The following is a 165666-nucleotide window of genomic DNA, read 5'->3' on the forward strand; positions in this document are numbered from 1 at the left end:
TGGAAACGGAGGAATCAGCCCTTACCGGGGAATCGCTGCCGGTAGCCAAGGTGACGGAGAAACTCGACTCTGACCAGCTGGGGCCTCAGGATCAGCTGAATATCGCCTTCATGAGCACGCTTGTCACAAGGGGAAGCGGTACCGGCATTGTCATTGGGACAGGCTCCGATACGGCTGTCGGTCAAATAGCTGAAATGCTTGTAGACACGAAACGTAAGCAGACGCCGCTGGAAAGAAGGCTGGAAAAGCTGGGGAAGGTCTTGATCGTCATCGCCTTGCTCCTGACAGCTTTGACCGTCTTGGCAGGCGTCTACCGCGGCAATCCTGTATACGAGATGCTGCTTGCCGGCGTATCCCTTGCGGTTGCTGTCATTCCGGAAGGTCTTCCGGCAATCGTGACCGTCGCCCTCTCGCTCGGCGTACAGCGAATGATCAAGCAGAAGGCAATCGTCAGACGATTATCCGCAGTGGAAACCCTCGGCTCCGCTACGGTGATCTGTTCAGATAAAACCGGGACACTCACCGAAAACCAAATGACGGTCAAGGAGATTTACCTGGATGGAAATACGTACACGGTCACTGGGGATGGCTATGATCCATCTGGCGGTTTTTACCGGGATGGAAAAGATTCAAAGGAGGAAACTTTGTATCAATTCCTTCGATATGGCGTATTATCAAGCCATGCCAAGGTATTCCGGAAAAAGAAACGCTGGATGATCGATGGTGATCCGACTGAAGGTGCATTGGTTGTCGCTGGCAAGAAAGCAGGAATCGAGGAAGACAAGCTTTCCGGTTATAAAATCGTGCATGAAATACCTTTTGATTCCAAACGCAAACGGATGACCGTCTTGGTAAGGAATCCAGAAGGCAACCTGGTTGCAATCACCAAGGGAGCGCCGGATATTTTAATCGAAAAAGCCGCATATCACAGAACGGAGAAAAAGCTACTTGCCGACAAAGATAAGAAGGAATTATATCAAGCTGTCGATCAAATGGCAGCCAAAGCGCTTCGGACGATTGCTATCTGTGTCCGCCATTTCCCGGCAGGCTACGAACCGAAAGAAGAAGAGCTGGAAAAAGAAATGATCTTCATCGGGATGAACGGTTTGATCGATCCGCCGCGCAAGGAAGCAAGGGATGCCATCATCGATTGCCGCAAAGCCGGCATCAAAACGATCATGATCACAGGGGATCATGTCAAAACGGCAACGGCGATTGCCAATATGCTGCACATCCTGCCGCCTGGCGGAAAGGTGGTGGAGGGGAAGGACCTGGATCATATGTCAGACGAAGAGCTGCAGGCAGATGTGGATAAAATGTATGTGTTCGCCCGGGTTACGCCGGAGCATAAGCTAAGGATTGTCCAAGCTTTGCAAAAGGTGGGCCATATCGTTGCCATGACTGGGGACGGTGTCAATGATGCGCCGGCAATCAAAGCCAGTGATATCGGCATCAGCATGGGTGTGACGGGTACGGATGTATCCAAGGAGGCAAGCGCGCTGGTATTGATGGATGATAACTTTGCCACGATCAAAGCAGCTATCAAGGAAGGACGCACAATCTACTCCAATATAAGGAAGTTTGTACGTTACCTGCTGGCCTCCAATGTAGGTGAGATCCTGGTCATGCTGTTTGCCATGATTCTGGCATTGCCGATGCCGCTTGTCCCTATCCAGATCTTATGGGTGAACTTGGTGACGGATGGTCTGCCGGCTATTGCCCTTGGTATGGACAAAGCGGAGGATGAAGTGATGAAACAAAAGCCGCGCCATCCGAATGAAGGGGTGTTTGCCAGAGGGCTGGGGACGAAAATCGTCACTCGCGGTATTTTGATCGGATCGGTTACCATCATTGCTTTCATGCTGATGTATCAAGGAGATCCGGAAAGACTCATTTATGCACAGACAGCAGCGTTCGCTACATTGGTAATGGCACAGCTGATCCATGTTTTTGACTGCCGGAGTGAAAAATCGGTATTCGCTCGTAATCCTTTGGGGAATGTCTGGCTTATCGGAGCCGTTCTTTCCTCCATCATTCTCTTGCTCGCCGTCATCTACGTCAGTCCGCTGCAGCCGATTTTCCATACGACAGATCTGCTCATGCGTGACTGGATGCTGATTTTGTCCCTTAGTGCAGTGCCGACTGTTTTATTTGGTTTTATTAAAAGATAAGTCCATCGGGCATGCTGTTGATCCGGACAGCATGCTTTTTTGTTTGGTTCGTTGCTGAAGCAGGACAAACAGGCTGGATTTTGATACACTGTGACTACCAAAAAGCCGGAGGGATCAGCTTGACTAAAAGTATGACAGGATATGGAAGAGGTACAGCGTCCGGAAGCAGCCTGACGGTTACAGCCGAGTTGAAGAGTGTCAACTCCAGATATCTGGATATCAAATGCAAGCTGCCGAAAGCGGCTGCTTTTTTAGAGACAGCTGTGAAGGAGCGGCTGCAGGAAAACGTCAGCAGGGGGAAGCTGGAGCTGTCAGTGGATGTGGAAGGCGGGGCATTGAAAAAACGTGAAATATCCATTGACTGGGAATTGGCGGAGGCTTATATGGTTAAGCTGAAGGCTATAAGATCCGCTTTTGATTTGCGTGGCGAAATCAGCCTCGACACACTGCTTTTGCAATCGGAGGATATCCTTGTGGAAGAAGCGCAGCCCGAACTGACAGAACTGCCTGATTTGGTCGGCCAGGCGCTGGATGAAGCACTGGAAGCTTTCCTATCGATGCGTACGACAGAGGGAACTGCTTTGGCAAGTGATATCCGAAACAGGATGTCTGCCATTCAAGCGATGCTGAAACAGCTGACAGAGCTGCGTCCCCAAGTGATGGATGCATATAGGCAGCGCATCCAGGACCGGATTGCAAGCTATGTTGACGGCGCACTACCGGAAACAAGCCGCCTGCATCAGGAGATCGCACTGCTTGCTGAAAAAGGCGATATAACAGAGGAGCTCATTCGCCTGGAGAGTCACCTGGATCAGCTTGCTGCAAACCTGGAGAAGGAGGGGGCGGTCGGCAGGACATGTGATTTCATCCTGCAGGAAATGCAGCGGGAAGTGAATACGATCGGTTCCAAGTCGACTGCCTCTTCCATCAGTATAATCGTTGTCAGCCTGAAATCGGAGCTGGAGAAAATAAAAGAGCAAGTGCAAAATATAGAATAGTATTGAGTTTATGCATGAGTATACTTATAATATATAGGATAGTCTCATTAAGTAGAATGAGTATGTTTTATTTAATGATAAAGGTAAAATAATTATAATCATCCCTCTGTTTGATGGAGAGATCATTATAATTATTTTGCAGCGCCAGTCAAAAGAGCAGTACAGCAGGAAGGGAGAAGCATGATGAGTCTGAAATTGATCAATATCGGGTTCGGAAATGTCGTTTCTGCAACCAGGATTATCTCGATAGTTTCTCCTGAATCGGCTCCCATCAAGCGCATCATCACGGTCGCCCGTGATGCGAATAAGCTGGTGGATGCTACATATGGTCGGCGAACAAGAGCTGTCATCATCACTGATAGTGATCACGTCATCCTTTCGGCAGTACAGCCTGAAACGGTCGGACAGCGTGTCCTGCGTGACGATGAACTATCTGAGGAATAGCTAGGAGGAAGCACATGATTGAACAGAAAGGAATCCTTTTCATCCTGTCCGGACCTTCCGGTGTCGGAAAAGGGACAGTAAGGAAGGCTTTATTCGAACAGGACACACATCTTCGCTACTCAATCAGCATGACAACCAGGAACATGCGGCCGGGCGAACAAGATGGGGTGGACTATTTCTATAAATCGAAGGAAGAATTCGAGGGGCTGATCGAACAGAATAAGCTCCTGGAATACGCGAAGTATGTGGATAACTATTATGGCACTCCGCGTGATTATGTAGAAGAGACATTGGAGGCAGGCCATGATGTCTTCCTTGAAATCGAGGTCCAGGGTGCGCTTCAGGTGAAAGAGAACTTCCCTCAGGGCGTTTTCATTTTCCTCATTCCGCCGAGTCTCGAGGAATTGAAAAACCGCATCGTCGGCCGAGGTACGGAAACACCGGATCTTGTGAAGAATCGTTTGAATGCAGCCCGGGATGAAATCGAGATGATGGATGCATATGATTATGTCGTCGTCAATGATCAGCTGGACAATGCCGTGTCGAAAATCCAGTCCATCGTCCAGAGCGAACATTGCAAACGCGAGCGTGTCGCAAAAGAATACAAGAAAGCATTGGAGGTAAATTGATATGATGCTAGAACCGTCTATCGATAAACTACAGGAAAAAATCAATTCTAAATACACTTTGGTTACTTTGTCATCGCAGCGTGCACGTCAGCTGCAGGAGACGAAAACAACGAAGATTGCAAACCCGAAATCGCATAAATATGTTGGTATTGCCCTGGAAGAAATTCAAGCTGACCAATTGGAATATACAGAAGAATAAACGGTGAGGATGCCAGGTGCATCCGATTGAGATGCCCTCGCGATGGTGAACACCAAGCGGGGGTTTCTTTCTTATTGTCCATCAGAAGGGGGAAGCGAAATGAATTTAGCAGGAAAAACGATTTGTCTGGGTGTGTCCGGAGGGATCGCTGCATATAAGGCCTGTGCACTGACTAGCAAACTGACGCAAAAGGGAGCGGATGTGCATGTCATCATGACAAAGCATGCCGCCGAATTCGTAACGCCGCTTACGTTCCAAGCCTTATCCCGTAACCCGGTATATATGGATACTTTTGATGAAAAGCATCCGGAAAAAATCGCCCATATCGATTTGGCTGATAAGGCAGATATATTCCTATTGGCTCCGGCAACAGCCAACCTGATCGGGAAGCTTGCCAATGGTATCGCGGATGATATGCTGACGACGACATTGCTTGCGACCGAGGCCCCTGTCTATATAGCGCCTGCCATGAATGTCCATATGTACGCGCATCCTGCCGTAATCCGTAATGTGCAGCAGCTGGATGATTGGGGCTATCGCTTCATCGAACCGGAAGCAGGTTATCTGGCATGCGGCTATGTCGGCAAAGGCAGATTGGAGGAGCCGGAGTCCATTATCCGGATCCTTGAAGAACAAACGGAGTCCAAACGTGATTTGGAAGGTAAACGCGTGTTGATCACTGCCGGGCCGACGCAGGAATCGGTCGATCCGGTTCGTTTCTTTACGAATCATTCCTCGGGCAAAATGGGCTATGCCCTTGCCGAAGCTTGCGCAAAGCGCGGGGCAGACGTCACCCTTGTGAGCGGACCGACCCAGCTGGCTGCACCGCAGGGAGTCAAGCGGCTGGATATCACGAGCGCCCAGGAGATGCTCGAGCAAGTGCTGGCAGTTTATGAAGAGCAGGACATTGTCATTAAAGCTGCCGCAGTCGCCGATTACCGGCCGGCGCGGACATTTGATTCCAAAATGAAGAAAAAGGATGGCAATTTGTCCATTGAAATGGAACGAACGACCGATATCCTTCAAACGCTTGGACAGCGGAAGCAGCATCAATTCCTTGTCGGCTTTGCGGCAGAGACAGATAACGCCGTGGCATACGGCAAAGGCAAGCTAGAGCGCAAGCGGCTGGATGCCATTTGCGTTAATACAGTCGGGAAAGCGGACAGCGGTTTCCAGTCCGACACCAATGAAGTGATTTACTTGAATAAAGTAGGCAAGGAAAAGCATCTCCCTTCTGAAACGAAGAAACAGATCGCTCACCGGATTTTGGATGAAATCCTGGAAGATATGGAGGCTGACAGAAAATGAACATCGCGAAGGTTGTTGTCGACGTCCCGGCCAGTCAGACCGACCGCGTGTATGATTATCTGATTCCCGAGAATATGATCGGCGTCCTGCAGCCGGGCATGCGTGTCGTCGTACCTTTCGGAAATCGCCGCATCATGGGTTTTGTCCTGGAGATCGGCAGTTCTGCCGAAGTGGACAGGCTCAAGGAAATACAGGAAATGATGGATTTGCTTCCGGCACTGACACCTGAATTGCTCGATTTGGGAGTATGGATGGGAGAGCAGACTTTGAGCTTCCACATCACTGCCCTCCAGGCGATGCTGCCCCAAGCAATGAAGGCGAAATATCGGAAACTGCTCATTCGGACAGGGGAGGTGCCAGAACCACTGCAGCCGCTGTTCCTGGAGGGAGACACTGCTGATTTCGAACAGTTCGAGCATAGCGGCGTATCCTTGGCCACGCTCCAGCAAGCAATCAAGGCCGGGCAGATCGAGCTGCACTATCAAGTCAACTCCAAGGAAACGAAGAAAACAATCCGGATGGTGGATGCCAAGAAGAGTGCAGAAGAACTTCAGGAGGCATTGGAGTCCGTGAATGCCCGTGCCATGAAACAAAGAGCGCTGCTTGAGCATTTCATCGAAGAGCCAGCACCGATCGCGCAGAAGCAATTGCTCGACATGTATGAGACGACAGCTTCTACCCTCAAGCCATTGCTGGAAGCGGGCTTGCTCCGGACATATGACAAGGAAGTGCTCCGCGATCCATACGAGGATAGGCAGATTGAACGCACAAAGCCGCTGCAGCTTTCCGATTCACAGGCAAAAGCACTCGAACCGATCCTGGAAAGCATCCAGACAGAATCACATGAGGTATTCCTGCTGCATGGCGTGACGGGGAGCGGGAAAACGGAAGTATATTTGCAGGCCATACAGCAGGTACTGGAAAAAGGTCAGGAAGCCATTGTGCTCGTTCCCGAAATTGCACTTACCCCCCAGACAGTGAATCGATTCAAAGGAAGATTCGGTTCTGATGTTGCCGTTCTCCATAGTGCATTATCCGCTGGTGAGAAATATGATGAGTGGCGGAAAATTCAGCGCAAGCAGGTGAAAGTGGCTGTAGGCGCAAGATCTGCCATCTTCGCTCCCTTCGAGAATGTAGGTATCATCATCATTGATGAAGAGCATGAAACAAGCTACAAGCAGGAAGATCATCCGAAATACCACGCCAGGGACATTGCTGTTTTTCGCGGGAAATATCATCATGCTCCCATTGTTCTTGGCAGTGCGACTCCGTCCCTGGAATCGTTTGCCCGAGCTGAAAAAGGAGTCTACCATATGCTGGAGCTGCCGGAACGTGTGAACCAGGCGGCGATGCCGGATTATCAGATCATCGATATGCGTGATGAACTGCATGCAGGCAACCGATCGATCTTTTCCCGGGATTTGCTGGAACAGATGAAGGAGCGGCTCGTCAGGAAGGAACAAACCGTACTGTTCCTGAATCGCCGCGGCTACAGCACATTTGTCATGTGCCGCGACTGCGGACATACGGTGGAGTGCCCGCACTGTGATATCACATTGACTTACCATCGGAGCAGTGAACAGCTAAAATGTCATTATTGCGGCTATGAAGAGCCGATTCCTTCGATTTGTCCGGCTTGCGAGAGTGATACGATCCGCTACTTCGGAACGGGTACCCAAAAGGTGGAAGAAGCGCTGACGCAGCTGCTCCCGGAAGCACGTGTCATTCGGATGGATGTCGATACGACAAGAAGAAAAGGTGCACATGAAAAACTGCTTGGGGCCTTTGGCAGAGGCGAGGCTGATATTCTGCTCGGCACCCAGATGATCGCTAAGGGGCTGGATTTCGAAAAAGTGACCCTTGTAGGTGTCCTGGCAGCGGACTCGATGCTGCATCTGCCTGACTTCCGGGCGGCGGAGAAGACATTCCAGCTGCTGACACAGGTGAGCGGGAGGGCAGGACGGCATAGTTTGCCCGGTGAAGTCATCATCCAGACTTATTCTCCGGAACATTATAGTGTCGAATTAGCTGCAGCAGGCGATTACCGCCCGTTTTTCCAAACGGAAATGCAAACACGGCGGACCTTCCAATATCCCCCTTACTATTATCTGGCCCTGATGACCATCAGCCACCAGAACCAAGTGAAGGCGATGCAGACGACACAGACGATCGTCCAGCTGCTGCGGAAGCATCTGTCCGACCAAGTCCGGATACTCGGGCCGACTCCATCGCCGCTGGCGCGGATCAAGGATAGATATCGCTTCCAGTGCATGGTAAAATACAAAAACGAACCGAACCTTCGGGATGTGATCAGGAGGATCCTCCATCACTACGAAGACGCACGGAAAAAAGAAGATTTGCAAATACATGTTGATTTACAGCCGTATTCGCTCATGTAGGAAAGGAGCTTATTAGAATGAAACGAATCGTATTCATGGGTACACCGGACTTTGCGGTGCCCGTACTGAAACAGCTGACAGAGGAAGATTGCGAGGTGGTGCTCGTCGTCACCCAGCCTGATCGCCCGAAAGGACGCAAACGCATCCTCACCAGCTCACCTGTGAAGGAGGAAGCTCTGAAACACGGGATCCCGGTTTATCAGCCGGAAAAAATCAAGGAAAGTTATGAAGAAATCTTTTCCTATGAGCCTGACTTGATCGTAACGGCTGCGTTCGGCCAGATATTGCCGAAGGAGCTGCTTGATTTTCCGGAGTATGGCTGTATCAATGTGCATGCCTCCTTGCTGCCGGAACTCCGCGGAGGGGCGCCGATCCATTACGCCATCCAGCAAGGGAAAGCGGAAACAGGCGTCACCATCATGTACATGGTGGAAAAACTGGATGCAGGCGATATGCTGCTGCAGCGTTCCGTCCCGATTACAATGGAAGATCATGTTGGTACGATGCATGATAAATTGGCGGTCCTGGGTGCGGAAATGGTCCATGATATCCTTCCTGATATCTTTGCTCGAAAAGTGACCCCGATCAAGCAGGATGAGGACAAGGTGACCTTTGCCCCGACAATCAAACGGGAGCAGGAAGTGATTGATTGGAGCCGTTCGAATTGGGAAGTATTCAACCATATCCGCGGCATGCATCCATGGCCGGTCGCCTTCACCACTTATAAAGGGAAGCCCTTCAAAGTATGGTGGAGCGAGCTTCTGGAACGGAAGTACGACGGGGAACCAGGGCAAATCGCTGCAATCGGGTCAGATGGCATCGTCGTTATTTGCGGGGACAATACAGCTGTAAAATTGACCCAGGTGCAGCCGGCAGGCAAGAAACAAATGACTGCAGGTGATTATTTGCGGGGTGTCGGCAAGGATATGCAAGTCGGGGAAAGGCTGGGCGAGCATGAAGAAGTATGAACTGCGTGACACAGCTGTCACATTGCTGACCAGGATCGGGGATCAAGGCGGTTACAGCCATCTGCTCCTTGACCAGGCGATTCGAAACAAAGATTTTGACAGCAGGGATGCGGCCCTGCTGACCGAAATCGTTTATGGAACGTTGTCTTATAAATTGACATTGGAGTATTTCCTTGGCCAGTTTGTGTCAAAGAAATTGGAAACATGGGCAAAATGGCTCCTGCTGTCTGCTTTTTATCAGATGTACGCGCTCGATCGGGTACCTGATCATGCCGTCATCCATGAATCTGTCGAAATCGCCAAACAGCGGGGCCATAAAGGGATTGCATCACTCGTGAATGCTGTACTGCGCAATGTGCAGCGAAAAGGTTTTCCGGATCTGGATGAGATCAAGGACCCGGCAGAGCGCATTTCATTGGAGACGAGTCATCCTCGCTGGTTGGTGGAGCGCTGGATCGCACAATACGGAGAGAAAACAGCGCGTGAGATGTGTGCTGTGAATCAGGTGGAGAAACCGATAAGCGTCCGGGTGCAGCCGCTGCTTACTTCGCGTGAGGAGGCGATGGAGGAACTGGAATCCCAAGGATTCACTGTCCGTCCTTCTGTCATCGATGCGCAAGGAATCATCATTGAGAAAGGCAATATCCTGAAAAGCGACCTATTCCTCTCCAATCAAGTTACCGTGCAGGATCAAACGAGTATGCTTGCCGGTCGGATGGTGGATGCGGCAGCCGGTATGACAGTGCTGGATGCGTGCAGTGCGCCAGGCGGCAAGACGACCCATATTGCGGAAACGATGGAGGATCAAGGCAGGCTTTTTGCATATGACCTGCATGCCAAGAAAGCGAAACAGGTCCAGCAGAAAGCAGAGAAGCTCAAGCTAACGATCATCGAGGCCAACCAGGCAGATGCCCGCAACCTGCAGGAAAAACATGAACAAGAAAGTTTCGACCGCATTTTGCTTGATGCCCCGTGTTCCGGACTGGGTGTGCTCAGGGGAAAACCAGATATCAAGTATCACAAGTCCGAACAAGACGTATTGTCGCTTACTTCCATTCAGGCTGACTTACTGGAAGAGGTAGCACCGCTTTTGAAAATAGGCGGGAAGCTTGTCTACAGTACTTGTACTGTAGATCAAGCAGAGAATGAACAAGTTGTCCGCGCTTTCCTGATGGAGCACCCCGAATTCGAAGTCGACCCGGATTTCCGTGATGATTTGCCGCAGGCCATTCAGGGTGCGCCAGGTTTGACAGAGGCGGGTTTGCAGATTTTCCCGCAGGATTTCAATACGGATGGCTTTTTCCTTGTCCGGCTTGTTAGAAAAGGGTAAGAAATGTGGTAGGATAAACTTGGAGCAGCAAACAGACTGCATATAGATGAGGTGAAAAGCGTGAGAGGTTTTTTCATTACCGACCGTGGCCAGATCAGAAGTCATAATGAGGATGCAGGCGGAGTGTTCTCTAATTCCCATAAACAGCATCTAGCTGTGATTGCCGATGGAATGGGCGGACATAAAGCAGGTGATGTCGCCAGTCAGCTGGCGATTTCCAATTTGCGCAGCTGGTGGGAATCAGCAGAGAGCTTCGATTCCCCTAAGCAGGCCGAAGAGGCAATCAAGCAGGCAATCAAGGATGTCAATCTTCGTGTTTATGAAGAGTCGCGTCAGAGCGAGGAATTGTCGGGGATGGGAACGACGATTGTTGCAGCCGTTTGTACGGATGATTTTGTGACGATTGCCCATATCGGGGACAGCCGCTGCTATCTGCTGAATGAAGAGGGCTTCAAGCAAGTGACGGAAGACCATTCCCTTGTAAATGAATTGGTACGATCAGGCCAGATCACGGAACAGGATGCCGAGCACCATCCACGCAAGAATGTTCTGCTGCGCGCGCTGGGAACCGATCAGGAAGTGGAGATGGATCTGGTGTCCATCACCTGGGAAGCTGGCGACCGCCTGCTGTTATGCTCGGATGGACTATCAAATAAACTGGATAAGCAGGAGCTTCTGCAATATCTCACATCCGGGGAAGAGATCGAAAATATTGCTTCGCGGCTCGTGACGATTGCCAACGAGCGAGGCGGGGAAGATAATATTTCATTGATCATAGCCGATTTGGCTGATACACCTGTCCGGGAGGGTGCTTAGCATGCTCGAAGGACGTACGCTGAATGAACGGTACGAAATACACCGTCTGATCGGCGGAGGCGGTATGGCAAATGTCTATTTGGCCCAGGATATCATTCTCGATCGTGAAGTTGCCGTCAAAGTCCTGAAATTGGAATATGCCAACGATGATGAATTCATCGCCAGATTCCACCGGGAAGCCCATGCGGCTACCAGTCTTTCACATCCGAATATCGTCACGATATATGACGTCGGCGATGAAGATGGCATTTACTACATGGTCATGGAATACGTCAGCGGAATGACATTGAAGCAATACATACACACCCATGGTTCCGTCGTGGTGCCTGACACTGTAGATATCATGAAACAGGTCACCTCTGCTATTTCCCATGCCCACGCCAATGGAATCGTCCATCGCGATATCAAGCCGCAGAATATCCTGATCGATGATTATGGCAAGGTGAAGGTGACTGACTTTGGAATTGCCACAGCCTTGAGTGCGACGTCTTTGACTCAGACGAATGCCATGCTGGGTTCTGTCCACTATCTTTCCCCTGAACAGGCAAGGGGAGGCATCGCAACAAAGAAGTCGGATGTGTATTCCCTTGGTATCGTCATGTTTGAGCTGCTTACCGGCCGTCTGCCTTTTTCCGGGGAATCAGCGGTGAGCATTGCTTTGAAGCATTTGCAGACGGAAACGCCATCCGTCAGACGCTGGACGGGGGATATTCCCCAAAGCGTGGAGAATATCGTGCTGAAGGCCACCACGAAAGATCCTTTTTATCGTTATACGAGCACCTATGATATGGAAGCCGATCTGGAAACATGCCTTGATCCGGCAAGAGCGGATGAACCGCGGTTCACGCCGCCTAAGGACGATGGGGAAACGACCAAAGCCATTCCGATCATTTCGGAGAAGGACCTTAACAAGGCGTCATTGGCCGACACGATCGTACATAACGGTCATACGAATCCGCCGGGGCAAGCGGAGAAGCCGAAAAAGAAGAAAAAGCGCTGGAAGGTCCTTTTGTGGATAGCTGTCATTATTTTAGTGCTTGCTGGTACCGGTGTAGGCTTGGTACTGGCGACGGCCCCGAAGGAAGTCACGATGATCGATGTGACTGGGGATTCTTATGCGGATGCGGTTGATAAGCTGTCCGAACGGGATCTGCATGTGAAACGTGAAGCAACGGCATCGGATACAGTGGAAGAAGGAAATGTCGTCAAAACAGATCCTTCAGCCGGCAGTAAAATCAAGGAAGGAACCAGTGTCACGGTCTACACAAGCATCGGCAAGGAAAAAGAAGAGTTCGATGATTACGAGGGCAAATCATTCTCCCAGGTGGAAAAACTGTTGAATGATAAGGGCTATAAAAATGTACGCTCATATGAAGAGTTCTCGGATGAACCGGTAGGGACAATCATCTCCCAGATCCAGCCTCAGGCAGGATCCAAAGTGGTTCCGGAGGACACGACGGTCATTTTTGAAGTGAGCAAGGGACCAGAGGCAGTGACATTGACGGATCTGACCGGGATGACGGAGGAAGAGGCCCAATCCTATCTGGATAAGAATGATCTTGATGGCAATTTCATCGAACAGCCATCGGACGAAGTCGATGAAGGTGTCGTGATCCGTCACGATCCGGGAGCGGGGCAATCGATTGAAGAAAATGGCAGTGTCGATCTGTATGTCTCGACCGGTCCGGAGAATCTGCCTCCTGCCACGCACACAGTGACATTCACTGTCCCTTATCAGCCTGAAGATGCAGGGATGGGGGATGAGGAACAGACGGATGAGGGACAGGAGGATTCGGTCCCTCAGATTGTTCAGATTTATGTCGGCGATGCCGATCATGATGTCACGGAGCTTTATGATGAACGGGCGATCACGGAGGATGAGGAGATTACACTGACACTGAGCATACCGGCAGGCGGTGAAGCCGAATACCGCGTACTGCGGGATGATGAAGTATTCTTGGAAAAAACGGTTCCGTATGAAGACAGGGAAGGTGAATAAATGCCATCAGGTAAGATTATGAAAGCATTGAGCGGGTTTTATTATGTTCTCACGGATGAGGGAGAGACCTATCAATGTCGTGGCAGAGGTGTATTTCGCAAACAAAAAATAACGCCGCTTGTCGGTGATGAAGTGGAATTCGAAGCGGAAACAAAGCAGGAGGGCTATGTGCTGGACGTCCTTCCGCGGAAAAACGAGCTCGTCAGGCCGCCGATCGCAAATATCGATCAGGCCATCATCGTAACATCGGCGGCACAGCCGGATTTCAGTACGGCATTACTCGATCGATTCCTTGTTTTAGTGGAATCGAAGCATATCGAGCCAGTCATTTTCATTACGAAAATGGACATGCTGTCTGCCGATGGGATGGCCGAGATAGAAGCGTTCAAGGACGATTATCAACAGATCGGATACCCGGTCGAGATGCTGTCCTCCAAGGAAGAGACAAACTTGGATCGAGTGAAGCTGCATATGAAAGACAAAATCTCGGTGATTGCGGGACAGTCTGGGGTCGGTAAATCATCGATGCTCAACGCGATCGATCCGCGGCTGGAGCTGGAAACAAAAGAAATATCCGAAAGTCTTGGACGCGGCCGCCATACGACAAGGCATGTGGAGCTTATACCGATTGGAGGCGGCCTTGTCGCAGATACACCAGGATTCAGTTCACTGGAGTTCACTGAATTGGAAGCCGAAGAACTGCCGTCATGCTTCCCGGAATTCAGGGAGCGGGAAGATAGCTGTAAATTCAGGGGCTGTATGCATCACAAGGAACCTAAATGCGCAGTGAAGCAAGCGGTCGGCGCAGGGGAGATTCCAGAGTACCGCTATATGCATTACCTGCAGTTCCTTGAGGAAATCAAATCGAGAAAGCCGAGGTATTAATGATGACAAAAATCGCACCATCCATTCTTTCAGCTGACTTTGCCAATTTGGCTATGGAAATCCGTGACGTGGAAAAAGGCGGAGCCGATTACATCCATGTCGATGTGATGGACGGCCATTTTGTTCCGAATATTACGATCGGGCCGCTTATCGTGGAGGCGATTCGTCCTGTGACTGATCTTCCGCTGGATGTTCATCTGATGATAGAGAAGCCCGAGCAATATATCGAAGTTTTCGCCAAGGCCGGTGCCGATATCATCACTGTCCATCAGGAAGCTTGCATCCACCTGCACCGGACGATCATGATGATCAAGGAACAGGGAGTCAAGGCGGGGGTCGTGTTGAACCCGGCAACGCCTGTCGGTTTGATAGAAGAAATGTTGCCTGAGGTAGATATGGTGCTTTTGATGACGGTCAATCCAGGTTTTGGCGGCCAAAGCTTCATCCCTTCCGTATTGAAGAAGGTGGAAGAATTAGCAAGGCTTCGTGCTGCACTTGAACTCGATTTCGAAATCGAAATCGATGGCGGTGTGAACACTGAAACGGCTAAACTATGTACGGATGCTGGTGCGGATGTACTTGTTGCCGGCAGTGCGGTTTATGGCAAGGAAGACCGGGCTGCGGCAATTGCAGCAATCCGGGAAGCGGCTGAATGACAGATGGGAGCAAAGCGGAGTATCGGGCTGGTCGGCGGAGCGGGCAGCCTGCCGGATTTACACGCTGAACAGCATCATATCTGGATAGGGGCGGATGCTGGTGCAAAAGCGCTGGCATCTGCCGGCATCCGGATGAAACTGGCTGTAGGGGATTTCGATTCGGTGTCGGAGGAGGACCTGGCGATGATCCGGCAATATGCCGATCAAGTCCTTGTGTATCCTCCGGAAAAAGATGAAACGGATTTCGAACTGGCAATCCGTCACGCGCAAGAACTCGGTGCAAGTGAAGTGACGGTCTATGGAGTGACTGGCGGAAGGCTTGATCATGAGCTCATCAACATCCAGATGCTGTACAGGCTGCTTGATGCATTCGATGAGGCTGTCATCATCGACAGGCAGAACATGATCCGCATGCATCGGCCAGGTACATACCAAACAAAACAAGATGATGCATACCGTTATGTATCATTTCTTTCCTTCTCCGAGCAAGTTGATGGTCTAACCTTGACCGGCTTTAAATATCCTTTAACAGATGCTTCGATCCATTGGGGCGGGACACTGTCCATCTCCAATGAGCTTGTTGCACAAACTGGTACTTATTCATTCACCTCAGGCATAGTAATAATGATAAAGAGCAAGGATGTTTAAAAGCTACAGCGTTAGGCTGCTCAGGAAAAAGGAGGAAGGGGAACTTATGAAATTCTATACCTTTAAACTCCCGAGGTTCATCGGTGGCTTTGTCCGCGTCATTATCGGAACGTTTAAAAAAGATTAGCACGAAAAAAAGCACTCCTTTCGAAAAAGGGTGCTTTTTTTGTCGCATGCGAATGCTACCATAAAAGTATTTTAGAAATGCTATTTATACGCGTTCGATGTTACCTTTTTTAAGCGCACGAGCTGATACGTAAACTTTTTTGGGTTTACCATCAACAAGGATGCGAACTTTTTGAACGTTTGCTTTCCAAGTACGTTTATTAGCGTTCATGGCATGAGAACGAGCATTACCAGAACGAGTAGTGCGTCCTGTGATTACACATTTGCGTCCCATGTTATCCCTCCTAATATGACGAGTAGTTTGTAACACTAAACAAATTTATCACAACTCGGCATGTAATGCAATAATCTAACAAAAATATATCAAGAAAATTTACTTGACAGTATGATGTTTAGCTGGCATTGTAGAAAGGGCTATTTTTAATCCGCTTTCAAATGAAGCTTCCATATAGTATAGTAGGAATATATTTGAGAAGCGTTAGGAGGAGCCGCATGAGCCTTCATCTGACTACAGAGGATGGAAGAATCACGATTGCAACGGATGTAATCGCAACATTGGCTGGAAGTGCCGCGGTAAAATGCTATGGCATCGTCGGTATGGCTTCCAGACATCAATTACGTGACGGCATAGCAGAAATACTCCGCAGGGAGAACTATTCAAAAGGAATAGTCGTGACCCAGGCGGACAACAAAGTCCAGATCGACTTGCACATCATTGTAAGTTATGGAACCAAAATATCCGAGGTCGCACATAATGTGCAATCCCAAGTGAAATATACATTGGATCGGGCATTGGGCGTGCTGACGAGCTCTGTGAACATTTATATTCAAGGCGTCAGTGTTTCTGCAGACTAGAATAGCCGGCAGATTTAAGGAGGAAACAGTTTGAGTGTTGGAAATGTGGATGGGAAGACATTTGCGGGAATGCTGCTGACCGGTGCACAGCATCTGGCTGATAACGCCAAGACGATTGATGCATTGAATGTATTTCCCGTACCGGATGGCGATACAGGTACAAACATGAACTTGACGATTACATCGGGGGCGAAGGCTGTCCAGGAAACGGACAGTGAGGAAGTCGGTGTGATCGCTTCGGCCTTTGCCAAAGGGTTGCTGATGGGAGCAAGGGGGAATTCGGGTGTCATTCTCTCACAGCTTTTCCGAGGTTTTGCAAAAGCGCTGGAAGGAAATAAGGACCTGACTGCAGGCAAGTTTGCCCATGCATTGGATGCTGGTGTTAAAACTGCATATAAAGCAGTCATGAAACCTGTCGAAGGGACGATCCTGACAGTAGCGAAGGATGCAGCGGCGGCAGCTGTTGAAAAATCAAGGGCGGAAGCCGATCCGGTCGAGCTGTTCAGATTTGTGGTGGAAGCTGCAAAGCAAAGCCTGAGCCGTACACCCGATTTGCTTCCTGTTCTCAAGGAAGTCGGTGTTGTGGATAGCGGGGGTCAAGGACTGGTCACGGTTTATGAAGGTTTCCTTGCTGCTTTGACGGGTGAAGAACTTCCGGCTGAGGTGCAGCATGGCAAGATGGAGAATCTTGTGAGTGCAGAGCATCACAAGCAAGCGCAGGACTTTTTGGATACAGCCGATATCACATATGGCTATTGCACGGAATTCATGGTCAAATTCGAAGCGGACAAGCTGAAGGAGAATCCATTCGATGAACAGGCTTACCGGGAGGAATTGAACGGTAGAGGTGATTCCTTGCTGGTCGTGGCTGATGAGGATGTCGTGAAGGTGCATATCCATACGGAATATCCAGGGGAAGTCATGACATACAGCCAGAAGTTCGGCAGCTTGATCAATATGAAGATCGAGAATATGCGGGAACAGCATGCAGCGATCGTCGGTAAAAAAGAAAAGCAGGAACGCAACCGCCATGGCATTGTCACCGTTGCGATGGGGGATGGCGTGAAGGCGTTGTTTGAAAGCCTTGGGGCGAATATCGTCATTTCAGGCGGACAGACGATGAACCCGAGCACACAGGATATTGCCGATGCCATCAAAGCAGCGAATGCTGATTCTGTCTATATATTGCCCAATAACAAGAACATCATAATGGCAGCGGAGCAGGCAGCTAAAATGGCGGAAGTGCAAGCATTTGTTGTCCCGACGAAGACGATTCCTCAAGGTATGCGTTCTTTGCTTGCCTTTGATGCTTCCCAAGAGGCAGACAACAATGCCGAAGCTATGATAGAAGCAATTTCGCAAGTGAAATCCGGACAAGTGACACATGCTGTTCGTGATACGACAATCGAAGGTGTCGCAATCAAGGAAGGACAATTCATTGCTATTTTGGAAGGTAAGATCATTTCCGCTGCTTCTTCTGCGGACGAAGCCCTTGAGCTCTTGCTTGGGCAGATGGTCACTGACGAAGATGAATTGATTACGGTTATCCGCGGGGAAGATGCGGCCGGAACGGATGACCGCCTGGAGGATTTCGTCGAAGAGGAATTCCCGGAGGCGGAGCTGGAAATCCATGAAGGCAATCAGCCTGTATACACGTACTTGGTCGCAGTTGAATAAGAGTGGGGAAAGCTCCTTGACAGGAGCTTTTTTCATTGGTTGCAGTAGGAACATATGTGTGATGCATGATAAAATAGACACAGGAGGAGTGAGCCTATGAAATATCAATCCGTATTCGATATCATCGGACCGGTCATGGTCGGTCCATCCAGTTCCCATACTGCCGGCGCTGCCCGTATCGGGCGTGCCGCAAGATTGATTTACGGGAAAGAGCCGACTTGGGCGACGATTCATTTATACGGTTCATTTGCAAAGACGTATCGCGGGCATGGTACTGATTTGGCGATTGTCGGCGGTTTGCTTGGTTATGACACCGATGATGACCGGATCAGGTTCGCACTGGAAACAGCTGACAAACGAAATATGAAAATAGAATTCATTGAAGATACAGCTGCCACTGAACATCCAAACACGGCAAGGGTGAAGCTGGGTACAGACGATGGCAGCATGGAGCTGGTCGGTGTTTCCATCGGCGGCGGAAAAGTGGAAATCACGGAGCTTAACGGATTTGAACTGCGTATGTCAGGAAATAAACCGGCTATTTTGATCATGCACAATGATCGCTTTGGTGCAATAGCTTCTGTGACACAAATATTGGCACAGCACGAAATCAATATTGCGCATATGGAGGTTTCCCGGAAGGATGTCGGGAAGGATGCGCTTATGGTGATCGAGACGGATCAGAATGTGGAGGATGATGTCATGCACATTCTGGAGAAAGCGTCTCATATCAATCGTGTATCGCGATTGATCAATTGAACAGGAGGAGTGACATATGTTTCGCAATGTAGCGGAATTGCTTGAACAAGCAAATGCGGACAGCATATCGATATCGGAGGTCATGATACGGCAGGAGATGGATATCCATCAGCGTTCCCGCGAGGACGTCATGGGACAGATGGAACGCAATCTGAAGATAATGGAAGAAGCGGTGGAGCGAGGACTGAAGGGAGTGACCTCCCATTCTGGATTGACTGGGAATGATGCCGTTTTGCTGCAGCAATACATGGCAAAAGGCAATACGCTTTCCGGTCATCTGTTATTGGATGCGGTGAGTAAAGCTGTCGCGACGAATGAAGTGAATGCAGCAATGGGGATGATCTGTGCAACACCGACTGCAGGCAGCGCCGGATGCGTGCCTGGAGCATTGTTCGCAGTGAAGGAAAGATTGAATCCCACACGCGAACAAATGGTTCGTTTTCTGTTTACCGCCGGGGCATTCGGATTCGTTGTGGCGAACAATGCCTCCATCAGCGGTGCTGCAGGAGGCTGTCAGGCTGAGGTTGGGTCTGCTGCTGCCATGGCCAGCGCAGCCGTTGTGGAAATGGCAGGAGGCACACCGGAGCAAAGCGCGGAGGCATTCGCGATAACGCTGAAGAACATGCTGGGGCTTGTTTGTGATCCGGTGGCTGGCTTGGTGGAAGTTCCATGTGTGAAACGGAATGCAGCTGGCGCTTCCAATGCCATCGTATCAGCTGACATGGCTCTGGCAGGCATCACGAGCAGGATTCCATGTGATGAGGTGATCGGAGCCATGTATCGGATCGGTCAGTCTATGCCATCGGCGCTTCGCGAAACAGCAGAAGGCGGTCTGGCAGACACGCCGACTGGACGGAGACTGGCGGCTATGATCAATGGAATTAAGAAAGGGAAAGAGTGAGGAATGTGTTGAAGCAACCGGTTGATCAGGTCAAGGGGATCGGTGCGAAGCTTGCGGAAGGATTGGCGAATATGGGGATCTTCACAGTCGAAGATCTCCTTTTTCATCTGCCATATCGCTATGACATTTTCGATGTACAGCCGCTCGCAGAACTGATTCATGACGATAAAGTGACGATTGAAGGTGAAATCGCCTCCCCGGCCCATGTGCAATACTATGGACGGAAGAAAAACAAATTGACTGTGACGCTTTTGGTTGAAAATGTTGCGGTGAAGGCGATCATGTTCAATCGTGCATTTGCCCAGAAACAGCTGCTGCCGGGCCGGAAAGTGACGATGACGGGAAAATGGGATCAGCACCGCCTGCAGATCACGGTCAGCAACTTCAAGGTCGGCGGAGCGGATGAACTGACGCCTGTCCAGCCTGTTTATGGAGTGAAGGGGTCGGTGACGGTTAGACAGCTGCAAAAAAGTGTGAAACAGGCACTGGAACAATATGACGAAGAAATCGAAGAAATCCTTCCTTCATCCTATTTGACAGCATACAAAATGCCTGATCGCAAAACAGCGCTGCAGCATATGCATTTCCCACCTGACAGAAGGGCATTGGCCCATGCGAGGAGGCGCTTCACATATGAAGAATTCCTTCTTTTCCAGCTGAAGATGCAATTCATCCGAAAACGGAAACGGGAAGCTTCTGCCGGGGGAAGCTTGGACTTTGACAATGAGAGGGTGCAAGCATTCGTTGCCACATTGCCTTTTACGCTGACCAACGCGCAGCAGCGTGTATTGAAGGAAATCATGCGTGATCTGAAATCACCATATCGAATGAATCGTCTGCTGCAAGGGGACGTTGGCTCGGGTAAAACAGCGGTTGCAGCGGTTGCGCTGTATGCGGCAGTGACAGCGGGGAAACAGGGGGCGATCATGGTGCCGACTGAAATCCTGGCTGAACAGCATGCCGAATCCCTTGCAGGCATGCTCGATGGTTTTGCTACAGTGGCACTTTTGACCGGGAGCGTCAAAGGGAAACGCCGCAAAGCTGTCCTTGAACAAATTGCCAATGGGGAAGTGGATATTTTGGTGGGGACTCATGCACTGATCCAGGAGGAAGTCCATTTCCGTGACCTTGCTCTCGCTATCGTAGATGAGCAGCATCGTTTCGGGGTTGCCCAGAGACGGACGCTTCGTGATAAAGGTCTGCATCCTGATGTGCTGTTCATGACAGCCACTCCGATACCGCGAACCCTTGCAATCACTGCTTTCGGCGACATGGACGTTTCGGCCATCGATGAAATGCCGGCCGGCCGTAAAGAAATAGAAACCTATTGGGTGAAGGAAAATACGATTGACAGGGTGCTGGATTTCATCAGGAAGGAGGTTGCAGCAGGTCATCAGGCATATGTGATCAGCCCGCTCATCGAAGAATCGGACAAGCTGGACATCCAGAATGCAGTCGATTTGCATCAGATGCTCTCGGCGGTGTTTGAGCCTGATATCCGTGTCGGACTCATGCACGGGCGTCTGCCGGCCGATGAAAAAGAAGAAGTGATGAAGGAATTCGCGGCCAATGAGACGCAAGTGCTGGTTTCGACCACGGTAGTCGAAGTAGGGGTCAACGTGCCAAATGCCACCTTGATGATCATCTATGATGCGGAGCGCTTCGGCTTATCCCAGCTGCATCAGCTTCGCGGTCGTGTGGGCCGGGGAGATGCCCAAAGCTATTGCATCCTGATAGCCGAACCGAAAGGGGAAATCGGCAAAGAGCGGATGCGCATCATGACAGAAACAAATAATGGGTTCGAGCTTTCCGAACAAGATCTGCAGCTTCGAGGACCTGGCGATTTCTTCGGTAAAAAACAGAGCGGTATACCGGAATTCAAAGTAGGCGATATGGTTCATGACTATCGTGCATTGGAAACGGCACGCAAAGATGCAGAAGAGATCATTGCGGAGAACAGACTGGAAAATGATCCGTCTTATCGCAATCTATTACAAGCCCTGGACGCAGAGTTTTCCCTGAATGGGAACGTATTGGACTAAAACGGCGGTTGCAAATTCTGGGCTGCTATTATATATTACTTTTAGTACCTAGTCTTAATTTTGGCGGTGGAGATATGAGAAGAAGCAAAAAAGAAAGACAGGACTTACTCCGGGAAACGATTGAAAAAACACCGTTCATCACAGACGAGGAATTGGCTAAGAAATTCGGCGTCAGCATCCAGACGATCCGGCTGGACAGGATGGAACTGACGATTCCGGAATTAAGGGAGCGAATCAAGCACGTTGCCAATTCCCAATGGAATGAAACCGTGAAATCCATCAATATCGATGAAGTAATCGGGGAAATCATAGATTTGGAACTGGATGAACGGGCAATCAGCATATTGGATATCAAACCAGAGCATGTTTTCACGCGGAACCAGATTGCCAGGGGGCATCATCTGTTTGCGCAGGCCAATTCCCTGGCTGTCGCGCTGATCGATGATCCGTTAGCACTCACTTTCCATTCCGAGATCACCTTCACCAGACAAGTGAAACTCCATGAGAGGGTAGTGGCAAAAGCAAAGGTGATCCGGCAGGACAGGAAGCGGACGGTCATCCAGGTGGATAGTGCTGTGGATCAAGAACAAGTATTCAAAGGTACGTTTGAGATGTTCCGCTCAAGCGTCAAAGAAGGGAAATAAGTTATGCGAATCGCAATCGATGCAATGGGGGGCGACCACGCACCGGAAGAAATAGTCAAAGGTGCCGTGCTTGCTGCAACAAAAGATGCTTCTTTGGAGCTGACACTTGTTGGGGATCAAAATAAGATCGAACCGCATCTCGGCGAGGTCCGTCCGGCGAATATCCGGATCATACATACCGAGGAGTTCATAACAGCTGATGACGAGCCTGTACGGGCCATCCGCCGCAAAAAGCAGTCATCACTTGTATTGACCGCACAGGAAGTGAAAGAAGGACGTGCGGATGCTTGCATTTCGGCAGGGAATACAGGTGCGCTGATGACGGCGGGGCTGATGATCGTAGGCCGTATCAAAGGCATTGAACGTCCAGCGTTGTCACCGACACTACCGACAGTGGATGGTAAAGGCTTTGTTTTACTCGACGTCGGTGCCAATATTGACGCAAAAGCGAATCATCTATTACAATACGGCGTAATGGGCTCCATCTATGCAGAGAAGGTCCGGGGAATAGAAAATCCGCGGGTGGGATTGCTCAATGTCGGTACGGAGGACGGCAAGGGCAATGACCTGACGAAAAAGGCATTCGAGCTTCTCAGCAAAGCACCGATCAATTTCGTCGGCAATGTCGAAGGACGGGACTTCCTTTCCGGAGATTATGATGTGGTGGTTACAGATGGTTTCAGCGGCAATATCGCCCTGAAAACGACGGAAGGTACAGCAATGATGTTCTTCTCGATGATCAAGAAGGCCTTCCTGAAGAATATGAAGACAAAACTTGCTGCCGGAATGATGAAACCCGAGCTGAAGGAACTCAAAGCCAGCACGGAGTATTCCGAATATGGCGGGGCGGCTTTGTTCGGGCTAGCTGCACCTGTTGTAAAAGCGCACGGCTCCTCCAATGCGCGTGCCATCCAGGTTGCCATCCAGCAAACAAAGCAAATGGCTGAAAAGAATGTTACAAAAATCATTGAAGAGACCATACAAGGCATCAAGAAAGATGAGGAGGAAGCATAAGTGAAACGAGTAGCTTTTGTATTTCCCGGCCAAGGCTCACAAGCAGTGGGTATGGGACAGGAAATGTATCATGCATATGAAGAAGTGAAAAGTCTATTCCAGGCTGCGGATGAACTATTGCCCCAGCCGATTACACCGCTGATGTTCGACGGACCGGCCGAAGAGCTGACAAAGACGGAAAATGCCCAGCCGGCATTGCTCCTGACAAGCGCTGCCATCTATCAAGTACTGCAAAACGAGGGCGTTCGACCTGTCGTTGCGGCTGGACATAGCTTGGGTGAATACAGTGCACTTGTTGCAGCGGGCGTATTTCGCGCCGAGGATGCGGCTGTGCTCGTCAACAAACGCGGACAGCTGATGGAAAAAGCATATCCTGCAGGACAAGGCTCCATGGCTGCAGTGCTGGGATTAAGTTTGGAAGATATCAGGGCTGCTCTTGAGACGGTTGACAAGGAGCATGGCGAAATCGTCGATGCTGCCAATATCAACTGTCCTGGCCAGGTTGTCATTTCCGGTACGAAAAAAGGAATCGAGCTTGCCGAACCGCTTTTGAAAGAAGCAGGGGCAAAACGTGTGCTTCCGCTGAATGTGAGCGGTCCATTCCATTCCAGATTGATGAAACAAGCTGCAGAGGAATTCGCATCTGTATTGGCAGATGTGGAAAAAGCAGATGCATCGATTCCGGTTTATGCGAACGTGACAGCAGAAAAAGTATTGGATCAAAAAGAAATCGAACAGCTGCTCGTGCAGCAGTTATACTCTCCGGTCCGCTTTGAAGAGACAATTGTCAACATGCTTCAAAATGATGAGCTGGATGCCATCGTGGAAGTGGGGAATGGCAAAGTGCTCAGCGGATTAGTGAAAAAAATCAGCCGCCGTACGACTACTTTCAATGTGCAAGATCCTGAATCATTGCAAGCATTCTTGGCGTGGTACAAGGAGGAAGAATGATGCTTACAGGCAAAACGGCACTTGTTACAGGTGCATCCCGGGGAATCGGCAGGGAAATCGCCTTGGAACTAGCACGTAATGGCGTGAACGTAGCGGTGAACTACTCGGGAAGCAAAGAAAAGGCAGAAGCGGTTGCCGAGGAAGTCCGCGCTCTCGGGCAGGAATCGATTGTGATCCAGGCGAATGTAGCAGAAGAAGAAAGCGTTAAAGAAATGGTCAAGCAGACCATCGAAGCTTTCGGCAGCTTGGACATACTAGTGAATAACGCCGGCATCACACGTGATAACCTGCTGATGCGCATGAAAGAATCCGAATTCGATGCGGTCATCCAGACAAATCTCAAGGGCGTGTTCCTCTGTACCAAAGCAGTCACACGTCAGATGATGAAACAAAAATCCGGACGCATCATCAATGTAGCCAGCATCGTTGGTGTGAGCGGCAATCCTGGACAGGCGAATTATGTTGCAGCCAAAGCTGGTGTCATCGGCTTCACCAAAACAGCTGCCAAGGAATTAGCCGCAAGGAATATCCTTGTGAATGCTGTCGCTCCCGGATTCATCACGACAGATATGACGGATGAGCTGACGGATGAGCAAAAACAGGCTATGCAAAGCATGATTCCGCTTGGCAAGCCGGGCAAACCGGAAGATGTCGCACGTGTCGTGCGCTTCCTTGCATCCGAGGACAGTAATTACATGACGGGCCAGACGCTGCATATCGATGGCGGTATGGTAATGTAACTGATTGAAAAAACTATAGTGTTCCGGGACAAAATGTCCTATAATACTGAAGGGAGGTGAATTTCCTATGGCAGATGTACTCGAGCAAGTAAAACAAATCGTAGTTGATCGTCTTGATGTAGACGAATCCAAAGTAACACTAGAGGCTTCTTTCAAAGAAGATCTAGAAGCAGATTCCCTTGATGTGGTGGAATTGGTTATGGAATTGGAAGATCAATTCGACATGGAAATTTCTGATGAAGATGCGGAAAAAATCGCTACTGTTGGCGACGCTGTAAACTACATAAACAGCAAACAGTAAGATTTAAATATGATGCATAGGAAAGTCCCGCTTGAATCCAGGCGGGACTTTCTCCGCATCATCACACCAATTGGAAAGTGGGGACAGCAGAATGAACTTATCTACACTGCAGGAGAAGCTCGGGATACATTTCCATGATGAAGCTTTGTTGCAGAATGCCTTGACCCATTCATCTTATGTGAATGAACATCGCCACCTGAAAAAGACGGATAACGAGCGCTTGGAATTCCTGGGCGATGCGGTACTGGAGCTTGGTGTGTCCCAATTCTTGTACAAGCATTATCCGGATATGCCGGAAGGGAATATGACGAAGCTCCGCGCTGCTATCGTCAGGGAGGAATCCCTTGTCCTGTTCGCCAAAGAAATGGATCTTGGTGCTTATGTGCTTCTCGGCAAAGGGGAAGAGCGCACCGGCGGCAGAACTCGTCCTGCGTTGCTGGCCGATGTTTTTGAGGCGTTTGTCGGTGCGTTATATCTCGACCAGGATTTCGAGGTGGTGCTTGGATTCTTCGAAAAGATCGTCTTTCCGAAAATCAGCCAAGGTGCTTTTTCACATGCGATGGATTACAAGAGCAAGCTGCAGGAGGTCATCCAGCAGGACAAGGACAAAGTGATCACGTATTCGATCATCGATGAAAGGGGCCCTGCCCACAATCGGGAGTTTGTGGCGGAGCTGAGGATCCAAGGGGATCTGGCTGGTACAGGTGTCGGCCGCACGAAGAAAGAAGCAGAACAGCAGGCTGCCAGGATTGCATTGGAAGCCCTGCAAGGATAGAAAAACGGCGGAGAACAAAGCTGCTCTCCGCCGTTTTTTATTTACGGTAATTCGCCAGCTCCTGGATGAATGCCTCTGTCTCCGAGACGGTGAGCTGTCCTTTTGATTCGATATGATCATATAATTCCTTGATTTCATGGTAATTGGCAAGCTGGTAATCCTCCGGCTGCATGATGGAGCGGTTGACGACGACAAGCCGGTCGGCAATGCCGTTGATGAGCGTGGCCAGGTTCTCCTCTGATGCTTGTTCGAGCTTCATGGGTGAGCCTCCTTTGACGTAATTGATACCTATTATGTACCTTTAGTTTATGATAAAATAAACAAGTTAAAAACGAAAGAAAAAATCAATCACAATGCAGAAATAAGCGAAAAGCTTTCATATAGGAGAATGAGTATGTTCCTGAAACGATTAGAAACCGTCGGATTCAAATCATTTGCCGAAAAAGTGACCCTGGATTTCGTGCCAGGGGTAACAGCAGTGGTAGGTCCGAACGGGAGCGGTAAAAGCAATATTACCGATGCCATCCGCTGGGTATTAGGCGAGCAGTCGGCAAAAAGCCTGCGCGGATCCAAGATGGAAGATATCATCTTCCAAGGCAGTGATACGAGAAAAGCACTGAATGTAGCGGAAGTGACACTCGTGTTGGACAATGCTGACCAGACGTTACCGCTGGAGTATCAGGAAGTGAGTGTGACCAGACGGGTATTCCGTTCTGGGGAAAGCCAATTTTTGATCAACAACCAAAGCTGCCGCCTGAAGGATATCATTGATTTGTTCATGGGTTCCGGACTGGGCAGGGAAGCCTTTTCCATCATAAGTCAGGGGAAGGTGGAGGAAATCCTGAACTCCAAGCCGGAGGAGCGGCGATCGATCTTTGAAGAAGCTGCCGGCGTTTTGAAATATAAGCAGCGCAAAAAGAAAGCAGAATATAAACTAGCCGAAACACAGGAAAACCTGAACCGGGTGGAAGATATTACGTATGAAATTGAAGGTCAGCTTGAACCATTGCGGGAACAGGCTGCCATCGCAAAAGATTTTCTGGAGAAAAAAGCACAGCTGAAGGATGTCGAAATTGGATTGCTTGTTGCCGAAATCGAGCAATTACATAAGGAATGGCAAGCTGTCCTCCAGGAGCTCGGGAAGAATAAGCAGGAGCTGGAAAGTCAGAAGCAATCAATCAATGAGAAAGAGCAGCTGCTGGAGTCTGAGAAAACGGAGCTGCAGGCACTGGATGCTTCCATAGATGAATTGCAGGCTTCCTTGCTCATCGTCACACAGGAATTGGAGAATCTCGAAGGAAAGAAACAGCTGCTGAACGAACGATCCAAGCACCTGGCGGAGAACAAGGAGAAGCTGGAGAGAGACACGGAGCAGCTGGGACATACGCTCGAACAGCAATTGAAACAGCTGGAGCAGGAACAAGCTGCACTGGCAGCGTTGGAAACGGAAAACAAGGCGATCAAGTCGGATCTCAGGACCTTGGACAAGCAGCTGTCCCGTACGCAGGAGGATCTGAGTGAACAGATCGAGGAAAAGAAAAGTGATTATATCGATTTGCTGAATGAGCAAGCCGCCAAGCGGAATGAAACGAATTCACTCCGGCAGCAGCTTACAGGGATCGATGCGAAAAAGGATCGTCAGCGTACGAAATACAAGGATGTCGTTCAGAATCGTGACGAGATCAGTGCGAAGCGGGATGAGCTGGCTGCAAGCTTGGCAGAGGCTGCTGCCAATAGGGAGCAGGCTGAGGAAAAGGCGGATTCACTCCGCTTGGAAGCTGCCAAAAAGCGTGAGCAGTATCAGGATGCACAGAGCAGGCTCTATACTGGATACCAGCATATCGAGAAGCTCCGTTCGAAGCAGGAGATGCTGCAGGAAATGAAGGAAGAGTTCCAGGGCTTCTTCCAAGGAGTGAAAGCAGTGCTCAAGGCACGCCAGGAAGAAAAGCTCGCGGGCATCGAAGGAGCTGTCATCGAATTGATCGATGTGCCTTCGGCATATGTGACTGCGATGGAAACAGCACTTGGCGGACAAGCGCAGCATATCGTGGTCGATAACGAAGCCAGTGCGCGTCAGGCAATCAACTGGCTGAAGCAGACGTCCAATGGCCGGGCGACATTTTTACCGCTATCTTCGATTCAGCCGAAGCAGATTCCGGCGAATGTAGTGGCGAATGCTGCTAATCGGGAAGGGTTTGTCGGCATTGCGGCAGATCTTATCCGGGTCGATGCAGTGTATAAGCCGGCAGTGGACTTCCTTTTGGGCAATGTTGTCATCGCAGAAGATCTTCAGCATGCCAATGCGATTGCCGCTGCCTTGGGCAGGAGGTATCGTGTCGTTACGCTGACTGGAGATGTGGTGAATCCGGGTGGATCGATGACTGGGGGAGCGCAGAAGCGCAACACGCAATCATTGTTCACCAGGGAGAAGGAAATGCAGGAAGTTACGGAAAAACTGTCCGATTTCCAAGCAAGGACGGAAGTCTTCGAACGGAAAGTAGCCCAGCTGAAAGAAGAACTTCAGCAGTTGGAGGCTTCGGCAGAAGAAACACGTCAGGACTTGAAGCAGCTGCAGGAAGCAGAGCAGGAGCTTCAAGCTGCATACACCGAAACGAATATCCGGTTCATGCATGCCAATGATAATCTTGTAATGTATGATCAGGATAATGCCCAGTATGATGCAGAACGGGAAGAGGTCGAGAAACGCATTGAGCAGCTCGAGGCCGAGCTTGCCGATTTGGATGGGCAGCTTCAGGATATACAGCAGGAAATCAGCGAGCTGACAGAAGCCCATCAGGCTTGGCAGCAGACGAAAGAGACCAAACGAAAAGAGCAGCAAGCCCTTCAGATACGTTCAGCAGAAAGTCTTGCGAAGCTGGAGAATCAGCAGCAAAGACTGGCGGAGCTTACAAAGCAGCTGGAGGAGACCAAACGGAAATACGAAGAACAGCAGCAGCTATTGCAGCAAATGGCCGAGGTTACCGGGAATGGCCAGACGGAGGAAGAGATAATCGAGTTGATCAAGGTGAAGCAGCTGCATAAGCAGCAAACGACAACCTTGATCGAAGAGCGTAAAGCCGAGCGCCAGGAGCGTCATGAGCTGGTGCAGCAAGAGGAACTCTCTGTCAAGGAAGCGAATCGTCTCCATCAGAACCTGGTCCAGCAGGTTCAGGATCAGGAGGTCCGTTCCAACCGTTTGGATGTGGAGCTTGAGAATCGTCTGATGAACTTGCAGCAAAGCTACTCCTTGACCTTTGAGAAAGCGCTGGCTGCATTCGGGAGGGCGGAAGATATCGAAGCTGCCCAAACAGAAGTGAAACTCATCAAGCGTGCTATTTCAGAACTTGGTACAGTCAATGTGGGAGCGATCGAGGAGTTTGACAGAATCAATGAAAGGTACAGCTTCCTTACCGAACAGAAGGACGACCTTTATCAAGCGAAAGCGACACTGCTTGCTGTCATCGATGAAATGGATGAAGAGATGAAGCGTCTGTTCGAGGATGTGTTCACGAAGATCAAAACGGAATTCACGGAAGTATTCCGCTCGCTCTTCGGCGGCGGCCATGCAGAACTCAAGCTGACCGATTCTGGCAATCTGCTGGAGACAGGGGTCGATATCATCGCCCAGCCACCAGGCAAGAAGCTTCAGAATCTGGGGCTGCTTTCAGGCGGGGAACGTGCTTTGACAGCAATTGCCTTGCTATTCTCCATCCTGCGGGTGAGGCCTGTGCCATTCTGTATCCTGGATGAGGTGGAGGCAGCACTGGATGATGCAAACGTCAGCCGCTTTGCGCAATATATGAAGCAATTCAGTGAAAAGACCCAGTTCATTGCCATCACCCACAGAAAGGGTACAATGGAGGAGGCAGATGTCCTTTACGGTGTGACGATGCAGGAATCTGGAGTTTCCAGGCTAGTATCTGTCCGTCTGGAGGATGCACCGGCATTAGTGAAGGTATAAGAAAGGAAGAACAATATGAGCTTTTTTCAGAAATTGAAAAACAGATTCTCCAACACGAACAATGAAACAGAAGAAAAAACACCCGAAAAATACAAGGAAGGTCTCAAGAAGACACGTACCTCCTTCTCCGACCGGATGAATAATCTGATGGCGCGCTATCGGAAAGTGGATGAGGACTTCTTCGAGGAATTAGAAGAGGTCTTGATCGCCTCCGATGTCGGTGTGAACACCGTGATGGATTTGGTCGATGAGCTACGGATGGAAGCAAAGCGCCGGAATATCAAGGACAGCAGTCAATTGAAGGACGTCATCTCGGAAAAACTGGTGGAAATCTACCAGGGGGACGAAGAGGAACAGCCGCAGAAACTGACCGTCAACGAGGATGGCCTTACGATTTACTTATTTGTCGGTGTCAACGGTGTCGGAAAGACGACCAGCATCGGTAAGCTGGCATATAAGCTCAAGCAGGAAGGCAAGAAAGTCGTCATGGCGGCGGGGGATACATTCAGAGCCGGTGCGATCGAACAGCTGCAAGTATGGGGAGAGCGTACAGGTGTCGAAGTGATCCGCCATAATGCCGGAAGTGATCCGGCAGCCGTCATCTATGATGGCATCAAGGCGGCGCAAGCACGCGGTGCGGATGTCCTTCTTTGTGATACTGCCGGCCGATTGCAGAATAAAGTGAATCTGATGAATGAGCTGAACAAAGTGCATCGCGTCATCGAACGCGAGGTACCAGGTGCGCCGCATGAAGTATTGCTTGTCCTTGATGCGACTACGGGACAGAATGCACTCGCACAGGCGAAGACATTCCAGGAGACGGCAAAGGTATCCGGTATCGTGCTGTCCAAGCTGGATGGGACAGCCAAGGGTGGTATTGTCCTGGCCATCCGTAATGAGATGCAGATTCCAGTCAAGTTCGTCGGGCTTGGTGAACAGATGGAGGACTTGCAGGAATTCGATCCGAATGCCTTCGTATACGGCTTGTTCGCCGACTTGATGCAGGATGAGGAGCAGGCGGAGTAGCAGTTTCTTGACAGCTGCACGCTCATTTGGCTACAATTTTTGTAAAGGCATTTCACTTAACAAGGGGTGCGGCGCATGTTGGAGAAAACGACTCGTATGAATTATTTATTCGATTTTTATCAGGCACTGCTTACGCCGAAGCAGCGCAGTTATATGGTAATGTATTATTTAGAGGATCTGTCATTGGGGGAGATTGCCGAATCATTCGATGTATCCCGCCAGGCAGTCTATGATAATATCAGGCGCACCGAAGCGATGATCGAAAGCTACGAGAAAAAGCTGCATCTGTATGATCGCTTCAAGGAGAGAAGCGCACTGCTGGATGAATTGGAAGGAACAGTTGATGCCAATGACCAGTCTGGTGCAAAAGATCTCATCCAAAAGATAAAAGAATTAGATTAGGAGGTCGATTCCATGGCATTTGAAGGATTAGCCGACCGACTGCAGAGCACGATCCAAAAAATACGCGGGCGCGGTAAAGTCACTGAACAAGATGTAAAAGAAATGACTCGGGAAGTACGGCTTGCGCTTTTGGAAGCGGACGTCAACTTCAAGGTTGTCAAGCAGCTGATCAATAAAATCAAGGAACGGGCTGTCGGTCAGGAAGTGATGGAGAGCCTTACACCTGGTCAGCAGGTCATCAAGGTTGTCCAGGAGGAGCTGACACAGCTCATGGGCGGCGAGCAGAGCAAGATCGCGGTTGCCGATAGGCCGCCGACTGTCATCATGATGGTCGGATTGCAGGGTGCAGGTAAAACGACCACGACAGGGAAACTGGCGAACCTGCTGCGCAAAAAGCATAACCGGAACCCATTGCTCGTTGCAGCGGACGTCTACCGTCCGGCTGCCATCGATCAGCTGGAGACACTTGGCAGACAGCTGAATCTGCCGGTATTCTCCATGGGTACGGATGCGAATCCAGTCGATATTGCCAACGAGGCAATCAAGAAAGCGAAAGAAGAACATCATGATTATGTCATCATCGATACAGCCGGCCGTCTGCACGTAGATGAAAAGCTGATGGATGAACTGACACAGATCAAGACGGATGTGAACCCGGCGGAAATCTTCCTCGTCGTCGATGCGATGACAGGTCAGGACGCCGTGAACGTAGCCGAAAGCTTCGATGAGCAACTGGACATTTCCGGGGTTGTTTTGACCAAGCTTGATGGTGATACACGAGGCGGGGCCGCTTTATCCATCCGGGCTGTCACCGGGAAACCGATCAAGTTCGTCGGTATGGGTGAGCGGACAGATCAGCTGGAGGCCTTCCATCCAGAACGGATGGCGTCCCGTATCCTTGGCATGGGGGATGTCCTGTCCCTTATCGAGAAAGCCCAGGAAAATGTGGACGAAAAGCAGGCGCGCGAATTGGAAGAGAAAATGCGCAGCATGAGCTTTACATTCGATGATTTCCTCGAGCAGATGAGCCAGGTGAAAAAGATGGGGCCGCTTGATGATTTATTGAGCATGCTCCCGGGCGCAGGCAAAATGAAGAATATGAAGAACGTCCAGCTGGATGAGAAGCAGCTCGTGCATGTGGAGGCCATCATCCAATCGATGACGCGCAAGGAGCGGCAGGAGCCGTCCTTGATCAATGCCAGCCGCAAGAAACGGATTGCCAAAGGCTCCGGGCGCAGTGTTTCCGAAGTCAATCGTCTGCTGAAACAATTCGAGGATATGAAGAAAATGATGAAGCAAATGACGAACATGCAAAAGGGCAAAAAAGGGCGCGGAATGAAATTTCCTTTTATGTAATGTAAAAACCCTTTACAGTGATTATTTAATCTGATACAATCATATCTTGTGAGAAACATTATTTTGGAGGTGCAACAACATGGCAGTTAAAATTCGTCTAAAACGTATGGGTTCCAAAAGAAACCCTTTCTATCGTGTCGTAGTTGCTGATTCTCGTTCTCCTCGTGACGGACGTATTATCGAGCAAATCGGAACATATAATCCTACAGTCAACCCGGCTGAGGTTAAAATGGATGAAGCGAAAGCACTCGACTGGATGGCTAAAGGTGCGAAGCCAAGCGACACAGTTCGCAACCTTTTCTCTAACGAAGGTATTTTGAAAAAGTTCCACGAATCAAAAAACCAGAAGTAAAGGGCTGATCGATTCTGAAAGCACTCATTGAAGCGATGGTTGCTCCGCTTGTTGATTTTCCCGAGCAGATCGTCGTGCACCAAAGGGAAGAACAGCATAAGGTCATCTATCAGCTTCAAGTGCATGAATCTGATATTGGCAAGGTGATCGGTAAGGACGGCCGCAATGCACGTGCCCTGCGTACAGTGCTGCGCGCCGCATCCGACAATCACGATAAACGCATTTATCTGGACATATTGTAAAAGGGAGAGGGAAACCTTTCCCTTTTTTACCATGTCAAAAAAGCTTTGTCAGCAGAAAGCCAGGTGACCGATGAAGATAATCAGAAGCTTGCGCGTCGATGAAGTAATCACCGAATCCAGCAAAGCAGCCATAAGGGAACGTCTTCAAAGATCGGCGCATCAACTTGACCAAGAGTGTCAACAGCTGTTGTTCGAGAAACGAAAACTTGAAAAGAAACAAGGTGTATCCAAGCAGGATGTACACAGACGTTTCCAAGCAGAAATCCAAAAGCGCAAGGAAAAAGCGTCTTCGATCGCTTTCCAGCTGACGCAGCTGGATGTGCTGCCGATCGGCAGTGAAATCATGATCCAAGAGGTTGAAGCTCTTGTTGAAGTTGAAGTAGGCATGAAGTGGGACGAGCTTACAACGCAGAAAATCGTCATCCAAGATGGCATTGTCATCCGGATCGAATAATGAAGGTGATATACAATGGAAATGAAGATGTTTAATGTAGGAAAAGTCGTCAATACCCATGGCATAGCAGGAGAGGTCAGGGTCGTTCGGATCACCGATTTTGATGAACGCTTCGCGCCTGGGGAAGAACTGTACTGGTTCCAGGATGAGGACAGCAAACCGCAAAAGCTGATTGTGAATACGCATAGACAGCATAAATCATTCGATTTGCTTACTTTCCAAGGGTATACCTCCATCAATCAAGTGGAAGGATTGAAAGGCGGCATCCTGAAAGTGCGCGAGGATCAGCTTGGTGAATTGGAAGAAAATGAGTTTTATTATCATGAGATCATCGGCTGTACAGTGGAGACAGTCGAAGGCGAGGCGCTTGGCAAGGTGAAAGAAATCCTGTCCCCTGGCGCAAATGATGTATGGGTTGTGCAGCGTCCGAAACAGAAAGATTTGCTGGTGCCGTATATCGAGCCGGTCGTTAAGCAAATCGATGTCGATGGCAAGCGCATCGTGATCGAACCGATGGAAGGATTGCTGGATCTATGAAAATTGACATTCTGACACTATTTCCGGAGATGTTCGACGGCGTGCTGCAGCACTCCATCCTGAAACGGGCCCAAGACCTCGGGGCCTTTCAGCCGAATCTTGTGAATTTCCGGGAATTCACGACCAACAAGCATAAAAAAGTCGATGATTATCCATACGGCGGCGGAGCTGGCATGGTCTTGGCCCCCCAGCCGATATTCGATGCAATAGAGCATGTGACCGAAGGATCAGCCAAGCCCCGTGTCATACTCATGTGCCCGCAGGGTGAGCCGTATAACCAAAAGAAGGCTGAGGAACTTGCGAAAGAGGAGCATCTCATTTTCATTTGCGGTCATTATGAAGGATATGATGAACGCATTCGCGAGAATCTCGTGACGGACGAAATTTCCATCGGGGACTATGTCCTGACAGGAGGGGAAATCGGTGCCATGGCAGTGATCGACAGTGTCGTCCGGCTCCTGCCGGATGTACTGGGCAATGCTTCATCTGCCCCGGAAGACTCTTTCTCCACCGGTCTCCTGGAGCACCCCCATTATACCCGGCCAGCCGATTTCCGAGGCATGCAGGTGCCTGAGGTCCTCACTTCGGGTGATCATGGCAAAATCGAGGCTTGGCGCCGGGAGCAATCGCTGTACCGGACAGCTACGAGAAGACCCGATCTCCTTGTCGACGCAGAACTTACCGATAAAGAGCGGGAATTAGTGAAAAAGTGGCAAAAAGATTAAATAATGCTTTGAATTCAAGATGCAAATATGATATATTTAATGCTGTGCTTACAAAGGTGAGTGCCATATTACGATGTTCCGCTGTCGTGTTTTTGCGAGAATGAGCATTGGTGAGAAGGAGTTGAATAGAATGCAGGATCTAATTCATGACATTACAAAAGAACAGCTTCGCGCTGATCATCCTGAATTCCGTGCCGGAGATACGGTCAAAGTTCACGCTAAAGTAGTAGAGGGTACACGTGAGCGTATCCAGGTATTCGAAGGTGTCGTTATCAAACGTCAAAACGGTGGAATTTCAGAGACTTTCACTGTACGTAAGATTTCCTCTGGTGTCGGTGTGGAACGTACTTTCCCGCTTCACAGCCCGCGCTTGGAAAAAATCGAAGTCAGCCGCCGTGGTAAAGTGCGTCGTGCGAAACTTTATTACCTACGTAAACTTCGCGGAAAAGCTGCTCGTATCAAAGAAATCCGCTAAGTACCAGAAAAGAGAGCTTGCTTCGTCAAGCTCTTTTTTTGCTATATAGACGAAATAGATTCACTAAACAATTGGAGGCTTATAGATGGCCAAACAGAAAAATGAGTGGCTGGATTGGCTGAAGGCTTTGATCATTGCCGTAATAATTGCAGTGGTCGTTCGGATGTTCCTGTTTGCTCCGATTGTAGTCGACGGACCTTCCATGCAGCCAACCTTGCATGATAATGATTTCATGATTGTGAATAAGCTCAGCTATCGCTTCGGTGATCCAGAACGGAAGGACATCATTGTCTTTCATGCGACTGAATCGAAGGATTATATCAAACGTGTCATCGGTGTGCCGGGAGATCATGTAGAGATGATCGATGATACATTGTATATCAACGGAGAGGTCGTGGATGAGCCTTATTTGGACAGTGAGAAAGCCTCACTTACGGATGGCGGTAATTTGACGAATGATTTCACGCTTGAAGATTTGCCGGGCAATTACGAGGAGATTCCGGAAGGCTATGTACTCGTACTCGGGGATAATCGCAGAAATTCAACCGATAGCAGATACATCGGCTTGATACCGGAAGATAAGATTGTCGGTAAAGTACAGCTGACGTTCTGGCCGCTGGATCGCATCGGTCTTACAAAATAGGAGGAACATATTCTCGTGACGATTCAATGGTTTCCCGGCCATATGGCCAAAGCTAGAAGAGAAGTGGAAGAAAAACTGAAGCTCGTGGACTTTGTCATCGAGCTGGTGGATGCAAGGGCGCCGGAAGCATCACAGAATCCGATGCTTCGCAAGGTGCTTGGCAGCAAACCGAAAATGGTTGTACTCATGAAAAAGGACTTGGCGGATAAATCGGCTACCGATGCCTGGATCCGTCATTATGAGGAACAAGGAACGCCGGCTCTCGCAGTCAATGCAGATGAAAAAGGCGACATCCAGCATGTCATTCAGCGCGCACACGATATGCACGCTGCCAAACGGGAAAAATGGAAGCGTAAAGGTGTCCAGAATCCGCCGCCGGGCAGGGCGATGATCATTGGTATTCCGAATGTGGGGAAATCGACGCTCATCAACCGTCTGGCAAGTAAAAAAATAGCCAAGACAGGCGATCGCCCAGGTGTCACTACCCAGCAGCAATGGATCAAAGTAAAGAAAGACTTCGAGCTGCTTGATACACCGGGTATTCTCTGGCCGAAATTCGAGGATCCGCAGGTTGGTCTTGTCCTGGCTGCCATTGGAACGATCAAGGACCAGATTCTGCCGATGGAAGAAGTGGCGACCTTCATCCTTGGTTATTTGAAAGAGCATTATCCGGCTCAATTGGCAGAAAGATATGCAATCGAGGATATTTCCATGGATACAGTCGATATGTTCACGCATATCGGGCGATTCAGAGGTGCGCTGGAAGCTGGCGGCGTCATCAATTATGAAAAGACTTATGAAATCATCATTCGTGATCTCCGCAGCAAACGGATTGCGAATGTGACTTTCGAAAAGCCAGAAGCGGAATGAAAGGACGGACATACATATTTCTTTATGTATGTCTTTATTTTTTTTGTGCATGACCGATAAATAGAGAAAAGGGAGATTGTTCATGAAAGATGTATTGACGATCCAGCAGATCCGTAATCATTTACAGGATGGTACATATTCAGAGGAAATGCTCTCCTCCTGGCAAGAGGATCATCGTGCAGGTGTCAAAAAGCTGATGGATGCGCATAGACGAAAAGCGGAGAAGGAAAGGGAACTTCGCGAACGATACAATCGGATGTGCAGTTTTGAAAACGACTGTTATGAGCAAGGAAAACAGTATATCGCAGGTATAGACGAAGCTGGCAGGGGACCGCTTGCAGGCCCTGTCGTTGCTGCTGCCGTGATTTTGCCCAAAGATGCTTACATAGCCGGATTGAATGACTCCAAACAGCTGAGCGAGCTGAAGCGGGAAGCATTATATGATCAAATCATGGATACGTGCATCTCCTATGGTGTGGGGATCGTGGACAGCCGAAGGATCGATGAAGTAAATATCTATCAAGCTGCCAAACAAGCAATGCTGGAAGCGGCAGCGGAACTAAAATGCCAGCCGGACCATGTACTTGTGGATGCCATGCCGCTTGCAGAATTGCCTTGTACCCATGAATCGCTTATCAAGGGGGATCAGCGGAGTGTCTCCATTGCAGCTGCAAGCATCATTGCCAAAGTGACACGGGACCGTTTGATGAAAGAGGCTGATGAACAATATCCAGGCTATGGATTCAAGGAAAACATGGGATATGGGACAAAGCAGCATCTGGAGGCATTGCAAAAGCAGGGTATTACACCCTTGCATCGATTGAGTTTTGCACCTGTAAAAGAACTTTCCCGCGCTTAAGAAGGAAGGGGTATCATGCATCATTTATCCATTCAAAGGCCGAGTCACCTGCCGCCTGCAACCCACCCGCAGCAGGAGAAAAGCTTTCAGCAGGGTGAGGTCGTTACCGGCAGGATAAATAAGTTTTTCCCGGACAATAAAGCGCTGCTGCAAATCGGCGCCAAGCAAGTCATAGCAGAATTGCAGACTTCTTTATCCGCAGGCGGCACTTACTGGTTTGAAGTGAAGAAGGGCGGCGATCGCCCTCTATTGCAGGTCCTGCCCCAGGTTCCAGGAAAGGAAAACGGCGTTCCGCAATTGATAGAGCTTACCGGCAATAAGCCGAATAAAATGAATAGCACCTTTGTCGAAGGCTTATTGAAGCAGCAGACGCCGTTTACTATGCCGCAGCTGAAACAAGCCCTCCAGCTTCTGCAGCAGCCGCACTCGCAGCCATTGCAGGCAAGGCAGGATGCGCTGCAGCTGATGATGAATCGGAAGCTGCCTTTGACGGGAAATATTTTGCAGGCAATCGCGGCTCGTCAGACTTGGGATATGACAGCTTCCCTGAATCAGCTGAACGATAACCTGACTGCTGAAAATGACGGGGCTATGCCGCTCAGACAAATACTGGGCAAGCTTTCACCTGCCGGACCAGCAGTCCATGAGGCGCATTTGATTCAACAGATCATCCAGGAAGCAAAGGCGGGCAAACAGGATTTGTACCTGGCCATCCGTCCCTCTTTTCCATCCAATGCCCCATCGTTTGAAGCATGGCAGAAAGAATGGCTGGCATTCGAAAAGCAGTTGTCGGATACCCGGAATATGCAGCACAAACCTGCAATGGGGACGGCTAGGCTGGCGGCTGCATCCCCATATGCTTCTGTCATGGATGGTTTCCTGACGGAGCTGCAACGTGCCGGGAAGCATACTGCAGCAGCCCGGGATGGCTTGCAGACTGTGCTGGCGACAGTACGGCAGCTGCTCGCCATGTTTCCTGACCGTGCGCTGCCGGACGATGTTGTGTTAAGCCTGCGCAATTCCTTGGAAGCTTTCCAATCGGTTTCCTTGGTTCAAGGCATATCCAGCCAGCTGCAAAAAGGCCAAATGGGCAACGGGCAGTTATTGGCAAAGACAACAGAATTGCTGCATCTGCTGCAAGCTTCGAGCATGAATGAGCAGAGCAAGGATGGAGCCTTTTTCAAACAGCTGCTGCAGGATATATTCCGGCAAGTGGGATATGCATTCGAACATGATATAAAAGAAGCGAAAACTGCCGAATTGCCACTGAAAGGCTTGCTGCTGCAGCACGCAGCGCATAGTGCCGAAAGAGCTGAGCTATCTGCTCCGCTTCTACAGCAAATCACCGGAAGCCAGCTGCTTCAAGTGCATGATGATAAGCAGATGACCTATATCCAGCTTCAGCTGCCTGGAGCGCCTTTTGGATTCGATAAAGATCTGCTGATGGAACTTGAGGGGAGAAAAGAAGAAGATGGAAAACTATCCTCCGACCATTGCAGGATTTTGTTTTATTTGCATTTACCAATTTTGAACGACATGGCAGTCGATATGTATGTACAGAAAAAAACAGTCAGCCTGCATATTTATACAGCCGATGGGCAAGCGGAACGAGTGATGCGTCCGCTGCAGCACAAGCTGAAATCCGCCCTTGAGGCAAGCGGCTATCATCTGTCTTCCGTTAAATATACAATCAGCGGCGCTGATGTCAAGGAATCCGAACGTATCAGTACAGGTCCGGCGGCTGGATCATCCGAACAGAAAGGTGTCGATTATCGTATATGACAGATAGAAGGAACATGCGCCAAGCAGCTGCCTTGAAATATGATGCAGCCAAACGGCGGGCACCTGTCCTCACTGCAAGCGGAAAAGGTTTGACAGCAGAGGCCATCATAAAACGCGCCAGGGATAACGGGGTGCCGATCCAGCAAGATCCGGCATTGGTCGGCCTATTGTCGGAGCTGGAAGTAAACGAAATGATTCCGGCCGATCTTTATGAAGCGGTAGCCGAGGTCTTCGCTTTCATTTATCAGGCAGACAAGCAGGCGGGAAAATAAGCGTCCGGATTTCCGGGCGCTTATTCCATAAATTCTCTTATGAAAGCATTTTCATGCATTTTCACAGAAAACGGCACCTTCTTCCTGATCCCTTGTTATAAGTTTTATGTAGATTCTGTCTTTTCTATAGTTTTTGGTAGACTTTTGCAGAAGTAATCGTTTACAATGGTCTTGCACGGAATCTGACGGGGAGGGTACAGAATGAATATTCATGAGTATCAAGGCAAAGAGGTTTTGCGTGAATTTGGTGTGTCTGTTCCTGCTGGTAAAGTGGCATTCAGTGTCGAGGAAGCAGTGGAAGCGGCTGAAAGCCTGGGCACAAATGTATGCGTTGTCAAAGCGCAGATCCACGCCGGCGGACGCGGAAAAGCAGGCGGCGTAAAAGTCGCGAAAAGCTTGGATGAGGTTCGTACATATGCGGAGGAAATCCTAGGCAAGACGCTTGTTACGCATCAGACAGGCCCGGAAGGAAAAGAAGTGAAGCGGCTCCTCATCGAAGAGGGCTGTGATATCCAGAAAGAATATTATATCGGTCTTGTTCTCGACCGCAGCACATCCCGGGTCGTGATGATGGCCTCAGAAGAAGGCGGTACAGAGATCGAGGAGGTTGCAGCAGAGACACCGGAAAAGATTTTCCGGGAAACGATCGACCCTGTTGTCGGTTTGACTGGCTATCAAGCCAGAAGATTGGCATTTGCCATTAATATTCCGCCAGAATCACTGAACAAAGCTGTCGGGTTCATGATGAGCCTGTATCAGGCTTTCGTTGAGAAGGATTGTTCCATTGCTGAAATCAATCCGCTTGTAACCACTGGCGATGGTCAAGTACTCGCACTGGATGCGAAGCTGAATTTTGATGAAAATGCATTGTACAGACATAAAGATATCGTCGCATTGCGCGATTTGGATGAAGAAGATGAAAAGGAAATCGAGGCCTCCAAGCATGACTTGAGTTATATTTCCCTCGATGGGAATATCGGCTGCATGGTTAACGGAGCGGGCCTTGCCATGGCTACGATGGACATCATCAAGCATTACGGCGGGGATCCGGCGAACTTCCTTGATGTTGGGGGCGGTGCTACGACAGAGAAAGTAACCGAAGCCTTCAAAATCATTCTTGCCGATCAGAATGTAAAAGGCATCTTGGTGAATATTTTCGGAGGTATCATGAAATGCGACGTCATCGCTGAAGGCGTCATTGAGGCGTCCCGTCAAGTCGGATTGGATATTCCGCTTGTCGTGCGCTTGGAAGGGACGAATGTGGAGCAGGGCAAGAAGCTTCTTGATGAGTCCGGATTGAATATCACTTCAGCAGCGTCCATGGCAGATGCAGCAGAGAAAATCGTCGCACTTGTAAACTAACGGGGGAGGCATGAATCATGAGTGTATTTATTAATAAGGACACAAGAGTACTCGTACAAGGTATTACGGGGTCTACTGCGTTATTCCATACAAAGCAGATGATTGAATACGGCACCCGCATCGTTGCTGGTGTCACGCCGAAAAAAGGCGGTACCGAGGTGGAAGGCGTGCCTGTTTATAATACTGTCAAAGAGGCAGTTCATGAAACCGGCGCCACTGCATCTGTGATCTATGTGCCAGCTCCATTTGCGGCTGATGCCATTTTGGAGGCCGTCGATGCCGAGCTTGATTTGGTCATCTGCATCACGGAGCATATTCCGGTCATGGATATGGTCCGTGTCAAACGGGCGATGGAAGGCAAGAAGACCAGACTGATCGGACCGAACTGCCCGGGTGTCATCACGCCGGAAGAATGCAAAATCGGCATCATGCCTGGATATATCCATAAGAAAGGGCATATCGGGGTCGTATCGCGCTCTGGTACATTGACGTATGAAGCGGTGCATCAGCTCACACAGGCTGGCATTGGCCAATCCACGGCAGTAGGTATCGGCGGGGACCCGGTCAACGGAACGGATTTCATCGATGTACTGAAGGCATTCAATGAAGATCGTGAGACAAAAGCGGTCATCATGATCGGAGAAATCGGCGGTACAGCGGAAGAAGAGGCAGCCGAATGGATCCGTCAGCATATGAATAAGCCCGTTGTCGGTTTCATCGGCGGTGCGACAGCGCCTCCAGGAAAACGTATGGGTCATGCAGGTGCGATCATTTCCGGAGGGAAAGGAACTGCCGCTGAAAAAATCAAGGTCCTGGAAGCATGCGGTGTAAAAGTAGCGGATACACCAGCGGTAATGGGAGAGACTTTGATTGAGGTATTGAAAGAAAAGGGACTGTACGAAATCTGTCAAACGCATTAAGATGAAAGTGGGCCGATTGCCGGCCTGCTTTCTTATCTTTTGGAGACAGGAGTGGAAAATTGGACAAACGTGAAAAATTACTGCTGCTGCATCGTGTACTGCGGGGACGCCGCAAGGTCATGCAGCGTATCCTCACATGCGATCCCCAACTGGAAAATCTTCTACATGCATCCCCTCATGAACTGATGCTTCATTATCAGCTCCCGGAAACATTTGCCCTCACCTTGTTCCATGAATTGCAGGAGGAAAGACATATGGCTGTGTTGGAACAGGACATGCAGCAGTTCCAGACGCTGACTTGCTTTGATGATGCTTTTCCTGCTATTCTAAGCCATATTCCGGACCCGCCGCTGGTCCTTTATGCTGCCGGCAGAATCGAGCTGCTCAACAGACAGCCTGCAATCAGCGTAGTGGGAACTCGTCAGCCAACAACGTCGGCATCGGCCAAAATCGCTTATATCCTGGATCCATTAGCAGCTGCCGGATGGACGATTGTGAGCGGAATGGCGAAGGGGATCGACAGTATGGCCCATCATGCAGCGATTCGTAACGGAGGCAATACGATAGCCGTATTGGGAAGCGGTTTGCGTCACGTTTACCCTCGTTCTAATCGGCACTTATTCGACTGCCTGGAGGATGGGCAGCTTGTAGTCAGTGAGTATTACCCGGATCAGCATCCAAGGCAGCATCATTTCCCGGAAAGAAACCGCATCATCAGCGGACTGGGCTTCTGTACCCTCGTGATCGAAGCAAAAAAACAGAGTGGTTCGATGCATACCGTGATGCATGCCTTGGAGCAAGGAAAGGATGTATTTGCCATACCTGGGGATCCTTATGAGGACCAGACGGCGGGCTGTCATCAGATGATTTCAGATGGAGCCGGGATCATTTTCGAGCCTGGTCAGCTGCTTGATGAATGGGAACGTAATAAGTCGAAATGGATACAATTTATATAGTAGAAACTAGCTTTTTTATGTATGTTCCGTTACAAGAAATAACAAATTATGTTTGACAAACGGAATATAAGTATTCAATAATAGGGAAGATTTATCGAACAGCATGTTTACATTAGACATACAGAAAAAAAAAACCTCTTGGGAGGAAATAATATGGCAGATTATCTTGTAATCGTGGAATCTCCAGCAAAAGCGAAAACAATCGAACGCTATCTAGGGAAAAAATATAAAGTGAAAGCATCCATGGGGCATATCAGGGATTTACCCAAAAGCCAAATGGCTATAGATGTCGAGGATTCTTATGAGCCTCGTTATATTACGATACGCGGCAAGGGACCGGTTTTGAAGGAATTGAAAAGCGCAGCCAAAAAAGTGAAAAAGGTCTTCCTTGCAGCCGACCCCGATCGTGAGGGGGAAGCAATTGCCTGGCATTTGGCCCATAGTTTGAATATTGATGAAAATTCTGACTGCCGGGTAGTCTTCAATGAAATAACCAAGGATGCAATAAAGGAATCCTTTAAGCATCCGCGCAGCATAGATAAGGATTTAGTGGATGCACAGCAAGCACGGCGGATATTGGATCGGCTTGTCGGTTACAATATCAGCCCGCTGCTATGGAAAAAAGTGAAAAAGGGATTAAGTGCCGGACGTGTCCAGTCAGTGGCAATGAAGATGATCATTGACCGGGAAAAGGAAATCAATGAGTTTATCCCGGAAGAATATTGGTCGATCGATGCGGTCTTCCAATCCGGCAAAAAGAACTTCGAAGGCGCTTTTTACGGCCTTGATGGAGAAAAAATGAATATTGCTTCAGAGGAAGAGGTCAATCAGATACTGGCGAAGCTCAAAGGCGAAGATTTCCTGATCGACAAGGTGAACAAGCGGGAACGCAAACGCAATCCGGCAGCACCCTTCACCACTTCTTCCCTGCAGCAGGAGGCAGCCAGGAAGCTTAACTTCCGCGCCAGGAAAACGATGATGGTCGCACAGCAGCTATATGAAGGAATCGATTTAGGCCGTAAAGAAGGCGGCATTACAGGTCTGATCACTTACATGCGTACGGATTCGACACGTATTTCCGAGACTGCGAAGACAGAATCCGCCAACTATATAAAAGAAACCTTTGGAGAAGAATATATTGGCAGCGGGGCGAAAGCCAAGGCGAAGGAAGGGGCGCAGGATGCACACGAAGGTATCCGCCCGACATCCGCTTACCGTCATCCAGATAGCCTGAAGTCTATCTTATCGCGTGATCAGTACAGACTATATAAGCTTATCTGGGAACGTTTCATCGCAAGCCAAATGGCACAGGCAGTATTGGATACAATGACTGTGCATCTCCTCAATGAAGGAGTGGAATTCCGCGCCACCGGTTCCAAGGTCAAATTCAAGGGTTTCATGAAGGTATACGTGGAAGGAAACGATGATAATAAGAACGAAAAGGACCGCATACTTCCGAACCTGGAGGAAGGCATGAAAGTGAAAGCTGAAGAAATCCAGCCGAATCAGCATTTCACCCAGCCGCCTCCGCGCTATACGGAGGCGCGATTGGTCCGTACGATGGAAGAGAAGGGTATTGGAAGACCATCCACTTATGCTCCGACTTTGGATACCATCCAGCGGCGGAATTACGTCACGTTGGATAATAAACGTTTTGTCCCAACCGAATTGGGGGAAATAGTCAATGACATAATGGTAGAGTTCTTCCCGGAAATCGTCGACCTGGAATTTACCGTCAAGATGGAAGAAGACCTGGACTATATCGAGGAAGGCAAAGCGGAGTGGGTATCGATTATTGACGATTTCTACAAAGGCTTTGATGTCAGATTGAAAAAAGCCGAGCAGGAAATGGAAAAAATCGAGATACGTGATGAACCAGCCGGAATCGATTGCGAGGTATGCGGTCATGAAATGGTGTACAAGATGGGACGCTATGGTAAGTTCCTTGCTTGCTCCAATTTCCCGGACTGCCGCAACACAAAACCGATCCTGAAAAAAATCGGGGTAACCTGCCCGAAATGTAAGGAAGGCGAAGTCGTCGAACGGAAGTCGAAGAAAAACCGTGTATTCTACGGCTGCGATCGTTATCCTGATTGTGACTTCCTCAGCTGGGATAAACCGATCTCGAGACCATGTCCGAAATGCGCTTCCATGCTGGTCGAGAAAAAAGCGAAAAAAGGAACGCAGATCACATGCTCCAGCTGTGATTATAAGGAAGAAGTTCAGCAGTAAAACAAATGACCCCTGCTTTCAAAGCTGGGGTTTTTTGCTTGAATTGTTAAGACTCTGTGAAAATAAGAGTATAAACCGGAAATGATTTGACACAGTTTTGTACGAGGTCTATAATAACGGATTGGAAAGGGATTTTGCTTGACACACTTGAGAGGAAATCGTAAGACGAACGTTACAGGCGAACAGGGTTCCATGCTTCCGCGAAAAGCAGCACAGAAGCATCGATCATCCTCGGAGTCTATCGCACCATAGCACGCATACAGACAGTTGATTTCAGGAATTGGAGCAGGCAGACAAGCATAGGCACATACACTGCCCTATGCTTGATGTGCATCGACACCGATTCAGAATTTTTCTACAATTTGATTTCTAACGTTTGCTTCTGCGCTTGAAGTTATGTTAAGCTTTATACGCTTGAAGTGAGGCGATCAATTTGAAAAATGCAGAACAGTACGTCCAAGAGTTCAAATCTTATCTGCAGGTGGAGAAGCATGCTTCTCCGCATACCGTGTATTATTATCTGAATGATGTGAATTTTTTCCTGGAATTTCTCCATTCAGAATCTATATCATTTGAACAAGCAGATCCTGCCGCCGTCCGTGTATTCCTTACCAGGCTGTATGAGAAAAAGCTGTCAAGAAGGACTGTATCGCGAAAGATATCAAGTCTCCGTTCTTTTTATAAGTTTTTGGAGAGGGAAGACGTCGTCTCGGCAAATCCGTTCTTGCGCCTCGTCCAGCCGAAGGCACCTGCTTATGTCCCCAGCTTCCTTTATGAACAGGAGCTGGAGAAATTGTTCGAGGCTTCGGATCTTGGGACTCCGCTGGGCCAGAGGGACCAAGCCATTCTCGAATGCCTTTACGGAACTGGCATGCGTGTCAGTGAATGTGCAGGGATTGAGATAGATGACGTAGACCTGTCCATCGGTACGGTCCTTGTAAGGGGAAAGGGACGCAAGGAAAGATATGTCCCGTTTGGCAGTTTCATGGAGAGAGCAATCCGCAGATACTTACAGGACGGACGTGAGCGCCTCTTGGAGAAATCGAAGGAAGAAACCGGCAAGCTGTTCTTGAACAGCCGGGGAAAACCGATTACGGAACGGGGGATCCGTCTCATCCTGAATAAACTGGTTGAGCAGTCCGCTGTACATATGCACCTGCATCCGCACAAGCTGCGCCACACATTTGCCACGCACATGCTGAATGAGGGTGCTGATTTGCGTGCTGTGCAGGAGCTGCTTGGTCACGAACATCTATCCTCCACGCAGATTTATACGCATGTGACGAAAGATCGACTTCGTACGATATATATGAATACCCATCCGAGAGCGAATCGGGAATAAAGGAGATGGATAGCCATGAGTTCCGAATTTCATGCAACCACTATTTTCGCTGTACGCCATAAAGGTGAATGCGCAATGTCTGGAGATGGACAGGTGACGCTTGGCAATCAAGTCGTCATGAAACATAAAGCGAAGAAAGTCAGAAGACTTTTCAAGGGTCAGGTGCTGGCAGGTTTTGCAGGCTCGGTTGCCGATGCCTTCACATTATTCGAAAAGTTTGAGGGCAAGCTGGAAACATATAATGGCAATCTTGCCAGGGCTGCGGTGGAATTGGCGAAGGAATGGCGCAGTGATCAAGTCCTTCGGAAACTGGAAGCGATGCTGATTGTGATGAATAAGGAGCAGATGTTCCTCGTTTCGGGAACCGGCGAAGTCATCGAACCCGATGATGATATTTTGGCAATCGGGTCTGGAGGCAATTTTGCCCTCAGCGCAGGCCGGGCATTGAAACGGTACTCCGAAGAAAAGTCTGCAGCTGAAATCGCACAGGCTGCACTTGAAATCGCTGGAGAGATTTGTGTATTCACGAATGATCAAATCACGTTGGAAACATTGGAGGCGTAATGATGGAGGCAAATTTGACCCCGAAACAAATCGTGGCCCAGCTGGATCGTTATATCATTGGTCAGCAAAATGCAAAGAGATCAGTAGCCGTGGCATTACGGAACCGTTATCGCCGCATGCAGCTCGATAGTGAATTGCGCGATGAAATAACGCCGAAGAATATTCTGATGATCGGACCGACCGGCGTGGGTAAGACGGAGATAGCCAGAAGGCTGGCAAAGCTGGTCGGTGCCCCATTTGTCAAAGTGGAAGCAACGAAATTCACGGAGGTCGGCTATGTCGGCCGTGATGTGGAATCGATGGTACGGGATCTAGTCGAAGCTTCTGTGCGGCTCGTCCGGGAAAAGAAAATGGAAGCTGTGCAGGACAAAGCCGGGGAACAAGCGGAGAAACGCTTGCTCAAGCTTCTTGTGCCAGAAACGAAGAAACAGTCGAATAACTTCAAAAATCCATTTGAGATGCTTTTCAACCAGCAGCAGAATGAAGAGCCGGATGAAAAGCCTTCTGAGGAAATCCAATCCAAGCGCGCCCGTACAGAGCGGATGCTTGCCATGGGGGAATTGGAAGATACGATGGTGACAATTGAAATCGAGGAGCAGCAGGCCTCCATGTTCGATATGCTTCAAGGTTCGGGCATGGAGCAGATGGGCATGAATATGCAGGATGCCTTGGGTCAATTCATGCCGAAGAAGAAGAAAAAGCGCCGCCTGCCTGTCTCCGAGGCGCGTCCCTTGCTTGTGCAGCAGGAAGCGCAGAAGCTGATCGATATGGACGAAGTATCCCAGGAAGCCGTTCAGCTCGTGGAACAAGCAGGCATCATCTTCATCGATGAAATCGATAAAGTCGCTGCAAAGGGCGACCAAGGTGCCAACGTATCCCGAGAAGGTGTCCAGCGAGATATCCTGCCGATTGTAGAAGGGTCTACTGTGACTACGAAGTACGGACCTGTCAAAACAGATCATATTCTGTTCGTGGCAGCAGGTGCCTTTCATATGGCAAAGCCTTCTGATTTAATTCCGGAGCTTCAGGGACGTTTCCCGATCCGTGTAGAGTTGGAAAAGCTATCTGTCGAAGATTTCAAGAAGATACTTGTTGAGCCTTCCAATGCATTGCTGAAGCAATATAAGGCTTTATTGGAAACAGAAGGTATAAATGTGGAATTTACGGACGAAGCTGTTACCAGACTGGCGGAAGTGGCCTTTGAGGTGAATCAGGAAACAGACAATATCGGTGCACGCCGCCTTCATACCATATTGGAGAAGCTGCTGGAGGACTTAAGTTTCGAGGCAGCGGATATAAGCATGGGAACGATTCAGATCACACCTAGCTATGTAGATGACAAACTGGCATCGATCGCAAAGAATAAAGATTTGAGTCAGTATATTTTATAAAATAACAGGAGGAAATCATGAAATTATTAGATAAGGCAAGAGATATAAACTTTATGCTGCAAAAGACAGCAGGAAAGGCTGTCAACTTCAACAATATGTCCGAGACCTTGCAGCAGGTCATCGAGAGCAATATCTTCATCGTAAGCCGCCGCGGCAAATTGCTGGGATTTTCGATCAACCAGGCAATCGAGAATGACAGGATGAAGCAAATGCTCGAGGAAAGACAGTTCCCTAAAGAGTATACGGAAGGTCTTTTCCAAGTACAGCAGACGACTGCAAATATCGGTATCGACAGTCCTTATACAGCATTCCCGGTGGAGAACAAAGATCTTTTCCAAGGCGGATTGACGACGATTGTTCCGATCATCGGCGGTGGTGAACGTCTTGGGACTTTGATCCTCAGCCGGGTTGCAGAGAATTTCAGTGATGATGACTTGCTGCTTGCCGAATATGGTGCAACGGTAGTCGGTATGGAAATCCTTCATCAGAAATCAGCAGAGATCGAAACAGAAGCTCGCAGTAAAGCTGTCGTGCAAATGGCAATCAGTTCCCTTTCCTACAGTGAATTGGAAGCCATCGAGCATATCTTCGAAGAATTGGACGGCAGCGAAGGTTTGCTGGTTGCAAGTAAAGTGGCAGACCGTGTAGGTATTACACGTTCTGTCATTGTCAACGCTTTGCGTAAATTGGAAAGTGCAGGGGTAATTGAATCCCGTTCTTTAGGAATGAAAGGAACGTACATTAAAGTCCTTAATAATAAATTCCTGGTTGAATTACAAAAACATACAAGCTAATCAAAAGGGAAGCAGGCCAAAAAGCCTGTTTCCCTTTTTTTGTGGCTATTCATGACTCTTATACTATATTTATTTCATGTAATAGAAAGCCCTTTCAAAAAAACGCGCGTTTTCCGTTCGGGGGAGTAGTAAAATATATTTAGTTTTTCTGGTGCAGAAAGGAAAAAAACCGGGATATGAATCAACTTTAGTAGGCTTTAATCATGTCATCAAAAAAGTTAACATCTAAAATACGGTCAAAACTGTAATTAAATGTATGTTTAATAGGTTAAAAGTTTTAGTATGCTTAGACCATTTTTACAAATATAAGAAAATTATCATAGAACATATAGACATAACTTCCTCCTTTCAATACAATAATCGTGTACATTAGAGCTGATTCGACGGCATACATAGCACTCTGGGAGGGGTAACAATGGACCTATATGGCAAAACGATTCAAGCATTGGATCGTTCACTGGATTATGCCAATCTAAAAAATCAAACCATTGCCAATAATATAGCGAATGCTGATACACCCGGATATAAAGCGGAAACCGTTTCTTTTAAAGAAACGCTGCAGGACACAATGGATTCTGCATTCACTGCGAAGCGTACGAATCCTAAACATCTTGCGTTTGGCAGTACGACTGACACATCTGAATTCCAGGTGACAAAAAAGGAAGGCACCTCTTATACGAATAGCGGCAACAATGTGGATATAGATAAGGAAATGTCCGAATTAGCGGATAACCAATTATACTATCAAGCACTTGTTGATCGAATGAGCGGTAAGTTTAACAGTCTTTCCAAAGTCATTAAAGGAGGTAATTGATTTTGACTATTTTCTCTTCCTTGAATACAAGCGCTAGCGCGCTGACGGCCCAGCGGCTGCGTATGGATGTTGTGTCATCCAATATCGCGAATGCTGAAACGACACGGGCCACCATTGATGAAGATGGAAATTATGTTCCGTACAGACGGAAAATGGTTTCCCTGGAATCCAAGGATACAAATGGTTTTTCTTCCTTTCTGGAACGGGCTCAAGGAGGTAAAGGTGGCTCCGGCGGTGTCAGGGTTTCGGAAATCACGGAAGACGACACAGCGTTCGAGATGGTATATAACCCTGCTTCACCTGATGCGAACGAAGAAGGATATGTAGCAATGCCGAATGTCGATCCATTACGGGAAATGACTGATCTTATTAGCGCTACCAGATCGTATGAAGCTAACGTCACGGCAATGAATGCAACAAAAGGTATGCTTCAGAAAGCTTTGGAAATCGGAAAATAGAGGAGGGTGACAAATGGCAATTGAAGGGATCAGCGGCCTGGCAGGAACCAACAGTCTTACTGCAGTAAAGCAGTCGACACCAGCCGAGGCGCAAGCAAGCTTCACGGAGAGCTTGAAATCCGCAATTGAAAGCTTGAATGAAACGCAGCAGGAATCCGATAAGATGACACAGGCCCTTGCTGCGGGAAAAGTGGATAACCTGCACGATGTTATGATTGCGTCTCAAAAAGCAAGTGTAGCAATGGACGCGGCAGTCCAAGTGCAAAAGAAAGCAATCGATGCTTATACTGAAATGATGCGCATGTCTATGTAGAATAAGGATGGTAATCTATCCTCAGTCAAAGTAGATATGCTTTTATTATGAATTTGACCTATGCTTTGGGGGAACCAGATGAATCAGCGAATTGCAAGTTACAAAGAAAAGATAACTAATTTCTGGCAGACAAGACCAGTTTGGCAAAAGGCACTGTTGATATGTACCCCGATCGTACTTGTTTTAATCATCGGTATCAGTTCATATTTTGCTACGAAAGAGACGATGGTGCCTTTGTATAAAGATCTTTCTGCCCAGGAAGCTGGCAAGATCAAGGAAGAGCTGGACGCACAAGGTGTTAAATATGAACTCGAGGGAAATGGGACCACCATCCTTGTTCCGGATAAACAGGCAGAAGGGCTGCTCGTTGATTTAGCGGCAGAAGGGCTGCCGGAAACAGGCAGCATCGATTATTCGTTCTTCAGCAACAATGCTTCATGGGGTATGACGGATAATGAATTCGATGTGATCAAACTTGATGCCCTTCAAACGGAATTATCCACATTATTGACCAATATAGACGGTATCAAGAGTGCGGATGTCATGATAAATAAGCCCTCGGATCCTGTTTTTGTCACGGATGAACAGGAAGAGGCATCGGCTTCCATTGTACTGAACACAGAGACTGGGTACCATTTTGAGCCTAGTCAAGTAGAAGCGATGTATCGTCTGGTATCCAAGACCGTACCGAATCTTCCGGAAGAAAACATCGTCATAACGAACCAAGATTTTGAGTACATAAACATGGAAACGGCACAAGCAGGCGGGGATGCCTATACAAACCAAATGGGCATCAAAAAGGAAGTCGAACAAGGGATTCAGCAGCGTGTGCAACAAATGCTTGCAGCCATGGTCGGAGCTGATAATGTCCGCGTATCCGTGACAACGGATATCGATTTCGACCAGGAGACACGTACGGAAGAACTTGTGGAGCCTGTCGATGAAGAAAATAATGAAGGCTTGCCGGTCAGTGTGGAGACTATCACAGAGACGTATGAAGGCGAACCGGCAGAAAACGGCGGAGTGGCCGGGACCGGTGAAGAAGAGGTGCCGAATGTAGCTGCTGAAGATGAAGCAGCTGGCGATGGAGCCTACAATAATGTCAAAGAATCCGTCAATTATGAGTTCAATAAGATCAAGAAAGAAATAACGGAAAGTCCTTACAGCATCCGCGATATCGGAATTCAAGTCGCGGTTGACAGCAATAAGAATGCCACTGGAGAAAACGGGGAAGCTGAACAGCTGACGCAGCAAGAGCAAACCCAAGTAGAAGACAGCATCACCTCCATCCTGAACTCGATCGTGTCGACATCTGTGGATAGGGAAGCTGCAGAGGCAATCAATCCGGAAAACAGTGTCTCCGTCGTATTCCAGCCATTTGCTGACAATCAAAGCGCACAATCAGATGATGCAGCAGGTTCCGGAATACCAGTATGGGCATATGTTGCCGGCGGTGTCCTATTGGCCGCGGTAGCAGTACTCGTATTCATGCTTATCCGTTCCAGGAGGAATCAGGAAGAAGATGAGGACGAATTGCTGGAGGATCAAGTGGCACCAGAACCAATTGTGGTTGAAGAAATAGAGGATACACCGGAAACGGAAGCGACATTGAAACAAAAACAATTGGAAAAATTAGCGAAAGAGTCACCAGAAGACTTCGCCAAACTGCTGCGAAGCTGGATGGCTGAAGATTAAAGGAGCAATGAAGGAATGGCAGCTGTGAAAGGACGTTTGACAGGAAAACAAAAAGCAGCGATCTTGATGATCTCTCTTGGAGCTGATACGGCTGCGAATGTATATAAGCATCTGACAGAAGAAGAAATCGAAAAAATGTCATTGGAGATTTCTTCTGTAAAGAAAGTGGACAGCGCAGAGAAAGAATCGATAATAGATCAATTTCATCAGATAGCCATTGCACAGGATTATATATCCCAAGGCGGAATCGCATATGCAAAAACGATTCTGGAAAAAGCTCTGGGAGCAGAAGAAGCTGCTGCAATCATGAACAGGCTGACTTCCACGCTGCAAGTAAGACCTTTTGATTTTGCAAGAAAGGCAGATCCGACACAAATTCTTAACTTCATCCAAAATGAGCATCCGCAGACCATAGCACTGGTACTTTCCTATTTGGAGCCAGAGCAATCCGGTCAGATATTGTCTGAATTGCCGCAGGATATGCAGGCAGATGTGGCAAAGCGTATTGCCACGATGAGCAGTACATCACCAGAAATCATCAGTCAGGTAGAGCAGATTCTCGAAAAGAATTTATCCACTACCGCTACACAGGATTTCACACAGACCGGTGGTATCCAGGCAGTGGTAGAAGTGCTTAACGGTGTGGATCGAAGCACCGAAAGGACGATATTGGATGAATTGGAAGTTCAGGATCCCGAGCTTGCCGAGGAAATCAAGAAACGTATGTTCATCTTTGAAGATATCGTCACATTGGATAACCGCGCCATTCAGCGTGTCATACGCGAGGTTGAGAATGATGATCTGAAGCTATCTTTGAAAGTGGCGAGCGACGAAGTGAAAGACATTGTATTCCAGAATATGTCTGACAGGATGGTGCAGACATTCAAAGAGGAGATGGAATTCATGGGACCTGTCCGTCTGAAAGATGTAGAAGAAGCGCAAAGCCGTATCGTATCCGTCATCCGGCGTTTGGAGGAAGTCGGCGAGATAATCATATCCCGCGGCGGAGGAGATGACATCATTGTCTAATATTTGGCAATCCGTATCAGTGAAGGAATCGAAAGTGATTGATATCAGGCCGGTCAAGCTGACACTGGAGACCGGGGATGATACTGAGGACACAGCATCCTGGCAAGCAGAGAAAGAGCGGTGCCAGCAGCATATAAAGGATGCAAAAGACGAAGCGGAGCAGATATTGACTTCCGCAAGGCAGGCAGTTGAAAAAGAGCGAAGTCAATGGGAGTCGCAAAAGCGGGATTTGATGGAACAAGCTCAGCTCGAGGGATATCAGAAGGGCTTTGCTGCCGGACAGCAAGAAGGGCTGCAATCGTATGAATCAAAGCTCGAAGAAGCAAAGCAGCTTGTCGAGCTGGCTCAGCAGGATTATAAAGAAACAGTCGAAGCAAGTGAGGATGCTTTATTGGATCTTGGGCTGAAATTGGCGGAAAAAATCATGCATCAGACATTGACAGCTGATCCGGAAAGCTATTTGGCACTTGTAAAAGGCGCGATTGCCGACTGGAAGGAGCGCAGCGATTTACGTCTTTATGTCCATCCAGACAGCTATGAGCTTGTCCTCCAGCAAAAAGAGGAGCTGGCTTTGCTGACAGGCAAGGATTTCGAGCTCATGATCATGCCGCAGCATGATTTGCCGTCTGGCGGCTGTATCCTGGAAACCAAGCATGGAAGAATTGATGCAAGCATCGATTCGCAGCTGGCTGTCCTTCGGGAGAAGCTCTTTGAGCTAAGGCGAGAGGAAGCGGACTGATGCTCGGACGATACATAAATGAATTGGATAATTTGGATACCTACAAACGATACGGAAGGATTCACAGAGTCGTCGGGTTGCTGATTGAGTCGCATGGACCGGTGACCAGTGTCGGGGAAATATGTTATATCCATCCATCTTCGGCTTCCGAAGAAAGATTCCTGGCCGAGGTGGTAGGCTTCGATGACGAGAAAGTGCTGCTGATGCCATTTGCACCGTTGAAGGATGTCGGGCCTGGCTGCTTGGTTGAAGCAACCGGTTCACCATTGTCAATCAAGATAGGCCATGGATTGATCGGCAGCATCATCGATCCGTTGGGTCAGCCATTGAATGGCAGCATGCTCCCGAAAGGATTGAAATCCTTTACGACGGACCGGAATCCGCCGAATCCGATGACGAGGCCGCGAATCCTGGAACCGCTCGAAACAGGTGTGCGTGTGATCGACAGCCTTTTGACGGTCGGTCGAGGACAACGCGTCGGTATTTTCGCCGGAAGCGGAGTGGGCAAAAGCACCCTTCTTGGGATGATAGCTCGCAAATCAAGTGCCGATGTCAATGTCATTGCCTTGATAGGAGAGCGCGGAAGAGAAGTGCGTGAGTTCATTGAAAAGGATTTAGGTGAGGAAGGCATCAAAAGATCGATCATCGTTGTGGCGACATCCGATCAGCCTGCCCTGATGCGAATTAAGGGTGCGTACACTGCAACGGCGATCTGTGAATATTTCCGCGATCAAGGAATGCATGTCAACTTGATGATGGATTCGGTCACCCGGGTGGCGATGGCACAGCGGGAAATTGGCCTTGCTTCTGGTGAGCCGCCCACCACAAAAGGGTATACGCCATCTGTCTTCGCTGCCCTGCCTAAGCTGCTCGAACGCACGGGGACGAATGAAACAGGTGCTATTACAGCATTTTATACCGTGCTTGTAGATGGAGACGACATGAATGAACCGATAGCGGATACGGTGCGAGGCATTTTGGATGGACACTTTGTCCTGGATCGGAAATTGGCGGAGCAAGGACAATTCCCGGCGCTGAATGTTCTCAAATCAATCAGCCGGGTCATGCCGCAAATCACCGATGAAGAAGTGTATCGGCTCGCACAGCGGCTTCGGACGCTGCTGGCCCTATATGAAGAGAATCGGGAATTGATTCAAATCGGGGCTTATAAGAAAGGCACGAATAAAGAAATCGATGAAGCAATCAGCTATCAAAAACCGATTCTCGATTTCCTTAAGCAAGGGATGCATGAGTTTACAAGTCGTCCAGACGCAATTCAGCAAATGAGGCAGCTGATAGGAAAGGAATGATCTGATGGCCGACACGAAGATTTTCGAAAAAATCCTGCGTATGAAAGAGCGTGAGCGTAAAGCAGCACAGCAGGCCTTTGCGGAGAAGCAGCAGCAGTTCGAATCAGCGGCAACGACTTTATATGAGCTGCTCAAGAAAAAAGAAGGTGCTGAAGAGCAGCTGTCAAAAGGCTTGGCAGCTTCTGTTCCTATCCAGCGGTTATCCGAACATCATGCCTTCCTGGAATCGATCAACCGGCAGATAGACCGGGCCCAGATAGCAGTACAATTTGCTCGCAACGCCATGATGGAAAAGCAGGAACTGCTTTCGGAAGCTTATATCGAAGTGAAAAAAATCGAAAAGCTTCTGGAAAAGAAGCGGCAGGAAGCATGGCGGAAACTGCAGGATGAAGAAAAAAGGCAGATGGATGACATATCAATCCGCCAATTCTTAGCAAATGGAGCACGATAGGATATGGCAAAGCAAAAAAACGATCAACAAAAGAAGAAAGGCAAAGGAAAAGGATTCTTTCTCTATTTTTTATTGCCGGTTGTACTGGCAGCAGCACTTGTTATCGCAATATTGGAATTTTCGGGTGTATCTGTTGCAAAGCTCGCATCAGGTATTCCGGTCATCGGCAATATGGTCAATGATGAATCTGCATCTTCTTCAAGCAGCCCCGCTGATGCGGATAAACTAAAAAAACAGCTGAAGGAACAGCAAGCAACAATCGATATGATGAAAGAGACCGAGGATGCAAAAAATGCAGAAATCGATGATCTCAATCAACAGATCGTCAAACTGCAGAATCAGCTAAACGGCACCGAACCAGCAAGCAATACCGCAAAGGCGCAAGGCACTTCCGGAGATGGAGCAACAGAAGAGGAAGAAGCAGCGACGCCATACAAGGAAGCAGCGACCTCCTTCAGTAAGATGGATGACGAAAAAGCAGCGGCAATCATCAGTAAGCTGGATAACGAGAAGGCTTTAGGAGTTCTTCAGGAGCTTTCCGGTAAAAAGCGGGGGACGATCCTGGCTGCGATGGATCCTGAGGCAGCAGCATCCTACACCAGTGCCATGGTTGATGAAGCAGAGAAGGAGGGGGAGAAAGTTGAATAATATGATCCCATCTTTTCCTTCACTCCAGACTGCTCCTGCTGTAAATGTGCAGAAGGGGACGCCCGCTGGTAGTGATCTATTTCAAAGCCTGTTTCAGCAAGCTGCTTCCGGCACGGCTAACGAGACTATAAGCTATCCGGATAGTTCCGTTCCTGTGATAAAGGATTTACAGGATAAGCAGGATATGCAAGTCGTTTTGGAGGCATTCTTCAATAAGATGGGTTCAGGGGAATCCCTTGAACCCAAAGAGCTGCCTGAAGATGCATGGGAACTTGTCGGGCAAGTGCTTGGGGAAAATAATTTGGCTGCATTCCTGCCAAGCCAGTTAAGGGACAAGGCGGAACAAGTTCTGCGAAATATCAAACCATCGGGACAGGAATCAGCGGTCGATGATATGTTGACTCAGCTTGCAGAATTACAGGCTCAACTGAATGGAAGCAATGCTACAGCGAACGCTGATGGAATCACAGCAGCCTTGCAGCAGACATTGCCTCCGGGCTCAATGGTGTCATCTGCTGTAACAAAAGCAGGAAATCCATCCAAGAATCAGACGGATGCTGCCGGCATCAATCAGAATTCATCAAAGGATTTGGCAATGCTTACCGGCATATCTTCCCATTCTGATAAACGAGACCCATCAACCGCATTGCAGACTTCAAAGCTGGTATCCGCCGCTAATACGATGGATAGCGAGTCCGCAAGAAGCCAAACAGCATTGCAAGAGTCAAAGGCGCAGTCACAGCCCAAGCTGACAGAAATGGCGAGCGCTATCAGGCGGATTGTGGAAGCCTCTGCAGGCAGCAATGAAAAAACTTTAGCAAGCAAGTCGGTATCAACACAGCAAAAACAAGATTTTCAGACATTTGATCCCAAACAAATAAGCACGCTTCAAGTATCGAAACAAGAGCAGCTTGTTTTCCATCTTAAGCAAGCTGACCTGGCTCCGGAGCAAGCTGGCAAAGAGCTGGTCCAAAAATTGGAACAGGCTGTAAAGTTCAGCGGTATGCTGTCGGACAGAAACGGATTGAAGGAATTATCGATCCAGCTTCGTCCTGGCAATCTAGGTGACTTACAAGTGAAATTGGTCCGGGAGAACGGGGATATAACCGTTCAGATCGTTGCAGCTTCCAAACAAGCGAAGGACATGCTTGATTCCAACATATCGAGCCTCAAGCATATGTTTTCCCCTCATCAAGTGAGCATTACCGAGCGAGTGGATCAGCTCCAAGCAACCTCACCTGAGAGAAACAGCCAGCAGCAGTTCCAGGATGACAATGAAGGACAGCAGGACCGACAGCAAAGACAGCAGCAACAGGAAATCCAAGACAGCATGGATACAAGTTTTGCAGAAATTCTTTCTGAGCAGGAGGGAATTAGGATATGACGACCACAAGCACAATCGATTCCAGCTATTATCTGGATTCACAAAAAACGAGGACACCAAGTTCTACGCTTGATAAAGATGATTTCCTTCAGATCCTGATGGTACAGCTCCAGAACCAGGATCCGACAAACCCAATGGATGAATCGAAGTTCATTGACCAAATGACTTCCTTCACCACTTTGGAACAAATAATGAATATGACCGAGGTTGTCGAATATATGGCAGGCAATTCGTCATACACGTCTCCGGTTATCGAGTACAGCCATATGATTGATAAAAATGTCACCTACAACGAATACGATTTGGATACAGGTGAAATCACGGACACCATCACAAGCAAGGTGAAGGCTGTGACACAGCAAGGCGGCTATGCTGTTTTGGAGCTTGAAAATGGAAAGTCGATTTATGCAGACGCTGTTACGAAGGTAAGCAACGAATAAAAAGAAAAGGATGATGAAGCATGTTACGTTCACTTTACTCTGGTATCTCAGGAATGAAAGGTTTTCAAACAAATTTGGATGTAGTCAGTAACAATATTGCAAACGTCAATACATCCGGTTACAAGAAAAGCAGAATCACTTTTCAGGATATGATGAATCAGCAAATCAAAGCTTCCACTGATCCGACAGCTCAAACAGGCGGTACAAATGCAAGTCAGGTTGGTCTAGGTTCGAAAGTCGGTTCCATTGATAATGTACATACCCAAGGTAACCGCCAGAATACCGATCGGACACTTGATTTGGCGCTTGAAGGTGAAGGAATGTTCATCGTATCCGCTAATCCGACAGGGAATGATGATATGAATTCAGCCGATATCGGATTTACAAGAGCTGGTAACTTCTACTTGGATGGGGACGGCAGGATCGTGAATAGCAGCGGTCAATTCCTGCTCGATGTAAACGGCGAGGCGATAACGGTTCCAGAAGGCGCTACCAGCATCAGCATTAACGGGCAAGGAGAGGTTAATTACACTGCTGAAGGCGGAGAGGTAGCTGTAGCTGGAACCATCGGTCTGGCTAAGTTCTCCAACCCGGATGGCTTGATCAAAAATGGTAACAGCACGTACCGGAATAGCCCGAATGCCGGTCTGTCAGCAGAGCAGATTTCTGCTCCTGGCGAGAATGGTACTGCCCAAATCGTATCAGGTGCATTGGAAATGTCCAATGTCGATCTTTCCGAGGAATTCACAAACATGATCATCGCCCAGCGTGGATTCCAGGCGAACACAAGGATCATCACGACTTCCGACCAGATCCTGGAAGAGCTTGTCAACCTGAAACGATAAACAGGAGGTGAAGGGAGTAGCCTTACTCCCTTTTCAAAGTGATCAAATTAACTAAATTAAATGGAGAGACATTTACGTTGAATGCGCTTTTCATTGAGCAAATCCAATCGTTTCCCGATACGACAATCACACTCACATCCAGCAAAAAGATCATCGTTCGGGAGTCAGAGATAGAAGTGGCGAGGAAAATCCGTGAATTCTATCAATCTATCGGCTTGATCGGAACAAAGGAGAAACAAGAAAAAAATGAACGCTAAAGTTATCATTATCATTTTATCGGCTGTCATCATCCTGGGCGCTGGCGGCTATGCTGCTTGGAGCTTCTTCACGAGCCCCACATCGGAAGCGAAGGAACCTTCGGCGAGTGAGCTTGCTGCGAATTCCGTGACAACCGATGAAATAACGACGGACTTGGAGGATGGCAGTATCGTCCGAATCCAATTCCAGCTCATCACCGACGGTGAGAAAGCGAAGGAAGAAGTGACTGCAAGACAGTTTCAGCTGAAAAATATCGTGATCAAGGAAATGACCGCGATGAATAAGGAAGATTTCCAAGCCGGCTTGACAGACTTGGAGAAAAATCTGAAGAAAAAATTGAACGAAGAAATGCAAGAAGGCTCGATCGAGGATGTCTATACGGTCAGCAAAGTTTTACAATAAATCACTGAAAAGCAGGAACGGAGGTGACGTGCATGGCAGAAGAGGTCTTATCACAGAATGAGATCGATGCACTGTTATCCGCAATATCTTCCGGTGAAATGGATGCAGATGAGCTGAAACAGGACGAGAAAGCCAAAAAAGTGAGAACGTATGACTTCAAACGGGCACTCCGCTTCTCGAAGGATCAGATACGCAGCATTACGCGTATCCATGAAAATTTTGCCAGGCTGCTGACGACATTCTACTCAGCCAAGCTAAGGACATTTGTCCAAATATCAGTAGCATCCGTCGATCAGCTACCATATGAGGAGTTCATTCGTTCCATCCCGGCGATGACGATTCTGAACACATATAGCCTGTCACCGCTGGAAGGCAAGATTTTGATGGAGTATGATCCGAACATCGCTTTTGCGATGCTTGATAGAACACTTGGCGGTCGCGGCAGCAGTGTCAACAAGATCAACAATCTGACTGAAATCGAAACAATACTCATGACGCAATTATTCGAATCCGGAATGGAAAACCTTAAAGCAGCATGGCAATCGATAGAGGATGTGGATCCTTTATTGGAAGAGTTTGAGATCAACCCGCAGTTCCTCCAAATGGTGTCACCAAATGAGACTGTCGTCGTTGTGACACTGAACACAACAATCGGTGAAACGTCAGGAATGATCAATATTTGTATTCCTCATGTCGTCCTGGAGCCGATTGTATCGAAGCTTTCCGTTCATTACTGGATGCAGGCTCCTGTGGACAGACAAGGCAATGAGAGAGAGTGGAGGGACCTGTCTACTGGCATACAGCAAGCTTCGGTCGACTTGAAGGCGATCCTTGGAGAGACTTCGATTCAGGTAGAGGAATTGATGAAGCTCCAGGAAGGCGATGTACTGATGCTGAACCAGGCGATCGATCATCCGCTTGATATAAAAGTGGACAACCAAGTGAAGTTTAAAGCACAGCCAGGCAAACAAAAAAATAGAATGGCGATACAAATAATGGAAGAGATTGAAACAGGGGGGGAAGAAAATGACTGACAATATGTTATCCCAAGAAGAGATAGATGCATTATTGAAGGGATCAGATGATAGTTCGACCAGCACAGATGATGAGCAGATCCTCCCTAAAGAAGATTTGGATTCGATGGAAGTGGATGCACTTGGAGAAATAGGCAATATCTCGTTCGGAAGTTCAGCAACTACATTATCGACACTTTTGAATCAAAAGGTGGACATCACAACGCCTAAAACCTCCATCGTCAAACGGTCTGATTTATACGAAAAATTCCCGCAGCCGAATGTGGCGATAGAGGTCAGCTATACCGAAGGATTTTCCGGGACGAACCTATTCGTCATCAAGCAGCGGGATGCTGCAATCATTGCGGATTTAATGCTTGGCGGTGACGGAAATGCACCAGCCGAAGAATTCAATGAGATCCATCAAAGTGCTGTACAGGAAGCGATGAACCAAATGATGGGTGCAGCTGCTACAAGCATGAGCACCGTATTCAGCAAGAAAGTGGATATTTCTCCGCCTTCCATTGCATTGATGAATCTATCCGAGGGTACTGGAGCCGATAAGCTGCCTGCTGATGATCAGGTAGTAAGTGTGTCATTCGATTTGAAAATCGGTGACTTGATCGACTCTTCCATCATGCAGCTGCTATCAACGGATTTTGCCAAGGATATGGTGAATGAGCTGCTGCATCCTGCTGCGTCGGAGCCGGAAGTCACAGCACCGCCGGTACAGGAAGCTCCAAGCCAAGCACAGCCGTCTGTCCGGGAAACACCTGTACAAACCATGCAGCAGACACAGACTTCCCAGCCTGCTCCGAATGTGCAGCAAGCAGCTTTCACAAGCTTTGATACACCAGCAGCACCGACGTCTGGGAATCCGCGCAACTTGGATTTGCTGATGGACATCCCTTTGAAAGTTTCCGTCGAGCTGGGCCGTACAAAGCGCACCATCAAGGAAATCCTGGAGCTGTCTGTCGGTTCCGTCGTGGAATTGGACAAGCTTGCGGGTGAGCCAGTGGATATCCACGTTAATGATAAATTGATTGCAAAAGGTGAAGTTGTCGTCATCGAAGAGAATTTCGGTGTACGTGTGACGGATATCCTTAGTCAATCCGATAGATTAAAATCAATCAACTAATTCGACCATTGAGAGGAAGAGAAAATATGGGAAACAGAATTCTAATCGTAGATGACGCTGCATTCATGCGTATGATGATCAAGGATATTTTGACAAAGAATGGCTTTGAAGTAGTAGGGGAAGCACAAGATGGCCAGCAGGCTGTAGAGAAATACAAAGAATTGACTCCTGATTTGGTGACGATGGACATCACAATGCCTGAAATGGATGGTATTGCAGCTATGAAGGAAATCAAAAGCCAATATCCAGATGCGAAAGTCATCATGTGTTCTGCCATGGGGCAGCAGGCGATGGTCATCGATGCCATTCAAGCTGGTGCGAAGGACTTTATCGTTAAACCATTCCAGGCAGATCGTGTTGTAGAGGCAATCCAAAAAGCATTGAGCTAAAAAAGGTGAGTAGGAAATGATGAAAAGAACAGTCTGGGCATGCATGCTCCTTGTATTGATGCATCTAGTCATTTCTCCCATATCTGCCGAAGCGGCAGCGAGTGTGGAGGATTGTTTAAAGAAAGATGCTGCACAATCGGAAGACTGCAAAGATATGAATGAAGCCGGAAATCAACAAGAGAATACACCAGCAGCTGATTCGGCCGATGCGGCAGCTGGAGGCACATCTACCTTTATGAATCTAGTAAAGCTTGCATTGGCACTGGCAGTCGTGCTCGGACTGATCTATGTCCTACTCAAGTTTTTGAATAAACGGAATCGCCTGTTCCAGCAAGTCCGGGCGATGGAGAATATTGGCGGTATTGCACTTGGCAACAATAAATCCGTCCAGATTGTCCGGGTTGGTGAAAAGGTTTATATGCTTGGAGTCGGGGACAATGTCGATTTACTGACTGAAATCGAAGATGAGCAGACAATCAAGGAATTGACGGAACAGGATCAGCAGGAAATGAAGGCATCGGCCTTATTGGCCAATATATTGCCGGGCAAAAAACAGCAGGAAGAGAAGCAGCAGGAAGAATCGGCGAAAAGTGATGGGGCTGCATCCAGCTTCCAGGAACAGTTCAAAGAGGAAATAAGGAAGCTGAAGCAGTCACGCAACAGATTGGAACAGCAGCAAAGGAAGGATACGGACGATGAATGATTTTATCAATATATTTTCTGGAACCGACCCCGAGAATGTATCGACCTCGGTAAAATTGCTGCTATTATTGACCATTTTTTCTTTGGCACCAGGGATTCTCATCCTGATGACATGTTTTACACGGATCGTTGTCGTGCTATCCTTCGTAAGGATGAGCTTAGGCACACAGCAGACACCGCCGACACAGGTTTTGATCGGGATTGCTTTATTCATGACCTTCTTCATCATGGCGCCGACCTTCAGTGAAATTAATGACCAGGCCATCACGCCATTGATGAACGATGAAATATCGCTTGATGAGGCCTATACGGAAGCGAGCGGACCAATCAAGACGTTCATGGCGGAGGAAACGCGACAAAAGGATTTATCTTTATTCATGAATTATGCCGGTCTGGAAAAACCGGAATCAGTCGAGGATATTCCGCTGTCAACACTTGTGCCGGCTTTTGCTATCAGCGAGTTGAAGACGGCTTTTCAAATGGGTTTCATGATTTTCATCCCATTTCTTGTTATCGATATGGCTGTAGCCAGCATCCTTATGTCGATGGGGATGATGATGCTGCCGCCGGTAATCATTTCATTGCCATTTAAAATTTTGTTATTCGTCCTGGTGGATGGCTGGTATTTGGTTACATCCTCGTTGCTGCGAGGGTTTTAGCGAATGAAGGAGCGTAAGGTATTATGAGCAGTGAATTTGTTATTTCCATCGCAGAACGCGGTATTTATACAGTCCTGATTGTCAGCGGACCCTTGCTTATCGTAGCCCTTGCTGTCGGTTTGATCGTCAGCATATTCCAAGCGACGACGCAGATTCAGGAACAGACGCTTGCGTTCATTCCTAAAATAGTCGCCGTATTGGTCGGTTTGGTATTCTTCGGTCCGTGGATGCTGACAAGAATGGTCGAGTTCACTGCAGGCATACTGCAGAATTTGGATCGATTTGTGGGCTGAGCAGATGCTGTCTCAGATTGATTATACCGTTGTACCGGCATTTGCATTGATATTGGTCCGTCTCGTCGCTTTTTTTGTGACTGTACCGCTGTTTTCTTACCGGAATGTGCCGACGACATTCAAGATTGGATTCAGCTTTTTCCTTGCTTTGATCATTTTCTTTACGATCGATCGTCCGACAGTTCCGGTCGATCATACGTACTTTCTTTTGCTTTTTAAAGAAGCAATGGTCGGCCTGACAATCGGCCTGCTTGCTTTCATCGTCATTCAGGCAATCAATGTTGCCGGGGGATTGATTGATTTTCAGATGGGTTTTGCGATTGCCAATGTCATCGACCCGGTTACGAGAGCCCAGAGCCCTCTGACAGGACAATTCCTTTACACGATTGCAACGCTGTTCCTGCTGTCCGTCAATGGGCACTTGCTCTTGATCGATGGTATTTTCTACAGCTATCAACTGATTCCTTTGGATGAAATGGTGCCATTTGGAGATCAGTCATTTGTGGAATTGGTGCTCCGATCCTTCGGGCAGATGTTCCTCATCGCCTTCCAGATGAGTATACCGATTGTCGGCTGTCTGTTCCTGGTTGATGTAGCCATCGGAATAATAGCAAGGACCGTGCCGCAGCTGAATGTGTTTGTCGTGGGCCTGCCGATTAAGATACTTGTAGCATTTGTCCTGTTATTCCTTTCGATCGGCGTTTATATGACAGTGGTTCGGCAGCTGTTTGATTATATGCTTGTGACGATGCGTGATTTGATGGTTCTGTTTGGAGGGTCTTAAATGAAATACCGCTTGGATCTGCAGTTTTTCGCTGGTGAGAAAACAGAGAAAGCGACACCGAAAAAGCGTAAGGATACAAGGAAAAAAGGGCAGGTTGCCAAGAGTCAGGATGTCAATACCGCCATATTGCTTTTATTTTCCTTGGGAGCCTTGGCTTTGATGGGCGGATATTTCAAAGATCAGTTCTTACAGCTATTCACCATTGTATTTGATGAATATCTCACACAGGAAATCACCGCCAATACCGTGCAGACACTGCTTGTGGAGATGAGCATAGCCTTGGCTAAGATCGTCGGGCCGGTGATGGGTATCGCCATCCTTGCCGGTCTGGTTTCCAATTTTGCGCAATTCGGATTGCTTTTCAGCGGGGAAAACATCAAATTCGATCTGAAGAAGATCGATCCAATCCAAGGAGCAAAACGTATCTTTTCTGTCCGGGCATTGGTGGAGCTTGTGAAATCCTTGCTGAAGATCGGCTTGGTAGGAGCAGTGACTTTCTATATGCTTTGGGAGAATATGGACACGGTCATGACCATGTTTACGAAAGCTCCGGAAAATGCCATGCAGTTTTTCGGCAAGACAACATTATATATGGGTTTTGCAGCTGCTTTGGCTTTGCTGTTCATTGCAGTGCTGGATTATACTTACCAGCGATTTGATTTTGAGAAGAATATCCGGATGTCCAAACAGGATATCAAGGATGAATATAAAAACACGGAAGGTAATCCATTGATTCGTTCCAAAATTAAAGAAAAGCAGCGTCAGATGTCCATGATGAGGATGATGAGTGAGGTTCCAAAAGCCGATGTCGTCATTACCAACCCGACGCACTTTGCGATTGCCATCCAGTATGACGAGAAAAAGTCGGATACGCCGATCGTCATTGCCAAGGGCATGGATCATGTAGCGCTTAAAATCAAGGAAATAGCAAAGGCGAATGATGTAATGATGGTGGAAAACAAGCCGCTGGCACGCGGATTATATAAAAAAGTGGAGCTGAATCAGCCGATTCAGGAAGAATTTTTCCAAGCGGTTGCAGAGGTGCTCGCCTTCGTATACCGCACGGAGCGTAAAATGTAAGAGAAGAGGAATTTCAACATGAAACTTAAGGATATGTCAGTACTTATAGCAGTAATTTTAGTGATTGTCATGCTCGTGATCCCGATGCCGGGCTGGCTTTTGAGCATCTTGATCCTGACGAATATCTCGCTTGCTTTGATTGTCATCCTTGTGGCGATGAATACAGAGGAAGCGCTGCAATTCTCGATCTTCCCTTCTCTCTTACTTTTGCTGACGCTGTTCCGATTGGCACTGAATATCTCCACCACAAGAGCCATCCTCTCAGATGGCCATGCCGGCGGGGTAGTAGAGACGTTCGGCAGTTTCGTCATCGGGGATAATCCGTTAGTCGGCTTTGTCGTCTTCATCATTTTGGTCATCATTCAATTCCTGGTCATCACAAAGGGATCGGAGCGGGTCTCCGAAGTGGCTGCCCGTTTCACCCTTGATGCGATGCCAGGAAAGCAAATGAGCATCGATGCCGACTTGAATGCAGGCATGATTTCCGATGTCGAGGCAAAAAAACGTCGTGAAAAAGTGGAAAATGAGGCGGATTTCTACGGGGCGATGGATGGTGCGAGCAAGTTCGTAAAAGGTGATGCCATCGCTGGTATCATCATCGTATTGATCAATATCATCTTCGGCTTGATCATCGGGATGATGCAATTGGGGATGAGTTTCCAGGATGCCATCAATACGTATATGCGTCTTACGGTAGGGGACGGATTGGTGACGCAGATTCCGGCAATCCTCATCTCCACTGCAACAGGTATCGTTGTGACAAGGGTAGCCTCCGAAGGGAATCTCGGAAGCGATGTGACCAAACAGCTATTCCGTTTTCCCAGCTTGCTGTACATTGCAGCAGGTACAATTTTCTTGCTTGGTTTGACACCGATCAACTTCTTCCTGACAACTTCCATTGCTGCCGTGCTGGCTGGTTCTGCTTTCTTCCTATCAAGGGCACAGAAGCGAGAAGAGACAATGGACGTTGAGTCGGAAGAAGTACAGGAAGAGACTTCCATGAAATCTTCCGACAATGTGGTGAACCTGCTCAGTATGGATCCGATCGAGTTCGAATTCGGCTATGCACTTATACCGCTGGCTGATACGAATCAAGGCGGCGACTTGCTTGACCGGATCGTCATGATCCGTAAGCAGCTTGCGATCGAGCTTGGTATCGTCATTCCTGTGGTTCGCATACGCGATAATATCCAGCTTGGACCAAATGAATATCGTTTGAAGATCAAAGGAAATGAAGTTGCTTCCGGTGAAGTGCTCCTTGATCATTACTTAGCGATGAGTCCGGGAGTCGAAGATGACGGTTTGGATGGGATAGATACCCTTGAACCAGCTTTCGGCCTGCCTGCTAAATGGATCAGTGAGGAAATGAAGGATGAAGCAGAGCTTTCCGGCTACACTGTCGTTGATCCTCCATCCGTCGTATCGACTCATCTTACGGAAACGATCAAGCGCCATGCCCATGAGTTGCTGGGCAGACAGGAAACGAAGCAGCTTATCGATCATTTGAAGGAATCGTATCCCATCTTGGCGGAAGAAGTCACGCCAGAGCCGCTATCTGTCGGAGACGTGCAAAAAGTGCTGGCGAAACTGCTTCGTGAGCATGTGTCTGTCAGGAACTTACCGGTAATATTCGAGACATTGGCTGATTTCGGCCGGATGACGACCGATACCGACTTGCTGGCAGAATATGCTCGCCAAGCGCTGGCGCCCCAGATCACAAAGCAATATGCCAAGGATAAGCAGCCATTACAAGTCATCACCGTTTCCGGAGCTGTCGAGAAATTGATAGCGGATCATATTCAGCAAACAGAGCATGGGAATTATTTGTCCTTGGATCCGGAGTCTCAGCAAAAAATCGTACAGTCAGTGATGGAACAGGCAGAGCGTCTGTCATTGCGGGAAGAGACAGTCATCGTGCTGTGTTCTCCTACGATCCGCATGTACATACGCCAGCTGCTTGATCGCAGCCTGCCTCATGCAGTCGTCCTATCCTATAATGAATTGGATAATACAACAGAAATCAGGAGTGTCGGGATGGTGAATGTTGCATGAAAATGAAGAAGTATACAGCGGATACGATGCCTGAAGCGATGATTCAAATCAGACGGGAGCTTGGCAAGGATGCAGTCATCCTGCGCACCAAAGAACTGACAAGCGGCGGTTTTCTCGGTCTTTTCAAGAAGAAGCGGATCGAAGTCATCGCGGCGCTTGATCCCGATGTCACCCGCGGCAGTCAAGCAGATCAGAAACCTGATATTTCAAGTGCCGCCCCTTTGTCAAAAATGGAGCATGGTCCAGCTGAAAGGGATTTGTCCGCTGAAATCACAGCCCTGAAGCAGGAATTGAAATCTGCCCTTTCTACCCAGACTCGGCATTATGCCCTGCCGCTGCAAGGCTTATATGATCGGCTTCTGCACAACGAGGTTCATCCGCAGATCGCTTCCGGACTGATGGAGCATCTTTTGGGAAACGACTCGAATGAGGATGCAGAACAAATACTCTATGAAATCCTGGTGAAACGATTTGAAAAGGTTCAGCAGCCTGTCGGGTTCGAGAAGAAGTTCATCCATCTGGTCGGTCCGACCGGGGTAGGCAAAACAACGACGATTGCCAAGCTTGCTGCAAAAAGTGCTTTGGTCGATAAAAAACGGGTTGCATTCATCACGACAGATACATATAGGATCGCAGCCATCGATCAGCTGCGGACATATGCCAAGATACTGGAAGTGCCGCTGGAAGTTGCTTATTCGCTGGAAGATTACCAGGCTGCCAGGAAGAAGCTGGAAGATTATGACTTGGTTTTCATTGATACTGCAGGCAGGAATTTCAAGGATGCAGGTTATGTAAAAGAGCTGGAACGTACACTCGACTTAGATCACGAAGCGGAAACTTATCTGGCTTTGTCCATAACAACCAGGGCATCTGATCTGTCCAAGGTTTATGAACAATTTGCCCACTTGCCGATCAAGCAGTTCATATTCACGAAGATGGATGAAGCAAGCCGTTATGGCGCTATTTTGAATTTGGTTCAGCAAGCGCATATAGGAGTGGCTTATCTGACACATGGTCAGGATGTACCTGATGATATTCTCGTCCCATCCGCATCCTATTTGGCAAAAAGTGTGATGGAGGCGACTGCGCGTGTATGATCAAGCAGCCAAACTCCGGGCGAGCGTCAAGCGGAATGCGCTGGCGCGTACCATAGCTGTAGCCAGCGGAAAAGGCGGAGTGGGCAAATCGAATGTTGCGCTGAACTTTTCATTGGCTCTGGGTAAGCTTGGGAAATCGGTTCTTCTTATCGATCTGGATCTTGGCATGGGAAACATCGAAATACTGCTCGGCATTTCAGCCAAACGTTCCTTTGTGGATATGATCCAGAACAGATTGAGAATGGAAGAAATTGTGGAAACAGGTCCCGATGACCTTGATTTCATAGCTGCCGGTGCCGCCATGGATGAATTTTTCCGGATGGATGGTGGGGGATTTGCCCACTTCCAGCAGGAATTTGAAAGGGCTCAGCAGAGATATGACTTTGTGATCCTTGATATGGGAGCCGGTTTAACAGAAGAAAGTGCAGGTTTCATTTTGGCAGCGGACGAAAGTATCATCGTCACGACCACAGAACCTACAAGTATGATGGATGCCTATGCGCTGATCAAACATATCAAAAGCATGAATGCTGATCTGCCCATGAACCTCCTCGTCAATCGGGCTATGGATAGGCAGGAAGGGCAGGATACCGCTGACCGCATGAAGGAAGTTGTACAAACATTCCTCCATGCTGAAATCCTTCTCCTGGGCATTCTTCCTGAGGATAAACAGATCCCTAAATCGGTAAAGATGCAGGAGCCGTTTATCAATCAGAAGGATTCAAAAGCAGGAGCCATCATGAAACAGCTTGCCTCCGATTATCTGAAACCCGCAGAAGGCATGACAGCTAAAGGAAGGACATCATTCATCGGCAAATTAAAAGAAATCTGGATGAAAGGAGGGACACCCAATGGAAAAAATACGCGTTTTGGTCGTTGATGATTCCGCTTTTATGCGAAAAATCATTTCCGACCTCCTGAATGGTGATGAACGGCTTGAAGTTATCGGAACAGCCCGGAACGGCAAGGATGGACTGGAGCAAATCAGTCAGCTGAAACCTGATGTTGTGACCATGGATGTTGAAATGCCGATTATGGACGGACTTGAAGCACTCAAGGAAATCATGCGGAAGCATCCGCTGCCTGTGGTCATGCTTTCCAGCCTGACAAAGCAAGGTGCAGACATGACCATTCATGCCATGTCACTTGGTGCAGTTGATTTCATTGCGAAACCTTCCGGCTCGATATCCTTGGATTTGGATAAGGTGCGGGATGAGTTGGTTGTCAAAGTCGTAGCTGCATCATCCTCCCGGCTCTCCGTTAAACAGCGTGTCAAAGCGGCTGACGTGAAGATGATCGCCAAGGCGCCTGAGAGGAAACGGGCGGATCGCAGTCTTGTGGCGATCGGTACATCCACTGGAGGTCCGCGAGCTTTGCAGGAAGTAGTCGGAAAGCTTCCTTCTGCACTCGCAGCGCCAGTTGTCGTCGTCCAGCATATGCCGGTGGGATTCACCAAGTCCCTGGCGGAAAGGCTGGATGGCTTGAGTGCGATAAGTGTAAAGGAAGCCCAGCAGAATGAAATCTTGAAAAATGGTGTGGTTTACATTGCTCCTGGAGGTCAGCACCTGACGATTGAACAGGCGGACAGCCGGCTTATTGCGAAATTGACGATGGAAGAACCGGTGAAAGGGCATCGTCCTTCCGTGGATCGTATGTTTGAATCCATCAGCAGCTTGGAAAATGTGGATATTTGCACTGTCATCATGACGGGCATGGGAGCGGATGGCACGGATGGTCTGCGCATGATCAGGGATAAGCATCCGTCGGTCTACAGCATCGGAGAATCAGCGGAATCCTGTGTCGTGTATGGTATGCCGAGGGCTGCTGCCGAGGCAGGATTGCTCCATCACGTATGTCCGGTACAGTCCATCGCTTCCGCTATACAGCAGAGAGTCAATCTTTTAGAGGGGGTCAACCAATGGAAATAGATCAGTATTTAGGCGTGTTCATCGAAGAAAGCAAAGAGCATCTGCAAAGCTTGAATCAGCATTTGCTGGAATTGGAAAAACAGCCCGAGGATATCGGATTGGTCAACGAAATCTTCCGTTCCGCACATACGCTGAAAGGTATGTCGGCTACGATGGGTTATCAGGATTTGGCGAATTTGACACATCAGATGGAGAACGTACTGGATGCAATCCGGAATCACCAGATCACGATCAATCCTGACATACTGGATGTCGTCTTCGACGCTGTCGATAGTCTCGAAGCAATGGTCCTGGATATCGAGTCGGGGGGAGCAGGGACCAAAGAGGTGACGGAACTGGTCCGCCAGCTGGAAGCGATTGAATCCGGCGAGGCACCCCTGGAAAGTACAGCAACGGCTGCCGAAGGAAAAACTGATGAAACACCAGGTCTGATTTTGGACGAATTCGAGCTGGCGGTACTTCGGGAAAGCGAGGAAAAAGGATTTCAGAACTTTTATGCGAAGGTTACGCTGCGTGAAGATTGCATGCTGAAGGCTGCCCGGGTCTATATGGTCTTCGAAGTGCTTGAATCATTGGGGGAAGTGGTCAAATCCAATCCTGATGTTTCGCAGCTTGAGGATGAGGCATTCGAACAGACGTTTGAAGTTTTGGTCGTGACGAAAGAGTCGAAGGAGCTTATCGAAGAAAAAATCCTGAAAGTATCCGAAATCGATGCAGTTGACATCCAAAACTTCTACATCGATACATATAAGCATGCACAGGAAGAGGCAAAAGAAGAAGCAGCAGCATCGGCTGCTGAAGAAAAAGCCGACGAAACAACCACCGAGAAAAAAGCGCAGCATAGCAATAAGACGATCCGTGTGAATATTGAACGACTTGATATCCTGATGAACCTGTTCGAGGAACTGGTGATCGACCGAGGCAGGCTCGAGCAGATCGCAGAGGATGTTAAAAATCCTGAACTGCATGAGACCGTGGAGCGAATGGCCAGGATTTCCGGCGACCTTCAAAGCATCGTATTGACAATGCGGATGGTTTCGATCGATCAGGTATTCAATCGATTTCCGCGTATGGTCCGTCAGCTTGCCAAGGATTTGGGCAAGAAAATCGATTTGCAGATTGAAGGTGCTGAAACAGAGCTTGATCGCACAGTCATCGATGAAATCGGTGATCCGCTGGTGCATTTGATACGAAACAGCCTGGATCATGGTATCGAGACTCCGGAAGTAAGACGGGAACTAGGAAAGCCGGAAACTGGAACCATCAAGCTGAAAGCCTATCATTCAGGCAATCATGTCTTTATCGACATCAGTGATGATGGCGCCGGGGTCAACCGGAAGAAAGTCACGGAGAAAGCGATAAACAACGGCCTTATCACAAAAGAACAAGCGGCAATCATGAATGACAGTCAAATATTCGGCTTGATCATGGAAAGCGGTTTTTCCACTGCTGATACCATCTCGGATATTTCCGGCCGGGGTGTAGGGTTGGATGTCGTCCGTAATACCATCGAATCACTCGGCGGCACGATTACCATAAGCTCCGAAGAAGGAAAAGGATCCTTGTTCAGCATCGAGCTGCCGCTGACCTTGTCCATCATCAGTGTATTGCTGGTGGAAATCCAAAAAGAGAAATACGCTGTTCCGCTTTCTTCCATCATCGAGACAGCAATCATTCCGAAATCGGAGGTAATGCATGTCCATAACCAAGCTGTAATCGATTTTCGCGGAAGAGTCGTTCCCCTTGTTTCTTTGAAAGACGTATTCCAAGTACCGAATGTGTATGAGGAGACAGATCATTATTCTGTCGTCATCATCAAAAAAGGTGATAAGTCGGCCGGCTTGATTGTGGATGGCTTCATCGGACAGCAGGAAATAGTGCTTAAATCTCTCGGAAACTACTTGACTGAGATATTTGCCATCTCCGGGGCTACCATTCTGGGGGATGGACAAGTTGCACTTATCATCGACAGCAATGCGCTGATCAAATAAGGAGGGTTTATCATGGCAGAAGAAATCGTACAAGATGTTAAAGTGATCGTTTTCCAGCTGAAAAACGAGGAATACGCAGTGCCTGTTACACAGGTGGGTTCAATCGAGAAGATGGAGCATATTACAAGAGTGCCGAATACGGAAGATTTCATCAAAGGCGTCATCAACATGCGCGGGGTCGTCACACCGATTGTTGATCTGAGAAGCCGTCTTGGATTGGAGGAAACCCCAGTCGATGAAAACACGAGGATCATCATCGTGGACTTGGACGAAACATCGATCGGCTTGATTGTGGATGCTGCCAATGATGTTGTCGATATCCCAGTCAACAAAATAGAAAAAGCACCGCGTGTGATCGGGGCAATCGATATAGATTACATTGATGGAGTAGTGAATTTGGAGGACAGACTTGTCATTTTGCTTGATCTTAGAAAAGTACTGAAATTCCATGAGATCGAAGCGATCAAGTCTATCGAAAGCTGATGTATGATCTTCAGCGTATAACGGAGGATCAGCTGGACGCATTGAAGGAAGCGGGAAACATCGGGGCAGGCAATGCTGCCACCGCTCTTTCCACGCTGCTTCAGCAGGACATCGATATGAAGGTCCCGGCAGTCCGGATTTGTCACTTCAATGAATTGATCGAATCAATCGGCGGAGCCGAACAGCCGCTGGCAGCCATTTATCTTAGGGTCCAGGGGGATGCACCCGGAAATATGTTTTTCCTCCTGGAGCCCAAGGAAGCGGAACTATTCGTACATTATATAACTGGTGATGAAAGCTTCTCATGGTCCAATACATCCCAGGATGACATCAACCTTTCTGCTTTGCATGAGATGGGAAACATATTGGCAGGAAGCTATCTGTCCGCAATAAGCGACTTTTCGAAGGTGAATATGCAGCCATCGGTTCCGCAGATCAGTGTCGATATGGGCGGAGCCATCCTGGCGAATGGTTTGATTGAAATCGCGCAAGAAAGTGATTTTACAGTTGTCATCGATACTGTCATCTCACTCAGCCATCCGAATCGGCAGCAGCATTTGGTCGAAGGTAAATTCCTGCTCCTGCTCGATCCCGATGCATTCAGCCATTTATTCCGTGCTTTAGGAGTAGGGGAAAATGACTGAATCGGAAATCTTGCATGTAGGCATAGCGGATGCAAAGATCGCCGTCCATCCGCAGCATCTCCGGACTGCCGGGCTTGGATCCTGCGTCGGGGTTGTCATTTATGATAAACAAAAAAGACTGGCAGGCATGGCGCATGTCATGCTTCCTGATTCGAGCATGGCAAAGCAATCACAGATGAACCGCAATAAATATGCAGACACTTCCTTAGATGATTTGATTGCAAATCTTTTGGAACTAGGTGCGAGCACCAGCCGCTGCAAAGCCAAGCTGGCAGGGGGGGCACAGATGTTTTCCTTTATGTCGACGGATGAAAAGATGCGGATCGGGCCGCGTAATATCGAAGCAGTGGAACAGAAGCTCCGGGAATATCGCATTCCCATCGAGAGCAAGGATGTCGGGGGAACGAATGGACGTACGATTGAATTTGACACAGAGACATGCGGATTGAAGATCAAAACAGTCAATAAAGAGGAAGCGATCATCTGATGGAGCAGCTTCAAGCTTTGGACACAACAGCAAACAAAGGAGGGAGTTTCATGATCAGTTGTGGATCGGAAACAGAACAGCAGTATTGGAACAGCTGGTTTTATAAGAAAGATAGCGAAGCTGCCAATGAATTGATGCGGATGTATATGCATATTGTCGAATACCATACGCAGCGCATCGCTGCTCACCTTCCCTCCAGTGTGAGCAGGGATGATGTCAGAAGCTTCGGTTATACAGGGTTGTATGATGCTTTACAAAAGTTCGAGCCAAGCAGGGATCTCAAATTTGAAACCTATGCTTCCTTCCGTGTCAGGGGTGCCATCATGGACGGGCTGCGGAAGGAAGACTGGCTCCCCCGGACGGTGCGGGATAAAGTGAAAAAAATAGAAGCAGCAGCCGCTGCACTTGAACAAGCGCTGGAGAGGAAACCGACCAGCCTGGAAATTGCCAAGCATACTGGATTAAGCCGGGAAGAAGTCGAAGAAGCGGTGCGGGATGCGTTATTTTCCAATGTCCTTTCGATGGATGACAAACCGGCTTTGCCAAAGAAGGACAAGCAGGATGCAAGCTATGTCCTGCCAGATCTCAAGACTCCGCAGCCGGAAGAAGCAATGCTGCAAAAGGAACTCATAAGTCAGCTGGCAGACAGCATCAAGCAGCTGAATGATCATGAACAGCTCGTGATCAGCCTTTTTTACAAGGAAGAATTGACGTTCACGGAAATCGGTCACATACTGGAATTGACAACATCGCGAATTTCACAAATTCACAAACGTGCCGTCTTTAAATTACGGGAATCCTTAGCCAAGCTTTCAGCAATCAGCTGAAAGCTATTTCCACTTTATATAGAAAGAAGGGTCTCCATGCTCACATTATTAGTATTTGCCAGCCTTCTCCTTCATGTACTGACATTCCTTGCCATTCGTGCGTTGCAGTCGAAGGTGACGCAGCAGGAAAGCCAGCATCAAGAGGAGAAGGAAGCGTACGAAGCAATGCTAGGCAGTATTCTTGCGGAACTAAGGGAAGAGAATGAACGGCTTCTGAAAGGGGAGTCGCCGCAGGCCCCGGCAACCCCCGCTGCAAAAAAAGAAAACAGTCAGTCTGCTCCCCAGCCGGAATCAGTGGCGGATACAGAGCCTGTATCAGATTATTCCCCTCCGCAGCCGACCGAGGAAGAAGATGATATTACCATGTCCAATCTTGGGCGGGTTCTCCAGCTTAACGACGAAGGTCTCCCTCCTGCGGCAATTGCCAAACAGCTTGGAATGGGAAAAACGGAAGTGGAATTGATCCTATTAATGAAGAAAAATGGGGGAAAGAACGGAAAAAGCTAAGAAAGTTCAAAAACATGTCTAAGATGCTTGATTGACGGAAATAGCTGTGCTATATTTATTTTTGGTGTTAATACACACGTCTGCCGATTTTTACGGGAGGTGCTGACAATCTGTCAGTTCCCGATAAAAGATGAAGCAGTCGGAGGAGAAAAAACCATTAGGAGGAAAACACTATGTCAGTCATTTCAATGAAACAATTGCTTGAAGCTGGTGTTCATTTCGGTCACCAGACTCGCCGTTGGAACCCAAAAATGAAGAAATATATCTTCACTGAGCGTAACGGCATCTACATCATCGACCTTCAGAAAACAGTCAAGAAAGTCGACGAAGCTTATAACTACGTAAAAGAGCTTGCTGCTGATGGCGGTACTATTCTTTTCGTAGGTACGAAGAAACAAGCTCAGGAATCTGTGAAAGAAGAAGCTATCCGTTCTGGCCAGTACTATGTCAACCAGCGCTGGTTGGGTGGTACACTTACTAATTTCCAGACTATCCGCAAACGCATCAACCGTTTGAAATCCATCGAACGCATGGAAGAAGACGGAACTTTCGAAGTGCTTCCTAAGAAAGAAGTAGTAGGTTTGCTTAAAGAAAAAGAACGTCTTGTGAAATTCCTTGGCGGTATCAAGGACATGGAAAGAATTCCAGACGCTCTATTCGTTATCGACCCACGCAAAGAAAGAATCGCAATTGCAGAAGCTCACAAATTGAACATCCCAATCATCGGTATCGTAGATACGAACTGTGATCCGGACGAAATCGATTACGTGATCCCTGCGAATGACGACGCAATCCGCGCTGTCAAATTGCTTACTTCCAAAATGGCGGATGCTATCCTGGAATCCAAGCAAGGTGAAGAATTGGAAGACCAAGAAGCTCCAGCTGCTGAAGAAGAAGCTACAGAAGCTGTAAGCGAGTAATGGATGAAGGGTGATAAGGGGGGACCTTTTATCACCCTTTTTTCAAGAAATAAATTGTCCAAACCCCTAAGGAGGCATTTATGATGGCAATCACGGCACAAATGGTAAAAGAATTGCGCGAAAAAACTGGCGCAGGTATGATGGACTGTAAAAAAGCATTGACAAAAACAGACGGCGATATGGAGAAAGCGATCGATTACCTTCGCGAGAATGGTATTGCGAAAGCTGCTAAAAAAGCAGACCGCATCGCTGCTGAAGGTTCCACTTTCATCGCAACAGAAGGCGATCATGCTGTATTGCTTGAAGTGAACTGTGAAACTGACTTCGTTACAAAAAACGAACAGTTCCAATCCTTGCTTAACGAACTTGCGCAGCACATCCTTGCTAACAAACCGGCAAGTGTGGAAGAAGCTCTTGATCAAAAAATCAATGATGAGCAGACAGTCGGCGAGTACGTCAATGCTGCAATCGCGAAAATCGGAGAAAAAATCTCCCTTCGCCGTTTCGCTCTAGTAAGCAAAACAGAAAACCAAGCATTCGGTGCTTATATCCATGGCGGCGGACGCATCGGTGTATTGGCATTGCTTGACGGTACCACTGATGCCGAGCTTGGCAAAGATATCGCAATGCATGTCGCTGCGGTAAACCCTCGCTACGTTTCCCGTGATGAGGTAGCCGCCGACGAAGTGGAACGCGAGCGCGAAGTACTGAAAACACAAGCTCTGAACGAAGGTAAGCCGGAAAACATCGTTGAGAAGATGGTGGAAGGCCGCCTTGGTAAATTCTTCGAAGAGATCTGCTTGCTTGAACAAAGCTTCATCAAAGATCCAGATCAAAAAGTGAAGAAATACGTAACCGACAAAGGTGCTTCCGTAGTGAACTTTGTTCGTTATGAAGTTGGCGAAGGTATGGAAAAACGCGAAGATAACTTCGTTGATGAAGTAATGAGCCAAGTTAAAAAATAAGGACGACAAAAAAGAGGGGACACTTGGTGTTCCCTTTTTTACAAAATACATACCTTTGGAGGATCTGATGACTACAGCACGCTATAAACGAATCGTATTGAAACTGAGTGGAGAAGCATTGAGCGGGCAGGTTGGCTATGGTATCGAACCTGCAGTCATCCGTTCAATCGCGGAACAAGTGAAAGAAGTAGCTGAAATGGGTGTGGAAGTTGCAGTTGTTGTCGGCGGCGGTAATATCTGGCGCGGCAAAGTCGGCAGCGAGATGGGGATGGACCGAGCGAATGCTGACTATATGGGGATGCTGGCAACGGTTATGAATTCCCTTGCACTGCAGGATAGCCTGGAGAACCTTGGCATTCCGACCAGAGTCCAGACTTCCATTGAAATGCGTCAGGTAGCTGAACCTTATATCCGCCGCAAGGCAATCCGTCATTTAGAGAAAAAACGTGTTGTCATCTTTGCAGCGGGTACAGGTAATCCATATTTCTCAACAGATACGACTGCGGCCTTGCGTGCAGCTGAAATCGAAGCGGAAGTCATCTTGATGGCTAAGAATAATGTCGATGGAGTATACAACGCAGATCCCAAGCTAGTGGCAGATGCGGTGAAGTATGACTCATTGACATATTTGGATGTCTTGAATGAAGGACTTGGCGTCATGGATTCGACTGCATCTTCACTTTGCATGGATAATGATATTCCATTGCTTGTCTTCTCTATCAGTGAAAAAGGAAATATCAAAAAAGCAGTTTCCGGTGAGAGCATCGGAACGATTATCAGGGGGAATAACTAATGTCAACAGCAATCATTTCTGATGCGAAAAGCAAAATGGCACAAGCAGTGCAGGCTTTCTCGAGACAGCTGGCCACTGTTCGTGCAGGACGTGCAAATCCATCGCTTTTGGATAGTGTCTTTGTAGATTATTATGGTGCTTCCACACCATTGAACCAGCTGGCAAGCGTAACTGCTCCGGAAGCGCGTATGCTTGTGATCACACCTTATGACAAAACAGCGATTTCCGACATCGAAAAAGCGATTCAAAAAGCAGACCTGGGTCTTTCTCCATCCAGTGACGGTAATTTGATCCGCTTGAGCATCCCTGCACTGACAGAGGAACGCCGAAAAGAATTGGTCAAGGTTGTATCCAAGTATTTGGAAGAAGCCAAAGTGCAAATCCGCAATATTCGTCGTGACAGCAACGAACAGCTTAAGAAATCCGAAAAGAATAAAGAAATCACAGAAGATGATTTGAAGGGCTTCCAGGATGATGTGCAGGCGGAAACGGATAAGCATATCAGCCAGCTTGAAAGTCTTGCGAAGGACAAAGAAAAAGAAATAATGGAAGTTTGACCCTTAACCATGTAAAATAAGTAGTACAAGACCCTCTTGCCAAAGGGGGTTTTTGCTCTTTTTGTGAGAGAAGGGGAAAGAGCAGTACTGCACAGGGCGCCTATGGCTATCCAGTCATCAGAGAATAAAGCCCAATGGAGGATTCAAGATGATTAAACTTCCTTTTTTCAATAGGAAAAAAAGAATAGAGTTACAGCCATCGACATTGAAGCTGGAGAATATCCCTGAACATGTGGCCATCATCATGGATGGAAACGGCCGCTGGGCAAAAAAACGGGGACTTCCGCGGATTGCAGGACATAAGGAAGGGATGACGACAGTCCGGCGCATCGTGAAAGCAGCCAACCGGATCAATGTAAAGGTACTTACCTTGTACGCCTTTTCGAAGGAAAATTGGAAACGGCCGCAAGCAGAAGTGGATTTCTTGATGAAGCTCCCGAAAGAGTTCCTGACGACTTATTTGCCGGAGCTTATCGAAGAGAACGTCAAAGTACAGACGATCGGAGATTTGGAAGGACTGCCGTCTTTCACGAGGGAAGCTGTTAAAGAAGCGATGGAAAAGACCAAACATAATGATGGTCTCATCCTCAACTTTGCGTTGAATTATGGCGGGCGGTATGAACTTGTACATGCTGTGCAAAATATGATGCAGGACATCCACGACAATAAACTGCAGATGGCAGATATCGATGAGACGTGTATTTCCCGCTATTTATATACTGAAAAGTTGGCAGATCCTGATTTGATTATCCGTACTAGCGGTGAGCACCGATTGAGCAATTTCCTGCTTTGGCAGAGTGCTTATGCTGAGCTCTGGTTCACGGAAGTACTATGGCCTGATTTCGACGAGATGCTATTCGAACAGGCAATCAGTGATTTCCAGAACAGAAAACGGCGCTATGGCGGTATTTGAGGTGAATAATTAACAATGAAGCAACGTTTGATCACAGCGATAATTGCAGGTATATTTTTCATGGTGTTCGTACTGCTTGGCGGGGCATGGTTCGAAGCTTTCATTTACTTGATCGCGACCATCGCCTTCATCGAGCTTTTGCGTATGCGCAAAATAGCGAAGTACAAAATACCATCCTTCGTGAGTGTCCTGCTGCTATGGGGGCTTCTGTCCCCTGAACTGGGCAAGATCAACGCAATATTCGACATACATATCAATAAAACGGACATCCTGTTATTCTCCGTCATTCTTCTATTGAGCTACACAGTACTCGCAAAGAACCGTTTCACGTTTGAGGATGCTGGTTTCCTGCTGATTACGGTCGTGTACATAGCTTTTGGCTTCCTCTATTTCATCATTACGAGGAATGCGCCGAATGAAGTGATCGAAGGACATATCGTGACAGGGTTATCCAAGTTCATTTTTGTATTGGTTGTCATATGGGCCACTGATTCGGGGGCTTATTTCTTCGGAAGGGCTTATGGGAAACATAAGCTATGGCCGACAATCAGTCCGAACAAGACGGTTGAAGGGGGCATAGGCGGTCTCATCCTGGGCTGTATCGCCGGAATTGTGTTCCATTTGATTTCGCCGGTGAGCGGCTCCATTTGGATCGTTGCCGGAGTGTGTATCCTGATTTCCGTCTTCGGCCAGCTTGGGGATATGGTCGAATCAGCCTTTAAACGGCATTATCTTGTAAAGGATTCAGGAAAAATACTGCCGGGGCATGGCGGAATATTGGATCGCTTCGACAGTATGATTTTTGTTTTCCCGATCCTGCATTTAATTCAATTCATTTAATAGAGTATAAAGAGGAGCGTGTCCGATGAAAACAATCGCATTACTAGGTGCAACTGGTTCGATCGGCCTTCAGACATTGGATGTCATCCGCAATCATCCGGAGGCGTTCCGGCTGCATAGTATGGCGTTCGGCCGGAATATCGAAAAGGCGATGCCGCTTATCAGGGAGTTCGAACCGGCTGTTGTAGTCGTACAGGATGAACAGACAAAAGAGAAGCTTCATCAGACACTTCCGCATTTAGAAATCCTGGTCGGTTCCAAAGGGATGGTAGCGATCAGTTCTGCCGGGGAAGCAGATGTCGTTGTAAATGCTGTTCTTGGCAGTATCGGTCTGGAAGCAACACTGGAAGCGATACGGGCTAAAAAGCAGGTGGCCTTTGCGAATAAGGAAACATTGGTTTCAGCTGGTCACCTGGTCATGGCAGAAGCGAGGAAGCATGGCGTCGATCTGCTTCCGGTAGACAGTGAACACGCTGCGATTTTCCAATGTCTGAACGGGGAGAAACCGGAGGATGTGAACAAGCTGATCATCACTGCCTCCGGCGGGAGTTTCCGTGATAAGACGAGGGAAGAACTCAAAGCTGTGACGCTGGAGGATGCCCTGCGCCACCCGAACTGGAGCATGGGACAGAAGATCACCATCGATTCGGCAACGATGATGAATAAAGGATTGGAAGTCATCGAAGCACATTGGCTTTTTGGAATCGATTATGATGACATCGAAGTCATCCAGCACCGGGAAAGCATCATCCACTCGATGGTCGAGTACAAAGATTATAGTGTCATCGCCCAGCTTGGTACTCCCGATATGCGGGTGCCCATCCAGTACGCGCTCACCTATCCTGAAAGACTTGATTTAGCCGTTTCAAAAAGGTTAAACTTAGTGGAAATAGGCAAACTCCACTTTGAGGAAATGAGTATGGAGCGATTCCCTTGTTTACGCATGGCATATGAAGCGGGCAGGGCGGGAGGTACTGCCACGACCGTACTGAATGCTGCGAATGAGGAGGCGGTAGCCTTGTTTCTTGCAGGAAAGATCGATTTCCTGACGATAGAGGATTATGTAGCGCGGGCACTTGATGCACATGCTTATGAATCTTTCCCTTCTTTGGAAACAATCATGGAAACAGATCGTCTCACACGGAGTCAAGTGAGGTCCTATATCCAATAAAGGCAGGTGCCCATTGTGACAACTATCATTGCGTTTATCCTTGTGTTCGGGCTGCTCGTTTTCGTGCATGAACTCGGACATTTGATTTTTGCGAAGCGGGCTGGCATGTTAGCGCGTGAATTCGCCATCGGTTTCGGACCGAAGATTTTTACCTGGACGAAAAACGAGACACTTTATACGATCAGACTGCTTCCGATCGGGGGATATGTCCGCGTTGCCGGCGAGGATCCGGAAATCGTGGAATTGAAGCCGGGTCATCACATCGGCTTGGAGTTCAATGAAAAACAGGAAGTGACGAAGATCATCGTCAATAATAAGTCCAAGCATCCCAATGCCCGTGTCATCGAAGTCGAAAGTGCCGATCTTGATCACAGTCTGATGATCCATGGCTATGAGATAGGCGAGGAAGAACGTCTTTCTTTCCCTGTCCATGAAAAAGCGATGTATGTGATGGATGAGACGGAGACACAAATCGCTCCATATGATCGGCAATTCGCTTCCAAGAATAAGCGGCAGCGGGCCATGCAATTATTTGCTGGACCGATGATGAATTTCCTGCTTGCACTTGTGCTCTTCTTCATCCTCGCCCTTGTGCAAGGGATACCGGCGGACAATGCAGCTGTAGGCACTGTACAGGATGGCTCTGCTGCTCAAGAGGCCGGGATCCGATCGGGGGATGAAATCACTGCGATTGATGGCACCCCGGTACAGACATGGGAAGAGTTTACGTCAATCGTCCGTAAAAATCCTGAAAAAGAGCTTGAAGTGACGATTGTCCGGGATGGACAGGAGCAACAGCTGCAGATCACGCCTGCCCTTGTGGAAAGCGGCGATCAGCAGATCGGTCAGATCGGTGTGACGCTTGCCATGGAGAAGAATTTCTTGGCTGCGATTCCTTACAGCTTCCAGCAAACATATGAATTCGGAACGATGATATTGACCAATCTGGGACAGCTTATAACCGGTCAGCTCAGTCTCGATGCTTTATCCGGACCAGTCGGTATTTATGATGCGACAGATCAGGTAGTGAAGACAGGTTTGATCAATCTTATCCAGTGGACAGCATTGCTCAGTGTCAATCTTGGAATCGTCAACCTTGTCCCGCTCCCTGCACTTGATGGCGGACGTCTATTGTTCATCGGAGTGGAAGCCTTGAGAGGTAAGCCTGTCGAACCGCAGAAAGAAGCAGTGGTCCATTTCATAGGATTCGCTTTGCTGATGCTTTTGATGATCGTAGTCACCTGGAATGATATACAACGGTTATTTTTATGATGCAGAGGTGGAAGTATGCGACAAAGTAAAACATTTATCCCAACATTAAGAGAAGTGCCTGCAGATGCAGAAGCAATCAGCCATCAGCTGCTTGTAAAAGGCGGATACATCCGCCAGACTGCATCCGGGATCTACAGCTACCTGCCCCTCGGTACGAAGGTGCTGCGGAAAATAGAAGCGATCATCCGCGAGGAGATGGATCGTACGGGTGCGAGCGAAATGCTCATGCCGGCATTGCAGCCTGCAGAGCTTTGGAAAGAGACAGGCCGCTGGAAAGTATACGGTCCTGAATTGATGCGGCTGCATGACCGGAATAACCGTGAATTTGCACTGGGTCCCACCCACGAAGAAGTTACGACAAGTTTGGTACGCGATGAATTGAACAGTTATAAGAAACTGCCGCTGACGGTTTATCAGATCCAGACGAAGTACCGTGATGAACAGCGTCCTCGCTTCGGACTGCTGCGCGGGCGTGAATTCATCATGAAAGATGCCTATAGCTTCCATGCTGATTATGAGAGTCTGGATGAAGCCTATAACACCATTTCAGATGCCTATCATCGCATCTTCAAACGAGTGGGCTTGAATTTCCGCGCTGTAGTAGCTGATTCAGGTGCTATGGGCGGAAAGGATACCCATGAATTCATGGCACTTGCTTCCGTAGGGGAGGACACGATCGCCTTCAGTGATCAATCCGATTATGCTGCCAATATCGAGATGGCCGAGGTACTGGATCAAGGTCGGAAGCCCGAGGCCGAGGCCCTGCCTCTCGAGAAAGTCGAGACGCCGAACGTGAAGACGATGCACCAAGTGGCGGATTATCTTGGCCACACGCTTGAAGAAGGTCTGAAAGCAGTTGTGTTCAAAGTGGATGATCGTCTTGTGATGGTCATTGCCCGCGGTGATCACGAAATAAATGACATCAAAGTGAAGAATCATTATCAAGCGCAGATGGTGGAATTGGCAGCTGAAGCGGAAGTGAAGGAAGTGCTTGGTGCAGGGTTCGGATCGCTGGGACCGATCGATGTACCGGAAGAAATCGATGTCATCGCGGATAACGCTGTAAAATATACGGTGAATGTTACCTGCGGTGCCAATGAAGATGGCTTCCACTATAAGAACGTGAACCCGGAACGGGATTTCCAAGTGCAATACGCCGATTTGAGGTTCATCCAAGCTGGCGACCCATCACCAGACGGCCAAGGTACGATCCAGTTTGCCGAGGGTATCGAAATAGGCCAGGTTTTCAAACTGGGTGAATTTTATGCCGATAAGATGCAAGCTACTTTCCTGGATGAACAGGGTAAGGCTAAAAACTTGATCATGGGTTGTTATGGTATCGGTGTATCGCGTACACTTGCAGCTGCCGTCGAGCAGCATAGCAAGGAAGGAGCGATTGTATGGCCGAAATCCATCAGTCCATTCCAGGTGCATCTGATCAGCTTGAATCCGAAAAAAGACGAGCAGCGAGAACTTGCTGACCGCCTATATGAAAGATTACTTGAAGCAGGTGTCGATGTGTTGTACGATGATAGGAAGGAACGTGCAGGTGTCAAATTTGCTGATAGCGATTTGATCGGCATCCCAGTCCGTGTCACAGTCGGCAAACGTGCTGCTGACGGAGAAGTGGAAGTGAAGTTCCGCGATACTGAACAAGAAGCAATTTCACATGAGAATGATTTGCTGGACCAGATAGCTGATTATTTATAAAAATATACAAGCCCTTGTCAAATTTTTGGCAGGGGCTTTCGCAAGACCGCAGTATCACTAGCGGGGGAGGAGAAGTCAATGAGTCTAAGCCAAAATGAAAAAATGGACATGCTCCTTGAGCAGATCCAGCTGGATGAAGAAACCATTGCAGCTCATTTCAAGGAGAGTCAGCTGGAGAAATTGGAAGTGGACCCGAAAGCAAAGTCATGGCATTTTCATTTCCAACTGGCAAATCTGCTGCCGCCGACCATATACAAAATCTTCACTGCCAAGCTGACGGAAGCATTTGCGCATATCGCCGCCGTGAACTGGTCGATACGCTGTGTCGCCAATACAGTTGACAGTGATTATATCAAGGATTATTGGAAGGATTTTGTCCTGACATATCCCAAGCTCTCACCTGCCTATAAGGATTTGGTGCAGACACAAACACCAGTAGTTAACGGTAATAAGATTATGTTAACTGCCAGGAATGAAGCAGAAGCCAGTGCTCTGAAAAAAAGGCTGGAGCCTGCCTTTCAAACTTACTGCGAGAAAATCGGTGCTGGACTATACATGCTTACAGTCACTGTCCAGGAACAGAACCTGGAGGAATTGAACAAATTCCGCGAACAGAAGGCGTTGGAAGACAGTCTGCTCGTCCAAAAAGCGATCAAGGATTCGGAAGAACGGGCGAAGAAACAGGAGGAAGCTCCTCAAGGCCCTGTCATGATCGGATATGCCATCAATGATGAAATCACACCGATGCAGGATATCCAGGACGAGGAACGCCGTATGGCCGTCCAAGGCTATGTCTTTGATGTGGATATAAGGGAATTGCGCTCCGGCCGCCACTTGCTCATCGCAAAAGTGACGGATTACACAGACAGCTTCCAGATCAAAATGTTTTCCAAAGGCAATGAAGATGCAGATAAATTCAAACAGCTCAAAAAGGGCATGTGGATTAAGGCACGCGGAAGCATCCAGACTGACAACTTCACCAATGAACTTACCATGATGGCGAATGATATCAATGAAATCTCCGTCACCCTTCGGCAGGATGAAGCCCAAGAAGGGGAAAAGCGTGTCGAGCTGCATGCGCATACACTCATGAGTCAAATGGATGCCGTGACATCAGCGACACGTTTGATCGAAACAGCAGCAAGATTCGGTCATGAAAGCATTGCAATCACCGATCACGCTGTTGTGCAAAGCTATCCGGAAGCCTTTGCTGCCGGTAAGAAAAACGGCATCAAGGTCATTTATGGGATGGAAGCCAACCTCGTGGATGACGGTGTGCCAATCGCATACAACAGTAAGGATATCGATTTGGAAGATGCGACTTATATCGTATTTGACGTGGAAACGACAGGTCTTTCTGCTTCCTACGATAAAATCATTGAATTGGCTGCCGTGAAATTCCGTGATGGGGAAATCGTCGATCGATTCGAGCGGTTCGCCAATCCGCACCAAAAATTGAGCCAGACAATCATCGATCTTACTGGAATCACGGATGATATGCTTGTGGATGCGCCGGAAATCGAGGATGTCCTGAACGATTTCCGTGACTGGATGGGTGATGATGTGCTTGTTGCACATAACGCAAGCTTTGATATGGGCTTCCTTAATCAAGGTTTCAAGCGGATTGGTTTAGAGAAAGCGTCCAACGCTGTAATTGATACATTGGAGCTTGCCAGATTCCTGTTCCCGCAGCTGAAGAATCACCGCCTGAATACGTTGTGTAAGTTCCTGGATATTGAATTGACACAGCATCACCGGGCCATTTATGATACCGAGGCTACAGGTTATCTGCTATGGCGTTTGCTAAAGGAAGCGTTCAAAAAAGAGATAAAGAATCATAACCAGCTAAACGATTACATGGGGGAAGGGAATGCGTATCAACGCTCCCGTCCATACCACTGTACGATTTATGTACAAAATGAAGTCGGCTTGAAGAACATGTACAAGCTTGTCAGCATGTCCCATGTGGATTATTTCTACCGTGTTCCCCGGATTCCGCGCTCCAAACTGGAGCAGCATCGGGAGGGCTTGATCATCAGCTCCGGCTGTGACAAAGGGGAAGTGTTCGAAGCAATGATGCAAAAATCAAAAGAAGATGCAGCCGAAGCCGCTGCCTTCTATGATGTCATCGAAATACAGCCTCCGTCCAATTATTATCATTTGATTGAAAAGGAGCTTGTACAGAATGAAGCGCATCTGTTCGATATCCTTCGCAATCTTGTCGAGCTCGGAGACGATTTGGGGAAACCGGTGGTGGCGACTGGCAACGTGCATTATATCGAAGAACACGAAAAGCAGTACCGTAACATCCTGATCAAGACACAGAATGGTAACCCGCTCAGCAGGCAGACATTGCCGGATGTTCATTTCCGCACAACAAATGAGATGCTGGCATGTTTCGATTTCCTGCCAGCCGAAAAGGCAAAGGAAGTCGTCGTAACCAATACGCAGAAAGTCTCTGAAATGATAGAAGATGTCAAGCCGGTCAAAGAAGATCTTTACACACCCAATATCGATGGCGCCGAGGACGAAATGCGTCAGATGAGCTATGACCGGGCGCGGAGCATTTATGGGGATCCTTTGCCGGAAATAGTCGAGAAACGGATCGAGAAAGAACTGAAAAGCATCATCGGGCACGGGTTTGCCGTCATCTATCTCATTTCGCATAAACTGGTGAAAAAATCACTGGAAGACGGCTATTTGGTCGGTTCCCGGGGTTCGGTCGGTTCGTCCCTGATAGCGACGCTTACCGATATCACCGAAGTGAACCCGCTGCCGCCGCATTATGTGTGCACTAGCTGTAAATACAACGAATTCTTCAACGATGGATCGGTTGCCAGCGGTTATGATCTGCCAGAAAAAGCATGCCCGGCCTGCGGGGAGCCGTTGAAGCGGGACGGACAGGATATCCCGTTTGAAACCTTCCTTGGTTTCAAAGGGGATAAAGTTCCCGATATCGATCTGAATTTCTCTGGTACTTATCAGCCGCAAGCCCACAACTATACGAAGGTGCTGTTCGGGGAAGATAAAGTATATCGTGCTGGTACGATCGGTACCGTCGCCGAAAAGACAGCTTATGGTTATGTGAAAGGCTATGCCAGCGATAATCAGCTCCACATCCGCAATGCGGAAGTGGATCGGCTCGTCCAGGGCTGCACGGGTGTGAAAAGAACGACTGGTCAGCACCCAGGGGGTATAATTGTCGTACCGGATGACCAAGATATATATGATTTCACACCAATCCAATATCCAGCGGATGATCGCAACTCGGAATGGCGGACGACCCACTTCGACTTCCATTCCATTCACGATAATCTGCTGAAGCTGGATATACTCGGACACGATGATCCGACCGTCATCCGCATGCTTCAGGATTTGTCCGGTATCGATCCGAAGACGATTCCGACGAATGATCCGGAAGTCATGAAGATTTTCTCGGGAACGGAATCGCTGGGTGTGACGCCGGAGCAGATCATGTGTAAAACCGGTACACTCGGTGTGCCTGAGTTCGGTACACGTTTCGTACGTCAAATGCTGGAAGATACCAATCCGTCGACATTTGCCGAGCTCGTCCAGATTTCCGGTCTGTCCCACGGTACGGATGTATGGCTTGGCAATGCCCAGGAATTGATAAATAGCGGCATTTGTACATTGCCTGAAGTAATCGGCTGCCGTGATGACATCATGGTATATTTGATGCACCGGGGACTTGAATCATCGCTTGCCTTCAAAATCATGGAGTCTGTCCGTAAAGGGAAGGGACTGCAGGATGAATGGATCGAGGAGATGAAGAAGAACAATGTACCTGATTGGTATATCGACTCCTGCCTGAAGATCAAGTACATGTTCCCGAAAGCACACGCGGCTGCATATGTCCTTATGGCAGTACGGATTGCCTACTTCAAAGTGCATCATCCGATTCTTTTCTATGCAGCGTACTTCAGCGTTCGTGCAAGTGATTTCGAGCTCGATACGATGATCAAAGGTTCGGAAGCGATCCGCCAGCGTATCAACGAAATCAATCATAAAGGACATGATGCATCTCCTAAGGAGAAGAACCTTGTCACTGTTCTGGAGCTTTCCCTTGAAATGTGCGAGCGGGGTTTCCATTTCCAGCGGGTCGATCTCTACAAGTCCAGCGCGACGGATTTCATCGTGGACGGGGACAGTTTGATCCCGCCATTCAATGCCATCGATGGACTGGGTACCAACGCTGCGCTCAATATCGTGAAAGCACGGGAAGACGGGGAATTCCTTTCGAAGGAAGATCTGCGTGAAAGAAGCAGGATCAGTAAGACGGTATTGGAATATATGGATCAGCATGGCTGTCTGGAAGGAATGGCTGACCAGAACCAGCTTTCGCTATTCTGACGGGATTCTTGCCTAAACAAGAAACTTGTGGTATATTATCCAATAGCGGTATTGATACGAACCAGATCAAGAGTGGGATTACCCACTCTTTTTCATACCCATGGATTCGGCATCAAGTTTGTAAGGGGAGCGCCTCTTCGTTGTTTTGTAGCAAAAAGCACATGATAAACATTGTTCCCTTGCTTCCATTTCGGGCAAGGGTTTTCTATTGAGAGGCACACCCCACCCGAAAAAAAGTATTATTCGCCTGAAAGCGTGCAGTAAAGGAGGAAGCATTTTGGCAGCCAATATAACGGAAGTTACGGAAAGCTATCTACAACCAATCGTGGAAGAGCTGCAGCTGGAGCTGGTCGATGTGGAATTCGTCAAGGAAGGCAAGAACTGGTTCCTGCGGGTCTATGTCGATAAAGCAGAAGGCATCGATATCGAGGAATGCGCCATCGTTTCAGAGAAATTGAGTGCAGTCCTTGATGAGAATGATCCGGTTGACTTCCCGTACTTTCTGGAGGTTTCTTCGCCAGGGGCGGAAAGACCGCTTAAAACAAAACAAGCAATCACAAACAGTATCGGTAAGACAGTAAATGTGAAACTGTACGAGCCGATCGATAATGAAAAAGAGTACCAAGGTACATTGAAGGCGTTCGAAGACGATGTATTGACATTGGAAGTCATGAACAAAGCGAGGAAGAAGGAAATTTCCCTTCCATATGAGAAAATCGCGAAGGCACGTCTGGCTGTAACGTTTAACTAAAGGGGGATATACGAGTGAGCAGCGAGCTTTTTGATGCCATTACTTATTTGGAGAAAGAGAAAGGGATTAATAAGGATGTCCTGATCGAAGCGCTGGAAGCAGCCTTGATCTCCGCTTATAAAAAGAACTTCAAATCCGCGACGAATGTACGCGTCGATTTGAATGAAACTACCGGATCCATGAAAGTCTTCGCCCGCAAGGACGTTGTCGAGGAAGTCGAGGACAGCCAGCAGCAAATGACCCTGGATGAGGCTCGTGCCATTTCTGGAACGTACGATATCGGTGATGTCGTCGAGATCGAAGTGACGCCGAAGGATTTCGGGCGTATTGCAGCACAGGCGGCAAAGCAAGTCGTCACACAGCGTGTGCGTGAAGCAGAGCGCGGTGTCATATTCAGTGAATATGCAGATCGGGAAGAAGATGTCATGACTGGTATCATCTCCCGCAATGATCCGCGCTTCATCTATGTGGATCTTGGCAAAATCGAGGCAAAGCTGCCGGAAAGCGAGCAGATGCCGACAGAAAAATATGAGATTCACGATCGCCTGAAGGTGTATGTGACGAAAGTAGAGAACACAAATAAAGGACCGAGTATTTTCGTTTCCCGGACCCATCCAGGTCTTTTGAAGCGATTGTTTGAAATGGAAGTGCCAGAAATCTATGATGGTACTGTAGAGATCCGTTCGGTTGCCCGTGAGGCCGGGGATCGTTCGAAGATTTCCGTCTACGCCTCCCAAGCAGAAGTCGATCCAGTCGGCTCATGTGTCGGTCAGCGCGGTCAGCGTGTCCAAGCAATCGTGAATGAACTCAAAGGGGAAAAAATCGATATCGTTGAATGGTCCGAAGATCCGGTCGAGTATGTATCCAATGCCCTCAGTCCGTCCAAGGTCATCTCTGTCCTCGTTGACGAAGAAGAAAAAGCGACAACTGTCATCGTACCGGATTATCAGCTCAGCCTTGCCATCGGCAAACGCGGACAAAACGCGCGACTGGCAGCGAAATTGACGGGCTGGAAAATCGATATCAAATCCGAAACAGAAGCACGCGAACTTGGTTTACTGACTGATCAGGATACAGATTCTGCGGACTTTGACGATTTAGACGAAGACACATATTGATAAGGGGCGCTGTATATGAAACAAAAGAAGGTTCCGCTTCGAAAATGTGTGGTTTCCAATGAGATGAAGCCGAAACAGGAATTGATCCGGGTCGTCCGCAACAAAGAAGGCGAAGTTTTCGTGGATGAGACCGGCAAGAAGAACGGACGCGGTGCGTATGTCTCCAAGGATGCGGCTGTCATTGAGAAAGCGAAGAAACAAGATACGCTGGCGCGTCACTTGAATGCACAGATCGATGATTCTATTTATGAAGAGCTTGAGCGATTAGCGAAAGGCCAGCACTCATGAGTAAAAATTATTTGAACTTGTTAGGGCTTGCTGTGCGTGCCGGACAATGCACCTTCGGGGAAGAAGCGATTGTCCGGGATGTTCAGCGACAGAAAGCAAAGCTAGTAATAGCTGCCAGTGATATCGGTCCCCAAACCTTGAAGAAACTCCGCAACAAGACCGATTTCTACAACATCGCCTTTCGGCAGGTAGAGGAGGACCGGGGGCAATTATCACAAGCGATTGGTAAATCCGGCAGAGTCGCAGTTGCCATCTTGGATGATGGTTTTGCAGACAAATTGAAATCTTTGCTCACTGAATCCACTCGGAGGTGAACGTATGTCAAAGATTCGTGTTTACGAATACGCAAAAGAGAAGAATGTTTCCAGTAAGGAAATCATCAATAAATTGAAAGATATGAATATCGAAGTGGCCAATCATATGTCCATGATCACGGAATCGGCTAAGGACAGATTGGATAAAAGCTTCACAGGAAAAAGCGCGAGCAGCGAGAAAGTAGCGATTAAAACGGGGAACTCAGCAAACACAACCAACTCAGCAAATAACAATGGTCAGAACAACAAGCCGAAAAACAAAGCTGGCGGCGGACAAAACCGTAATCAGCAGCGTAACGGCAACAGAAAGCCTGGCAAGGGCGGACAGAACAATAACAGACGCGGCGGCCGGAACAACAATCGTAATCAAAAAGCGCCGCAGCAGAAACGTCCGGAAATGCCGACTCCAGACAAAATCACCTTCAAAGGGTCTTTGACTGTCAGCGAATTGGCAGCAAAGCTTCATAGGGAGTCCACTGAAATCATCAAGAAACTCTTCCTCCAAGGTGTCATGGCAACGAAGAACCAGGACTTGGATAAAGATGCAATCGAAATGATTTGTTTAGAGTACAATGTCGAAGTGGAAGAAGAAGTGGACGTTGATGTAACGGATCTTGACAATTATAAAATCGAGGATAAAGCAGAAGACCTGCAGGAGCGTCCTGCTGTCGTCACGATCATGGGACACGTTGACCATGGTAAAACGACCCTGCTTGATTCCATCCGCGATACAAAAGTGACCGAAGGTGAAGCAGGCGGGATCACACAGCATATCGGGGCTTATCAGGTGGAAGAGAACGGAAAGAAAATCACTTTCCTTGATACACCTGGTCACGCAGCCTTCACGAGCATGCGTTCCCGCGGTGCGCAGGTGACGGATATAGCGATCCTGGTAGTGGCTGCCGATGACGGCGTGATGCCGCAGACAGTCGAAGCCATCAACCACGCAAAAGCCGCAGAGGTACCGATCATCGTGGCAGTGAACAAAATCGATTTGGAAGGTGCAAACCCCGATCGTGTGATGCAGGAGCTTACAGAGCATGGCCTCATCCCTGAGGACTGGGGCGGAGATACGATTTTCGTCCAGCTATCTGCCAAAAAACGAGAAGGTATCGACGATTTGCTTGAAATGATCCTGCTTGTAACCGAGGTTGAGGAATTGAAAGCAAACCCGAATCGTGCGGCAGAGGGTACCGTAATCGAGGCGCAATTGGATAAAGGACGCGGTCCGGTAGCTACATTGCTCGTTCAGAACGGCACGCTCAATGTCGGGGACAGCATTGTCGTCGGAAATGCATACGGTCGTGTGCGTGCAATGGTCAATGATTTGGGCCGCCGTGTGAAGACAGCTCCTCCTTCCACTCCGGTCGAGATCACCGGCTTGAACTCAGTGCCTAATGCAGGTGATCAGTTCATGGTATTCGAAGATGAGAAACAAGCCCGTCAAGTAGGGGAAGCAAGACAGCAGAAGCAAGTGGAAGAAAACCGTTCCACAGGCGCGCGTGTCAGCCTTGATGATTTGTTTAACCAAATCAAGCAAGGGGAAGTGAAAGATATCAACCTGATCGTGAAAGCGGACGTGCATGGTTCCGTGGAAGCGATGGCTGCATCTTTGGAGAAAATCGAAGTGGAAGGTGTCAAAGTCCGTATCATTCACACTGGTGTGGGTGCCATCACAGAATCCGATGTCATCCTTGCATCTGCTTCTAACGCAATCATCATCGGATTCAACGTACGTCCGGATGCCAATGCGAAAAAAGCGGCGGAATCAGAGAATGTCGATATCCGTCAGCATCGCATCATCTATAAAGTAATCGAAGAAATCGAGTCGGCTATGAAAGGGATGCTTGATCCCGAGTTCGAAGAGAAAGTCATCGGACAAGCGGAGGTTCGTCAAATCATCAAGGTATCCCGTATCGGTACGATTGCCGGAAGTTATGTAACAGAAGGTAAAATCACACGTGATGCTTCCATCCGTGTCATCCGTGACGGTATCGTGATCGTCGAGGACGAAATCGATTCTTTGAAACGATTCAAGGATGACGTGCGTGAAGTTGCCACAAACTATGAGTGTGGTATCACATTGAAGAATTTCCACGATATCAAAGAAGGCGACACATTCGAAGCATATGTGATGGAAGAAATCGAAAGAAAATGATTCTGGCTGCGGTTGTAGAGTGTATGATCTATGACGCGCATTCCCTCAAGGATAAGCGTTCGGTCGTCAAACGGATCTCCACAAGGATCGGGGGATCGTTCAATATTGCCATCAGCGAAGCCGACTACCATGATTTGTGGCAGCGTACGTGCTTTGAGCTGGTGACGACATCCCCCGACCGTGTCCGGGCTGAACGTGTGATGGATCAAGCGCTTGCCTTGATTGATTCTTTTCCGGAGATCGAGAGAACAGCCACTGACAAGCAGTGGCTTTAGCATCCCTCCGAATGACGATGAGGTGATTATATGAGTGAATTACGAGCAAATCGTGTCGCAGAGCAGATGAAAAAAGAGCTTGGCGATATTATATCCAGAAAGATCAAAGATCCGCGAATCGGCTTTGTGACAGTGACTGATGTGGAAGTGACTGGCGATCTGCAGCAGGCGAAGGTTTATATCTCTGTCCTGGGCGAAGAGAAGCAAAAGCATAATACGCTTCTTGGATTGGCGAAAGCGAAAGGATTCATCCGCTCGGAAATCGGCAGACGTATCCGTTTGCGCAAGACGCCGGAGCTGGCATTTGAATTCGATGAAGCTGTCGAACAAGGTAATCGAATCGAACATCTCTTGAAGGAGCTCAACGATTCCGATAGATAAGAGACGATGGAGAATCCCTTCGCCCTTCATGGGAGGAAGGGATTCTTTTTTACATAGTACAAAGGGGTGCTGGCATTGGATGGGATCCTTGCATTATGGAAACCAAAGGGGATGACTTCCCACGATTGCGTGTTCAAGGCGCGCAAAATATTGCAAACGAAGAAAATTGGGCACACTGGTACATTGGATCCGGACGTAGAAGGTGTCTTGCCGCTCTGTATCGGCCAAGCAACGAAGATCGTCCCTTATTTGACCGATACGTCCAAAACCTATGTTGCAGAAGTGACCCTGGGCACCGCTACAGAGACAGAAGATAAAAGCGGTGCTGTAATCGAGGAAAAGCAGGTCACGGAACCGATTCCTCTGGAGACCATCGAATCGGTCCTCCAGCAGTTCACCGGGGAAATCGAACAGGTACCGCCAATGTATTCCGCAGTCAAGGTCGCGGGACGGAAATTGTACGAGTATGCTCGGAAAGGGCTGGAAGTGGAGCGTCCCATCAGGCAGGTGACGATACATGAAATCGTCCTGGACAAAACGTCTGTGAGCAAAAATGGAAGTGTGTTCCGGTTCACCGTCAGCTGCTCGAAAGGTACTTATGTCCGTACACTCTGTGTGGATATAGGAAAAGCGCTTGGATACCCTGCTCATATGAGCGACTTGGAACGAATTCAGGCAGGAGCATTTCGTACACAGGATACGGTCACTTTTGCTAAAATGGAAGAGGCAATGGAAGCAGGCAGTATGGAACGATTGCTGCAGCCGGTCACGAAGGCGATAGAATTCATGCCGCTGATCGAGGCAGATGCCGTAATTGAACAAAAAGTGAGATACGGTCAGCGACTCAAACGGCCGTCCGAAGCCGATCTCTATCGTGTACAAAAAGGTGATCAGCTTCTCGGGATTTATGAGACGCACCCTGCCTATCCACATTTACTGAAGCCAAAACGAGTATTCGTATCAGGGAAAGCAGGAGGCACAGATGGAAACGATTAAACTACATTATTCAGAAACAATGAAGCTGGATGACATGCCTGCTGTAAGTGCAGCCATCGGTTTTTTCGACGGTATCCACCGCGGGCATCAGGAGGTCATCAAGCGAGCGATTGATGCCGCAGGGGAAAGACAGCTGAAAAGCGCGGTCATCACTTTCCACCCGCATCCATCCGTTGTATTGGGAAAAGCGGATACAAGAGAAGACTATTTGACACCGCTCCGTGAAAAGGAAGCGATTCTGGAGAGCATGGGAATTGACTATCTTTATTTGATCGGTTTTACGAAGGAACTGGCAGGTCTTAGTCCGGACGACTTCATCGAGCGCTTTATCAACGGACTGGCAGTGCGTCATCTTGTATCTGGTTTTGATTTCACATACGGCAAGAAAGGTGCGGGGAATGCCGATACGCTTCGGGAAGCTGCCAAGCAGCATGCGTTTTCATATGAAGCGGTGGCAAAAGTCGAGAGTGGGGAAGAGAAAATCAGCTCCACGAAAATCCGTCAGCTTGTTGCAAATGGAGAGGTGGAAGCAGCGATCGATCTGCTCGGTCATCCGCTGACATTGACAGGAGAGGTCATCACTGGTGATCAGCGCGGACGCACTATCGGATACCCGACAGCGAATATCCGCATCGCCGAGGATTATTTCCTGCCAAAAGTGGGTGTTTATGCCGTGGAGGTATTGATTGATGATAAAACCTACAAAGGCATGGCCAACCTCGGATTCAAACCGACCTTCCAGGAAGATGCTGTTGTTCCGAACCTGGAGGTGCATATCCTCGATTTCGATGAACAGATTTATGGCGAGGATGTCACCGTATCCTGGTGTAAATTCATCCGGGAGGAAGTCAAATTCGACGGAATCGAGGCACTTGTTGCGCAGCTGGACCGGGATAAAGAACAGATCGGCGCATATTTTGCATAGAATGTTGTCCAATAGACTTGCATTCTGTCAGCAAAAAGTGTAATCTGGACTATGGAAAACCTTCGCTTGGCAATTCGCTACTCCGGCGATTGCTCGGGGAATGGGGTTACTATCAGATTTTCAGGAGGAATAACAAATGGCAATCTCTAAAGAGCGCAAGAATCAACTGATCGCAGAATACAAAACACATGACACTGACACTGGTTCACCAGAAGTGCAGATCGCTGTTTTGACGGAGGAAATCACTACACTTAACGAACACCTTCGTACACACAAAAAAGATCACCATTCACGCCGTGGCCTATTGAAAATGGTTGGTCGCCGCCGTAACTTGTTGAACTATCTTCGCGAAAAAGATGTTACACGTTACCGTGAACTAATCCAAAAACTTGGCCTACGCCGATAAGATTGACTAAAAGCGGGAATAATTCCCGCTTTTTCTATAGGAGAAAACCTATTTTACATAGTGTGATAAATGGAACCTGGACAAGTGCATAATACAAAGACAGGATCCAATGTAAGATTAATGAGAGGGGCTTTATTCATGGCAGATCAAAAACAAGTGTTCTCCACTGAGATTTCCGGACAGACTTTCACTGTCGAAATCGGGGAACTTGCCAAGCAAGCGAACGGCGCTTGCCTCATCCAGTACGGCGATACATCCGTACTATCCACTGTCACTGGTTCCAAGGAACCGAAGGACTTACCATTCTTCCCATTGACAGTTAACTACGAAGAAAGACTATATGCAGTAGGTAAAATCCCAGGGGGATTCATCAAACGGGAGGGACGTCCGAGTGAGAAAGCAGTACTTGCTTCCCGTCTGATCGACCGTCCGATCCGTCCTTTATTCCCTGATGGATTCAGGAACGATGTGCAAGTGATCAGCATGGTCATGAGTGTGGATCAGGATTATTCTTCCGAAATCGCAGCAATGATCGGTTCTTCCATTGCAATCAGCATTTCCGATATCCCATTCAATGGTCCGATAGCGGGTGTTGTGGTCGGCCGTGTCGACGGTGAATTCGTCATCAACCCGACGAAGGAACAGCAAGAGAGAAGTGACATCGATCTTTCCGTAGCCGGAACGAAAGATGCCATCAACATGGTGGAAGCAGGCGCGCAGGAAGTGCCGGAGGACATCATGCTGGAAGCAATCATGTTCGGTCATGAAGAAATCAAGCGACTCGTTGCATTCCAGGAAGAGATTGTTGCGGCTGTAGGCAAGGAAAAAATGGAAGTGCAGCTCTTCGATTTGGACAAGGAATTGATGGAAGATGTCAAGGACCGCTGCTACGATAAGCTGAAAGCAGCAATCGAAGTGCATGAGAAGAAAGCACGTGAAGCGGCAATCAGTGAAGTCAAGGACGAGATGGTGACATTCTATGAAGAGCAGGAAGCAGATGAAGATACCATCAAGCAGGTGAAGGGCATCCTTGACAAGCTTGTGAAGGAAGAAGTCCGCCGGGCCATCACGAAGGACAAGATCCGTCCGGATGGACGCGGAGTGGATGAAATCCGTCCGCTGTCATCACGGATCGGCGTCCTTCCGCGTACGCACGGTTCTGCACTGTTCACGCGGGGCCAGACACAGGCACTCAGTGTTTGTACATTGGGCGCACTTGGTGACGTACAGATCCTCGATGGATTGGATACGGAAGAGACGAAGCGCTTCATGCATCATTATAACTTCCCTCATTTCAGTGTCGGGGAGACAGGACCAATCCGTGCTCCGGGACGACGGGAAATCGGTCATGGGGCCCTCGGGGAGCGTGCGTTGGAGAAGGTCATCCCTTCCGAAAAGGATTTCCCGTATACAATCCGCCTTGTGTCCGAAATCCTTGAATCGAACGGCTCTACGTCACAGGCCAGTATTTGTGCCAGCACAATGGCCATGATGGATGCTGGTGTTCCGATCAAAGCGCCGGTAGCAGGTATTGCCATGGGCCTTGTCAAATCCGGTGATGATTATACGATCCTAACCGATATCCAAGGCATGGAAGATGCACTTGGAGACATGGACTTCAAAGTGGCGGGTACTGAAAAAGGCGTCACAGCTTTGCAGATGGATATCAAGATCGAAGGCTTGAACCGGGAAATCCTTGAAGAGGCACTTACACAAGCTCGTAAAGGACGCCTTGAAATCCTCGATCATATGATGTCCACGATCAGGGAGCCGAAGCAGGAGCTGTCTGCATATGCTCCGAAGATCCTGACGATGACAATCAATCCGGATAAAATCCGCGATGTCATCGGACCAAGCGGTAAACAAATCAATAAAATCATCGAAGAAACCGGCGTCAAAATCGATATCGAACAAGACGGTACAGTGTTCATCTCCTCCACTGATTCTGCCAAGAACGAACAAGCCAAGCAGATCATCAGCGACATCGTACGCGAGGTCGAAGTCGGTGAAGTGTATGAGGGTACAGTCAAACGAATCGAGAAATTCGGTGCCTTTGTTGAATTGTTCAAAGGAAAAGATGGCTTGGTCCACATCTCAGAACTTGCTGAAGAGCGTGTGGGCAAGGTGGAAGATGTCGTCAAAATCGGCGATAAGCTGAAAGTGAAAGTCAAGGAAATCGATCGTCAAGGTCGAGTGAACCTTTCACATAAACAATTATTGATCGAAGCCAAAAAGGAAAAAGAACAGCAGGAATCTGCTGAATAATAAGCATGACGGAAGAAACTGGTCCAGCCAGTTTCTTTTTTTGAAGGATAAAATGCCATGCTTGTTCTTCCTTGTCCCAGCCCTTCATAAGCTAGATTAGGGAGGGATGGGAATGCACCGGATTATCATTCACCTAATCGTATTCATCACACTGATATTCCTGCTTATCGATAGCGGTCATACGCCGTTTCAGACCGCATCTGTCGCGCATCATCCGGTTTTTTCCGATGTAGCAGTGCGGGCAGATGAGGAAGAACTGCGACAGGAAATAGAAGCAGTACGCCAGGAAGTCGAAAAGCCGGCTGAAAATGCGCGAATCGATAAGATATGGAAGAAGGTGCCCGGCAAGGCTGGCACCAAGGTAGATGTCGATGCTTCCTTGGAAAAAATGAAGAAGGCTGGTATGTTTGATCGCGAGCTGCTTGTAATCGAAGAAGTCGAGCCGGAAATCACCCTGGATGAGCTGCCGGCATCTCCGATATACCGCGCCAGGGAAGATCAGGAGCAGGTCGCCTTATTGATCAATGTCTCATGGGGGGAAGACCATATTCCGGCAATCTTGCAAACGTTGAAAGAAGCAAATGTAAAGGCCAATTTCTTCATCGAAGGGAAATGGGCGAAAGAGCATAATCAGCTTGTCGAGATGATCAAGGAAGAAGGACATGTCATCGGGAACCACGCATACAACCATCCTGACATGAAAAAAATGAGCAAAACCGAATCGGCTGAGCAGATAAGTGAGACAAATGAAATCATCCATGCCATCACAGGTGAGAAGCCAGTCTATTTTGCCCCGCCGAGCGGAAGCTTCAATGACGGGGTCATCCAGGCTGCCGATGAACAGCAGATGGAAACGATTCTTTGGTCGGTCGATACCATTGATTGGCAAAAGCCGACTGTTCCTGTTATGATGAAACGCGTGACCGAAAAACTGCATCCCGGGGCTTTCATCCTCATGCATCCTACTCCTGTCGTGGAGGCAGGTCTTGGAGATATGCTGAAAGCGATTGAGGATAAGGGGTACAGTGTATCGACTTTGGATACGATATTGAATGAAGGAAGATAATGGTACAGCAAGATGTACGTTGATTGGGAGGATTCGAATTTGCTGCAGAAGCATACTTGCAAGAATGGATTAAGAGTCGTAGTAGAAAACATGCCATCGGTACGTTCCGTTACAATTGGCATTTGGATTTTGACAGGTTCAAGGAATGAAGAAGAGAAGAATAATGGATTGTCCCACTTTTTGGAGCATATGTTTTTCAAGGGGACGAAAAAACGTTCTGCCAAGGAGATAGCCGAGGCCTTCGATGCCATCGGAGGCATGGTGAATGCTTTTACCTCCAAGGAATATACATGCTATTACGCAAAAGTGCTGGATACACATAAGGATTTTGCATTGGAAGTATTAGCGGACATGTTCTTTGAATCTCAGTTCGCGCAGGAAGAGATCGAGAAGGAGCGCAAAGTCGTCTTGGAAGAAATCAAGATGGCTGAAGATACGCCGGATGATATCATCCATGATTGGCTCGCCGAGGCTGCTTATGGCAAGCATCCGCTCGGATTGCCGATTCTCGGTTCAGAAAGCACGCTGATGAGCTTTACCAGCGAGTCGGTAAGGAATTATAAAGAATCACACTACGTGCCTGGGAAGATGGTAGTATCTGTAGCGGGGAATGTGGATGATGCATTCATCAAAAATGTGGAGGAGCATTTTGGGGCGTTTCAAGCTGAATCGGCTCACCGGGCGCTTGAAGTGCCTCCATTCAAGCCGAATACAATCAGCCGATCCAAGGAAACCGAACAAGCCCATTTGACAATCGGTTATCAAGGGTTGAAATTGGATGATCCGGCAAGCTACAGCCTGATGGTCGTAAACAATGTCTTGGGCGGCAGCATGAGCTCAAGATTGTTCCAGGATGTCCGGGAGGAAAAAGGTTTGGCTTATTCTGTGTTCTCCTATCATAGTACGTACATGGATAGCGGTATGCTGACCATTTATGCCGGGACGGGAAAAGAACAGCTGGATGAGCTCCAGAAAACGATTTACCAGACGCTGGAGAAACTGAAGGCTGATGGTCTCACCGACAAAGAGCTGCGCAATACGAAAGAGCAGCTGAAAGGCAACTATATGCTCGGCTTGGAAAGCACGAACAGCAGGATGAGCAGGAATGGACGGAATGAACTGCTGCTTGGCAAGCATCCCTCTTTGAATGAATTGATCGAAAGAATCGACAGCGTGACAATGGAAGATGTGGACGCCGTCATCCAGGAAATCTTCGGCAAAGAGCCGGCAACAGCGATTGTCGCACCAAAATAAAAGGAGCTGATCTGCTTTGCGTTTCAAGGACATAGGTGATAAAGAGATCATTGATGTGAACAATGGCGAACGGTTGGGTGTGCTTGGACAGACGGATATCGAGTTCAATCCAGTCACTGGAAAAATCGATGCATTTCTCATACCGAATTATAAATGGTTCGGGTTGCGCAAGGAAGGCAGTGATAATCGCATTGCCTGGGAGGAAATCCAGACAGTCGGGAAACATATGATACTTATAAAGACGTAACTTTTGCCAGTGCACAATGCACTGGCTTTTTTTGTGTTTGCATCATGACCCAATTCAATCACTCCTCGCGGTATTCCTCATATGATAACTCGAAAGCAACAATCTCCATTGAAAAAGAATCATGAAAATACGCTGCAGAGCGAGGTGAGAGTTTGACCACCGAATTGACTATCGCTGTTCTTGGCGGTGACGCCCGCTACTTGGAGATGATTCGCAGCTTGCAATGCAGTGCGAATGCATCTGTATTTGCAGTGGGCTTCGAACAAATCAGTCAAAGCTTCACCGGCGGTATCCAGCGGGAGTTGGAGGATCTTGACCCACAGAGTCTGAATGCAGTCATCCTCCCGATTCCCGGCGTAGGTCCCGATGGGCAGATTGAAACAGTTTTTTCCGATAAGAACATTCAGCTGACGGAAAGCTGGATGGATCGATTGCCCCGGGATTGTGTCATTTTCACAGGTATCACGAATGACTATCTGACAGATTTGTGCAAAAAGCGGAATTTGCGTCTTGTGTCCCTTTTCGACAGGGACGATGTCGCAATCTATAACTCGATTCCAACAGCCGAGGGCGCCATCATGACAGCTATCAAACATACCGATTTCACCATCCACGGCTCCAAGGTCGTCGTGCTTGGTTTCGGACGTGTCGGCATGAGCGTAGCCAGCAAATTCGATGCACTTGGCGCCGATGTCCATGTCGGTTCGATTCATGATGCCGATATTGCCCGGATAAGCGAAATGGGAATGCATGCATTTTTCCTCGAAATTCTGCCGGAAGTGGTCAAGGATAGTGATATCCTGATCAATACCATTCCTGCACTTGTCGTGAAGAAAGCGATCATTGAGCAGCTGCCTACGCAGACACTGATCATCGACCTTGCTTCCAAGCCAGGCGGAGTCGACTTCCATTATGCGAAAAAACGAGGCATCCAAGCCATCCACGCACTGAGCCTGCCCGGAATTGTCGCCCCGAAAACCGCCGGTAATATTTTGTCTGTCGTCATCAAACAGATTTTAACAAACAGCTAAAAGGAGGAGTAACCATATGAGTTTAGCAGGAAAACGGATCGGGTTCGGTATTACGGGCTCCCATTGCACCTACAGCGAAATTTTTCCCCAAATCGAACAGCTGGTGAAGCTCGGGGCGGAAGTGGTTCCCGTTGTCAGCAACACGGTACAATTCACTGACACCTATTTCGGCGATGCCAAGGATCATATGCAAAAGATCAGTGATTTGACGAAAACAAAGATCATTCGCACCATCCCGGAAGCAGAGCCATTAGGTCCTCGTGAACCGCTTGATTGCATGGTCGTTGCACCGCTCACCGGCAACAGCATGTCAAAACTGGCCAATGCATTGACGGATAGTCCGGTATTGATGGCGGTCAAAGCCACAGTGCGCAATGGCAAACCCATCGTACTCGGAATCAGTACGAACGATGCCCTTGGGCTCAATGGTGTGAACCTGATGCGTCTCATGGCGGCAAAATACATGTATTTCATCCCGTTCGGACAAGATGACCCATTCAAAAAGCCGAATTCCTTGGTTGCCGATATGACAAAGCTTCCCGAAACGATCGAAGCTGCACTGGAGTATAAGCAGCTGCAGCCTGTATTGGTCCAACGTTTTTCCTAAACTCCTCAAACGATAACCTATGACAGAAAAATTATGATAGAATAGTGCTAGCGTTACATCTAAGCTAGCGTAATAACAATAGAAATGTATCCATTCAGATAGACAGAGGAGAGGGTTTTTCATGACACAGCAAGGTTATCATATCGCAGTGGTAGGCGCGACGGGCGCTGTTGGGCAAAAGATGCTGGAGACTCTTGCAGAACGCGATTTTCCGATCGGCGAGCTATCCTTATTATCTTCCAGCAGATCAGCTGGGCAGCAAATAGATTTCAAAGGTAAAAGCCATACGGTGAAGGAAGCCAAACCAGAAAGCTTTGAGGGTGTTGATATTGCACTCTTTTCTGCAGGCGGTTCCGTATCCAAGGCGCTGGCACCGGAAGCTGTGAAGCGCGGGGCGGTAGTGGTCGATAATACAAGTGCGTTCCGTATGGACCCTGAAGTGCCGCTTGTAGTACCGGAAGTGAACGAGGGTGACCTGAAGCTTCATAAAGGTATCATCGCCAACCCGAACTGCTCTACGATCCAAATGGTCGCAGCACTGGAGCCGCTGAAAGAAGCTTACGGTCTTTCCCGTATCATCGTCTCTACTTACCAAGCTGTGTCCGGGGCTGGAGCAGTCGCAATCGACGAATTGAAAAACCAAGCGCAGCAATTCCTGAACGGAGAAGACATGGAAGCAAGTGTCCTTCCGGTCAAAGGGGATGAACGCCACTTCCCGGTAGCCTTCAATGCGCTGCCGCAAATCGACGTGTTCCAGGATAATGGGTACACATATGAAGAAATGAAAATGATCAATGAAACAAAGAAAATCATGCATGCAGAGGACCTTCACGTCTCGGCTACTTGTGTACGGCTGCCAGTATTCACTTCCCATGCCGAAAGCGTATATGTCGAGCTTGGCCAAAGCGGCCTCACTGTCAAGGATATCCAGGATAAACTGGCAGCAGCCGAAGGAGTCGTGCTCGAAGATGATCCGGGCACACAGACTTATCCGACACCGCTTTCGGCAGCGGGCAAGAAAGAAGTATTCGTGGGAAGAGTGCGCAAGGATCCCGATCATGATAATGGATTCCATCTGTGGATCGTGTCCGATAACCTCTTGAAAGGTGCAGCATGGAATAGTGTCCAAATCGCAGAACGATTGATCCAACATAACTTGCTTACAGTCTGAGGTGTAGAAATGAAAGTGTTAGTCCAGAAGTTCGGCGGTACGTCTGTAAGAGACAATCAGGCGGAAGCCATCCAGCACATCGAGGCAGCCCTGAAGGAAGGGAATAAGGTAGTGGTCGTCGTATCGGCAATCGGCCGATATCCCGATCCATATGCAACCGACTCCTTGCTTGGACTGATCGGAGTTCCAGGTGAGACGCATATTTCCAAACGGGAGAAGGATTTGCTGCTATCCTGCGGCGAGGTCATCTCCTCGGTCGTGTTCTCAAATGCACTGAACGCCAAGGGAATCCGAGCCGCTGCATTGACCGGGGCCCAGGCTGGTTTCATCACCAATGATGAATTCACAGCTGCGAAAATCAAGGAAATGCGCGTCGATAGGGTTTGGGAAGAACTCGAAACCCATGATGTCGTCGTGGTAGCCGGATTCCAAGGCATGACGGAAGACGGAGAGGTCACGACCATAGGCCGGGGCGGCAGCGATACATCCGCAGCTGCACTCGGCGCTGCTTTGCAAGCGGAATATGTCGACATCTTCACGGATGTGGAAGGAATCATGACTGCCGATCCCCGTGTTGTCGAGGAAGCGCGTATGCTCGATGTCGTCACATACACTGAAATTTGCAACCTGGCATATCAAGGTGCAAAAGTGGTGCATCCGCGGGCAGTCGAGATCGCGATGCAGGCAAAGGTCCCGATGCGTGTGCGCTCGACAGGGTCCCTTTCAGAAGGAACCCTTGTCACATCATCCAGGGACAGCTTTGCCGGCAAAGATATTCCTGACCGGCTGATTACCGGCATTGCACATCTTGCCGGCATTTCCCAAATCAAAATCGAAACCGATACGGATGCATATAAAACACAGTCACGCGTTTTCAAAGCGATGGCTGAGGCAAATATTTCGGTCGACTTTATCAATATCTCGCCAAATGGAGTCGTCTATACGATTGCTGCCGAGCAAGTCATGCTTGCAGAGGAGATCCTTCATGATCTTGGCCTGAAGCCGAAGGTGATCAACAACTGTGCGAAGGTATCCCTTGTCGGTGCCGGTATGACAGGAATTCCTGGCGTGACGGCGAAAATTGTCCAAACATTGACGGATAAAGAAATCGACATCCTGCAATCAGCTGACAGCCATACGACCATCTGGGTATTGATTAATGAAAAGGATCTTGTAGCTGCAGTGAACGCGCTTCACGAGACATTCGAGCTCAGTCTATAAGGTTTGACAATTGTTGAAGACAGAGGGGTTTTACGATGAAATTCGGTAAAATTATTACAGCGATGGTAACGCCATTCGATAATGATGGGAAAATTGATTTCGACGCCACTGCCCGTTTGCTCGATTATTTGATTGAAAACGGGACAGACGCTGTCGTCGTAGCTGGTACGACAGGTGAATCGCCGACACTTTCCCACGAAGAAAAGCTTCAGCTGTTCCGCCATGTGGTAAAAACAGCTGGCGGCCGGATTCCAATTATCGCGGGAACCGGCAGCAATAACACGAAAGACAGTATCGAACTGACAAAAGAAGCAGAGGAAATCGGTGTCGATGCAGCCTTGATCGTCGCGCCATATTACAACAAACCGAACCAGCGCGGATTATATGCGCATTTCGAAGCAGTGGCAAATAGCACGAAGCTGCCGATCATGCTTTACAATATTCCTGGACGGTCCGTGGTGAAAATCGAAGCGGAAACGGTGATTAAGCTTTCAAAAATCAAAAACATTGTTTCCGTGAAGGATTCCACTGGGGATTTGAGCGCCATGACGAAGGTCATCGCCAATACGCCTGATGATTTCAGCCTGTACAGCGGTGATGATGATTTGACCCTTCCGGTGGCTGCCATCGGCGGCGATGGAATCGTATCCGTATCCTCCCATGTGGTCGGAAATGAAATGCAGGCCATGCTGCAGGCATATGAAGCTGGTGATATCGGAGAAGCTGCCCGCATCCATCAGCAAATCCTGCCGGTAATGCAAGGCATGTTCCAGGCGCCGAGTCCGACACCGGTGAAAGAAGCATTGAACCAAAAAGGTGTGACAGTAGGCGGCGTCCGTCTGCCGCTTGTGGAACTGACGGAAGCAGAGAAAGAAAACATCAGCAAGCTCTTGAAATGATCGACGGCAAAAAGCAGGAGGGATTCCCTCCTGCTTCTTTGTGTATGTATGCCGATTGGCTCGCTGTCCATACTAAAAACAAGTATGGAAAGGAGCTAGGAAAATGGCAAAGGAACGTAATGATAACCAAGAGAATGAAAACGAAGAATCCGGCGGGAAATCCATCATTGAAAAAATCCAGCAGCTCGGTCAGACATCGGTTGCCCAGGCACCTGACTCCCGTGTCCATGTACTGTCCATCATCGGTCAGATAGAAGGGCATATGCAGCTGCCGCCGCAAAATAAAACGACGAAATATGAGCATGTCATCCCTCAATTGATCGCAATCGAACAAAATCCAAAGATAGAGGGATTGATAGTGCTGATGAATACGGTCGGGGGAGATGTAGAAGCAGGACTTGCCATTTCAGAGATGATTGCATCGCTTTCCAAGCCGTCGGTCTCCATCGTCCTGGGGGGCGGACATTCAATCGGTGCACCAATCGCAGTGAGCACAGATTATAGTTTCATCGTACCGACCGCAACGATGACGATTCACCCGATCCGGCTGACCGGACTCGTAATCGGCGTACCGCAGACCTTTGAATATCTGGATAAAATGCAGGATCGGGTCATCAGCTTCGTTACCTCTCATTCTTCCATCACCGAAGAAAAATTCAAAGAGCTCATGTTTGCCAAAGGCAACCTGACGAGGGACATCGGTACGAATGTCGTCGGGACAGATGCAGTATCCTTTGGGCTGATCCATGAAGTCGGCGGTGTGGAGCATGCGATGAAGAAGCTGAATGAATTGATGGATCAGCGAAAAGCAGCCCTGAATGGGGAATTGCAATGATCCTGTATACACCGCTCGCTGCCGAGGACATTTTCCCCGCCGAAACGAAAGAATTCGATTCCCATCAAATCATGCAGTACAGGGGAAGGACGGTGCAGGCTGAACATCTGGGCAACGGCACGTATCGCGTTCATCAGCTATTATCGACGGATCCGGCTGATTTCCTGGATGAAAGCTGTGCTCCCGGAAAGTTATTCTCTTTATAAATGAATACGTATGTTCGTCTTTTTGAATCCTATGTTATACTTAATGGGATGGCAAATCGATGCAGAATAGAAAACCCTTGTCGTTGGCAGGGGTTTTCTTTACATCTAAAGAAGTACATAAGCAATGTAAAACAAGGAGATTTACTACTATGGCTAAACGAAAAACAAAAAAACGTCAAACCAAGTTCAAGCATGTGATGAGCTTTGAAGTAATCGGACTGTTATTGATATTTCTCGCTGTTTTCGGAAGTGGCGCAGGGGCCATCAGTGACGGGGCCATACCGAATGCATTGGAGCATTTGTTCCGGTTCTTCTTCGGAAGCTGGTACTTCCTGCTTGCTGTCTTTATGGGCGGAGTGGGCATCTACTTGATGGCCAGATGCAAGAAACCGAATTTGCTTCATAAGAAGCTGATCGGACTGTATCTTATCACTGCTGGGATCCTGCTGTTCACACACATCCAGGCATTCGAGGATAAGCTGAGCCAAGTGGAGCAGCCGTCCATCATCAAGACGACATGGAACTACTATTTGGCTTATATACAAGATACGATCGATCCCGCCGCATTAGGCGGAGGGATGGCAGGTGCCATCCTGTTCGCATTGAGCTACTATTTGCTTTCGGCAACTGGTGCCAAGATCATCGCTTTCTTCCTGGTTGTCATCGGGATTTTGATTTTAAGCAATACCTCCTTTTCTGCAGTTGTCCAAAAATTGGTCGATGCAGTGAAAAAAGGGGCAAGCGCATCTTCTGCCAAGGTGAAAGACAAGCTTTCCGAGAACAAGGAGCGTAAAAAGACAGAACGCCCGCAAAGGAAGCCAAAACGTAAGCCGGTGCTGGCAGGGAAAGAGGAAGCGGCAGAAGCGGAACCGATTCACGAAGAACCGATCATCGAGGATTTCACGAATATTGCCTACGCGGAACCCGAACCGGAAATCATCGAGCCGAAGCAGGAAGCCCCTAAAGAGACAGAAGAGGAGCCGGCAGAGGAGAAAGAGGCGCTGCCTGCCTCTGAGCTGGAAAACAGGGATTACCAGCTGCCTAGCATCACCTTGCTGAAACAGCCGAAGAAAAACAGCCAGAAACAAGAACGATCCCAGATTCAGGCTGTCGCCAGGAAGCTCGAGCAGACATTCCAGAGCTTCGGCGTCAAAGCGAAGGTAAGCAAGGTACATGTCGGACCAGCTGTGACAAAGTATGAAGTGTATCCGGATACCGGAGTGAAGGTGAGCAAGATCGTGAATCTTCATGATGATCTGGCACTTGCCCTGGCAGCGAAGGATATCCGGATTGAAGCCCCGATACCAGGCAAATCGGCAGTAGGTATCGAAGTGCCGAATAAGGAAGTCGCAAGTGTATCACTGCGGGAAGTGCTCGATAATAGCCAGATGAAATCCGGCTCCAAGCTGAGCTTTGCGCTCGGCCGTGATATTTCCGGAGAGTCGGTGGTAGCGGAATTGAACAAGATGCCCCATCTGCTTGTGGCAGGAGCTACCGGAAGCGGTAAAAGCGTGTGCATAAACGGCATCATCACAAGCATCCTCATGCAGGCGAAACCACATGAAGTCAAAATGATGATGATCGATCCGAAAAAAGTGGAGCTGAATGTTTATAATGGCATCCCTCATCTGCTGACGCCCGTTGTGACAGATCCGAAAAAAGCGGCAAGGGCCCTGAAAAAAGTCGTGGCGGAAATGGAACGGCGATATGATCTGTTCTCCGAATCCGGAACGAGAAATATCGAAGGCTACAATGCCTATATCAAAAAGCAAAATGAACAGAATGAGGAAGAACAGCCATTTTTGCCATTCATTGTCGTGTTGGTCGATGAGCTTGCCGACTTGATGATGGTCGCTTCCAGTGAAGTGGAGGATGCCATCACAAGATTGGCACAGATGGCACGCGCTGCCGGGATCCATTTGATCATCGCCACGCAGCGTCCGTCTGTCGATGTCATCACCGGGGTCATCAAGGCAAACATCCCATCCCGGATTGCCTTCAGCGTAAGCTCCCAGATCGACTCCCGGACCATTCTCGACAGCGGGGGCGCCGAGAAGCTGCTCGGACGGGGTGATATGCTGTTTGTGCCAGTCGGCACCTCCAAGCCGACACGCATCCAAGGTGCTTTCCTATCGGATGAAGAAGTGGAGAAGGTTGTCGATCATTGCATCCAGCAGCAAAAAGCGCAATATCAGACCGATATGATCCCGGAGGAAGAACAGGATGTGCAATCCGAAGTCGAGGATGAACTATATCATGATGCGGTCTTCCTCGTAACGGATATGCAGAGTGCCAGTGTCTCCATGCTGCAGCGTCGTTTCCGCATCGGCTATACAAGAGCGGCCCGTTTGATAGATGCGATGGAAGAACGCGGTGTCGTGGGACCTTATGAAGGGAGCAAGCCGCGGCAAGTGCTGGTTTCAAAATCGGCAGAGGACAAACTTTCGTAGGACATAATTTTCATGAAAAGGAACAAAATCTAGATGAATATCCCTCGAAAAATCGAAAATATTCGTGTTTTTTGTAAAACAAGTATTTATTTTCTGTAAAAAGCATGTTATATTATTGTTCGAGTGAAGCAAATGTAGTAATTATGACCTAATAATCTACTAATTATGTATCATGCTTCGACTTAGCTATCAATCTATATTTGGGGGTTTCTATCTTGAAAATGCGTCGTTATGCAGTACTTTTAGGTTTGATCCTTGTGGTCGGTGTCGTACTAAGTGCATGCGGATCAGGCAGCAGCAGCTCCGGTCAAGGCGGAAGCGATGACAGCTTCAAAACAGCAATGGTGACTGATACTGGCGGTATCGATGATAAATCATTCAACCAGTCCGCTTGGGAAGGTCTTACAAAGTTCGGTGAAGACAACGACCTAAAAGAGAAAGAAGGGTATGATTACCTTCAATCAAACAGTGCATCTGATTATACAACAAACCTGAATCGCCTCGTGCAATCCAACACGGATCTGATTTTTGGTGTCGGGTTCAAACTTGCGGAGGATATCGGTAAGGTTGCCGATCAGAACAAAGAAACGCATTTTGCCATCATTGATTCTGTCGTAGAAAAAGAGAATGTAGCAAGCATCGTATTCGAAGAGCAGCAAGGCTCTTTCCTTGCTGGTGTAGCTGCAGCGACAAAGTCCGAATCCGGTAAAATCGGCTTCGTTGGCGGAGAAGAAAGTGAATTGATCAAGAAGTTTGAAGCAGGATACGTTGCTGGTGCGAAATCAGTCAATAAAGATATCGAAGTGGATGTACAGTATGCCGGCTCCTTCGGTGCACCTGACAAAGGTAAATTGATTGCATCTAATATGTACAACTCCGGCGTGGATGTCATCTATCATTCTGCCGGCGGTACTGGAAATGGTGTATTCGCCCAAGCAAAAGACTTGAAAAACAATGATCCAGAAGGAAACTACTGGGTGATCGGTGTCGACCGTGACCAGTATGATGAAGGCCAAATCGGAGATAACAACGTGACATTGACAAGCATGCTGAAAGCTGTTGATGTTGCGGTAGCCAAAGTCGCCCAAGACTCCAAAGATGGCAAATTCCCTGGAGGAGAAATCGTATCATTCGGTTTGAAAGATGATGGAATCGGTATTGCAGAAACTAATAAAGAAGCATATACAGACGATATCAAATCAGCTGTGGACGAATGGAAGCAAAAAATCATCGATGGTGATGTAACTGCTCCATCCACGGATGACGAACTGAAGGAATATGTAGATTCTCTATAAGAAATCAAAAGGGCTAGAGTATGCACTCTAGCCTTTTATAAAAAATCATCAACTGAAGCGTCTTTAAACCAGACAATTCCCCGCTTCATTTGACGATTTTTTTTTGAACGAAATCAAAGAAAGTTCGTAATTCCGAGAAGGAGTGTAAAATATGGAGAATTATGTAATCGAAATGCTGAACATTCGCAAAGAATTTCCCGGAATTGTCGCCAATGACAACATCACGCTTCAAGTGAAAAAAGGTGAGATCCATGCGCTGCTGGGAGAAAATGGCGCAGGTAAATCCACACTGATGAATGTCCTATTCGGTCTTTATCAGCCGGAACAGGGAGAAATCCGTGTCGAAGGCAAGAAAGTCGAAATCAATGACCCGAATGCTGCCAATAGACTGGGTATCGGGATGGTGCATCAGCACTTCATGCTGATCGACACATTCACTGTCGCCCAAAATATCGTTCTTGGCAGCGAGCCGAAAAAAGGACTGAAGATCGATATGAAAAAAGCGATCCGTGAAGTCCAGGAACTTTCCGACCGATACGGCTTGCAGGTGGATGCCACTGCCAAGATCAGCGATATCTCGGTAGGCATGCAGCAGCGGGTGGAAATCCTGAAGACCTTGTACCGCGGTGCGAATGTCGTCATATTGGACGAGCCTACCGCTGTATTGACCCCGCAGGAAATCAAGGAATTGATCGTTATTTTGCGGACTTTGATCAAAGAAGGTAAATCCATCATTTTGATCACCCATAAATTAAAAGAAATCATGGAAGTATGCGACCGCTGTACTGTCATCAGAAAAGGGCAGGGAATCGGCACAGTAGAGGTATCCGAAACGAATCCAAATGAGCTTGCTTCTTTGATGGTGGGCCGTGAGATTCGCTTCTCGACGGAAAAACAGCCTGGCGATCCGAAAGAAACGATTCTTTCCATCAAAGGTCTTACTGTAGAGGACTCCCGTCATGTCGACATGGTAAAAGGGCTGGATCTTGATATACGTGCAGGTGAAATTGTCGGAATTGCCGGAGTAGATGGAAATGGGCAAACAGAATTAATTGAGGCAATTACCGGACTTCGCAAAAAGAAGGCTGGCAAGGTAATGCTGAAAAACCAGGACATCACCGATATGCCTGTCCGCGCCATAACAGAAAGCGGTGTCGGCCATATCCCGCAGGACCGTCACAAGCTGGGGCTGGTCCTTGATTTTTCCGTAGGGGAAAACATCGTCCTGCAGACCTACTATCAAAAGCCTTACTCTAAAGGCGGTATCCTTTCCTTCAAACGGATTTTCGACAAAGCGAAAACGCTGATTGACGAATATGATGTGCGTACGCCAAGTCACCTGACGAAAGCTCGCGCTTTATCCGGAGGGAATCAGCAAAAGGCGATCATCGGGCGTGAAATCGATCGCAACCCGGATTTATTGATTGCTGCGCAGCCGACACGCGGTCTTGATGTGGGAGCCATCGAGTTCATACATAAGCGCTTGATCGAGCAGCGTGATCAAGGTAAAGCTGTATTGCTTGTCTCCTTCGAATTAGATGAAATCCTTAATGTGAGTGATCGGATTGCCGTCATGTTCGACGGGAAAATCATTGCGGTAGTCGATCCGAAGGAAACAAATGAACAGGAGCTCGGATTATTGATGGCAGGTTCGAAGCTTGAGAAAGAAGGGGCGCAAAACTAATGTTTTCCAGCAAAAAGTTCAATTACATCATACCAATCATCTCGGTCTTGCTCGGTTTGATTGCAGGTGCAATCATCATGCTCATTTTTGGTTATAATCCGATTCTCGGCTATCAGGCATTGTGGAATGGGGTCTTTGACAGTCCATTCTTCATGTCGGAAACGGTCAACCGTATCACACCTTATATCCTGACAGGTTTGGCGATCGCTTTTGCTTTCCGTACCGGTTTGTTCAATATCGGCGCAGAAGGACAGGTGCTTGTCGGCTGGGTTGCGGCAGTTTGGGTAGGTACCGCCATCGATGCACCTGCTTTCATCCATCTGCCGCTGGCAATCCTTGCTGCAGCGGCAGCAGGAGCACTTTGGGCATTCGTGCCAGGTATCCTGAAAGCCAAGCTCGGCGTCCATGAAGTTATCGTCAGCATCATGATGAATTATATCGCACTCCATGTAACGAATTACCTGATTCGTTCCGTCATGACGGACAACCAGGAAACGACAGAGCCAGTCAAACAGACTGCATCATTGACAAATGATTTTCTGATTGGGTTGACTGGATCTCGTTTGCATCTTGGCTTCATCATTGCTTTATTGATGGTACTTGTCATGTGGGTCATTTTAGAGCGTACGAAGCTGGGTTATGAATTGAAGGCGGTAGGATACAACCAGCATGCGTCCAATTATGCAGGGATGAAAGTCGAACGGAACATCGTCATTTCCATGCTGATTTCAGGGGTTTTCGCAGGTCTTGCAGGTGCGATGCAGGGTCTGGGGAGCTTTGGTAATGCCTTCACGAATACAGCATTCTCCAATCTTGGATTCGATGGGATAGCTGTTGCACTGCTTGGCGGGAACAACCCGTTCGGCGTTGTGCTGTCAGCCAGCTTGTTTGGATTCCTGAAGGTGGGCTCACTCAATATGTCCACAGCTGGGGTGCCGAATGAAATCATCGAAATCGTCATTGCTCTGATCATACTTTTTGTTGCTTCCGGTTTCATTATCCGCTGGGCACTGCTGCAATTGAAAAAAGGGGAGAAAAAATAAAATGCTGGATATCCTATATTCCATTATTCCGCAAACGCTGTTCTTTGCCGCTCCTCTTATTTTCACCGCACTTGGCGGTGTATATAGTGAGCGTTCAGGTGTTGTCAATATCGGTCTGGAGGGCCTTATGGTCATCGGGGCTTTCTCTTCGGTTACGTTCAACCTGCTTTATGCCGATACTTTTGGCGATGCAACCCCGTGGTATTCCTTGGTTGTCGCCATAATCGCGGGGATGCTGTTTTCATTGATTCATGCTGTTGCCACAATCACTTTCCGAGCCGACCAGACGGTTACAGGGGTGGCGATCAATATGCTGGCACTTGGATTCGGTGTCTTCATGATCAAACAGATCTTTGGAAAAGGGCAAACCGATTTCATCTCCCAGCCGATTTATACGACAGATGTACCATTCTTGGTCGATATTCCTGTCATCGGCAATATGTTCTTCAACAATATGTATATCACGTCGTACATTGCAATCGTTCTATCGTTCGTTGCATGGTACGTCTTGTATAAGACGCCGTTCGGCCTGCGTATCCGTGCAGTCGGGGAGCATCCGATGGCTGCTGATACGAACGGTATCAAGGTATATACGACTAGATATATCGGCGTCATCATTTCCGGGGCCCTTGCCGGTCTCGGCGGTGCGGTTTTCGCCATGACAATCTCGCAGAATTTCTCCGTTTCCACAATCGCCGGACAGGGATTCATGGCGATCGCGGCAGTCATTTTCGGTAAGTGGAATCCGCTTGGGGCAATGGGGGCAGCTTTGTTCTTTGGTTTTGCTCAATCATTGAGTGTCGTCGGTTCCTCGATTCCTTTGCTCGAAAATGTACCGCAAGTATACTTGCTGATTGCGCCTTATGTGCTGACAATCCTTGCTTTGGCGGGATTCATCGGCCGCTCGGTGGCACCGAAAGCAAGCGGTGTTCCGTACATAAAAGGCAGCCGATAAGACAAAAGACCCGACGTTTACAGTGCGTCGGGTCTTTTTATGTAAACTGATTCTTTTACTTCCAGTCGATTTTTCATTAATATGGTAATCATAGCGAGGATTGTCGGATATATATAAGCAAAACTAGAGAAGCTATACATAACAGTAGTCAGGGAGGTTCCTCATGAAAATTGCAGATGAACAGATCATCACAGGAAAAGGTGCGACGCTGCACCTTATACCAACGAAGAAATACAAGACAATCAGCATTGCTGTGAAGCTACAGGCGCCGCTTGAAAGAGAGACGATAACAGCAAGGGCCCTGCTTCCGTATGTCCTGCAGCAGGGTACTGCCAATCTTCCGGATGCGCGCGCATTGCGCATCAAGCTGGACGATCTATACGGTGCCATCTTGTCCATTACAGGAACGAAGAAAGGCGAAAAGCATATCATCACGCTGCGCCTGGATGTAGCAAATGAGAATTATCTGAGCGATCGGACTCCATTATTCGAAAAAGCAGCCGATTTGCTGCGTGAAATTTTATTCGAACCCAAGGTGGAAAATGACGCCTTCACCCAATCGATCGTCTCACGTGAAATACAAACCCTGAGACAGAAGATGACAGCCTTGAAAGATGATAAGATGAGCTATGCAAATATGCGGCTCATCGATGAGATGTGCAAAGGAGAATTGTACAGCCTCCATGTGCACGGGTATGAAGAAGACTTGGAAGCAATGGACGGCCGGAAGCTGTTTGACTATTACAAACAGCTGCTGAAGCAGGATAAGATGGATATTTACATTCTTGGCGATGTGGATAAAGAGCATGCCGAAAAAGCTGTCCGTCCATTCATGGAACGGGACACTGCACCAGCGGAAGAAAGGGCTGCTGCTGTTCACCCTGCGACTGGAGATATCAAGGAAGTGGTGGAGAGACAGGACGTGCAGCAAGCCAAGCTTCATTTGGGCTACCGCACCAATATCCTTTATGACGATCCGGATTATGCCGCACTGCAAGTATTCAATGGCCTATTCGGCGGTTTCCCGAGCTCCAAGCTGTTCCGGAACGTCAGGGAAAAACATAGCCTGGCCTATTACGCAGCTTCGCGTTTTGAAAGCCATAAAGGGCTATTATTCGTCTTCTCGGGCATCGATCCGAAAGACTATGAGAAAGCCAGGGAAATCATCGATGCTCAGCTCGCCGCCATGCAGGCAGGGGAATTCGAGGGCAGCGAAGTCGAGGAAGTGAAGGATCTCATCGTCAGCCAAATCCTGGAGACGATCGATAACCCGGCAGGTCATATCGAAACCTTGTACCAGCAAGTAGTGGGACATAGGAACATACCTATCGAGAAAATGCTGGAAGCAATCAAACAGGTTACGAAGGAAGATGTCCTGCAAGTGGCAGAAAAAGTCCAGCTGGATACCGTATACCTGCTGACGAATAAGGGGGACGAGTGAGGATGCATAAGAATCATTACGAACAATTACAGGAATCAGTATACGCAGAAACGCTGCCGAACGGTCTGAAGGTATTCCTGCAGCCGAAATCAGAGATGGCAAAAACATATGCGATTTTTTCAACGAACTACGGATCGATCGACCAGACTTTTGTCCCGCTTGATGGGAAGGAAAAAATCACTGTGCCAGAAGGAATTGCGCATTTCCTCGAGCATAAGCTGTTTGAAAAAGAAGATCGGGATGTGTTCCAGGATTTCACCAAACAAGGTGCATCAGCAAATGCATTCACTTCCTTCACGCAGACAGCCTATCTGTTTTCTGCAACTTCCCATATCGAAGAGAATGTGACGACATTGCTTGATTTCGTCCAGGACCCTTACTTTTCCGATAAATCGGTGGAAAAGGAAAAAGGCATCATCGCCCAGGAAATCCGCATGTATGACGATCAGCCGGACTGGCGTTCTTTCTTTGGCACCATCCAGAGCCTGTTCCAGTCTCACCCGGTAAGGATCGATATCGCCGGAACTGTGGAATCGATCCAGGAAATCACGAAGGAAGACCTTTATACTTGCTATAACACGTTCTATCATCCTTCGAATATGACATTATTCGTCACCGGCAATATCGATCAGGAGAAGATGATGGAACTTATCCGGTCCAACCAAGCCGGGAAGACATTCGCTCCTCCTGCCAAGATAGAACGCTTCTTCCCGGAGGAGCCTGAAACGGTGGCAGAAAAGAAAAAGATAGTCCATATGCCGGTAAGTGTGCCGAAATGCATGATCGGCATCAAAGAAAAAACGGATTATGCGTCACCGGAAGCATTTCTCCGGCAGGAACTGCTGACAGATATGGTCCTGGACTATTATTTCTCTAAGAGCGGGGTCTATTATGAGGAATTATATAAAGAAGATCTGATCGATGACAGCTTCAGCTTCGAAACCAGCCTGGAGAAGAACTTCGGGTTCTCCATCATCGGTGGCAATACGGGCGATCCGGATCGATTCGCCGATACCGTCAAAGGAATGCTGCAGCGCATGAAAGACCATACTGTCACCGAGGCAGAAATGGATCGTATGAAGAAAAAAACGATCGGTCAGCTGCTGCGGGCGATGAACAGCTTGGAGTTTGTCTCCAATCGATTCATTCAATACCATCTTGCCGGGGTTGATTTGTTCGAAATCGTACCAGCAATCGAAAAATTGACAGCTGACGACGCGAATGCTTTCCTGAAAGAATGGTTCAGTGAAGATCGACTGTCCGTCTGCCAGATCCTGCCTCAGGAGGCATGACCATGGACAAAGTCATTTTCATCACGGGCGCAAGCGGGGCTATCGGCTCTGCTTGCGCCCGTCAGCTTGCCGGTGAGGGGCATCAGCTATTGCTTCATTATAATCGGAATGAACAGGCGATGGAGGAGCTGTGCCGTGATATACCGGAGAGTGTGCTTGGGACGATCCGCGCTGATTTGACAACAGAGCAAGGCTTGTCGGAGCTTCTGGGTTTTTTGTCTTTCCCGATCGATCAACTGGTCTATGCTGGCGGTATGGCGCATTACGGCATGTTCCAGGATATGACGAATGATGAGATGGACGATTTGCTTGCCGTCCATGTAAAGGCTCCCTGGCGAATAAGCCGGCATGTGCTGCCGTCGATGCTAACACGACGGAATGGGGCGATTGTCATCATTTCCTCCATTTGGGGAGAAAGGGGTGCCAGCTTCGAGGTCGCTTATTCCAGTGTCAAAGCTGCCCAAATCGGATTCGTCAAAGGATTGGCCAAGGAAGTCGGAACCAGCGGCGTACGTGTCAATGCAGTGACTCCGGGTGCCATCGATACCGCCATGAACAGCCAGCTTTCCCCGGAAGAGAAGCTCCGCATCACAGAGGATATTCCGATGGACCGGTTTGGCAAGGCGAGCGAGGTCGCCGATGCCGTCAGTTATTTGCTCAGCGACAAAGCTTCCTATGTGAATGGGCATGCATTGGAAGTGAATGGCGGCTGGTAAAATTAAGTTATATTTTTGTGTATAAGAAGCCTCCTTCTGTCAAAAGATAAACTGCAAGCTAATGAAGGAGGAAGATACCATGTCAGTTCTTGACAATTTTGATTCTTGGAAAGATTTCCTGGGTGATCGTCTGCATCAGGCGCAAAACAAAGGGATGGAGACTGATACTGTCTCTGGCATTGCGTATGAGATCGGTGATTATCTTGCGACAAAAGTGGAAGCTAAGAACACGGAAGAGAAAATCCTTCGTGATCTGTGGACTGTCGCGTCCAAGGATGAGAAACAAGCAATCGCCAACATGATGGTTAAGCTTGTCCAAGATAATGGCCATACTCGCTAAAAGGTAAGCCAACTTCATTAAAACCTGCTTCTTTCCCAGAAGCAGGTTTTCTTTATAGTAACAGCCTGTTATGGCTTTTCTAATCTACTTTTTTCCTTTATAGTAAGAATAGGTTTTGTTATCAGACGCTATTTTCCTGTAAAGGGGCTTTTCTATGGAAACGTTGGAATGGTATTTGGAATATGAGATCCAGCATGACCGTCCGGGTTTGCTTGGGGACATCTCTTCCCTGCTTGGTATGTTATCCATCAATATCAAGACGATAAACGGGGTGGAGAACCAGCGGCGCGGGATGCTGCTTTCGGCCGAAAAAGAGCTGCAGATCATCCGTCTCCATTCCATTTTGCGGACGATGGAGCATGTACATATCACGAAATCCAGAGAGCCGAAGCTCCGTGACCGGCTTGCCGTGCGGCACGGCAGATATATACACCGGGATGTGGACGATAAGAAGACATTCCGTTTCGTCCGCAGTGAAATCGGACTTCTTGTCGATTTCATGGCAGAATTGTTTAAACAGGAAGGCTCAAAGGTAATAGGAATACGAGGGATGCCGCGTGTTGGCAAAACAGAATCGATCATCGCCGCAAGCGTGAGCGCCAACAAACGCTGGCTATTCGTCTCCAGTACGCTCCTGAAGCAGACAGCCAGGAATCAGCTGCTGCAGGATGAATACAATGAGGACAATCTCTTCATCATCGACGGCATCGTTTCGACCAGCCGCTCGAGTGAGCGTCATTGGGAGCTTGTACGCGAAGTGATGCGGCTCCCTGTAGCAAAAGTAATCGAGCATCCGGATATATTCGTCCGGGAAACGGAGTTTACATTGGATGATTTCGATTATATTATTGAACTTCGGAATCATGATGATGAACAAATCATCTATGAACCGGAATTCAGACAGATTTAAGCAATTTTAAAGATGGATGGTGGTATTAATGGACATTGGTGCAAAGCTCCGGGAAGCAAGGGAATCCAAGGGAATGACTTTGGAGGATGTACAACAGCGCACCAAAATTCAAAAGCGTTATCTGAAAGCAATTGAGGAGAATAACCACAGCGTAATGCCTGGTGACTTCTACACGCGTGCCTTTATCAAGGAATATGCACAGACGGTAGGTCTTGATCCGGATGAGGTGCTGGAGCCCAAAGCGCAGCAGGAAGCAGTTGCTCCGCCGGTTCAGGAAGAGGCAAGCGAAGCTCCTTCCCGTCAGGAACGCAGCCGCACCCAGGAAAATGACGGGCCTCCCCGCCGTGAGAGGAAAGGCATTCCGTATTTATCTTCCATCATCATCGGATTGATCGTATTGGCTGCCATTGCTGTCGTCATCTTCTTCTATGCCGGCGGTTCCAATGAGAACACCGAGAATGATACGGCCACGCAGCAGAATGAGGATCAGGTTACTTCGCCTGAAAACGGCCAGTCCGCAAATCCAGGGACAAATGAGGATACAGCCGATCAATCTGCCGATGCGGATGAGCAAGCAGATGATGCAGCGGAAGATGAACAGGCCCAGCAGGAAGAGGAGCAGGCAGAACCTAAGCTCTCCGTTGACGAAGAAGGCACTGCCAGCAATCCAGTAACCACGTACACACTGGAGAATGCAGGTGATGAGGTGACATTGACGCTTGCTGCCGAGGATGGGGATGCTTGGCTGCAAGTAGGCGACGGAAATAATGCCGGGAATGTATACACCGGTACGATCACTGCCGGAAGCGAACCTGTGGAGCAGGACGTAAGTGATTTGGAAACAGTCTCTATCAAGACAGGTTTTGCCAGAGCGACTAAATTGGAAATCAACGGTCAGGAACTGACATTCCCGATCGATAATGATGTGCAGACCATCAAGGTCAATATCCAGAAATAATGGTACGAGTTAAACCCTTTGCGTCTATGGAAAGGGTTTAACTTTTGTTTGATCATGCATACATAGGAGGCAGACATGAATATACCCAATAGAATTACATTATCCCGGATTTTCCTGATTCCGATCTTCATCATCCTGCTGGCAGTCCCCTTTGATTGGGGAACGCTTGATATCGGGGAGAATTCCCTGCCGGTGAACCATCTGGCAGGAGCGATCCTATTCATCATCGCATCCTGTACCGACTGGGTGGATGGCTATTATGCACGCAAATATAATCTTGTGACGAACCTTGGTAAATTCCTTGATCCGCTCGCGGATAAGCTGCTTGTTTCAGCTGCGCTCATTTTATTGGTACAATTGGATTTAGCGCCGGCTTGGATCACAATCATCATCATCAGCCGTGAGTTTGCCGTGACAGGATTGCGTCTCGTTGCAGCGGGAGAAGGTCTTGTTTTGGCAGCAGGCAAAATGGGCAAGCAGAAAACGGCAGTACAGATCGTTGCCATCAGTGCATTACTGCTGCATAATTGGCCGTTTTCCTATCTGGGATTCCCGTTTGCGACGATTTGCCTTTATCTTGCGCTGATCCTGACGATCGTGTCCGGAGTCGACTACTTTGTCAGAAACTGGAGTGTCATGAAGGAGTCGAAATAATATGAAGCAAATCAATGCAGAAGTGATAGCTGTAGGGACGGAAATCCTCATCGGGCAAATCAACAACACAAATGCCCAATGGATTTCCAAACAGCTGGCAGATAATGGAATCAACGTGTTTTATCATCATGTGGTGGGCGACAATCTCGGAAGAGTCAGATCATCTTTCGAAAAGGCGCAGCGCGATGCCGATTTGGTCCTTGTGACCGGAGGGCTGGGACCGACAGAGGATGACTTGACAAGAGAAGCCTTTCAGCTTGTGTCGGGTCTGGAAATGCATGAAGACAAAGTTTCCATGGACCGCATCAAAGAGTTCTTCCTCAAGCGCGGGCGCACGATGTCGCCGAACAACCACAAGCAGGCCCGTGTGTTCGAAGGAGCGAAAGTACTGGAAAACACAGTCGGTATGGCGCCTGGTATGCTTGTCGAGCATGAGGGGACAGTCTGGGCATTCATGCCGGGGGTCCCTCGTGAAATGAAGCAGATCATGTCCGATCACGTCATGCCTTATGTACGTGAGAAATTTGATCTTCAATCCGTTTTGCAATCCCGCCTGCTTCACTTCATCGGCATCGGGGAATCACAGCTGGAAACCGACCTGCTTGATTTGATTCAAGCACAGGAAAATCCGACGATCGCCACGTATGCTTCTGAAGGAGAGGTCGCTGTGCGGCTTACAGCACGGGCGGATTCGAAGCAGGAAGCAGACAGGCTGATAGATGTCGTGGAAAAAGAAGTGATGGAGCGTGTCGGCCAATACTTCTATGGATATGACGAGACTTCGGTACAGCAGCAAGTGTTCGAACTCCTCAAGCAACGGCAGTTCACACTGGCAAGCGCCGAAAGCCTGACCGGCGGATTATTCGCGGACGCACTCGTTTCCTTGAGCGGAGCGTCCGAGGTATTCCTTGGCAGCTTCGTTGCATATTCACCCCTTGTGAAGCAGCAGGTGCTCGGAGTGAAGGAAGAAACGATTCGGAAGGAAGGCACCGTCAGTGAGCAATGTGCCATCGAGATGGCGGAGAATGCCGTCCGTCTGACAGGTGCCGATATCGGAATCAGTTTCACCGGCGTTGCCGGTCCGGATGGCTCGGAAGGGAAAGAGCCTGGGACTGTCTTCATCAGCCTCCATGAAAAAGGCAAACAAACGCGGACAACCGAGCTGTCGATCCGGAGCTCCCGTCAAGGCGTGCGGGCGCAGGCTGTGAAGAAGGGCTTTGATTTGCTCTTCCATTACTTGAAATGATATTTTAAGCATGGCTCAAAGCGGATAAATGTTCTTTTTGCCTGGAAGCACTGTCATTTTGACAGGTTCCGGAGAAATAAAAAAAGGGAACATTTATTCGCTTTTTGCTTGTTATATCTCAAAAAACAAGTTAGAATAGGTATAGATAATCCAAAGGAGGAAACACATTTGAGTGAACGTAAACAAGCCCTTGATATGGCTTTGAGACAAATAGAGAAGCAATTCGGTAAAGGTTCGATCATGAAACTGGGCGAAAGAGCGGAACAAAAGGTCTCTACCGTATCCAGCGGCTCCCTTGCACTTGATATCGCACTTGGTGTCGGCGGATATCCGAAAGGCCGTGTCATCGAGATTTATGGTCCGGAATCTTCAGGTAAGACGACTGTTGCCCTGCATGCGATTGCAGAAGCACAGCGCAATGGCGGACAAGCAGCCTTCATCGATGCAGAGCATGCACTTGATCCCGTGTATGCAGAGAAGCTTGGTGTCAATATCGATGAGCTTTTGCTTTCCCAGCCGGATACAGGGGAACAAGCATTGGAAATCGCCGAGGCGCTTGTGCGCAGCGGAGCGGTGGATATCGTGGTTGTCGACTCTGTTGCTGCCCTTGTACCAAAAGCGGAGATTGAAGGGGAGATGGGGGATTCCCACGTCGGTTTGCAGGCGCGTCTGATGTCCCAGGCACTTCGCAAGCTATCTGGTGCGATCAACAAGTCCAAGACGACTGCGATCTTCATCAACCAGATTCGTGAAAAAGTAGGTGTCATGTTCGGGAATCCGGAAACGACACCAGGCGGACGCGCCCTGAAATTCTATTCCTCCGTCCGTTTGGAAGTACGCCGTGCCGAAACATTGAAGCAAGGTAACGATATGGTCGGTAACAAAACGAGAATCAAAGTGGTGAAAAATAAAGTGGCGCCGCCTTTCAAGCAAGCGGAAGTCGATATCATGTACGGGGAAGGGATCTCCAGGGAAGGGGAACTCATCGATATCGCGAGCGACTTGGATATCATCCAGAAGAGCGGAGCTTGGTACTCCTATAATGAGGAGCGTCTCGGCCAAGGCCGCGAAAACGCGAAGCAATTCTTGAAAGAGAATCCGGAACTATCCACTACCATCCAGATGAGTGTGCGCGATCATTACAATCTGGATGCTGATAAGAAGCTTCCTGAAGAAGTTGTTACAGAAGAACAGGAAACTTTGGATATGTAAGGCTCTTGGGCTGGGATACATGCCTTGGCCAAACTAAATCCGAACGAGGTGCAAATTGGGGAGTTGGATTTGCATCTGTTCGGATTTTTTTGAAGGCAAATTCGGATTGGAAGCATAGCTGGTATAATATCTCGTCACCGCATTCCGGATCATGCTCCGGGAATTGGAATCGCTGCATGCTGCCTGTGCAGATTCATCTAATCGCCAATCTGCTAGTACTTTCCATGTTTCCTTGACAACATGCGAACACAGGATTAAAATTAACTTGTATAATTTTCTTTCTTTATTATACTTCTCTAAGGTTACCATAGTTTTTTTAATGAAAAACATTGTGCATGCCGACAGACATGTTTGTACAATTTCATAGCAGGGGAGGTGAAATCATGGATCTAATTTACCTGATCATCTCCATTTTGCTTGCTCTAATCGTCGGTGGTGTTGTTGGTTATCTTGTTCGCAAATCTATTGCTGAGAAAAAGATCTCCAGTGCGGAGGAATTGGCGAAGCAAATAGTAGAAGAGGGCCATCGCAATGCGGAAACGGCTAAGAAAGAAGCGCTTCTCGAAGCGAAGGATGAGAACTTCCAGCTGCGTCAGCAGACGGAGCAGGAATTACGTGAGCGACGTCTCGAACTGCAGAAGCAGGAGAATCGTCTGATGCAGAAAGAAGAAAATCTGGACCGTAAAAGCGATACGCTTGATAAGCGTGAAATTACGTTAGAGAAAAAGGAACAATCATTAGCTGAAAAACAACAACAAATTGAAGAATTGGAAAGCAAAGTGGAAGTCTTGGTGAAAGAGCAGCAGCTTGAATTGGAGCGTATTTCCGGCTATACGTCCGACGAAGCACGTCAGATCGTGCTGGACAAAGTCGAGAAGGAAGTTGCCTTCGATGCAGCTGTCATGATCAAAGATGCGGAACATCGTGCCAAGGAAGAGGCCGATAAGAAAGCGAAGAGCATTCTTTCCCTTGCACTTCAACGCTGTGCAGCCGATCATGTTGCGGAAACGACGGTATCCGTCGTGAACTTGCCGAATGACGAGATGAAGGGACGCATTATCGGACGGGAAGGCCGTAACATTCGTACGCTAGAGACACTTACGGGAATTGATCTAATTATTGATGATACACCTGAAGCGGTCATCTTGTCCGGTTTTGATCCTGTCCGTCGTGAAATCGCACGAATCGCACTTGAAAAACTTGTTCAGGATGGACGAATCCACCCGGCCCGAATCGAGGAAATGGTGGAGAAATCCAGACGGGAAGTCGATGAGTACATTCGTGAGACAGGGGAAGAAACGACTTTTGAAATCGGCGTACACGGCTTGCATCCGGATCTTGTGAAGATACTGGGAAGATTGAAGTATCGCACAAGTTACGGTCAAAACGTCCTGAAGCACTCGACAGAGGTAGCTTATCTATCAGGATTACTGGCAGCCGAGCTTGGCGAGGACGTTACCTTGGCCAGACGTGCAGGTCTCCTGCATGATATCGGTAAAGCCATCGACCACGAAGTCGAAGGCAGCCACGTTGAAATCGGGAAAGAACTCGCGGTCAAATACAAAGAGCATCCAGTTGTCATCAACAGCATCGCTTCCCACCACGGGGATGAGGAGGCGACATCGATTATTGCAGTGCTTGTAGCTGCAGCCGATGCGCTTTCCGCTGCCCGTCCCGGGGCAAGAAGCGAGACACTGGAAAACTATATCAAACGTCTGGAGAAACTGGAGGAGATTTCGGAATCCTTCCAGGGCGTGGAGAAATCCTTCGCCATTCAGGCTGGACGTGAGATCCGCATCATGGTCAAACCGGATGAAATCGACGACTTGGAATCGATCAAGGTCGCTCGTGATATCCGGAAGCGCATTGAAAGCGAGCTGGATTATCCTGGCCATATCAAGGTCACGGTCATCCGGGAAACACGCGCAGTTGAATATGCTAAATAAGAAAGCGGCCTTGTGCCGCTTTTTTTAATAGACAGTCAGGAAGGAATGGATTATGAAGCTATTATTTATCGGGGACGTTGTCGGGGAACCGGGACGTCAAATGGTGCAGGAATATTTGCCTCGCCTGAAACAGCGTTATCAGCCGCAGCTGACAATCATCAATGGAGAGAATAGTGCGGATGGAAAAGGGATCAACGAACGCATTTATAAACAATTCCTGGAATGGGGAGCACAAGCTATCACGATGGGCAACCATACATGGGATAAGCGGGATATTTTCGAATTCATCGACGATGCAAAATATCTAGTCCGACCGGCCAACCTGCCGCCGCAGACTCCCGGTACAGGAATCATCTATGTGAAGGTGAATCAATATGAAGTGGCAATCATCAATTTGCTGGCGCGTACATTCATGATGCCGGCGGATGATCCGTTCCGGGAAGCCGACCGGCTGATCAAAGAAGCACAAAAGCGGACGAATCTGATCTTCATCGATTTCCATGGGGAGGCGACAAGTGAAAAGCAGGCATTCGGCTGGTATGTCGATGGCCGGGTCAGCGCTGTCGTCGGCACCCATACGCATACGCAGACAGCAGATGAACGTATACTGCCTTCTGGTACGGCATATATTTCAGACGCTGGTATGACTGGTCCGTATGACGCAATCCTGGGAATGGAGCGCGAGGCAGTCATCAAAAGATTCCTGACTAATCTCCCAGTACGTTTTGAAGTACCAAAAAAGGGTAAAACACAATTAAATGGAGTAGTGATCGATCTGGATCCGCAAACGGGGAAGGCTTCCTCCATCAAACGCATCCTGATCAATGATGACCACCCGTATATGGATTGATCTTTGCTGCTCCTTCACTAGTTCTTTTGTTTACAGATATAATCCAGGACAGACCGCAGCACTTTTTTCTGACATCGCCCGAAATGGGCATATCCATCACCACACAGAAATATAGTTAAAAGGAAAGTAGTCCAGTAAACGAAGGAGGTACCAGTGTTGGATATACTAAAAGTTTCAGCGAAATCCAATCCAAACTCAGTAGCAGGCGCACTCGCGAACGTATTAAGGGAACGCGGCTCAGCGGAAATCCAAGCAATCGGCGCAGGAGCACTTAATCAATCCGTGAAAGCTGTCGCCATCGCCCGGGGATTTGTTGCTCCGAGTGGTGTAGATTTGGTCTGTATCCCGGCATTTACGGATATCATGATCGATAACGAGGAACGGACTGCCATCAAATTAATTGTAGAACCACGATAAATCCCGCTCATAGCGGGATTTTTTATTTCCGATACTTGGACCTTGATAAGAGCATTGGTATAATGGACAAAAACGATCTATGGATGGGGGAGCAGGAAACAGTGAATGAGGAACAGCGTAAATCCGTTAGTTTGACAGGTTCAGAACAGGCAAATCAAATCGAGAAGCCGCTTCATGAAAAGACAACAGCCGATTTCGCTAAGTATTTCCAAACGACATACCAGCCGCCGAATTTGAAGCAGGCCAAAAAGCGGCGCAGGGAAGAGGTTAAGTTCCATTATGATTTCACGATTCCCCCGGAGCTGAAGGATGCGGGACGGGGCAAAAAATTCCTTATCCGTACATACGGCTGCCAAATGAATGAGCATGATACCGAAGTGATGGCAGGACTTTTTTTGGAAATGGGGTATGCACCCACCACGGATACAAACGAAGCGGATGTCATACTCCTTAATACCTGTGCCATCCGGGAAAATGCCGAGAATAAAGTATTCGGGGAAATAGGTCATCTAAAAGCCTTGAAACTGGAGAAGCCCGATCTGATCCTTGGTGTTTGCGGCTGTATGTCGCAGGAAGAGGCGGTCGTCAATCGAATCCTGAAGAAGCATAATCATATCGATTTGATTTTCGGGACACACAATATCCATCGGCTTCCGCAGCTATTGAAAGAAGCCCAATTCAGCAAGGAAATGGTGCTGGAAGTATGGTCCAAGGAAGGCGATGTCATCGAGAACCTTCCCAAAGCGAGAAAAGGCAAGATCAAAGCGTGGGTCAATATCATGTACGGCTGCGATAAGTTCTGTACATATTGCATCGTCCCATATACCCGCGGCAAGGAACGGAGCAGACGGCCGGAGGATATCATCCAGGAAGTGCGGCAGCTGGCAGCACAGGGCTATCAAGAGATTACTTTGCTTGGTCAGAATGTGAATGCCTACGGCAAAGATTTGCCCGATATCGATTACGGGCTCGGGGATCTGATGGATGCAATCAGGAAGGTCGATATTCCGCGTGTCCGCTTCACGACTTCCCATCCGCGTGACTTTGATGATAAACTGATAGAGGTACTGGCCAAAGGCGGCAATCTTCTTGATCACATCCATTTGCCTGTCCAATCGGGCAGCAATGATATACTCAGGGTAATGGCCCGTCGTTATACACGCGAAGAATATCTGACGCTTGTCAACAAGATCAGGCAGCAGATACCGAATGTGACGCTGACGACCGATATCATCGTCGGATTTCCGAACGAGACCGAGGAGCAGTTCCAGGAAACTTTATCGCTGGTCGAAGAAGTCGGGTTCGAAGCTGCCTACACCTATATCTATTCCCCGCGTGAAGGGACGCCCGCTGCCAAATGGGAAGACAATATTCCGATGGAAGTGAAAAGGGAGCGCCTGCAGCGATTGAATAGAGTGGTGGATGAATATGCAGCCAAGTCCATGCGTGCGTATGAAGGAGAAACAGTCCTCGTATTGGTCGAAGGGGAAAGCAAGCGGAATCCGGACGTGCTGGCAGGTTATACGGAAAAGAATAAGCTCGTCAATTTCAAGGGTCCGAAGTCAGTGATCGGTAAAATCGTCCCGGTACGTATAAAGAAAGCCAAAACATGGTCACTCGATGGCGAGTTGACAGAAACAACAGCGGAGGTACAGATCTAATGGGTTATTCCACCGAAGAGATTCTCAAGCAGGCTGAAAGCTTGGCAGATGAAATGGGCCACCTGGAAGAGATTGAGCACTTTCATCAGCTGGAAGCGAAGCTTAACGAGAACAAAAAGGTGCAGACATATATCAATCAAATTAAAATGAAGCAGAAGCAGGCTGTCAATCTGCAGGCTTATGGCAAACGGGAAGCACAGCTGCAAATGGAAAAGGAAATAGATGAGCTGCAGGAGAAAATCGATAGTATCCCTGTCGTCCAGGAATTCAAGGAGTCCCAAGTCATTACGAATCATATCCTGCAGAGTATCAGCCAGAATATCCAGCAAACTGTCTTCAGTGATGAAGAAACGGACAATTGAGTCCGTTTCTTTTTTTCTTTAATGATCAGTCATCCGGCAAGTTTTCGATAACCTCTCTTTAGGCATCTGCATAGTATGGAGGAGCGTTTAGTTGTGGTGAGCGGGAGCATTATTTTCTGACACCATAGGTGAACACCCTGCATAACATGACTATGTAAAAAGAGGAGGTTTTGGCAAGATGGGTTTTCAAGATCAGTCATATCGTGAAATCATCACGAAAGCGGTCATCGGCCGCGGTCGTAAATTCAGCAAGCATATCGATCATATCCGCCCGGACAACAAACCGTCCAGCATCCTTGGCTGCTGGATCATCAATCACCGCTATCACGCAAAAAAGAAAGGCGACGTAGGGGTGGAAGTAGTCGGCAAGTATGATATCAACGTTTGGTATTCCTACAATGATAATTCCAAAACAGACGTTGTATCGGAAACTGTCGAGTATAAGGAATTGGTCAAATTGAGCATCAAGGATGAAAATTGTCTGGATGACGAGTTTGAGGTTTATGCGAAAGCAATCCAACAGCCGAATTGCTTGGAATGCAAGATCGTGCAGCATGGCCAGAAGATTTTCGTCGAAGTCGAGAAGGAATTCCTTGTAGAAGTCGTGGGAGAAACAAAGCTTTGCGTGAAGGTCGATCCTGATGGATGCGAAGTGGAAGTGGACGTAGAAGAAGATTGGGATTATGAGCTTTCTGAAGATGATTTCAAAGATGTAGATCCTGATTTTTTGGATAAAAAGGATGACAAAGACTAAAACGAGAGCAGGCGCTCTCGTTTTTTGTATTTTTTCAAAGTGACGCAACAGAAGAAACTAGGAAAATACCTGTGTTATAATAGGACTAATTGCAATGAAACAGGGGAGTAGAAAATGTCAGGTTATACACCGATGATGCAGCAATATTTAAGAATAAAAGCCGATTATAAGGATGCCTTCCTCTTCTTCAGGCTAGGTGATTTTTACGAAATGTTCTTTGAGGATGCGCTGAAAGCGACGAAGGAACTGGAGATCACCTTGACGAGCAAGAATGCAGGAGGCGATGAAAAGGTGCCGATGTGCGGCGTTCCGTATCATTCGGCAGATAATTATATAAAAACACTTGTATCACGCGGCTATAAAGTCGCCATCTGTGAACAAGTGGAGGATCCCAAGACGGCTAAAGGTGTCGTGAAGCGGGAAGTGGTCCAGCTGATCACACCAGGTACTGTCATGGAAAACGGCATGCTTGATGAAAAGGAGAACAATTACCTGGCAGCTGTCACGGAAAATGAAGACCGTACATACAGCCTTGTGTACCATGATCTTTCCACAGGAGAAAACCGGGCTGCATTGCTGGAAGGTGGCTTCGATAGTCTGCTGAGCGAGCTTTACAACCAGCCGGTGAGGGAGATCGTCATCACCGAGGGGTTTAATCCGGAGCTGCAGGAGGCGCTGCGGGACCGCCTTGGTGTCACGTTATCCTATCAGGAAATGAACAGTGCTGGCATGTCACTGGATAAGCTCACTGGCAATGTGACGGATGCCAGGCTGCTGGGATGTTTTTCCATGCTATTGAACTATGTGGAACGGACGCAAAAACGTGGCCTGGATCATCTGAAGCCGCTCCAAGTGATGGAGCTCAAGCATTTCATGACACTGGATATGTATTCAAAACGCAATCTCGAGCTGACCGAAACGATCCTGAAGAAAGGGAAGCACGGGAGCCTCCTATGGGTGCTTGATGACACCGTTACGGCAATGGGCGCGCGTATGCTGAAGAAATGGCTGGAGCGTCCCCTGCTGCAAAAAGAAGCGATTGTAAGACGCCAGGATCTGGTCCAGGCCTTTCTGGATCATTTCTTCGAACGCGATACGATCCGGCAGCATCTGCAATCCGTGTATGATATCGAAAGGCTATCCGGTCGGGTCGCTTTCGGAAACGTCAATGCGAGGGATCTGTTGCAGCTGAAGCGTACACTGCAAAAGCTGCCTGAATTGAAGCAGGTTCTCTCAAGCTTTGAGGAAGAGGAAGTCCGCCGCATGGGGGAAGCGCTCGATCCGCTGCCGGATCTGTGTGAATATCTGGAAAGCAGTTTGCATGAAGATGCACCCATCAGTGTGCGGGAAGGCGGCATCCTGAAAGACGGATTCCACGAACAGCTTGATATATATCGGGATGCTTCAAGGAATGGGAAGCAATGGATTGCCGCACTGGAACAGCGGGAGCGCGAGGAGACGGGTATCAAATCGCTTAAAGTCGGCTATAACAAGGTATTTGGCTACTATATCGAGATAACGCGGGCGAATCTTCATCTGCTTCCGGAAGGGAAATATGAACGTAAACAGACGCTCAGTAATGCAGAACGCTTCATCACACCCGAGCTGAAGGAAAAAGAAGCGCTCATCCTGGAGGCGCAGGAGAAAAGTGTGGATCTTGAGTATACGCTGTTCATGGAAATCAGGGACCATGTCAAGACGTATATCCCTGCACTGCAGCAGCTCGCAGAACAGATCAGCCAGTTGGATGTTTTGCAAAGCTTCGCTGAAGTAAGTGAAAAGCAGCGTTATACGCGACCGACATTCAACCTCGAACGATCCGTGTCGATTAAGGAGGGCCGCCACCCTGTCATCGAAAAAGTGATGAAATCGGGCGAGTTTGTACCGAACGATGTGCAAATGGAAAATGATGCGGATATCCTGCTTATCACCGGACCGAATATGAGCGGTAAGAGCACATATATGCGCCAGGTGGCATTGACGAGCATCATGGCCCAAATCGGCTGTTTTGTTCCTTGTGAAGCAGCCGATCTGCCTCTTTTCGATCAGATCTTCACTCGTATCGGGGCGGCGGATGATCTAGTTTCCGGCCAGAGTACCTTCATGGTCGAGATGCTGGAGTCCAGGCATGCCCTGGAGCATGCGACCGACAGAAGCCTGATTTTACTGGATGAAATCGGCAGGGGGACAAGCACTTATGATGGCATGGCTCTTGCACAAGCCATCATCGAATATGTCCATGACCATATCCATGCAAAGACTTTATTCTCGACGCACTACCATGAGCTGACGTCTTTGGAGGAGAATTTGGATAAGCTTCGCAATGTCCACGTCCGGGCAGAGGAGCATGACGGGAATGTCGTTTTCCTCCATCAAATCCGTGATGGAGCGGCTGATGAAAGCTACGGTATCCATGTCGCAAAATTGGCTAAGCTCCCGGGAAGCCTTATCGAACGGGCCTCCCACATCCTTCAGGAGCTGGAAGGGCAGGGGAAAAAGCCGGCTGTCTCCAAACCTGAACAGGAGCGGGAAGAGGTTCAGCTATCGTTTTTCGCAGAGCCAGAGCCGGAAATGAAAAAACAAAAACAAGACAGCCGAGCGGATAAAGTGTTGGCAGAGCTTGCATCGATCAATTTGATGGAGCAAACACCGCTTGAAGCTATGAATCTATTATATAAATTGCAGCAAATGGCAGCAAAGAAGTAAGGAGGTTCCAATATGGCGATTCAATTGATGCCGGATGATTTAGCGAATAAGATTGCAGCGGGTGAAGTGGTCGAGCGGCCGGCTTCGGTCGTCAAGGAACTGGTGGAAAACAGTATCGATGCAAACAGTACAGTGATCAAAGTGGCCGTACAGGAAGCGGGGCTGACCGAAATCAGCATTGTTGACAATGGTGACGGCATGGAACCGGATGATGTGGAAAGGGCCTTTTTCCGTCATGCTACGAGTAAGATCCGGAATGAGCATGATCTCTTCCATGTCCGTACACTTGGGTTCCGCGGGGAAGCATTGGCCAGTATTGCCGCGGTAAGTCAGCTTGAAATCAAGACAAGCACTGGTGAAAATGCAGGTGTGAAGCTAGTCATGGAAGGCGGCGCAATCAAAGAAAGAAGCAAATGCGATGCACGGAAAGGGACGGAGATTACGGTCCGTCATCTGTTTTTCAATACCCCGGCCCGCCTGAAGTATATGAAAACGATCCATACGGAGCTTGGCCATGTCTCCGAGGTGATCAACCGCCTTGCGCTTGCTCACCCGGAAATACGGTTCGAACTTACGCACAATGGCAAAGCTTTGTTCCAATCAACCGGACGAGGGGATATGCTGCAGATCGTCGCTCAAATCTATGGTAATTCCGTTGCGAAGAAAATGGTGAAGGCGACACATGAGACATTGGATTATAAGCTGGCGGTGTTAGCGGCCAAGCCAGAGATCAATCGGGCTTCCCGTCAGTATGTATCCTTTATCGTGAATGGCAGATACATCCGCAATCCTATCTTGGCCAAAGCCGTCATGCAGGCGTATCATACCCTGCTGCCGATCGGCAGATTCCCGCTTGCTGTGATTTCCATCGAAATGGATCCGGTCCTTGTCGATGTCAACGTGCATCCGGCTAAGCTCGAAGTCCGTTTCAGCAAGGAAAAAGAGCTGTTTGATGCTGTCGAGCAGGTGGTCGGCAAGGCGCTTCGGCAGCAGCGGCTCATTCCGGAAACTGTCGCACCGAAACAGAAAAAGGTCGAGGAACGAAGCGAACAGCAAAGCTTCACTTTCTTTGAAAATAAACCGGTCAAAGAACCAGATCCCCAACCGGAGCGATGGTTCTTTGATGAAGTGAAGGAATCAGCGCCTCCGATCATAGAGGTTGAAGGGGAAGGAAAGCCAGAGCCCGAGGTTTTCCTTTCAGATCCTGATGAAGCAAACGAACCAGGGGATACCGTCGACCCAGAAAATGAGCCGGAATATGCAGTCCCGCCGATGTATCCAATCGGGCAGCATCATGGCACGTATATTTTGGCGGAAAATGAAGAGGGTCTCTTCCTGGTCGATCAGCATGCTGCGCAGGAACGGATCAAATACGAATACTACCGGGAAAAAATCGGGGAAGTGGAAAAGGAATTGCAGGAATTGCTCATCCCGCTCACATTTGATTTCACCCGGCAGGAATCCTTGATCATCGAGCAGTATCGGGAAGAGCTTGAGGCAGTCGGATTATTCTTTGAATCCTTCGGAGGACATACGTATATCGTCCGCTCCCATCCGCAATGGTTCCCGAAAGGCTTCGAAGAGGAAATCATCCGTGAAATCGTGGAACAGGTGATGCAGGAAAGCAAAGTCGATATTCACAAATTACGGGAGGAAGCGGCAATCATGATGTCCTGCAAACGTTCCATCAAAGCGAACCATCACTTGAATCATGATGATATGTTCCATCTATTGGAAGAGCTCCGGACATCACAGGATCCTTTCACCTGTCCGCACGGTCGGCCGATCATCATCCGCTTCACTTCATACGAGCTGGAAAAACTGTTCAAACGAGTACAATAGGCGCAGGCAGCTGCGCCTTTTTGGCTTGTCTGGGTATTCACCGCCCCGGAGGATGGGGAACGTGCTTATACTATCCTGTAATCTGATTACTGACAGGAAGGAGATTACAGTATGGCACTATTCATCAAACCGACATCAGGCAGGCTGACAAACGGCTTCCGAGGTGCTGGATCATCCCATAATGGTGTCGATTGGGCACAATCCGGCACTGTGAGAATCGTCGCAGCTGCTGCCGGTACTGTCAGCAGATCGTATGTGTCTTCCTCATACGGAGAAGTCGTCTTCCTTGTGCATCAGCTTAACGGACAAACGTATGAATCGGTTTATGCACATATGCGGTCGGGATCCCGGCAAGTAAGCGTGGGAGATGCTGTCAGGCAGGGACAATTCATCGGATATATGGGCAGCACGGGGGATTCCACTGGTCAGCATCTCCATTTTGAATTGCACCGCGGCAGATGGAACGCGGACAAATCCAACGCGGTCGACCCGCTTGATTATATCGGGTCATCGGCAAGCGATTCACGACAGTCTGCCAGTGTCCCATACCCCGGAAGTTATATTCGGATGGGGTCACGCGGAGATGATGTCCGGCGGATCCAGCGGGCATTAGGCGTGACAGCAGATGGGATTTTCGGCCCGGTCACAAGACAGGCCGTCGTCGATTTCCAGCGCAGCAATGGTCTTGGTGTGGACGGTATCGTCGGGCCGCAAACATGGAATAGATTGTTCTGATTTTGGGCATGCTGATTAGCCAGAGGAGGCGTTAGCCATGCAGAATCAGCATCTTGTGGACTTTCTGAACCAGCAAATAGCCAATATCAGTGTATTGCATGTGAAGCTTCAGCGTTATCATTGGTATGCTAAAGGCCCATATGGTTATGTGATTGAGCAATATACAGAGGATTTGCATCTGCAATTGGACCAGATGAAGAAATCGTTGGGCAATCGTGTGCTTGCCATCGGCGGCAGACCGATAGCAGTCATGAGCAAATTCCTGAAGGAAGCTACCTTGAAGGAAGCGCAAGCCGATGATGAGGATTATGAAGTCGTCAAGACCTTGCGTCATGATTACAGTCAACTGGCCCAGGAAATCAAGATCACCGGCATACCGCTTGCGAAAAGGCAGGAAGATGATGCGACAGCTGGATTGCTTGCGGATATCCTCGGCAGACTGGAATATGAAGCCATCCGCCTGACGAAATATCTTATCGATGCCGATGAAAAATAAGCTGTGCTCATGCGTGCACGGCTTTTCGTTTATCTTTCTTTGCAGTGTTATGCTAAACTAATGACATGTTAAAGAAGGAGAATGACATGGAAAAACAGAAACTAATCGTCGTTGTCGGACCCACGGGTGTCGGCAAGACCCAGCTGAGTATCGAAATCGCGAAAAAATTCGGCGGCGAGGTGATCAGCGGCGATTCCATGCAGATATACAGGGGCATGGATATTGGAACGGCAAAAGTCACCAAAGAGGAACAGCAAGGAATCCCGCATCATCTGATTGATATCCGCGACCCTGATGAAAATTATTCTGCGGCCGATTTTCAAGCTGATGTAGAGGTTTGTGTCAGGGATATAACAAGCCGCGGAAAACTCCCGGTCATTGCCGGCGGAACCGGTTTATACATACAGGCTGCCCTTTACGGCTACGATTTTTCGGAGGCAAAACGGGATGACAGCTATCAGCAGCAGCTGGAGCAGGAAGCAAAAGAACATGGACCGCTTCACTTGCACAGCCAGCTGCAGGAGGTCGACCCAGTACAGGCAGAGCGCATCCATCCGAATAATATCCGGCGGGTGATCCGGGCGCTGGAAATCTACCGCCGCACCGGTAAAAGAATGAGTGATCATGAAGAGACCGAACCTGATGCTCGTTATGATGCTACGATGATCGGATTGGAGATGGACCGGGATATGCTTTACGAACAGATAAATCGCCGGGTCGATAAGATGCTTGCTGCCGGATTGCTGGAAGAGGTGAAGCAGCTGGTGGATCGCGGCATCAAAGACACCCAATCCATGCGGGCAATCGGGTATAAGGAGTTTATCCCTTATCTGGAAGGGAAAATGGACTGGGAGGATACGGTGGTCCAGCTGAAGCAGAACAGCAGACGCTATGCGAAACGTCAATATACATGGTTCCGCAATAAGATGGATGTGGACTGGTATACGATTACGCCTGCGACAAAAAAACAAAAATTTAGAATTATTTTAGAAGAACTTGCAGGAAAGCTGGAATAAAGGTAGAAATAGGAACCGTATAGAAATTAGGAGGGGAATAGATGTCTCAATCTGTTAATATCCAAGACCAATATCTGAATCAACTGCGCAAAGAACGTATGCAAGTCACTGTTTTCCTGACGAATGGCTTCCAAATTCGCGGAACGGTGAAGGCGTTTGACAATTTCACTGTATTGTTCGAAACGGAAGGAAGACAGCAATTAATCTTCAAACATGCGATTTCTACATTCTCCCCAGTCAAGAATGTATCGCTGGATTATAAAGAACAGAGTTAAAATAAAGCGGGCGCCCAATGCGCCCGTTTTATTTTTGTTTTAAAGTGGAGCGCCGCTGAATAAAGTAGATAAAGACCATTGGGCATTTGTCACGGCCTACCTGTCTTGAGCGTAAACTGCAGTGAGGGGTGATCATATGGAAGCTCAAGTTACGAATGCGAAAGGAAAAATCAATATCGTCCTGAAAAACAGGCAGCAGGAGACGGAACAGCTGCAAAGTGCTGCTGCCAAGCGCGATATCGATCCGTTCCGTCATATCGACCAGGAATTCGCCTCCTTCATCGGAATGGAGAAGCTCAAGAAAACAATCAAAGAAATTTATGCAAATGTCCATATCAGCCAGAAACGGGAGGCAGCGGGACTGAAGCAGGAAAAGCAAGTGCTGCATATGCTTTTCGAAGGCAATCCCGGTACAGGGAAGACGACAGTTGCCCGGAAGCTTGCTTCAGTTTTTCGTGATATGGAGGTTTTGGATAAAGGACATTTCATTGAAGCGGAAAGGGCCGATTTAGTCGGTGAATATATCGGGCATACGGCTCAAAAAACAAGAGCGCTCATCCAGCGTGCCATGGGCGGCATCCTGTTCATCGACGAGGCCTATTCGCTGGCGCGCGGAGGCGAAAAGGACTTCGGGAAGGAAGCAATCGATACGCTGGTCAAGCATATGGAGGATGCTTCCAACCGATTTATCCTCATCCTTGCCGGATATCCCAGGGAAATGAGGCATTTCATGAGCTTGAACCCTGGGCTGCGTTCACGCTTCCCGATCCAGCTCGAGTTCCCTGATTATAAATCCGAGCAATTGATGAATATAGCCAAAGGGATGCTTGCAGAGAAAGAGTATCAGCTGACGAAGGAAGCGGAATGGAAGCTAAAGGAAATCATCGTCCAGCAGAAAGCCAAACGAACAGCGGATTTCTCGAATGCCCGCTTTGTACGGAATATCATCGAAAAAGCGATCCGGATGCAAGCAGTCCGGCTTGTGCGCCATGATCACCATCTGTCGACGGAAGAATTGATGAAAATAACAGTTGCCGATTTGAATCATGAAGAATGACCCGGAACGTGAACAAAGAGCTCATTGCGCGGCTGTGCAATGAGCTCTTTTGCTCTAAAAGGGTATTCATGCAGTGCATAGCCGGAATTTGCTGGGGCAGTATACATATCAAGGAGTGCACATGATGGAAAATATAATTGAATTTCTTCTGTGGTTGGATGTGTGGATCGGTACGATCGTTGTTGTCCTTGTACCAGTCTTATGTACTGTACTGGCCAATAAATTAAAAGGGCTCCGCAAAAAAGTCCACAAACGAAAAGAGCAGACCTTCCTTCCGAATCAATTTGTCCTGTCTGCAAAATTAGCGCAGAACGTGGAACATATCAAAGCTATCGTCGGTGACAGCTCCGATATCATTTTCCGTCAATTCAAATTGGGAATGGATAATCGAAGCTGCACGATCGTCCATATCGATGGATTGGTCGATCAGCAGCTGTTGCAGCAATCCATCCTTCATCCGCTGATGCACAGCAAGCAGTCTAAGTCTGGCTTCCATCTATTCAAGAGTGGAAATATAAAGGATTACTTGCTTTATCATGCGCTGGAAGTCAGTGATATAAAGGCTCTGAAGGACACGGATAAAATGATACGGCAGCTTCTGTCTGGATCTGTTCTGCTGTTGGCGGAGGGACTGGATGAAGCATTTGTGCTCAGTGCCAAAAAATGGATTTCCCGTAATTTGGACGAGCCGATCACCGAAGCGCTTGTCAGGGGGCCCCGTCTGAGTTTCATCGAAAATATTCGGGATAATACAGCAATATTGCGCAGGATGACGACGGACCCCAATTTGACATTTTCGGATTTTAATGTTGGGGAGAGAACGAGCAAACAGCTGACCGTGGTATATGTGAAGGACATCGCCAATGAAGAGCTGGTCAAGGAAGTCAAGGATCGCATACAAAATATGGATATAGACCATGCGGCGGATACGGGCTATATTGAACAGCTGATAGAGGATAACTATATGTCCATTTTTCCGCAAGTACAGGCAACGGAACGGCCCGACCGCGTGATGGGGGCGATTTTGGAGGGAAGGGTCGGGATCCTGCTTGATGGCTCATCATATGCCCTGATTGTGCCGGCGACATTCTCCGTGATGGTGCAATCACCGGAGGATTACTATGAGCGCTGGATCCCAATGTCCCTCATTCGGCTGCTTCGGTATGTAGCTGCCTTTTTGAGTGTATTCCTGCCGTCCTTTTATATTGCATTCGTATCTTTCCATCAAGGGCTGATTCCGACTGATTTAGCCTTGGCCATAGCCGGGACGAGGGTGGGGGTTCCGTTTCCGACGATCATCGAGGCGCTGCTGATGGAAGTATCGATTGAATTGTTGAGGGAAGCAGGTCTCAGGCTTCCACGGCCGGTAGGGCAAACGGTCGGGTTGGTCGGTGCCCTGATCATCGGGGAAGCGGCGGTGCAGGCTGGGCTGGTCAGTCCGATCATGGTCATTGTCGTCGCCGCCACGGCCATCGCATCCTTTGTCTCGCCTCATTACGGAGCGGGCATCGCGCTGAGGGCACTTCGATTCCTGGCCATGTTTTCCGCTGCTTTCCTTGGTTTGTACGGGATCAGTTTATTCTTTTTGGCACTCTGTGTCCATGCGGTCAAGCTGCGCAGCTTTGGAGTCCCTTATATCACTCCGGGCACATTATACAGCAAAGAAGACTGGAAGGACTTCTTTCTCCGCATGCCTTTGTTTACGATGAGAAATCGTCCCGCAGAATACTTCCCGAAGGACCAGGTCAGAAGAAAGAAATATTAGGAGATATGGCAGATGAAAATGGGAACGACTAGGATCACGACCGTACAAATGGTTTCGTTGCTTGCAACAACACTGATTGCAGTAGGTATCTTTACCCTGCCGCGGAATCTGGCCATGAAAGTCGAAACGCCGGACTTATGGATTTGTGTACTGTTGGGCGGCATATGCGCTTATCTTTCGTGCCTTATCATCGTGACTTTGAGCCTTCGCTTTGACCGCCTTACCTTTTTCGAATTCAACAAGCTGATCGTCGGCAAATGGCTGGGGACGATATTAAGCATTGGTTTCATCGGATACGCGCTTTTGATCGGCGCGTTTGAAATACGATCCATGGGGGAATTGACACAGTTTTATTTGCTGGAAGAAACGCCGATTCCTGTCATTCTGATCAGTATGTACTGGGTTGCCATTTACCTGCTGGTGGGCGGCATCAATCCGATTGCCCGGCTGATCGAGCTATTGACGCCTGTTTGTCTATTCATTTTCATCCTGGTATTTTGTCTTGGTTTCAAAGTATTTGAAATTGATAATCTGCGGCCTGTATTCGGACTTGGAGTAGCTCCTGTATTGAAGGGAGTCACTCCGACGTTCCTCACTTTCAGCGGATTGGAATTCATGCTCGTATTCGTTGCCATGATGCAGAAGCCCAAAGACGCGAAGAAGGTGGCGTTGATCGGGATAGTCATACCGGTATCCCTTTATTTATTGGCTGTCGTCATCATTACCGGCGGTTTATCGGTAGATAGGATGAAACATCAGAAATGGCCGACATTTGCCCTCATCCAGGAATACGAATACGAAGGCATCCTCTTTGAACGTTTTGATTCGCTGTTCTTGGTCGTTTGGCTGATCCAGATGTTCACGACATATGTGGTCTGTCAATATGTGGCGGCCAAAGGCATCTCCCAGCTGACGCGTATATCATATAAGAAAGCGAATTATTTCCTTTTGGCTGCAGTTTATATCATTTGTTTGATTCCTCAGGATTTGAATCAGTTGGAAAAGATGGGGACGATGATTGGCTGGACAAGCTTTACTTTTTCTTTCCTCGTTCCATCGCTGCTGTTGATCATTGCGATTGTGAGGAGGCTGAAATACAGTGAAGAGACACAAAAGGGTACGTGATCTCTGTCTATGTGCAATTGCTTCGCTGTTATTCATGTCCGGCTGCTGGGACAGCGCTGATATCGAGGAAATGTCGTTTGTGATCGGCTTTGGCATCGATAGCAGCGAGAATGAGCAGACTCCGATCAAGCATACCACGCAGATTGCCAGTACCAAGAAAAAAGGAGAGCAAGGGGCAGCGCCGCAAGGGAAAATGTATCAAGACGTTACCCTTGAAGGGGAGTCGGTCCAGGATATTCTGCGTTCCATCTCCCTTCAGCTGCCTTATCCTGTGTACACGGATCATCTGGAATCCATCATCATCAATCAAGAAATAGCGCGCAAATACGATCTTTCCATTATGCTCGATCAGATCATGCGTGATAATGTGACACGCCTTAGCCCGTATGTTGTCCTAAGCGAGCAGAAAACGTTTGATGTATTGGACACGAACATCGAAGGGGAGATACCCAGCAGCTATATCAGCAGCATTTTCGATAATAAAACAAGCACGCTGAAAATCCTGCCTCCAGTACGCTTAGGTGAGGTTGCTGCCAATCTGGCTTCCCGGATCAGCTTTACCTTGCCGAATGTCGTGAAGGAAAATAATACGATCAAAGTGGACGGGGCCGGCATAATAAGAGGGAAGGACAGGAAGCTCGCCGGTTTCCTGACGACGGAAGAGGTGGAAGGGATAAACTGGATGAGCGGGGAAGGGAAGGCTGGTTTACTTGAATTCCAGGATGATAAAGATCATACGATTGTATACGAAGTACAGCATTACAAGACGAAGGTAAAGCCGAAATTACAGGATGGGCGTCTATCCTTCCTGGTACAAAGTGAAGCAGATGGATGGATAACGGAAGATTGGTCCCAGTCTGGCCATGATTTGTCCGAACGTTACGTAGAAGAATTGAGACGCTTGGCAGAAAAAGAAGTCAAGAGATTGATGAAGGAAACGATGAAAAAGCTTCAGGATGATTATAAAACGGAAGTCGTCGGATTCTCCGATAGTTTCCGGATCGCTTACCCAAGGGAATATCAAAAGATGAAAAAGGATTGGGATGAACACTTTGCGAACGCAGAAGTGGACTACGAAGTAAAAATCAGGATCGTCAATACAGGGGATGTGGTGAAGTAAATCGGCTTCTCCATGAAGCATGGATGTCATTCCTCCGGTCATTTCCAAGCTTTTGCATAAAGCGAAGGCTTTTTCCTTATCTGATAGGGTATAATGACATATGGAAAGGGTGACAGCATGGAACGTGTACTATTGATGGCAGTCCATCATCAGAATCAGACATTGGAGCGATTCCAATCATCGCTCGATGAACTGGAGGCATTGACAAAGACAGCGGGCGGAACCGTGGCGGGAATCGTCACGCAAAAGCGGGAGCGCCTGCATCCTGGAACATATTTCGGCGCAGGGAAGCTGGATGAACTTGCTGAGCTCGTCGAGCAGGAAGAGCCGCTCCTCGTCATTTCCAATGATGAATTGTCTCCAGGGCAACTGAAGAATATCAGCAACCATATCGGCGTCCGTGTCATCGACCGGAGTCAGCTGATCCTTGATATATTTGCGACGCGTGCGCATACCCGCGAGGGAAAATTGCAGGTGGAGCTGGCACAGATGCAGTACTTGCTGCCAAGACTTTATGGGCAGGGTACCGAAATGAGCCGTCTTGGGGCCGGAATCGGGACGAGGGGCCCCGGTGAAACAAAACTGGAAACCGACAGACGGCATATCCGCCGCCGGATCGATGAAATCAAACATCAGCTGAAAGCGGTCGTTTCGCACCGATCCCGCTATCGGGAAAGGCGCAAAGCGAATCAGGCATTCCAGATTGCTTTGGTCGGCTATACAAATGCCGGTAAATCGACTATCTTCAACCGCCTTACCGGAAATGACAGCTTGGAGCAGGATCAGCTGTTTGCCACGCTGGATCCGATGACACGCAGGATGCGGCTTCCTTCCGGTTTCCAGGCATTGCTGACCGATACCGTCGGCTTCATACAGGATTTACCGACAGCACTCATAGCAGCTTTCCGTTCGACACTGGAAGAAGTGACCGAAGCGGATTTCATCATTCATATGGTCAATAGCGCCCATCCGGATCACGAACAGCAGCAGGCCACAGTGCTGAAGCTGCTCAAAGAACTCGGAGCAGATCATCTGCCGATTCTGACAGTCTATAACAAGGCGGATCTCCTGACGGAGGATTTCATTGCCAGCGCTCATCCATATATGCAGATATCGGCATTCAAGGAAGAAGATCGACGCCGCTTACTGGAAAAAGTGCAGGAAATGATCCAGGAAACAAGCGAATTTTATGATACAATCGTACCTGCGACAGGCGGGCGTCTCCTGGATAAGCTTGCCCAAGAAACGATCCTGACGAAACGGGATTACAATGAAGAATTGGATGCTTATGAAGTGAGCGGCTATGTATTGCCGGATCACCCGCTTGTTCATCAATTGAAGGGAAAGAATGAAGCATGATAAAAGAAACAGCAAGAAGAACGGAAGAAGAAACAAGCGCCCAGCGCGCAGAGATAGATCGCATTGCAGAAGAAAATCAGAAACGAGTGATGGATGCATTCCGGAACCAGCGCGTGAGCGACAGTCATTTCAATCCGACCACCGGCTATGGCTATGATGATTTTGGCCGCGAGACGCTCGAACAAGTATATGCTGAAGTGTTCGGCGGGGAAGATGCGCTTGTACGGCCGCAGATTGTTTCCGGGACGCATGCGATCACGACGGCACTTTTCGGTATCCTTCGCCCGGGAGATGAGCTTCTCTATATCACCGGTAAACCATACGACACACTGGAAGGTGTCATCGGGAACCGGCAGGAAGATACAGGGTCCCTGAAGGATTTTGGTGTCACATATGATGCAGTCGATTTGACCGAAGCAGGTGCAATCGATTATCCGGCTCTGGCAGCGAAGCTTTCCGATAAGACGAAGGTCGTGGCAATCCAGCGTTCGAAAGGATATGCCGACAGGCCTTCGTTTTCTGTTGCTGAGATCGGGGAGATGATCGCCTTCGTAAAAGAGAAGTATCCGGAGATCATCGTATTTGTCGATAACTGCTACGGGGAATTCGCAGAAACCAAAGAACCGCTTCATGTCGGGGCTGATGTGATTGCCGGATCTTTGATCAAGAACCCAGGCGGCGGTATTGTGCGTGCGGGCGGCTATATCGCCGGGCGAGCGGACCTGATCGAGTTATGTGCCAATCGTTTGACCGCACCTGGTCTCGGAAAAGAGACGGGAGCAACATTGGGGATGCTGCAGGAGCTGTTCCAAGGTTTCTTCCTGGCACCCCATGTCGTAGGTGAAGCACTGAAGGGAGCCATTTTCACCTCCAGGTTCCTGGAGCTGCTCGGATTTTCTACTTCACCGAAATACGATGCCAAGCGAGTTGATTTGATCCAATCAGTGAATTTTCATTCAGCGGATCAAATGGTCGCCTTCTGCCAGGCAATCCAGCATGCATCACCAGTCAATGCACATGTGACACCGCATCCGGCGCCAATGCCGGGATATGAAAATGACGTCATCATGGCAGCTGGAACCTTCATCCAAGGTGCCAGTCTCGAGCTGACGGCAGATGGACCGATCCGTCCGCCATACACGGCTTTTGTCCAGGGAGGTTTGACTTATGCCCATGTGAAGCTGGCCATCATCGATGCAGCTCAGAATCTACTGGAAAAAGGCTTGATATCAACGAATCAAGCAAACTAAAAAATTTCATGTCAACTAAGCTGACACGTGTTGACATTTAAAATTACCTACGTATATAATAGACGTAGAGTACATAAGGAAAGGGGATGGACGATAAATGAGTGACATGAATCGCCGATCTATGCCCTTGTTCTCTATTGGTATTGTAAAATCACTTACTGCATTAACAGCAAGACAAATCCGTTATTATGAAGACAACGGACTGATTTTCCCAGCAAGAACAGAAGGCAATCAGCGGCTTTTCTCATTCAATGATGTGGATCGGCTGCTGGAGATCAAGGAATTGATCGATAAAGGAATCAATCTTGCCGGTATCAAGCAAATGCTGCCTTATAAAGAAAAACCGTCAGCAGATACGCTTGAGACCCCGATCGCACCGGAGATCTCCGACAAGGCACTGCGACAAATGCTTCGTCAGGAATTGATGGACACCGGACGTTTGGGTAAAGCTTCGTTACGTCAGGGAGAGTTATCACGATTCTTCCATTAATAGAGGAGGAGAAAGAATGGCGAAATTTACTAGAGAAGATGTAATCAAGATCATCAAGGAGGAGAACGTAAAGTTCATTCGCTTGCAGTTCACCGACTTGCTTGGCACAATCAAAAACGTGGAAATCCCGCTTAGCCAATTGGACAAAGCTTTGGACAACGAAATGATGTTTGATGGATCATCCATCGAAGGCTTTGTGCGCATCGAGGAATCCGATATGAAACTTTATCCGGACCTGGATACTTTCGTTGTATTCCCTTGGACTAGTGAAAAAGGCAAAGTGGCACGTTTCATCTGTGATATCTATACTCCTGAAGGAGAGCCATTCGAAGGCTGCCCGCGTTATAACTTGAAGCGCAACCTGAAAAAAATGGAAGAGCTTGGATTCAGTGCATTCAACATCGGTACAGAGCCGGAATTCTTCTTGTTCAAACTCGATGAAAAAGGCGAACCGACACTGGAATTGAATGATAAAGGCGGATACTTCGACCTTGCCCCGACGGACTTGGGTGAAACGACCCGCCGCGATATCGTGTTGGAATTGGAAGAAATGGGCTTTGAAATCGAAGCATCCCACCACGAAGTGGCACCAGGGCAGCACGAAATCGATTTCAAATATGCAGACGCATTGAAGCATGCGGATGATATCCAAACTTTCAAGCTGGTAGTGAAGACAATCGCCAGAAAACATGGCCTGCATGCCACATTCATGCCGAAACCGCTATTCGGTGTCAACGGTTCCGGTATGCACTGCAACATGTCCCTATTCAAAGACGGCAAGAATGCTTTCTATGATGAAAGCGGCGAGCTGAAGCTTTCCGAAACAGCATATCAGTTCATCGCAGGCACATTGAAGCATGCGGTCAACTTCACTGCTGTAACGAATCCGACAGTAAACTCATACAAACGCCTGGTACCTGGCTACGAAGCTCCATGCTACGTTGCATGGTCCGGCAAGAACCGCAGCCCATTGATCCGTGTGCCATCCGCTCGCGGAGCAAGCACACGCATCGAGGTCCGCAGCGTCGATCCATCTGCGAACCCATACCTGGCAATGAGCGTATTGCTTGCTGCAGGACTTGACGGAATCAAGAACAACCTGGAAGCACCAGCATCCATCGACCGCAACATCTATGTCATGGACAAAGCGGAAAGAGAAAAGAACGGTGTAACAGATCTTCCAGCTACACTATTCGATGCTCTTGAACAGCTTAAATCCGACGATATCATCGTCGAAGCATTGGGCGATCACCTATTCGAACACTTCATCGAAGCAAAAGAAATCGAATGGGATATGTTCCGCACACAAGTGCACCCATGGGAACGCGATCAGTATATGGAAGACTTTTAAGCGAAAAACGTTGATTTAAAGCCATTTCACTGGTGGTCAAAAAGTAGGCTGCTAACCCCAAAGTTAGATTTTACCACTTTTTGACCACCAAATTTGGCTAAAAAATATCAGTCATAAATTGACTGAGTGTATTTTTCATATCCATCTACGCTCGATTTTTCGCTCTTTGGTGATATATGAGAATAAATATCTGAAGTGATACTGATCGACTTATGGCCAAGTCTTTCTTGTACAAACTTCATATCAGCTCCTGATTCTAACAATAAGACTGCGTGAGTATGTCTTAGGGAATGAATCGGGAGTTTTTCTATTTGTGCTTGTTTAAGTATCCGCTTGAAAGCATTATATAGAGATGATTTAGGTAAGATACTACCGTCTTCGCGGCAAAAGATTAAATCAAGGTCATGGCGATAAGAGGGACTGTAGGTGTAGACTTTAAATAAAAGAAGACTTTTATGAAAAAATGAAAAGGAGAAGGAATAAGTGAGCGGTTGTCATGTCACTATAATGTTTTTACTTTACGACGAATAGGAATCCTTTGCAATGACAGGATGGTCAAGTTAATTTCCGTTAAGAATTACCTATGGGGAAAATTCCTGGTTTGATAGTCTTTTGACTCTTTGGTTTTGCGTATGTTACGTTGGTACAAATAAACAGCAATGAGGTGAAATCACAATGACTGTTTTGATTATCGTTTTGGGTCAGTTTTTCTACATTGCCAGTGCACCGATATTTTCAAAAACAAATCGAGCCAAGGAGTATTCGTATCTAGCAATTAACTTAGCTTACATTTTGCTAATTACACTTTATTATTCAAATAGAATAGAAATGACAAACAATACATTTTTGTTAATTACTATTCTAGTTTACATCCCAGTTGCCTATCAGATATTGAATAAAAACAAACAAAAAAAGCAGGCGTAAAATACGCCTGCTTTTCCCTTATCGGCTATAAACAATAGGACCTGTGATCTTAAATTCGATTTTGACACCTTTGCCTTTATTTTTAGAATCAATTCTATTCCCGAGAGAAACTCCTGCACCACCGATAACACCTGCTATTGTTGAGACCAGTACAGTAGGTGGAGAAGGAATAAATCGAGAAATAGTGGCAGCTCCTACTGTAGCTCCACCAGTGTTTTGTAAGGTTTGGGCAAATTCTGTCGCATCTTTATTGTTCATAGTCATAGTTACGCCCCACCAATGGAGTTTGTATGAAGTGCCGCTTGAAGCTGTAGTAAAAGCTTTATTTGTTTCTGTAACTGTTAAATCTTCGTTTATTACTACTTCTCCTGCATCAACAGATTTATTTAATTCAGACATATATTCAGTAATATTAGATATTACATCGTCAGATATAGTAACTGAGTTTTTATAGTCTTCATTAAGATAAATCTTGCCATCTTTTACTTCCACATATGGAGTTAATGCTTTGATAATTTCCTCGTCTGTCTGGACACTAGTAGCTTGAACTGTGTCAGGTTGGTTTGCAGGCTGATAAATGGACTGAGCGTTAACAGTATAAGCACCAGATCCTATAAGAGTCGTAAAGGCTAAACCAGAGGGAACAATTTTCATAGTTTTCTTCATCAAAAAACATTCCCTTCAGTAAATTTAATTACGCCACAACACTAACATTCATTTACCAAAATTGGAACCTTATAGAATAAAATCAATTTATAGTAATAGATATTTTACTTTTATTGGTAGTTTGGCGGTTATTAATCATGACAGACTCTTCGTTCTATTAGGCTATATTTAGAAAAATGGTATGAGGTAATAAATACTGAAGTTAAAAGGATGAACAGGATTAATAAAAAGTTGATTTTAATCAAATGAAAATAAATAAAATAAAATAGTATATTATAGAGTACCACAACGAAGGGAGGTGAAAGCGAAAATGATTAAGCCATTGAAGCTGAGCCAAAAAGCTTATGAGACATATAGGCAAACAGTTAAAGGTAACACATAAGTTACCAAAGAAAGAGCAGCGAAAAAACTAACGAGAAATGTGGAACTGGTAAAGGCAACACCACCACACATTCACAGAAAGTGGATCACATTCACTTACGTTTATGGAAACTTACATATTAAAGTAAGAGGAAAGACAATCATTGAAGTTAAGAATCATAAAGTTGGTAACGGAACAACTACGTGAAGTATTCTAGAAAGCTGAGAGATCATACCTTTCATGAAGGAAGCGACTATTTCGACATTTGAATGAAAGCTTCTATATAGAAATTAAAAGAGACCTCAATAAAGGGTCTCTTTTTTAGTAGGACAATTATATAACGTTTAATCTAAGATAATGGAAAATCCTCCAGGATTACTTTTGTTAGTGGCAGTGGAGTCATGGTCAACATACCCAGCTACGGCACTAACGATAATTGTTACAGCCAATAAAACAGTGAACATGACGTTTTTCATGTAATTACCTCCTTCATGTTTTTTTAATGGCGAGAGAATAATACCGGTTTGCAAGTTCGTATTTGTCAATTGAAGTATAGTATTCCGCTAACTCTTTTGCATAGTGTCTCACATTATAATTATCTTTGATTTGAATGAAGTAGTCTATACCTTCTTTCCATACACTTTCAAAATTCAACCTATCTTCATATTTCTTGTGTAGCATTGCAAATTCCCATTTCATGCTTATATTATCTTCTTTAAGACTTCTGTGAAAACCTTCATTGTATGCCTCTAAAGCTTTAGATGGAATATTGGTCTTCCAAAAACAATCCGCAAGCAGATATAAACCCTGGAGGTTGATGATCCCCTCCGGCTTATCTTTTAAAGCCTCTTCCAAGTATCGAATGGCCGTGCCTGGTAGGTCTCGTTTAACATAAAGAGCACCTAGATTGTGATTGATGTATGTGGCTAGATCATTTGCTTCTGCTTTTTTCGAGTGAGTGAGCGCACGGTGTAGGTATTCTTCTGCTAAATCAAAGTCGAGAAGTTCTTGGTAGTTTAATCCTTGCAACATTTCGGAGCGGGCCAACAGCAATACAAATGGAGAATGAGGCTTAAATGCTTGCATAGCCTTCTCAGTATGTAAGACAGAGAGTGCTATGACATCTAAGTAAAAATACGTCATAGCCTTTCTTAGGTGGAATTCTCCAATCTCAATGGGGTCACTAATCTTTTCGAGATAGGATTCCGCCTTTTCAAAGCTGTCTAACGCCTCAGAGTAGCTGTTTTTCGCATAAGCAATCATCGCTTCTACTTTATTTAGGTAATAATGGTGAGCTTCAGTAAAGTGTTGTTCAAGCTCTTTGGCATTAATTATTGAAGAGTGGCTGCCAGTTAAATCACTATGGAAAACATGATGATGACCTTCTAGTAAATAGAAAGAGATTCTATCTTGATTACTATACTTATTGAGATTATCCTTTAACTCTTTATATTATAGATACTAATAGCAACGTCTCTCTTGTTAAGCCTGAAACTCATAAACCAATGCTCTAACCGGTCTGTAATATCTAAATGGTTCGAGATGTTACGTCCCATACACAAAGCCCCTTTATCTTGTTAGTGATAACTTAATTTTACCATTTTTTGTCGTTTTTCAACGTGGGAATTTAGGTCATGGCAAGTGATTATAAAAGCTATTTTGATGCAGTAGATTTCCTCGATTAAGAAATTGGAAGACATTTCGTTAATAAATACGGAAAAAAAAAGAAAAGCTTTTGAAAAAAATACACGTTTTTTATCACATTGAGTAATGAAAGGCATGCATCTCTATTAGAATATAGGGATTTTACTAAACTGGTGAAAATAATGAATGGGCGACTTAAGATATTAACACAAAATACAAATAGGAGTTGATGCATATTGAATTACGAACAAAGGATTGATACAGATGTCTTAGCCGACATTCAAAGCTGGTACCAAAGGCTATATTGACTAACAAGAGTGACGTATTCAGTCCTGCTTATTTCAACACTTTCCCCGATAAGTTGCTGCCATGTTGTAGGTTGGAAGGAGAAGCGTTGCCGATGCCAATAGGGCAGGCTGTATTTTCATCAAACAAGGTATTGTAAAAAAGCATATCCTCCTGAGCAAGAGGAGAATAGTTAGAGACCAAGGCCATTTCTCCTAGATAATAGGAACCTTCGTCTGTTTCTATGAGACGTTGTAACGCTTCCTGGCCAGTCAGTGGTGGCATCATAGGCAGTAATCCGTCCATTTTGAAAAATGAGGGAAACAACATGGATGACTCTTCCCCCATAGACAAGCGGTTTCGTGGCTACGAGTTTACCATTCACCTTAAATTTATGCGGAGCTGAAAATATTTCCTCTGTGGGGATTTTCGGAAAGAAAGGGATTCCCTTGTTATCTGTCACCCCCCTCCGCTGAAAAATTACCGTAGATGCTTTTGTATATAGCTTCTATTTTACTTTCCTAAGTTGGGAAACTGACGATAAATATCTATCCAATCAGACGTCTTTTGAAAGAGGTCATTCCCAATACTTTTGTAGGTAAATAAAGGTAGAATAGAGTATATATATCATTTATAAGGGAGCATTGCACTATGGAACGCCTGGACATGTCAGAACATCTGGATAATTGGTCGTTAAGTATCCGGCTCGACAAGAAGGAAGCTGCACGGAGCATCTATGAAGAGTTAAACAAAAGCACGATCGATCTGGATGCAGAAACACATATTACATATCTTTTATTAAAGAGCCGGTATCATACCATTTTAGGTGGATGATAGAAGCGAAAGTAATGCGTCTAGATGGCACAGTAATCGATGTGGAAATCACCGGAGTTTCATTTCAATACGATGACCAGTTCTCTTATTTAATGATTATCCAGGAGCTGACCGAGAGGAAAAAGGCTGAGGAAGCATTGCGGCTTAGTGAAGCGAGATACCGATTGATTGCGGAAAATATGACGGATTTGGTTTGTATTATTAACTGGGAAGGTTATTTTAAATATGCTTCCCCATCTCATGTAACTGTTCTGGGCTTTCCAGCTGTTGCCTACGAGGGAAGGTTTGCAGGGGATTTCATGCATGAAGAAGACAGAGTAAAGGTACGACAGCAGCTGGAGGGCATGGTAGCCACCAAAGAAGGCAGTGTGTTGCAATTCCGGTTTAAGAATATAAGAGGCGATTGGATTTGGCTCGAGGGAAAAGGGAGCCCTATCTTTGATGAGAATGGGATATTTGAACATTTTCTCGTTGTTTCCAGAGACAATACCGAAAGATTGGCTTATGAAGAAAAACTGACATACTTGGCCTATCATGATACCTTGACAGATCTGCCAAACCGGAGACTGTTCAAGGAAAAGCTGGAACAGGCGCTAAAAGAGGCAAAACACAATCAGGCCAAATTAGCTGTCATGTATCTGGATCTCGATAATTTTAAGTATATCAATGATACTCTGGGGCATGGAGTCGGTGATGAGCTGCTAAAGCAATTCGTCCATAGAGTCAAGGGATGCTTAAGGAAAAATGATGTCCTTTCCAGGCAAGGAGGCGACGAGTTTACAATCCTGCTTCCCGAGATTGGGGAAGAACAGGAAGTGATTCAAATCGCAGACTGTATTCATGCTTCTTTCCAAAAAGCGTGGAATATAGGTCGGAATTTATTCAAGACAACTTCCAGTATAGGAATCGCCATATATCCAACCAGTGGAACCAGAGAGCATGACTTGAATATTTCTACAAGAGCAGAGTCGTTGTCTATTCTTTTGGGCTATTTAAGCGTTTTAGTCGAAAAGCCAGGAAGGGTTTCAAAGTCCGATATTCTCAAAGCAGTCAAATATGCATCAAAGTGGGGAATGAATCAGGAAAAAAACCGTGATGATTCTATATAAAGTAGGGTATCTCACATGGAGATTTTCGGATATTTCTTTGTTATAGGCGTGATTGCGGTGATGGTTTATTTACAATACAAGGCCTATAAGTGAAAGTTAATAAAAAAGTGATCCTTTGGGAGGCTGCGCATACTCCTGATAAGCAGCTGCAAGACCGGCAGCAGCAAACCAGGAGTATGCGTCGCTTTGGCACTAACGGCCCGATAACCACCAGCTGTACGCCTCCCGGCTACACCTGCTAGGTTCCTGGACTCTTTTGCCGTTCCGGCCGTACCAACAAACGAGCCTGGAAAACCTCAAAAACATAACCTTTTACTTCTGAGAAGATTGTTCTGATAATTTCAATAAACACGAATATATACTATTATTTGGAATATGGTATATTTTAAGGTATAACTATGGAAGAGAGGTGAGAAGAATTAAATTCAAACCAAGAAAAAGTGCTTTTCATATCATCATGAACTACGTTACGATCTTAGCACTCGTTGCTTTAGTTTTTATAGTTCTGCTTGTACCAAGTCCAGGAGAATCAGAATCCTATCTTCTTAAGCTATTCGTTGCTTTTGTGTTTCTAATCCTTAGTCTTTTTATGGGTTGGATTTGGTGGGGTGCGCATTATCTAATAAAAGATACAACACTAATTATCTTTTTTGGTCCAATTAAGAAAAGTATTCCTATTAACGAAATAAAAAGGATAAGAAAGACAAAGAGTATATTAGCAAGTACTACATTTTCGTTTACGAGATATGAAATCCTTTTTGGAGACAAAGTTACTGATGTTGCTCATATATCCCCACAGAAGTCTGAAGAATTTCTAGAAAAAATCAAAGAAATAAATAATGGAGTAGACATCTAGGGCACCTACAAACTAATAACTACATCTCTTTAGACATCACTACTTCAGTTATTCCCCCAAAAAAAGACAACCTATTTTAGTGGTTGTCTTTTTACTCATTAATTTAACTGTGTAGCAACATAATCAATAAACATTTCTTTCTCTAACTCGTTACTTACAGATTTCTCTGGCGCTCCCCAGAACTTAGTTTTATTATAGACAACAGCTACTTGAACTGCACCCCAACCATCTACAACAGCCACAGTAACTCCAGCGACTGCTGTGTGTGCATATGCGGCATACATATAAACCTGTACGCCAACTACAGCAGCCATGGTCTGAAATCCTTCACTTTCTTTTGTCTCTACTTTTTTCTCTTCCAAAACTTCATTAAGTAATTGATTACCTCTTGCAAGTTCATTATCGATCTATAGAAAAAACACCTCCAAGTCTTATTTCGGATAATATTTGCATAAATAGACCCACTGCCTATCCATGGTCTGAGACATACACATGCTGTAATGTTGCTGGAAGCAGTAGCAAGTATGATATATATCCAAGAGCGATTAGGGCATAGAACACGTTTGGGAAAGGGCCCATTTATTCTTCAGAAATGGAAAAGTTGCAAGCAGAAAACCGTTTTTTGAGAAAATGAAGTTTTAAAAAAGTACAAGGAATTGGAAAGGAAGTTGATAGAGAATCGACAGTCGAACTTGCAGAAACATTGCATAAAACAATAACAATACAGGATATCTGTGTGCATTTAGGAATCTCGAGAGCGTCTTTTTATCGTTGGAAGAACAAAGAAAGAAATAGAAGAAGAAAAAGTGCAGTAGATTGGGTAGACATCTCCCCAAACCGGAGATACCTGCCTATTTCATTTTTTTACTTACTTTGCCGGGTTTTGACCCAGCTTCTTTCCAGCACACATTTTGTTGAGTAGTCTAATAGGTTTGCGACTCTACTTAGTAAAAGAGTAATAAATAGGTAATTATAATTAATAATGGTCAAACGTGAGTTATATGGCCTGTAAGTAAATAACAAGCCGATGACTGAGAAGAACTGGTTAGGAGCACTAGAAGAAATTGCTATGTTTAATTTAATTTGAATAGACACACAAAAAACACAAACAGTTGATAAATTGAGAATTAGAAGGTATAAATCGGGAACTTGATTAAGGATTTAGATGCGGGATTTTTGTACCTTTCTATTAGTAAATCTAAAAGTTAAACTTAACAGATTATATAAAAACCGCAAAAAATGTTAAATAGAGCTCTTTAGCTAATAAATATCATTTATATTATTACTCAGGATGGATAAAGTGTTGCTATAGCTGGCATCAGTCCAGTTATTAGAAGTGTGTCTAAGTTTTCTGGACATCACGTTTTATTGTACATAAAGTCTCTGCTGGTTGAAAATATGGATTTTGCTTTTCCAACACTTCCTCCAAGTGGAATAATGGTACTTTGGAGAAATAAATAATACTAGGGAGTAAATCGTGAAACAACTAGACCGTATCTTAATTATTATTGCAACATTAATCTTAATTGTTAACTATCCAGTAAACATCTATATTCTTAATAATCAACCTGATCACATAGGAACATTTATTGTTTTAATTTTAATTTGTATCGTACTAATGAGAATAGTAGATGAAAAGAAAGATAACTAAGGACGTTGCTAAGCAGCCCACTTTTTCTAATAGAGGAAACCCTTGATACCACTGGTGTCAGGGGTTTTTCTTTTTATGTGGGCAGTCATGAATGTTTTTGAGGAAAGGAATATGTACATTATGTTATAATGGCGTATAACTAGTGAAATTCCGTTCAAAATGCAATTTCACCTATGGGCGTGATTAGTACGAAAACCCTTGGACCGCTGGTGTCAGGGTTTTTTCTATGCGGACCGTATATACTTAAATGAAGATAAAAGATAGCGAGGTAGGAAAATGATTGCAAAAACAGAAGAAGACATTAAGGCCCTGAAGGAAATAGGCAGGATTGTGGCCTCCATCAGGGATGAATTGGTACAAAGGACGGTACCTGGCGTAACGACGAAAGAACTTGATGATATAGCTGGGGAAATGTTTGAGAAGGAAGGCGCAGTTTCGGCTCCGAAAAGTGAATACGATTTTCCGGGGTTCACTTGTATCAGTGTCAATGATGAGGTGGCGCATGGTATTCCGGGGCAGCGAGTCATTCAGGAAGGGGATCTGGTGAATGTCGATGTATCCGGCTCAAAGGATGGCTATTTCGCAGATACTGGAATCTCGTTTGTCGTAGGAGAAGGGGAGGCAATCCTGACGAAGATTTGCGACGTTGCTAAAGAGGCATTTGAAGCGGGCCTCAAGAAAGCAAAACCCGGCTCCAAGAAAAGCGGAATCGGGAGAGCGGTATTCCAAACAGCAAGACAGCATGACCTAACCGTCATCACCAATCTTACTGGACATGGTATTGGACGTACCATACATGAAGCTCCTGATCATATTTATAATTATCGGGATACAACGGATGATGAATTATTGAAGGATGGGATGGTAATCGCATTCGAACCATTCATTTCAACCGCTGAAGAAGAAGTGTTCCAGAAAGAAGACGGCTGGACCTATGCTACCGAAAACAGCTTCGTAGCGCAATTGGAGCATACGATTATCCTGACTAAAAATGGTCCGATCATTGTCACGCAGTAATGCGTCCACGAGGATTTTTTTAGGTCGATTCCCTAAACCGGGAATCGGCTTTTTTTATGTGGCTTAATAAATGGTGTCATAAACCTAAGAAAAATACGGTAACGTGTTATGGAAGGAAGGACTTGATCATTCTCATCTTGGTCGCAAAGATCCATCACTTTTACTTATTATTTGCTTATCCGAGTGAACGGTTTGATTATCACGTGACTTGGGACATCTGAATCGTTGAAGGAAAACCACGTATTGCATCTAGAATCTATCCAGACAAAAGAAATCGGAGGAGATGAGGAATCATGGAAGAGGTAATGGCCTTTGCTTCGATTATCAGTCCTGTTGTCGTTGCGTTGGTGCAGCTGATTAAAAAGACAGTTACTGTAAATAACAGGTTCCTGCCATTGATGAGCCTGCTGATAGGTCTATTGGTGGGAGCCCTTGCTTGGCCGTTCACTGAAATGGACATTGTATTGCGGCTGTGGTCGGGAGGTTTTGCTGGACTGGCTGCATCCGGATTGTATTCCCTGGGTAAACGAAGTATAGGAATAGAGAAAGCCCTTGATTTCTTCAGGCTGTACTGCGTGTTTATCCTCCAACAGCATCGACTGTATTTCGTCGAATAGCATGTAATAGCATTTCAAAGATACTTCTTTCGATAATATGATGCTGTAAAACTCTTCATATGTGAAAAGCTTTTGGGATTCTGTCATTTTTTGGAGTGGCTGTATGGTGATTTTGCCCGGCGCCCCTAGGGTGTCGTCACATTTTTATAAAGCATCGGTCAGGATTTCGAGTATGGTGCTCCATAAAAAAGTGCTGCCTATATTGTTACCTGACTTGTCACGTTATTGTGAAATAATGTACAAACTTTCCGTCCTGCTCATACTCCATCTGTGGAACAATGGAAGCATGAACAAGGAGGAGATTTCATGCCAAAACTACGCGTGACATTATTTCACGAAATACTGGAACAGCTAGAAGCAGACCAACTCCAAGGAACGAAAGCAAGAGATTACCGGTGTGCTGTGGGGACATGCACGCCGTATGATGTCGTGCATCATACAGAAGTGCTGCTGCAGGAAGGCTTCATCACCGGCGCGGTAACAAACGCAAAGGATTATCGGGATGTTTTCATTGACGATATTTCCGTAAAAGGTCATGAGCTGTCAGCTTTGATGGGAAACAAGCGGATACTGGAAGGTGCCCGGCAGCTTTTAGGAGAGACGTACGAAAAAGCGACTCCTGGTATCCTGCTCCGTGCACTGCATTCAGCGATGAAACAGAATGATTTAAAAGGGGAGCCTGCCGTGTAGGCAGGCTTTCCTTATGTAACATGTATCTTCGCACTGATAATTCAAATTCACTATACATATCAAATTATACAGAAACGATCCAGCTGCAGCGGCCGTAAGAAGTTGATCACGGGAGGCCTTGTCCTTTTTCCCTCGGAATCCTTTCGGTAATGATAGAAGTGAATAAAGTACTTCCCAAGGATCAATCGAGATGTGTATTTCCTCGTCAAGCTTGATTTACAAGGCTTTTATCAATAAATATAGATAACAATATTTTACCCTTTTCTCTTTTTTATTTACCATTGCCTGCCGGATGAAAGCGCTGTATCATCAGTTGCAAGCAAGTAATATCCAGTACGATTTCAGGGAGGCAGTCAAATGAGTAAAATAACGTTCATCGGAGCAGGTAGTACCATTTTTACAAAGAATGTACTGGGAGATTGCATGTTGTCCCCAGCTTTACAGAGATTCGAGTTTGCGTTGTTCGATATCGATGAAGCGCGATTGGCCGAGTCCGAATTGCTGCTGAATGCACTGAAGCGTTCGTTGCAGGCAGAAGTTACAATCAAAGCATATAAAAACCGCCAGGAAGCCTTGCAGGGTGCCAAGTATGTCATAAATGCCATTCAAGTAGGGGGCTATCGGCCGAGCACTGTCATCGATTTTGAGATTCCCAAAAAGTACGGCCTTCGCCAGACGATTGCCGATACCGTCGGAATAGGCGGGGTATTCCGGGCATTGCGCACCATCCCTGTCATGCTGGATATCGCAAGGGACATGGAAGAGGTTTGCCCGGATGCATGGCTGTTGAATTATACAAATCCCATGGCTGCACTCACCGGGGCTGTTGCCCGTTTTTCGAATGTCAAAGTCGTCGGTTTATGCCACAGTGTACAGGTTTGTACAAAAGACTTGCTCAGGGATCTCGAGATTCCGTATGAGAATATCGAAGAACGGATTGCTGGTATCAACCATATGGCATGGCTGCTGGAGATCAAATCCAATGGCAAGGATATCTATCCTGAAATCAAGAAACGTGCCAAGGAGAAGCAAAAGCAAAAACATCATGATATGGTTCGTTATGAACTGATGGATAAGTTCGGATATTACGTGACGGAATCCTCTGAGCATAATGCAGAGTATCATCCTTATTTCATTAAAGAAAAATATCCGGAGCTGATTTCACGTTTTAACATACCGCTGGATGAATATCCGCGACGCTGCGAGGAACAGATTGAAAGTTGGCAGAAAACAAAACAAGAGCTGATGAATGACCACAGCTTGACACATGAACGTTCGCATGAATACGGTTCCCGTATAATGGAAGCGATGGAAACAAATCGACCGTTCGTTTTCGGAGGAAATGTAGTGAACACTGGCGGTCTGATTGCGAACCTGCCTCGAAATGCAGTAGTCGAAGTACCGTGCATCGCAAATCGAAATGGCATCACCCCGGCATATATGGGAGAGCTTCCGGAGCAGCTGGCAGCTTTGAATCGTTCCAATATCAATACACAGCTGTTGACCATCGAAGCGGCAATGACAAAATCAAAGGAAAAAATCTATCAAGCAGCCTTGCTTGATCCGCATACAGCTGCCGAACTTTCCATGGATGACATCATCAGCATGTGCGATGATTTGATTGAAGCACATGGTGACATGCTGCCGGCGTATTCAGTAGCGAAAGGGACAGTCAGACTTTGATTGATGTCAATTTCTTTTTGAATCTAGGATGATAAGGGAGAGAGACGATCATTGATACGAATCAAAGAAATGAGAAAAAAGATTACGGCGTCTACGGCTTTCATTTTCAGGAAGCCGAAATAGATGAAACAGCAAACATCCTATTGCTGGGCAGGGATAAAAAATCACCGGGCATGAGCTATGACTGGGATGGATTGAAGAGACAGGATATTGGCACATACATCTTTCAGTACACGTTATCGGGCACGGGGAATCTTGAGAAGGATGGAAAGATCCATTCACTTAAGGCGGGGGAAGCATTCCTTGTCGAAATTCCCGGTGCACATCGCTACTACCTTCCGGAGGACAGTGACGGGTGGGAATTCATTTTCATTACCTTGGTAGGCAGTAAAGCGTTGGAGTGCTGGCGTTTCATCGATGAACATAATGGGCCGGTATTGCGGATTTCTCCCGAATCGAAGCTTATCCGGCTATTATTCGCAATATATCAGGATACCATCGAAAATAGGATTACGGATGCTTATCAGGCATCTGCCAGAGCTTACGAATATATCATGGAGTGTCATCGATTCGTGAAGAATATGGAAAAGCAAAAGAAAGACCCTTCCGTTCAAATCACGAAAACTTTATCCTATATCCAGACACACTATGCTGCTCCCATTTCATTGAGTGACATCGCCGCAGTATCAGGCTATTCCAAATATCATCTGGTCAAGCAATTTCAGGATCATATGGATACGACACCTATGAAGTATCTTACAAGAATCAGGATCCAAAAAGCCGTTGATTTGCTGATGACAACAAGATTGCCCATCACAGAGATTGCAGAAAGGGTGGGGTACTCAAACGCAAATTATTTCAATAAAGTATTTCGGAAATCGATTGGTATGGCGGCGGGAGAATTCAGGAAAAGAAAGAACCCATCCAAGATCGATCGCGTCATAACGGATGGATGAGTTTTTTCGGTTCAGCGCACTGCATATATAATACTCCATATAAAAGAGGAGCCTGCCGCAAAGGGCAAGCTCCTTATTTTATTCTGTGCTCAGCGTTCCTTAAGATAATAATCATCCATGCTGTGTTCTTCCTTACGGTAGCTTCTCGTATACCCGCATTTGCATGAATCTGTAACACTATCAATCTTATGACGGCCTCGTATTTTGCACACAAGCTTGTAAAACAGCTTCACGATTCCACCTGCTTTCTAGCTTTTGGTAAAAGCATATTCTAATATACCCAAAAAATGTGTCGAAAGAAGGGTGGAATTGTGTAAAATATATGAAAAAAACGGCCGAAGCCGATTTTCTATTGGATAGAGCGATATAGACCGATTACTTTTCCCAGGATGCTGACATTATCCAGGATGATCGGTTCCATTGTACTGTTCTCCGGCTGCAGGCGGATCTGGTTCTCTTCCTTGAAGAATCGTTTGACCGTTGCTTCGTTGTCCTCTGTCATCGCAACGACGATTTCCCCGTTCTGAGCGGTCTGCTGCTGTTTGACGATGACCATGTCCCCGTCCAGGATGCCAGCCTCGATCATACTCTCCCCGACAACCACAAGCACGAAAATATTGTCATCCGGACCTACAAGATGGCTTGGTACCGGTACGTATTCCTCGATATTCTCAACGGCGGTGATCGGGATACCTGCCGTCACTTTCCCGATTACCGGCGCATAATTCGCTTCGCTGCGCGGGATATCTGTCTGTTCTTCGCTATCCAATGAAAGGACCTCGATGGCACGCGGCTTTGTAGGGTCGCGCCGAATCAGTCCCTTTTTCTCCAGTCTGGAAAGATGGCCATGCACCGTGGAGCTGGATGCCAAGCCTACTGCTTCCCCGATTTCCCTGACGGATGGCGGGTAGCCTTTATCGAGAACCTGCTCCTTTATGTATGCTAGAATCGCTTCCTGTCTTTTCGATAGTTTCATCATGTATCGAACACCCCGTGCATATATTTTTATTACATACAGTATAACACGATAGATTTCAATATACAAACATCCGTTCGAAAAAAACGCTTGACTAGAACTTATGTTCGTATATAATGGAATTAACAAATGAGAACGCACGTTCTTGAATACGGAGGGGTCAACCATGTTCAAAAAATTAGCGAAATCAGATCTATTCTACTATGTGCTTTTCGGCTTCACGCTTTTCTTCTTATACTTTACACTTATTATGAGTGTCTAATTAGCTGAAGTGAGAGGGTACATCAATGAAAGCAGTCATCTATTGCAGAGTCAGTACAGAAAAGGACGAGCAGGCAAGCTCGATTGAGCGGCAGCGCGAGGAGCTCATGAGTCTTGCTGCTTCCGCCGATATAGAGGTCATCGATATCATAGAAGAGAGACAGAGCGGCTATGAGATTGAACGCCCGGGTATCTTCCGCATGCTGGATCTATTCACAGCAGGTGAAGCGGATTGCCTTCTTATCCAGGATGAAACAAGGCTGGGCAGGGGCAACACCAAAATTGCTTTATTCCATCACTTGCAAAAGCTGGAGGTCAAGGTCTACACGCTGAGCCAGCATGGTGAATTCCAGCTTTCTGAATCGGATGGTATGGTGCTCCAGATTGTCGGTATTGTCGAGGAGTACCAAAGGAAGATTCATAATATGAAGATAAAACGGGGCATGAGGCGGGCGATTGAAGCCGGTTATGATCCGAGTAAGAATCTGGGCAACCAGCAGGCAGCACCAGGCAGGGAGCGGATTGACTTTCCGATCCAAGAGGTGATCAGGCTGAGAAATAACAAGCTCACCTTTCAGGAAATCAGCTCTGTTCTTCGCGGTATGGGCTTCCAGGTATCGAAGGCGACCGTACATAGAAGGTACCAGGAATATCTTTCGCTTGAATCGGAGGACGGTAGCAGGTAACATAGTGTGTATGAACTTTAATGCTTAAAGGAGCATATACACATGATATCCAAAGAAAAACTGGCACGCATAAATGCGTTGGCACATAAAGCGAAAACGGAAGGTCTCAGCCTTGGCGAACAGAAAGAGCAGAAGGAGCTTAGACAGGAATACTTGAAGAATGTCCGCTCTTCGTTCAAAAATCAATTCAAGACCATGACGATCATTGATCCGGAAGGAAACGATGTTACACCGGATAAAGTAAAGAAAATGCGGGAAGATAATTAAGAAGGGATGGCTGGCATCATGCTCAGCCAATCCCTTCTTTTTCTATGTATAAATCCTTGTCTATCGGAGCATTTAGGTATAGGATGAAAAAGAGTACATAATTTGCTAGATGAAAGGGATGTTCACATGGTTCAGACTACAGAATTGCTTTCAATCAATACAATTCGTACGTTATCAATCGATGCGATCGAAGCTGCTAATTCCGGCCATCCGGGTATGCCGATGGGGGCCGCACCGATGGCGTATACGCTTTTCACCGATTTCATGGTCCACAATCCGAAGAATTCCCACTGGTTCAACCGGGACCGTTTCGTATTGTCTGCAGGGCACGGTTCCATGCTGCTGTATTCCCTCTTGCATTTATCCGGATATAAGGTATCCATCGATGACTTGAAATCATTCCGTCAGTTCGGATCCCGTACACCAGGACATCCGGAAGTGCATCATACGGATGGTGTCGAAGCAACGACTGGTCCGCTTGGACAAGGCATCGCCATGGCTACCGGTATGGCAATGGCCGAGGCGCATCTTGCAGCCAAATACAACAAGGATGGTTTCCCAATCGTGGATCACTATACATACGCTATTTGCGGTGATGGTGACTTGATGGAAGGTATTTCGCACGAAACGGCATCGCTTGCCGGTCACCTTGGCCTGGACAAGCTGATCGTCCTGTATGATTCAAATGATATCTCGCTTGATGGCGACCTTCATCACAGCTTCTCTGAGAATGTGGAAGACCGCTTCAAAGCGTACGGCTGGCAAGTGATTCGTGTCGAAGAAGGAACGAATGTGGATGCAATCCGTGAAGCAATCAAAGAAGCGAAAGCAAACACAACGCAGCCTACCCTGATTGAAGTGAAGACTGTCATCGGTTACGGTTCGCCGAACAAGTCAGCGAAAAGCGCCTCCCATGGTGCGCCGCTGGGTGTGGATGAAGTAAAACTTACGAAGGAATTTTACAAGTGGGAGCATGAGGACTTCCATGTACCGGAAGAGGTCTATGCCGATTTCGAAGAGAAGGTTGCCAAAAATGGCGCCGAAGCTGAAAACGCTTGGAATGAGCTATTCGCCAAGTACGAAGAAGCATATCCCGAGCTTGCAAAAGAGCTGTCTGCTGCAATCAAGGGTGAGCTTCCGGAAGGATGGGCAGATGCGCTTCCGACGTATGAGGAAGGCAAAGATGTGACTGCCACTCGTTCTGCTTCCGGAAAAGTACTGAATGCAATCGCTGATACTGTGCCGGCTTTGTTTGGCGGAAGCGCGGACCTTGCCGGTTCAAACAAGACGCTGCTTGCAAAAGAAGAGAACTTCTCCAAGGCCAACTACAGCGGCCGCAATATCTGGTTCGGTGTGCGTGAATTCGCGATGGGTGCTGCCTTGAATGGTATGGCGCTTCATGGCGGCCTGAAAGTGTATGGCGGAACATTCTTCGTATTCAGCGATTACCTTCGTCCGGCAATCCGTCTGTCCGCTTTGATGGGGACGCCTGTGACTTATGTATTGACACACGATTCCATCGCTGTCGGTGAAGATGGTCCGACGCATGAGCCGATCGAGCAGCTGGCATCCCTAAGAGCAATGCCTGGCTTGAGCGTTGTCCGTCCTGCCGATGGCAATGAAACACAGGCTGCTTGGAGACTGGCGATGGAATCCGAAAAAGTTCCGACTGCATTAGTCCTGACGCGTCAGGATCTTCCTACATTGCCATCGACACAGCAAGCGGCATATGAGGGTGTGAAGAAGGGGGCATATGTTGTCAGCCCAGCACAAAAAGAAACACCGGATGTCTTGCTTCTGGCGAGCGGATCGGAAGTACAGCTTGCTGTACGTGCGCAGGCAGCGCTTCGTGAGCAGGATATCGATGCTTCTGTCGTCAGCATGCCATCCTGGGATCGTTTCGAACTGCAAGACCAGTCCTACAAGGATAGTGTCCTGCCGCCTGCAGTGAAGAAGCGTGTCGGTATTGAAATGGCTTCCCCGCTTGGCTGGGAAAGATATGTAGGCCTGGAAGGCAAGGTCATCGGCATCGACACGTTCGGTGCGTCCGGCAACGGTGATAAATTGATCGAAGCATTCGGCTTCACAGTCGAAAATGTCATCGAACAAGTGAAATCCATATTGAATTGATGAAAATACCGGTCACGCTTGTGACCGGTATTTTCTTATACGACAAAATCCGAGCAAAACTCTGCATCTTCGTGTCTCTTTGCTACAAGTTCCGAGGGATTAAGCAACGCTGTCTCACGTATACTATTCTTTCAAAGGGAGAAGGAGGGACAAGCTTATGAAAGAGTATTTTGTCTATTGGGTGAAACATGAGATCTACTTCCGTTATTTTTATAAATCGGATATCCTATATCGCTTTTTCCTCTCCAGTCAGGAGGAGAAAACCGCATATGTACAGGAGCAGCTGGACTATATCACAAATGAATTTCCTCCCGATGCATCACTGCAGCAAGCACTCCATCAAGATGACAATGTGCAAATCGAAGCTGATCAGCACTGCCTCCGCGTTGTCTGCGATTCCTTGACGACCGCTGAAGAGACCATCTTCTCACAGCTGCGCCATTTCGATTCATCCTTTTTCATCATCGAACCTGCGGCCAACAACTGCGGCTGGATCGCCCCGATCATAAAAAATGACTTGCAATCACGGGTTCATCTATTGTATTCTTCCTTTTGATTGTCTATACTAGATTAGAGATATTTTGAAGGAGGAAGCCAATATGAGTCCGATCTGGGTCGTACTTATAGCACTGGCTGCATTGATTATCGGCGTTGCGCTTGGATTTTTCATCGCCAGAAGATACATGATGAATTATCTGAAGAAGAACCCGCCAATTAATGAACAGATGCTTCGTACAATGAT

At 47.6% G+C, this 165666-nt stretch carries 168 protein-coding genes and 4 pseudogenes (1 of these 172 running past the window's edge); 162 read left to right on the forward strand and 10 right to left on the reverse strand.

The genetic code is table 11. From position 1 onward, the window contains the following. The 15 genes from CHH53_RS03065 to spoVM form a co-directional block, all read left to right on the forward strand. On the forward strand, nucleotides 1–2171 hold the 3' portion of the coding sequence (locus CHH53_RS03065; RefSeq protein ID WP_095214649.1) for a cation-translocating P-type ATPase. Its footprint begins 472 nt before the window's first position; the window shows 2171 of its 2643 coding nt (coding positions 473–2643); its start codon lies off the left edge, out of view; it ends in the stop codon at nucleotides 2169–2171. Nucleotides 2172–2290: 119 nt separating this feature from the next. Further along, nucleotides 2291–3169 (forward strand): YicC/YloC family endoribonuclease, encoded by an 879-nt coding sequence (locus CHH53_RS03070; protein WP_158221467.1) that lies wholly within the window; start codon nucleotides 2291–2293, stop codon nucleotides 3167–3169. 183 nt (nucleotides 3170–3352) lie between these two features. Continuing rightward, nucleotides 3353–3613, forward strand: a complete 261-nt coding sequence (gene remA / locus CHH53_RS03075) for an extracellular matrix/biofilm regulator RemA (RefSeq protein WP_093726648.1) — start codon at nucleotides 3353–3355, stop codon at nucleotides 3611–3613. A gap of 14 nt (nucleotides 3614–3627) precedes the next feature. Beyond that, complete coding sequence (gene gmk / locus CHH53_RS03080) at nucleotides 3628–4242, forward strand: guanylate kinase (protein WP_095214651.1); 615 nt, start codon at nucleotides 3628–3630, stop codon at nucleotides 4240–4242. A 1-nt stretch (nucleotide 4243) separates the two neighbouring features. Further along, a complete protein-coding gene (gene rpoZ / locus CHH53_RS03085; RefSeq protein WP_095214652.1) occupies nucleotides 4244–4441 on the forward strand; it encodes a DNA-directed RNA polymerase subunit omega in 198 nt (65 codons plus the stop codon). A gap of 99 nt (nucleotides 4442–4540) precedes the next feature. Beyond that, the gene (coaBC, locus tag CHH53_RS03090) at nucleotides 4541–5749 is read left to right on the forward strand and encodes a bifunctional phosphopantothenoylcysteine decarboxylase/phosphopantothenate--cysteine ligase CoaBC (protein ID WP_095214653.1); all 1209 of its coding nucleotides are present in this window, start codon (nucleotides 4541–4543) and stop codon (nucleotides 5747–5749) included. Beyond that, on the forward strand, nucleotides 5746–8148 hold the full coding sequence (priA, locus tag CHH53_RS03095) for a primosomal protein N' (protein ID WP_095214654.1): 2403 nt from the start codon (nucleotides 5746–5748) through the stop codon (nucleotides 8146–8148). Before coaBC ends, priA begins: the two co-directional genes overlap by 4 nt. 17 nt (nucleotides 8149–8165) lie before the next feature. Further along, complete coding sequence (gene fmt / locus CHH53_RS03100) at nucleotides 8166–9116, forward strand: methionyl-tRNA formyltransferase (protein ID WP_095214655.1); 951 nt, start codon at nucleotides 8166–8168, stop codon at nucleotides 9114–9116. Next, nucleotides 9103–10446: a 16S rRNA (cytosine(967)-C(5))-methyltransferase RsmB gene (rsmB, locus tag CHH53_RS03105; protein ID WP_095214656.1), complete on the forward strand. Its 1344-nt coding sequence runs from the start codon at nucleotides 9103–9105 to the stop codon at nucleotides 10444–10446. Before fmt ends, rsmB begins: the two co-directional genes overlap by 14 nt. Before the next feature lie 60 nt (nucleotides 10447–10506). Next, nucleotides 10507–11262 (forward strand): Stp1/IreP family PP2C-type Ser/Thr phosphatase, encoded by a 756-nt coding sequence (locus CHH53_RS03110; RefSeq protein WP_095214657.1) that lies wholly within the window; start codon nucleotides 10507–10509, stop codon nucleotides 11260–11262. Nucleotide 11263: 1 nt separating this feature from the next. Then, nucleotides 11264–13261 carry a Stk1 family PASTA domain-containing Ser/Thr kinase gene (gene pknB / locus CHH53_RS03115; RefSeq protein ID WP_095214658.1) on the forward strand — a complete coding sequence of 666 codons (1998 nt, stop codon included), beginning with the start codon at nucleotides 11264–11266 and terminating at the stop codon, nucleotides 13259–13261. Continuing rightward, nucleotides 13262–14146 (forward strand): ribosome small subunit-dependent GTPase A, encoded by an 885-nt coding sequence (rsgA, locus tag CHH53_RS03120; RefSeq protein ID WP_095214659.1) that lies wholly within the window; start codon nucleotides 13262–13264, stop codon nucleotides 14144–14146. A gap of 2 nt (nucleotides 14147–14148) precedes the next feature. Next, nucleotides 14149–14802: a ribulose-phosphate 3-epimerase gene (rpe, locus tag CHH53_RS03125; protein WP_095214815.1), complete on the forward strand. Its 654-nt coding sequence runs from the start codon at nucleotides 14149–14151 to the stop codon at nucleotides 14800–14802. Nucleotides 14803–14805: 3 nt separating this feature from the next. Further along, on the forward strand, nucleotides 14806–15450 hold the full coding sequence (locus CHH53_RS03130) for a thiamine diphosphokinase (protein ID WP_095214660.1): 645 nt from the start codon (nucleotides 14806–14808) through the stop codon (nucleotides 15448–15450). A 46-nt stretch (nucleotides 15451–15496) separates the two neighbouring features. Next, nucleotides 15497–15577, forward strand: coding sequence for a stage V sporulation protein SpoVM (gene spoVM / locus CHH53_RS03135; RefSeq protein ID WP_077309667.1), 81 nt, complete (start codon nucleotides 15497–15499; stop codon nucleotides 15575–15577). Between the two features lie 84 nt (nucleotides 15578–15661). Here spoVM and rpmB read toward each other — a convergent pair whose 3' ends face one another. Continuing rightward, nucleotides 15662–15850, reverse strand: a complete 189-nt coding sequence (gene rpmB, locus CHH53_RS03140; RefSeq protein ID WP_038560076.1) for a 50S ribosomal protein L28 — start codon at nucleotides 15848–15850, stop codon at nucleotides 15662–15664. Between the two features lie 218 nt (nucleotides 15851–16068). Here rpmB and CHH53_RS03145 point away from each other — a divergent pair, with 218 nt between their 5' ends. The 11 genes from CHH53_RS03145 (at nucleotide 16069) to rnc (ending at nucleotide 26235) form a co-directional block, all read left to right on the forward strand. After that, complete coding sequence (locus CHH53_RS03145; RefSeq protein WP_095214661.1) at nucleotides 16069–16431, forward strand: Asp23/Gls24 family envelope stress response protein; 363 nt, start codon at nucleotides 16069–16071, stop codon at nucleotides 16429–16431. A 30-nt stretch (nucleotides 16432–16461) separates the two neighbouring features. Next, entirely contained in the window at nucleotides 16462–18108 is a 1647-nt protein-coding gene (locus CHH53_RS03150) for a DAK2 domain-containing protein (protein ID WP_095214662.1), read from the forward strand. Between the two features lie 96 nt (nucleotides 18109–18204). Then, the gene (gene sdaAB, locus CHH53_RS03155; protein ID WP_095214663.1) at nucleotides 18205–18867 is read left to right on the forward strand and encodes an L-serine ammonia-lyase, iron-sulfur-dependent subunit beta; all 663 of its coding nucleotides are present in this window, start codon (nucleotides 18205–18207) and stop codon (nucleotides 18865–18867) included. A gap of 16 nt (nucleotides 18868–18883) precedes the next feature. Beyond that, nucleotides 18884–19768 carry an L-serine ammonia-lyase, iron-sulfur-dependent, subunit alpha gene (gene sdaAA, locus CHH53_RS03160; RefSeq protein WP_095214664.1) on the forward strand — a complete coding sequence of 295 codons (885 nt, stop codon included), beginning with the start codon at nucleotides 18884–18886 and terminating at the stop codon, nucleotides 19766–19768. A 5-nt stretch (nucleotides 19769–19773) separates the two neighbouring features. Next, complete coding sequence (recG, locus tag CHH53_RS03165; RefSeq protein ID WP_095214816.1) at nucleotides 19774–21810, forward strand: ATP-dependent DNA helicase RecG; 2037 nt, start codon at nucleotides 19774–19776, stop codon at nucleotides 21808–21810. Between the two features lie 74 nt (nucleotides 21811–21884). Beyond that, nucleotides 21885–22454, forward strand: coding sequence for a transcription factor FapR (gene fapR / locus CHH53_RS03170; RefSeq protein WP_095214665.1), 570 nt, complete (start codon nucleotides 21885–21887; stop codon nucleotides 22452–22454). Nucleotides 22455–22457: 3 nt separating this feature from the next. After that, entirely contained in the window at nucleotides 22458–23468 is a 1011-nt protein-coding gene (plsX, locus tag CHH53_RS03175; RefSeq protein ID WP_095214666.1) for a phosphate acyltransferase PlsX, read from the forward strand. Next, nucleotides 23469–24419, forward strand: a complete 951-nt coding sequence (gene fabD, locus CHH53_RS03180) for an ACP S-malonyltransferase (RefSeq protein WP_095214667.1) — start codon at nucleotides 23469–23471, stop codon at nucleotides 24417–24419. Further along, entirely contained in the window at nucleotides 24416–25159 is a 744-nt protein-coding gene (fabG, locus tag CHH53_RS03185) for a 3-oxoacyl-[acyl-carrier-protein] reductase (RefSeq protein ID WP_095214668.1), read from the forward strand. The genes fabD and fabG overlap by 4 nt, the downstream gene beginning before the upstream one ends. A gap of 67 nt (nucleotides 25160–25226) precedes the next feature. Continuing rightward, a complete protein-coding gene (acpP, locus tag CHH53_RS03190; RefSeq protein WP_095214669.1) occupies nucleotides 25227–25460 on the forward strand; it encodes an acyl carrier protein in 234 nt (77 codons plus the stop codon). 91 nt (nucleotides 25461–25551) lie between these two features. Continuing rightward, nucleotides 25552–26235, forward strand: a complete 684-nt coding sequence (gene rnc, locus CHH53_RS03195; RefSeq protein ID WP_095214670.1) for a ribonuclease III — start codon at nucleotides 25552–25554, stop codon at nucleotides 26233–26235. A 37-nt stretch (nucleotides 26236–26272) separates the two neighbouring features. Here rnc and CHH53_RS03200 read toward each other — a convergent pair whose 3' ends face one another. Further along, entirely contained in the window at nucleotides 26273–26494 is a 222-nt protein-coding gene (locus CHH53_RS03200; RefSeq protein ID WP_095214671.1) for a DUF1128 domain-containing protein, read from the reverse strand. Nucleotides 26495–26629: 135 nt separating this feature from the next. Here CHH53_RS03200 and smc point away from each other — a divergent pair, with 135 nt between their 5' ends. The 121 genes and pseudogenes from smc (at nucleotide 26630) to glnA (ending at nucleotide 147311) form a co-directional block, all read left to right on the forward strand. Further along, the gene (smc, locus tag CHH53_RS03205) at nucleotides 26630–30196 is read left to right on the forward strand and encodes a chromosome segregation protein SMC (RefSeq protein WP_095214672.1); all 3567 of its coding nucleotides are present in this window, start codon (nucleotides 26630–26632) and stop codon (nucleotides 30194–30196) included. 15 nt (nucleotides 30197–30211) lie between these two features. Continuing rightward, nucleotides 30212–31222, forward strand: a complete 1011-nt coding sequence (ftsY, locus tag CHH53_RS03210) for a signal recognition particle-docking protein FtsY (protein ID WP_095214673.1) — start codon at nucleotides 30212–30214, stop codon at nucleotides 31220–31222. 75 nt (nucleotides 31223–31297) lie between these two features. Then, entirely contained in the window at nucleotides 31298–31624 is a 327-nt protein-coding gene (locus CHH53_RS03215) for a putative DNA-binding protein (protein ID WP_095214674.1), read from the forward strand. A gap of 12 nt (nucleotides 31625–31636) precedes the next feature. Further along, nucleotides 31637–32980, forward strand: a complete 1344-nt coding sequence (ffh, locus tag CHH53_RS03220; RefSeq protein WP_095214675.1) for a signal recognition particle protein — start codon at nucleotides 31637–31639, stop codon at nucleotides 32978–32980. 79 nt (nucleotides 32981–33059) lie between these two features. Further along, nucleotides 33060–33332 carry a 30S ribosomal protein S16 gene (rpsP, locus tag CHH53_RS03225; RefSeq protein WP_095214676.1) on the forward strand — a complete coding sequence of 91 codons (273 nt, stop codon included), beginning with the start codon at nucleotides 33060–33062 and terminating at the stop codon, nucleotides 33330–33332. A 26-nt stretch (nucleotides 33333–33358) separates the two neighbouring features. After that, nucleotides 33359–33574: a KH domain-containing protein gene (locus CHH53_RS03230; protein ID WP_369819857.1), complete on the forward strand. Its 216-nt coding sequence runs from the start codon at nucleotides 33359–33361 to the stop codon at nucleotides 33572–33574. A gap of 70 nt (nucleotides 33575–33644) precedes the next feature. Continuing rightward, nucleotides 33645–34028, forward strand: a complete 384-nt coding sequence (locus CHH53_RS03235; RefSeq protein WP_095214678.1) for a YlqD family protein — start codon at nucleotides 33645–33647, stop codon at nucleotides 34026–34028. Between the two features lie 15 nt (nucleotides 34029–34043). Further along, entirely contained in the window at nucleotides 34044–34565 is a 522-nt protein-coding gene (gene rimM / locus CHH53_RS03240; protein WP_095214679.1) for a ribosome maturation factor RimM, read from the forward strand. Beyond that, entirely contained in the window at nucleotides 34562–35290 is a 729-nt protein-coding gene (gene trmD, locus CHH53_RS03245; RefSeq protein ID WP_095214680.1) for a tRNA (guanosine(37)-N1)-methyltransferase TrmD, read from the forward strand. Before rimM ends, trmD begins: the two co-directional genes overlap by 4 nt. A gap of 130 nt (nucleotides 35291–35420) precedes the next feature. Then, entirely contained in the window at nucleotides 35421–35765 is a 345-nt protein-coding gene (gene rplS, locus CHH53_RS03250; protein WP_095214681.1) for a 50S ribosomal protein L19, read from the forward strand. A gap of 85 nt (nucleotides 35766–35850) precedes the next feature. Next, nucleotides 35851–36408 (forward strand): signal peptidase I, encoded by a 558-nt coding sequence (gene lepB, locus CHH53_RS03255; RefSeq protein ID WP_095214682.1) that lies wholly within the window; start codon nucleotides 35851–35853, stop codon nucleotides 36406–36408. A gap of 15 nt (nucleotides 36409–36423) precedes the next feature. Beyond that, entirely contained in the window at nucleotides 36424–37278 is an 855-nt protein-coding gene (gene ylqF, locus CHH53_RS03260) for a ribosome biogenesis GTPase YlqF (protein ID WP_095214683.1), read from the forward strand. 82 nt (nucleotides 37279–37360) lie between these two features. Further along, nucleotides 37361–38137, forward strand: coding sequence for a ribonuclease HII (locus CHH53_RS03265; RefSeq protein ID WP_095214684.1), 777 nt, complete (start codon nucleotides 37361–37363; stop codon nucleotides 38135–38137). A 15-nt stretch (nucleotides 38138–38152) separates the two neighbouring features. Then, nucleotides 38153–39919, forward strand: coding sequence for a hypothetical protein (locus CHH53_RS03270; protein WP_095214685.1), 1767 nt, complete (start codon nucleotides 38153–38155; stop codon nucleotides 39917–39919). Further along, complete coding sequence (locus tag CHH53_RS03275; protein WP_095214686.1) at nucleotides 39916–40191, forward strand: EscU/YscU/HrcU family type III secretion system export apparatus switch protein; 276 nt, start codon at nucleotides 39916–39918, stop codon at nucleotides 40189–40191. Before CHH53_RS03270 ends, CHH53_RS03275 begins: the two co-directional genes overlap by 4 nt. Before the next feature lie 201 nt (nucleotides 40192–40392). Continuing rightward, complete coding sequence (gene sucC, locus CHH53_RS03280; protein ID WP_095214687.1) at nucleotides 40393–41553, forward strand: ADP-forming succinate--CoA ligase subunit beta; 1161 nt, start codon at nucleotides 40393–40395, stop codon at nucleotides 41551–41553. 17 nt (nucleotides 41554–41570) lie between these two features. Next, nucleotides 41571–42473, forward strand: coding sequence for a succinate--CoA ligase subunit alpha (sucD, locus tag CHH53_RS03285; protein WP_095214688.1), 903 nt, complete (start codon nucleotides 41571–41573; stop codon nucleotides 42471–42473). A 59-nt stretch (nucleotides 42474–42532) separates the two neighbouring features. Beyond that, nucleotides 42533–43429 (forward strand): DNA-processing protein DprA, encoded by an 897-nt coding sequence (gene dprA, locus CHH53_RS03290; RefSeq protein ID WP_095214689.1) that lies wholly within the window; start codon nucleotides 42533–42535, stop codon nucleotides 43427–43429. A 153-nt stretch (nucleotides 43430–43582) separates the two neighbouring features. Continuing rightward, nucleotides 43583–45661 carry a type I DNA topoisomerase gene (topA, locus tag CHH53_RS03295; protein WP_095214690.1) on the forward strand — a complete coding sequence of 693 codons (2079 nt, stop codon included), beginning with the start codon at nucleotides 43583–43585 and terminating at the stop codon, nucleotides 45659–45661. A gap of 433 nt (nucleotides 45662–46094) precedes the next feature. Beyond that, nucleotides 46095–47003 carry a tyrosine recombinase XerC gene (gene xerC / locus CHH53_RS03300; protein ID WP_095214691.1) on the forward strand — a complete coding sequence of 303 codons (909 nt, stop codon included), beginning with the start codon at nucleotides 46095–46097 and terminating at the stop codon, nucleotides 47001–47003. A gap of 15 nt (nucleotides 47004–47018) precedes the next feature. Next, the gene (gene hslV, locus CHH53_RS03305) at nucleotides 47019–47567 is read left to right on the forward strand and encodes an ATP-dependent protease subunit HslV (RefSeq protein WP_095214692.1); all 549 of its coding nucleotides are present in this window, start codon (nucleotides 47019–47021) and stop codon (nucleotides 47565–47567) included. A 2-nt stretch (nucleotides 47568–47569) separates the two neighbouring features. Next, the gene (gene hslU, locus CHH53_RS03310) at nucleotides 47570–48958 is read left to right on the forward strand and encodes an ATP-dependent protease ATPase subunit HslU (protein WP_095214693.1); all 1389 of its coding nucleotides are present in this window, start codon (nucleotides 47570–47572) and stop codon (nucleotides 48956–48958) included. Between the two features lie 17 nt (nucleotides 48959–48975). Next, nucleotides 48976–49752, forward strand: a complete 777-nt coding sequence (gene codY, locus CHH53_RS03315; protein ID WP_095214694.1) for a GTP-sensing pleiotropic transcriptional regulator CodY — start codon at nucleotides 48976–48978, stop codon at nucleotides 49750–49752. A 415-nt stretch (nucleotides 49753–50167) separates the two neighbouring features. Further along, on the forward strand, nucleotides 50168–50566 hold the full coding sequence (gene flgB, locus CHH53_RS03320) for a flagellar basal body rod protein FlgB (protein WP_095214695.1): 399 nt from the start codon (nucleotides 50168–50170) through the stop codon (nucleotides 50564–50566). Nucleotides 50567–50568: 2 nt separating this feature from the next. Then, nucleotides 50569–51024: a flagellar basal body rod protein FlgC gene (gene flgC, locus CHH53_RS03325; protein ID WP_095214696.1), complete on the forward strand. Its 456-nt coding sequence runs from the start codon at nucleotides 50569–50571 to the stop codon at nucleotides 51022–51024. Nucleotides 51025–51037: 13 nt separating this feature from the next. Continuing rightward, nucleotides 51038–51337 carry a flagellar hook-basal body complex protein FliE gene (fliE, locus tag CHH53_RS03330; RefSeq protein WP_095214697.1) on the forward strand — a complete coding sequence of 100 codons (300 nt, stop codon included), beginning with the start codon at nucleotides 51038–51040 and terminating at the stop codon, nucleotides 51335–51337. Nucleotides 51338–51415: 78 nt separating this feature from the next. Then, on the forward strand, nucleotides 51416–53032 hold the full coding sequence (gene fliF, locus CHH53_RS03335; protein WP_095214698.1) for a flagellar basal-body MS-ring/collar protein FliF: 1617 nt from the start codon (nucleotides 51416–51418) through the stop codon (nucleotides 53030–53032). Nucleotides 53033–53047: 15 nt separating this feature from the next. Beyond that, on the forward strand, nucleotides 53048–54061 hold the full coding sequence (fliG, locus tag CHH53_RS03340; RefSeq protein WP_095214699.1) for a flagellar motor switch protein FliG: 1014 nt from the start codon (nucleotides 53048–53050) through the stop codon (nucleotides 54059–54061). Further along, nucleotides 54054–54800 (forward strand): flagellar assembly protein FliH, encoded by a 747-nt coding sequence (fliH, locus tag CHH53_RS03345; protein WP_158221468.1) that lies wholly within the window; start codon nucleotides 54054–54056, stop codon nucleotides 54798–54800. Before fliG ends, fliH begins: the two co-directional genes overlap by 8 nt. Continuing rightward, nucleotides 54800–56110 (forward strand): flagellar protein export ATPase FliI, encoded by a 1311-nt coding sequence (fliI, locus tag CHH53_RS03350; protein ID WP_095214701.1) that lies wholly within the window; start codon nucleotides 54800–54802, stop codon nucleotides 56108–56110. Before fliH ends, fliI begins: the two co-directional genes overlap by 1 nt. A 4-nt stretch (nucleotides 56111–56114) precedes the next feature. After that, complete coding sequence (gene fliJ / locus CHH53_RS03355; RefSeq protein ID WP_095214702.1) at nucleotides 56115–56561, forward strand: flagellar export protein FliJ; 447 nt, start codon at nucleotides 56115–56117, stop codon at nucleotides 56559–56561. A gap of 3 nt (nucleotides 56562–56564) precedes the next feature. After that, nucleotides 56565–57209 carry a MotE family protein gene (locus tag CHH53_RS03360; RefSeq protein WP_095214703.1) on the forward strand — a complete coding sequence of 215 codons (645 nt, stop codon included), beginning with the start codon at nucleotides 56565–56567 and terminating at the stop codon, nucleotides 57207–57209. Nucleotide 57210: 1 nt separating this feature from the next. After that, on the forward strand, nucleotides 57211–58593 hold the full coding sequence (locus tag CHH53_RS03365) for a flagellar hook-length control protein FliK (protein ID WP_233134816.1): 1383 nt from the start codon (nucleotides 57211–57213) through the stop codon (nucleotides 58591–58593). Further along, on the forward strand, nucleotides 58590–59033 hold the full coding sequence (locus CHH53_RS03370; protein ID WP_095214705.1) for a flagellar hook capping FlgD N-terminal domain-containing protein: 444 nt from the start codon (nucleotides 58590–58592) through the stop codon (nucleotides 59031–59033). The genes CHH53_RS03365 and CHH53_RS03370 overlap by 4 nt, the downstream gene beginning before the upstream one ends. Before the next feature lie 20 nt (nucleotides 59034–59053). Then, nucleotides 59054–59878, forward strand: a complete 825-nt coding sequence (gene flgG / locus CHH53_RS03375) for a flagellar basal body rod protein FlgG (protein ID WP_095214706.1) — start codon at nucleotides 59054–59056, stop codon at nucleotides 59876–59878. A gap of 38 nt (nucleotides 59879–59916) precedes the next feature. Further along, complete coding sequence (locus tag CHH53_RS03380) at nucleotides 59917–60135, forward strand: flagellar FlbD family protein (protein ID WP_095214707.1); 219 nt, start codon at nucleotides 59917–59919, stop codon at nucleotides 60133–60135. Beyond that, nucleotides 60125–60538 (forward strand): flagellar basal body-associated FliL family protein, encoded by a 414-nt coding sequence (locus CHH53_RS03385; protein WP_095214708.1) that lies wholly within the window; start codon nucleotides 60125–60127, stop codon nucleotides 60536–60538. Before CHH53_RS03380 ends, CHH53_RS03385 begins: the two co-directional genes overlap by 11 nt. 32 nt (nucleotides 60539–60570) lie before the next feature. Further along, nucleotides 60571–61572 carry a flagellar motor switch protein FliM gene (fliM, locus tag CHH53_RS03390; protein ID WP_095214709.1) on the forward strand — a complete coding sequence of 334 codons (1002 nt, stop codon included), beginning with the start codon at nucleotides 60571–60573 and terminating at the stop codon, nucleotides 61570–61572. Next, entirely contained in the window at nucleotides 61565–62689 is a 1125-nt protein-coding gene (gene fliY / locus CHH53_RS03395; RefSeq protein ID WP_095214710.1) for a flagellar motor switch phosphatase FliY, read from the forward strand. Before fliM ends, fliY begins: the two co-directional genes overlap by 8 nt. A 26-nt stretch (nucleotides 62690–62715) precedes the next feature. Continuing rightward, entirely contained in the window at nucleotides 62716–63078 is a 363-nt protein-coding gene (locus tag CHH53_RS03400; RefSeq protein WP_038560215.1) for a response regulator, read from the forward strand. A 16-nt stretch (nucleotides 63079–63094) separates the two neighbouring features. Further along, nucleotides 63095–63781 carry a flagellar biosynthetic protein FliO gene (gene fliO, locus CHH53_RS03405; protein ID WP_095214711.1) on the forward strand — a complete coding sequence of 229 codons (687 nt, stop codon included), beginning with the start codon at nucleotides 63095–63097 and terminating at the stop codon, nucleotides 63779–63781. Continuing rightward, nucleotides 63774–64439 (forward strand): flagellar type III secretion system pore protein FliP, encoded by a 666-nt coding sequence (gene fliP / locus CHH53_RS03410; RefSeq protein WP_095214712.1) that lies wholly within the window; start codon nucleotides 63774–63776, stop codon nucleotides 64437–64439. Before fliO ends, fliP begins: the two co-directional genes overlap by 8 nt. A gap of 23 nt (nucleotides 64440–64462) precedes the next feature. Continuing rightward, nucleotides 64463–64732, forward strand: a complete 270-nt coding sequence (gene fliQ / locus CHH53_RS03415) for a flagellar biosynthesis protein FliQ (RefSeq protein WP_095214713.1) — start codon at nucleotides 64463–64465, stop codon at nucleotides 64730–64732. 4 nt (nucleotides 64733–64736) lie between these two features. Beyond that, nucleotides 64737–65516, forward strand: coding sequence for a flagellar biosynthetic protein FliR (fliR, locus tag CHH53_RS03420; RefSeq protein WP_095214817.1), 780 nt, complete (start codon nucleotides 64737–64739; stop codon nucleotides 65514–65516). Further along, a complete protein-coding gene (gene flhB, locus CHH53_RS03425) occupies nucleotides 65517–66596 on the forward strand; it encodes a flagellar biosynthesis protein FlhB (RefSeq protein ID WP_095214714.1) in 1080 nt (359 codons plus the stop codon). Nucleotides 66597–66614: 18 nt separating this feature from the next. Next, nucleotides 66615–68648: a flagellar biosynthesis protein FlhA gene (gene flhA, locus CHH53_RS03430; RefSeq protein ID WP_095214715.1), complete on the forward strand. Its 2034-nt coding sequence runs from the start codon at nucleotides 66615–66617 to the stop codon at nucleotides 68646–68648. Then, a complete protein-coding gene (gene flhF / locus CHH53_RS03435) occupies nucleotides 68645–69745 on the forward strand; it encodes a flagellar biosynthesis GTPase FlhF (RefSeq protein WP_095214716.1) in 1101 nt (366 codons plus the stop codon). The genes flhA and flhF overlap by 4 nt, the downstream gene beginning before the upstream one ends. Beyond that, nucleotides 69738–70625 carry a MinD/ParA family protein gene (locus tag CHH53_RS03440; RefSeq protein ID WP_158221470.1) on the forward strand — a complete coding sequence of 296 codons (888 nt, stop codon included), beginning with the start codon at nucleotides 69738–69740 and terminating at the stop codon, nucleotides 70623–70625. Before flhF ends, CHH53_RS03440 begins: the two co-directional genes overlap by 8 nt. Beyond that, entirely contained in the window at nucleotides 70597–71673 is a 1077-nt protein-coding gene (locus CHH53_RS03445; RefSeq protein WP_095214718.1) for a protein-glutamate methylesterase/protein-glutamine glutaminase, read from the forward strand. Before CHH53_RS03440 ends, CHH53_RS03445 begins: the two co-directional genes overlap by 29 nt. After that, nucleotides 71664–73664, forward strand: a complete 2001-nt coding sequence (locus CHH53_RS03450) for a chemotaxis protein CheA (protein ID WP_095214719.1) — start codon at nucleotides 71664–71666, stop codon at nucleotides 73662–73664. Before CHH53_RS03445 ends, CHH53_RS03450 begins: the two co-directional genes overlap by 10 nt. 12 nt (nucleotides 73665–73676) lie before the next feature. Continuing rightward, nucleotides 73677–74147 carry a chemotaxis protein CheW gene (locus CHH53_RS03455; RefSeq protein WP_095214720.1) on the forward strand — a complete coding sequence of 157 codons (471 nt, stop codon included), beginning with the start codon at nucleotides 73677–73679 and terminating at the stop codon, nucleotides 74145–74147. After that, nucleotides 74147–74791 carry a chemotaxis protein CheC gene (locus CHH53_RS03460; protein WP_095214721.1) on the forward strand — a complete coding sequence of 215 codons (645 nt, stop codon included), beginning with the start codon at nucleotides 74147–74149 and terminating at the stop codon, nucleotides 74789–74791. Before CHH53_RS03455 ends, CHH53_RS03460 begins: the two co-directional genes overlap by 1 nt. Further along, a complete protein-coding gene (locus CHH53_RS03465) occupies nucleotides 74784–75278 on the forward strand; it encodes a chemotaxis protein CheD (protein WP_095214722.1) in 495 nt (164 codons plus the stop codon). Before CHH53_RS03460 ends, CHH53_RS03465 begins: the two co-directional genes overlap by 8 nt. Before the next feature lie 50 nt (nucleotides 75279–75328). Next, entirely contained in the window at nucleotides 75329–76105 is a 777-nt protein-coding gene (locus tag CHH53_RS03470) for a FliA/WhiG family RNA polymerase sigma factor (protein ID WP_095214818.1), read from the forward strand. 36 nt (nucleotides 76106–76141) lie between these two features. Beyond that, nucleotides 76142–76612, forward strand: coding sequence for a DUF6115 domain-containing protein (locus tag CHH53_RS03475; RefSeq protein ID WP_095214723.1), 471 nt, complete (start codon nucleotides 76142–76144; stop codon nucleotides 76610–76612). 173 nt (nucleotides 76613–76785) lie between these two features. Continuing rightward, complete coding sequence (rpsB, locus tag CHH53_RS03480) at nucleotides 76786–77532, forward strand: 30S ribosomal protein S2 (RefSeq protein ID WP_095214724.1); 747 nt, start codon at nucleotides 76786–76788, stop codon at nucleotides 77530–77532. 83 nt (nucleotides 77533–77615) lie between these two features. After that, entirely contained in the window at nucleotides 77616–78497 is an 882-nt protein-coding gene (gene tsf, locus CHH53_RS03485; RefSeq protein WP_095214725.1) for a translation elongation factor Ts, read from the forward strand. Nucleotides 78498–78564: 67 nt separating this feature from the next. Further along, nucleotides 78565–79290, forward strand: coding sequence for a UMP kinase (pyrH, locus tag CHH53_RS03490; RefSeq protein WP_095214726.1), 726 nt, complete (start codon nucleotides 78565–78567; stop codon nucleotides 79288–79290). Then, on the forward strand, nucleotides 79290–79847 hold the full coding sequence (frr, locus tag CHH53_RS03495; protein WP_095214727.1) for a ribosome recycling factor: 558 nt from the start codon (nucleotides 79290–79292) through the stop codon (nucleotides 79845–79847). The genes pyrH and frr overlap by 1 nt, the downstream gene beginning before the upstream one ends. A 148-nt stretch (nucleotides 79848–79995) precedes the next feature. Further along, nucleotides 79996–80760, forward strand: coding sequence for an undecaprenyl pyrophosphate synthase (locus tag CHH53_RS03500; RefSeq protein WP_095214728.1), 765 nt, complete (start codon nucleotides 79996–79998; stop codon nucleotides 80758–80760). A 15-nt stretch (nucleotides 80761–80775) separates the two neighbouring features. Further along, nucleotides 80776–81600 carry a phosphatidate cytidylyltransferase gene (locus CHH53_RS03505; protein WP_095214729.1) on the forward strand — a complete coding sequence of 275 codons (825 nt, stop codon included), beginning with the start codon at nucleotides 80776–80778 and terminating at the stop codon, nucleotides 81598–81600. A 25-nt stretch (nucleotides 81601–81625) separates the two neighbouring features. After that, entirely contained in the window at nucleotides 81626–82771 is a 1146-nt protein-coding gene (gene dxr, locus CHH53_RS03510; RefSeq protein WP_095214730.1) for a 1-deoxy-D-xylulose-5-phosphate reductoisomerase, read from the forward strand. A gap of 15 nt (nucleotides 82772–82786) precedes the next feature. Next, the gene (gene rseP, locus CHH53_RS03515; RefSeq protein WP_095214731.1) at nucleotides 82787–84043 is read left to right on the forward strand and encodes an RIP metalloprotease RseP; all 1257 of its coding nucleotides are present in this window, start codon (nucleotides 82787–82789) and stop codon (nucleotides 84041–84043) included. 15 nt (nucleotides 84044–84058) lie between these two features. Further along, complete coding sequence (locus tag CHH53_RS03520; protein ID WP_095214732.1) at nucleotides 84059–85753, forward strand: proline--tRNA ligase; 1695 nt, start codon at nucleotides 84059–84061, stop codon at nucleotides 85751–85753. Between the two features lie 78 nt (nucleotides 85754–85831). Beyond that, nucleotides 85832–90124, forward strand: coding sequence for a PolC-type DNA polymerase III (locus CHH53_RS03525; protein ID WP_095214733.1), 4293 nt, complete (start codon nucleotides 85832–85834; stop codon nucleotides 90122–90124). A 277-nt stretch (nucleotides 90125–90401) separates the two neighbouring features. Beyond that, on the forward strand, nucleotides 90402–90875 hold the full coding sequence (gene rimP / locus CHH53_RS03530; RefSeq protein ID WP_095214734.1) for a ribosome maturation factor RimP: 474 nt from the start codon (nucleotides 90402–90404) through the stop codon (nucleotides 90873–90875). Nucleotides 90876–90889: 14 nt separating this feature from the next. Further along, the gene (gene nusA, locus CHH53_RS03535; protein WP_095214735.1) at nucleotides 90890–91993 is read left to right on the forward strand and encodes a transcription termination factor NusA; all 1104 of its coding nucleotides are present in this window, start codon (nucleotides 90890–90892) and stop codon (nucleotides 91991–91993) included. 15 nt (nucleotides 91994–92008) lie between these two features. Continuing rightward, nucleotides 92009–92281: an RNase P modulator RnpM gene (gene rnpM / locus CHH53_RS03540; RefSeq protein WP_095214736.1), complete on the forward strand. Its 273-nt coding sequence runs from the start codon at nucleotides 92009–92011 to the stop codon at nucleotides 92279–92281. After that, complete coding sequence (locus CHH53_RS03545; RefSeq protein WP_095214737.1) at nucleotides 92278–92595, forward strand: L7Ae/L30e/S12e/Gadd45 family ribosomal protein; 318 nt, start codon at nucleotides 92278–92280, stop codon at nucleotides 92593–92595. Before rnpM ends, CHH53_RS03545 begins: the two co-directional genes overlap by 4 nt. Before the next feature lie 4 nt (nucleotides 92596–92599). Next, on the forward strand, nucleotides 92600–94753 hold the full coding sequence (gene infB / locus CHH53_RS03550) for a translation initiation factor IF-2 (RefSeq protein ID WP_095214738.1): 2154 nt from the start codon (nucleotides 92600–92602) through the stop codon (nucleotides 94751–94753). Next, nucleotides 94750–95028, forward strand: a complete 279-nt coding sequence (locus CHH53_RS03555; RefSeq protein ID WP_095214739.1) for a DUF503 domain-containing protein — start codon at nucleotides 94750–94752, stop codon at nucleotides 95026–95028. The genes infB and CHH53_RS03555 overlap by 4 nt, the downstream gene beginning before the upstream one ends. A 30-nt stretch (nucleotides 95029–95058) precedes the next feature. After that, nucleotides 95059–95409 (forward strand): 30S ribosome-binding factor RbfA, encoded by a 351-nt coding sequence (gene rbfA, locus CHH53_RS03560; protein ID WP_095214740.1) that lies wholly within the window; start codon nucleotides 95059–95061, stop codon nucleotides 95407–95409. 75 nt (nucleotides 95410–95484) lie between these two features. Then, nucleotides 95485–96405 carry a tRNA pseudouridine(55) synthase TruB gene (truB, locus tag CHH53_RS03565; protein WP_095214741.1) on the forward strand — a complete coding sequence of 307 codons (921 nt, stop codon included), beginning with the start codon at nucleotides 95485–95487 and terminating at the stop codon, nucleotides 96403–96405. Further along, nucleotides 96392–97330, forward strand: coding sequence for a bifunctional riboflavin kinase/FAD synthetase (locus CHH53_RS03570; RefSeq protein WP_095214742.1), 939 nt, complete (start codon nucleotides 96392–96394; stop codon nucleotides 97328–97330). The genes truB and CHH53_RS03570 overlap by 14 nt, the downstream gene beginning before the upstream one ends. A 136-nt stretch (nucleotides 97331–97466) precedes the next feature. Continuing rightward, complete coding sequence (rpsO, locus tag CHH53_RS03575; protein WP_095214743.1) at nucleotides 97467–97736, forward strand: 30S ribosomal protein S15; 270 nt, start codon at nucleotides 97467–97469, stop codon at nucleotides 97734–97736. A 138-nt stretch (nucleotides 97737–97874) separates the two neighbouring features. Further along, nucleotides 97875–100001: a polyribonucleotide nucleotidyltransferase gene (pnp, locus tag CHH53_RS03580; RefSeq protein WP_095214819.1), complete on the forward strand. Its 2127-nt coding sequence runs from the start codon at nucleotides 97875–97877 to the stop codon at nucleotides 99999–100001. A gap of 112 nt (nucleotides 100002–100113) precedes the next feature. Continuing rightward, complete coding sequence (locus CHH53_RS03585; RefSeq protein WP_233134801.1) at nucleotides 100114–101067, forward strand: polysaccharide deacetylase family protein; 954 nt, start codon at nucleotides 100114–100116, stop codon at nucleotides 101065–101067. A 39-nt stretch (nucleotides 101068–101106) separates the two neighbouring features. Next, nucleotides 101107–102321, forward strand: coding sequence for a M16 family metallopeptidase (locus CHH53_RS03590; protein WP_095214820.1), 1215 nt, complete (start codon nucleotides 101107–101109; stop codon nucleotides 102319–102321). A 16-nt stretch (nucleotides 102322–102337) separates the two neighbouring features. Then, the gene (locus CHH53_RS03595) at nucleotides 102338–102568 is read left to right on the forward strand and encodes a YlmC/YmxH family sporulation protein (protein WP_093726550.1); all 231 of its coding nucleotides are present in this window, start codon (nucleotides 102338–102340) and stop codon (nucleotides 102566–102568) included. A 152-nt stretch (nucleotides 102569–102720) separates the two neighbouring features. Continuing rightward, on the forward strand, nucleotides 102721–103599 hold the full coding sequence (gene dpaA / locus CHH53_RS03600) for a dipicolinic acid synthetase subunit A (protein WP_095214745.1): 879 nt from the start codon (nucleotides 102721–102723) through the stop codon (nucleotides 103597–103599). Between the two features lie 16 nt (nucleotides 103600–103615). Next, nucleotides 103616–104206, forward strand: coding sequence for a dipicolinate synthase subunit B (dpaB, locus tag CHH53_RS03605; protein WP_095214746.1), 591 nt, complete (start codon nucleotides 103616–103618; stop codon nucleotides 104204–104206). 121 nt (nucleotides 104207–104327) lie between these two features. Further along, entirely contained in the window at nucleotides 104328–105377 is a 1050-nt protein-coding gene (locus CHH53_RS03610) for an aspartate-semialdehyde dehydrogenase (RefSeq protein ID WP_095214747.1), read from the forward strand. A 9-nt stretch (nucleotides 105378–105386) separates the two neighbouring features. After that, entirely contained in the window at nucleotides 105387–106598 is a 1212-nt protein-coding gene (gene dapG / locus CHH53_RS03615) for an aspartate kinase (protein WP_095214748.1), read from the forward strand. A 35-nt stretch (nucleotides 106599–106633) separates the two neighbouring features. Beyond that, the gene (dapA, locus tag CHH53_RS03620) at nucleotides 106634–107497 is read left to right on the forward strand and encodes a 4-hydroxy-tetrahydrodipicolinate synthase (protein WP_095214749.1); all 864 of its coding nucleotides are present in this window, start codon (nucleotides 106634–106636) and stop codon (nucleotides 107495–107497) included. Nucleotides 107498–107600: 103 nt separating this feature from the next. After that, entirely contained in the window at nucleotides 107601–108332 is a 732-nt protein-coding gene (locus CHH53_RS03625) for a ClpP family protease (protein ID WP_095214750.1), read from the forward strand. Further along, nucleotides 108329–108538 (forward strand): YlzJ-like family protein, encoded by a 210-nt coding sequence (locus tag CHH53_RS03630; RefSeq protein ID WP_095214751.1) that lies wholly within the window; start codon nucleotides 108329–108331, stop codon nucleotides 108536–108538. The genes CHH53_RS03625 and CHH53_RS03630 overlap by 4 nt, the downstream gene beginning before the upstream one ends. 149 nt (nucleotides 108539–108687) lie before the next feature. Continuing rightward, the gene (locus CHH53_RS03635; protein ID WP_095214752.1) at nucleotides 108688–110988 is read left to right on the forward strand and encodes a DNA translocase FtsK; all 2301 of its coding nucleotides are present in this window, start codon (nucleotides 108688–108690) and stop codon (nucleotides 110986–110988) included. 221 nt (nucleotides 110989–111209) lie between these two features. Then, nucleotides 111210–112283 carry a BMP family lipoprotein gene (locus tag CHH53_RS03640; RefSeq protein WP_445268221.1) on the forward strand — a complete coding sequence of 358 codons (1074 nt, stop codon included), beginning with the start codon at nucleotides 111210–111212 and terminating at the stop codon, nucleotides 112281–112283. Between the two features lie 151 nt (nucleotides 112284–112434). Further along, nucleotides 112435–113967 carry an ABC transporter ATP-binding protein gene (locus tag CHH53_RS03645; RefSeq protein WP_095214754.1) on the forward strand — a complete coding sequence of 511 codons (1533 nt, stop codon included), beginning with the start codon at nucleotides 112435–112437 and terminating at the stop codon, nucleotides 113965–113967. Next, nucleotides 113967–115010 carry an ABC transporter permease gene (locus CHH53_RS03650; RefSeq protein ID WP_095214755.1) on the forward strand — a complete coding sequence of 348 codons (1044 nt, stop codon included), beginning with the start codon at nucleotides 113967–113969 and terminating at the stop codon, nucleotides 115008–115010. Before CHH53_RS03645 ends, CHH53_RS03650 begins: the two co-directional genes overlap by 1 nt. Before the next feature lies 1 nt (nucleotide 115011). Further along, nucleotides 115012–115965: an ABC transporter permease gene (locus tag CHH53_RS03655; protein ID WP_095214756.1), complete on the forward strand. Its 954-nt coding sequence runs from the start codon at nucleotides 115012–115014 to the stop codon at nucleotides 115963–115965. Nucleotides 115966–116128: 163 nt separating this feature from the next. Beyond that, nucleotides 116129–117406 (forward strand): EF-P 5-aminopentanol modification-associated protein YfmF, encoded by a 1278-nt coding sequence (yfmF, locus tag CHH53_RS03660; RefSeq protein WP_095214757.1) that lies wholly within the window; start codon nucleotides 116129–116131, stop codon nucleotides 117404–117406. 2 nt (nucleotides 117407–117408) lie between these two features. Next, nucleotides 117409–118698 carry an EF-P 5-aminopentanol modification-associated protein YfmH gene (gene yfmH, locus CHH53_RS03665; RefSeq protein WP_095214758.1) on the forward strand — a complete coding sequence of 430 codons (1290 nt, stop codon included), beginning with the start codon at nucleotides 117409–117411 and terminating at the stop codon, nucleotides 118696–118698. Between the two features lie 2 nt (nucleotides 118699–118700). Then, complete coding sequence (ymfI, locus tag CHH53_RS03670; RefSeq protein ID WP_095214759.1) at nucleotides 118701–119414, forward strand: elongation factor P 5-aminopentanone reductase; 714 nt, start codon at nucleotides 118701–118703, stop codon at nucleotides 119412–119414. A gap of 79 nt (nucleotides 119415–119493) precedes the next feature. Continuing rightward, nucleotides 119494–119754, forward strand: a complete 261-nt coding sequence (locus CHH53_RS03675; protein WP_095214760.1) for a DUF3243 domain-containing protein — start codon at nucleotides 119494–119496, stop codon at nucleotides 119752–119754. Nucleotides 119755–119908: 154 nt separating this feature from the next. Continuing rightward, entirely contained in the window at nucleotides 119909–120664 is a 756-nt protein-coding gene (locus CHH53_RS03680; protein ID WP_095214761.1) for a DUF3388 domain-containing protein, read from the forward strand. Nucleotides 120665–120692: 28 nt separating this feature from the next. After that, nucleotides 120693–121622, forward strand: a complete 930-nt coding sequence (locus tag CHH53_RS03685) for a RodZ domain-containing protein (protein WP_158221471.1) — start codon at nucleotides 120693–120695, stop codon at nucleotides 121620–121622. Between the two features lie 75 nt (nucleotides 121623–121697). Next, nucleotides 121698–122276 carry a CDP-diacylglycerol--glycerol-3-phosphate 3-phosphatidyltransferase gene (gene pgsA / locus CHH53_RS03690; protein WP_095214763.1) on the forward strand — a complete coding sequence of 193 codons (579 nt, stop codon included), beginning with the start codon at nucleotides 121698–121700 and terminating at the stop codon, nucleotides 122274–122276. Nucleotide 122277: 1 nt separating this feature from the next. After that, nucleotides 122278–123522, forward strand: a complete 1245-nt coding sequence (locus CHH53_RS03695; protein ID WP_095214764.1) for a competence/damage-inducible protein A — start codon at nucleotides 122278–122280, stop codon at nucleotides 123520–123522. A gap of 168 nt (nucleotides 123523–123690) precedes the next feature. Continuing rightward, nucleotides 123691–124734 (forward strand): recombinase RecA, encoded by a 1044-nt coding sequence (gene recA / locus CHH53_RS03700; protein ID WP_095214765.1) that lies wholly within the window; start codon nucleotides 123691–123693, stop codon nucleotides 124732–124734. 383 nt (nucleotides 124735–125117) lie between these two features. Beyond that, nucleotides 125118–126680: a ribonuclease Y gene (rny, locus tag CHH53_RS03705; protein WP_095214766.1), complete on the forward strand. Its 1563-nt coding sequence runs from the start codon at nucleotides 125118–125120 to the stop codon at nucleotides 126678–126680. 52 nt (nucleotides 126681–126732) lie between these two features. Continuing rightward, nucleotides 126733–127530, forward strand: coding sequence for a TIGR00282 family metallophosphoesterase (locus tag CHH53_RS03710; protein ID WP_095214767.1), 798 nt, complete (start codon nucleotides 126733–126735; stop codon nucleotides 127528–127530). Nucleotides 127531–127686: 156 nt separating this feature from the next. Continuing rightward, entirely contained in the window at nucleotides 127687–127947 is a 261-nt protein-coding gene (locus CHH53_RS03715; RefSeq protein WP_093726526.1) for a stage V sporulation protein S, read from the forward strand. Nucleotides 127948–128048: 101 nt separating this feature from the next. Beyond that, nucleotides 128049–129608 (forward strand): tRNA (N6-isopentenyl adenosine(37)-C2)-methylthiotransferase MiaB, encoded by a 1560-nt coding sequence (miaB, locus tag CHH53_RS03720; RefSeq protein WP_095214821.1) that lies wholly within the window; start codon nucleotides 128049–128051, stop codon nucleotides 129606–129608. Then, nucleotides 129608–129970: a YlbF/YmcA family competence regulator gene (locus CHH53_RS03725; RefSeq protein ID WP_095214768.1), complete on the forward strand. Its 363-nt coding sequence runs from the start codon at nucleotides 129608–129610 to the stop codon at nucleotides 129968–129970. Before miaB ends, CHH53_RS03725 begins: the two co-directional genes overlap by 1 nt. Nucleotides 129971–130148: 178 nt before the next feature. Further along, nucleotides 130149–130724 carry an outer spore coat protein CotE gene (gene cotE / locus CHH53_RS03730; protein ID WP_095214769.1) on the forward strand — a complete coding sequence of 192 codons (576 nt, stop codon included), beginning with the start codon at nucleotides 130149–130151 and terminating at the stop codon, nucleotides 130722–130724. A gap of 114 nt (nucleotides 130725–130838) precedes the next feature. Further along, nucleotides 130839–133430, forward strand: a complete 2592-nt coding sequence (mutS, locus tag CHH53_RS03735; RefSeq protein ID WP_095214770.1) for a DNA mismatch repair protein MutS — start codon at nucleotides 130839–130841, stop codon at nucleotides 133428–133430. Between the two features lie 12 nt (nucleotides 133431–133442). After that, a complete protein-coding gene (mutL, locus tag CHH53_RS03740; protein WP_095214771.1) occupies nucleotides 133443–135272 on the forward strand; it encodes a DNA mismatch repair endonuclease MutL in 1830 nt (609 codons plus the stop codon). A 111-nt stretch (nucleotides 135273–135383) separates the two neighbouring features. Further along, nucleotides 135384–135779 (forward strand): annotated as a pseudogene (locus CHH53_RS17575) (M23 family metallopeptidase); the annotation flags it as partial. Between the two features lie 60 nt (nucleotides 135780–135839). Next, nucleotides 135840–136007 (forward strand): peptidoglycan-binding domain-containing protein, encoded by a 168-nt coding sequence (locus CHH53_RS17580; protein WP_233134820.1) that lies wholly within the window; start codon nucleotides 135840–135842, stop codon nucleotides 136005–136007. Nucleotides 136008–136044: 37 nt separating this feature from the next. Continuing rightward, the gene (locus tag CHH53_RS03750; RefSeq protein ID WP_095214773.1) at nucleotides 136045–136503 is read left to right on the forward strand and encodes a Dps family protein; all 459 of its coding nucleotides are present in this window, start codon (nucleotides 136045–136047) and stop codon (nucleotides 136501–136503) included. Between the two features lie 65 nt (nucleotides 136504–136568). Further along, entirely contained in the window at nucleotides 136569–137519 is a 951-nt protein-coding gene (gene miaA, locus CHH53_RS03755; RefSeq protein ID WP_369819854.1) for a tRNA (adenosine(37)-N6)-dimethylallyltransferase MiaA, read from the forward strand. Between the two features lie 41 nt (nucleotides 137520–137560). After that, a complete protein-coding gene (gene hfq, locus CHH53_RS03760; RefSeq protein ID WP_038560416.1) occupies nucleotides 137561–137794 on the forward strand; it encodes an RNA chaperone Hfq in 234 nt (77 codons plus the stop codon). A 136-nt stretch (nucleotides 137795–137930) separates the two neighbouring features. Continuing rightward, nucleotides 137931–138851, forward strand: coding sequence for an AAA family ATPase (locus CHH53_RS03765; protein ID WP_095214775.1), 921 nt, complete (start codon nucleotides 137931–137933; stop codon nucleotides 138849–138851). 121 nt (nucleotides 138852–138972) lie between these two features. Beyond that, a complete protein-coding gene (locus tag CHH53_RS03770) occupies nucleotides 138973–140616 on the forward strand; it encodes a spore germination protein (protein ID WP_233134802.1) in 1644 nt (547 codons plus the stop codon). A gap of 12 nt (nucleotides 140617–140628) precedes the next feature. After that, nucleotides 140629–141741: a GerAB/ArcD/ProY family transporter gene (locus CHH53_RS03775; RefSeq protein ID WP_095214777.1), complete on the forward strand. Its 1113-nt coding sequence runs from the start codon at nucleotides 140629–140631 to the stop codon at nucleotides 141739–141741. Then, nucleotides 141716–142861: a Ger(x)C family spore germination protein gene (locus tag CHH53_RS03780; protein ID WP_095214778.1), complete on the forward strand. Its 1146-nt coding sequence runs from the start codon at nucleotides 141716–141718 to the stop codon at nucleotides 142859–142861. The genes CHH53_RS03775 and CHH53_RS03780 overlap by 26 nt, the downstream gene beginning before the upstream one ends. Before the next feature lie 117 nt (nucleotides 142862–142978). Further along, a complete protein-coding gene (hflX, locus tag CHH53_RS03785; protein ID WP_095214779.1) occupies nucleotides 142979–144220 on the forward strand; it encodes a GTPase HflX in 1242 nt (413 codons plus the stop codon). Next, entirely contained in the window at nucleotides 144217–145470 is a 1254-nt protein-coding gene (locus CHH53_RS03790) for a methionine gamma-lyase family protein (protein ID WP_095214780.1), read from the forward strand. Before hflX ends, CHH53_RS03790 begins: the two co-directional genes overlap by 4 nt. A 97-nt stretch (nucleotides 145471–145567) precedes the next feature. After that, on the forward strand, nucleotides 145568–145960 hold the full coding sequence (locus CHH53_RS03795) for a MerR family transcriptional regulator (protein ID WP_095214781.1): 393 nt from the start codon (nucleotides 145568–145570) through the stop codon (nucleotides 145958–145960). 16 nt (nucleotides 145961–145976) lie between these two features. Further along, nucleotides 145977–147311 (forward strand): type I glutamate--ammonia ligase, encoded by a 1335-nt coding sequence (gene glnA, locus CHH53_RS03800; protein ID WP_095214782.1) that lies wholly within the window; start codon nucleotides 145977–145979, stop codon nucleotides 147309–147311. Between the two features lie 107 nt (nucleotides 147312–147418). Here the strand turns inward: glnA and CHH53_RS03805 are convergent. The 6 genes and pseudogenes from CHH53_RS03805 to CHH53_RS17590 form a co-directional block, all read right to left on the reverse strand. After that, nucleotides 147419–147724, reverse strand: a pseudogene (locus tag CHH53_RS03805) (tyrosine-type recombinase/integrase); the annotation flags it as partial. A gap of 529 nt (nucleotides 147725–148253) precedes the next feature. Continuing rightward, nucleotides 148254–148901 carry a hypothetical protein gene (locus CHH53_RS03815; protein ID WP_095214785.1) on the reverse strand — a complete coding sequence of 216 codons (648 nt, stop codon included), beginning with the start codon at nucleotides 148899–148901 and terminating at the stop codon, nucleotides 148254–148256. Nucleotides 148902–149606: 705 nt separating this feature from the next. Then, on the reverse strand, nucleotides 149607–149738 hold the full coding sequence (locus tag CHH53_RS17765; protein ID WP_255374699.1) for a hypothetical protein: 132 nt from the start codon (nucleotides 149736–149738) through the stop codon (nucleotides 149607–149609). Nucleotides 149739–149751: 13 nt separating this feature from the next. After that, nucleotides 149752–150525: a tetratricopeptide repeat protein gene (locus tag CHH53_RS03820; protein ID WP_095214786.1), complete on the reverse strand. Its 774-nt coding sequence runs from the start codon at nucleotides 150523–150525 to the stop codon at nucleotides 149752–149754. 717 nt (nucleotides 150526–151242) lie between these two features. After that, nucleotides 151243–151479: an aminopeptidase gene (locus CHH53_RS17585; RefSeq protein ID WP_233134821.1), complete on the reverse strand. Its 237-nt coding sequence runs from the start codon at nucleotides 151477–151479 to the stop codon at nucleotides 151243–151245. Next, nucleotides 151385–151654, reverse strand: coding sequence for an aminopeptidase (locus tag CHH53_RS17590; RefSeq protein WP_233134803.1), 270 nt, complete (start codon nucleotides 151652–151654; stop codon nucleotides 151385–151387). The genes CHH53_RS17585 and CHH53_RS17590 overlap by 95 nt, the downstream gene beginning before the upstream one ends. 188 nt (nucleotides 151655–151842) lie before the next feature. Between CHH53_RS17590 and CHH53_RS03830 the strand changes: the two genes are divergently transcribed. The 3 genes from CHH53_RS03830 (at nucleotide 151843) to CHH53_RS03840 (ending at nucleotide 153990) form a co-directional block, all read left to right on the forward strand. Beyond that, entirely contained in the window at nucleotides 151843–152025 is a 183-nt protein-coding gene (locus CHH53_RS03830) for a hypothetical protein (protein ID WP_095214787.1), read from the forward strand. Further along, a complete protein-coding gene (locus CHH53_RS03835) occupies nucleotides 152022–153134 on the forward strand; it encodes a diguanylate cyclase domain-containing protein (protein ID WP_095214788.1) in 1113 nt (370 codons plus the stop codon). Before CHH53_RS03830 ends, CHH53_RS03835 begins: the two co-directional genes overlap by 4 nt. 409 nt (nucleotides 153135–153543) lie before the next feature. Further along, nucleotides 153544–153990, forward strand: a complete 447-nt coding sequence (locus CHH53_RS03840; RefSeq protein WP_095214789.1) for a PH domain-containing protein — start codon at nucleotides 153544–153546, stop codon at nucleotides 153988–153990. A 98-nt stretch (nucleotides 153991–154088) separates the two neighbouring features. Here CHH53_RS03840 and CHH53_RS03845 read toward each other — a convergent pair whose 3' ends face one another. Then, complete coding sequence (locus CHH53_RS03845; protein WP_483316334.1) at nucleotides 154089–154397, reverse strand: sporulation delaying protein family toxin; 309 nt, start codon at nucleotides 154395–154397, stop codon at nucleotides 154089–154091. 48 nt (nucleotides 154398–154445) lie between these two features. Between CHH53_RS03845 and CHH53_RS17595 the strand changes: the two are divergent. The 7 genes and pseudogenes from CHH53_RS17595 to CHH53_RS03880 all read left to right on the forward strand — a co-directional run. Next, nucleotides 154446–154544, forward strand: a pseudogene (locus CHH53_RS17595) (tyrosine-type recombinase/integrase); the annotation flags it as partial. Between the two features lie 5 nt (nucleotides 154545–154549). Then, nucleotides 154550–154768, forward strand: a pseudogene (locus tag CHH53_RS03855) (IS3 family transposase); the annotation flags it as partial. A 1149-nt stretch (nucleotides 154769–155917) separates the two neighbouring features. Next, nucleotides 155918–156658, forward strand: a complete 741-nt coding sequence (gene map / locus CHH53_RS03860) for a type I methionyl aminopeptidase (RefSeq protein WP_095214791.1) — start codon at nucleotides 155918–155920, stop codon at nucleotides 156656–156658. A gap of 293 nt (nucleotides 156659–156951) precedes the next feature. Further along, nucleotides 156952–157275, forward strand: coding sequence for a holin (locus CHH53_RS03865; RefSeq protein WP_095214792.1), 324 nt, complete (start codon nucleotides 156952–156954; stop codon nucleotides 157273–157275). A 306-nt stretch (nucleotides 157276–157581) separates the two neighbouring features. Further along, nucleotides 157582–157965, forward strand: a complete 384-nt coding sequence (locus CHH53_RS03870) for a hypothetical protein (RefSeq protein ID WP_095214793.1) — start codon at nucleotides 157582–157584, stop codon at nucleotides 157963–157965. 357 nt (nucleotides 157966–158322) lie between these two features. After that, nucleotides 158323–159648 (forward strand): alpha-glucosidase/alpha-galactosidase, encoded by a 1326-nt coding sequence (gene melA / locus CHH53_RS03875; protein ID WP_095214794.1) that lies wholly within the window; start codon nucleotides 158323–158325, stop codon nucleotides 159646–159648. 173 nt (nucleotides 159649–159821) lie between these two features. Continuing rightward, complete coding sequence (locus CHH53_RS03880; RefSeq protein ID WP_233134804.1) at nucleotides 159822–160604, forward strand: AraC family transcriptional regulator; 783 nt, start codon at nucleotides 159822–159824, stop codon at nucleotides 160602–160604. 349 nt (nucleotides 160605–160953) lie between these two features. On the opposite strand, the gene lexA is transcribed toward CHH53_RS03880, so the two are convergent. Then, complete coding sequence (gene lexA / locus CHH53_RS03885; RefSeq protein WP_095214796.1) at nucleotides 160954–161583, reverse strand: transcriptional repressor LexA; 630 nt, start codon at nucleotides 161581–161583, stop codon at nucleotides 160954–160956. Nucleotides 161584–161867: 284 nt separating this feature from the next. Between lexA and CHH53_RS03890 the strand changes: the two genes are divergently transcribed. From CHH53_RS03890 to CHH53_RS03910, 5 genes are all read left to right on the forward strand, one after another. Further along, nucleotides 161868–162527 carry a YneB family resolvase-like protein gene (locus tag CHH53_RS03890; RefSeq protein ID WP_095214797.1) on the forward strand — a complete coding sequence of 220 codons (660 nt, stop codon included), beginning with the start codon at nucleotides 161868–161870 and terminating at the stop codon, nucleotides 162525–162527. Between the two features lie 42 nt (nucleotides 162528–162569). Continuing rightward, nucleotides 162570–162794, forward strand: a complete 225-nt coding sequence (locus CHH53_RS03895) for a DUF896 domain-containing protein (RefSeq protein ID WP_095214798.1) — start codon at nucleotides 162570–162572, stop codon at nucleotides 162792–162794. Nucleotides 162795–162920: 126 nt separating this feature from the next. Next, nucleotides 162921–164924, forward strand: coding sequence for a transketolase (tkt, locus tag CHH53_RS03900; protein WP_095214799.1), 2004 nt, complete (start codon nucleotides 162921–162923; stop codon nucleotides 164922–164924). A gap of 157 nt (nucleotides 164925–165081) precedes the next feature. Further along, entirely contained in the window at nucleotides 165082–165480 is a 399-nt protein-coding gene (sirA, locus tag CHH53_RS03905) for a sporulation inhibitor of replication protein SirA (RefSeq protein ID WP_095214800.1), read from the forward strand. Nucleotides 165481–165523: 43 nt separating this feature from the next. Beyond that, the coding region (locus CHH53_RS03910; protein WP_143594457.1) for a YneF family protein at nucleotides 165524–165666 on the forward strand (143 nt) is incomplete at its 3' end.

This window comes from Terribacillus sp. 7520-G, from assembly GCF_002271665.1.
In the GTDB taxonomy this organism is placed as follows: Bacteria; Bacillota; Bacilli; order Bacillales; family Amphibacillaceae; genus Terribacillus.

Excerpts from the sequence above, each read along its gene's own strand:
- remA (WP_093726648.1), top strand. The coding sequence starts at position 3,353 with ATGAGTCTGAAATTGATCAATATCGGGTTCGGAAATGTCGTTTCTGCA.
- gmk (WP_095214651.1), top strand. The coding sequence starts at position 3,628 with ATGATTGAACAGAAAGGAATCCTTTTCATCCTGTCCGGACCTTCCGGT.
- rpoZ (WP_095214652.1), top strand. The coding sequence starts at position 4,244 with ATGATGCTAGAACCGTCTATCGATAAACTACAGGAAAAAATCAATTCT.
- coaBC (WP_095214653.1), top strand. The coding sequence starts at position 4,541 with ATGAATTTAGCAGGAAAAACGATTTGTCTGGGTGTGTCCGGAGGGATC.
- priA (WP_095214654.1), top strand. The coding sequence starts at position 5,746 with ATGAACATCGCGAAGGTTGTTGTCGACGTCCCGGCCAGTCAGACCGAC.
- fmt (WP_095214655.1), top strand. The coding sequence starts at position 8,166 with ATGAAACGAATCGTATTCATGGGTACACCGGACTTTGCGGTGCCCGTA.
- rsmB (WP_095214656.1), top strand. The coding sequence starts at position 9,103 with ATGAAGAAGTATGAACTGCGTGACACAGCTGTCACATTGCTGACCAGG.
- pknB (WP_095214658.1), top strand. The coding sequence starts at position 11,264 with ATGCTCGAAGGACGTACGCTGAATGAACGGTACGAAATACACCGTCTG.
- rsgA (WP_095214659.1), top strand. The coding sequence starts at position 13,262 with ATGCCATCAGGTAAGATTATGAAAGCATTGAGCGGGTTTTATTATGTT.
- rpe (WP_095214815.1), top strand. The coding sequence starts at position 14,149 with ATGACAAAAATCGCACCATCCATTCTTTCAGCTGACTTTGCCAATTTG.
- CHH53_RS03130 (WP_095214660.1), top strand. The coding sequence starts at position 14,806 with ATGGGAGCAAAGCGGAGTATCGGGCTGGTCGGCGGAGCGGGCAGCCTG.
- spoVM (WP_077309667.1), top strand. The coding sequence starts at position 15,497 with ATGAAATTCTATACCTTTAAACTCCCGAGGTTCATCGGTGGCTTTGTC.
- rpmB (WP_038560076.1), bottom strand. The coding sequence starts at position 15,850 with ATGGGACGCAAATGTGTAATCACAGGACGCACTACTCGTTCTGGTAAT.
- CHH53_RS03145 (WP_095214661.1), top strand. The coding sequence starts at position 16,069 with ATGAGCCTTCATCTGACTACAGAGGATGGAAGAATCACGATTGCAACG.
- sdaAB (WP_095214663.1), top strand. The coding sequence starts at position 18,205 with ATGAAATATCAATCCGTATTCGATATCATCGGACCGGTCATGGTCGGT.
- sdaAA (WP_095214664.1), top strand. The coding sequence starts at position 18,884 with ATGTTTCGCAATGTAGCGGAATTGCTTGAACAAGCAAATGCGGACAGC.
- fapR (WP_095214665.1), top strand. The coding sequence starts at position 21,885 with ATGAGAAGAAGCAAAAAAGAAAGACAGGACTTACTCCGGGAAACGATT.
- plsX (WP_095214666.1), top strand. The coding sequence starts at position 22,458 with ATGCGAATCGCAATCGATGCAATGGGGGGCGACCACGCACCGGAAGAA.
- fabG (WP_095214668.1), top strand. The coding sequence starts at position 24,416 with ATGATGCTTACAGGCAAAACGGCACTTGTTACAGGTGCATCCCGGGGA.
- acpP (WP_095214669.1), top strand. The coding sequence starts at position 25,227 with ATGGCAGATGTACTCGAGCAAGTAAAACAAATCGTAGTTGATCGTCTT.
- rnc (WP_095214670.1), top strand. The coding sequence starts at position 25,552 with ATGAACTTATCTACACTGCAGGAGAAGCTCGGGATACATTTCCATGAT.
- CHH53_RS03200 (WP_095214671.1), bottom strand. The coding sequence starts at position 26,494 with ATGAAGCTCGAACAAGCATCAGAGGAGAACCTGGCCACGCTCATCAAC.
- smc (WP_095214672.1), top strand. The coding sequence starts at position 26,630 with ATGTTCCTGAAACGATTAGAAACCGTCGGATTCAAATCATTTGCCGAA.
- ftsY (WP_095214673.1), top strand. The coding sequence starts at position 30,212 with ATGAGCTTTTTTCAGAAATTGAAAAACAGATTCTCCAACACGAACAAT.
- CHH53_RS03215 (WP_095214674.1), top strand. The coding sequence starts at position 31,298 with ATGTTGGAGAAAACGACTCGTATGAATTATTTATTCGATTTTTATCAG.
- ffh (WP_095214675.1), top strand. The coding sequence starts at position 31,637 with ATGGCATTTGAAGGATTAGCCGACCGACTGCAGAGCACGATCCAAAAA.
- rpsP (WP_095214676.1), top strand. The coding sequence starts at position 33,060 with ATGGCAGTTAAAATTCGTCTAAAACGTATGGGTTCCAAAAGAAACCCT.
- CHH53_RS03235 (WP_095214678.1), top strand. The coding sequence starts at position 33,645 with ATGAAGATAATCAGAAGCTTGCGCGTCGATGAAGTAATCACCGAATCC.
- rimM (WP_095214679.1), top strand. The coding sequence starts at position 34,044 with ATGGAAATGAAGATGTTTAATGTAGGAAAAGTCGTCAATACCCATGGC.
- trmD (WP_095214680.1), top strand. The coding sequence starts at position 34,562 with ATGAAAATTGACATTCTGACACTATTTCCGGAGATGTTCGACGGCGTG.
- rplS (WP_095214681.1), top strand. The coding sequence starts at position 35,421 with ATGCAGGATCTAATTCATGACATTACAAAAGAACAGCTTCGCGCTGAT.
- lepB (WP_095214682.1), top strand. The coding sequence starts at position 35,851 with ATGGCCAAACAGAAAAATGAGTGGCTGGATTGGCTGAAGGCTTTGATC.
- CHH53_RS03265 (WP_095214684.1), top strand. The coding sequence starts at position 37,361 with ATGAAAGATGTATTGACGATCCAGCAGATCCGTAATCATTTACAGGAT.
- CHH53_RS03270 (WP_095214685.1), top strand. The coding sequence starts at position 38,153 with ATGCATCATTTATCCATTCAAAGGCCGAGTCACCTGCCGCCTGCAACC.
- CHH53_RS03275 (WP_095214686.1), top strand. The coding sequence starts at position 39,916 with ATGACAGATAGAAGGAACATGCGCCAAGCAGCTGCCTTGAAATATGAT.
- sucC (WP_095214687.1), top strand. The coding sequence starts at position 40,393 with ATGAATATTCATGAGTATCAAGGCAAAGAGGTTTTGCGTGAATTTGGT.
- sucD (WP_095214688.1), top strand. The coding sequence starts at position 41,571 with ATGAGTGTATTTATTAATAAGGACACAAGAGTACTCGTACAAGGTATT.
- topA (WP_095214690.1), top strand. The coding sequence starts at position 43,583 with ATGGCAGATTATCTTGTAATCGTGGAATCTCCAGCAAAAGCGAAAACA.
- hslV (WP_095214692.1), top strand. The coding sequence starts at position 47,019 with ATGAGTTCCGAATTTCATGCAACCACTATTTTCGCTGTACGCCATAAA.
- hslU (WP_095214693.1), top strand. The coding sequence starts at position 47,570 with ATGGAGGCAAATTTGACCCCGAAACAAATCGTGGCCCAGCTGGATCGT.
- codY (WP_095214694.1), top strand. The coding sequence starts at position 48,976 with ATGAAATTATTAGATAAGGCAAGAGATATAAACTTTATGCTGCAAAAG.
- flgB (WP_095214695.1), top strand. The coding sequence starts at position 50,168 with ATGGACCTATATGGCAAAACGATTCAAGCATTGGATCGTTCACTGGAT.
- fliE (WP_095214697.1), top strand. The coding sequence starts at position 51,038 with ATGGCAATTGAAGGGATCAGCGGCCTGGCAGGAACCAACAGTCTTACT.
- fliF (WP_095214698.1), top strand. The coding sequence starts at position 51,416 with ATGAATCAGCGAATTGCAAGTTACAAAGAAAAGATAACTAATTTCTGG.
- fliG (WP_095214699.1), top strand. The coding sequence starts at position 53,048 with ATGGCAGCTGTGAAAGGACGTTTGACAGGAAAACAAAAAGCAGCGATC.
- fliI (WP_095214701.1), top strand. The coding sequence starts at position 54,800 with ATGCTCGGACGATACATAAATGAATTGGATAATTTGGATACCTACAAA.
- fliJ (WP_095214702.1), top strand. The coding sequence starts at position 56,115 with ATGGCCGACACGAAGATTTTCGAAAAAATCCTGCGTATGAAAGAGCGT.
- CHH53_RS03360 (WP_095214703.1), top strand. The coding sequence starts at position 56,565 with ATGGCAAAGCAAAAAAACGATCAACAAAAGAAGAAAGGCAAAGGAAAA.
- CHH53_RS03365 (WP_233134816.1), top strand. The coding sequence starts at position 57,211 with ATGATCCCATCTTTTCCTTCACTCCAGACTGCTCCTGCTGTAAATGTG.
- CHH53_RS03370 (WP_095214705.1), top strand. The coding sequence starts at position 58,590 with ATGACGACCACAAGCACAATCGATTCCAGCTATTATCTGGATTCACAA.
- flgG (WP_095214706.1), top strand. The coding sequence starts at position 59,054 with ATGTTACGTTCACTTTACTCTGGTATCTCAGGAATGAAAGGTTTTCAA.
- CHH53_RS03385 (WP_095214708.1), top strand. The coding sequence starts at position 60,125 with ATGAACGCTAAAGTTATCATTATCATTTTATCGGCTGTCATCATCCTG.
- fliM (WP_095214709.1), top strand. The coding sequence starts at position 60,571 with ATGGCAGAAGAGGTCTTATCACAGAATGAGATCGATGCACTGTTATCC.
- fliY (WP_095214710.1), top strand. The coding sequence starts at position 61,565 with ATGACTGACAATATGTTATCCCAAGAAGAGATAGATGCATTATTGAAG.
- CHH53_RS03400 (WP_038560215.1), top strand. The coding sequence starts at position 62,716 with ATGGGAAACAGAATTCTAATCGTAGATGACGCTGCATTCATGCGTATG.
- fliO (WP_095214711.1), top strand. The coding sequence starts at position 63,095 with ATGATGAAAAGAACAGTCTGGGCATGCATGCTCCTTGTATTGATGCAT.
- fliP (WP_095214712.1), top strand. The coding sequence starts at position 63,774 with ATGAATGATTTTATCAATATATTTTCTGGAACCGACCCCGAGAATGTA.
- fliQ (WP_095214713.1), top strand. The coding sequence starts at position 64,463 with ATGAGCAGTGAATTTGTTATTTCCATCGCAGAACGCGGTATTTATACA.
- fliR (WP_095214817.1), top strand. The coding sequence starts at position 64,737 with ATGCTGTCTCAGATTGATTATACCGTTGTACCGGCATTTGCATTGATA.
- flhB (WP_095214714.1), top strand. The coding sequence starts at position 65,517 with ATGAAATACCGCTTGGATCTGCAGTTTTTCGCTGGTGAGAAAACAGAG.
- flhA (WP_095214715.1), top strand. The coding sequence starts at position 66,615 with ATGAAACTTAAGGATATGTCAGTACTTATAGCAGTAATTTTAGTGATT.
- flhF (WP_095214716.1), top strand. The coding sequence starts at position 68,645 with ATGAAAATGAAGAAGTATACAGCGGATACGATGCCTGAAGCGATGATT.
- CHH53_RS03445 (WP_095214718.1), top strand. The coding sequence starts at position 70,597 with ATGGAAAAAATACGCGTTTTGGTCGTTGATGATTCCGCTTTTATGCGA.
- CHH53_RS03450 (WP_095214719.1), top strand. The coding sequence starts at position 71,664 with ATGGAAATAGATCAGTATTTAGGCGTGTTCATCGAAGAAAGCAAAGAG.
- CHH53_RS03455 (WP_095214720.1), top strand. The coding sequence starts at position 73,677 with ATGGCAGAAGAAATCGTACAAGATGTTAAAGTGATCGTTTTCCAGCTG.
- CHH53_RS03460 (WP_095214721.1), top strand. The coding sequence starts at position 74,147 with ATGTATGATCTTCAGCGTATAACGGAGGATCAGCTGGACGCATTGAAG.
- CHH53_RS03465 (WP_095214722.1), top strand. The coding sequence starts at position 74,784 with ATGACTGAATCGGAAATCTTGCATGTAGGCATAGCGGATGCAAAGATC.
- CHH53_RS03470 (WP_095214818.1), top strand. The coding sequence starts at position 75,329 with ATGATCAGTTGTGGATCGGAAACAGAACAGCAGTATTGGAACAGCTGG.
- CHH53_RS03475 (WP_095214723.1), top strand. The coding sequence starts at position 76,142 with ATGCTCACATTATTAGTATTTGCCAGCCTTCTCCTTCATGTACTGACA.
- rpsB (WP_095214724.1), top strand. The coding sequence starts at position 76,786 with ATGTCAGTCATTTCAATGAAACAATTGCTTGAAGCTGGTGTTCATTTC.
- tsf (WP_095214725.1), top strand. The coding sequence starts at position 77,616 with ATGGCAATCACGGCACAAATGGTAAAAGAATTGCGCGAAAAAACTGGC.
- pyrH (WP_095214726.1), top strand. The coding sequence starts at position 78,565 with ATGACTACAGCACGCTATAAACGAATCGTATTGAAACTGAGTGGAGAA.
- frr (WP_095214727.1), top strand. The coding sequence starts at position 79,290 with ATGTCAACAGCAATCATTTCTGATGCGAAAAGCAAAATGGCACAAGCA.
- CHH53_RS03500 (WP_095214728.1), top strand. The coding sequence starts at position 79,996 with ATGATTAAACTTCCTTTTTTCAATAGGAAAAAAAGAATAGAGTTACAG.
- CHH53_RS03505 (WP_095214729.1), top strand. The coding sequence starts at position 80,776 with ATGAAGCAACGTTTGATCACAGCGATAATTGCAGGTATATTTTTCATG.
- dxr (WP_095214730.1), top strand. The coding sequence starts at position 81,626 with ATGAAAACAATCGCATTACTAGGTGCAACTGGTTCGATCGGCCTTCAG.
- CHH53_RS03520 (WP_095214732.1), top strand. The coding sequence starts at position 84,059 with ATGCGACAAAGTAAAACATTTATCCCAACATTAAGAGAAGTGCCTGCA.
- CHH53_RS03525 (WP_095214733.1), top strand. The coding sequence starts at position 85,832 with ATGAGTCTAAGCCAAAATGAAAAAATGGACATGCTCCTTGAGCAGATC.
- rnpM (WP_095214736.1), top strand. The coding sequence starts at position 92,009 with ATGAAACAAAAGAAGGTTCCGCTTCGAAAATGTGTGGTTTCCAATGAG.
- CHH53_RS03545 (WP_095214737.1), top strand. The coding sequence starts at position 92,278 with ATGAGTAAAAATTATTTGAACTTGTTAGGGCTTGCTGTGCGTGCCGGA.
- infB (WP_095214738.1), top strand. The coding sequence starts at position 92,600 with ATGTCAAAGATTCGTGTTTACGAATACGCAAAAGAGAAGAATGTTTCC.
- CHH53_RS03555 (WP_095214739.1), top strand. The coding sequence starts at position 94,750 with ATGATTCTGGCTGCGGTTGTAGAGTGTATGATCTATGACGCGCATTCC.
- rbfA (WP_095214740.1), top strand. The coding sequence starts at position 95,059 with ATGAGTGAATTACGAGCAAATCGTGTCGCAGAGCAGATGAAAAAAGAG.
- CHH53_RS03570 (WP_095214742.1), top strand. The coding sequence starts at position 96,392 with ATGGAAACGATTAAACTACATTATTCAGAAACAATGAAGCTGGATGAC.
- rpsO (WP_095214743.1), top strand. The coding sequence starts at position 97,467 with ATGGCAATCTCTAAAGAGCGCAAGAATCAACTGATCGCAGAATACAAA.
- pnp (WP_095214819.1), top strand. The coding sequence starts at position 97,875 with ATGGCAGATCAAAAACAAGTGTTCTCCACTGAGATTTCCGGACAGACT.
- CHH53_RS03585 (WP_233134801.1), top strand. The coding sequence starts at position 100,114 with ATGCACCGGATTATCATTCACCTAATCGTATTCATCACACTGATATTC.
- dpaB (WP_095214746.1), top strand. The coding sequence starts at position 103,616 with ATGAGTTTAGCAGGAAAACGGATCGGGTTCGGTATTACGGGCTCCCAT.
- CHH53_RS03610 (WP_095214747.1), top strand. The coding sequence starts at position 104,328 with ATGACACAGCAAGGTTATCATATCGCAGTGGTAGGCGCGACGGGCGCT.
- dapG (WP_095214748.1), top strand. The coding sequence starts at position 105,387 with ATGAAAGTGTTAGTCCAGAAGTTCGGCGGTACGTCTGTAAGAGACAAT.
- dapA (WP_095214749.1), top strand. The coding sequence starts at position 106,634 with ATGAAATTCGGTAAAATTATTACAGCGATGGTAACGCCATTCGATAAT.
- CHH53_RS03625 (WP_095214750.1), top strand. The coding sequence starts at position 107,601 with ATGGCAAAGGAACGTAATGATAACCAAGAGAATGAAAACGAAGAATCC.
- CHH53_RS03630 (WP_095214751.1), top strand. The coding sequence starts at position 108,329 with ATGATCCTGTATACACCGCTCGCTGCCGAGGACATTTTCCCCGCCGAA.
- CHH53_RS03635 (WP_095214752.1), top strand. The coding sequence starts at position 108,688 with ATGGCTAAACGAAAAACAAAAAAACGTCAAACCAAGTTCAAGCATGTG.
- CHH53_RS03640 (WP_445268221.1), top strand. The coding sequence starts at position 111,210 with ATGCGTCGTTATGCAGTACTTTTAGGTTTGATCCTTGTGGTCGGTGTC.
- CHH53_RS03645 (WP_095214754.1), top strand. The coding sequence starts at position 112,435 with ATGGAGAATTATGTAATCGAAATGCTGAACATTCGCAAAGAATTTCCC.
- CHH53_RS03650 (WP_095214755.1), top strand. The coding sequence starts at position 113,967 with ATGTTTTCCAGCAAAAAGTTCAATTACATCATACCAATCATCTCGGTC.
- CHH53_RS03655 (WP_095214756.1), top strand. The coding sequence starts at position 115,012 with ATGCTGGATATCCTATATTCCATTATTCCGCAAACGCTGTTCTTTGCC.
- yfmF (WP_095214757.1), top strand. The coding sequence starts at position 116,129 with ATGAAAATTGCAGATGAACAGATCATCACAGGAAAAGGTGCGACGCTG.
- yfmH (WP_095214758.1), top strand. The coding sequence starts at position 117,409 with ATGCATAAGAATCATTACGAACAATTACAGGAATCAGTATACGCAGAA.
- ymfI (WP_095214759.1), top strand. The coding sequence starts at position 118,701 with ATGGACAAAGTCATTTTCATCACGGGCGCAAGCGGGGCTATCGGCTCT.
- CHH53_RS03675 (WP_095214760.1), top strand. The coding sequence starts at position 119,494 with ATGTCAGTTCTTGACAATTTTGATTCTTGGAAAGATTTCCTGGGTGAT.
- CHH53_RS03680 (WP_095214761.1), top strand. The coding sequence starts at position 119,909 with ATGGAAACGTTGGAATGGTATTTGGAATATGAGATCCAGCATGACCGT.
- CHH53_RS03685 (WP_158221471.1), top strand. The coding sequence starts at position 120,693 with ATGGACATTGGTGCAAAGCTCCGGGAAGCAAGGGAATCCAAGGGAATG.
- pgsA (WP_095214763.1), top strand. The coding sequence starts at position 121,698 with ATGAATATACCCAATAGAATTACATTATCCCGGATTTTCCTGATTCCG.
- CHH53_RS03695 (WP_095214764.1), top strand. The coding sequence starts at position 122,278 with ATGAAGCAAATCAATGCAGAAGTGATAGCTGTAGGGACGGAAATCCTC.
- rny (WP_095214766.1), top strand. The coding sequence starts at position 125,118 with ATGGATCTAATTTACCTGATCATCTCCATTTTGCTTGCTCTAATCGTC.
- CHH53_RS03710 (WP_095214767.1), top strand. The coding sequence starts at position 126,733 with ATGAAGCTATTATTTATCGGGGACGTTGTCGGGGAACCGGGACGTCAA.
- CHH53_RS03725 (WP_095214768.1), top strand. The coding sequence starts at position 129,608 with ATGGGTTATTCCACCGAAGAGATTCTCAAGCAGGCTGAAAGCTTGGCA.
- cotE (WP_095214769.1), top strand. The coding sequence starts at position 130,149 with ATGGGTTTTCAAGATCAGTCATATCGTGAAATCATCACGAAAGCGGTC.
- mutS (WP_095214770.1), top strand. The coding sequence starts at position 130,839 with ATGTCAGGTTATACACCGATGATGCAGCAATATTTAAGAATAAAAGCC.
- mutL (WP_095214771.1), top strand. The coding sequence starts at position 133,443 with ATGGCGATTCAATTGATGCCGGATGATTTAGCGAATAAGATTGCAGCG.
- CHH53_RS17580 (WP_233134820.1), top strand. The coding sequence starts at position 135,840 with ATGGGGTCACGCGGAGATGATGTCCGGCGGATCCAGCGGGCATTAGGC.
- CHH53_RS03750 (WP_095214773.1), top strand. The coding sequence starts at position 136,045 with ATGCAGAATCAGCATCTTGTGGACTTTCTGAACCAGCAAATAGCCAAT.
- miaA (WP_369819854.1), top strand. The coding sequence starts at position 136,569 with ATGTTAAAGAAGGAGAATGACATGGAAAAACAGAAACTAATCGTCGTT.
- hfq (WP_038560416.1), top strand. The coding sequence starts at position 137,561 with ATGTCTCAATCTGTTAATATCCAAGACCAATATCTGAATCAACTGCGC.
- CHH53_RS03765 (WP_095214775.1), top strand. The coding sequence starts at position 137,931 with ATGGAAGCTCAAGTTACGAATGCGAAAGGAAAAATCAATATCGTCCTG.
- CHH53_RS03770 (WP_233134802.1), top strand. The coding sequence starts at position 138,973 with ATGATGGAAAATATAATTGAATTTCTTCTGTGGTTGGATGTGTGGATC.
- CHH53_RS03775 (WP_095214777.1), top strand. The coding sequence starts at position 140,629 with ATGAAAATGGGAACGACTAGGATCACGACCGTACAAATGGTTTCGTTG.
- hflX (WP_095214779.1), top strand. The coding sequence starts at position 142,979 with ATGGAACGTGTACTATTGATGGCAGTCCATCATCAGAATCAGACATTG.
- CHH53_RS03790 (WP_095214780.1), top strand. The coding sequence starts at position 144,217 with ATGATAAAAGAAACAGCAAGAAGAACGGAAGAAGAAACAAGCGCCCAG.
- CHH53_RS03795 (WP_095214781.1), top strand. The coding sequence starts at position 145,568 with ATGAGTGACATGAATCGCCGATCTATGCCCTTGTTCTCTATTGGTATT.
- glnA (WP_095214782.1), top strand. The coding sequence starts at position 145,977 with ATGGCGAAATTTACTAGAGAAGATGTAATCAAGATCATCAAGGAGGAG.
- CHH53_RS03815 (WP_095214785.1), bottom strand. The coding sequence starts at position 148,901 with ATGAAGAAAACTATGAAAATTGTTCCCTCTGGTTTAGCCTTTACGACT.
- CHH53_RS17765 (WP_255374699.1), bottom strand. The coding sequence starts at position 149,738 with ATGAAAAACGTCATGTTCACTGTTTTATTGGCTGTAACAATTATCGTT.
- CHH53_RS03820 (WP_095214786.1), bottom strand. The coding sequence starts at position 150,525 with ATGATTGCTTATGCGAAAAACAGCTACTCTGAGGCGTTAGACAGCTTT.
- CHH53_RS17585 (WP_233134821.1), bottom strand. The coding sequence starts at position 151,479 with ATGATGCCACCACTGACTGGCCAGGAAGCGTTACAACGTCTCATAGAA.
- CHH53_RS03830 (WP_095214787.1), top strand. The coding sequence starts at position 151,843 with ATGGAACGCCTGGACATGTCAGAACATCTGGATAATTGGTCGTTAAGT.
- CHH53_RS03835 (WP_095214788.1), top strand. The coding sequence starts at position 152,022 with ATGATAGAAGCGAAAGTAATGCGTCTAGATGGCACAGTAATCGATGTG.
- map (WP_095214791.1), top strand. The coding sequence starts at position 155,918 with ATGATTGCAAAAACAGAAGAAGACATTAAGGCCCTGAAGGAAATAGGC.
- CHH53_RS03865 (WP_095214792.1), top strand. The coding sequence starts at position 156,952 with ATGGAAGAGGTAATGGCCTTTGCTTCGATTATCAGTCCTGTTGTCGTT.
- CHH53_RS03870 (WP_095214793.1), top strand. The coding sequence starts at position 157,582 with ATGCCAAAACTACGCGTGACATTATTTCACGAAATACTGGAACAGCTA.
- melA (WP_095214794.1), top strand. The coding sequence starts at position 158,323 with ATGAGTAAAATAACGTTCATCGGAGCAGGTAGTACCATTTTTACAAAG.
- CHH53_RS03880 (WP_233134804.1), top strand. The coding sequence starts at position 159,822 with ATGAGCTATGACTGGGATGGATTGAAGAGACAGGATATTGGCACATAC.
- lexA (WP_095214796.1), bottom strand. The coding sequence starts at position 161,583 with ATGATGAAACTATCGAAAAGACAGGAAGCGATTCTAGCATACATAAAG.
- CHH53_RS03890 (WP_095214797.1), top strand. The coding sequence starts at position 161,868 with ATGAAAGCAGTCATCTATTGCAGAGTCAGTACAGAAAAGGACGAGCAG.
- CHH53_RS03895 (WP_095214798.1), top strand. The coding sequence starts at position 162,570 with ATGATATCCAAAGAAAAACTGGCACGCATAAATGCGTTGGCACATAAA.
- tkt (WP_095214799.1), top strand. The coding sequence starts at position 162,921 with ATGGTTCAGACTACAGAATTGCTTTCAATCAATACAATTCGTACGTTA.
- sirA (WP_095214800.1), top strand. The coding sequence starts at position 165,082 with ATGAAAGAGTATTTTGTCTATTGGGTGAAACATGAGATCTACTTCCGT.